Here is a 225,498-nt window from a genome sequence, read left to right as displayed (position 1 = left end):
GCCCGGCGGCGGACGGCCTGATCAGGCCACCTTGCTCTTGTGCTCTTCTTCTTCGTCGTCGTGTTCTTCAGCTTCGTCCTCTTCGCTCTCGTCTTCGTCGTCATGCGGGATGACGAGGGCGAGTTCGAGCACGGCACGCGGAAGGGTCTCGCGGAACAGATCGCCTTCCTCGCCCAGCCAGATGCATTCGATGTTGTCGCCGTCAACGTCGGCCACGGTCAGCGGGCAACCGCCCGACTTCAGCATGACGACATCGCCTGATTTCAATTCCATGGTCGGCTCCCGAAATGTGTTTGACGCGCACTGAGTCTAGCTCCGCGTCATGACAGGCCGAACACGGGGATGTTTCTGTCAGCTATTTTTGCTGAAGCAGTTTTGCGAGTTCCGCGCCGAGGCCGACGCTCTCCAGCGCAGGCGGCGGGCTGCTGTCGAGACCTTTCGCTGCTGCGGCGATCACGGCACGCGTGCCGGTTTCGACGGAACACAAGACGGGTACCGGCACGTCAGCTTGGATGCGAGACGCAAGGCCGGCGAGCGCAGCGCCGCCAAGGATCACGACCTCGGCCCCGTCGTCCATGGCACAGGCCGTGCAGGCGCTGGCGAGCGCGGCCAGTGCTGCATCGGGATTCCGCGCGATATCGCCGCCGGTCGGTGCGATGGTGCGCACCTTGGCGAGCTTGTCGGCCAAGCCGATACTTCCGACGAACTCCCGGAGCATCGGCCCCCACAGCGCGCCGCCGGTGACGATGGCGAAACGCCCGCGTCTGGACGCCTCGATGCAGGACGCTTCGGCCATGCCGACCACGGGAACGTCTGCAATTTCGCGCAGCGCCAGTAGGCCGGGGTCGCCGAAACAGGCGAGGTAGACCGCATCGCAGCCGGCGCCATGAGAAGCATAGGCGTCGAGCGCCGCATGGCCTGCGATGGCCGCCGAGGCGCGCGTCGAAATATAGCGCGCGCCGAACCGGCCGGTCACCGGCACGAAGTCGGCGTCCTTGCCGGCGACGGCTTCGACGTGCCGTTTCACCAGCGCGGTGACGCTCTCGGTGGTGTTGGGATTGATCAGCAGGATGCGCACGGGATGGGCTCTCGATGAGTCCGTCCACTATAGGCGCCAGTGCGAGAAATGCACGGCGATCATCGAAACGCACGCGGGTGCATGAGACGTGCCGCCCGCGCCGTCCTAGCTGCCGGCGCCGTAATAGGCTTCGCTGCGGATGATCTGGTGATCGGCATCGAAATCCATCATCTCGCACGCCCGGGTCGGTCCACTGGGCAGCGGCGCGCTCCACCAGACCGTCAGGCGCTGTAACGCGCCGTCCCAGGCGGCGCTCTCCAGGGTGAGATGTGGCTCGGATAGCCCGCCATAGGCGGCGTGCCAGTAGGTGCGAATGGCGTCGCGTCCCTTTATGGTGGATGATCCCGCCAGTTTCGTTGCCAGCGGGCTGCGCATCTCGCCTTCGGGAGCAAAATGATCAACGATCGTATCGATCGCGAGCCGATTCCAGTTTGCAGCCCATTGCTGCGCGAATGCCATCGCGTCCTGCCGCGTCAACATGCGTCCCGTCTCCCTGTCGTGAGCCTTCGATGAGCCCATCTCCCAGAAAACCTAGCATCGCCGTTTCTCAAGTCAATGATATTGACCTTAAGAAACTCGATCCGCTCGATGATGCACTGGCGCTGATGTATTTCGGATGGCGCGGGATGACGCGTGCGGCTGACGAGTATCTGGCGACGGTCGGCCTGTCTCGGGTTCACCATCGCATTCTCTATGCCGTGCTGCGCGGCGAGGGCATCACGATGTCGGATCTGCTGGCGATCCTGCAGATTTCGAAACAGGCGCTGCATCGCCCGATGAAGCAGCTGCTCGATGAGGGCTATGTGGCCGTCAAGCGCGATCCGGCGCGGCATCGTTTCAAGATTCTCGAACTGACGCCCGCCGGCCGCGCGGTCGAGCGCATCGCATCCGGTCATGAGCGCAAGATCATGGCCCGCGCCTTCAAGAAGGCGGGGGCGGGCAGCCAGGCCGCATGGTCGGCGGTGATGGCGGAGGCGGCGCGCGACTAGCCAAGTTCAAGTCTTGAGGTCAACAATATTGACTTGATAGGCAAGCTCTGCCATCCCGGTCCCATAACAAGGATGGTCACGGGACGGCGGAGGCAAACATGACAACTGAGATTGGTGACGCGAGCAGCGGCCTGAAGCTTGTGCAGCAGGCCTTCGCCGCAGGCGGATTTGCGCGCGGCATCGGCCGCACACTCGGCATCAAGGGCGAGTCCGCAGAGCAGGGCAAGGTTGTGCTGGTCGGCTCGCCGAACGAGGATCACTACAATCCGCTCGGAACGGTGCATGGCGGTTACGCGGCCACGATGCTGGATGGCGCCATCGCGCTGGCGGTGCAGACCTCGCTGCCAGCAGGGACCGGTTACGCGACGCTCGATCTCAAGGTCACCTACATTCGCGCTATGACGGCTGCATCAGGGCCGATCCGCGCCGAGGGCCGTATCATTCACATGGGACGCAGGATGGCCGCGACGGAGGGGACGCTGACCGACAAGGATGGCAGGCTTTGCGCCCATGCCACCGCGACCTGCATGATCACGGGAAAAGACTAGAGCATGATCCCGAAAACTGGATACCGGTTTTCGCCGACAAACGAATTCGTTTGTCGAGAGATCATGCTCCAATAAAGACTCTAACCCTTCGGCCCGAAATATACGCAGCTCTCGTTGCAGCTGTCGCGAAACACGCCGACGCGGACGACCGGAGCCTTGTCGGCGACGCGGTCCCAGATGAAGCGTGAGAGATTTTCCAGCGTCGGAATGCCGATCGCTTCGATCTTGTTGAGAAACTTGTGGTCGAGCGTCTTGCGCAGCTCGTCGAGGCTGCGGTCGAGCAAGCCGAGATCCATCACCATCCCGGTCACGGGATCAGGTACGCCGCGGATGGTGACTTCGGCGCGGAAGGAGTGGCCATGGATTTCCTGGCTCACTTCGCCGAGCGTGGTGTGAGACAGCGCATGCGCTGCCTCGAAGCGAAACGATTTGGTCAATTCCCACATCGGAAGTCGTCGTCCTTAGAAGTCCAGGTCCTTAGCGGATCCCAAGTGTCTTGTGTGTCTGCACGCTCAGTCGCCATTGCGGATGGCGCAGGCAGTAGTCCACCGCGTGCGCGGTATTACTGATAGCGTCCGGTCCGTCCATCGGCTGCAATGAGAAACGCTCGAAGGTGAGGCCTTCGAATTTTTCCGGCATCGCCTGCGCCTGCGGATAGACCAGCTTCAATTCGTGTCCGCTGTGCACCACGAGTTCCGCGCCGGCCTTGGGGCTGACGCAGATCCAGTCGATGCCTGCGGGCGGCGCGACTGTGCCGTTGGTCTCGACGCCGATCTCGAAGCCGCGCGCATGCAATGCGTCGATCAGTTCGGCGTCCACCTGCAGCAGCGGCTCGCCGCCGGTCAACACCACATAGCGGTTATCGGAAGGGCCCACCCATTGCGCGGCGATGGTGTCGGCGAGTTTGTCGGCGGTGGGGTAACGACCGCCCAAAGTGCCGTCCATGCCGACGAAGTCGGTGTCGCAGAACTGGCAGGTGGCCTCCGTGCGGTCCTGCTCCCGGCCGGTCCAGAGGTTGCAGCCCGAGAACCGGCAGAAGACGGACGCGCGGCCGGCATGGGCACCTTCGCCCTGCAGCGTCAGGAAGATTTCTTTGACCGCATAACTCACTGTTTCAGCTCTCTAAAACCGGCATGTCCGATCCGGCTCGGGCCACGTCTCGGTTCCATATGGGGTAAGCGGCGGCTCTTAGCACGGCTGGGCCGTGGATGTCCCGGCCGATCACCGACATGTCAATTGCGATGTCCGGCGCGGGCCGCCAAAGGTCGATGACATCACGTCAAATTGTCGCACCTGGATACCATGCAGCCGTCGCTCGTCACATCCGGCAGTTCCGCCGCCGCCACGCGTACGTGCGGGACCTGCACCATGTGCTGCAAGGTCTATCGCATCGACGACCTCGCCAAGCAGGCGGGCAAGTGGTGCAAGCACTGCGCGATCGCGCAGGGCTGCAAGATCTATGACACCCGACCACAGCAATGCCGCGCCTTCGATTGCGTCTGGATCCAGGACAACGAGATGCCGGAATCCTGGAAGCCGGAAAATTCGAAGATCGTGTTTTCGGTCTATCCGACCACCGGCTTCATCTATGGCCAAGTCGATCCCGGCACGCCTTTCGCCTGGCAGAAGGAGCCGATCCATTCCGGCCTGATCGCCTGGTCGGAGAAGCTGCTGGCAGAACGTCGTCACCTGCTGATCTTCGTTGGCGGCAATGCCACGCTGATCATGCCCACGGGGCCAGTGCCGATCGGCCCGATGTCGCCGGCGGACGGCTTCATCATTCGCGAGACGTTTACGGCCAAGGGCAAGGACTACATCGCGACGCGCGTCCCGAGTGGGCGGTAGGCGCGCCAAAGCGGCGCAGACGTACAAAATTCCGCGAACTACCCTTTCGGGAATAGAAATTACATGCAAATCTAAGATTGTATTTTAGTGTCAAGATGGTTTCAGCGATCGTCGCCCGCCTTGCTGCGCCACGATCCAGGGGCAAACGCATTGCGCTATTCGTTTGAAGATAGTTCAGCGACCGGCCAGCATCGCCGCCCTGTCTGGGCGGCCCCGACCGGCCCCGTCGCAGTCGCGATCATCGACGGTCCCTATGACGCCGGCGCATTATCGGATGTGCTGGCAAGCGCCCCGTCGGGCAGCGACGGACGATGCCGCTCGGGCCCGAATGACGCCTGCGATCATGGCACCTTCGTGATGGGCCTGCTTGGCGCGCGTGCGGACGCGCCGATCCCGGGCCTGTGTCCCGGCTGCGCGCTGATCCACATTCCATTATTCGTCGATGCCGTTTCGCCATCCGCCCGTGTCGATGATCTCGCGGCGGCAATCGAGGGCGCCGTCGCGGCCGGCGCGCGGGTGATCAATCTCAGCCTTGCGATCCTGGGCGGCGACTCGCAGATCAATCCGCGCCTTGCTGCCGCGCTGGAAGCTGCCGAGGCGAGCGGCGCCGTGTTGTTGGTCGCCGCCGGCAATCAGGGCCGCCGCGTCACCGGCCAACTGCTGTCGCATCCGGCCGTGATCCCCGTTGTTGCCGCCGACGCCGCGCAAATATTGTTGCCCGATTCCAATTTTGGTCCCGAGATCACGCGCCGCGGCGTCGCCGCGCTGGGCCGCATGGCGGGCTACGCGCCGGATGGCGGCACCACCGTGATGTCCGGGACCAGCGTCGCCGCCGCCGTCGCCACCGGCATCCTTGCGCAGCTGTGGTCGGAGCGGCCGGACATCGACGCGGATACGCTGCGCTCGGCCGTGGCGGCGCTCGGCCCCCGCGACGGCGCGAAGCCGCCGATGCTGGACCGCAACCGCGTGCTGGCAGAGTTGGACCGGATGGTTGGCGCTGATGGCGAAGCGCGGACGAACGACACACGCTTGCAGGGGGCAATGACGATGACGACGGGCAATGGACGATCGCCGACAAGCGCAGTGGGCGGTCTGCTATCACGGTCGATGCAGATTGTGAGGCCGGCCGGCGGCGATTGCGGCTGCGGCGCACCTGACGGCGCCTGCAGCTGCGGCGGACATCACGATACGCTCAGCGGCTTCGTCTATGCGATCGGGACCATCGAGGCTGACTATCCGAATATCGCGATCGAGCGCGAGATGCAGCTCATTGCCAATCATCTGAGCGTGGGCGCGGAGATCGAGCGAGATGGATCAACAAAGCTAACAGAAGATCGAAACTGGCAGCACGCCGTCTTGTCGAAGGATCGTAAGTTGACGCGCTACATCGCGCGGCAACTGCGCTGGCGGCTGACGATCGAGGATTTTCCGGTTTTCCTGCTTAATCCAAATGATCCCGGCTACTTCGATGATCTGATCGACGCGTTGGCACGTCCCAAATATCCCGCCAAGGCCGAATCTCGTCGCGGCAAAAGCGCAGCCAAGCAAGCAATCCCGATTGCGGAGCATGCAGGTCTCGCCGAGGATCTCGACGTCGTCGTTGGCGTCGTAGGGCCGCGAACGCCGGATGGGATTGTGATTTCGTTGGACCAGATATTCCAGGTGGATCGCAATCAGCTAATCCCCGATGGGCTGAAATACTTCCCGCAGATCGCCGATAGTCATGGCCTGACAGACGAGGACCGCGCGTATAATTTTCTCTTTGCGCGCTACAGGCCACCGCTTGGTGAAATCGATGATTACAAGTTCATGGGTATGCGCATTGTACCGTCACGACTCGGATCTGACACCGGTCGAATCGTCAGGGCCATCTACACGTTCAGAAACCCCGCAGCAGGTGAGCGCGAATTCTTCGTGCGCGTCGATGTGACCCACGAATTCCCCATGATCGTGAGCCCCTGGCAGCCTTATCTGGAAAGAGGAGGAAGATTATGAGTGTGATGCCGCTTATTACCGACGAGATGGTTGTTCAGTCCCGCCAAACAGGAAAGAGGCGGTCGTCGTATCGGTCGAACAGGCGTGGTCGGACCGAGCGCGTTGGGCGAGTGATACTGCAGGCGGGCACGCCCTGTTTCCCCGAAAGATCACTCTGCTTCACTAGAAAGGGACAGCCAGGCAAGTGTATGGGTGGAATTTGTGTGCGCGAAGTTATCTTCGGTTCGGACATAGACTAATGGGTAGGCATCAGTCGATAGTTCGTCTTACCTAATGAAGATTACTCATTGTTCGATTGAAATCGATCAAAGATCGGCTCTTCATTGTGAGGTGCTGCTACGAAGAAGCGATTTGTCCTTTCTGAAACGCTCTACTCTACATTCTCGCGAGTTGGATATTGTGAGTTTGTAGAACTATGGCAGCCCCGAAGGCTTCTAAATTGCTTGCCAGAATCTTCCGCACTTTTGCGAGGTAGATTTCGACGTATTCGCATCTGAGTCACTATAGGACTGATGTTCCTTGCCACTTAGCGTCTTATGGGGGCGGAATAAGCTGGATTTCGCGGCTTCTGATTTGGTCAACCATACGAAGGGCTATTTCAGCAGCTCGACTTGTCACTGGAGCGATCACGCTACGCAATTCGCTAGGCTGAGTGTCCCTCCGCCGAAGACGCGCAGCTCCCGGCTGAACTGCCGGTGGGCCTGAAAAAATAAAGTCCCTCATTGAAGTGAGTGCCGGTATGGCAGACGAGTCAACGGCGAGGCCAAGTATCACTTGATGCATGTCTTTGCGAGAGAGTTTTCCGGTTGCCGTCGTGCTCGTGATTTGAAATTGCGATCTCACTGGTGCGAATGTAACTGTAGGTGTAGCAGACAGGCTGACCTCAGTTGTGAACTGCAGCTTGTCCGCAAGCGGTGACGGGTCTTTTCCGAAAGCTTTGGATCTATCAGGTGCCAAGTGTTCGATCAGGCTCAACTGGAGAAACGTATGTAACGTGTTGTAGACCCCAATTTTGCCGGCCATGGGGTAAATGTAATTCGGTCCGACGATCCGATTGTCGCAATATCGACCGGAGCGATTTTCCGTATTCAAATCCGTCAAAAGGAACTTGAGTTCGTCTGTAATTGTAAAGGTTCGAACGTTTGTACGTTGCCGGTCGCCGGAACCTCCAATATCGAGGTTCAATGACGGGGACCAAGGACCCAAGAATTTGGATGTAGACGGGTTTAGGTTGTTGGTTTCGGTCATTTGTAGTTCGAACGCGTAAGCGATCGCCGTGGCATAAATGATTTCGAAGTAGTTTCTTATCTGAAGGTTCTCCGCTCCCGGAAATAGCTTCTTTGCATCGAACGCGACCATTAATTCTGGGTCATTCTTGTATTTCACTGCCAGCGCTGCAGCCATTTCGTCATTGCGCCGACCCAAGTCTTCGAGTTTGTCGCGAATCATAGTCCTCGCTGCGTCACGTGTTTCGCAGCGGATTTGTTTGACGATGTCTTCGGTTCGTAGCCCCGTCACATCCTCCGGCACCGGATGAATGGCGCAGCCGGATGCAAGGAGTGTTGACGCTATTGCGGCGAACAAACGCGGATACATGGCATGCCCCCACAGCCAAAATCTATGGTTGCATTATAGACCGATCCCTCGCTTTGAATGTATCGCGGCGGCAACACTTTGTTAGGAATTGAGGAACGCGCGCTGTGCGGCCGGTCCCGGAGCGCGCTGCGCCAGATCCGGGTTACGAAACCCGCACCTGTCTGAGCGCCTCGCCCAGCGCCATCGCCACCGTCATCGCCAGATTGATCGAGCGAAGACTTTCGCGCATGGGAATGACGACACGGCTATCCGCTGCGGCCGCCACGTCCTCCGGCACACCGGCACTCTCGCGGCCGAACAGCAGAATCTCATCGTCAGAATAGCGATGATCGAGATAGGGCTCCGCGCCCTTGGTCGTGAACAAGGCGAGCCGATACTTCGCCTCGCGCCGCCAGTCCTCGAAATGCCGCCATGAATCGTGCCGGACGATCGACACCTGATCGAGATAGTCCATGCCGGCGCGGCGGAAATGGCGGTCGGAGGTCGGAAAGCCCGCCGGTTCGATAATATGCGCTTCGACATCGAGACAGGCACAGAGCCGCAGGATGGTGCCGGTGTTCTGCGGAATGTCAGGCTGGTAGAGGGCGATGCGCACGGCGGACTTTCTCCGGCCGCATCTTGATCGACGCGACCCATGTCAGGCGATAGCGCCTGACATGCAGTCGGACAAGGCCAGCGGCTCTATTCCGCCGGCGCGAGTCGCGTATTCGAACGTGCTTCCGTTGTCTCGCGTACCTTTACGCGTGCGCGGCGCTTGCGCCACCAGATCACCACGCCGGTCACTGAGAGCGCCGCCACCACCAGACCCATCGCCGAAATCAGGATGCGGCCGGGCAGACCCAGGATTCGTCCCGAATGCATCGGGAACTGCATCTGCACGAAGATGTCGGCGGCGGTGCCGACCCAAGGCAGCTTTGCGCCGAGCGGACGGCCGTCCTCGCTGTCGTAAAACAGCGACGGCGGGCCGACGCCTGCGGCGCCGTGATCGTCACCAGGTTCGAAGAAGAACACCTGATACACACCATGTGCAGGGCCGTAGAACAGCGAGCCGATCGGTGTGGTCCAGCCGCGCGCCTTGCCGTCGGCGGTGGCGCGCTCGAGGATCTGGGCCCAGGTCATCTTGGGTTCGATCGGATTATCGAGGTGACGATACTCACGCTGCTCGTAAGGCGTCGGCGTGTAGTCCGAGAACTTCTTCATCAGCGGCGAAAAGACTTCGAAGTACAGGTTCAACGAGAACGCCGTGAATGCGATGATGAACAGCAGGGCCCAGGTCCACAGGCTGAAGGCGCGGTGGATGTCGAAATTGATCCGGTAGGCGCTGCCCGAGGTCTTGATCATCCAGGCCGGCTTCCAGCGCGCCCAGAACCCCTTGCCGAGTTCGCGCGCGACGGCGGGAGCCGCTCCTGCCTTGACGCGTTTGCGCGATGGTAGTGTCAGATAGAATCCGATGAAGCAATCGATGGTCCAGATGATGGCGATGACGCCGAGGATGCGCATGCCCCAGCGGTCGCTGCCCCAGAATTCCGGGATGTGCATCGTGTAGTGCAGCTTGTAGAGAAACGAGACGAAGTTCTCGCGGGTCACGGGCCAGACGGCGCCCCAATAGCGGCGGCCGAGTTCCTCACCGGTGTTGGGATCGAGGAAGATCTGATTGTAATCGAGCGTGTAACGCTTGCTTGTCGTGGGATCGATCCGCGGCAGAACAAAGAACGAGAGCGACTCATTCTTTTCCGGCGTCATGTACATGTGGATCACGCGCGCGCGCGGATCGCGCTGCTCGATCAGGCCCGCGAGTTCGATCGATGGTTTAGCGGGCCCCGCGGTGGTGACGTCCTTCAGCTTGCTGTTGAGGAGATCGTCAAGCTCGTGATCCCACGAGATAACCGCGCCGGTGACGCCCGAGAAGAACAGGAAGGCGGCGGTGAGGAGTCCAGCCCAGCGATGCAGGCGCCCGAAGATCGATCTCATGGCGTTCCGCCCGTGTTGTTGTGGTCGCGTTTACTACCAAGTGTCGCCACCGCCGGTCGAGAGACTGACGGTGGCGTATTGTCGCGTTTTAGGGCGATTCTAATGTTCACCAGCGATAGGTCAGCTTGGCGACGACCTTGCGCGAGTCACCGTAAAAGCAGCCATAAACGGGGCTGTAGCAGGATGAAACATAGCGGGTGTCTGCAATATTGGTGACGTTGAGCGCGAGCCGGTAGTTCTTCTGATTATAGGCCAGCAGCGCGTCGACCACGGTGGCTCCCGGCACCTTGCTTGTGTTGGCATCGTCGGCCCAGCTATCGCCGATGTAGCGAATGCCGCCGCCGACCTGGACGCCCTCGAACAGGCCACCTTGCATCGTGTAGTCGCTCCAGATGCCCAAGCGATTCATCGGCACGGTCGTCAGAGCCTTGCCAACATTCACCGGATCCTTGGTGACTTCGATGTCGATGTAGGAATAGGCGGCGCGGACGTTGAAGCCGGCGGCGAGGGTGGCGGTGGCTTCCAGTTCGATGCCGCGCGAATTGACCTCGCCGGTTTGAATCGCCGTGAACGGCGCAACAGGCAGGAAGCGAACGACATTTTGCCGGGTCAAGTCGAAGGCGGCAAGCGTGATCATCGCATTGACGCCGACCGGCTGATACTTGATGCCGACCTCATGCTGATGCGCTGTTTCCGGCGCCAGCAGGCTGCCATTGGCGATGTTCAGCACCGGCAGGAAAGATTCCGAATAGCTGTAATAGGGCGCCACGCCGCTGTCGAAATTGTAGATCACGCCCGCACGACCGGTGAAGGCCGAGGCGTCGGTGGAGGTCGATGAACCGTCCATGTAGTTGTCGTAGGTCGTCTTGGCAAAATCCTGCCGGCCACCGAGCTGGACCGAAAGACGACCGAGCTTGATCTGGTCCTGGGCATAGATGCCGACCTGCGATTGCTTCACACGATAGTCTTCGTAGAGCGCGCCCTTGGTCCAGGTGTTGGTGTAGACGGGGTTGAAGACGTTGAGGGGATCGGCGCTGTAGCTCGTGTTGACGTCGGTCGATGTCGTGTTTCGATAGTCGATGCCGAACAGCGTGGTGTGGCTCAGGATGCCGGTGGTGAAGTGGCCCTCCAGCTGGTTGTCGACGGCGATGGAGTTGATCGTAGAGGCCGATGATCCGCCGTAGCGGTAGAGCAGTCCGGCGGCTTCGTCGAGGTAACCGCCGGCATTGATGCTGTCGGATTCGTTGTGCATCCACGAGTAGCGCAGGTTCTGCCGGAAGGTCAGGTTGTCGTTGATGTTATGCGCGAACAGGTAGCCAACCGAAGCGATCTCGTTGTTGTATCTGTTGAAGCCGGGTTCGCCGGTGTTGCGGTTGATAGGGATGATACGGCCCGCATTCGGATAGATCGTGCCGGATGCCGGCAGGAACTGCAGACCCCAGCCGTTCTTCTCCTTCTGATAATTCGCCAGCACTGTGAGTGTGGTTTCTTCGTTCGGCTTGAAGGTGACGGCCGGCGCGATGAAGACGCGGCTGTCCCTGGCGTCATCGACCTGCGTGCCGCCGTCACGGACCAGGCCGGTCAGGCGATAGAGTACCGTGCCTTCCTTGTTGGCGGGGCCGCCAAAATCGAACTCGCCCTGATAGCGGTCGAAACTGCCGCCTGACACCGAGATTTCGCCGAACTGGCGGGCGGTCGGCAGCTTGCTGACATAGTTGAGGATGCCGCCCGGCCCGCTGCCACCATACATCACCGAGGACGGCCCTTTCAGCACTTCGAGACGAGACGCGCCGAAGGGATCGAGGCTGTCGAAATGGATATAGGGCGTGCTGGGCAGTCGCAGGCCATCGAGATACAGCCCCTGCTGCGTCATGTCGAAGCCGCGGATTTGAATGCCGCCATTGCGGGTGTCGGAACCGCCATTGACGTCGCCATTAGCGCCCGCGGTGTAGCGCAGCGCCTGAGTGAGGGTCTGTGCGTCCTGGGTCTTGATCTGGTCGGAGGTGATCACCGAGATCGATTGCGGAGTTTCCATGATCGGGGTGTCGGTTTTGGTGGCGGAGCCGCTGCGATTGGCGACGAAGCCGATCACGGGGCCGCCGGCGCGCTCACCGGCGTTGGGATTGGCTGGCGCCACCGGTGCCGCCTGCGGCGCGCGGGCCGTGCGATTGGTGCGGGCAGCGCGGCTGGTCGATGCGCGCTGGGTCGGCCTGGCCGTCGCCGGACGCGTACGCTGCTGCGGCGCATCCACCGTCACTGGCGGCAGGGCCGACTGAGCGTCGGCAGTACCTGTCGGAATCGACAAAGCGAGACCGCTGACGGCGCAAAGACATAGAGCCCGAAGCGTGTGCAGCCGAGTTGCCGATTCGATGAAGTGGGATGTTGTCATGACGCTGCGATGCCCCAGTTAGGCCGGCTCTACCGGTAAAATTTGGATGCTTTCGCTTTAGCGCAGGCGAAGAATGAGAACAGAATTAGGGATTTAGAACGTCTTCAAACGCGCTACTTGAGCGCGATTTGTTGCTGAAACGACGCAGAATTATTCACGATCATGAATTGTTGCCGTTTTTGCCTGACCGTCGCGCGAATCGTGGCGCGCGAGAGGTGTCCGGAAAATCGGCGGAGCGCGATCGACTGCGAATCGCGATCCCTTGTCCCGCCAAAAGCCTGATGGCCGTTTCCGATAGTCACGACGTGCCGAATTATCCGCCGCGCGGAAAGGCGTTGATTCTGTGGTGCATCGCATCTTGCTTCGCCGATCGTAGGCTTGCACTGCCGCACCAAGGGTGCCAATAGAACGATTCTGGACTGCGTGTTCTGCCTGTTAGGCAAGGACTAGTAGGCCTCTGCCGCCGTGGGGAGAATCGCGGGCGTCGGTTTTTTGCTTCAGGTCAACGCAAAGACGTGACCGGGAGTGTCTAAGCCGGCTGCAGATAAGAAAGGGTTGGGATCGTGACGACAACGTCTTCGGCGGAACACACGCGCCGTGATTTCTTGTTCGTGGCCACTGGGGCAGTGGCTGCAGTGGGCGCCGCAGCCGCCGTCTGGCCGCTGATTTCTCAAATGAATCCAGATGCTTCGACCATCGCGGCGGGTGCGCCGATCGAGGTCGATCTGGCCCCCATCGCCGAGGGGCAGGACATCAAGGTGTTCTGGCGCGGCAAGCCGATCTACATCATGAACCGGACCAAGAAGCAGGTCGAAGAGGCGCGCGCCGTTCCGGTGTCGAGCCTGCCTGATCCGCAGACCGATCAGGCCCGCGTCAAGGAAGGCCACGACCAGTGGTTGGTCGTCATCGGCATCTGCACCCATCTGGGCTGCATCCCGATTGCTCACGAAGGCGCTTACGACGGCTTTTTCTGCCCCTGCCACGGCTCGGTCTACGACACTTCGGGCCGCATCCGTCAGGGTCCGGCGCCGCTCAACCTGCCGATCCCGCCTTACGCCTTCGTCTCTGACACCAAGATCAAGATCGGCTGAGCTGTCGGATCCCTCCGATCTCGCGCCGATAGTGTTTTTCTCTTCTCAGGATCGCATCATGAGCGGACCATCGACCTACCAGCCGACCAATCCCGCTTTGCAGTGGATTGAAAAGCGTCTGCCAATCATCGGCCTCGTCCATTCCTCCTTCGTTGCCTATCCGACACCGCGTAACCTGAATTACTGGTGGACGTTCGGCGGCATCCTGTCCTTCATGCTCGGCGTGCAGATCGTCACCGGCGTGATCCTGGCGATGCATTACACGCCGCATGTGGACATGGCCTTCAATTCGGTCGAGAGCATTGTCCGCGATGTGAATTACGGTTGGCTGTTGCGTTATCTGCACTCCAACGGCGCATCGATGTTCTTCATCGCCGTCTACATCCACATGCTGCGTGGCCTGTATTACGGGTCGTACAAGGCACCGCGCGAAATCCTCTGGATCCTTGGCGTGATCATCTACCTTCTGATGATGGCGACCGGTTTCATGGGCTACGTGCTGCCGTGGGGCCAGATGAGCTTCTGGGGCGCCACCGTCATCACCAACCTGTTCTCGGCGATTCCCTATGTGGGCGAGAGCATCGTGACCCTGCTGTGGGGCGGCTATTCGGTCGGCAATCCGACGCTGAACCGCTTCTTCTCGCTGCATTACCTGCTGCCCTTCGTGATCGCCGGCGTCGTCGTGCTGCACGTCTGGGCGCTGCATGTCGCCGGTCAGAACAATCCGGCCGGCGTCGAGCCGAAGACCGAGAAGGATACCGTGCCGTTCACGCCCTACGCGACCATCAAGGATGGTTTCGGCATGGTCTGCTTCATGATCTTCTACGCTTGGTTCGTGTTCTACATCCCGAACTATCTCGGCGATCCCGATAACTACATCCCGGCCAATCCGGGCGTGACGCCCGCGCACATCGTGCCGGAATGGTACTACCTGCCATTCTACGCCATCCTGCGTTCGATCCCGAGCAAGCTCGGCGGCGTCATCGCGATGTTCTCAGCGATCATCGTGCTGGCCTTCCTGCCCTGGCTCGATACCGCCAAGACCAAGTCGTCGAAATATCGTCCGCTGGCCAAGCAGTTCTTCTGGATGTTCGTCGTGGTGGCGGTCCTGCTCGGCTGGCTCGGCGGCAAGCCCGCGGAAGGCATCTACATCATCGCCGGCCGCGTATTGACGTTCTGCTACTTCGCCTACTTCCTGATCGTGCTGCCGATCCTCAGCCGTATCGAAACGCCGCGCGCAGTGCCGAACTCGATCGCTGACGATGTGCTGGCCAAATACGGCAAGAAGGCAGCCTCCGCGATCGTCGCACTGGTTCTCGCCGGTGGTCTGATGGCCGGCGGCACGCAGAGTGCCAAAGCTGCCGACGAGCATGGCGGCCCGACGCCGCCGTCTCTGAGCTGGTCGTTTGCCGGCCCTTTCGGCAAGTTTGACCGCGGTGCCCTGCAGCGCGGTTACAAGGTCTACAAGGAAGTCTGCTCGACCTGTCACTCGATGAGCCTGATCCACTTCCGCAACCTCGCGGACGTGGGCGGCCCGGGCTTCTCTGCGGCTCAGGCGCTGGCAGTGGCATCCGAGATCAAGGTGCAGGACGGTCCGAACGACGCCGGCGATATGTTCGAACGTCCCGGTCGTCTCGCGGATCCATTCCCCAAGCCGTTCCCGAACGAGAACGCGGCGCGCGCGGCCAATGGCGGCGCCTATCCGCCGGACTTGTCACTGATGGCCAAGGCCCGCAACTACGACCGCGGCTTCCCGCAATTCGTGTTCGACTTCTTCACCCAGTTCCAGGAGAAGGGCCCGAACTATATCGACGCCCTGCTGCAGGGCTATGTCGATCCGGCGCCGAAGGATTTCGCGCTGCCGCCGGGCGCGTATTACAACAAGTACTTCCCCGGCCATGCCATCAAGATGCCGAAGCCGATCTCCGACGATCAGGTGACCTATGATGACGGCACCCCGCAGAAGGTCGAGAACTACGCCAAGGACGTTTCGACCTTCCTGATGTGGACCGCGGAGCCGCATCTCGAGGCCCGCAAGCGTATCGGCTTGCAGGTGATGGTGTTCCTGATCATCTTCGCGTTCCTGATGTATTTCACGAAGAAGAAGGTCTGGGCGAACGCTCACTGAGCGTCGCAAACATTCTTTCAAAAGGGCCCCCGATGGGGCCCTTTTTCGTTTTCAGCCTGTGCGCGCCCGGACCATGGATTCTCGAGGAACCGTTGACTAAGCTTCGCGCAAAGGCGGGAGACGCGGGCTCGGTGAGCGTCACGGATATCCACGCTCATCGGGGGGATGGATGGCGGGCGCGGCGATCGACGATATTCTGCTGAACATCAGTCCGGGTGGCCAGATGGCGCTCGGCATCGTGCTGGCGCTGATCATGTATGGCGTCGCGCTCGATCTTCGCGTCGCCGATTTTGTCGATGTATTCCGACGTCCGGCGGCGCCGCTCGCGGGGCTCGCCGCGCAACTGATCCTGCTGCCGGCGGTCACATGGGCGATCACCATGGTGTTGAAGCCGCAGCCTTCCATCGCGCTTGGCATGATGGTGGTGGCGGCCTGTCCTGGTGGCAACATCTCCAACCTCATCACTCATATGGCGCGCGGCAACACGGCGCTGTCGGTGTCGATGACCGGCATCTCCAGCCTGCTTGCGTCCGTCACGACGCCGCTGAACATCCTGTTCTGGGCCGGGCTCAATCCGCAAACCGCCGCACTGCTGCGCCAGGTGAGCGTCGATCCCGTCTCGTTTATCGGATCGACCGTGCTGCTGCTCGGCGTGCCGATGGTTGCCGGTCTGCTCACGGTGCGTCATCTGCCGGGGCTGGCCGACCGTCTGCGCCGGCCGCTGCAGATCCTGTCTTTCGTGTTCCTGATCGGATTTATTTTGGCCGCAACCGTCACCAACTGGCGCTACATCTCGGTGTTCTCGACCTCGGTGCTGCCCTTCGTCGTGCTGCATAACGCGATCGCCGTCGCACTCGGCTGGGGCGTCGCGAAGATCCTTGGGCTCAGCGACTACGACACCCGCGCGCTCACCATCGAAGTCAGCATGCATAATTCCGGCCTGGGGCTGGCGCTGATCCTCACGCAATTCGACGGCCTTGGCGGGGCTGCGCTGGTCGCCGCTGGCTGGGGAGTCTGGCACCTCGTCTCCGGCTGGGCGCTGGCGGCCTGGTGGAAACGGCGCGATCCACATCCGGCACGCATGGAAGGTGCTGCATGAGCGACGCGATGGCGAATAGTGGGGTGCTGATCACCGGCGCTGCTGGCTTCATCGGCAGCGCGCTGTTGCGCGAGCTGGCGCGCAGTGACGGGCCGGTGACAGCGCTCGATCTGCGCGAGGTGCCGCCACAACAGCGCCTCGACGGCGTAGCCTATGAGCACGGCGACATTCGCGATCCCGGCTTGAAGGATGTCGTCGCCCGCGTGAAACCCCGTACGGTGGTGTATCTGGCTTCGGTCGTTGCCGTCGGCGGCGACGACCGGCGCGACTATGAGATCGACGTGCTGGGCACGCGCAATGTGCTGGAAGCCTGTCTCGCGGCTGGTGTTGGCCACCTCATCGTCACCTCGAGCGGCGCGGCCTATGGCTATCACGCCGACAATCCCGTCCCGTTGCGCGAGGCCGATCCGCTGCGCGGTAACGAGGATTTCCCTTATGCGCGCAACAAGCGCGAGGTCGAGGAGATGCTGGCGCGCTGGCGTAGCGATCATCCGCAATTGCGGCAGACCGTGTTTCGTCCCTGCACGGTGCTGGGGCCAACCACGAACAACCAGATCACTGCATTGTTCGAGCGCCCTGTTGTCACCGGCCTCAGTGGCACCGCAACGCCGTTCTCGCTGATCGCCGATTCCGATGTGGTGGCGGCACTGGCGCAGGCCGTGCACACTGGCAAGGGCGGCATCTATAATCTCGCCGGCGATGGTACGCTCAGCCTGCGCGAGATTGCGCAGCTGAATGGCAAGCCGTTCATTCCAATTCCGCCCGCGGTGATGAAGGGTGCGCTGTGGTTGCTCCATGCGTTCGGGCTGACCAAGTTGACACCACAGAATGTCAAATTCATCCAGTATCGTCCGGTACTCGATAATACGCGCCTCAAGTCCGAATTCGGCTACTCACCGCAGCTCGATGCGCGCGCCGTGTTCGAACGCTATCGCGACGAGCGCCCGGAGCCGATGTCATGACTTTCCTTGTCATCGGCGCCGGTCCCGCAGGTCTTGCCGCAATCCAGAGCCTGAAAGCCGCTGGCCATGCGGTGGAAGCCGTGGAGCAGAATGCCGATATTGGCGGGCAGTGGCTGTATGGCGCGGCGCCGAGCGCAGTCTACGCCTCGACGCATCTGATCTCGTCGAAGCGTACCACGGCCTTTGCGGATTTCCCGATGCCGGAGGACTGGCCGGCCTATCCGGGCCATCGCCAGGTGCTGGATTATCTGCAGAGCTATGCCCGGCATTTCGATCTCTATCCGCTGATCCGCTTCAACACTGGCGTGCGCAGTCTGACGCGGCAGGGTGGCGGATGGCGCGCCGTTTTCAGCGACGGTACGGCAGCCGACTATGCCGGCGTCGTCATCGCCAATGGCCATCTCAGCGATCCCCTGATCCCCAAAACGTCAGGCACCTTTGATGGCCCCGTGATGCATGCCAAGGACTACAAGACCGCCGATATCTTTGCTGGCCAGCGCGTGCTGGTGGTCGGTATGGGCAATACCGGCTGCGACATTGTCGTCGATGCGATCCATCGCGCGGATAAGGTGTTGTGGAGCGTGCGCGGCGGCAATCATTTCGTGCCGAAATTCCTCGCTGGCAAGCCGGCGGACGAAGGCAATCACAAGCCGAAGCGCTTCATCATCCCGAAGAACCTGCGCTCAAGGCTGCACGAGCCGATCCTGCGCTTCATCGTCGGCGCGCCGGAGCATTTCGGCCTGCCCAAGCCACAGCACCGGCTCTATGACCGGACACCGATCGTCAATTCGCTGGTGCTGCAGCATCTTGGCCAGGGCGATGTCGCCCTGCGCAAGCCAGTCCGCGAATTCAACAGCAAGTCGGTCGTGTTCGCCGATGGCCGCTGCGACGAGGTCGATCTGGTGTTGCTTGCGACCGGCTACCGGATCACGTTTCCGTTCCTCGGCGATCTCCGTGCACTCGATTGGCAGGACGCGATCGGTGCGCCCAAGCTGTTCATGAACATGTTTCCGTCGGAGGATAACGGCCTGTATGTGGCCGGGCTGCTGGAAGGCGCGGGCGTGGGCTGGGAAGGGCGTGCATTGCAGGCCCGCGTGATCGCAGCCTATCTCACAGCGCGCAGTGCCCGGCCGGATGCGGCGGTAACGCTGCGGCAGGAGATCACGCAGTGGTTCGCGCGGCCGCCTCGGCGCGACGGCGGCGAACACGGATTGTTTGTCGATTTTCTGACCTACAAGCGAGACCTGCAGCGCGTGCTGGCCCGGTTGAGTTGACACGTGAGGGGTCTATAAGTTGCCCCGAACCATTCCAGCGGAGGACATCATGGGAACATCGATCAGCTTCAAGCGCCCCGACGGCAAGGAAGCCAAGGGCTATCTCGCCAATGCCCAGGCCGGCAATGCGCCCGGCGTCGTCGTGATCCAGGAATGGTGGGGTCTGCAGGAGCAGATCAAGGGCCTGGCCGATCGTCTTGCGCTGGCCGGCTTCGATGCGCTGGCGCCTGATCTCTATAATGGTGTGGTCGTGCCCTATCACGACACGGATGCGGCCGGCAAAGAAATGAACTCGCTCGATTTCATGGACGCCACCACGCAGACCGTGCGCGGCGCGGCGCAATATCTGTCGCGCAACGGCGCCAAGGTCGGTCTCACCGGTTTCTGCCTTGGCGGCGCCGTGACCATCATCGGTTCGTGCAAGATTCCCGAACTCAAGGCCGCCGTGGCGTTCTATGGCATTCCGCCGGAGCAGGCCGCGAAGCCCGCCGATGTGCAGGTGCCGCTGCAGGGCCACTTCGCTAATCGCGACGACTGGTGCACGCCTGCGGTGGTTGATGCGTTCGAGAACGGCCTGAAGGCTGCCGGCAAGTCGGCCGAGTTCTTCCGCTATGATGCCGACCACGCTTTCGTCAACGAACAGCGCGTCAGCGTACATGACCGCGAAGCCGCCGAACTCGCCTGGGGCCGCGCGACGGCGTTCTTCAAGAAACATCTGGGCTGAGGCCTTTTGATCGGATGCTGATCCGCAGAGCACGACCCGATGAAGCGGCCGAGATATGCGATGTCTTGCGCCGTTCCATCGCCGAGCTCTGCGGCGCCGATCATCATGACGATCCGGCGATCCTGCAGAGGTGGCTCGACAACAAGACGCCGGCGGTGGTCGGGGGCTGGATTGCCCATCCGGACAATTTCGTTCTCGTCGCGGTCGAGGAAGAAACAGTGCTCGCCGTCGGCATCGTCAGACACGATGGCGAGATTACGTGCAACTACGTCTCGCCGGATGCCCGGTTCCGGGGCGTCAGCAAGGCGATGCTGGCACAGCTTGAGGCGACCGCACGGGACCATGGCAACGATGTCTGCAATCTGATCAGCACCGAGACAGCACATCGCCTGTATCTGTCTGCCGGCTATGAAGACTGCGGAGTGCCGCAGGGAAAATTCGGCACGACGTCATCCTTTCCCATGCTGAAGCGGCTCACCGGTGAAGCTCACACATCGTGACGCACAGCCGCGTGGCAGCTTGATGCGACAGGCCTGACCTTGTAGGTCGAGGCCGATGACATCCGACTTCACCATTTCCGATTTGCGCCAGCAGCCCGACTTCTTCGATACCGTCGCCGATCGTATCTGGCAGGCGTGGTGGAAACGCCATGGCGTGCCCGAGGCCTATATCGTCGAGCGACTGCGCGAGAACATGCAGGGGACCGACCTGCCGATCGCGCTGGTGGCCCATCGTGGGCCAGACTTTCTCGGAACGGCGTCGCTGCTGGTGTCCGATCTCGACGAGCGTCCGCAATATACGCCCTGGGTGGCGGCGGTCTGGACCGAGCCAGATGCCCGCAAACAGGGTATCGCCCCGGCGCTGATCGAACGGGCGTGCCTGGAGGCCTTCTCCCGGGGGCGTGCCCGGGTCTATCTCTGCGCTGCCCCGCCCCGTCGGGCCTGGTACGAGAGCATCGGCTGGACCCCGATCGAGGACGGCGTCGGGGCGCTTAAACTGACGGTATTCGTCCGGGAGCGGCCGAGGGCCGTTTAGTCCCTTGACCTTCCGGGCCGGCCATGGTGATTTGCCCGCCATGAGCACCCCTGTCCGCAACAGCCGTCGTTGGTGGCGCACCTCCTGAAGAGGTGGTCGGTGCGATTTGCTTATTTTCAATCGTCGAAGGCCGCCATCGCAGTGCGACGGCCTTTGCTTGTTTGTTCTGTGTGGCGCCCCCTCCGGCATGTTTCCTAAGAGGACACCATGAACAGGACTGTGTTTTCGCTCCCCGCTGACAGCGCCTACAAGACCCGCGCGGGTCTCACCGTGGCGCGCCATGTCGATTATTTCACCGGCGGCACCGCGCTGGACGATCTGATCGTCCGGCTCGACCAGCGCCGCGGCGTGGTGCTGTCGTCGGGTACCACGGTGCCCGGTCGCTATGAGAGCTTCGATCTCGGTTTTGCCGATCCGCCGTTGCTGCTGGAAACCACCGGGACGGATTTCACGCTAACGGCGCTGAACAAGCGTGGCCAGGTGTTGATCGCCTTCCTCGCCGACACGCTGCAGGATCCCTGTATCGCGCTCGACGGGCGGACGATGTCGAAGCTCAAGGGCCACATCATCCGCGGCGAGGCGCCGGTCGAGGAAGACCAGCGCACCCGCCGCGCCAGCGTGATGTCACTGGTGCGCGACATGGTCGCGCAATTGTTTTCCTCGGACGATTCCATGCTCGGGCTCTATGGCGCCTTCGCCTATGACCTCGTGTTCCAGATGGAGGACCTGAAGCAGAAGCGCATGCGCGAGGCCGACCAGCGCGACATCGTGCTGTATCTGCCCGACACGCTGCTGGCCTATGACCGCGCCACCGGCCGCGGCGTGCTGATGTCCTATGATTTCACCTGGAAGGATCGCACGACCAAGGGCCTGCCGCGTGATACGCCCGACAGCGGCTACAACAAGGCACCGCGTCAGGGCTTTGCCGATCACGCACCCGGTGAATATCAGCGCACGGTGGAGAACGCCCGTGCCGCTTTTGCGCGTGGCGATCTGTTCGAGGCGGTGCCCGGTCAGTTGTTCGCCGAGCCCTGCGAGCGTTCGCCGGCGGAAGTGTTCCAGCGGCTATGTGTTATTAACCCGTCGCCCTATGGCGCGCTGATGAATCTCGGCGATGGCGAATTTCTCGTCGCTGCCTCGCCGGAAATGTTCGTGCGTTCCGACGGTCGCCGCGTCGAGACCTGTCCGATCTCTGGCACCATCGCGCGCGGCGTCGATGCCATCGGCGATGCCGAACAGATACGGCAGTTGCTGAATTCGGAGAAAGACGAGTTCGAACTCAACATGTGCACCGACGTCGATCGTAACGATAAGGCGCGTGTCTGCGTGCCTGGCACGATCAAGGTGCTGGCGCGGCGGCAGATCGAGACCTACTCAAAACTGTTCCACACCGTCGATCATGTGGAAGGCATGCTGCGGCCGGGCTTTGATGCGCTCGATGCGTTCCTGACCCATGCCTGGGCGGTGACCGTGACCGGCGCGCCGAAGCTCTGGGCGATGCAGTTCGTCGAGGATAACGAGCGCTCGTCGCGGCGTTGGTATGCCGGCGCGATTGGTGCCGTGTCATTCGATGGCGGCATCAATACCGGGATCACCATCCGTACGATCCGCATGAAGGACGGCCTCGCCGAAGTTCGCGTCGGCGCGACGCTGCTGTTCGATTCGGATCCCGTCGCCGAAGAGAAGGAATGCCAGACCAAGGCTGCAGCCCTGTTCCAGGCGCTGCGCGGCGATCCGCCGAAGCGGCTGTCGGCCTTTGCGCCGGATGCAACCGGTTCGGGCAAGAAGGTGCTGCTGATCGATCACGACGACAGTTTCGTGCATATGCTGGCGGATTATTTCCGTCAGGTCGGCGCCACCGTCAGCGTGGTTCGTCATGTCCATGCACAGACCGTCCTGAACCGCGAGAGTTTCGATCTCCTCGTGCTGTCGCCGGGGCCGGGACGTCCCGCCGATTTCGGCATAGGCAAGACACTCGATACCGCGCTGGACAAGAAACTGCCGGTGTTCGGCGTCTGCCTGGGCGTGCAGGCAATCGGCGAATATTTCGGCGGCGTGCTGGGCCAGCTCGCGCAGCCGGCGCATGGACGGCCGTCGCGCGTGCAGGTGCGCGGCGGAAAGTTGATGAACGGTCTGCCCAATGAAATCGTCATCGGCCGCTATCACTCGCTGTTTGTCGAGCAGGACAGCATGCCCGATGTGCTCACCGTGACGGCCTCCACCGAGGACGGTGTCGCCATGGCCATCGAACACAAGACGCTGCCGGTCGGCGGCGTGCAGTTTCATCCGGAATCGCTGATGTCGCTTGGCGGCGAGGTCGGCTTACGTATCGTCGAAAACGCATTTCGGTTGGGGCAGCGCCCCAACTGATCTCCATCTGAAGAATCGAAAGACCCTGATGACACCCGAACTCGCGCACGATCTCAAAGCCTCCGTCCGCACCATTGTGGATTATCCGAAGCCGGGTATCCTGTTTCGCGACATCACCACACTGCTGGGTGATGCACGCTCGTTCCGCCGCGCGGTGGACGAGCTGGTACAGCCCTGGGCGGGCTTGAAGATCGACAAGGTCGCCGGCATGGAAGCGCGCGGCTTCATCATCGGCGGCGCGGTGGCGCATCAGCTCTCGGCCGGCTTCGTGCCGATCCGCAAGAAGGGCAAGCTGCCGCACACGACGGTGCGGATCGCCTATTCGCTGGAATACGGCATCGACGAAATGGAAGTGCATGCCGACGCCATCAAGCCCGGCGAGCGCGTGATCCTGGTGGACGACCTGATCGCCACCGGCGGCACGGCTGAAGGCGCCGTCAAGCTGATGCGCCAGATCGGCGCTGAGGTGATGGCGGCGTGTTTCATCATTGACCTGCCGGATCTCGGTGGTGCGGCAAAGCTGCGTGCGATGGACGTGCCGGTGCGCACGTTGATGACGTTCGACGGGCATTGAAGCGCTGACACGAACTCTGGTGTCGTCCCCCGCGAAGGCGGAGACCCATACACGCGAGCAATTTAAATAGAGCGCTGTCGTGGTGGCTCTGCCGCTTCAATCATGCTGACCGTGGTTATGGATCCCCGCCTTCGCGGGGATGACAACTGAGAATCCTGAGCTTGTCGCCCGCCCTCACGATCCCTGCAGCAGCAGTCCCAGCTCGATTTCCCGAAAGCTGAAATAATTCTTCCTGATCCACTGATGCAGCTCGGTCGATGAATCCTGCTCCGAGCGCAAATAGCCGGTGAAGGAGAAATTCAGCCGGTCGATATAGGTCTTGAGGAACACCGGCAGCGCCGCGATGCGCAGCATGCGGCCCTGCGCCAGCGCCACCGGGATTTCGCCGCGCAGCACGTGTTCGTTGTCGATCACATAAAGCGAATTGCGGGTGAACTGCTGCTGCAGCATCTCGTAGCCGCGCAATGAGGCGCGGTCGCTATCGCCCATGAAGAACACGATGGGCGCCACGCCGCGGCGTGCGGCTTCCTTGGCGAAACCGATCTCGCCGGTCATTTTGAAGAATTCGTCGAAGGCGAAATAGCCGAGGTCGATCACCTTGGCGACGTCGTCATTGATGATGAGCCGGTCCATCAGCGACATCTTGCCAAATGTGTCGCCGATATCGGCGGTCTCGGTCAGCTTCGGCAGGAAATCCAGCAGCGACGGTTCTTTCAGGCTGACATCGAAGGCGGTGACGTCGCCGCGCTGCAGCTTCAGGAATTCGCATAACAGGCGCGCGACGAGGGTCTTGCCGACCATCGGTCGCGTCGAGCAGATGATATAAACGGGCGTGCGTCGCATCGGCGCAATATCAGGCGAATCCGACGCCGCTCCAATCGTTAAATGGACTTACTTCTCGCCGGGGCTGCGGGCACCGGGCTTGTCGTGGACGATGTCGGTCAGCTTGATGCGGTCGAATTCGCTCCAGACATTGGCCAGCCAGTGCCGGACATAGCCGCGCAGCACGAACGAATAGTTCGCGGTCTCGTCATGCGGTCCCTTGTTGGCGACGAATTTCAGGAACGGCACGCTGGAGACCTCGACCTGCTCATAGGCCATTTCGTTCAGCTTCGGGATGGTGATCTCGGTGGCGCCCTTGATGCGGTGGAAATAGGAGTTGTAGGTCGCCTGGTCCCATTCGAAGAAGCTGGTGTTGTTGATGAAGTTCTTCACCAGGAAATACTTCGCACCGTCCATGAAGCCGGCGGTCTCGGCGATCTCGTCCAGGGAGGCGATCGACGGGCCGAGTATATGGAAAACGGCAAAGGTAATCTGGCCGGACTTGGCGGCATCGAGGAAGCCGATGTCACGCAGATCGGCCAGCGCCCGGGACAGCAGGCCTGCGCGGACGTCGATCACGGTCACCGAGGGCGATGCGCTGTTGAGCGTATCGAAGATCTTCATCTGGTCGGACGTGGTCGTCATGTCGACGATTTCGGTGATGTCCGAATGGAACCGCTTCAGCGTGCCGCGCGGCGCTTCGGTGTCGAAAGCGCGCGTCGGGACGTTGTTGGCGCTGAAATAGTCCAGAACCGTCCGCGAAACCGTGGTCTTGCCGACCCCACCCTTGTCCGCGCCGACGACAATCACTGCTGGCTTCGCCATGGAATTCCTTTGCCGCTTTCAACTGGAGCATCCGCGCGCTGGAGATTCGCGCGCCGGAGAACACTACCCGATGCCTGCTTTGGGCGCGAACATGGCAGAAACAAGGGGGATTTCAATCGCTGAAAGATATGGCCCACGGAAATCATTGGGAAATTCTCCATATTTGGCTGCTGGCGTTGTTTCCCGCATTACGGCTACCCGACCGGGCTTGCAGGTGCCGGGGTCCCCGGCGGCGCTCACCACACCGTGATTGATGCGACGCACAAAATAGATTGCAGCCTAATCGATAGGGTCCTATCTAATTTCCATGCCCCACTCCCAAGCGCATATCCAGGCCGAACTGGGCCTCTTGGTTGCGCGACTGGCACGGGTCTGGCGCCGCAAGGCTGACCAGACCCTGTCGGCGCATGGCCTGTCCGAAGCCACGGCCCATCCGCTGCTGATCCTGTCCCGCGCCGGACGCGAGAACGTGCGTCAGGGCGTGCTCGCCGACGAAATGGGGCTCGAAGGTCCATCGGTGGTCCGGCTGATCGACCTGCTGGCTGCCGAAGGGCTCGTCGAGCGCCGCGAGGATCCGACCGACCGCCGCGCCAAGGTTTTGCACCTGACCCCGCTTGGCGAAGCCAAGGCCGAAGAGATCAGGCGTGTCATGCGCCGGCTGCGCGGTGACCTGATGAAAGGGATCGCGCCGGACGAACTCGCCATCGCTTTCGATGTGCTCGGACGGATCGAGCAATCGGCCAATCGCCTGTATGAGGCCGCTGAGGAGGCGGACGCCCTGCCATGACTTCCGCTGCTGCCCAACAGCCGTTTCTTGTCCGTCACGCCGACATCATCTTCTCCGTGAAAACCTTCATCGCCGGCATGATGGCGCTGCTGATCGGTTTTGCGATGGATCTGCCGCGGCCCTACTGGGCGCTGGCCACGGTCTATATCGCCTCGCAGCCGCTGGCCGGCGCCACGCGTTCGAAAGCGCTGTTTCGCGTCATCGGCACACTGGTTGGGGCTTCGGCCAGCGTCGTGCTGGTGCCAAATCTCGTCAATTCGCCGGAACTGCTCAGCCTCGCCATCGCGCTGTGGGTCGGTCTCTGTCTCTATGTGTCACTGCTGGACAGGACGCCGCGCGGCTACATGTTCATGCTGGCAGGCTATACCTGCGCGCTGATCAGCTTTCCCTCGGTCAACGAACCCGCAGCCATCTTCGATACGGCCGTGGCGCGCAGCGAGGAGATCATTGTCGGCATTCTCTGCGCGACGCTGGTATCCACGATCCTGCTGCCGCGCAGCGTCGGTCCGGCGGTTGCAGCGCGGGTCGATAGCTGGCTCGCCGGTGCGCGCAAGCTGACGCAGGACGTGCTAGCCGGCCGCAGCGCCGATCCGGCCACGCGCGATCTGCGCCTCAAGCTCGCCGCCGATGCCGTCGATATCGATACGCTCGCCGATCATCTGGCCTATGATCGGCTCGGCGGACGCGAGACCTCACGCTGGATGCGTGCCCTGCGCACGCGCATGCTGACATTCCTGCCGCTGCTGTCATCCATGGGCGATCGCATCGACGCGCTGGGCGAAGACGCGCGGACGACCTCACCGCAATTGATGGTGCTGATCGTCGACGTCTCCGCCTGGATTGCTGACAACAGCACCGACCGTGAACCCGCCGAGCGGCTGCGCAGCATGATCGCCGCGCAGCAGCCGAAGCTGAGCGCGTCGTCGTCATGGACCGAGATCATGATCGCGAGCCTGCTGATGCGGATGCGCGAGCTCGTCGATATCTCGGCAGATTGCCGGGTCCTCAATCAGGCGATTGCCGAGGGCGGCCGTCCGCCGGGCGCGAAACTCGCCTTTCAGGCTGAAGCCGGTGTGGCCCCGGTGCGGCATGTCGATCACGGCATGGCGCTATGGTCCGCAGCAGGCGTGTTCATTACCATCCTCGTCTGCTGCGCGTTCTGGATCGCCACCGGCTGGACCGATGGCGCGACAGCACCGACCATGGCGGCTGTCGGCTGCTCGTTCTTCGCCAGCATGGATGATCCCGCGGTGGGGTTGCGCGGCTTTGCCAAATGGACGCTGGCCGCGATGGTGATCATCGCGCTCTATCTGTTCGCGATCCTGCCGGCCATCACCGATGTCGAAGTGCTTGTTGCCGTGCTGGCGCCGCCGTTCCTGCTGTTCGGCTATCTGATTGCACGCCCCACCACCTTCTTCATCGGCATGCTGCTGGCCGCGAATACCGCGACGCTGATGGCGCTGCAGACGACCTACAATGCCGACTTCACGAGTTTCGCCAATTCCAGCGTGGCCTTCTTCGTCGGCACCGAACTGTCGGTCATCTCGATCCAGTTGATCCGCTCAGTCGGCTCCGAATGGAGTGTGAAGCGGCTGATGCGGCGCGGCTGGATCGCCATCGCGCAGGCTGCCGAACAGCGCGGCAATCGTGACCGCGCGGCCTTTGCCGGGCTGATGCTGAACCGCATCGGCCTTCTCGCGCCACGGCTGACGGCGCTGAAGGATTCGCCGCTGCGTGCTGTCGACAACCTGCGCGAATTGCGCGTCGGGCTGAATATCGTCGATCTGCGCCGCGCAAGGCATCATCTGTCGTCACCGACGCTCAATGCGATGGACACGATGCTGGACGAACTGGCCGTGAGCTTCCGCAACTACAAAGGCGGTGCGATGCCGGAGCCGCTGCTGGCGAAAGTCGATCACGCGCTGTCTGAGGCCATGGGCGAACGGGGGGCAGGGCGTGCGGATGCGCTGATCGGGCTCGTCGGCATTCGCCGCGGTCTGTTTCCGACGGCACCTGCCTATCTGCCCGAGCCGGGCCTTCTCGCCGGGAGTGTGGCGGCGTGAGATATGAAATCGATCTGTTCGGCGTGCTGATGCCGTCGCTGATGCTGTGGCTGATCATCACTTACGCCATCGGCACACTGCTGCGCCCGTTGATCGAGCGCTCCGGCCTCTATCGCTATGTCTGGCACCGCGCGCTGTTCGATCTTGCTCTGTATGTCTGCCTGCTCGGTGGCGTGGTCTATTTATCCTCCGGATTGCTGTCATGAAAAATGCTGTGAGTTTCGTTCGTCGTTTCGCCGTCACCGCGCTGGCCGTCGTCGCCGCGCTCGCCGTGGGGCGCTATCTCTGGGTCTATTACATGGATGCACCATGGACACGTGACGGCCGCGTCCGCGCCGATGTGGTCACCGTGGCGCCGGATGTGTCCGGTTTCGTTACCGAGATTCTGGTGCGTGATAATCAGAAGGTGACGAGCGGCGATGTCATCATGCGGATTGACCGCGCGCGTTTCGCGCTGGCGCTGCAGCAGGCCGAAGCCGTCGTCGCCGGCCGTACGGCCAGCCTTGAGCAGGCCGATCTCGATCTGAAGCGCTATAAGGATCTGACGACGGCCGCCGTCTCGCAGCAGAAGCAGGAGCAGGTGCTGGCGACGCAACTGCTGGCCAAGGCGTCACTGGATCAGGCCATCGCCGATCGGGCGGTGGCGCAGCTCAATCTCGATCGCAGTGAGGTTCACGCGCCCGTCTCGGGCGTGATCTCCAATATGGACCTGCGCCCCGGCACCTATGTCACCGCCGGCAAGGGCGTGATGGCATTGGTCGATACGTCGAGCCTGCATGTCGACGGCTATTTCGAGGAGACCAAGCTGTCGCGGATCCACGTCGGCGATCCCGTCCACATTCACTTGATGGGTGATGCCGCCAAGCTCACCGGCCATGTGGAGAGCGTTGCCGCCGGCATCGAGGATCGCGACCGCGCAGAGGGTAGCAACCTGCTCGCCAATGTGACCCCGACCTTCAGTTGGGTCCGTCTCGCCCAGCGCGTGCCGGTGCGCATCGCGCTCGACGCTGTTCCGGCAGGTGCGACGCTGGTCGCGGGCCGCACGGGGACGGTGGAGATTTTGCCGGGCAACGGGACGACGATTGCGAAGGTGAACTGACGAAGCTCATACTCACAGTCTGTCATCCCCGCGAAGGCGGGGATCCATACACACTGTAGTCTCGTTGATCACCGTTGGGAGAAGCCTTCACTTCAGCGGAGAGGATGGAGGTTATGGGTCCCCGCCTTCGCGGGGACGACAGTAGAGTTGTTCGTGCTTCAACTCGCTAATTGTCGACTATCGGTGACTGTGCACCCACCAGCATCACTTCAAACCGCGCCCGTATTTCCCGAGGCGTGGCGCCGAAGCGCTTTTTGAAGGTGCGGTTGAAATAAGACAGGTCGCCGAAGCCGACCTCGAAAGCGATGGTGCTGACGGCGCGATCTCCGCGGTTGCCGTCGCGCAGCATGTGGAAGGCGCGTTCCAGACGGCGCTCCAGCAGATAGTCCGAAAACGTCCGGCCTTCGGCCTCGAACAATTTCTGGAAATAACGCGCGGTGACGCCATGGGTGGTCGCGAGCCGCTCCAGTGACAGCGTCGGCTGGCTGAGGCTGGCCTCGATATCGGCCTTGAGCGACAGCAGGCTGATAGTCGGCCGATCCTGGCGCCATGCGCCACGTCGTCCCGGCGCATCGGCTTCATCGATCATGGTGGCGACGAGGCCGTTCATGTAATCGATGGCAAGACTCGTCAGCGCAGCGGAATTCATCGGCAACAGACCGCGCATTACGGCAGCGGCGTAATGGCCGAGCGCGATCAGCCCGCCATTGTCATGGGCGATGTGGCGCATGCCGGCATGGCCATTGCTGGGGAGTAGCAGGCAATCGACACGGCTCACATCATTCATGATGAAGGTGGTGGCGCGGCTGGGATCGAGAATGATCGCCTCGCGTGGCATGCATGTCTGGCGCTGGCCATCCTGCTGGACGATCACCACGCCGTCCGAGGGGCGCAGCACCAGAATGTCCTGCGGCGAGTCGTTGCCGGTCGTGGCGCTATCGTCGTCGGGCATGGTCCAGAGCGGTGCGGGATCGAAACACGACATCAGTCCGAGATGCGGCTGCATCCGCAGGATCGCCTTTGACTGGAACGGCGCTGCGCGAAACGATCCCAGCGAATTACGCTGCACGGTCTTCCACGGCAGGCGGCTCTCAAGCGGCTTGCGCAGGGTGTCATCGATATCGTCGGCAACCAGCCAGAGCGGGACGAGAGGGCAATCGGGAGCGGCATCGACGCAGGATGGAGACCGCGACTGATGCGCGTTTGCCACAGCATCGAATCCAAACCGCTTCGTTCGCTCCAGTCCGACTATCAATTCACCGAGTCCAAGTCATGCAATGGGCTGTGCCGTATCGCTGTGACGATAGACGGAATGCACAGGCGTAAGAAGAGTAAAGCCGTGGCTGGAATTTACATTGATTCCAAACTGCTGCGGCCTCGGTCGAATTGACCGGCTCGACCTCTCCAGTGCTTCGTCGCCACGAACATACGGAAGACTCCGAGCTCATGCGTTACAGCCAGTTCCTCCTCATCCCCGCCGTCGGGCTCATGTCGTCGCAGGCCGTTGCGCAGCAGAGCGCGGGCGTCACGCTCGACGAGATCACGGTCACCGCCGCGCGTGCCCAGCGCTCGATTTCGGATATTCCGCAGACGGTGCAGGTGGTCGATCAGAAGGAGATCGACGAGCAGCTCAAGCAGAGCGGCAGCGCATCGGCGCTGCTGGCAAAATTGCTGCCGGGCTTCTCGGTGTCGAACCAGACCATCTCCGGCGCTTCCGAAAGCTACCGCGGCCGCGACCTCCTGGTGCTGATGGACGGCGTGCCGCTGACGACGCCGCTCCGCGACGTCTCGCGCGTCCTGTCGCTGATCGATCTGAATTCCGTCGAGCGCATCGAACTGGTCGCGGGTGCATCGAGCCTGTATGGCGCCGGCGCGACGGGCGGTACGGTGAATTTCGTCACCAAGAAAGCGCAGCCGGGCGGTCCGCGCGTCAGCGTCAACACGGCGCTGCGCACCTTCACCGCCGATCCCGGCGGTTCGCTGGCGCCAGAAATGTCGGCGACGGTCAGTGGCAAGGGCACGAATGGCATCGACTATGTATTCGTCGGCAGCGGCCGCGGCGCGCAGAAGACTTATGATGGTGCGGGCCGCGAGCTGCCATCGGACGCCATGCTCGGGCAGGGAGGTGGCGATCGTCTCGCCAGCGGTAATTTCCTGGGCAAGATCGGTTACGATTTCGATGGCGGCAAGCGCATCGAAGCCTCGATCAGCCAGTTCTATCTCGACCAGACGCCGAAATATCTTACCGACTATTCGGGCGCTTATGCGAAGCCGGATTTCACCAAGCCCTATACCGGGCAGAGCGTGCTGGAAGATTCGCGCTCGTTCCAATTGCGCTACAGCGATACCGACTTCGTGCTTGGCAATCTCAGCGTGGTCGGCTTCTACAATGATATCAAGAAGCGCTTCAACTATTCGGAATTTTCCTATCCCTATAACTCGCTGGTCTATTATTCCGGCAACCCGCTGAGCCCGACCAGCCCCGCCAACCAGACCACACTGTATTCCGAGCGCGGCGGGGTCAATCTGACGATCGATACGCCGCTCGACCGCATCTGGAACGGCGCCAAGGTGACCTGGGGCACCGACGTCGTCCATGACAAGACATGGCAGACACTGACCGATGGACGCGATGTGTTCACGCCGCTGACCCAGGTAACGACCGCGGGATTTGCGTTGGTTCAAATCCCGATCACCGATCGGCTGACCGCGCGCGGTGGCATTCGCTACGAGCATTTCGATCTCAGCGTCGACGATTTCCTGCGTCCGGCCGCCTATGCCGCGATCTCGCCCGTGACGCGCTTCGTTCTGCCGGCGCTCAATGTTATCGGCGGCCAATACGAATATGCCTCGCCGACCTATAATCTCGGCGCGACCTTCAAGCTCAACAACAAGATCGACCTGTTCGGCGGTTTCTCGCAGGGCTATGCGCTGCCTGATGTCGGCGCCTATACGCGCCGCGCCGGCCTGTCATCCACGGCCTTCGCCTGTCCGGTGGCGACGCCGAACTGCCTGCCGCTGGCACGCCAGACCATCTCTTTCAGCTCGATCGCGCCGGAAGCCCAGATCGTCAACAATTACGAAATCGGCATCCGCGGCGGCGACGGCCCCTACAAGGGCAGCATCACCGGTTTCGTCAGCACGTCCGAGAAGGGCGTGACCTTCGATCCAGTCACCAACCTGATTTCGCAGCAGAAGGAAATGATCTACGGCGTCGAATATATCGGCGAGATGGCGATCAACCGGAATTTCACGCTGGGTACCACGATCGGCTACAAGGAAGGCCGCTACGACACCAACAAGGATGGCGTGCTCGACTCGTGGCTGCCCAACAACCGGATCGGCAGTCCGGTGCGCGGTCTGATCTTCGGCGACTATCGCTTCGACAACGGCATCAAGCTGCGCGTCGAGGGCGAGGGCTATTCGGGCCGGAACCGCGGCATCAACCTGACCAATACGGTCTATCCCATCGAGGGTGGTTTCACGATGAATGCCGCGCTGAGCGGGCCGGTCTATGGCGGTGAGGCCTATGCAGCCGTCAACAACCTGTTCGATACGGAGCTGCAGAATCCGACCGCGACGTCGGTGCGCAACCTGCCGGTCTATTCCTGGGGCCGCACCGTGACGGTCGGCTATCGCAAGACGTTCTAGGGCGTGATCCCGAAAAGCGGTCGCCGGTTTTCGGATCAGATCACGCTCAAACGAGACAAACCTTCCAAGGCCACTTCCCAGGGAGTTCTAATTGCCATCATGGTGGATCTGGAGATTGATGGGAGCCTGCTGACGCTACGGTTCCTGCCGCCTTACGCGGAGTCGGACGAGCGCGATTATCTGGCCGCGCTGGCCCGGGTCGGCGAGCATGATGCGCCATTCGAACTTCTGACCGTGTTCGGGGGCGGCGGGAAACTGTCCGTCGCCGGCGAGCGGGAGCAGGCGCTGTGGTTCAAGGCGACGCGCGGCCATATCTCCGCGCGCTGCCGTGCTGTGGCGATTGTACGCCCCGGCGCCAACAAGAAGATGGAAGAGACGTTTCGGAAGCTCTGGCCGATGCCGCTGGTGGCGCTCGAGGACGAGATCGCCGCGCGCGCCTTTCTCGCCGAACATCGCGGCCTCGCATGAGCACCGTGGAGCTTAACGCATCTGCGCCGGTCGCCGTCATGGGACGCAAGCGGCTGTTCGTCGTGCTTGGCGGGCTGTATCTGGCACAGGCGATCCCGTCCTATCTGTTCGCGGCGGCACTGCCGCCAATCATGCGCGAGGCCGGTGTGTCGCGCAGCGAGATCGGCTATCTCAGTCTTTGGTTCCTGCCGCTGTTGCTGAAGTTCTTCTGGGCGCCGGTCGTCGATCGCATCCGCCCGTTCGCGCGCGCACATCGCGCCGGCTGGGTGATCGTGACCCAAACCGGGGTCATCATCAGCCTGCTGTGTTTGATCCCGCTCGGCGCAACCAATATCTGGGGCATCATCACGGTGGGCCTGTTCGGTTCACTGCTGATCTCGACCCAGGATATCGCCACCGATGGCTATGCTGCGAAATATCTGGCGCCGGAGGATCGTGCCATCGGCAACGCCATCCAGGGCGGCTCGGTCGCGTTCGGTGTCGTGATCGGCGGCACGCTCGGGCTGGTGCTGTATGCGCAGATCGGTTGGACCGGTATGCTGCTGACCATCGCCGGCTTCTCGTTGATCCCGCTCTTTGCCGCCTTCGCCATGCGCGAGGACGAAGCCGGGCAGATCGATCCGTCGAAGCCGCGGCCGTCCGTGATGGCCTTCCTGCGCCGCCGCGAGGTGCGCAACATTCTCTGGATCGCGCTGATCTACCGGATGAGCGAGGGCCTCGTGAAGGCGATGGAGGGCAGCTATCTCGTCGATGCCGGCGTGCCGCTCAAACAGATCGGTTATCTTTCCGGCGGTGCCGCGACGACGGCGGGTCTCGCAGGCGCCGCTGGTGCGGCGTGGCTGCTGCAACGCTGCGGCACCGGCTGGACGCTGGGTCTGCTGGGCATTCTCCGCACCATCTGCTTTGCGCTGTTCACGGCGCATGCGCTGGGTGTCGTGACCGGCATCTGGCCGATTTTCGGCGCGGCCGGATTCCAGACCTTGATCCGCTATATGGAGATCGTTGCGCTTTACAGCCTGTTCATGGCGGCGGCATCGAAGGATCAGCCGGGCACCGACTTCACGATTCTCGCCTGCGCCCAGCTCATCATCTACTTCATCGGCTCGATGCTGTCGGGCCGTATTGCCGATCTGCTCGGCTATGGGACGCTATTCAGCGTCGCCACAGTGTTGTCGCTGATCGCGGCGATTGCGACGATGCGCATTCTCGCCGCGCAACCGCCCGCTAGTTTGACGCCGGCGCAGCCTGCGTGAAGCTGCGATCGACGGCCTTGCTGACATCGACCTGCTTTGACAGGATTCCGTAGCGCGTGGCGCGGTCGGAGGCTTCCTGGAACTCCTTCACCACGCCATCGTCGATGGCGATCGGCCGTGTGTCCTGCGCCTTGTAGGCGCGCGCCAGCACGTCTTCCGGCAGCTTGGTCAGCTCGGCGGTGTTCTTTGCATAGACCTCGACATGCTCACGCGACCAGGTGCGGGCCTTGTTGAGCCGCTGCAGCAGGTCGGCGACGGCCTCGCGCTTGGTGGTAATCGCCTGCTCGGAGGCCACGATAAACGTCAGGGTCGGAGTCAGACCGGTGCCATCGGCAACCACCCGCGCATTGTCTTTCAGCACGGCGTAGGAGATGTAGGGTTCCCATACGGCCCAGCCGTCGATCGAACCGGCGAGAAGTGCAATCTTGGCATCGACGGGACCGAGCGGCGCGAAAGTTGCGTCGCTGGTCTTGTAACCGGCTTTCTCCAGCGTCGCCTCAATCAGGAACTGGCCCCAGCCGCCGCGTGTGCCTGCGAGGCGCTTGCCCTTGAGGTCGGCAGCGGTCTTGATCGGTGAATCGTTGCGCACCAGGATCGCCTGCGTGTCCGCATTGGAGCGTGTGCCGCCTATCGCCTTGATCGGTGCGCCGTTGGCATAGACCGTGAGGAACGAGAGGTCGCCGGTGTAACCGACATCGAGTGCGCCGGCATTGATGGCTTCGAGGATCGGCGCCGCCGCAGGGAATTCCGACCACTGGATCTTGTAAGGCAAGTCCTTCGCCAAGCCGGAGATCTCCAGCAGCGAGCGGTTGCCGCCCTTCTGGTCGCCGACGCGCAGCGTGATCTGGTCTGCCGCGAAAGCGGAGGTGGCGAGCGTTGCGCTGAAGGCTGTGGCAATGAGCGTTGATAGCAAACGGCGCGTAGGGGAAGCGGTGGTCATGGTCATTTTCTCTGATGCAATGGCGTGCATCAAAGCTACGTCCGACACGGATTCAGTCAATGAAATGGCTGACTGAATATCATCGAGCGAAAGCAACGAATGTGGCGTTGTTGGAAATGGCGTGGAAGTTTTGCGCTTTCGGAAAATCTGATGTGTTTTGGCCCACCGTCAACCTGCGTGCGCATTCCCGCCCAACTCTGCCGCCTTTCCGCCAGAATTCCCTTCCGCGGCGCATTTGGTGCGCCGCAGAATAGCCACGAGCGTCAGCCGAAATAGGGAATGGATTACTCCGAACAGACAAAAACCCTGGCGCTATTTCGCAATCGGGCCGTTTGGAGCGCGACGGATTTGGAAGTCGCCCGGCATTCGGGCCGGGAGCATTTCAAAGTGGGTTGTGTGCTTCAATTGATTTCGTCGCTGACCGTGGGCGGGTCCGAGCGACTGCTGATCAATTTCGCTGCCAGTTGCACGCCGGGAGAGGACATTCCGCAGGTTTTCGTCGTGATTAACGACTTTTTCCATCCCGATCTTGCTGCCGAGCTCTCCGCGACAGGTCATCCGGTCTACTTCCTCAAGCGCCCACCCGGGAATCGCAATCCACGTGTCATTCTAAGTTTACTCAACATCATCCGCCGTCACGATATTCGTATCATCCATGCGCATGACAGCGGCGCCAAGCACTTCGCCATGTTGAGTAAACTGTATCGTCCGATGAGCGTCGGCTACACGATTCACAATACCGGCCTCGTCAACGCGTGGGACCGCGTAAAGCTTCGGCTGCATCAGCGGTTCGTCGATTGGAACATCGCGATCTCTGCTGCGGTCGAGCGTGAATGTGAATCTGTCAAACTGAAGCGCCTGTTCAAGGTGCATAACGGCATTCCGCTCGCGACATTTGATAGGGTGGCGCGGCAACGTCGCCTCGGACCGGCTCTGCGTCTGATCAATGTCGCCCGCATCTATCCCAAGCAGAAGGGCCAGGACATCCTGATCAAGGCGGTCAGCCTCTGCGTCGCGCGCGGGCTCGACATTCGCTGCGATTTCGTCGGCAGCCCACCGGAGGGCGACGAGTCGACCCTCCTGAGTTTGAAGGCGCAGGCGATCGCCGAGAATGTCGCTGATCGTGTTCGCTTCCTGTGCGGGCGTACCGATGTGCGCCGTCCGCTGGACGAGGCTGATATTTTCGTCCTGCCATCGCGTTTCGAAGGTTTCGGACTGGTGTTGCTCGAAGCCATGGCGGTCGGCCTGCCTGTCATCGCCGCGGATGTCGATGGCCCGGCCGAACTGCTGGTGGACGGCTCGAACGGTATCAAATTCAAGGTCGGATCCGCTGAGGATCTTGCCGACAAGATCGCGGCGCTTGCGGCGCAGCCCGAGCTTGCCGCGAAGATCGCAAGGACGGCGAAGGATTTCGTCACCGAATTCGATATCGCCAATATGCGCGACCAGTATTTCGGCATCTACGGGCAGATGATGAAGGTGAGCTAGCCCGATGTCTTGCGCGCGCGCTTGCCGGTGGCAGCGAGTTTGTCAGCAAGAAATTCCAGCAGCACCTCGACGCGGGCGGGGCGGGGACCGCCCGGTGGCGTGACGAGGTAGACACCGCTCGACGATTGCGACCAGTCCTGCAACACGGCTTCCAGCGCGCCGCTCGCCAATGCATCGCCGACGATGAAATCCGGCAGGTCGCTGATCCCCAATCCGGCGATCAGCGCAGGCAGTAGCGCCTCGCCATTGTTGACGCGGAGCGGCCCGGCCGGCCGAACGTTGGCCTGTTCGCCGGCCGCATTGGTGAAGTGCCAGACGCCGGGCGTCGAGAGATAGGTGTAGCCAAAGCACTTGTGGTCGGCGAGATGCATGGGATGCGTCGGCCGGCCGTATTTCGCGAAATAGGACGGCGCCGCCACGATGTAACGCTTCACCGGACGCAGCCGCCGCGCGATCAACGATGAATCCGGCAATGATGCGATGCGGATCGCGGCGTCGAAACCTTCGCCGATCAGATCGACGGTCGCGTCGCTGAGGCTGAGGTCGATGGAGACCTCCGGATACTGTGCCAGAAATTCCGGCAGTAGCGGCGCCACCGTATTGGTGCCGTAGGTCATCGGCACGGCCAGCCGTACCAGCCCGCGCGGTGTCGCCGACTGCGCCAGCGCCTCGTTCTCGAGCGCTTCGCCGTCCGCCAGCAATTGCGTGGCCTTCACCGCCAGCGTCTTGCCGGAGTCGGTCAGCGCCAACCGCCGTGAGGTCCGGTTGAACAGCCGCGCGCCCAGGCGATCCTCGAGCCGACCGACCGCCTTGGAGACGGTGGCCTTGGACAGGGTCAGCTCGGTCGCCGCCGCCGCAAAGGACCGCAGTTCGACCACCTTGGCGAAAATCGCCAGCGCTTCGAAATCGGGAAGTTTGGGCATCTCAAAATCCGAAACGATGAGTTTCCATCATTTCTATTTATGCGCCATTTGAGAGGGCATATCCAGATGCCCAGGATGCAAATGCATCAAACGACGGAGATTTCGTCATGATCGACCTCAGACCTTTCGACAAACTCGGCGGCGCCGACCACGGCTGGCTCAAGGCCAAGCACCATTTCTCGTTCGGCAGCCATTACGACCCCAAGAATATGGGCCATGGCAGCTTGCGCGTCTGGAACGACGACGAGATCGCGCCGAACACCGGTTTCCCGGCTCATCCGCATTCCAACATGGAAATCATCACCTATGTCCGCGAAGGCGCGATCACGCATCAGGACAGTCTGGGCAACACGGGCCGCACCGAGGCCGGCGACGTCCAGGTGATGAGTGCGGGCTCAGGCATCCGGCACTCCGAATACAATCTGGAGGCATCGACCACGCGGATCTTCCAGATCTGGATCGAGCCCACACAAACGGGCGGCCAGCCTTGCTGGGGCGCCAAGCCGTTCCCGAAGGCCGATCGCTCCGGCCAGTTCGTCACCATTGCCAGTGGCTTCAAGGACGACGCCGGGGCACTGCCTATCCGGGCTGACGCCCGGGTGCTGGCAACCACGCTGAAGGCCGGTGAGACCGCGCAATATCCGCTGGGTAGCTCGCGCAATGGCTATCTCGTGCCGGCGGCCGGCGCGATCGAGATCAACGGCATTCGCGTCAACGCCCGCGACGGCGTCGCCATCCGTGACGAAGCCAACGTCACGATCACCGCGCTGGAAGATTCCGAACTCGTTCTGGTGGACGCGGCCTGACGGCGCCCACCAATCATCAACCCGACCTATTCATCCCCAATCCAACGGAGACTGACCATGACCAAAGTACTCGTTCTGTATTATTCCGCTTACGGCCATATCGAAGCGATGGCCAATGCCGTCGCTGAAGGCGCCCGCGAAGCCGGCGCCACTGTCGATATCAAGCGCGTGCCTGAACTGGTGCCTGCCGAAGTCGCCAAGGCGTCCTACTACAAGATGGACCAGGCTGCCCCGATCGCGACCATCGACGATCTCGCCAATTACGATGCGATCATCGTCGGCACCGGCACCCGCTTCGGCCGCATGTCCTCGCAGATGGCCAACTTCCTCGATCAGGCCGGTGGCCTGTGGATGAAGGGCGCGCTGCATGGCAAGGTCGGCGGCGCCTTCACCGCGACCGCGACCCAGCACGGTGGCCAGGAAACCACGCTGTTCTCGATCATCACCAACCTGCTGCATTTCGGCATGACCATCGTCGGCCTCGATTACGGCTTCCAGGGCCAGATGAAGCTCGATGAAGTCACCGGCGGCTCGCCCTATGGTGCCACCACCCTGACCGGTGGCGACGGCAGCCGCCAGCCTTCGGCCAACGAGCTGGCCGGTGCCCGCTATCAGGGCAAGGCGATCGCCGAGACCGCGAAGAAACTTCACGGCTAAGCTGCGTGGCTAACTAAAAAGAGATGGCTGACAAGAGAAAGGCGGCGTTCTGATTGCAGAGCGCCGCCTTATCTATGCTGGAACAAACGGATTCGATTTCATCATGCTCGACGTGTATTTCATCTACCAGCTGGCCCGGCGGCCGCTGCACGCGATGGCCCGGAAATGGTTTTGTCGCGGCATCGCGCATGTGACCAAGGGTGAAGTCGTTTGCCCCGAATGCCGCCAACACTGAAACGTTCCTTGATTGTTGGACTGGCAAGGTTGCGTCTGGGGACGTAGACTTCGGCTATGTCCAAGCCAGCCAGCTCGCCCGCGCCAGTCCTCAGTATCCGCATCGACCTCGATCCCGAGGGACGGATCGGACCGGGCAAGATTCAGCTTCTCGAACATATTCACGCTACCGGTTCGATTTCGGCCGCCGGCCGCGCCATGGCGATGTCCTACAAGCGCGCCTGGGATCTGGTGGATGAACTCAACCGGATCTGCGGGCAGCCTGCCGTCGAGCGCCAGACTGGCGGCAAGAATGGGGGCGGAGCTCTCCTCACGCCATTCGGCCTTACGCTCATCAAGCGCTATCGTGGCATCGAAAGCGCTGCGGCCACCGCCGCGCGCAAGGAGCTGCTGGCGCTGAAGGGCGATATCGGCAAGAAGCGCAGGTTCTAACCGGTCAAGCCGGCGGTATCACCGTTGTATCCGGATAAATATATCGTGACGGTCACCCCGATCGCGCTTTCGAATGGCTCTATTCTGGAATAGGATCGATCGATCCTTGGTCGCTCGTGGCGCGCCGTGGTCTAAACTGGAACTTCGCAATGTTCGACGCCCAATGCGATCTGGCTGCGCTTGTCTATGACAAGGATCAGGATCCCGACGCAGTGTTGCACACCTTCGCGGCGGATTTGAGCAAGCAGGGTATTCGCGCCGTCGGATTGGTGCAACTCGGGCATCGCGAATTCGACGTGCCGAAGCTGACTGCGGTCATGCTGCACACCGGTGCACACGTGCGCTTGTTTCAGGATCTCGGTCCCGGCGCAAAAGGCTGCAAGCTCGATGTCGGACAATTGCTCGATGCCGGCACGCAGGTTGCCGACGCCATCGACGAGGGCGCCGATCTCGTGATCATCAACCGGTTCGGCAAGCAGGAGCGCGAGGGCAAGGGGCTCGCTTATCTGATCGAGCGCGCGCTCTCTAGCGATATCCCCGTGGTGATCGCCGTGCCGTCGCATCGCTTCGCCGAATGGATCGCATTTGCCGATGGCATGAGCGTGAAGCTGCATTGCGATCGCGAGTCGCTCGACGGCTGGTGGGCGAAAGTCTCTTGTCGCACCGAGGGAATCATGCGTCAGGACCATCGTAGCGTTTGCGAAGTGCTGAAATAGAATTCCATCAACGCACAGTCGTCAATCGTCGGAATACCGTTGCTCCTGCCACGGATCGCCGCGGTTGTGATAACCGCGAACTTCCCAATAGCCGGGCTTGTCGTCGCTGACGAAGTGGATGCGCTGCAGCCACTTCGCGCTCTTCCAGAAATACAGATGCGGCACGATCACGCGCACCGGGCCGCCATGGTCGCGCTCGATCGGGGAGCCCTGCCACGAATGTGCCAGCAGTGCGTCTTCGGCAGCGAAGTCTTCCAATGACAGGTTCGTGGTGTATCCGTCATGGGATTCCAGTACCACGAAGCGCGCGTCCGGCTTCGGCTGGCAAGCATCGAGCAGCGCGCGGGTCGAAAGACCCTCCCACTGGTTGTCGTAACGCGACCAGGTGGTGACGCAATGGATGTCTGAGATGAAGGTCGATTGCGGCTGTGCGCTGAACTGGCCGAAATCCCAGAACAGCGGCGTCTCGACGGCACCGTAGACATCGAGGCGCCAGCGCTCGCGGGGGATGTCGGGTGTGATGCCCAGATCCAGTACCGGCCAGTCCTGGGTCAGGTGCTGGCCGGGTGGGAGCCGCTGGTCGTCCGGGCGCGCAATCTTGCCGGTGATAAACCGGCCTTCGCGCGCCCAGCGCTGTTTGGTCTGCGTCAGCTTGGATTCCGGCGGGGTGTGATCCTCGGTCATGGCTGACGCTCCTTGGCTAGACGTTGACCGTCACTCGTGACGGTGCATCGCCGACTTGTGCTTGGTGTCGCGCATGGTGGCGTAAATCAGCAGCGACAGGAAGATCATGCCCGACAGATAATAGTAGAACCACTGTTCATGACCGATCTGCTTGAAGTACAGCGCGATCGCCGGCGCCGTACCGCCGAAGATTGACACCGTCAGCGCATAGGGCACGCCGACGCCCAGCGCACGGATATTGGTCGGGAACAGTTCGGCCTTCACCACCGCATTGATCGAGGTATAGCCGGCGACGAACACCCAGGCGCCGCAGATCAGCAGGAACGCCGTGAATGGCGACTTGGTGGTCTGCAGCGTGGTGAGGATCGGAACAGTCGCCAGCGTGCCGGCAACGCCGAAGAAGATCAGCAGCGGCTTGCGGCCGATGCGGTCGGAGATCGCGCCATAGATCGGCTGCAGCAGGCAGGCGAATATCAGCGTGCCGAAGATCACCGTGGTGGTTTGGTCCGCGGTGAGGCCGACCGAGAGCTTGACGAAGGTCTGCATGTAGGTGGTGAAGGTATAGAACGCTGCGGTGCCGCCGGCGGTGAGGCCGACAACCAGCAGCAATTCGCGCGGATAGGCCATCAGCGCGCGCAGCGAACCCATTGGCTTGGCCTGCTTCTTCGCTTCAACGAACTGGTCAGTCTCGTGCATGTCGCGACGCATCACGGCGGTGAAGACCGCAAGACCAGCGCCGATCACGAACGGAATGCGCCAGCCCCAGTCCTTCAGCTCCTGCTCGGTGAGGAACACCTTCTGCAGCAGCAGGAGCACGATGATCGCGGTCAGCTGGCCGCCGATCAGCGTGACATACTGGAAGCTCGAATAGAAACCGCGATGCTTGGGATCGGCAACTTCCGAGAGATAGGTGGCGCTGGCGCCGTATTCGCCGCCGAGGCTGAGGCCTTCGATGATGCGGGCGAGCGCGAGCAGGATCGGTGCCGCGATGCCGATGGTGGCGTAGGTCGGCGTGCAGGCGATGATCAGCGAGCCGAAGCACATGCACAGGACCGAGATCGTCAGCGATATACGACGGCCATAGGTGTCGGCGAGATAGCCAAACAGCCAGCCGCCGAGTGGCCGCATCAGGAAGGTGGCGGCGAACAGCACGGCCGCATTGAGCTGCTGAACGACGGGGTCGGAGTTCGGGAAGAAGGCCGGCGCGAAATACAGGGCGAAGGCGGTGTAGGCGTAGAAGTCGTACCATTCGACGAGATTGCCCATCGAGCCGATGAAGATCGCCTTGATGCGTTTTTTGGCGTCGTCGAAATGGAGTTTGCCGTCCGCCGGCGGTGCGAATGAATCTGCCACGTAGAACCCTCGTATTCCGTGAAGTGAAATGTCCCGTTGCCACGCGCGGCACGAAAAGCCAATGCCGCGGAATGCATTGCTGCTGGCAGGATCGTTCTGTCAGCCGATGCCTGCATCCCGGCGGCCGCACATGACTAGCCTCGACATGCGACAATGTGGCTTAGACAAAAGTCTATGAAGGGTAGCGGTACTCCGGGCGGCTCTGCCCAAAGGCGTCGTCCTGGCCGGCACAGGGCCAGCCAGGACGAGCGAGTATGAGGGCGGAGTTTCGTTACTTCGCCGGGCGCGGATCGATCGGCGTGGAGTCGCGCAGGCCCAGAATGTCCTCCAGCACGCGTGCGCCGGCGAGCAGTGAGGCTTCGCCGCGCGGCGGGCCGACGACCTGCAATCCGACCGGCAGACCCTTTGAGGTGAAGCCGCAGGGCATCGACAGCGCCGGGCAGCAGGTCAGCGTGATCGCATAGACGATGCCCAGCCACTGCACGTAGTTATCGAATTTGGTGCCGTTGCATTCGGCGAGATAGCGCTGCTCGATCGGGAACGGCGGCGTGATGGTCGCCGGGCACAGCAGCAGGTCGTATGTCTGGAAGAACTCGTAGGCACGTGCCGCCAGCGTGACACGCTGCGCTTCCGCCTTCGCCAGGTCATCGACCGTGAGCTTCAGGCCCTGCTCGATGTTCCAGATCACTTCCGGCTTCAGCTGATCGCGCTTGTCGCGGAGCAGCTGGAGCTTCGAGATCGCGAAGTCATAGGCGCGCAGCACATGGAAGCATTCGTGGGCTTCGCGCAGGTCGGGATGCGCTTCCTCGACGATCACGCCGGCGTCGGCGAATGCCATCGCTGCCTTGCGGGTGATGGCGACCACTTCGGGGTCGACCGGGGTGATGCCGAGATCCGGCGAATAGGCGATCCGCTTCGGCTTGGTACCGGCGCGCACGGCGGAGCGGAATGAGGTCGGCAGTTTCGGCAGCGAGATCAGATCGGCAGGATGTTCGCCGCTCATGGCGTCGAGCATCAGCGCGAGGTCTTCCACGGTGCGGGCCATCGGGCCCTGCACGCTCACCATCCGGGCGAGCGCCACGGCGGGCGTGGACGCAACGCGGCCGACGCTCGGACGCAGGCCAACGATGCCACAGAAGCTGGCGGGGTTGCGCAGCGAACCGCCCATGTCGGAGCCATGGGCAATCCACGCCGTGCCGCTGGCAAGTGCTGCCGCGGCGCCGCCGGACGAGCCGGCGGCCGACTTCGACAGGTCCCACGGATTCAGCGTCGCGCCGAACACTTCGTTGAACGTATTGGCGCCCGCGCCGAATTCAGGCGTGTTGGATTTCGCATAGATCACGCCGCCGTTTTCTTCGAGGCGTTCGACCAGCACGTTGGACTTGGTCGGCACAACGTCCTTGTAGATCGGCGATCCCTGTGTGGTGCGGACGCCGGCGACGGCGGTGAGATCCTTGATCGGCACCGGCAGGCCGGCAAGGATGCCGCGTTCGCCGAGCGGCTTCTTCATCAATTCCTTCGCGTGATCGCGGGCGCGATCGAAACACAGGATCGGCAGCGCGTTGACCTGGCCATCGACGTCCTTGATGCGGGCTTCCAGCGCGTCCAGCAGGTCGAGCGGCGTTACCGTTCCGGCATTGAGTTGATCGACCACGGCGCAGGCCGTTGCTTTGATGAGATCTTGCTGAGAGGCCACGCACGTCTCCAATTTCGGATGCAGAGCAATTCGTATGCTTGGGATGTCGATCCCGACGTAGCCGTGTAGACCATTTTCTGGATAAATGGGACTCGTAGGCCAAATCTCCTTAACCCAAGTCGCCTCACACAATGCAGGGATGCAACCATGAGTAAGCCTTTCGGCGATTCCAACTGGCGCGCGATGTCACGCGAGCAGCTCGATGCCGGTCTGAACAACTCGACTGCCGTTGCGGGCAGCGCCGACATCGCCGCCGGATGGGGCCAGCGCTCTGACGCGATGAAGGCGAAGTACCCTGCGCATCTCGACGTCGCCTACGGTCCACGCGAGCGCAACAGGTTCGATTTCATCAAGGCTGCCGACGGCGGGCCGACACTGCTGCTGATCCATGGCGGCTACTGGCAGATGCGCTCGAAGGATTTTTTCACCTGCTTCGCTGCTGGTCCCATCGCCCACGGCATCAACGTCGCTGCGATCGGCTATACACTGGCGCCGGACGCGACGCTGGAGGAGATCGTGGCCGAGATGCATGCCGGCGTCGATGCGCTGGCGGAGAAGCTGCCCTCGCTCGGCGGCGATCCGAACCGCATCGTGGTGTCGGGCTGGTCCGCCGGCGGTCATCTCACCTCGACCACGCTGTCGCATCCGAAGGTGAAGGGCGGCGTCGCCATTTCCGGCATCTACGATCTCGAACCGATCCGCGCGTCCTATCTCAACGAGAAGCTCAAGCTCGACGAGGCGATGTCGAAGCGCCAGTCGCCGTTGCTGCAGGATGGCGGCCCGAACAAGCCGCTCGCGCTGGTGGTTGGCGGCGGCGAATTGCCGATCCTGCGCCAGCAGACGGCGGACCTTGCCGTGCACCGGGCAAAGTACGGTTTGCCGGTGAGCTATGAGGAGATCCCGGGCGCTGATCACTTCTCGATCATGAAAGAGCTGGAATCGCCGACGGGGCGGATCACGACGCTGATCAAGGAATTGGTCGCGCGGATTTAGAATCAGACCAGCAATTTGAATATGTGAGACGTATCCCGGCGCCGCTCGTCAGCGCCGGGATTGTTTTGTCTACAGTCCCTGTCCGCCCGACACCTCGATCCGCTGCGCGTTCACCCAGCGATTGTCCTCCGACAGCAGGCTCGCGATCATCGGTCCGATATCGTCGGGCAGGCCGACGCGGCCAAGGGCGGTCATGCCGGCGATCGTCTTGTTGATGTCTGGATTGTCACGCACGGCACCGCCGCCGAAATCGGTTTCGATTGCGCCGGGCGCGACCGTGTTCACGGTGATCCGGCGGCTGCCCAGTTCCTTCGCCATATACATGGTCATCACCTCGACGGCGCCCTTCATCGCGGCATAAGCAGCATAGCCGGGGAGGCACATGCGGGTCAGCCCGGACGACAGGTTCACGATGCGGCCGCCGTCCGCGATCAGTGGCAGCAGTGTCTGCGTCAGGAAGAACACGCCCTTGAAATGGACATTCACCAGCCCGTCGAACTGCGCTTCGGTGGTATTGGCGATTAGCGCATAATCGCCATGCCCGGCATTGTTCACGAGATGATCGAATGTCTCGCGGGACCATGTATCGCGCAGAGCTGTCCGCAGACGCTCGGCGAAATCCGCGAAGCCCGCCACCTTCCCGGTGTCGAGCTGAAGCGCCACCGCCTTGCGGCCCATGCGCTGGATTTCGGAGACGACAGCCTGTGCGTCTTCGCTGCGGCTTTGATAGGCGAGGACGACATCGCCGCCGTGACGGGCGATATTGAGAGCGGTGTTGCGGCCGAGCCCGCGGCTGGCGCCGGTAACGAGGGTAATCTTGGTCATGGTCAGCTCCTGTGGTGTGACCATCCCGATATCGCCCCGGCGAACCGGGCTTGGTTGCCCGAAGCTCGACGTTCCTTGCCTAATCCTCCAAAATCATGTGCTGGCGCATTTACGATGATGTAGGCTGAGCGTCATGACCACGCTTCTCAATGCCGTCCGCCGTTACACAGAGACCCATGCTGATAGTGCCGGCATCGCGACCACGCCGATCCTCGGCCTTGCTGCCGTGCGCGCAACCACACCCAGCGACATTATCCACGCGATCTTCCAGCCGCTGATCTGCCTCGTCGTGCAGGGCACCAAGCATGTCACCATGGGCACGGAGAGTTTTGTCTTCGCCGCCGGGGATTCGCTGATCATCACGGCCGATGTTCCGATCGTCAGTCAAATCACACGGGCGAGCATTGCCGCGCCCTATCTCTCGCTGGTGTTCGAACTTGATCTGGCCGTGATCGCCGAACTGGTTGTCGAGATGAAAGCGGAGCCAAGCGCCGATCTCGCGCGTGTCCGGGTCGAGCCCACCGATGCCGAAGTTGCGGACGCGGCGTTGCGGCTGATGCGCTTGCTCGATCGTCCGGCGTCATTGCCGGTGCTGCGCGCTCAGCTGGTGCGGGAGATGCATTACTGGCTGCTGGCTGGTCGCCACGGGCCGGCGATCCGACGGCTTGGCTGGCCGGATAGTCACGCACAACGTGTCGCGCGCGCGGTCGCGGTGTTGCGCACCGAGTTCGCGCGGCCGGTGCTGGTCGAGCGTCTTGCGGATGTTGCGGGCATGAGCCCGTCGTCATTCCACCAGCATTTTCGCAGCGTGACGTCACTCACGCCGCTGCAGTTTCAGAAGCGGTTGCGCCTGATCGAGGCGCGGCGGCTGATGTTGTGGGAAGGCGCGGCCGCGAGCAGCGCGGCCTTCGCCGTCGGTTATGAGAGCGTGCCGCAATTCACCCGGGAATATGGTCGCATGTTCGGTGCACCGCCGGTTCGCGACATCGAATCGGCGCGGGATAAAGCACGCGCCGTCGGGTGATCGGGAGCGTCACGATTTTCTAGTGCGTACGCGCCAAACAGAAAGCGACGACCTGCTCCAGTGCAGTCTTCATCGGTGACGACGGAAACAGCGCCAGCGCGTCGACGGCCATGGCGCCGTAATGCTGGGCGCGGTTGATCGTGTCTTCCAGTGCGCGGTGCTTGGTCATCAGGCCGATGGCGTGATCGAGGTCGCCTTCGCCGATCTCGCCGCGCTCCAGCGCCTTGATCCAGAATTCACGTTCGGCATCGTTGCCACGGCGGAAGGCGAGCACCACGGGCAGGGTGATCTTGCCCTCGCGGAAATCGTCGCCGACATTCTTGCCGAGCTTGGCGGCCTTGCCGCCGTAGTCGAGCACGTCGTCGATGAGCTGGAAGGCGATGCCGAGATTCATGCCGACCGAACGGCACGCGGTCTGTTCGGCCTTCGGGCGGTTGGCGATCACCGGGCCGACTTCGCAGGCGGCGGCAAACAGTTCGGCCGTCTTGCCGCGGATGACCGCGAGATATTCGTCTTCGGTGGTGGCGGTGTTCTTGGCGGCGGCGAGCTGCATCACTTCGCCCTCCGCAATGGTGGCGGCAGCCGAGGATAGAATATCGAGCGCGCGCAGCGAGCCGACTTCAACCATCATGCGGAAGGCCTGGCCGAGCAGGAAGTCGCCAACAAGTACGCTGGCCTCGTTGCCCCACAGCATGCGCGCGGACAGCTTGCCACGGCGCAGTTCGCTCTGGTCGACCACGTCGTCATGCAACAGCGTCGCGGTGTGCATGAATTCGACGGACGCCGCGAGCTTGATATGGCCGTCGCCGGTGTAGCCGGTGAGGTTGGCCATCGCGAGCGTCAGCATCGGGCGCAGCCGCTTGCCGCCCGAGGAGATCAGGTGGTTGGCGACCTCGGGGATCATGGTGACTTCCGAGCCGGTCCGCGACAGGATCGTCGCATTGACGCGCTCCATGTCAGAGGCGACAAGGCTGACCAACTGGTCGATCGACGCTGTTGCGTGACTCTCGAAGGGAACAATCACCGCCACGCTGGGCTCTCCGAATTACAAGGGCGCTTCGTCGGGCCATGAAAAAGGCAGGCACTGGCAGCGCTTATATTCAAATAGGGCGAATTCACGTTGAAAACAGGTGTCCCCATCTGCTGAATTGCCGTCGACCGATATCGGGCCGCACAATAGAAACTGCGCAGCGGCGCGGCAAGGGCATCGGAACCTTGACTTCCCCATAGATACACACCCGGTTACTGGCAGGGAGCGACCTCCAATTGCGCGAAATCATGCGGACGAACGATGTGGTGCTGGTCTCGGCGGTGGGCGCGCTGCTCGACGGCGCGAATATCCACCATCTGGTGCTGGACCAGAATATGAGCGTGATCGAAGGATCGCTGGGCATCATTCCGCGCCGGATCCTGGTGCATGAAGACGATGATCTGCAGGCGCGCCGCGTGCTGACGGATGCCGGACTGGCCCACGAGCTGCGGCCGCAGGATTGATGTGATGGCTGACGCGATCGTGACCACGGAGGACGGCTTCCTGGGTGGCCAATTGCGGCTGCGGCAGCCGAAGTCCGGCCATCGCGCCGGCCATGACGCGATCCTGCTGGCGGCCGCAACGTCAGCGCAAGCCGGTCACAAGGTCGTCGATTTCGGATCGGGCGTGGGGACGGCCGGTCTGGCACTCGCCAAGCGGGTGCCCGGCCTATCCCTGACACTGGTTGAGATCGACCCGCAACTGGCTGAACTGGCGAGAGAAAACGCTGCGGCAAACGGTATTGCGGCGGATGTCGTGACGCTCGATATCGCCGCGAGTGCCGATGTTTTCGCTGCCGCAGGCCTACCGCAAGACAGCGCCGACGCGGTGCTGATGAATCCGCCCTTCAACGATCCCGCGCGCCATCGCGCCTCGCCGAACAAGTCGCGCGAGATCGCCCATGTCGCGACGGAAGACACGTTGCAGACATGGATTCACGCGGCGCGGCGGCTGCTGAAATCCGGCGGCGTGCTGACATTGATCTGGCGGGCGGACGGATTGGCCGATGTGCTGGCGGCGCTGGGTCGCGGCTTCGGCAGCGTCGCCATCATGCCGGTGCATGGCGATGCGGAGGCGCCGGCGATCAGGGTGTTGGTGCGTGCTGTAAAGGGTGGCCGTGCGCCTGCGGCAATTGAGCCGGGCATCTTTCTGCGGGATGCGAATGGCGCGCCTGATCTCCATATCCAGCGCGTGCTGGCCGGGCAGGCGGTTCTGCCTTGGTCATCGCTTCCGACATCGCTCTAGGCGATGCCGCAGTCGTGTCGGTTTATTGAGGAGCTGTTTCGGAGCGTTTCTGCGGCGCGGACGTGAAATGAATCGCCGTCAGAAGTGTGCCGATGATCAGCATGAGCAGATAGATTTTCATGTCTTCTCCCGCTGCGGCGTCAAGGCCTGTTATGGTTTTCAAACGCTGAAAGCGTCTCTCGGTTCAATGACAGCAGCGTGATAAAAGTTGGTTAATGTCGAGGAAATTTGAATGAGCGAATCCAATTTAAAAGCGGCGATCACAAGGCTGCTGCCTGCGCGTTTCCGTCGCGCCTCTGCAGTCGTTCCGGTGGTGCGTCTGTCCGGCACGATCGGCGCCGTCACGCCGCTGCGGCCGGGATTGTCGCTCGCGGGCGTCGCGAGGCTGCTGGACAAGGCATTTGCGACGAAGAATGCCAAGGCTGTTGCGCTGGTGATCAATTCACCGGGCGGCTCGCCGGTGCAGTCGCGGCAGATCTATCTGCGCATCCGCCAGCTCGCGGCGGAGAAGAAACTACCGGTGTTCGTGTTCGTCGAGGACGTCGCTGCATCCGGCGGTTACATGATCGCCTGCGCGGGCGATGAAATTTTTGTCGATCCGTCGTCGATCGTCGGCTCGATCGGCGTGGTCGGTGGCACCTTCGGTTTTCAGGAACTGATCAAGAAGATCGGTGTCGAGCGGCGTCTCTATACCGCGGGTGAGCACAAGGCGATGCTCGATCCGTTCCTGCCGGAAGATGCCGATGATGTGGCGCGGCTGAAATCGCTTCAGCGCGAAATCCACGCGATCTTCATCAATCTCGTGAAGGAGAGCCGCGGTGCCCGGCTGAAGGGCGCCGAGGATGTGCTGTTCTCCGGAGAATACTGGGCCGGTGAAAAATCCATCGCGCTGGGCCTCAGCGATGCCATTGGCGATCTGCGCTCGGTGCTGCGCGCGCGCTATGGCGACAAGGTGCAGATGCCAGTGATCGCGCAGCCATCCGGCATGTTGTCAGGTCTGCTCGGTCGCAAATCCGGCGCGGGCTCGCAGCTATCGCTCGACGGCCTGTCGGGACTGCCGGATCAACTGATCTCGGCGCTGGAGACGCGCGCGCTGTGGTCCAAATACGGCTTTTAGCAGGACGGTATTGCGCGGCATTTGGTGGCTTAAAAGCCAATTGCAGGAATCCGGCACTTGCGCGAGACTATCCGCAGGGGGCTTGAGATGAACGACAGGAATCGACAGATGCCGCCGCTGGTCGCACTTGCAGGCGCGCTTGGGAGCGCAGCCGTTGTCCGCTGGGCCTACAGAACCGCCAAGCGGATCAATCATGAGTTGGAAGAAGCCCGCCAGGCGCGGGTGGCTGAACGCAGCGGGACCACGGAAGTCCCGACCCTGCGCCGCGATCCCGTCACCGGCGCCTATCGGCCGGGCTAGCCGCCGCAAACCGGGCCCCAAAACATTTGCGCCGGCCTGAGGACGGGGCACGTCCTCGAGACCGGCGACAAAGTTGGGCTTTCAGGCTTGGAGGTCCCTCGGCCCTGGAGATTTGGACAACTTAAGACTTGGAGGTCTTCGGCCCGCGCGACTTGGATCGTTCGAGCCTTTCGCTGGGGTAAGTCCCGATGACCGGGTTCGTTCCCACCGATGCCATTCAGGATAGTGCGCGGGACTTAACGACTAACCCTGCTGATCAGGTGATGTGCCGGCGCGGTTACCCGTCGGTTACCGCCAAATCGGGCCGCATTGCCTTGATTCCGCAAGGCCGCGCCGATACGGTCCGCGCGCTTTGATCCGCCTTGATCCCCTTGGCGAATCCCCGGAAAAACGGCCCAGAAACCACCATGGACTCCCTGTCTCCGCACATGCGCCCGGAACGTTCGTTCCAGGGCTTCATTCTCGCTCTGCAGCGGTTTTGGGCCGAGCAGGGCTGCGTGATCCTGCAGCCCTACGACATGGAAATGGGCGCCGGCACCTTCCATCCCGCGACGACCTTGCGGGCGCTGGGGCCGAAGCCCTGGAAGGCCGCCTATGTGCAGCCGTCGCGCCGGCCGAAGGATGGCCGTTACGGTGAGAACCCGAACCGGCTGCAGCATTATTACCAGTTCCAGGTGATCATGAAGCCGTCGCCGGCGAATCTGCAGGATCTCTATCTGCAGTCGCTGAAAGCCATCGGCATCGACACCGCGCTGCATGACGTGCGCTTCGTCGAGGACGATTGGGAAAGCCCGACTTTGGGCGCCTGGGGCCTCGGCTGGGAATGCTGGTGCGACGGCATGGAAGTCAGCCAGTTCACCTACTTCCAGCAGGTCGCGGGCGTCGAATGCGCGCCGGTCGCCGGCGAGCTCACTTACGGTCTCGAACGCCTCGCAATGTATGTGCAGGGCGTCGACCGCGTTTACGATCTCAACTTCAACGGCCGCGACGGCGCCGACAAGGTGACCTATGGCGACGTCTTCCTGCAGGCGGAGCAGGAATATTCGCGGCACAATTTCGAACATGCCGACACCGCGATGCTGTTCGAGCAGTTCAAGATGGCCGAAGCCGCCTGCAAAAAGTATCTCGACGCCGGCTGGAAGAGCGACAAGCGCGAAGAACATCTGATGGCGCTGCCGGCCTATGACCAGTGCATCAAGGCCAGCCATGTCTTCAATCTGCTCGATGCGCGCGGCGTGATCTCGGTCACCGAGCGCCAGAGCTACATCATGCGCGTCCGCGAACTCGCCAAGACCTGCGGCGAAGCGTGGGTGCATACCGAAGCCGGAAGTGCTGCCTGATGCCTGATCTTCTCCTCGAACTGTTCTCTGAAGAAATCCCCGCCCGCATGCAGGCCAAGGCGGCGGAAGATCTGCGTCGCATGGTCACCGATCGTCTGGTTGCCGAAGGTCTCGTTTATGAAGGCGCCAAGGCCTTCGCCACGCCGCGTCGTCTGACGCTCACGGTGCATGGCATTCCCGCACGGCAGTCGGACCTCAAGCAGGAACGCAAGGGACCGCGTGTCGGCGGCGCCGAAGCCGCGATCCAGGGCTTTCTGAAAGCCACCGGTCTTGCGTCGTTGGATGAGGCAAAAATCCAGCGCGACCCGAAGGGCGATTTCTACATCGCGCTCACCGAGAAGCCGGGCAAGCCGACGGTCGACGTGCTGGCCGAGATCCTCCCCATTATCATCCGCACCTTTCCGTGGCCGAAGCAGATGCGCTGGGGCGCGGCTTCCGCGAAATCCAGCGCGCTGACCTGGGTGCGTCCGCTGCATTCCATCGTCGCGACCTTCGGAATCGAGACCGAAGAACCGGAAGTAGTGCAGTTCGACCTGAGCGGCGTGAGTGTCGGTCAGACCACCTACGGTCATCGCTTCCTCGCGCCTGATGCGATCCAGGTGCGCCGCTTCGACGACTATGTGGCGAAGCTGCAGGCCGCCAAGGTCGTGCTCGATCCCGAGCGCCGCAAGGAAATCATCCTCGCCGATGCGCGGCAGCTCACATTCGCGCAGGGCTTTGAGCTGGTCGAAGATCCCGCGCTGCTCGACGAAGTGTCGGGTCTGGTCGAATGGCCTGTGGTGCTGATGGGCTCGTTCGACAAGGACTTCTTGTCGATCCCGGACGAGGTGATCCGCGCCACCATCCGCGCCAATCAGAAGTGCTTCGTGGTCCGTGATCCTAAGACCCAGAAGCTGACCAACAAGTTCGTGATAACAGCCAATATCGAAGCGAGTGACGGCGGCACCGCGATCATCGCCGGCAACGAGCGCGTCATCCGTGCGCGTCTGTCGGATGCGAAGTTCTTTTACGAGACGGATCTGAAGACGAAGCTGGAAGACCGGCTGTCGAAATTCGATCAGATCGTGTTTCACGAGAAGCTTGGCACGCAGGCCGCGCGCATCGCACGTATCGAAAGGCTGGCTGGCGAGATCGCGCCGCTGGTCGGCGCCGATGCTGCGAAGACTGCGCGCGCAGCCAAGCTGGCAAAGACCGATCTGCTCACCGAAGTGGTCGGTGAATTCCCCGAGCTGCAGGGCCTGCTGGGCAAGTACTACGCGCTGGCGCAAGGCGAGGACGCCGCCGTCGCTGCCGCGAGTGAGGATCACTACAAGCCGCAAGGTCCGACCGATCGTGTGCCGACTGATCTCGTCAGTGTCGCTGTGGCGCTGGCTGACAAGCTTGATACTCTGGTGGGGTTTTGGGTTATCAATGAAAAGCCAACTGGGTCAAAAGATCCGTTCGCGCTCCGGCGTGCAGCATTGGGCGTCATACGATTAACGCTTGATAATGGACTGCCAATCCAATTGTCGAACATTCTCAAAGTTGCGATTGATGGTTTCGAAGACCCCATGGAACGTGGATCAATCATTGTAGATCGTGCGAGTTCGGTGACGCCTGTTGGCTTAAGCCCTCGTGTGTTTGGCGGGCATAAATCGCTTGAGGAAACTAGTGCAGTGGCCGGGCGGATTGTTCCGGACCTCCTCGCCTTCTTCGCCGACCGCTTGAAAGTCCAGCTTCGCGATCAAGGCGCGCGTCACGATCTCGTCGATGCGGTGTTTGCGCTCGGCGGCCAGGACGACCTGTTGATGGTGGTCCGCCGCGTCGAGGCGCTCGGTAAATTCCTCGACAGCGACGACGGCAAGAACCTGTTGGCCGGCACCAAGCGTGCCAACAACATTCTCGCGATCGAGGAGAAGAAGGACAAGCGCAAGTTCGACGGCGCGCCGGATGCTGCGTTGTTCAAGCTCGATGAAGAAAAGGCATTGGCCAGGGCGATTGCCGAGGTCGGTCCGGAAGCGAGCGCGGCTGTTGCCAAGGAAGACTTCGCCGGCGCGATGACCGCCATGGCCAAGCTGCGGCCGGCGGTGGATGCGTTCTTCGACAGAGTGAAGGTCAATGACGACGACGCGGCGGTCCGCGAAAATCGTCTGAAGCTGCTGAACGAGATCCGCGCGGCGACGCGTGCGGTGGCGGATTTCTCGAAGATCCAAGACTAAGGCTTACACACGGGCCTCTCCCCACGTCATGGCCGGGCTTGACCCGGCCATCCACGTCTTTCTCTGTCGCCGAGGCGTGGATACCCGGCACGAGGCCGGGCATGACGGAGATGGAACCGAGGGCGCGGCAGTCGTCGGCTGACGCGATATTTCCAGCAATCTCCCGAAACATTTACCCTTCATTAACCATCCCTTGAAATGGTCCGGTTCCGTAACGGTTTCTTAACCGTCGCTTCCCAGCGCGGGCAGGACTGCCCAAGGATCGCCCATGACCTCGGTCAATACCGGCCTCAATCCCTATGCCAATTACGGCTCGGCCTATGCGCGAGCCGCCGCCACCGCCCAGCCGTCGCTGGCCAATGCGCTCAACAGCAATGAGAGCGCATCGTCGTCTTCGTCGGACGCGGCGACCAATCTGACGCTGTCGGATGCGGCGCGGGCGAAGCTTGCGAGCTCCGGCTCCGACAAGGATATCGCGACCGTCGTCACGGATCTCAGGGCGAAGCTGGCGGCCCAATATGTGGCCGCGAAAGCGACGGGGCCGCTGGATGCCAACGGCAAGCTGACCATCGATCTCTCGACGCTGGATCGCCGTTCGCTCTACGCCATGGCCACCAACAATGGCGGCACCTTCACCGCCGACGAGCAGAAGGTCGCCCAAGCCGAACTGGGCAATCGTTTCAACGCAGCGCTGGCGCCTGCCGCGGGTACGGCCAAGCTCACCGGCGATTTCAGCGGCATCTACAAGGCGGCGCTGGATTATCTCGATGCCGCGGGCAGCGAGGAGAAAGCCTCGGCGGCCTGGTCCGCGCAGCGCGAGGCCGTGCTGAAGGGCATTCAGGCGACCGAGCAGACACCGACCAAGGCGCCTTCAGGCATCGCCAACGATCCGGTCGCAGCCTATCTCGCGCAGCCCGATACAACGACGCCCGTGCAGGACATCGCCACCGTTGCGAAGAGCGTGCGTGCGGCGCTGGATGCGCAGGCCAAGGCGGCGCTCGAAGCGGGCAAGGGCGAACTCGTTTATGACAGCCGCCGCAAGACCGGCCAGCTCGCGGATTTCTCCGCCGTCGACAATCGTTCGCTCTCGGCGATCTCGCTCAATCAGGATGGTCTGTTCTCGAAGGAAGAGAGCTTTGCCGCCAAACAGGTGCTCGATTCACGCAATCGCACCAGTATTCTCGAGGCGTTGCAGGCAAGCCAGAAGAGCGGCGATCCCAGCCAGTTCAGCCTCGGCATTCTCAATACCTATTCGGCGATGAGCGATGAGGAGCGGACCGCATCCAACTGGACGCCGAGTTTCCGCGACAACGCCGTGGCGAGCTACAAGTCGACCAACCACATTCTGTCGCTGCTGAAGAGCGGATAAGCGTCGATACAGGAAGGTGCTGCAACACTCCGTCCTCATCCTGAGGAGCGGCATCTTCGCCGCGTCTCGAAGGATGGCTGCAAACGCCGGCGCTCACCCATTCATGGTTCGAGACGCGCGAAGTCGCGCTCCTCACCATGAGGCGGAGCTTGTGGCGTCATGCGCAAACAAAAAAAGCCCCGCCCGGTGGGGGATGACCGGGGCGGGGCTTCTTCGCCCGGTCGCCATTCGCGGCGCCCGAACGAATCTTCTTTCAACGTGACGTGCTAGTCGACGACCTGCACGATGCGGCGCGAGCGCGGCTCCACCAGCACTGTCTGACCATTCACCACCGTGTAGCGATACGGCGTCGTCGCGACCGTCTGCGGCACGTCGTAATAGGTCACGCCGGCTTCAGGGAGCGTGGTGCCGACGACGATGCGATCGGGCACGGTGAAGGTAGGCACGCGTTCGCGCACCACATACTCACGGAATGCCGGACGCTCCTGCACAGTGATGCCATCGGGATCGTTGTTGTCGACGATGACGCGATCGCCCCCGGATACACCGACGGTGACGCCCTGAGCCTGCACGGCCAGCGGTGCGCCGAGGGCGCCGAAAAGGGCCGCTGCTGCAATAAGTTTGTTTCGCATGATCGTCTCCTTCGTGAACGATGTCCGGCTTGCCGCGCCGGTCTGTGCCATCCAGCCTGGTTTGGTTTATTCACCGTCGGCCAATGCATGCCGCCAGCGATCGTTCCGGAATTTTCCACGCGCAATTGCTGGTTTTTGATGCACTGCAGGCAGGTATGCGGGAACCCATTGATGGGCAGGGCGTCTTTATGCTGCTAAATCCCCGCGGCGCATCGCACCCGAATCGATTCCCTCACGGAGACACTTCATGGTCATCACGGCAGCTCACATCCAGCCGATTGTCGCGCTTATCGCTGGCGTTCTGATTTTGATCATGCCGCGGTTTCTCAATCTGGTGGTGGCGATCTATCTGATCTTCGTCGGACTGGCCGGACTCGGCGTCTTCAGGATGTTGAAGATCGGCTAAATTTCGACACGGCCGTTACCTACAGCGGTACCTCCGGGCTGCTTGCGCCACGTCCCTGAAACGTGGTGTAACGCGGCACATTTCCCTGTCGTTTCCTCTCGCGGATTGATTGAGAACCATGGCCAAAACCGCCTCGAAGTCCAAGAAAGCCCCTGCGAAGTCAAAGTTGTCCAAGGCTGCGCCCAAAGTAGCTTCGGTGGCCCGCAAGGCGCTTAAGAAGTCAGCTGCAAAACCTGCAGCAAAATCCGCGGCGAAGGCCAAAACGGCTGTGAAAGCAAAGGTTGCTCCGAAGCCTGTTGCAAAGGCTCCCGCATCCAAGAAGGCGGTTGTAGCCAAATCTTCTACAGCCAAGACTTCGGCGACCAAGGCCGTCAAGAAGGCCACCAGCAAGCCGGTGACTGACGTCATCAAGGCCGGCAAGTGGGTTTATTCGTTCGGCGGCGGCAAGGCCGAGGGCAAGGCTGGCCTGCGCGACCTGCTCGGCGGCAAGGGCGCGAACCTCGCCGAAATGGCCAATCTGGGCCTGCCGGTGCCTCCCGGCTTCACCATTCCGACCTCGGTCTGCACCTATTTCTACGCGAACGGCAAATCCTATCCGAAGGAATTGCAGTCGCAGGTGGAGAAGGCGCTCGAGGCTGTCGGCAAGATCACCGGCAAGGGCTTCGGCGACGAGAAAAACCCGCTGCTGGTTTCGGTGCGCTCCGGCGCCCGCGCCTCGATGCCGGGCATGATGGATACGGTCCTCAATCTCGGTCTCAACGACACCACGGTGGAAGCGCTGGCCGAACTGTCGGGCGACAAGCGTTTCGCCTATGACAGCTATCGCCGCTTCATCACCATGTATTCCGACGTGGTGCTCGGCTTCGAGCATCATCACTTCGAGGACATTCTCGACACCTACAAGGACAACAAGGGCTACACGCTCGACACCGATCTCGATGGTGACGACTGGGTCAAGCTTGTCGGCCAGTACAAGGAAGCCGTCGCGCGCGAAACGGGGAAGGACTTCCCGCAGGATCCGCATGAGCAGCTCTGGGGCGCCGTCGGCGCCGTGTTCTCATCCTGGATGAATACCCGCGCGGTGACCTATCGCCGCCTGCACGATATCCCGGAGTCGTGGGGCACCGCCGTCAGCGTGCAGGCCATGGTGTTCGGCAATATGGGCGAGACCTCGGCCACCGGCGTTGCGTTCACGCGCAACCCGTCGACCGGCGAGAGTAAGCTGTATGGCGAATTCCTGATCAACGCGCAGGGTGAAGACGTGGTGGCGGGCATCCGCACGCCGCAGGACATCACCGAAGACGCACGGATCGAGAGCGGTTCGGACAAGGCGTCGATGGAAGCGGCGATGCCGGAGGCGTTCAAGGAATTGACGCGCATCTACACCCAGCTCGAGAAGCACTACCGCGACATGCAGGACATGGAGTTCACGGTCGAGCAGGGCCGGCTCTGGATGCTGCAGACCCGCAACGGCAAGCGTACTGCCAAGGCGTCGATCCGCATCGCGGTCGAACTCGCCAATGAAGGCGTGATCTCGCAGAAGGATGCGGTATCGCGCATCGATCCGGCGTCGCTGGATCAGCTCCTGCATCCGACCATCGATCCATCAGCCAATCGCGACGTCATCGCCACCGGCCTTCCGGCATCGCCGGGCGCCGCATCGGGCGAGATCGTGTTCTCGTCGGACGAAGCCGCCAAGCTGCAGGCCGACGGCAAGAAGGTTATTCTTGTTCGCGTCGAAACCTCGCCGGAAGACATTCACGGCATGCACGCTGCCGAAGGCATTCTTACCACCCGCGGCGGCATGACCTCGCATGCGGCGGTGGTCGCGCGCGGCATGGGCAAGCCCTGCGTCTCCGGCTGTGGCACCGTCCGCGTCGACTACGGCCGCGGCACCATGAGCATCGGTGGCCGCGTGTTCAAGGCGGGCGACGTCATCACCATCGACGGTTCGGTTGGCCATGTGCTGTCCGGCCGCATGCCGATGATCGAGCCGGAATTGTCGGGCGAATTCGCAACGCTGATGGGCTGGGCCGACAAGGTCCGCAAGCTCAAGGTCCGCGTCAATGGCGACACGCCGGAAGATGCCCGCACCGCCATCAAGTACGGCGCTGAAGGCATCGGCCTGTGCCGCACCGAGCACATGTTCTTCGAAGAGACCCGCATCCGCACCGTGCGTGAGATGATCCTCGCCGAAGACGAGCAGGCCCGCCGCGCCGCGCTCGCCAAGCTGCTGCCGATGCAGCGCGCCGACTTCGTCGAACTGTTCGAGATCATGAAGGGCCTGCCCGTCACGATCCGTCTGCTCGATCCGCCGCTGCACGAATTCCTGCCGCACACCCAGGGCGAAGTCGAGGAAGTGGCGCGTGTCATGGGCACCGATCCGCGCAAGCTTGCGGACCGTGCGCGTGATCTCGCCGAGTTCAATCCGATGCTCGGCTTCCGCGGCGTACGCATCGCGATCGCCTATCCGGAAATCGCCGAGATGCAGGCGCGCGCGCTGTTCGAAGCCGCGATCGAAGCGGGCAAGCGCACTGGCGAACAGGTCGGCCTCGAAGTCATGGTGCCGCTGATCGTCACCAAGATGGAGTTCGATCTCATCAAGGCGCGCATCGATGCCACTGCGGTGTCGGTGATGAAGGAGACCGGCGGCAAGCTGAACTATTCGGTCGGTACCATGATCGAACTGCCGCGTGCCTGTCTGCTGGCCGGCGAGATTGCCGAGACCGCCGAGTTCTTCTCATTCGGTACCAACGATCTCACGCAGACGACCTTCGGCATCAGCCGTGACGACGCCGCAAGCTTCCTCGGTACTTATATCGCCAAGGGCATTCTGCCCGTCGATCCGTTCATCACGGTCGACCGCAGCGGCGTCGGCGAACTGGTGAAGATCGGTGTCGCGCGTGGCCGCAAGACTCGCCCCGATATCAAGGTTGGTATCTGCGGCGAGCACGGCGGCGATCCGGCATCGGTAGCCTTCTGCCATGAGATCGGCCTCGACTACGTGTCGTGCTCGCCCTATCGCGTGCCGATCGCGCGTCTCGCTGCCGCACAGGCTGCGCTCGGCAAGGAAATTTCCAGCCAAGCGTAAGTGCTTCGCTGATTTCATGATCTGAAAAATGGCCGGGGAGTTCCCCGGCCATTTTTATTGCGTGCCTCATGCCGTGTTTGTTCGTGCGTCGGAATGGAACTCGCAAACATTTTCACGCATCCGCGAATTTCTCTTCATCATCTTTGTCAACGCGATGTTTACTACTTTTGTGGAGCCGCGGTTTACCAAGGCTTTCGAATGATTTTGCGCTGCGCTCGTACAGCTTGCGTGTGGCGTCGTTGCATCGCCGATTAACTCCGCGGCAACTTTGATTCCGTACCAACGAAATAGATCGAAATGTACGGATGTGCAGATTAGCGCCGTGCAGGGCGATGCTGGTGTAAGCGTTGCGTGAGCGTATCGATGTTAGTACTGCGTAACCGGCCGAAGGGCGCGCGTGGCGCGTTCTTCGGCTTCGGTCTCTGCGTTTTCGCATTGGCCCCGACAGAATCTGGCTATCAGGACATCGCCTCGCTGCTGGCTCGCCAGCCGGGCGTGACCGAACGCTGGCAGAAGCGCGTGTTCGCGCCCGCCGTCTCCTCCATCCAGGTTGCGACATTCTCGTTCGGCCGCCCGATGGGCACGGCCTCGCGCAATCCCACCTTGCAACTCGCCAGCCTCGACAATTCCGGCATCGCCGCCAGCGGAGCGCTGACTGACATCACCGGTGCACTGACCCGCAATCCGTTGGCGCAACCGCCCCGCCGCTATGAAGCTGCAGATTTTCCAAAAGTGGATCGCTCGCTGAAGGGCGATCGCCTCGCCATCCGCACGCCGGAGACCGTGGCGCCAGATGAGCCGGCCAGACAGGACTCTTTCGACGACAACAGATCGGTGATTGGCGCGAAGACCGTCGATGCACTGCCATCCGCGCAGCATGCCCCGCTCGATCCAGAGCTCGATGAAGCGCTGCGTGCCCCACCGCTTGCGCAATACGACGCATCGCAGTCCGTGCAGCCCACCGAGGACGCCAAGACCGATGCGGCGGTGATCCCCGTCGAGCCGGCGCCGGCCAAGGACGGCTTCTCGGTGAAGACCGCGAGCCTGTTTTTCGGAAGTTCGTCGCTTGGCGCATCGGTCGAGACAATGGAACGCTGGCAGCCCGGCGAAGAGCCAACCATCGTAATGCCAGGCACAGTCGTGCCGGGTATTGCCATGCCGGGATCAAGCCTCGACCCGGACATGAAGGCTACGACGGTGGTGCCGAATGTCGCGATCAACCCGACCGACGGCGGCGAAAGCGTTGCCGGCAAGGGCGAGGTCAACAGCGCCAATCAGCGTGCGAAGACGCCGGCCGAACGTATGGGCCTCACCGAGCAGACCCGCGGCAAGCAGGAAAAATGTCTGACGGAAGCCATCTACTTCGAGGCCCGCGGCGAAGCGGTGCGCGGCCAGATGGCGGTGGCGCAGGTGGTGATGAATCGCGTGTTCTCCGGCTTCTATCCGACAACCGTCTGCGGCGTCGTCTATCAGAACAAGCATCGCCGCCTGGCCTGCCAATTCACCTTCGCCTGCGACGGCATTCCGGATGTCGTGAAAGAGCCGGATATGTGGGAGCGCGCCCGCAAGATCGCGAAGGCGACGCTGGACGGCCGGATCTGGCTGCCGGAAGTCGCGAAGTCCACACATTACCATGCCTATTGGGTGCACCCGTCCTGGGTCCGCGAGATGAAGAAGATGTACAAGACCGGCGTGCATTCCTTCTATCGCCCACGTAACTGGGGCGACGGCAGCGAAGCACCAAGCTGGGGCACGGCGGCGCAGACGGCGGAAATCTCCGCCAAGCTCTCCGAAATCAAGCCGTAGCAGCCACGACTTTACCTCCGAGCCTGCCAAGAGCGATGCCATGCCCGGCATCGCTCTTTTCATTCCGGATTCCGCAGAATGTTATCCCGACCCTGAGCTGTGACGACGTCTGCGTGGCCCTGCATCCCAGCAATGCATCCCCCGAAATCCCCATCATCGCCATTGGGATTTCCATGCGAATGCATTAATCTCCCGTCCAATCCGGACCGGGCTTGTGCTCTTGGGCCGGCTGAATTTTCAATCCGAATTTGATCCGGGGAAACGACATGGCGGCAATTGACGGCGCGACGCGCCCGGCATCTGGTTTTGGCTGGCGTACGCCGCTGGTGATCATCATCTGCGGATCGCTGATCGGCATGCTGACCTTCGGGCCGCGTTCGAGCGTCGGCTTCTTCATGCAGCCTTTCAGCCAGGAGTTCGGCTGGGGTCGTGACGTTTTCGCGCTCGCCTTCGCCGTGCAAAACCTGCTCTGGGGCATCGGCCAGCCTTTCGCCGGCGCCGTCGCCGACAAGTTCGGCAGCGTGCGCGTAATCTGCATCGGCGCCTTCCTCTATGCGGCTGGTTTGCTGATGATGCGCTATTCCTCGACACCGCTCGAGCTGAATATCAGCGCTGGACTGCTGATCGGTTTTGGCCTGTCGGGTTGCTCGTTCAATCTGGTGCTGTCCGCCTTCGGCAAACTGGTGCCGCCGGAATGGCGCGGCATCGCGCTCGGCGCCGGGACCGCCGCAGGGTCGTTCGGCCAGTTCATCTTTGCGCCTTTCACAGTGGCGATGATCGACAACACCGGCTGGCAGGCGACGCTCACCGTGTTCGCGGTGCTGATGTTGCTGGTGATCCCGTTGTCGCTCGCCTTGGCGACGCCGACCGCGAGTGGCGCATCCGCCGACGCGCCGGTGGCGCAGAAGCAGTCGTTCAAGAGCGCACTCACGGAAGCCTTTGGCCATCGCTCCTATGTGCTGCTGGTACTGGGCTTCTTCACCTGTGGCTTCCAACTCGCTTTCATCACCATGCATCTGCCGGCCTATCTGGTCGATCGCGGCTTGCCAGCCGCTGTGGGCGGCTGGGTGATTGCCATCATCGGCCTGTTCAACATCATCGGCTCGCTGACGGTCGGTTATGTGCAGGGCAAGCTGCCGAAGCGCTACATCCTCTCCTTCATCTACTTCACCCGCGCGCTCGCGACGGTAGCCTTCATCATGCTGCCGCTGACCACCACCTCGGCGCTCGTGTTCGGCGCCATCAGCGGGCTTGCCTGGCTCTCCACCGTGCCACCGACATCGAGCTTGGTGTCGCTGATGTTCGGCACGCGCTGGCTGGCCACGCTGTATGGCTTTGCCTTCTTCAGCCATCAGGTCGGTGGCTTCCTCGGCGCGTGGCTGGGCGGTGTCGTGTTCGACAAGTTCGGCTCCTACACGCCGGTGTGGTGGCTGTCGGTGCTGTTCGGTGTGCTGTCGGCATTGATCAACCTGCCGATCGTGGAAGAGCCGGTGAAGCGTCCGGTCGCACAGCCGGCGTGATCTGCATTTCCCGGCGTTGACTCGCTGGCCTCCAGCGATGAAAATTGACATCGGCCGTTCCAACCGGAGCGGCCTTCGTTCTCAGGGCGGGGTGAAAATCCCCACCGGCGGTAATCGGGCGCAAGCCCGGAAGCCCGCGAGCGCCTGACGGGTTACACCGTCAGGGTCAGCAGATCTGGTGCGATGCCGGAGCCGACGGTCATAGTCCGGATGAAAGAGAACGGGTATGCGCAGGGAGTCCGCCTTGGCGGATGCTCGGCGTGTGACCGTACGTCCTGATTCTGGTCTCAAACCGCGAGAGCATCCATGAATCAGCCTGTGATGAACTTCAAAACTTCCACTTCCGTAAATCTTGCACCATCGACCGGGCGGATCGCCTTCATCCAGTCGTGCTGGCACAAGGATATCGTCGATCAATGCCATGTCGGTTTTGTCGCCGAACTTGCACGGCATGGTGTGCCTGACAGTCAGATCGATGTCTTCGAGGTGCCCGGCGCCTTCGAAATTCCGCTGCAGGCCAAATTGCTGGCGCGCACCGGCCGCTATGTGGCGATCGTTGCCACCGGGCTCATCGTCGATGGCGGAATCTATCGCCATGAATTCGTCTCTGACGCTGTGATCAACGGGTTGATGCGGGTGCAGCTCGACAGCGAAGTGCCGGTGATCTCGGCGGTGCTGACGCCGCAGCATTTCCATGAGCACGCCGAGCACCTGCGCTTCTTCCGCGAGCATTTCGTTGTGAAGGGCACCGAGGCGGCGACGGCCTGTGCGACCACCATCGCCAATATTGCTGCGACTCGGCAACTGGCCGCCTGATCGCCGCGTTATGCCGCTATGGCCGGGCAGGGCTGCAGAGCTCCTGCCCGGCTGGCGCGGGTGGTGTTTCCCGCAACGGCGCGGCATAATTCGGCAACGGAAATCACAAGCAAAAACTCGGGAGTGGCGTGTTGGGAACGTTCAAGGCTGTCCGCATCGACAAGGCTGACAAAGGCACCACGGTTGCGCTGACGCAGTTCGACGAATCCGAATTGATGGACGGCGACGTCACCGTGCGGGTCGAATGGTCCACGGTGAATTACAAGGACGGCCTCGCCGTCACCGGCAAGGCGCCGGTGGTGAGGCGTTTTCCCATGATCGCCGGCATCGATTTCGCCGGCACGGTGGAAGCCTCATCCAATCCGAACTGGAAGCCCGGCGATAAGGTGATCGGCAATGGCTGGGGCATGGGCGAAACCCATCTTGGCGCCTATGCCGAAAAGACCCGCGTCAAAGGCGACTGGCTGGTGCGGCTGCCGGCCGGCATGACCACCCGCGACGCCATGGCGGTCGGCACGGCCGGCTACACCGCAATGCTCAGCGTACTGGCGCTGGAGAAGCACGGGCTGAAGCCCGCCGATGGGCCGATCGTCGTGACGGGGGCCGCTGGCGGCGTCGGCTCGGTGGCGATCGCCGTGCTGTCGAAGCTCGGCTACCAGGTCATCGCCTCGACTGGCCGGACCTCGGAGGAGGGTTATCTCAAGGGCCTCGGCGCCAGCGAGATCATCGACCGCAACGAGCTGTCCGGCCCGGCCAAACCGCTGGCCAAGGAGCGCTGGGCGGGCGGCATCGACAGCGTCGGTTCGACCACCCTGGCGAATCTCCTGTCGATGACGAAATATCGCGGCGCCGTCGCCGCCTGCGGTCTCGCGGCCGGCATGGACCTGCCATCTTCGGTTGCACCCTTCATTTTACGCGGCGTGTGTCTTCTCGGCATCGATTCTGTCATGTGCCCGATCGAGCTGCGGCAGCAGGCCTGGGCACGGCTGGCGACCGATCTGGATCACACAAAACTCGCTGAAATTACTCAGGAAATTCCGCTGGACCAAGTGATCGACGCCGGCGCCAAGGTGCTGGCCGGGCAGGTCCGCGGGCGAATCGTGGTAAAGATCGGCTAACGACGTTCAGACTTTACCAACCAACCTGCTCCATTGTTGCCACGGTTGGTATGGTAAGCAGCGGGTAAAGACATCAGGCGGTCATCCGCGCTCGGTTGTTCGGAGTATCCTATGGTTGCGCGTTATGTGTTGGGAGCGGTGCTTGCCGCCACGGTGGCGACCCCCGCGCTGGCTGGGTCGATGACGGCCGAAGAGGCCCGCAAGTTTGTTGCCGGCAAAGTCTTTGCCTTTACCTGTTTCGACGGCACCCGCGGCGCAGGCCGCGTGTTCGACGATGGCGGCGCGGCGGGCGCTGTCCAGTTTTCGGGCTCCGGTCCGGCGCGCAACATGCGCCTGCCGGGCAATACGCTTCAGGTCCGCGGCGAAGCCATCTGCGCCTCGATCAAGGGCATCCCGTTCGAACCGTGTTTCAATCTCAACAAGAATGACGAGCGCTCGTTCCGCGGCTCGGTCTCCGGCATGGGCTTCGCCTATTGCGATTTCCGCCATCAGGGCGGCCGCGGCCAGATGCTGATGGCGCGCTCGCTGTCGGCCCCGCGTTCGCTGCGCGCGCCGTCGACCACCCGTTCGGCCGATGCTTCCGCTGGCGCCGACAACACGGTGACCCGCGTCTCGACCCCGCGGGTCGAGAGCAGCAAGATCGACGCCGTCGGATCGATCAAGTCCGAGCCGTCTAAGGAAATTGCCAAGACGCCAGAACCGGAAAAGACCGAAGCGCTCGAACTGCGCAAATCCACCAACTAAGCAAGCTAGGCGTGGCGACCCCAGGGGCCTTGTAACGGCTCCTGCGCGCTGCCTGTAGGCGATTTGCCGTTGCTCCATGGGCCGGAGCGCGGTGGCAGCGGCGACGTGTCGTCGGCCTCTCCGGGCGCGTCCATATCGGACGGCAGCGCCATCCGGCCGGGATCATGTCCTCCGGCGAATTTCACCAGTGCCGCGACCCGCGAATCCACCGACGGATGCGTCGCGAACAGGTCGGCAAAACCCTCGCGGGGATTGTCGATGCACATCTCCATGACGGCCGATGTCGCGCCGGGCAGTTCGCCGCGATTCTCGATCTTGCGCAGCGCCGAGATCATGGCGTCGGGATTCTTGGTCAGCTCCACCGAACCTGCGTCGGCCAGCAATTCACGCGAGCGCGACAGCGCGAAGCGCACCACCAGCGACAGCGCCCAGGCCAGCGCGATCAGCGCCACGGCGATGATGATCACGAACACCGCACCGCCGCCGGAGCCCTTGCTGTCGCTGTCAGACGAGGAAGACGATCGCGACGATCGGCTGCCGCCGAAGCGGAAGCCGGAATTTATGAATATCCGGAAGAACAGTTCAGCCGCAAAGCCGACCACGCCGGCGATAATCACGGCAACCACCATCAGTTGCACGTCGCCGTTGCGGATATGCGTCAGCTCGTGGCCGAGCACCGCTTCCATCTCGTCATCGTTGAGCGCGCGCAGGAGGCCCGTCGTGACCGTGACGGAATATTGCCGCGGGTTGAGGCCGGTGGCGAAGGCGTTCAGCGCATCAGAGTCCATCACCTTCAGCTTCGGCATCGGAATGCCGCGCGAGATGCAGAGGTTTTCAAGGAGGTTATAGAGCCGCGGCTGCTCCTGCCGCGTCACGCTTTCGCTGCCGGTGATGCTGTCGATCATCTTTTGATGACCGAAATAGGCGATGACGATCCACAGCACCGCGCCGATGGTGGCGAAGGGCAACGCCTTGATCAGGTCGCGTGTTGCAGCATTGATGTAATAGGCGACCGAGCCGTTGCTGTTAACGGCCACCTCGCCGATCAGGGCGCCGGCGAACACCATGACGTAGATCAGCAGGAACAGCCCTGCGAGCAGCAGAATCGAACGCGTCTTGTTCGAGGCAATATGCGTATAGAGACCATAGGCGGCCATGATGCAGTCCTAGGATTCACTATCAGCCGTCATTGCGAGGAGCTCTTGCGACGAAGCAATCCAGTCTTCGCTTGTAGCTTTCTGGATTGCTTCGCTGCGCTCGCAATGACGGGGAGGGGCATGTGTTCTGGTCTGAGGATCAGAACTTGACCTGCGGCACGGCTTCGACCTCCTTGCGGGTCTCGCCGAGATCGAAGAACTCCTTCGAATGGAAGCCGAAGGTGCCGGCGAACAAAGCCGCGGGCATCTGCTGGATGCCGGTGTTGTATTCGGACACGGCATTGTTGAAGAACCGGCGCGAGGCGGCGATCTTGTTTTCGATGTCCGAGAGCTCGGTCTGCAGCTGCTGGAAATTCGCATTGGCCTTGAGGTCCGGATAGGCCTCGCTGAGTGCAATCAGCCGGCCGAGCGCGCCGGAGAGCTGGTTCTCGGCGGCGCCGACCTGCGCCGGCCCCTGTGCGTTCATCGCCGAATTGCGCGCCTTGATGACGTCGTCCAGCGTGCCGCGCTCATGCGCCGCATAGCCCTTTACGGTCTCGATCAGGTTCGGGATCAGGTCGTGGCGCTGCTTGAGCTGCACGTCGATATCGGCAAAGGACTGGTTGACCCGCTGGCTCAGCGCCACCAGCCGGTTATAGGCAGCAAATGCCAGGACAATCAGGACAACGATGACGCCAAGAACGATCCAGCCGGTCGACATGTAAGAACCCCCAAAAGAAACCATCAAACCCAAAGCCTAGCCGATCATGCGGCCACAGAGCAGGGGCCGCAGGCATGTCGCGGCACGGATTGGTCGCAGCGGGGATGGAATACGTTCAAAGACGCCCTCCATCGCGCCCCGCCCTTTGTGCCCCTCTGCTACAACTTTGAAAGGAGATATTGTCGGTCTGCACCGTTGCGATGTTGCATCAGTCGATAGGAGACGTCAGCAGATCGCCTGCGGGTTAGCGCTTGTGCGCTATTCGTCATCCAACCGTCATGCGCAAAACCTAATGAAACCCTAACTTTCGGGGCTGGGGATTTCTGATGTTGGAATGGCGTAACGGCGCGAGCCGGATTGCGATGGGTGTGGTTGTGGCGGCGCTGTTCGCGCCGATGGCGGCGGAGGCGGCATCGTTCACGGTGCCATCTGGCACTACCGACACGGCCACGAAGACCTTGGCGGACGGAGAGACCGGCACGGTTGCTGCGGGCGGGACGCTGCGCTCCACCTCCGGCACAGCGAATATCGGCCTGACCGGCACCAGCATCGTCGTGACCAACTCAGGTATCATCGAGAACACCAGCACAGGCCGTGCGATAGATATGACAGGTGGTGGCACCAGCCGGGTCATCACCTTCCTCAACAATATAGGTGCGATCTTGCGAGCCTCGCAGAACGATGCTCTCCGGATCAACACGGCGCTCAGCGCCGGCAGCATTGTCATGATCGACAATGCGGGCCTGATTCAGGCAGGCGGCACCGGCTACACCGGCCTCGGACAGGCGATCGACGTGCGCGCCATCGCGGCGACAGGGGTATCCTCGACGATCATCAACCGCGCTACCGGTGTGATCGAAGCGCTCACCGACGACGCGATCCGCACCGGCCAGGGTAGTCTCGTTGAGAACTACGGGATCATTCGCAGTTACGGCACCAACACCTCGAGCGGTTCTGCCGACGGCATCGACAATTCTCGCACCGGCGTTGTCGTCAACAATTATTCGGGCGCGCTAATCTCTGGCGCGCGGCACGGCATCACCGCCGATACGGACATCACCGTGAACAATTACGGGACGATCACCGGTCGCAATGGCTCGGGTGTTGGCACCGACGGTACCGGTAAGGTGACCAACTACGGTCGCATCACTGGCGCATATGCCGGCGCTGGAAACATCTTCACGAATGTCGGCGTTGCATCGATCGATGGCGATGGCGACGGCGTCGATATCGATTTCAAGGCAACCATCACCAACTACGGTATTATTGAAGGTACCGGCGCAGGCGGCTTCGATAGCGGAGGTCGTGCCAATAACAGTGAAGGCATCTCGATCGGTGGCGACACGATCGACAATTTTGGGATGATCAGCGGCGCGTCGTACGGCATCGTCGTCAACAATGACTCCAATGCGGATAACAGCCGAAGTGGCGTTGAGTCCACCACGATCACCAATAATGCCGGCGGCACGATCATCGGCCAAAACGGCTTTGCGATCCGGCTGGAGAACAAGAGCACGGCGACGCCGGCGATCAACAATGACACGATCGTCAATTACGGCACCATCATCGGCAACGGCGTCATCCCGGATCCGAACGGCATTGTCCTATTGCAGAACGGCAGTGTTGATCCTGCCAACGGTACACTGAACGGCGTGACCTATGCTGCCGGCTCCGCCCGCTTCATCCGTGGCGACGGCTCGGCCATCCAGATGGGCGAAGGCGCCGACGTGCTGACCAATTACGGCACCATCATCGGCAACACCGGCCGCGCCGTGAACATGGAAGGCGGCAACGACACCGTCAACATCATGAAGGGCTCGCGCATCGTCGGTCTGGTCGATGGCGGCGTTGGTACGGATACGCTGAACTACAACAAAGCGGGCCTCACCGACGCCAAGCGCGCCGCACTGCAGGCCGGTCAGACCGTGAATATCGGCGGTACACTCTATACGTCATTCGAGGTGATCACCGGAACGTCGTCTTCGTTCGCGTCCTTTGCCAGCGCGGGCTCGCTCGGCGTCGCCTCGCTGTTCGATAATCTGCCGGCCAACGCCACCAGCAGTTCGGTGGTCAACCTGCTCGACAGCGTTGCAAGCTCGGCGGATGTCGGCGCGGCCTTGGCGCAGCTCACGCCCGCGGCCTATCAGGGCCTCGGCCGCATGACCATGAATGACGCGTTCCAGACAACCTCGCTGGTCGGCCAACACCTGACGCAGAACCGCCTCGGCGGCCTCGGCACCGACATGTCCGGTGTCGGCAACGCGCTGGCGATGTTCGATGGCGGCATGTTCGACAAGAATTTCAGTGCCGATCGTGCGCTGGCCGCGGTGACGTCATTCCCCGGCAGCGCAAGTTCTGCGCTGGCCGATGCCGGCTGGGGCGGCAATGCGGCCGATGCGATGGCCTATGCGCCGGTGACCAAGGCTCTGCCCGGTCTGCGCCCGGTCGCCGTCGCTGCCGAACAGGGCCTGTTCATCACGTCGGGCGCCAGCTTCGCCCGCGAAGGCGCACGAACTGACGCGCCGGGCTTCAAGTCGAACACCGTCAACGTGCTCGCCGGCTACGACCGGCGCATCACCGACAGCCTCGTCGCCGGCGTGTTCGGCGGCTACGCGCTGACCCGCGGCGATATCGATAATGTCGGCAGCCACACCAAGATCTCGACGGGTACCATCGGCGGCTATGGCACCTATCAGGCGCCCGGCTGGTTCGCGACCGCCATGGGCCTCTATGGCTTCAGCGATTACGACACCACGCGCGTGGCGGTCGGCACGGCGAACACCGCGGCGTTCAGCGGCGATCACTATGCGATCCGCGGCACGGTCGGCACCGATCTGCGCGTCAGCGGCTGGGTCGTCACGCCGGAGATCGGCCTGCAATATACGCGGGTGATGACCGACGGCTTCGCCGAACGCGGCGGCGCTGCGGCGCTGGTGGTCGGCTCGGACAGTTCGGAATCGCTGCGCTCGAGCGTCGGCGCACGCTTCGCCTATGACTACGCACTGAATGGCGGCGTGCTGACGCCGGAATTGCGGCTCGCCTGGCTGCATGAATTCAGCGACGGCGTGCGCGGCATCAATGCGAGCTTCGCCGATACGACACTGCCGGGCTCGTTCATCACCGCGACGGGCAGCGCACTGCGCGATCGCGGCGTGATCGGTGCCGGCCTGTCCGGCAGACTGGCACCGCTCACGGTACTGTCAGTGAACTATGATGCGATCGTCGGCAGCAATGATGCCGTCGCGCATCAGGTGATGGGCCGCATCCGGCATTCGTTCTGAGAGCGGGCTATCCGCAGGAAAACGAGATTCGCAAATACCGAATGTAGGTGAGGGCGGTGCCATGCCCCTCACCCGACATCCGCGCTACGCGCGCATGTCGACCTCTCCCCGCGCAGAGCGGGGAGAGGTAAGCACGGCGCCACCTTCCTTAACCTCGCCCCGCTCTTTGCGGGGAGAGGTCGACCGGCGAAGCGCAGCGAAGCCGGTCGGGTGAGGGGCCTTGCAGTGAGCTAGCCGCAATCTCGCGACTAGCGGGTCGTTCCAGCGCAGAAGCCGCTTACGGCTTCGCCATATGCCAGGCGCCGTTCAAAAATCCGTCGCCATTGGTGTCGCCGGCGGCGGTGTCCTTCTTGAAAGTGTAGAGCGGCTTGCCTTTATAGGCCCACATCTTCTTGCCGTCGTCGCGCACGACGATGGTCATGTCGGCGCTCGGCTTGGCATCGTCCACCGCGAACAGCGGCGGCCAGTTTTCGGCGCAGGGACCGTTGCACATCGACTTGCCGCCGGCGTCCTTGTCGAAGGTGTAGAGCGTCATGCCCTTGGCATCGACGAAGGTCTTTCCCTTGGCGGTGTCGGCGGTCTTCAGCATCTGCGCCGAGGCGGCGCTTGAGGCGAGCATGAGAGTCAGAGCCGCGAGGGCGGCGAATGATTTGGTCATTGCAGCGTTACTCCTGATGATTGGGCGACGCAGTCGCGTCAGGAGAACAAACGCTCGCCGTAGAGAATTATTCCGCGGATGATGTCGGTGAATCGAAAACCGCATCGCCCCAGTCGAGCTTGCGGAACTTTGCATACTTCGCCTTGTCGCGGCGTGGTGCGTTTGCGGCGATGACGCCTGCATTTGTGCAGAGTTTTGCCGTGATTTCGATCTTTGTCGTTACCGGTTGCGCAAGCACGCGCGACGGCCGCTGCGCGATCGGCGCACGCGACAGCGCGACGTAAATAAATTTCTCGTCCTCATAGGGAAGTTCTGCGGATTTGAGTTGTTTATGCACACGGGAGCGCTGCAGCCGCTGGCTGAAGTGGCACCAGTCCGGCTTCACCAGCGGGCATGCATCGTCATGCGGGCAGGGCGCAATCACATGCGCGCCGTTCTTGATGAGCTGCGCACGCGCATCGAGGATGCGTTGATAGCCCGACGGCGTGCCGGGCTCGACGATAACAAGCGTATCATTGGTCTTCGTCCACATCGCCGCGACGAGTTTTGTCCGCGCGAGATCGTTGAGTTCGTTGATGACATAGCTCGCGATGACGAGATCGGCGGATGGGGCATTGGCGATTGTCGCGGCAGCGTCGCCGAGCGTGTAGTTCATCGCGGGGATGCGGTGGCTGTCCTGCGCCAGACCGAGCGCAAGCGTGCGCAGAGCGGGATTGGCATCGAGCAGTGTGAACGCATTGAGCGACGCGAAGGCTTCGGCGCAGGCCCATGTCGCCGTTCCCGGTCCGGCGCCGCAATCGAGCAGCGTGATCGGTGCGAAGTCCGGTCGTGTCTCCTGCAGCGCATTGAGGCTGGCGATGACCGCCGCATAGGTCGCCGGCATGCGGGCGAGCGCATAGGCCAACGCGTCGCTCTCGCTACGGATGGTCGTCGAGCCGCCGCCAGAGCGATAGGTCTGCGAGATTGCATCGGAGCGCGCAGCCGCGTCATTGCGCGAGAAGCCGTGCAGGCGGGCGTTGAGGGCCGCGGTGAGTTCGGCGGGGAGATCGGGTGCGGTCATAACTTAAGCGCGCCCTTTCTTATCCCTCCCCCTTGCGGGGAGGGTGGCCGCGCGTAGCGCGGTCGGGTGGGGGTGCCACATACTCAGCGGCGTGTGGGGCACCCCCACCCCGGCCTCCACTTCGTTCGGCCGACCCTCCCCGCCTAGCGAAGCTTCGCTTCGCACGGGGGGAGGGATTACGCGGCCGTCAGCGTTTTAATTACGAAGAAGCTTACGCCACTTCCTGATCGAGGATCTTCACTGCGTTTTCGAGATCCACCGAGACCAGCTGCGACACGCCGCGCTCAGCCATCGTCACGCCGTACAGGCGGTGCATGCGCGCCATGGTGATCGGGTTGTGCGTGATGGTGATGAAGCGCGTTTCGGTCGAGGCGCACATTTCATGCAGCAGGCTGCAGAAGCGCTCCACGTTGTGGTCGTCGAGCGGCGCGTCGACTTCGTCCAGCACGCAGATCGGCGACGGGTTGGTCAAGAACACCGCGAAGATCAGCGCCAGCGCGGTCAGGGCCTGCTCACCACCTGACAGCAGCGACAGGGTCTGCGGCTTCTTGCCGGGCGGCTTGGCGACGATTTCGAGACCGGCTTCGAGCGGATCGTCACTCTCGATCAGCTTCAGCTCGGCTTCGCCGCCGCCGAACAGTTCGACGAACATGCGCTTGAAGTGGCCGTTGACGATGTCGAACGAGGTCATCAGCCGTTCGCGGGCTTCCTTGTTGAGGCTCTGGATGCCGGTGCGCAGCTTCTTGATGGCTTCGACGAGGTCGTCGCGCTCGGTGGCGAGGCCGTTATGCGTGCCTTCGACTTCGTTGAGCTCTTCCTCGGCGCGCAGGTTGACGGCGCCGAGACGCTCGCGGTCGCGGCGCAGCTTTTCCAAGTCCGCTTCGATATCGGCCAGCGGCGGCAGCGTATCGTCCTGACGGACTTCGGCGAGGGCCGCGACGCCTTCCGGTTCGACTTCGAGCATGTCGCGGATTTCGCGCTCGATGTCCTCCAGGCGGCGCTTGCCGCTTTCCATGCGCTCCTCGGTGCGGGCGCAGGCTTCGCGCGCGGCCGAGAGAGCCTCCAGCGACCCGCGGGCATCGCGGTCGGTCTCGCGCATGGCGTTTTCGGCCGAGGCGAGTGCGTTGGCGGCGAGCTGGCGCGCCTGTTCGGCGCTCTCGACTTCCGAGATCAGCGCGCGGCGCTTCTGCAGATAGAGCGCCGGGGCGTCTTCGAGTTCGGCGCGTTCGCGGGTCACTTCGGCGACGCGGGCGGCAACCGTTTCGATCTGCGAGGCGGCGGAGGTCTTGCGGTTCGCCCAGTCGGTACGCTCGGCGATGATCGCCTGCAGGCGGCGGTCGGCGAGTTCGGCCTCGCGGGCCAGTGCCTGCGCTTCGGCGCGCACCTGGGCGGCACCGCGGCGATGGCCTTCGATCTCGCCGCGCACGGTGGCGAGCTGGGCTTCGGCGTCGGAGCTTTCCGGCAGATATTCCAGCGCGGCATGCGCGCTCTCATGCGCCGCTTCCGCTTCCATGCGATCGTTGGAGAGGCGCGACTGCGCTTCGGTCAGCGTCGCGCGGCGGGCCGCATGGCGGTTGATCTCGCGCTCGGCATTGGCATGGCGCTCGCGGGCCTGGTCGACGTCGCGGCGGGCATTGCGCAGCGCGTCGCGCGATGCGCCCTCGGCCGAGGCCGCGGACTTCAGTGCCTGTTCGGCGCTTTCCAGCGCTTCGCGCTTGGCAATGGCGTCGATCTTGGCGTTTTCCAGATCGGCTTCGATATCGGTCAGGCGGGCGCGCTCGGCGAGACGGCGGGCAGCGCCGGTCGGCGCATGCGCACCGGCCACGAAACCGTCCCAGCGCCAGACGTCGCCTTCCAGCGACACCAGCCGCTGGCCGGTCTGCAACTGCGAGACGAGGGCTGCGCCCTGATCCTTGGAGACGACGCCGATCTGCTTCAGGCGGCGTGCGAGTTCGGCCGGCGCATTGACATGCGAGGCCAGCGACTCGACGCCCGCAGGCAGCGCGGGATCGTTGGCGTGATCGCCGGCATTGGTCCAGCGCATCGGCGCCGAGGGATCGACCGGCGCGTCGAGATCGTCGCCGAGCACGGCGCCGAGCGCCTTTTCATAGCCCTTGGTGACGCTGACGCCATCGATGATCGGCGGCCACAGGTTCTTGGTTTCGCCATTGAGGATCTTCGAAATCGTGCGGGCTTCGGTCTCGAGCCGCTGCACCTTGCGGTCGGCGTCGTTGAGCGGCGCGCGCGAGGCTTCCAGCGTCTGCCGGGCCGCGATATGGGCGGCCTCGTTGTCGGCCACGTTGCCTTCGGCCTGCAGCAGGATTTCCTGCGAGGTCTCCATCAGGGCTGCGAGTTCGTCCAGATCGCCGAAGCCCGATGTCTGCGCCGTCAACGCCTCGATCTCGGCCTCGACGCTGGCGATTTCCTGGCCCAGACGCGCAAGCCGATCGGCCTGGCTGCGGACGTTGGACTGCAGCTGGTTGCGCTTGGCGGTCATGTCCGCATGGGCGGTGGTAAGTTCGGTGAAGGTGCGCTCGGCGGCGGCCAGCACGGCCTCGGCCTCGGAGACGCGGTCATCGACGCCGCCACGCAGCTCGACGCGCTGCATGATCTCTTCCTTGAGCATCGCGTCTTCTTCGTCGAGCCGCAGCAGCGCGAATTCAGCGTCTTCCGACTGCTTCATCTCGCGCGCGACATCGCTCTCGAACTGCGTCAGGCGACGGTCGAGCTCGGCGGCGCGCTCCTTGGCGCGCTCTTCCTCGCGGTCGAGCATGTCGCGGGCATTGGTCAGGCGCTGCAGCCCGGCCGCGGCGGCGGCTTCGGCCTCGCGCAGCGCGGGCAATTCACTGGCGCGGATCGCCTGGATGCGCGCGGCTTCGCCCTGCTCACGGGTGCGTTCGGCGAGATCGCGGACATACTGGTCGTGCAGGGTTGCGGCTTCGGCATTGTCCTGATGCGCCTGCAGCCAGCGCAGGTGAAACAGCATGGCCTCGGCCTTGCGCACCTTGCCGGCGACTTCGCGGTAGCGGATCGCCTGGCGGGCCTGCTTCTTCAGGCCTTCCATCTGGCCGGAGAGCTGGCCGATCACGTCCTCGACGCGGGTGAGGTTGGTTTCGGCGGCCTTCAGGCGCAGTTCGGCCTCGTGGCGGCGCGCATGCAGGCCGGCGACGCCGGCGGCGTCTTCCAGCACGCGGCGGCGCTGCTCGGGCTTCGCCTGGATGATTTCACCGATCTTGCCCTGGTGAACGAGGGCGGGCGAACGCGCGCCGGTGGCGGCGTCGGCAAACAGGATCTGCACGTCGCGAGCGCGCACGTCGCGGCCGTTGATGCGGTATTGCGAACCGGCTTCGCGCTCGATGCGGCGGGAGATTTCAAGAATTTCGGCGTCATTGACCATGGCCGGCGCCGTGCGATCGGTATTGTCGATCGTCATCACCACTTCGGCGTGGTTGCGCGAGGCGCGGTTGCCCGATCCGGCGAAGATCACCGCGTCCATATCGGCGGCGCGCAGCGACTTGTGCGAGGTTTCGCCCATCGCCCAGCGCAGCGCTTCCACCAGATTGGACTTGCCGCAGCCATTGGGGCCGACGACGCCGGTCAGACCGGGCTCGATCATGAAGTCGGTCGGTTCGACGAACGACTTGAATCCGTGCAGGCGCAGGCGCGTGAGTTTCATGGATACGGTACTCTGGTTAGCCGACGGGCCACTTTATTCAAAAAGCCCCGGCAGAGCGCGAATCCCCCAGCACGAACAATAGCATAAATGCAGCTGCCGCGCGGACGGAGACTCGCTGGTCGCGGCTCTCATTGGCTCGGACAATGGCGAGACGAGGGCAGTCGCGCAACCGCTGAACCCCGCTTTTCCCAAGGGTTTTGCGGGGGATAGGTGGGGGAGGGCGTGAAAAAGGGCTTGTTTTGGAGGGGATCTGGAAAGTGTAGCCGAATAGCGTTCTTCCGCTTAGGATTGGACCATGCTGCAAACCGCCCCAAATAAGAACACCTCTCTGCTCGGAACGGGATTTTACACTGTTCCGGAGGCTGCGCGTTTGCTCAAAATTCCGCCGCTGAACATTCGACGCTGGCTGGGTGGTTATACCTATAAGCGGGGTGATACCACGGTCACTATGCCGCCGCTGTGGTCACCGCAGCTTCCTTCGTATGATCATCACATCGAGCTCGGCTTCCGCGATTTGATCGAACTGCGCGTGATCAAGACCTTTATCGATCACGGACTGAGCATCATCACGGTGCGCAATTGCCTCGACTATGCGCGTGAATGTGCGAACGATCCGAGACCCTTTTCCACGCGCCGGTTTCAGACCGATGGCCGTTCCATCTATCTGGAGAGTTTGCGTCGCTCGGGAGAAGCTGAGGTTCTTGATCTGAAGAAGAAGCAGTACGTCATCAAGAAGTTGATCGACCGGACCTTTAGGGATCTCGATCTGTCTGATGATATCGTGACTCGCTGGCGCCCGTTTGACGGAAAACCAAGCATCGTCATCGATCCCCAGCGTGCGTTCGGTCAGCCAATCGCAGCGAACTATGGCGTGCCGACTGTAGTGTTAGCAGACGCTGTCAAAGCCGAAGGCTCGATAGAGCGAGTGACACATTTGTTCGATGTGTCCAGCTCTGTTGTTCGAGATGCTATGAAGTTTGAACATTCATTGGCTGCGTGAAGGTCTTCTTTGACCATAACATGTCACCTGCGATGGCTCGCGCATTCAACGAACTTTTCAAGAGACAACATGATATCACATTCCTCGCTCAGAAGTTCGCGAGAGATACAAGCGATATCGATTGGATTTCTGAGCTGAGCGCAGAAGGGCAATGGATCGTCATTTCGGGTGATCGGCGCATAACAAGAAATCGAGCCGAGTATCACGCGTTCCGAAATTCCAATCTGATCGGCTTCTTTTTGTCGGAGGGGCTCTATAAGGCCCCGGTCACCAAACAAATGGAACGTATTCTGGCTCTTTGGTCAAATATCGAAACCGTCTGCGCGACTGTTCAGGGCGGTGCGATGTTCGAGCTCCCGCTCAAGAGCACGCGGCTGCGACAATTAAAAATCTAGGGGGGTACCGACCGCCGCGTCGAAGCATGCAGTTTAGCGTTTCCGTAATCGCCTCACACGTCCCGCGCATATCCATTCGGACGACGCTGCTGCGGTGCGCCGAGTACGGCGATGCAGAGGCCGAGAAATGCCAGGCCGATGATCTCGCAGATGAAATTTTCAAACATGATACGCCCCTTACGCTAATGGGACGAGAATGCGGAGATGGCGCTTAAGCGTTCCTTAATGCGCGTTTACACCTGGAATCAGGGTTAATCCGCAAGTGCGTCATCCGTTAAGATCCGGCGGGCGCGTGGCGCGGCTATCGCCGGGCGCCTATCGTCGGTCTGCTATCGCAGGCTATCACAGGGCTGCTATCGCAGGGGTGCTATCGCAGGGTGTCAGCGGGCGTGAGTCTGTGCGCTGTGCGGCATCGGGATTTTGGCCTTCAGCGCGGCTTCGCCTTCGGGCGTGATGCAATAACGCACCAGCGAGCCGGCCTGGAGCGCGATCCAGGTCTTTTCAACCATCTTGGACAGGGTCTTCGGCCCGGCAGGCATCAAATGCGGCGCAAGCAGGCCCGGCGTATCGCGCAGTTTCTGAAGCGCGGTGCGCTCGACATAATGCGGCAGGTGGCTGGCGCGTGTCGGCATGGGGCAAGTCTCATCGGGTTGGACGAGGGGAACTGAACTATTCTTTTGGGTGAACTACGTGAACGTTTGAGCGCGGCTTCAGTTGCATCCGGCATCGAAAAAATGCGCGGCGGGCGCTTGACAGTTTTCCTATAAGATTATAATCAAATCCTGTCCGGTTCGCGAGGGGCGCTTCATGAGGCGTCTTGAGGTGGGACAGGATGCGGCGCCTGCGGGTGTGGGGTGACGTACCCCGCACACTCGGGAGGCTTAGGGTCACCGTCCGGGCCCACTACGGGGCTCTGCCACTCATGCTGGCTGGACGTGGTATTGGTGAACGGCGCGAAATCGTCGGGATAAGCGGAGTGCGGAGCTCTGCCCTTTACCCGGAAGAACGGTCCCTCAGCTAAAAAGACGTCGCGGTGGCGCGCCCTCAAGGCGTTGCGCGGTTGCAGCTTGCCGGCGTTCCGGTGGAGCGGATCGCGACACACACCACCCTTTGCGCCTGATGGCGCGCCGCCGCCCCTCATGTTTCAGGAGGGGGACTGCTCACACCTCGGACGCGCAAGCGCCGCGAGACTGCGAGAGCTTGTCTGTTTGAAGCGAAGAAGAAGAATCAGAGAACACGATGGCGCGGCAGGGCGCTAATGCGACGCGCTGGCCGAGAACGCGTTGACGATGACCACGCCGGTCAGGATGAAGCCGATGCCGATAATGGCGGCGAGATCGAGCGCCTGCCGGAACGCGAAATAGCTCACCGCCGAAATCAGCACGATGCCGAGTCCGCTCCAGATCGCATAGGCGATCCCGACCGGCATCACCTTCAGCGCATGGGACAGGAAATAGAGCGACAGGATGTAGCAGACGGCCATGCCGAACGTCGGCCAGAGCTTCGTGAACTGCTGCGACTGCGCCAGCAGCGCCGTGCCGATGGTCTCCAGCACGATGGCACAGCCGAGGGCGGCGTAGTTGAGGAAGGTCGGGGTCATGAAAGGGCTCGGGCGTTCAGGAATCCCTCCCCGCGCAAAAACGGGGGAGGGACAAGAAGACCTCAGCTCTTCAGCAGCGGGGTGATCTTCTTGGAGAATTCCTCGAACGACTGCTCGCCCTTCAGCATCTCGCCATTGATGAAGAAGGTCGGCGTCGAGTTCACCTTCAGCACTTCATTGGCATATTTCTGGTCGGCGGCGATCTTGTCGAGCAGCGCCTGGTCCTTCAGGCATTCTTCCACGGCCTGCTGGCTGAGGCCGGCCTGCTTGCCGATGCGGGTCAGGGTCGCGGCGGTGTCCTTCATCACCCAGTCGTTCTGCTGCTTGAACAGCATATCGATGACGGCGAAGTACTTGCCCGAATCTTCCTTGGCGATGCAGCGCGCCAGCATCGAGCCGGCGGCGGCCTTGATGTCGAGCGGGAATTCGCGGAACACGAAGCGGATCTTGTTGGTGTCGATGAAGGCTTCCTTGATCTTCGGAAACACCTGCTCGGTGAAAGCCGCGCAATGCGGGCAGGTCATCGAGGCATACTCGGTGACGGTGACGGCGGCATCCTTCGGGCCGAGCGCCATGTCGGGCAGCGACACCGGCTTGGCGACGTCGACGGCGTTCTGCGCGAATGCCTCGGAGATCAGCTGCAGCGGCGACAGGCCGATGGCTGCTGCGGCGCCGGTCAGGGCAAGGGCGGCGGTGAAGTCACGGCGCGTGATGATCAAAGGAATGCTCCAAAGCGGCGGCGGACGCCGGGACAAGGTTCGCTTCGCTAACTTGAAACCACAAATGTGGCAAGCACGCGCCGGTTCCGGGCGAGCTGGAAAGCCTCAACTTCGCTTGATCGAGGCGCCGAGCCGCGCCAGCGCCTCGCGCAAGGCGTCGTCCTCGACCTCGGGCAGCGTTTCCGCGACCTTGGCGATCGCCTTGGCATCCGGCGGCTTCACGGTGCGGCGAGGCTGCGGCCGTGACAGCGGCGCCTGGCGCAGCGCGATCTTGCCGACCGCGTTCCAGCCGAAAAAGCGGTTCACCCTCTGCAGGATCGCATCCGACGAATGCTGGATCTCCAGCGCCATCGGGCCTTCGACGCGCAGGATCAATGTCGCAGGCTCCTGCGGCTGGCCTTCCACAGGGCGCGGCCACTGGATCTTCAAGGGCTCCGAGAAATTCGCTACCTGCTGGCCGGCGATTTCGGCCCAGCGTGTCACCAGCTCGCGCGAGGCAAAGCCCTGTTTGGCATAGGCATCGGCAAACACCCCGCCGAGCAGGACGGAGAGCGGCTTGGCGGATATCGGGCCGGGCTTGTTCATGAACGATGCTTTTGGATACATGGTCAGCATGAGTCTATCAGCCGCCGCCACCCGACGAAAGAAACCTTCCGCACGGGATAGCGGGGAAAGCGCGGCCGCGAAGCGTCCGGCCCAATTGCTCGCCTGGTATGACAAGCATCGCCGCAGGTTGCCGTGGCGGCCATTGCCCGGCGAGGGCATCGATCCCTATCGGGTCTGGCTGTCGGAAATCATGCTGCAGCAGACCACCGTGCAGGCGGTCGGGCCGTATTTCGCCAAGTTCCTGGCGCGCTGGCCCACGGTCAGCGATCTCGGCAGCGCCTCGCAGGACGATGTGCTCAGGATGTGGGCCGGGCTCGGCTATTACTCCCGCGCGCGCAATCTCCACGCCTGCGCCGTCACCGTGCTGCGCGACCATGGCGGCGTCTTTCCGGATACCGAGGACGGCCTGCGCGCGCTGCCGGGCATCGGGCCCTATACGGCATCGGCCATCGCCGCGATTGCCTTCGGCCGCCAATGCATGCCGGTGGACGGCAATATCGAGCGCGTCACGTCGCGTCTCTATGCAGTGGAAGAACCGCTGCCGAAATCCAAGCCGGTGATCGTGGGCCTCGCAGCCACACTGCTCGGTCCGACGCGGGCGGGCGACAGCGCCCAGGCGCTGATGGATCTCGGCTCCACCATCTGCACGCCCAAAAAACCCGCCTGTGCGCTGTGCCCGATCAATGACGATTGCGCGGCAAAGACCCGCGGCGATCAGGAGACGTTTCCGCGAAAGGCGCCGAAGAAGGCCGGCACACTGCGGCGTGGTGCGGCGTTCGTGGTGACGCGGGGCAACGAACTCTTGGTGCGCACCCGCCCGGAAAAGGGCCTGCTGGGAAACATGACCGAAGTGCCGTCATCGGAATGGCTCGCCGGTCACGACGACAAGGACGCCTTGAAGCAGGCGCCGACCTTAAAAAATCTCACGGCGTGGCATCGCAAAACCGGCGCGGTCACCCATATCTTCACACACTTCCCGCTGGAGCTCGCCGTCTATACGGCGCATGTGCCCCCCCGCACCCGCCCCCCCGAGGGCATGCGCTGGGTCCCGATCGCAACATTGGATGACGAAGCCTTGCCGAACGTCATGCGCAAGGTCATCGCGCATGGACTGGATTGACGTTTGAATCCAGAAGCTTGAATGCAAGTCGGCGCGCGAGCTGCATCAGCCCGCGCTGGAAAGTTGCGATGATTGCGGCAGCGTCACGATCGGCGGCTTCGCATTGAGGCCTTCAACCTGGAATCCGGCGACGCGCTTGTAGTTGGCGGCGATGTCTTCGAGTTCCTGTTGCGACAGCACGTCGGTGACGACATTGAATCCCTCAGGCGCGCGCTCCTCGACGATCTGCATCACCTGTTCCGGTCCGTTGCGGCGGTTCAGCATCACAAGGTCAGTGGTCGCGGGGCGTCGTTCGGCCTCATAGGCTTCGAGCGCGGCCGGCACTTCGCCAAGCGCAAGAATCTCACGCGTCAGTACGCGCGCATCGAGGATGGCCTGCGACGCGCCGTTGGAGCCGATCGGATACATCGGATGCGCAGCGTCGCCCATCAGCGTGACGCGGCCGAAGGTCCAGCGATCGACCGGGTCGCGGTCGACCAGTGGATATTCGTAAGCGTGCGGGCAATTGCTGATCAGACCGGGTACGTCGAGCCAGTCGAATCTCCAGTCCTTGAACCACGGCAGAAACTCGTCGAGCCGTGCCGCGCGGTTGTAATCCTCACGGCGCCACTCATAGGTCGGCGGCATGTGCCGTTCGGCCACCCAGTTGATGTCGTATTTGCCGTCGGCGTCCGGCTCCTGCGAGATCGGGTAGCAGACGAATTTCAGGATTTCGTGGCCAGCCATGATCATGGTGCGGCCAGTGAGGAATGCATCGCTCCTGGTGATACCGCGCCAGAGAATGCGGCCATTCCAGAGCGGCGCGCCTTCCTGCGGATAGAGCTTCTGCCGGATCGCCGAATGGATGCCATCGGCTGCGATCAACAGCGTGCCGTCATAGCTGCCAGCGGATTTGCCGGTGGCCTTGTCGATGAAGTCGGCGCGAATGCCCTCCGGCGTTTCCGTCCAGCCGGTCAAATGATGGCTAGTGAGGATGTTCTCGGCGCCAAGGCGTTCGATGGCGGTGTCGAGCAGGATCTGCTGCAGTCTGCCACGATGGATCGAGAACTGCGGCCATTTGTAGCCAGCCTCGATGCCGCGCGGTTCGCTCCAGATCGGCTTGCCGTGCTTGGAGAAGAAGGCGAGTTCGCGGGTGCGTACGCCCGATGCGTCGAGCTGGTCATGCAGGCCGAGCTCGATCAGTTCCCGCACCGCATGCGGCAGCACATTGATCCCGACGCCGAGCGGCCTGAGCGCCGGCACGCTTTCAAACACGCGGCATGGCACGCCGATCTGATGCAGGCTGAGCGCGAGCGTCAGTCCGCCAATTCCGCCGCCTGCAATGAGAACGGTCATTTTTTGTTGCCTCCCCCTCGATTTGATCGAGGTCATGGCACGGGAGAGGCGATGGCGGCAACTGGGACGATCGCGACGGAAAAACGCGTCCGGATCGTCCGCCGGCAGCGAATTCATGGTGGACAGAACCTTAACGCAAAATTCAGCCGCGTTCCCTAATACCGGTAGCACTACTTTTGGGGTGAATCGGTCACCGACAGGTCAATGATGTCCAACCAGATTAAGCCGAGCGGCCGCGAGACTTTCTTTCCGGCATCGGAGCTCATCGTATCCAAGACGGATCTCAAGGGTCGCATGACCTATGTGAATCGTCTGTTCTGCAAGATGGCCGGCTATACCGAAGCCGAGTTGCTCGGCCAGCCGCACAGCCTGATCCGTCATCCCGATATGCCGCGCAGTGTCTTCAAGCTGCTCTGGGACACGGTCGAGGAGCGCCGCGAGATTTTCGCCTTCGTAAAAAACATGGCGAGCAATGGCGATCACTACTGGGTCTTCGCCCATGTCACGCCGTCCTACGGCCTCGACGGCAAGATCGCCGGCTATCATTCCAATCGCCGTGTCCCGCCGCCGGATCTCATCAAGAAGACGATCGCGCCTCTTTATGCCGACGTGCTGGCAATCGAGAAGCGACACGTGAACGGCAAGGAATCCCTCGCCGCCGGCTACAAGGCCCTTACCGATTTCGTTGCATCCCAGAAAGTCAGCTATGACGAACTTATGTTTTCTCTCAAGAGCGCAGCTTAGCACGCTCGTCGTCATTGCCGGCTCTGCGCTTGCTCTGGTGCTTCAGTTCTTCGGTCTTCCGCTCGCGGCCATGGTCTGTCAGGTTGTTGCGATCGCGGCGGCCGTTGTCGCGCTTGTCCTGATGGGCAAGACGGCGGGTCTGATCGAAAAGGCACGCGTGGCCTGCCAGCGCATCGCGCAGGGTGACTTCGAGGCCCGTATCCTCGGAATTCCGGTACGCGGCGTGACGGGCGAGCTGCTGCACAGCGTCAATGACATGATCGACGGCTGCGATGCTTTCGTGCGCGAATCCACCGCGGCGATGGCAGCGCTCAACGACAATAAATATTACCGGCGTATCCTGCCGGGCGGATTGCATGGCGGCCTGCTGCACGGCGCGAAAGCGATGAATGCGGCGACCGATAGCATCGCCGACCGCATCAAGAATTTCGAGCGCCAGACCAGCCAGCTTGAATCCACGGTGGGTGGCATCGTATCCGCACTCGACAGCGGCGCGGTCGAGATGAGCAGCACGGCAGGCAATCTGCGGACGGGCGCATCCTCGACATTGACCCGCGTCACGTCGGTGGCGGCTGCATCCGAACAGGCGTCCGCCAACATGCAATCGGTGGCTTCGGCCACAGCGCGGCTATCGTCCAGCGCCAGCGAAGTGGGCGCCGACGTCAATCGCTCGGCGGCGATTGCCGGCCGCGCGGTCGAACGCGTCGCCGATGCAGCCAGCAATGTCGATGTGCTTCGCGCTGTCGCCGTACGCATCAGTGAAGTCGTGACCTCGATCAACGTGATCGCCAGCCAGACCAATCTGCTGGCGCTGAACGCAACGATCGAGGCGGCCCGCGCAGGCGATGCCGGTCGTGGTTTCGCAGTGGTGGCGCATGAAGTGAAGGCACTGGCGACCCAGACCGCCAACTTCACCGCCGAGATCGAAAAGGAAATCGGCCAGGTTCAGTCGGCGACCGACAAGGTCAGCTCGTCGATCACCGAGATCGGCACCGTGATTGCGGAAGTGAACGAGATCACCGGCAAGGTCGCGAGCGCCTCCGAAGCGCAGTCGGCGGCAACGGCGGATATCGCGCGCAACATCGACGAGGCCTTCGCCGTGGTGCGTGAGATCTCGACCAACATCCAGTCGCTGGCAACGACGGCCAAGGACACCGAACAACTCGCCACATCGACCATGGTGGCATCGGGCGATCTGTCGTCGCAGTCGGGATTGCTGACCAAGGAAATCCGCGGCTATCTCGGCGAGGCCCGGCAAAATCTGGTACGCCAGGCTGCCGCGCGCTGATCGCGTCCGCTCATTTCGAATGATCTGGAATTGGCGCCGTTGCGGCGCCAATTTCGTTTGTGGTGAAAGGCGCGCCTGTTAGGCGCTGATATCCGTGAAGAAGCCGCTGGCGCTGCCGCCATTCTCGGTCTTCTTGTTCACGGCTTCCTTGATCTTGTCGGCAATCTTCTGCTCGACCTCCCGGCGTTGCTCCGGCGACATGTTGTTCAATTCTTCTTCCGTTACGCCGATGCTCGACAGCAGCGCGTCGCGCATTTTTTCTGCTGGCGTCTTTTTCGCGTAGTCGAGGAATTTCTCTTCCGGCGATTTTGCTATCGCTGTTGCATTGCCGAGGCCGCTCTCGGCCTTGTCGGATGGCTGCAGTCTGGTCGGAAGCTTGAAGGACTGCATGCTGGAGATAATGGAGTTCGACATCTGAATTTCTCTTGCTGTGAGATGTTTGCGACCCGCTACGCAAAAATCAGGCCATCAGGAATATTCAGAAATCATAAGCGGTTAGGTATTTGTAGTAGCTGTCAGGCGTTGCCTGCCGGCAAGCTTTGCCGGCAAAATTGACCGAGGCGCGCTGCGTCAGGCCGTGCGGCGCTTTGGCGGGTCGAGTTCGCGGCCGGTCTCCAGCATGATCTTGCGGAGCCAGATCGATCCGGAATCGAATTGCGCGCGTGTCGGCGTGAACATGAATTGTTCGTCGATGCCGGGATCGAGCGGTGGGGCAATGATTGTGAGCGATAGCGGCTGAGCCAATGCGGCGATCAGGCGTCGCGGCACAAAGGCCACGAGATCGGTGCGCGCCACAACGTGCAGCGCCTCGATATAGCTCGGCACGACGAGGGCGATCTGCCGCTCCAGTTTCTTGCTGCGCAGCCAGTCGTCGATCAGATCTTCGCTCTGGCCGCGGAGCACCACGGCGATATGACGGGCTTTGAGAAACCCGTCGGTCGTTTTCAGGCGCGATGCCGCCGGATGACCCCTGCGGACGGCGAGGGCATCGGAATCGACATAGAGCAATTGGCGATGGAAGCCGTTGAAGGCGTTGCCGATGCTGATCACCATGTCGAGGCTGCGGGCGAATTCCGCCGTCATGATCGCCGGGCCGCGCCATGGCACGACGTTGATCTGGACGCCCGGCGCGACGCTGTCGAGCTTCTTCATCAATGGCGGCATCAGCAGTTCGACGGCCAGATCCGGCATCATCAGCCGAAAGTGCCGGTCGCTTTGGCGGGCGTCGAAGACATCCGGGATGAACAGTCCGCGGACTTGCTCCAGTGTCTGGGCAAGTGGACCGCGCAGGGCCTGTGCGCGCGGCGTCAGCTCCATGCGGGCGCCGACACGGACCAGCAGAGGATCGCTGAGAACGTCGCGCAGCCGGCGCAGCGCGTGGCTCGCCGCCGGTTGCGACAGGCCGATCCGCATCGCGGCTCGGCCGACATTGCTTTCCAGCAGCAATGCATCGAGCGCGACAAGCAGATTGAGATCGAGCGCGGCTAAATTCATGAGCCGAATATATATCATACAGACTATCGATTGGAAGAATGGGGATTGTCCAACCCATACTGCGTCATCGTTCAAACGATGGAGCAGAACAATGAGCACGGCAGACAACAAGAAGCTTATTCAGCAGGTCTATAGCGATTCAGCCAACCGCAGCGGCACGACCTTCGCCGATCATCTCGCCGATGATGCGTGCTGGATCGTCGTCGGGCAGTATTCCTGGGGACGCACGTTCAAGGGGAAGGATGCGATCCTCAACGGCCTGATGGGACATTTCAGGTCGTTATTCGACATCCGGCCGCGCACGGTCGCGTCCAATTTCATTGCGGAAGGCAATCTGGTGGTGGTCGAGGCCAAGGGCGACAATGTCACCAAGACCGGCGATCGTTACGACAACGATTATTGCATGGTGTGGCGTGTCGAGAACGGCAAGATCACCATGATCAAGGAATATTGCGACACTGCGCTTGTGGAGCGGGTGTTGGGTCCTTTCCCGGAGGAGATGGCGCGCGTGCCTGCCTGACACAAAAATGCCGGGCGCAGTGTTGCGCCCGGCCTTCGTCGAATGGTTCGTGATCAGGCTGCGCTGGTGGCGAGATGTTTGAACATGGCGGCGCGGGCTTCGTCGTCCATCTCGGCCTTGAACTTGAATGTGTCCTTCAGGGCGACAGCCTTCGCAGCGGCCGGGCGCGCCGAGATCTCATCATGCAGGCGCTTTACGTTGGGGAATTGGGCAAAGCCCTCGTCGCCGAGAATGAAGTTGGTCATCCGCACCCAGCCCCAGACATCCATGTCGACGATCGTGTAGCTGTCACCGACCATATATTGACGGCCGGCGAGGCGGTCGTTGAGCACGCCGAGATGGCGCTTGGCTTCGAACTGATAGCGGTTATGCGCATAGTCGATCTTCTCCGGCGCAAAATGCTTGAAGTGCACGGCCTGGCCGAAAAACGGACCGACGCCGGTGGCGACGAACATCAGCCAGGACAGCATCTCGCCGCGATTGGCCGGGGTGTTGGCGGGCAGGAATTTGCCGGTCTTCTCGGCGAGATAGAGCAGGATGGCGTTGCTGTCGAACACCTTGACGCCATCGTCGTCGATTGCAGGCACCTTGCCGTTCGGATTGATCTTCAGGAAGTCCTGGTTGAATTGCGCACCGGTGCGGGTGTCGATGGCGATCGGCTCATAGGCTAGGCCGGCTTCTTCCAGAAACAGCGCGACCTTGGTCGGGTTTGGCGACCCGTTGAAGTAAAACTTCAGCATCTCAAATCTCCCTGGATTTTGTACGTCAAAGCACGAGGCGGGGCCGCTGATGCGGACCGTCGTCTCGTGCTTGGAATTCAGGGGAAGTGCAAGCGATGTTTTGACGATGGCCGGGCGCATGCGTCCGGCCGGTGGCATGGGCGGGGGCGTTTAGACCGCGCCCATCTCGCTGCGGATTTCGGCGCGGAGTTCGTCGATCAGGCGCAGGCCCTTCTTGGTCTCGACGTGCCAGAACGTCCAGCCGTTGCAGGAGGCCGAGCCCTGGGCCATCGCGCCCATGCGATGGATCGAGCCGACCTTGTCGCCGAACATGATGGCGCCGTCGGCGCGCACCAATGCGCCATGACGCTTCTTGAGATCGACCAGCTTGGTGCCGGGCGAGATCATGCCGCGCTCGACCAGTTCGGAGAATGCCACGCGGGGCGCGCTGCGGGCGGTCATAAACGGCGCCAGCGTTGCTTCCGGCAGCGGCTCGATCGCAGCGATGCGTGCTTCGGCAGCGGCGGCGTAGTCGCGGTCACGCTCGAAGCCGATGTAATTGCGGCCAAGGCGCTTGGCGACGGCGCCAGTGGTGCCGGTGCCGTTGAACGGATCGATCACGAGATCGCCGGGCTTCGACGATGACAGCAGCACGCGGGCGAGCAAGCCTTCCGGCTTCTGGGTCGGGTGAACCTTCTTGCCGTCCGAGCCCTTCAGGCGTTCGTCGCCGGTGCAGAGCGGGATCAGCCAGTCGGAACGCGCCTGCACGTCTTCATTGGCGGCCTTGAGGGCTTCGTAATTGAACGTATAGCCCTTGGCGTTCTCATCGCGCGCAGCCCAGATCATGGTCTCATGCGCATTGGTGAAGCGACGGCCGCGGAAATTCGGCATCGGATTCGATTTGCGCCACACGATATCGTTGAGGACCCAGAAGCCGAGATCCTGCATGATCGCGCCGACGCGGAAAATATTGTGATAGGAGCCGATGACCCACAGGGTCGCCGACGGCTTCATGATACGGCGTGCGGCGAGGAGCCACGCGCGCGTGAAGTCGTCATATGCGGCGAATGACGAGAACTTGTCCCAGTCATTATTCACCGCATCGACATGGGATTCATCGGGGCGCTTGAGATCGCCCTTCAGCTGCAGATTGTACGGCGGATCTGCGAACACCAGATCGACCGACCCTGCCGGGAGTTTTGACATCTCTGCGACGCAATCACCAATGACGATGCTGCTGCTCGGAGAGGTTTCGAAGTGAGAGCGGGGCGCCCTTGCAGACGCCCCGCGACGCGAAACAACCATGACTCAATTACTCTGACTCAGGCGACGCTGTCGGCGACGCGGGACTAAACAACCGACAGGCAGACATTGACCGGGCAAAGTAAAAATCGACTTAATTGGTAACGAGTTCGAACTAGGCAAGTTTTGCCGGGCAGGTTAATGCTTAATGGAATGGAAATTTTGCGCTGCAATTGCGTTATGGTGTTCGGATCGCGTCAAACCGGTCTAAAATGCTGCGACTTGAAATGAAGGAATTACCTCATGCGTTACGATGACTTCCGTCGCAGCGACAATATCGACGACCGTCGTGACGATAGCGGCGGCGGATATGGCGGCGGAGGTGGCGGTGGTTTCGGAATTCCGGGCGGTGGCGGTGGTCTCGGCATCGGCACGGTGATTGTGCTTGGCCTCGTTGGTTGGGCGTTCGGCATCGATCCGCGCATCTTGATCGGCGGTGCAGAAATTCTCACCGGCGGCCAGCAGGCGCCGACCTATCAGACCGATCGGCGCTCGACGCCGACGAAATCAGGCGCACCCACCGACGAGATGGGCAGCATGATCTCCGGCGTGCTCGGCGAGATCGACGATCGCTGGGACGAAATCTTCAAGGAGAGCGGGCAGAAATATACCGGGCCGCAGATCGTGCTGTTTCGTAATGCCACCAATGGCGGGCGCTGCGGCAATGCGCAGTCGGCGATGGGGCCGTTCTACTGTCCGCCCGACAAGAAGATCTATCTCGACACCGGCTTCTTCCGTCAGGTCGAAACCAAATTCCGCGGTTGCTCGGGCAATGCCTGCAAATTTACCGCGGCCTATATCATTGCGCATGAAGCCGGCCATCACATTCAGAACCTGCTCGGGATCATTCCGCGCGTGACACGCCTGCAGCAGCAGGCCGGCAGCAAGGCTGAGGCCAATCTGCTGCAGGTCCGCGTCGAGTTGCAGGCCGATTGTCTGTCGGGCGTCTGGGTCAATCGCGAATCGAAGAAGCGCCCCGGTTTCCTCGAAGCCGGCGACATCGATGCTGCGCTGCAGACCGCGTCCGCCATCGGCGACGATACGTTGCAACGTCAGGCACAGGGCCGCGTCGTGCCGGACTCGTTCACGCACGGTTCTGCCGAACAGCGCAAGCGCTGGTTCATGACCGGCTATCAACAAGGCACCGTGCAGGCCTGCAACACATTTGCGACGGATCGGCTGTAGTGATGGAGCCTGATGCGACCAAGGCCTTCGTGCCGCTCAACATCGCGGTACTGACGATCTCCGATACGCGCTCGCTTGACGACGACAAGTCCGGTGCGACGCTGGCGGATCGGCTGACATCGGCCGGTCACACGCTGGCGAAGCGAGATATTGTCACTGACGATGTCGAGGCGATCCGGACGATTGTGCGTGCATGGATCGCCGATCCCGGTGTTGACGCGATCATCACGACCGGCGGCACGGGCTTCACCGGCCGCGATGTCACGCCGGAAGCCATCGAGCCTCTGTTCGAGAAGCGGATGGATGGTTTCTCGATTGCGTTTCACATGCTGAGCCACGCCAAGATCGGTACCTCGACGATTCAGAGCCGCGCGACTGCTGGTACCGCCGGCGCGACACTTATCTTCTGCCTGCCGGGTTCGCCCGGTGCCTGCCGCGACGGCTGGGACGGCATCCTTGCCGCGCAACTGGATTATCGCACGCGGCCCTGCAATTTCGTGGAGATCATGCCGCGGCTCGATGAGCATCTGCGACGCCCGAAGGCGAAGGGCGCGTCGGTCTAAAGCACCAGTTCCCAGGTCTCGCCGATCAAATCCTGCCCGAAACTGCGATGCGGCTCGGTGGCGGCCAGCGCGAAACCTGCATCCTGATAGATTTTTCGCGCAGCGCCGAGATTGCTCTGGGTCCAGAGCGTGATCCTGCGATAACCGCATTGCCGCGCAAAGGCGATGGATTCCGTCACCATTCGCTGGCCGAGCTTTTGTCCACGCGCCTTGGGGTCGATCAGCAAGAGTCGAAACTTGGCGACGTCGTCGGATGCCTTCACGAGAAACAGGGAGCCGACGGGCGCGCCATCCATCTCGGCGATCCAGCAGCGTTCGCGCGTGGCATCGCATGATGCGAGGAATTCTGCGGCGATGTCGGCTACCAGCGCCTTGAAGGATGCATCGAACCCGTATTCGGCCGCATAGAGCTCGCCGTGACTGCGGATCACCCAGTCGATATCGCCAGGCTGGAGATCGCGTAGCACTGCAGGCCGAACGGCATCGGGGGCTTGGGCGGCCATGGTCAGGCGACGATGATCCGGCTGCGCAGCAATGTGCGTGAGGAGCGGCCGAGCTGGCGCAGCAGCCGCGCTTCGGAGCGCCGGGCATCGGGTGCGTAGCCCCCGAGACGGTCGTAGTGTTCACGTGCAATCAGCAGACCTTGATCGGCCTTGGGGCCTGTGATCATCCGGACCAGGTGCTTCAGGCCATCGCGAAAATTGGTCTCGTCATAGGGCGAGCGCGCATAGCGGAAAATGCCCGCGCGGGGGCGGTTGCTGGTCGAGACGCGCTGGATGAATTGCTGGGTCTCCTCGATCCAGCCGGCATCGAGCACGGCGCCGGCATGGAGAAACATTAGCCAGGGCGAGCGCGCCTGCTTGGCGCCGGCGGCCATTGCCGCGGCGCGCGAGCCCTGCGAGGTCAGGAAGCCGCAGCCCGCGACATCGGCGACACGTTCGATGACATCGGTGCCAGCGCGATCGACCAGCAGCACTTCGCGGATCACACCGGCAGCAGCGCCCGGTACCAGCGCTGCCAGTGTGGCAACAGCGGGCTGTTCGACGCCTTCGGTGGGGATGATCACGCTCAGCATGGGTGTCGGATAATACCTCTCAACAACGGGGTGGCCGCGTTATCGTTTCGTCATAGTCTATGCGGCACCGGCGGCTGCTGCAATTTCGGGGCGGTTCGACTTTCGGTCGCCTCTCTGAGGCGGCGGGAGAATGCACAGTGCCCCGGCCGTGTGCCACTCTATTTATGTTCTTGCTTTGTTCCATGCGTGCGCTATCGTGGCTTCATGAGTCGCCAGATCGCTGCCCTCAAGCACCCGCCGGTCCCGGCGCCCTCCGATAAGCCGGCGGGTGCGCTTTCCCCTTTTCCCGAGATCGCGGTGGCGATCGACCAGCAGCGGCGACGCGGCCGCGGTGCCCAGTCCAACGACAGCGGGCGCTACGAGGCCGAGGCCCGGGTCGCCTTTGATGACGGCTGGCAGAGCCTCGATGAATTGCCGCCGTTCAAGACGACTGTTGCGACGGACACCGCGCGCAAGGTCATCACGCGCAATGAATCGCCGGATATCGGCTTCGACCGTTCGATCAATCCCTATCGCGGCTGCGAGCATGGCTGCGTCTATTGTTTCGCGCGGCCGACCCACGCCTATCTCGGTCTCTCGCCCGGGCTCGATTTCGAATCCAAACTGTTCGTGAAGCCCGATGCGCCGGCGCTGCTTGAGAAGGAGCTGGCCGCCGCCGAATACGAGCCGAAGATGATCGCGATCGGTACCAATACCGATCCGTATCAGCCGATCGAGCGCGAGCGTCAGGTGATGCGCGGCATTCTCGAAGTGCTGGAGAAGACCGGTCATCCTGTCGGCATCGTCACCAAGTCGGCTTTGGTGACGCGCGACATCGATATCCTGGCGCGGATGGCGAAGCGCAATCTGGTCAAAGTGGCGTTGTCGGTGACGTCACTCGATCCAAAGCTCGCGCGCACCATGGAGCCGCGCGCGTCGACGCCGTCGAAGCGGCTGGAAGCTTTGCGGCAGCTATCCGAGGCTGGCATTCCGACCACGGTGATGGTGGCGCCGGTGATCCCCGCGCTGAACGACAGCGAGATCGAACGGATTCTCGATGCCGCCGCGCATGCCGGCGTCAAGGAAGCTAGCTACGTTTTGCTGCGGCTGCCGATGGAAGTACGCGATCTGTTTCGCGAGTGGCTGATCGCGAATTATCCGGATCGCTATCGGCATGTTTTCACGCTGATCCGCGAAATGCGCGGTGGCCGCGATTACGACTCGCAATGGGGCACGCGCATGAAGGGCACCGGACCGATGGCCTGGATGATCGGTCGCCGCTTCGAGATCGCCTGCACGAAGCTTGGCCTCAACAAGCGTCGTTCGAAACTCACCCTCGATCATTTCGAGAAGCCGGCCGGTGCCGGTCAGCAACTGAATCTGTTCTAACTCCGCAGGTCTCGCAGCGTACGGAGTGGTGGAGAGGGGACGTTGGCAGGAAACCAGAGCCTGCCAACGTCCCTCTTTTCGATCTATAGAGTGAGTACAGGAGTGACACGCATGACGATGACGAAACCACCGGCGCTGATCGCGCGCATGACGGTAATCACGCTGGGCGTGGCGGATATGCGCAGGAGCATTGCCTTCTACGAAGCGCTGGGCTTTACGCGAAAGGCCCGTGCCTCTGGCGATGCAATTGCCTTTTTCGACACCGGCGCCAGCGTCCTCGCGCTGTTTCCATGGGATCAACTGGCGCAGGACGCGACATTGCCTGACCATCCAAGGCCGCAGGCGTTTCGCGGCAGCACGCTGGCGTGGAATTGTCGCTCCGAAAGCGAGGTCGATGCGGTGCTCGCTTTCGCCGTTGATTGCGGCGGTTCGCTTTTGAAGCCGGCGCGCAGGACCGACTATGGTGGCTATTCCGGCTACTTTGCCGACCCGGACGGGCACGCATGGGACGTGGTGACGGCACCGGGGATCGAGGTCGGTGATGACCGGCGGGTGCATCTGGACGATTAAGGCCCGACCTGAATAGCGGGCACGATTCCGAGTTCCCGGTTGCGCTGTAGGGGCTGCTTCAGCACGATCCTCCGATGATTCGGGATGAAAAGAAGAAAGCGCCGGCCAAGCCGCGCAAGATCGTGGTCGCGCCGAGCTTCACGCGCGAGCGCGCACTGCTCAAGAAAGGCATCTGGCCGGTGGCTGGTTGCGACGAGGCCGGGCGTGGTCCGCTCGCAGGACCGGTGGTTGCCGCCGCGGTTGTGTTGGACCCGAACAACATTCCAAAAGGCCTCGACGATTCCAAGAAGCTGACAGAGAGCAAGCGCGAGGCGCTGTTCGAGGAAATCTGCGCTACGTCGTCATTTGCCGTCGCCTACGCATCACCCACCCGGATCGACCGCGACAATATCCTGCGGGCCTCGCTTTGGGCGCTGGCCCGCGCGGTCGCGTCGCTGCCGCATGCGCCGAAACATGTGTTTGTCGACGGCCGTGACCGGATCGACACGACGGCCGATTGCGAGGCCGTCATTGGCGGCGACGCGTTGGTGCTCTCCATCGCAGCAGCCTCGATCATCGCCAAGGTGTCGCGCGACCGGCTGATGTGCCGGCTGGCCGAGGATTGCCCGGGCTACGGCTTCGAGGTGCACAAGGGTTACGGCGTGCCGCAGCATATGGCCGCGCTGAATGAACTGGGGCCCAGCATTCATCATCGCAGCCTGTTCGCGCCGGTTGCTGCGGCGCGTGCGCGTCATCAGGCTGGCGTTCGTGCGGCGGGTCTGATCGAAGTCCACACCGCCATCGATATCGAGATAACCGCCTGAGCGCTCAGGCGGTTGCCTCTCCCGGCTCCGCGCCGTATCACCTGAGCACGCTTCATTCCCTGCTGGCCGGTTCAGACGTTCAATGCGTTTCACCTCCCTGATCGTCGAACTGATCCGCGCCCGGCCGCGGCTGGTGTTCTGGATCGTCGTGCTGTGTCAGGCCGCGATCTGGCTCGTCGTCCCCCTGCTGCTCTATCGCGGTCCGCCCGGCGATCTCGCCACCGTGCTGGCCTATGGCCGGGAATATCAGGTCGGCACCCATATGGGTCCGCCGCTGGCGTTCTGGTTGGCCGATATCGCCTTCCGGGCCGCCGGCAATCATGTCTTCGGCGTGTATCTGCTGGCGCAGATCTGCGCCGTCCTCACCTTCCGTGCGGTCTATCAGCTCGGCAGTGCCATCGTCGGCGGCCCGCAAGCGGTGATCGCCGTGCTACTGACGATGACGGTCACGGCCTTCAGCACGCCCGGCATCGAATTCGGCCCGCTGATCCTCGCGCGTCCGCTCTGGGCAATGTTCCTGCTGCATGCCTGGCTGGCGATCGGGCAGGGCCGTCGCAATGCCTGGTTCGCGCTGTCCAACGAGGCCGGCCTGCTGCTGCTGACCACACCTCAAGCCATGTGGTTGTTGCCGCTGCCGCTCATCTTTGGTCTCGCGACCTCGCGTGGCCGCCGTAACCTGACGTCGTTCGACCCGCTTTATGCCTTGCTGGTCATCGCGGTGCTGACATTGCCATGGGCCATGTGGGTGATCCGGGCCGGTGCACCGATTGTGCCTGTACCGCCGCAACTGACCGATATCGCCGGCCAGGCGCGGCAGTGGGGCGTGCTGATGGCCTGGCTGCTTGCGTCAATTACCGGCGTGATCGTGCTGACGGTGATGAACTGGGGCCGCATCGTTCCGAAGACCGAGGAAGCTCCGATTATCTTCCGCCCGCCGGTCGATCCGCTGGCGCGGGGCTATGTGTTTTTCTTTGCACTCGCGCCGGGATTGCTCGGCAGCCTGTTCGCTGCGCTCTACGGCCTCGATCGCGTGGTCGGCGGCGCCGGCATTGCGCTGGTCATGTCGGGTCTGGCCGTCGTCGTGGCGTCGGGTGATCTGATCGCGCTGCGGCGCCAGCGCGTGCTGCGCAAGGTCTGGGCCTTCGCCATCATCGCGCCTGCACTCGCAGCCTTCGCCAGCCTTGTGATTCTGCCTTGGGTTGACGGCCCCGAAGATGTGACGGCGCTGCCCGCGCGCGAGATCGGGCGCTTCTTCGGTGAGAGTTTCGAACGTCGCACCAATCGTCCACTGTCGGCGGTCGCAGGCGATGCGCAACTCGCAGCATTGATCGGCATGAGCGCGTCACGGCCGCATCTGCTGAACGATGCAGTGCCTTCCCGTACGCCGTGGATCACGCCAGCGAAGTTCGCCGAGACCGGCGGCGTCGTGGTGTGGCGCGCGGCAGATACGATCGGCACGCCGCCCGCGGAGATCGCGCAGCGCTTTCCCAACCTCGTGCCGGAAGTGCCGCGCGCCTTCGAACGTCTGGTGAATGGCCGGCAGCCCTTGCTGCGGATCGGTTGGGCAATTGTCCGGCCAAAGGCACCCTAGATGAAACGCCTTCGCTAGCTCGTCCTGCCCGATGGCGCTTCCAGTGCCTTGGCGATCGATCGCAGATCCATCCAGGTCATCCGTTTATAAGACGGCGAGCGCAGCAGATAGGCGGGGTGGAACGTCGCCAGTGCTTTGATCTTGCGGGTGCCGGTGTCGTAGTCGACCCAGCGTCCCCTGGACTTCATGATGCCGTCGCGGGTCTGCAGCAGCGTCTGTGTCGACGGATTGCCGAGCGTGACGAGGATGTCAGGATTCACCAGCTCGATCTGGCGCTGGATGAACGGCAGGCAGATCTGTGTCTCCTGCGGCGTCGGCGTGCGGTTGCCCGGCGGCCGCCACGGAATCACATTGGCGATATAGACGTCGGTGCGCTTCAGGCCGATGGCGCCCATCATTAGGTCGAGCAATTTGCCGGACCGGCCGACGAAGGGCAGGCCTTCGATGTCCTCGTCACGGCCGGGTGCCTCGCCGACGAACATGATCCGCGCCTGCGGATTGCCATCGGCAAACACCAGTTGGGTTGCGGTCGATTTTAGCGCGCAGCCGTCGAATGTATCCAGCATGCCACGCAACACCTCGAGCGAAGGTGCGGTGCGTGCGGCGTCGCGGGCGGCGGCAATCGCCACGTCCGGGGCGACCTCGACGCGGGTGGGTGGGCGTGCTGGGGGCGGCGGCATGCCATTCAGCGGCGGTCGCTTCGGCGCGCTGTCGGACAGCTCCCGGGCAGGCGGCGGGAGGTCGTCCGACAGCCGGTTCACCGGCTCATCCATCAATGCGCAATCGACCCCTGCCTCCAGATAAAAGGCGAGCAGTTGCGCAACGCTGGGGTGGGGTTCAGGCGTCATGAGAGGGGGTCGCAGGCATGCCACCAATCTAGGCCGGATCGCCGCCCAGCGAAACGCCCCCTGTGCATTTAGGTGGTTGTTCTTCCGCCAAAAATCGGAAACAACAGCCCTTAGAAGCGTTCTGAACGGGTTGGAAACGGGTCCGAGACGAGATTATGAGCACTGAAGAACTTCCGCCGCGCGAGTCCATGGAATTCGACGTCGTCATCGTCGGTGCCGGGCCCTCCGGTCTGTCGGCCGCGATCCGGCTGAAACAGCTCAATGCGGACCTGTCCATCGTCGTGGTGGAAAAGGGTTCCGAAGTCGGTGCGCACATCCTGTCCGGCGCGGTGATCGATCCCGTCAATCTCGACAAGCTGATCCCGGACTGGCGCGACGATGCGGACTGCCCGCTCAAGACCCAGGTCAAGGACGACCAGTTCTATTTCATGACCAAGACCGGCGGCTTCAAGCTGCCGAACTTCCTGATGCCGCCGTTGATGAACAATCATCACTGCTACATCACCTCGCTCGGTATGGTGTGCCGCTGGTTGGGCGCGAAGGCAGAAGCTCTCGGCGTCGAAATCTATCCCGGCTTCGCGGCTGCCGAGACGCTGTATGACGACAATGGCGCCGTGCGCGGCATCGCCACTGGCGACATGGGTATCGGCCGCGACGGCAAGCCGAAGGATTCGTTCACCCGAGGCATGGAACTGCTCGGCAAATACACGCTGTTCGCCGAAGGCGCGCGTGGTTCGCTGACCAAGCAGATCATCGCCAAATTCGCCCTCGACAAGGATTGCGAGCCCGGCAAGTTCGGCATCGGCATCAAGGAAGTCTGGCAGATCGATCCGGCCAAGCACCAGAAGGGCACGGTGAAGCACTCGTTCGGCTGGCCGCTCGACAATGACGTGGGCGGCGGCACGTTCCTGTACCACTACGACGATAACCTCGTGGCTGTCGGCTTCGTGCTGCACCTGAACTACGAAAACCCCTATCTCTATCCGTTTGAGGAATTCCAGCGCTTCAAGACCCATCCGCTGATCCGCGACACATTCGAAGGCGGCAAGCGCCTCGCCTACGGTTCGCGTGCGATCACCGAGGGCGGCTACCAGTCGGTGCCGAAGCTGGTCTTCCCGGGCGGGGCGCTGATCGGCTGCGCCGCAGGCTTCGTCAACGTGCCGCGCATCAAGGGTGTTCACAACGCCATGGCATCAGGCATGCAGGCTGCCGAGCACGTCTCCGCTGCGCTGGCGGCAGGTCGCGCCAATGACGAGTTGATGGAATACGAGACCGGCTGGCGGTCGTCCTCGATCGGGAAGGATCTCTATCCGGTCCGCAATGCCAAGCCGCTGTGGTCCAAGTTCGGGACCCTCCTTGGCAACGCGCTCGGTGGCTTCGACATGTGGTGCAACACGTTCGGCTTCTCGCTGTTCGGCACCCAGAAGCATGAGAAGCCGGATCGCAAGGCGCTCAAGCCCGCCAAGCAGTATCAGCCGATCGTCTATCCGAAGCCGGACGGCAAGATCACCTTCGATCGTCTGTCCTCGGTGTTTCTGTCGAATACCAATCACGAAGAAGACCAGCCGATCCATCTCAAGGTTGCCGACATGGCGCTGCAGAAGTCGTCGGAGCACGACGTCTTTGCCGGTCCATCGAATCGCTATTGCCCGGCAGGCGTCTATGAGTGGGTTGAAGAGTCGAGCGGTGCGCGATTCCAGATCAATGCGCAGAATTGCGTCCACTGCAAAACCTGCGACGTGAAGGATCCCAACGGGAACATCACCTGGGTTCCGCCGGAAGGTGGCGGCGGCCCGAACTACGAGGCGATGTAACCGGTTCGCTGATTACGATTGTGTGAGCGGCGGCGCCCGTAGGCGGGCCGCTACACCGGCCGGATGTCACGATAACGCCACAGTGCGAGCGTTCTCAGGGGCAGTGGCGCAATCCGGCGGCCCAATTGCTGACAGGCTTCAAGGTGCCACTGGTGCGATCGCGCCCCCGATCCTTGCGATTGACCGCCAAACGCGGCATTGTCGGCATGCGCTACGTTGCCGGGTCGGCTGCGCATCCGAGCCTGTCTTGCAGTCCTGCTCGCGTTCTTGCTCGATATCCTGCCCATAAATCCTGGAGCTAGGCGAACCCTATGTTGTCCATCCGTTTCAATCGTTTGACGCTCGCTGCCGCCACGGTCGCCGTCCTCGCGATGCCCGGTCAGCTGCTGGCGCAAACCCCGGATCATACCGGCGATAGCTCCGCCGCCCAGTTTCCCACATCCCGCGATCTGAAGTCGCTCACCACCGCCGGCAGTTATCTGGCCGCCCGGCATGCCAGCGTCGAGCGCGACGCCACCTCGGCTGCGGCGTTTTACCGCTCTGCTCTGCGCACCGATCCGAAGAACAATGAACTGCTCGATCGCGCTTTCATCTCCTCGCTCGCCGATGGCGACATCGATGAGGCCGTGAAGCTCGCCGATCGCATCCTGACCATCGACAAGTCGAACCGTGTCGCGCGTCTCGTCGTGGGCGTGCGCGATCTCAAGCTGAAGAAATATGCTGCCGCGCAGACCAATATCAACCAGTCGGTGCGCGGCCCGATCACCGACCTCGTTGCGACGCTGCTGTCGGCCTGGGCCGGCTACGGCGCTGGTGAGAGCAAGACGGCGATTGCCAATATCGACAAGCTGGCCGGTCCGGAATGGTATCCGATCTTTAAGGATCTGCATGCTGGCCTGATCCTCGATCTTGCCAACAAGCAGAAGGATGCGGGCGCCCGTTTCGAGCGCGCCTACAAGCTCGATGATTCCGCGCTGCGCGTGGTCGACGCCTATGGCCGCTGGACCTCGCGCAACAAGGACGACGCCGCAGCGCTCGGCATCTACGAGACCTTCAACAAGAAGCTCGCCCGTCACCCGCTGGTGCTGGAAGGTATCCGCGAGACCAAGGCCGGCAAGAAGCTGGCACCGCTGGTCGAGAGCCCGCAGGCTGGCGCTGCTGAAGCACTTTATGGCATTGGCGCGTCGCTGACCCGCCGCGGCGGCGAAGACCTCGCGCTGGTCTATCTGCAGCTCTCGCTTTATCTCAAGCCGGACCACTCGCTGGCGCTGCTGTCGCTCGCCGACCTCTATGAGTCGGTGAAGAAGCCGCAGATGGCCATCAAGGTCTATGAGCGCGTGCCCGCCAATTCGGCGCTGAAGCGCAATGCGCAGATCCAGCAGGCCACCGATCTCGATGCGGCCGATCGCAGTGATGAAGGCATCAAGATTCTCAAGGGCGTCGTTGCCGACGATCCGAAGGATCTCGAAGCCATCATGGCGCTCGGTAATATCGAGCGCGGTCGCAAGAAGTTCGCCGATTGCTCCGAGACCTACACCAAGGGCATCGATGTCATCGCCGCCAACCAGGACAAGCCGAACTGGGTGTATTTCTACTTCCGCGGCATCTGCCTGGAGCGTTCCAAGCAGTGGGCCAAGGCTGAAGTCGATATGCGCAAGGCGCTCGAATTGCAGCCCGAACAGCCGCATGTGCTGAACTATCTCGGCTATTCCTGGATTGATCAGGGCATCAATCTCGACGACGCCATGAAGATGATCAAACGCGCCGTCGACCAGCGTCCGGACGATGGCTACATCGTCGACTCGCTCGGCTGGGCCTATTACCGCATCGGCAATTTCGACGATGCCGTGAAGCAGCTCGAACGTGCCATCGACCTGAAGCCGGAAGATCCGACCATCAACGACCATCTCGGCGATGCCTATTGGCGCGTCGGGCGCAAGCTGGAAGCCAAGTTCCAGTGGCAGCACGCCAAGGATCTGAAGCCGGAAGCCGAAGAGATTCCAAAGATCGAAGCCAAGATGGAAAACGGTCTGTCGGACGAGCCATCGTCGTCCGCTGCATCCAACGACAAGAAAAAAGAAGACGGCAAAGGCGGCTAATTCCATGGTTGGGGGCACGACCGGTTCAACGAGCCCGGTTCTCGAAGAAGATGCGCGCGCCAAGGTCAATCTGACCCTGCGCGTCATCGGCCGTCGAGTTGACGGCTATCATGATCTCGAAAGCGTCGTGGCCTTTGCCGATTGCGCCGATAGATTGACGCTGGATGCGGGCGGCGATCTGTCGCTGACCGCGACCGGCCCGCGCGCGCAGGAATGCGGCGACACCGCCGATAATCTCGTGATCAAGGCCGCCCGGCTGCTCGGCGAGCGCGTCGAGGGTCTTACATTCGGGCGCTTTGCACTCGACAAGCACTTGCCGGTTGCCGCCGGCATTGGCGGCGGGTCGGCGGATGCTGCCGCAGCGCTCCGCCTCCTGGTGCGCGCCAACAATCTCGAAATGGACGATCCCCGCGTGCTCGAAGTGGCGCGCCTGACCGGCGCCGATGTGCCGGTTTGCGTGCCGTCGCACGCCTGCGTGATGACGGGTGTGGGCGAAAACCTGCTGCCGCTCAGCATTCCGCGGTTGCCCTGCGTGATGGTCAATCCGCGCGTGCCGGTAGCGACCAAGGATGTGTTCAAGGAGCTCGGCCTGAAGAATGGCGAGCTGCGTGTCGGCGTCAAAGACGTCCTGAAACGGGCTACCTGGCCGAATGAAGGCGGCTCACTCGATGCCTGGATCGACGCGCTCAATGCCGGAACCAACGATCTCGAAGCGCCTGCGCTGAAGGTCGAGCCCGTGATTGACACCGTGCTGTCGGCCTTACGCGGTGCCGAAGGCGTTCGCTTGGCTCGCATGTCGGGTTCGGGCGCGACCTGTTTTGCGCTGTTCGGCAACGACACCGACGCGCAGCGCGCGGCCGGCGCCATTCAACTCGCCCACCCGCTGTGGTGGGTGCATGCCGGCGCGCTGAGCTAGCGCGCTTTTTCCCTCGCCCCGCCTGCGGGGAGAGGGTGGCGCGGACGAAGTCCGCGACGGGTGAGGGGGAGCCAGCGCGTGAAACACTGGCTCCCCCTCACCCGGATCACTCGCTGCCGCTCGTGCTCCGACCTCTCCCCGCAAGCGGGGCGAGGTTAAGAAAAGCGACTAACTGCCCCAGCCTGCGCTGTAGCCACCATCCACAGTGTAGATCACGCCGGTCGTATAGCCCGCGCGATCTGACGCCAGAAACGTCATCATATCGGCGATCTCGCGCGGTTTCGCAGCGCGGCCCAGCGGCAGGCCCTGCTGCAATTCCCGGAAACGATTCTCGTCACCGAATTGCGCCTTGGCGCGGGTTTTCATCAGCGTAATGTGGCGCTCGGTCTCCACCGGGCCCGGGTTGATGCCGACGACGCGGATATTGTCCTTCAGGCTCTTGCCGCCCAGCGCCCGCGTGAACGCCATCAACGCCGCATTGCCGGCGCTGCCGCAGATGTAATTGGCGTCGAACTTCTCGCCGGCAGCCCCGATGTCGTTGACGATCACGCCATGACCGCGCGCCTTCATCTGCGCATAGACGAGGCGCGTCAGATTGATGAAGCCGAACACTTTGAGGTCCCAGGCATGGCGCCAGGTCGGCTCGTCGATCCTGTCGAGCGATCCGCCGGGAATATCGCCGGCATTGTTGACGAGGATGTCGATATCGCCAGTTGCGACCGCCAGCGCGGCCAGATCGTCCGGCTTGCGCAGATCGACGCCATGCACGGCGACGTCGATCTGGTGGTTGGATCGCAGCCGGTCCGCCAGCGCTTGCATCTGCTCCACATTGCGGGCCGCGAGGCGGAGATCGCAGCCTTCTTCGGCAAACGCTTCCGCGGCCGCCGCGCCGATACCCTTGGATGCGCCCGTGATCAGGACGCGCTTGCCGCGCAAATGAAGATCCATGGAATGCCTCTGATTGCAGAAGGGAGTGTCTGCGGCAGAGTTAGGCCCCTGCGGCAAAACCGGTCAACATTGCAGTGCAGCGTTGATCGCAGGCCGGCTTTGGTCCACATCTGCAGGCAGAATACTGGCGAAGGAAACCCCACGTGAGCGCACAAAAAGAATATCGGATCGCGGTCATCCCCGGCGACGGCATCGGCAAGGAAGTGATGCCGGAAGGCCTGCGCGTCCTTGAAGCGGCAGCGAAAAAGCATCGTGTGAAGGTGCATTTCGATCATTACGACTTCTCGTCCTATGACTATTACGAGAAGCATGGCCAGATGATGCCGGACGACTGGAAAGCGCAGATAGGCAAGCACGATGCGATCTATTTCGGCGCCGTCGGCCTGCCGGCAAAGATTCCGGATCACATTTCGTTGTGGGGCTCGCTGATCAAGTTCCGGCGCGAATTCGACCAATACGTCAATCTGCGCCCGGTGCGCCTGATGCCCGGCGTGCCGTGTCCGCTGGTCGGCCGCAAGCCCGGCGACATCGACTTCTGGGTGGTGCGCGAGAATACCGAGGGTGAATACTCATCGGTAGGCGGTCGCATGTTCCCGGACACCGACCGTGAATTCGTTACCCAGCAGACGGTGATGACCCGCACCGGTGTCGACCGCATCCTGAAATTCGCGTTCGATCTCGCGCAGTCGCGGCCGAAGAAGCACCTGACCTCGGCGACCAAGTCCAACGGCATCGCGATCACGATGCCGTATTGGGATGAGCGCGTGAAGGCGATGGGCGCCAACTATCCCGATGTGAAGTGGGACCAGTATCACATCGACATTCTCACAGCGAATTTCGTGATGCATCCGGACTGGTTTGACGTCGTGGTTGCGTCCAACCTGTTCGGCGACATCTTGTCCGATCTCGGCCCGGCCTGCACCGGCACCATCGGCATCGCGCCGTCCGGCAATATCAATCCGACCGGCGATTTCCCGTCAGTGTTCGAGCCCGTGCACGGCTCGGCGCCTGACATCGCGGGGCAGGGCATCGCCAATCCGATCGGCATGATCTGGTCCGGAGCGATGATGCTGGAACATCTCGGCGAGAAGGCTGCTGCGGATTCTATCGTCAAGGCGATTGAACGCACGCTCGGCGAACGCACGCTGCGGACGCGCGATCTCGGCGGTCAGGCCGATACAGGCGCTTGCGGCAAGGCCGTGGCGGAGATGGTGGAGTAATTCTGCTTCTTGCGCATCTACAAAAATGCCCGGCTTGAGCCGGGCATTTTCATTTTGGGAGTTTGCAGCGCTTAAGCTGCAATCCGCCGGCAATGCTTCCAGGCCGCGGCGATCAGGTTCACGCTCGCCTCCGGCGTCCGGAAGGCAGAATGTGCCGATAGCGTCACGTTCGGGATCGTTGTCAGTACATGGCCGGCCGGCAGTGGCTCGATGTCGAAAACGTCGAGACCAGCATGGCGCAGATGGCCGGAGCGCAGTGCATCGATCATCGCCGCTTCATCGACCACCGCGCCGCGCGCGGTGTTGACGAGGATCGCACCCTTCTTCATCTGGCCGATGCGCTCGCGGGTGATCATGCCGCGGGTCTCGTCGTTCAGCAGCAGATGGATCGAGACGACGTCGCTCTTGGCCAGCACTGTCTCCATGTCGGTGAATTCCACACCGGGATGGGACTTCGGCGAGCGATTCCAAGCCAGCACCTTCATGCCCGAGCCGAGCGTGATGCGTGCGACTTCCGCGGCGATGCCGCCGAAACCGATTAGGCCGATGGTCTTGCCCGTCAGTTCCATGCTTTCATCGCGCAGCCAGTTGCCGGCCCGCATTTCACGGTCCTGCTGGGCAAGGCCGCGCGCGGCAGCCCACATATGCGCGATGGCGCATTCGGCGACGGCGGTATCGCCATAGCCGCGGATCAGGTGCACCTCGATCCCCAGCGCAGCAAGCTCCTCGATATGCATATAGCTGCGTGCACCAGTGCCGAGAAACACCACATGCTTGAGGCCCGTGCACTGCTTCGCAACGTCTGTCGGCAGATAGGTGTGATCGACGATCGCGATCTCTGCGCCGTCCAGCACCTTGGGCAAATCGCTCGACTTGATGTCCTCATCGCGATTGATCTTTACCGCGATGTCGCCCGGCTGCGTCAGCCGTTCCAGAATCTTCGCCAGCTCTTCGCTGGCATCGACGAATACACCCCGCATCACTATCCCCTGTCTGTCTTCGTTACTTCGATGCGACGCCGGCAAGCGCCAGCACCGTATGCATCAATACATTGGCGCCGGCGGCGCAATCTTCCTGCGTCGAGCTTTCGAGCTCGTTGTGGCTGATGCCATCCTTGCTCGGAATGAACACCATCGCAGTCGGCATGATGTTGTTGAGGTTGCAGGCGTCGTGGCCGGCGCCTGAGGTGATACGGCGATGCGAGTAGCCGAGCGACGTTGCCGCTGTCTCGACCGCATTGACGAAGTCCTTGTTGAAGTGCGTCGGCGGCTTGTGCCAGACTTTGTCGAAGGCGACGTCGACCTTGCGATGCGCAGCGATCTCCTTGATGGCATCGCGCACGCCTTTCTCGATGGCGTCGAGCTTGCCGGCGTCGGCGCTGCGCAGATCCATGGTGAAGGCGATCTCGCCGGGGATCACATTGCGTGACGGATTTGCGATCACGGCTTCGCCGATGGTGCCGAGCGCGCCGATATTGCTGACCACACGCTCGGTGGCGAGCACGATCTCCGACAATGTCGCCAGCGCATCCTTGCGCAGCGGCATCGGGGTCGAGCCGGCATGGCTCTCGAAGCCGGTGATCTTGCCGTCGAACCACAGCACACCCTGGCCGGAATCGACTACGCCGATGGTCTTGCTTTCGGCCTCCAGGATCGGGCCCTGCTCGATATGCAGTTCGACGAAGCCCGAGAATTTCTGCGTGCCGACCGCAACGTCGCCGCGATAACAAATCTCGTCGAGCGCTTCGCCAACGGTGACACCTGCAATGTCCTTGCGCGACAGAATGTCGTCGGTGGTGAAGTCGCCGACATAGGCGGCGGAGGCCATCATCGCCGGCGCAAAGCGTGAGCCTTCTTCATTGGTCCAGTTGGCGATGCAGATCGGCATCTCGGTTTCGATGCCGGCATCGTTCAGCGTGCGGACGACTTCGAGCGCGCCGAGCACGCCGAGAATGCCGTCGAACTTGCCACCGGTCGGCTGGGTATCGAGATGCGAGCCGACGCCGATCGGGGCCTTCGACATGTCGCGGCCCTTGCGCAGCGCGAACATCGAGCCGAGGGCATCGACATGCACCTCCAGGCCGGCGTCTTCACAGGCCTTGCGAAACCAGTTGCGGACCAGTTTGTCTTCGGGCCCGAGCGTCAGGCGTCGCACACCGCCTTTTGGGGTGCCGCCGAATTTCGCTGTCTCGTTGATGGTGTCCCAGAGCCGCGCGGAATCGATTTTGAGGTTGTCGCCAAGCTTGGTCATGCGGTCTGTCCCGAGAAGTTTGTGTTGAAGAGGCCTGCTTTTCAATGACCCGGCGATGCCGGCTCGTCAACCAATGGGCTGTTCTGCGCCAGTTGCGCAGCAATGCCTGCGACGAGTTCGATTGCGGCCGTGTCGGGTGACGCGAGCCAGCTTGCCGAAAATGTCAGCGGCTGGAGCTGCAGGTTGGTATTGAGCAATTGCAGCCGTCCGTCCGCGAGTTCGTTCTCGATGATGGCTGTCGGGATCAGTGCGATACCTAAGCCCTCAATCGCCATGTGCATCACGGTAGACAGCGACGCGCTGGCGTGCAGCCGGATCGGTGGCAGGTCGGGCCGGTTGAACAGCGAGCGCGCGATCTCGTAGGGCCGGGTCTTGCGCGAGAAGGTGATGATGGGAAATTTCGCGAGGTCATGGATCGAGAGCAGATCATTGCCGAGCCCGAGCGAAGGGCTGGCGAGAAAGCCGACGGGGTAGTCGCACAGCACACGGTTGCGAATGTTGGATGTCGAAAGCGGCCCGAGCACGAAAGCGAGATCGATCTCCTGTGCCTGCAGCCGCGCATTCAGGTTCGGCGTGATATCAACCTCGATTTCGAGCGACAGGTTCGGATACGAGATGTTGACGTGCTTGATCAGCCGCGTCAGCAAAGTGTGGACGATGGTTTCGGCGACGCCGAGCCGCAGCACGCCGCGCATCGCCGAGCGATCGCCAACCGCCGCCATCATCTCGGAGCGCAGGCCGATCAGCTTTTCGGCATAGACCAGCATCTGCCGTCCGGCCGGCGTCGGGGAGGCGATACGGCGGTCACGCTGCAGGAGCCGCACGCCCATCTCGTGCTCCAGTTGCGCGATACGCTGGGAGATTGCCGGCTGGGTCGTGTTGAGCTTCTGGGCCGCGCCGCGGAAGCTGCCGAGATTGACCACCCAGAGAAAAGTCTCCAGCGCCTTGAAGTCCGCCATGGATGCGATCCGGCTATCGATAAGTAGGATTTATGTATGTCAATTAAAAACAACGATTAGACATTATAATAGCCCTGAGTTTCAGTGCGTGTCGAGGCAGAATTAGGCAGGACACTAAGATGGCTATTTCTTCGGCAGCGCAGCAAAGCGACGATCGATCCTCGGGTTTGCCCAGCGCGGTTGCTCGCCGCGAGTATCGCGCGGGCAAATATGGCAGCACCGCCGGAGTAGCCCCGGGTTATGTCCAGGGCAATCTCGTGATTTTGCCGGAAGCCCAGGCCGCAGCCTTTCATCGCTTCTGCCAGCTCAATCCGAAGCCGTGCCCGATCATCGGCATGTCGGATGTCGGCAATCCAAGCATTCCCGCGCTCGGTCTTGATCTCGATATCCGGACTGACATTCCGCAATATGTCGTCTGGAAGGATGGCGAGGCGATTGATCGCCCTTACGAGGTGACGAAGTACTGGCGCGACGATCTCGTGTCTTTCGTCATCGGATGTTCGTATTCGTTCGAGGAAGCCATGATGGCCGACGATCTGCCGATCCGTCATATCGAGCAGGATGTGCTGGTACCGATGTATCGCACCAACATCGCCTGTAAATCCGCAGGCCCGTTCGCCGGGCCGATGGTGGTGTCGATGCGACCGCTGAAGCCGGCTGATGCGATCCGTGCCATCCAGATCACCTCGCGGTTTCCCGCAGTGCATGGCGCGCCGGTACATCTGGGTCTGCCGCAGTCGATCGGCATCAAGGATATCAACAAGCCTGATTACGGCGATGCGGTGCACATCAACGACGATGAAATCCCAGTGTTCTGGGCATGTGGCGTGACGCCGCAAGCCGTCATTGCTGCAGCGCGCGTGCCGTTCGCGATTACGCATGCGCCGGGTGTCATGCTCGTCACGGACCTGAAGAATAAGCACTTGGCTGTTTTATAAGAAGCAGCTTGCCGATCTTTCGGGCTTTACCGTAACCTTGATTAGTTTCATCGATAGCCGCCGGTCACAAAGGACAAAGACATGACGATTTCTCGCCGAAACGTATTGCTTGGAGGCGCCGCTTCCGCCGCGCTGCTGCCTCTCGCCAAGCCTGCGCGCGCGCAGGTCAAGGAAGTCGTGATTGGCGTGATTTATCCGCTGTCTGGCGCCAGCGCGCAAATCGGTGTCGATGCGCAGAAGGCTTTTGAAACGGCTGCCGATATCATCAACAAGGATTACGATTTCGCGTTGCCGATGGCGAAGGGCGAAGGCTTCACCGGGCTCGGCGGCGCCAAGGTGCGTCTCGTTTTCGCCGACCATCAGGCCGATCCGCAGAAGGGCCGCGCTGAAGCCGAGCGTCTCATCACCCAGGAGAAGGTCTCGGCCATTGTCGGCACCTATCAGAGCGCCGTCGCCGTCACTGTCAGCCAGATTTGCGAGCGCTACCAGATCCCGTTCCTGTCGGCCGACAACTCATCGCCAAGCCTGCATCGCCGTGGCTTGAAATATTACTTCCGCGCCGCCCCGCATGACGAAATGTTCTCGACGGCGATGTTCGATTTCTTCGATGCGCTGAAGAAAAAAGGCCAGAAGATCGAGACGCTGGCGCTGTTCCATGAAGACACCATCTTCGGTACGGACTCGGCGAATGCGCAGCTCAAGCTCGCTGCCGACCGCGGTTACAAGATCGTCGCCGACATCAAGTATCGCGCCAATTCGCCGTCACTCACTGCCGAAGTGCAGCAGCTCAAGGCTGCCAATGCCGACGTGCTGATGCCGTCGAGCTACACCACCGACGGCATCCTGCTCATCAAGACCATGGGCGAACTTGGCTACAAGGCCAAGAACATCGTCGCACAGGACGCCGGCTTCTCCGAGAAGGCGCTGTATGATGCGGTCGGTGACAAGATTCCGGGCGTCATCTCGCGCGGTTCGTTCTCACTCGATCTCGCCGCCAAGCGTCCGATGGTCGGCAAGATCAACGACATGTTCAAGGAGAAGTCCGGTAAGGACTTCAACGACTACTCCTCGCGCCAGTTCATGGGCCTGATCGTGATGGCCGACGCCATCAATCGTGCCAAGTCCACCGATGGTGAGAAAATCCGCGAAGCGCTGGTCGCCACCGACATGCCGGGCGAAAGCACGATCATGCCGTGGGCCAAGGTCAAGTTCGACGAGTTGGGCCAGAACAATAACGCCGATCCGGTACTGCTGCAGTATAATGGTGGCAAGTTCGTCACCATCTTCCCGCCGCAGGCCGCCGTGGCGGATGCGATCTGGCCGATGCCGTAAGGCGCGTTCTCTAAACGCATGTGGCGTCGTCGTCGGACTCGACGATGTCATCACATACTCCGGTGTCATCCCCGCCTAGCACGCCGAAGGCGTGCGGGGGGCGGGGATCCATATCCTCCGAAGGATTGGTTTGCACCTGGTCTGACCGGCATCGCCCAGTTGTGATGTCGGTGGTTATGGGTCCCCGCTTTCGCGGGGACGACAGACAGAGAGGATTACTTCGTGACCGCCGCGACCATCATCCAGAGCCTTGCCAGCGGATTGCTGATGGGGCTGCTCTACGGCCTGCTCGCGGTCGGCCTCGCGCTGATCTTCGGGTTGATGGACGTCACCAACTTCGCCCATGGCGAATTCCTGATGTTGGCGATGTATCTCACCTTCTTCCTGTTCATGTTCTGGGCGGTCGACCCACTGCTGTCGATCCCGCTGGTGGCCGCCGGCATGTTCGTGTTCGGCGCGGTGATCTATCTCGTGATCATACGCTTCGCGATGCGGGCCAAGGCCAATATCGGCATGGTGCAGATCTTCGCAACCTTCGGCCTCGCCATTCTGATGCGCGGCCTCGCGCAGTTCTTCTTCACCCCGGATTATCGAAGCATCCCGGCCTCGATGCTCGGCGGCAAGACCATCTCGATCTTCGGCGTGTTCCTGCCGGTGCCGCAGCTGGTCGGCGCGCTGATCTCCATCGCTGCCTTCGGCGCGCTCTACTTCTTCATGAAGAAGACCGATTTCGGTCGCGCGCTTGAAGCGACCCGTGAGGATGCCGGTGCCGTGGCGCTGGTCGGCATCGACAAGAACAAGGTATTCGCCCTCGGCTGGGGCCTCGGTTCCGCGCTGATCGGTCTCGCCGGCGGCGTGATGGCGATCTTCTTCTACATCTATCCCGACGTGGGCGCGTCCTTTGCGCTGATCGCTTACGTCACCGTGGCGCTCGGCGGCTTTGGCAGCGTGTTCGGCGCGTTCGCGGGCGGCATCATCGTCGGTCTGGTCGAGGCGACCACGGCGATGATCCTGCCGCCGTCGCTCAAATCGGTCGGCATCTATGCCGTCTATCTTCTCGTCGTCTTTGTCCGGCCGCGCGGCCTGTTCGGATCGATCTGATGGACAGCTTCACACAGCGTCGCCGCCGCGACCTCATTCTCGCCGCCGCGCTTGCGGCCATCGCCGCCTGCGTGCCGTTCTTCGTCAAGGACGTCTATGTCCAGAACATCATGGTGCTGACCCTGATGTATGCGGCGCTGTCGCAGGCCTGGAACATCCTTGGCGGTTATTGCGGCCAGATTTCGCTCGGCCACGCGCTCTATTTTGGCCTCGGCGCCTATACGACGGCGCTGCTGTTCACCAAATTCGGCGTGCTGCCGTGGTTCGGCATGCTCGGCGGTGGCATCATTTCCGCGCTGATCGCGCTCGCCTTGGGTTATCCGACCTTCCGCCTGCGCGGCCATTACTTCGTCATCGCCACAATCGTCATCGCCGAAATTGGCTTCCTGCTGTTCCACAATTGGGACTATGCCGGTGCGGCGCTCGGCATCGACATCCCGGTGCGCGGCGATAGCTGGGCCAAGTTCCAGTTCACGCGCAGCAAGCTGCCGTTCTATTACTTCGCGCTGGTGTTCTGCTGCGTCGCCTGGTTCATCACCTGGTGGCTGGAAGACTCCAAATGGGGCTTCTGGTGGCGCGCGGTGAAGGATAATCCCGATGCGGCCGAAAGCCTCGGCGTCGTGGTGTTCAATTCCAAGATGGGCGCCGCTGCCGTCTCCGCTTTCCTCACCGCGATCGGCGGCGCTTTCTATGCGCAGTTCGTCTCCTATATCGATCCTGAAAGCGTCATGACCTTCCAGTTCTCGCTGCTGATGGCATTGCCTGCGGTGCTGGGCGGTATCGGCACGCTGTGGGGCCCGGTGCTCGGCGCGGTCATCCTGATCCCGATGACCGAACTGACGCGCTCCTTCATCGGCGGCTCCGGCCGCGGCGTCGATCTCATCCTCTATGGCGCAGTGATCGTCGTGATCTCGCTGGCGCGGCCCGATGGTTTGATCGGCCTGTTCTCGCGACGTCCGGCTTCGAAAGGAGTGCCGCAATGACGACACCTCTTCTCGAAACCCGTGGCGTCTGGCAGCGCTTCGGCGGCCTGATCGCCAATAGCGACGTCTCGATCTCCGTCGGCGCTGGCGAAATCGTCGGCCTGATCGGGCCGAACGGCGCCGGCAAGTCGACGCTGTTCAACCTGATAGCCGGCGTGCTGCCGCCGACGCAGGGCACGATCTGGTTCAACGGCGAGAACGTCACGCAGATGCCGGCGGCGGAACGCTGCCAGCGCGGTATCGCGCGCACCTTCCAGGTGGTGAAGAGCTTCGAGACCATGACCGTGATCGACAACGTCATCGTCGGCGCGCTGATCCGCAACGAAAAGATGCGCGATGCGCGGCGCAAGGCACATGAGGTGCTTGAGTTCTGCGGTCTTGCCCCGCGCGCCGACAAGCTTGCTAGGGATCTCATTCCGTCGGAGAAGCGCCGCCTCGAAGTGGCGCGTGCGCTCGCCACCGAACCGAAGCTCCTGATGCTCGACGAATGTCTCACCGGCCTGACGCCGCTCGAGGCGCAGTCGGGCGTGGCCCTGGTCCGCAAGGTCCGCGAGACCGGCGTCACCGTGCTGATGGTCGAACACGTCATGGAAATCGTCATGCCGCTGGTCGACCGCGCCATCGTGCTCAATCTCGGTAAGAAGCTCGTCGAGGGCAAACCCGCGGATGTCGTGCGGCATCCTGAAGTCATCAGTGCATATCTCGGGGATCGCCATGCTGTCGGTGCGTGAGGCCACCACCGCCTATCAGGGGCTGGTCGCCATTTCGGACGTCACCATCGACGTCGCCAAGGGCGAGATCGTCGCCGTCTGCGGCTCCAATGGTGCCGGCAAGTCGACGCTGATCAAGACCATCGCGGGCGCCGAGCGTCCGCGTTCGGGCACCGTCACCTTCGATGGCGAGCAGATCAACGGCGTGCCGCAGCATCTCATCACCGCGCGCGGCATCGCCTATGTGCCGGAGAACCGCCGGCTGTTTCCGCGGTTGTCGGTGGAAGACAACCTCCGCCTCGGCAGCTACATGTATCGCGGCAAGCCCGATCGCGACGAGCCGTTGAAGCTGGTGTTCGACCTGTTCCCGCGCCTTTCCGAACGTCTCGAGCAGCGCGCCGAAACCCTGTCCGGCGGCGAGCAGCAGATGCTGGCCATCAGCCGCGCACTGATGACCCGTCCGCGCCTGTTGATGCTCGACGAGCCGTCGCAGGGCATCATGCCGAAGCTGGTGGACGAGATCTTTCAGGCGGTCATCAAGATCCGCGACGCGGGCATGACTGTGCTGATCGTCGAGCAGCGCATGGCCGAAGTGCTGGAGATCGCCGACCGCGCCTATATCCTGCAGACCGGCCGCGTCCAGATGCAGGGCAAGGCCTCGGAGATTGCGACCAATCCGGATGTGCGCAAGGCGTATCTGGGGCTGTAAGTCCCGGAATTGTCCCGTTTAAAGCCGCTGACGAACGTGTTATCGTTCTTGGATGAGCAACGTCGAAGACATCGAGAAGGCGATCGAGAATCTGCCACCGGCAGAGCTAGCGCAATTCCGTGCCTGGTTCGAGGCTTTTGACGCCGAAGTGTTCGATCAAAAGATTGCTGCTGATGCATCGTCAGGGAAGCTGGACGGCTTGGCCGAGCAAGCTCTGAACGGCTACAGCCAAGGCCGCGCGCGCGACCTGTGAAACACCTCGCCAGTCCGGAATTCTGGGCGGCATATCAGCGATTACCCGTTCGCGTTCGTTCATTGGCAGACAAGAATTTTGCACTGCTGAAAAGTAACCCCAGTCACCCTTCGCTGCACTTGAAGAAGATCGGCCGCTACGTTTCGGCGCGCGTTGGCCTGCGTTATCGGGCTTTGGCCGTTGAGGTTGATGATGGTTTGCTATGGTTCTGGATTGGATCGCACGCCGACTACGATCAACTCCTTAAATGAGCCGCCTGGCTCAATCGTGCCCATGCGCGTCATGATCGGGCAGAACCAGCCCGAACGTCGCCACCAGGTCCTTCACTTGTGCCGGCGTCAGGTGCCGCGGGTTGAGCCCGCGCAGCAGCAGATAGAGTTTCGCGGTTTCTTCGAGTTCCTCGATAGCATAGACCGCTGCTTCCAGCGTGTCGCCGGACACCACCGGGCCGTGATTGGCCAGCAGCACCGATGAATATTTGCCGGCGAGGCCCTTGATGGCATCGGCGACCGCGGGATCGCCCGGCCGATAATACGGCACCAGGGCCGTCGCGCCACATTTCATCAGGTAATAGGGCGTCATCGGCGGCAGCACCGCGCGTGGGTCGATCTCCGGCAGCATCGACACCGCGACCGAATGGGTCGAATGCAGATGCACCACGGCGCGGGCGGCGCTGCGGGTCTCATACAGCGCCGTATGCAGCGGAACCTCTTTGGTCGGCGCATCGCCGGACATGAGGCGGCCGTTACTGTCGAGGCGCGACAACCGGGCCGGATCGAGTGAGCCCAGTGACGCATTGGTCGGGCTCACGAGCCAGCCGCCGTCATCGCAGCGCACACTGATATTGCCTGATGAGCCCGGCGTCAGCCCGCGGTCGAACAGCGAGCGGCCGAGCCGGCAGATCTCTTCACGCAGCTTTGTGTCAGTCACCGGATGTCCTCGGTCTTTTCTTGGCATTTCCTCGTGATGCTTTTTCCCACGCTTTGGCATGATGGCCAAGCCGTGTTACCGAGAGGCAAGGCCGCCTCAAGCTGGTCATCGAGGACCCCTAGGGAATTGCCGCATGTCACCTGCATCTGAGAAACCACGCGTCGCCGTTATTGGTCTGGGGTCGATGGGTTATGGCATGGCCCTGTCGCTCAAGAAGGCCGGCTTCACGGTGACTGGCTGCGACGTCTCGGCGGATGCGGTGAAGCGCTTCGTGGCCGACGGAGGGCAGGGCGCTGATACCCCGGCCGGTGCCGCGCAGGGCGCGGATATCGTCATCAGTGTCGTCGTCAATGCCGCGCAGACGGAGACCATCCTGTTCGGGACGGACGGCGTTGCCGAAACGCTGCCGAAAGGTGCGGTATTCGTATCGTCCGCGACGATGGATCCCGATGTCGCCCGCCGCCTCGCCGGGGATCTCGAAGCCACCGGCCGACATTACCTCGATGCCCCGATCTCCGGCGGTGCACAGCGTGCGGCGCAGGGCGAACTCACCATTCTTGCCTCCGGCAGCGAGGCTGCCTTTGCCAAGGCGCGGCCGGCGCTCGATGCGATGGCCGCCAAGCTCTACGAACTCGGCGATGCCGCCGGGCAGGGCGCCGCTTTCAAGATGATCAACCAGCTCCTCGCAGGCGTACATATCGCCGCCGCCTCGGAAGCCATCGCGTTTGCCGCCAAGCAGGGTCTCGATATCCGCAAGGTCTATGAGGTGATCACCGCCTCCGCCGGCAACTCCTGGATGTTCGAGAACCGCATGCCGCATGTGCTCGATGGCGATTACACGCCGCGCAGCGCGGTCGATATCTTCGTCAAGGATCTCGGCATCATCCAGGACATGGCGCGTACAGCGAAATTCCCCGTGCCGGTCTCCGCTGCGGCTTTGCAGATGTTTCTGATGACCTCGGCGTCAGGCATGGGCCGCGATGACGACGCGTCGGTGGCGCGGATGTATGCCAAGGTCACCGGTACCAAGCTGCCGGGCGAGTCGAATTAAGAACAAGAGGACGATCGATGCCCCGCTTCGCCGCCAATCTCAGCATGATGTTTAACGAACACGCATTCCTCGATCGCTTCGATGCCGCGGCCAAGGCAGGCTTTACTGCGGTGGAGTTCCTGTTCCCCTACGAGCATCCGCCGGAAGCGATTGCCGAACGACTGGAACGCAACGGGCTCAAGCAGGTGCTGTTCAATCTGCCACCGGGCGACTGGAATGCCGGCGAAAAGGGTTTTGCCGCACGTCCCGACAAGTTCGATGAGCTCCGGCAGAGCATTCACACGGCACTGCCTTATGCCCTGGCCACCAATGTCCGCCGCCTGCACATGATGGCGGGTCTCGCCGATCGCCGCGATCCGAAGGCCGTCGCGGCCTTCCGCAAATCTGTTGAATGGGCCGCGAATTTTCTCGGCGAACATGGCGTCGACGTGGTGATTGAGCCGATCAACCCGCGCGACGTGCCCGGGTATTTTCTCAACGACTTCATGTTCGCGCGCGACATCATCGCCGACATGAAGATTCCGAATCTCGGGCTGCAGTTCGATATCTATCACTGCCAGATCATTCATGGTGACGTCACGATGCGGCTGCGCGAGATGCTGCCGTGGATCGGGCATATCCAGATCGCCAGCGTGCCGTCGCGCAACGAGCCGTCCGGCGAGGAACTGAACTATCCGTTCCTATTCGATGAACTCGACCGGCTCGGCTACGACAATTATGTCGGTTGCGAATATCGCCCGGCCGGCGACACGGTCGCAGGACTTGGCTGGTTCAAGCCCTATGCCGGAGTGAAAGCATGACGCTGGCGCTGGGCTGCATCGCTGACGACTACACTGGTGCGTCCGACCTGGCCAACACGCTGACCCGCTGCGGTCTGCGCACGGTGCAGACCATCGGCATTCCTGCTGATGATCTGCAGCTGCCAGACGTCGATGCCGTTGTAGTATCGCTGAAGAGTCGCTCGATCGCGGCCAGCAAGGCGGTCGAGAAATCGCGCGCCGCCGAAAAATGGATGCGCAGCCGCGGCGCGGATCATGTGCTCTTCAAGATCTGTTCGACATTCGATTCCACCGATGCCGGCAATATCGGCCCGGTGATGGATGCGCTGCGGATCGATTCCGGCGACAACGTCGTGCTGGTGACGCCGGCATTCCCCGAGACCGGTCGGACGGTCTATCAGGGCAATCTGTTCGTTGGCTCCGTGCCGCTGAACGAGAGTCCGCTGAAGGATCACCCGCTCAATCCGATGCACGACTCCAATCTCGTCCGTGTGCTGGCGCGGCAGAGCGCGACAAATATCGGGCTGGTCGATCTCGGAGTTGTCGCCTGCGGCGCCGACGTGGTGCGGACGCATCTCGATGGACTGTCGGAGAATGGCTTTGGCGCGGCGATCATCGACGCGGTGTTTGCCAGCGATCTGGAAACCATCGGTGCGGTCGCCCTGGGTCATCGCGTCTCGGTCGGTGCGTCCGGTATGGGGCTTGGTCTCGCGCGTGCGCTGGTCGCGTCCGGCCGCGTCAAGGCGAATGCGGCGACCTCGATCAAGGATACGCCTGTGGGTGGCGCTGCAGCCTGTCTGGCCGGCAGTTGCTCGCAGGCGACGCTGCAGCAGATCGCGCGCGCCGAACAGGTGATGCCGGTGCTGCATCTCGATCCCGAACAGGTGATGGCCGGCGGCGCGGAAGTTCAGCGCGCGCTCGGCTGGGCCAAAGAGCGGTTGAGCAAAGGCCCGGTCCTGATCGCCAGCAGTTCGACGCCGGATCAGGTGACGGCGCTGCAAAAGCGCCATGGCCGCGATGCCGCGGGGCATGCCATCGAGCAGGCGATGGCCGATCTCGCCGAAGGTCTCGTCCGCGCCGGCGTACAACGGCTCGTCGTGGCTGGTGGCGAGACATCCGGCGCTGTCGTGGATCGTTTGGGCATTCCGGGTTTTCTGGTCGGTGCGGAAATCGCCGCCGGTGTGCCGGTGTTGCGCGCGGTCGGTGCGGCGGAGCGCCAGATGCTGCTGGCGCTGAAGTCCGGCAATTTCGGCGGACCGGCTTTTTTTGAAGATGCGCTTGGCCTGATGACCTGATGGATGTCGCCCAATCCCGGGGCGACAGGCTGCCCGAATAGGCAGGGCGCTGCTTGCGCCGCGCGCATTACAGATAGTTCATCTTGACCGGCTCGTGACACTTCTGGTGTCACGGGCCGCAGCCGCGTCTTTTTAAACCTAAAACTGTTGTGCGGACGCCACGGCGGCCCGGAAACAATTAACAATACCGCTGAAGTGAATTGCCGTGAGGCTTCGCGCGTTAGCTATTTTGTCGCAGGTCGGGTAAATCTGGTGGCGTGGACAGGCCGGGAAACCGCTCGTTCGCAGCCCTTCATGCAAAGAGGATTGCCCGTTCATTCATGAACCGAGCCGATAGGCTTATGCCGGCCCGGCTCACTAATCGGATGCGGACGATCTCTCTAAACAGGTGAATTCGATCGTGGGCAGGCGGGCTTCCGCAGTGCCCCTCTCGTCAATGTATCGAGGACTACCCGTTCATGATCTCGTTGGTGCGCATCGCCCTGACCCGGCCTTACACCTTTGTGGTGCTGGCCCTGCTGTTGCTGATTGTCGGGCCGCTGGCCGCACTTCGCACGCCAACCGATATTTTCCCGGATATTCGCATCCCCGTCATCGGCGTGGTCTGGCAGTATACCGGCCTTCCTCCGGACCAGATGTCGGGCCGTATCACCACGCCGTTCCAGCGTGCACTGACCACCACGGTCAATGACATCGAGCATATCACCGCCAATTCCTATGCCGGCTTCGGCATCATCAAGATCTTCTTCCAGCCCAATGTCGACATCCGCACCGCCAACGCGCAGGTCACCGCGATCTCGCAGACGCTGATCAAGCAGTTGCCGCCCGGCGCCACGCCCCCGCTGATCCTGAACTATTCGGCCTCGACGGTGCCGATCATCAACGTCGCATTGTCGGGTGACGGTCTCACAGAACAGAACCTCGCGGATATCGGCATCAATCAGCTCCGTACGCCGCTGGTCACCGTGCCAGGTGCCGCGATCCCATATCCGTTTGGCGGCAAACAGCGTCAGATCCAGATCGATCTCAATCCGGGCGCGCTACAGGCGCGTGGTCTCTCGGGTCAAGACGTCGCCAATGCATTGGCGGCGCAGAACCTGATCACGCCGGTCGGCACGCAGAAGATCGGCGAATTCGAATACACGATCAATCTCAACAACTCGCCGCTGAAGATCGAAGAGCTCGGACGGTTGCCGATCAAGAGCGTTAACGGCGCCATGGTCTATGTGGATGACGTCGCCACCGTGCGCGATGGCAATCCGCCGCAGACCAATATCGTGCATGTGGATGGCAATCGTTCGGTGCTGATGCAGGTGCTGAAGGCGGGCTCGGTTTCCACGCTCGATATCATCTCCGGTATCAAGCAGAAGGTGATCGATTATCGCGCCGCGCTGCCGGACGCATTGAAGATCAGCTATATCGGTGACCAATCCGGCTTCGTGCGCGGCGCCATCGAAGGTGTGGCCGTGGAAGGCGTCATCGCGGCCTTGCTGACCTCGGTGATGATCCTGTTGTTCCTCGGCAGCTGGCGCTCCACGGTCATCATCGCGGTGTCGATCCCGCTGGCGGTGCTCGGTGCCATCATCATGCTGTCTATGATCGGCGAAACGCTGAACATCATGACGCTGGGCGGTCTGGCGCTCGCCGTCGGCATTCTCGTCGACGATGCCACGGTGACCATCGAGAACATCAACTACCATCTGGAGCAGGGCAAGGACGTTGAGACCTCGATCATGGACGGTGCCGCGCAGATCGTGACGCCGGCATTCGTGTCGCTGCTGTGTATCTGTATCGTCTTCGTGCCGATGTTCTTCCTGAACGGCATCGCGCGCTTCCTGTTCGTGCCGATGGCCGAAGCGGTGATGTTCGCGATGGTCTGGTCGTTCCTGCTGTCGCGCACGCTGGTGCCGACCATGGCGAAATATCTGCTGCAGCCGCATGTCCACCATGAGGGCGAGAAGCCGCCGACCCGCAATCCGCTGGTGCGTTTCCAGCGTGGCTTCGAAGCCGGCTTCGAGCGTATCCGTGGCGGCTATCACGGCCTGCTGGATATGGCGCTGGCGCGGCGCCCCGTTTTTGTGATCGGCTTCCTCGGCGTCGTCGGCGTGTCGTTTCTGCTGGTGCCGTTCCTTGGCCGCAACTTCTTCCCATCGGTCGATGGCGGCGCCATCCTGATGCATGTCCGCGCCCAGGTCGGCACACGCATCGAGGAAACCGCGAACCAGTTCGCCGATATCACCAAGGCGGTGCGCAAGATCATCCCGCCGGATCAGATCGAGACCATGACCGACAATATCGGCATGCCCGTCTCCGGCATCAATCTCACCTATAACAACACCGGCGTGATCGGCCCGCAGGATGGTGACTTCCAGATCAAGCTGAAGGAAGGCCACAGGCCGACCGAGGAATATGTGCGGCTATTGCGCGAGCAACTGCCGCGGCAGTTCCCGGGCGTCAGCTTTGCCTTCCTGCCCGCCGACATCGTCAGCCAGATCCTGAACTTCGGCGCTCCGGCCCCGATCGACCTGCAGATCCGCGGTGCGAATCTCGCGGCGAACTTCGAATATGCCAACAAGCTGCTCGGCAAGATCCGTCGCATTCCCGGCATTGCCGATGCACGGCTCCAGCAGTCGCCGAACAATCCCGGCTTCAACATCGATGTCGACCGCACCCGTGCGCAATATGTCGGCCTGACCGAGCGAGATGTCACCAACAGCCTCGTGGTCAACCTCGCCGGTTCATCGCAGGTCGCGCCGACCTATTATCTCAATCCCGATAACGGCGTGTCCTATTCGATCGTGATGCAGACACCGCAATACAAGCTGGATTCGCTGGGTGCGCTGGAAACACTGCCGATCACGGCAGTGAATGCCAGCAACAATACGCCCATGCTCGGCGGCATTGCGAACATCAACCGCTCGGCCTCGAATGCCGTGGTGTCGCAATATGACATCCAGTCCATGGTGCAGATCTATGCCACCACGCAGGGCCGCGATCTCGGCTCAGTGTCCAACGATATCTACAAGGCGCTGGAAGAAACCAAAGCGGATGTGCCGAAGGGCAGCAATGTGGCATTGCTCGGTCAGGTGCAGACCATGAATAGCGCCTTCGCTGGCCTATTGTTCGGCCTGCTGGGCGCCATCGTGCTGATCTATCTGCTGATCGTCGTGAACTTCCAGTCCTGGTCCGATCCGTTCGTGATCATCACCGCGCTGCCGGCGGCATTGGCCGGCATCGTCTGGATGCTGTTCACGACGCAGACGACGCTGTCGGTTCCTGCACTGACCGGTGCTATCATGTGTATGGGTGTCGCAACGGCCAATTCGGTGCTGGTGATTTCCTTCGCCCGCGAGCGCTACGCCATCCTCGGCGACCCCATTAAGGCTGCATCCGAAGCCGGTTTCGTCCGGTTCCGCCCGGTGCTGATGACCGCCCTCGCCATGATCATCGGTATGGCGCCGATGGCGCTGGGGCTGGGCGAAGGCGGTGAGCAGAATGCGCCACTTGGCCGCGCTGTGATCGGCGGCCTGATTTTTGCTACCATCGCCACGCTGATGTTCGTGCCGGTGGTGTTCAGCATGGTTCACAAGAAACAGCAGCCGGAAAATCAGCCTGTGGCTGACGTGGCTACCTCGGAGACTTTGCATGCCCACTGAGCAGACCCCCCCGGTGTCACGCCGCAAGCTCGGCCTGGTCGGAGTGATTGGCCTGTGCGCCGCCGGCGCCATCGTCGTCACCGGCATCATGGCCCGGGCCAAGACCGAGACCGAGCTGAAGGCCTGGACCGACGATCAGGCAATCCCGACCGTCGCTGTGGCTCCGCCGGATGCCCGGGTCCTCAACGCGACGCTCGATCTCCCCGGCCGGCTCGAGGCCTATTACCGCGCGCCGATTTTCGCCCGCGTCTCAGGCTATCTGAAGAGCTGGAGCGCCGATATTGGCGCACAGGTCAAATCCGGCCAGGTGATCGCCGAGATCGAAGCCCCGGACCTCGATCAGCAGTTGTTGCAGGCTCGCGCTGACCTCGTCAGCCAGCAGTCCAGCGCCAAACTGTCGGAAGCGACGCTGAACCGCCGCAAGACGCTGGTCGCGTCGAATTTCGTCTCGGCGCAGGAAATCGACGAACGCACCGCCGATCTGAACAATAAACGGGCCGCCGTGAATTCCGGCCAGGCCAATGTCGAACGTCTGGAAGCGCTGGCCGGTTACAAGAAGATCACCGCGCCGTTCGATGGTGTCGTGACCCAGCGCAACACCGACGTCGGCGCGCTGATCTCGGGCGGCACCGGCACTGGCGCCGCAATGTTCGTAGTGTCCGATATCAAGAAGCTGCGCGTTTATGTGGACGTACCACAGAACTATGTGCCGGCGATCAGGGTTGGTGCCAAGGCGATCATCAGCGTACCCGATCATCCGAACAAGACATTTCCGGCCACGGTGGAGGCCTCGTCGCAAGCTGTCGATGTGGCGTCGGGTGCCACGCGTATGCAGCTCGTGCTCGACAATCCAAATGGCGAGTTGCTGCCGGGCGGCTATGCGAATGTGAAGATGAGCCTGTCGCGCGACTCCGCGCCGCTCCATGTTCCGGCCTCGGCGTTGATTTTCAACAAGAGCGGTATGCGTGTCGCGACCGTTGGACCGGACGACAAGATCCTGTTCAAGACCGTGACGATCGCCCGCGACCTTGGCCGCGACATCGAACTCGCGTCGGGCATCACCGCAGACGATCGTATTGTCATCGCGCCGCCGGATGGTCTCAGCGACGGCGACAAGGTCCGCATCACCGGCGGCAACGCGCCGAAAGCCGGCAAACCGACGGCAGAGTCCGAGAAGAAGGAAGTGAAGGGCTAAGGCGCAGATGCAGCGCTATGCCGGCTCGCATGGCCGGCACAGCGCTCGTTCGCTTGTTATCGCCTAGTGCGCGATGCCTTCGCGGTCGAACAGCGCCATCAAGGTGCAGCTCATCGTTGCGATCAGCTTCTCCTCGCCTTGATCCACGGCAAAAGCTTGCCCATCGCAGACCGTAATGGTTCTGCCGGGCTTGAGAACGTGAGCCCGGAACAGGAAGTGCTCGCCGCGCGCTGGGGCCAGAAAATTGGTCTTGAATTCAACGGTTAGCACGGCGGCATTGTCAGGCATCAGCGAGAAGGCGGCATATCCGCAGGCCGTATCCAGCGCTGTCGTGATGATGCCGGCGTGAATGAACCCGTGCTGCTGCGTATAAGCGATATTATACGGCATTTTGAGCTCGACTTCGCCGGCTGCCTGGCGCGCAACTTCGATGCCCAGCGTCGCCATTGCGGTCTGGCGTGCGAAACTCGCCTGGACGCGAGTCTCGAAATTTTCATCCTTCGGAATGAATTTGGTCATCTGGCCTATGATGCCTTTCGCCACTCCAGCACGCCATCAGCCGCCTTGCTGATCGCACCTGAAGATCCCACCGGCGTCTTGTCCTGATCCATCAGGAACGCCAGCGTTGCCTGGTCTTGCACCGGCACGCGCGCCAGCGCGCGTTCATTGGCAGCAGTGCGCAAGATCACCACGCCGTGCTCGATCTCGCCGCCACGGCCATAGATCACGGTGAAGCTCTCGACGGTGCCGTTGCCCGACGCCTCGATCACATAGGCCGGGACCGGCTTGCGGTTGCGGTCGGCATCCGCCTGCACATTGGTGTCCTGCGCAATCGCCGTCTTGGGCATGTCCTTCGACACCACCAGCGCGTGGTGTTTGGTGACGAAGCCGCCTTGCGCGTAGAGCAATCCAGTCTTGGTGCCGGCGCGGATTTTGCGGACCATCGCGCAGGCGGCATGCGCCATATAGTCGTTCAGCGGTGCGCCAAAGAAGGTGAGACCGCCGGTCACAGTCGGTTGCACGTCGCTGCCAAGGCCGAGGGTGCGGCGGGCCATCTTGGGCACGCAGGGGAAGCAGCTATAGAGCTCGATGGCGCCGAAATTCTTGCCAGAGCCGCCAACCAGATCCATCGCGACTTTCAGCACGGCATTCTGCGCGTGGCTTTCGACATACTGATCGCGATCAAGATAGTCACGCGGCTCTTCGGCCGAGGCGCCGCCCCAGATATGCACGATGCGATCCTCGGGTACGCCGGCAGCGCGCGCCTTGGCAAGGCTGGTGACGAGGATGGCGGCCGACTGGTTCACCATCGGATTGGCGACCATCAGCTTGGTATAGGGCCAGGCGATCAGCCGATTGTCTGGCGTCGGCGTTGTGATCTCGTCGGGCGTGTAAGCCTTCTTGATCCACGCTTCGGGATTGGTCGCGGCGACGCCTGCATAGCGTGACCACAACTCGCCGGATTCGCGATGCGCCTCCCGCGGCGTCTGGCCCCAATGCGCGGCGGAGGCGGCTTCATAGAACGGGTAGACCGTGACCGGTTTGGCCACGCCAAGTTTGGTGGCCATCGGCTTCTGATAGTTGGCACCGCGGAGCGGCTCCGGCGCATCCTTGGCGAATGGAGTCCAAGGCAGATCCACCTTGGCACGTTCGGCCTTGGTGGCAGTGCCCTGCGATTCCGCGCCGGTGATCGCCGCGACCTGGGATTCGCCGCGCGCGATCCGCTTGGCTGCTTCATGAATGTAACGGATCGGACTCTCGCCGCCGACCGGACCGTAATAGGCGTGCTTCGGCGCGATGCCGAGCTTCTCGCTGAGCTGCTTCTCCGGCGCGGTGTAGCGCCAGCTCAGGAAGTTCACGATGTCGAGCGAGTCGACATCCCCAAGCAGCTTCCCGCCAGAGTAGTGCTCCGCGCGCTTCAGCGCCTCGATCATCAGCGCGAGCGGCTCGAGACCTTCGGCGAGCTCCTTCGGATGATCCGAGAATTCGCCGACGCCGACGATGACGGGGATGCGGTCTTCAGCTTGGTTCGACACTGCCATTGTTCTTGCTCTTGCCTCTATTCGGAAACCAGCATGGTGAGGTGCTCCGCCGCTTCGGCAAAGTCCTCCTTGAATTCCTGCACAACTGCGCCTGCCGACTTGACGCTGTCAATCAGGCCGACGCCCTGGCCCACGAAATAGCTGACCAGATCCCGTGCCTGCGCATTGCCGGCCGCGGCCGAACGGTCGATAGAGGCGAAGGCGTCGCGGCTGATCAGGCTTTGGAGCGGCATCGGCAGTGCGCCTGGGCTGCCTTCGCCACGATCCCAGGCATCGGTCCAGACCGAGCGCAACTGCCGCGCGGGCTTGCCGGTACGGCCCCTGGAGCGGATCGCATCGCGCGACGAGGCGGCAATCATCTTCTCGCGAAAGATTTCGGAGGTTTCGGATTCCGTGGTCGCGAGCCACACCGAACCGGTCCAGACGCCTGCCGCGCCCATCGCCATACAGCCGGCCATCTGCCGCCCGGTCATGATGCCGCCGGCGGCGAGCACCGGGACCTCGCGCATCGGCTTGATGGCCTTGATCACCTCCGGTACCAGCACCATGGTCGAGACCTCGCCGCAATGGCCGCCGGCCTCGGTGCCCTGCGCCACGAGAATATCGACGCCGGCCGCAACCTGGCGGATCGCATGTTCCTTGGCGCCGACCAGTGCCGCCACCGGCACGCCATGCGCCTTGCCCATCTCGATCATCGCCTTCGGCGGCACGCCGAGTGCATTGGCGATCAGCCGGATCGGATGATTGAAGGAGACGTCGAGCAGTCGCAGTGCAGTCTCGCCATCGAATGGCTGCGGCTGATCGGAGGAGACTTCGGTGATCTTGAGATCGACGCCGTATTTCTTCAGCAGGCTCCTGGTGAAAGCGCGATGTTCCGGCGTGATGCGGCGCTCCAGCGATTTCCAGGTGACGTCCTTCTCGCCGGCGGTGGAGATGTTCTCCGGGATCAGCACGTCGATGCCGTAGGGCTTGCCATCGACATGATCGTCGATCCACCTCAGTTCCTGCTCCAGCGTCTCCGGCGAATGCGCGGTGGCGCCGAGCACACCGAAGCCGCCGGCGCGGCTGACGGCAGCAACCACATCGCGGCAATGGCTGAAGGCGAGTAGCGGAAACGCGATGCCCAGCATCTCGCAGATCGGCGACTTCATCGGCGTGTCTCCCTGAATCTCTTGTGACCCGCTTCATGTGGCGAGTTCGTGATGAACGCTAGCGTATGGGGAAGGGCGATGCCAAGCGGACGAGCGGCATTCCGCCTGGCAAAATACCGGGGCAACGACGCCCGATTTCCTGCTTGCGCTTTCGCGTTATGCGGGAAATGCTGCCTGTAACAAGCAAAGCAAAAAATACGGGAGTGAACGCATGGCCGCTGCTCAGCCGCAACCTGTCTCGCATCAGAACGCGCGTATCGATGTCGTGGTCGTCGGCGCCGGATTCGCGGGGCTTTATCTGCTGCACAAGCTGCGCAGCCTCGGTCTCCATGTGAAAGTCTTCGAACAGGGCGGCGATGTCGGTGGCACCTGGTACTGGAACCGCTATCCCGGCGCGCGCTGCGATGTCGAGAGTATGCAGTATTCGTTTTCGTTCGATGACAAATTGCAGCAGGAGTGGGACTGGAGCGAGCGCTATGCGCCGCAACCGGAAATCCTGCGCTATGCCGGCCATGTCGCCGATCGCTACGATCTGCGGAAGGACATCCAGTTTAATACGACGGTGAAATCCGCGGTATTCGATGAGCGCGCCAATCGATGGACGGTAACGACCTCCGATGGTCAGACCACCACCGCGCAGCATGTCGTGCTCGCGACGGGGTGCCTGTCGAATGCGCGTACGCCCGAATTCAGGGGCATGAAGGATTTCAAGGGCAAGGTCTATCACACCGGCAACTGGCCGCATGAGACAGTCGATTTCACCGGTCTGCGCGTCGGCGTCATCGGCACCGGCTCGTCAGCAATCCAGTCGATCCCGCTGATCGCCGAACAGGCGAGCCAGCTCACTGTGTTCCAGCGCACCGCAAATTTCAGCGTGCCGGCGCGCAACGCGCCGCTCACCGATGATGAGCGCAAATCGTTTCGCGACAACTATCCGGAGATTCGCCGGCAGGCGCGTGAGGATTTCAAGAACGGCATCGTGCAGCCGATTCCGGACCGCGGCGCGCTCGACGATCCGGAGCATGAAAGGCGTGAGAAGTATCATGCGCGGTGGACATCGGGCGGACTTACCTTCATGGGCGTCTACAATAACCTGGTCCTGGATCAGCGCGCCAACGATACCGCTGCCGATTTTATCCGCGAGAGAATCTCAGAGATTGTCAGCGATCCCGAAACGGCAAGGCTGCTGCAGCCGACCGATCATCCGGTTGGTTCAAAGCGTATCTGCGTCGACACAGATTACTATGCGACCTTCAATCGCCCGCATGTGACGCTGGTCGATATCAAGGCCCATCCGATCGAGCAGATTCTGCCGAATGCCGTGCGCACCGGCGGCAAGGATTACGAGGTCGACGCGCTGGTGCTTGCCACCGGTTTCGACGCGATGACCGGCTCGGTCGCCAAGATCGACATTCGCGGCCGCAGCGGCCAGACGCTGAATGACAAATGGGCGGAAGGCCCGCGAACCTATCTCGGCTTGATGAGCGCCGGCTTCCCGAACCTCTTTATAGTCACCGGCCCCGGCTCGCCGTCTGTGCTGTCGAACATGATCGTGTCCATTGAGCAGCATGTCGACTGGATCACCGACTGCCTTAGCTACATGCGTAACCGTGGCGCAGAGGTGATCGAGGCGACGCATCCCGCGGAGGACAAGTGGGTCGCGCATGTCAACGAGGTGGCGGCCGGCACGCTCTATCCCCAAGCCAATTCCTGGTACATGGGTGCGAATATTCCCGGCAAGCCGCAGATATTCATGCCCTATATCGGCGGCGTCGGTGTCTACCGGCAGATCTGCAACGATATTGCCGCGAAGGACTATGAGGGATTTGCGATGACGGTGGGGGCGCGGCCAAAGGAGGCCGTGGCGTCGTAGAAGAGGGCGACTTTCTTTCCCTCTCCCCCAGCGCAGCGAAGCTGCGCGCAGTGGGAGAGGGGGGATCGAACGCGCAAAGCGCGTTCGAGACGGGAGAGGGTCAGCCGCAAGCTCCGAGTCCAGCACCCCTCTCCCGCCTTCGCTTCGCTCAGGCCCCCTCTCCCGCAAGGGGAGAGGGAAGAAAGCTAGAACGCCGTATACCCGCCATCGATCACGAACGTATCCGCCGTGTGATACGATGACGCCTTGCTCATCAGATAGACCGCGATGCCGCCGAAATCCGATGGTTCGCCGAAACGGCGCACCGGAATGCGCGGCATGACATTGGCGACGAATTTCTCGTTGCCCATGATCCCGGCGGTCATGTCGCTCTTGATCCAGCCGGGCAGGATCGCATTGGCTGTCACGCCCTGACGGGCCAATTCGACGGCCAGCGCGCGCACCAGCGCATTGATCGCCGCCTTGGTCGCCGCATAGTGTTCGTTACGGGCGGTGCCGAAGATCGAGGCAAGACTCGATGTCGCAACCAGGCGGCCGAATTTGTCGCCGGCCTCCGCGCGTTCGGTCATATGCCGTGCGGCCACCTGGAAGGCATGAAAGACGCCGTCCAGATTGGTCGCGAACATGGTGCGCCACTGCTCTTCGGTGCGGTCGATGAAATTGTGCCGGCCGCCGCCGCCGATGCCGGCATTGGCGAAGCAGCCATCGACACGGCCGAATGTCTTGAGCGTGGCATCCATCGCCGATTTCACCGAGGCGGTGTCGGTGACGTCGCAGACCAGCGTGTCGACCTTGCCGGTGCAGTCCGCCATGGTGGCAGCCGCGGCCTTGTTCTTCTCGGCGTTGCGGCCCCAGATCGAGACGTTGCAACCAGCGGTGGCCAGCGCCTGCGCGATGCCGAGGCCGATACCGCCATTGCCGCCGGTGATGACGGCCACGCGGCCGCTGAGGTCGAATATCTGTGTAGACGTTGCCATGTCAGCGTTTCCATGTTTGGCGCGCGTTATGCCGTGCGTCCGTTGGTGGGCTGGTGTTCCCCAGGAAGCATGGACAAGCGCGTCCGAAAAATCAAATATGCCGCCTGACATACAATCGCATGATCCCGAAAAGTGGATGCCGGTTTTCGGATCAGATCATGCCCAGACAAAGCTTCCACACCGCGGAATAAACACGCGGATCATCCCGTGAGGAAACCATGCAGTTCAAACACGTCACGCTCGATTTCGACGGTAATGTCGCCATCCTGAAGCTCGATCATCAGGAGGTGATGAACGCGGTCTCGGTCGATATGCTCGGCGGCCTCGGCGAAGCGCTGGACGAGATCGATGATCGCAAGGCGGACGTGCGCTGCGTGGTCCTCACCGGTGCCGGCCGTGCCTTCTGCACGGGCGCCAATCTTCAGGGGCGCAACAATCAGCTCACCAAGGCGCGCAGCAACGCCGGCGCCACGCTGGAGACCGCCTTCCATCCATTCTTGCGCCGGCTGCAGAACCTGCATTGCCCGATTGTTACTGCGGTGAATGGTCCCGCCGCCGGCGCCGGCATGAGCTTCGCGCTGATGGGCGATCTCATTTTGTGTGCACGCTCGTCCTATTTCCTGCAGGCTTTCCGTCGTATCGGGCTGGTGCCGGATTGCGGCTCGACCTGGATCCTGCCGCGCTTGATCGGCAAGGCGCGTTCGGTCGAACTGTCGTTACTTGGTGAAAAGCTGCCGGCCGAGAAGGCGCTGGAATGGGGCCTCGTCAATCGCGTCTATGACGATGCGGCGCTGATGGATGAAACCATGAAGCTCGCCCATGAACTCGCCAACGGCCCGACCATCGCACTGTCGCTGATCCGCAAGCTCTACTGGGAAAGCCCGGAGAATTCCTTCGAGGACCAGATCAATCTCGAGGTCAAATCGCAGCGCGCCGCCGGTGCTTCGCCGGACTTCAAGGAAGGCGTCGCGGCGTTCCTGGAAAAACGTCCGGCCAAGTTCACGGGCCAGTAAGCCTTGAGCACGGCGTCCGTCGCGGAACTTTTGGCGCGCAGTGCGGCGGCGTGGTGTCCCGGCGCGGCGGGCGTGACATCCGCAGAACGGCTGTCCGGCGGCGCTAGTCAGGAGACGTGGTCGTTCGACATCACGCATCCTGATGGCGCCATCGGCGCAATCCTGCGCCGCGCGCCGTCGGGTTATGGCGCTGCGCCCGGCCGAGCCGCAGGGCTCGATGCCGAAGCGGTGCTGATGCAGCTGGCCTTTCATGCCGGCGTACCGTCGCCGAAGGTGCTGCATGTGCTTAAACCCGCCGACGATCTCGGCACCGGCTTCATTATGCTGCGGGTCGACGGCGAGACGATTCCGCGCAAGATCCTGCGTGACGATGAATTCGCCGGCGCGCGGCCCAAACTTGCCCGGCAATGCGGCGAGATTCTTGCCGGCATTCACGGGCTGTCCGCTGCAAGCCTGCCGCAACTGCGCCGCATGAATGCCGCAGCAGAAATCGCCGAATTGCAGCGGGAGATCGACGGTTTTGGCTGGCCGCGCCCGGTGTTCCAGCTGGCTGTGCGCTGGCTCCGCGACAACGATCCCGGCCCGTCCGAGCGCGTCACTTTGGTGCATGGTGATTTCCGCCATGGCAATCTGATGATCGGGCCCGATGGCGTCCGCGCGGTGCTGGACTGGGAGCTCGCGCATCTCGGCGATCCCATGGAAGATCTCGGCTGGATCTGCGTCAATTCATGGCGCTTCGGCGTCATCGACAAGCCGGTCGGCGGTTTCGGCACCTATGAGGAATTGTTCTCGGGTTATGAGGCGGCCAGCAGCATCGCGGTCGATGTGGCACGCGTGAAATTCTGGGAAGTGATGGGCACGCTGCGCTGGGGCGTGATGTGTGTCGGGATGATGCAGCGGTTTCGTCTTGGCCCGGATCATTCGATGGAGCGGGCGATGATCGGGCGGCGCTCGTCGGAGACGGAGATCGATCTGTTACGGCTATTGGCGCCGCGCGCATGATCCCGAAAAGTGGCGACCGGTTTTCGGATCAGATCATGCACAAAAACAAGGTGATGACATGCAGGACGAACCGAGGCCGGACGAACTGGTAAAGGCCGTTGCCGATTTTCTCCGCAACGACATTGCACCTCAAATCTCAGGTCATGCCGCGTTCAAGCTGCGTGTCGCGATCAACGCGCTCGATCTGGTGACCCGGCAGCTCACGCTTGCCGGCGACAGCGATGCCGCCGAGCTGCATGGATTGACGATGCTGCTCGGCGTGCATGGCACGCTCGACGGGTTGAACCAGGATCTTGCCGACCGCATCGCGCAAGGCGACATCGATCTCACGACGCCCGGTGTGAAAGAGCATCTGTGGCAGACGACACTGGCGAAGCTCGCCGTCGATCAGCCGAATTACGCGGCGTACAAACGCGAGCTGGAACCGAAGTAAGCGCCGCGGCGCTACTTCCCCTTCCAGTTCGGCTTGCGCTTCTCCGAAAACGCCTTCGGCCCTTCCACATAATCCTCCGACGCCGCCATGGCCTTCACCGCGGGATACTCGCGCTGCTCGGTAATCGCCTGTTCCAGCGACACCGCCATACCCTTCTGGATCGCCTGCTTGGAGGCGCGGATCGACATCGGCGAATTTTGGCAGATGGTCTCGGCCCAGCGCAGCGCGGCATTCAGCGCCTCGCCCTGTGGCACCACTTCATTGACGAAGCCGAGCTCATAGCCCTCCTGCGGCTTTACGTGGCGCGCAGTGAGGATCATTCCCATGGCGCGCTTCATGCCGATCTGGCGCGGCAGCCGCTGCAGGCCTCCGGCGAGCGCGGCGAGGCCGACGCCGGGCTCGGGCAGGGCAAAGGTCGCATTTTCTGCAGCGATGATGAGGTCGCAGGCCAGCGCAATCTCGAAGCCGCCGCCCATGGCGACGCCGTTCACCGCAGCGATGATCGGCTTGTCACAATCGAAGCGCGCGGTGAGGCCGGCGAAGCCCGACGTGTTCCAGCCGCGCTTGCCGCCGGCGGCCTGCCATTTAAGGTCATTACCAGCGCAGAACGCTTTGTCGCCGGCGCCGGTGACGATCGCAACCCATTGGTCGGGATCACTGGCGAAGTCGTTGAACACCTCGTGCAGCTCGTTATGTGCATCGGTGTGCAGTGCGTTGTAAACTTCCGGACGCGACAGCGTCACGATGGTGATCGGTCCCTTGCGGGTCACGGTTGAGAATTGCAGAGCCATCGCGGCCTCCCTTTTGTTTTTCGTTAGGCAGAATTTACGCCGCGCGGGCGCGCTTGACTTGATCGGACGATGCCATCTTAATCGCTCGATTAACAAGAGCAACAAAGCTCGGAAAACAATCGGGAGAGCGCCTTGGATTTTTCCCTGCCGGCCGACCTGGTCGCCTATCTCGCTGAACTCGATTCATTCATCCTGCGCGAGATCAAGCCGCTCGAAGAGCGGGATGACAATATTCGCTTCTTCGATCATCGCCGCGAATGGGCGCGCACCGATTTCGATAATGGCGGTCTCCCGCGCCACGAATGGGAAGCGCTGCTGCGCCAGGCGAAGAACCTCGCCGACGGCGCCGGCCATCTGCGCTTTGCGATCCCGAAACGCTATGGCGGCAAGGATGGCAGCAATCTCTGGATGGCCGTGATCCGCGAGCATTTCGCCGCCAAGGGTCTCGGTCTGCACAACGATCTGCAGAACGAACATTCCATTGTCGGCAATCTGCCGCTGGTGACGATGCTGGACCGCTATGGCCGCGAGGACCAGAAGGAGATGATCGAGGGTTCAATTACCGGAAAATATCGCATCACCTTCGGTCTCACCGAACCCGAACACGGCTCCGATGCCACGCATATGGAGACGACGGCCGTCGAGGCGACGCGTGATGGCGTCAAGGGCTGGGTCATCAACGGCGAGAAGATGTGGACGACCGGCATGCATGTGGCGACTCATTGCGCGCTGTTCGCGCGCACGTCGGGGAACGATGGCGATGCGCGCGGCATCACCTGTTTCCTGGTGCCGGCCAAGGCCGCAGGCGTAAAGATCGAAGAGTATATGTGGACCTTCAACATGCCCACGGACCATCCGCGCGTGTCCTTCACCGATGTATTCGTGCCGGATGATGCGCTGTTCGGCGAGATCGGTCGTGGTCTGTCGCTGGCCCAGTGCTTCGTGCATGAGAACCGGATCCGTCAGGCAGCGAGTTCGCTCGGCGCCGCGGTCTATTGCATCAATGAGAGTGTGAAATATGCGCGTGAGCGCAAGCCGTTCGGCGAGGAACTGGCGCGCAACCAGGGCATCCAGTTTCCGTTGGTCGAGCTGGCGACGCAGGCGGAGATGCTGCGGCTCCTGATCCGCAAGACCGCGTGGGAGATGGACCAGCTTACCCAGGCCCAGGTCGAGCATACGCTGTCGGACAAGGTGTCCATGTGTAACTACTGGGCCAACCGGCTGTGCTGTGAATCCGCCGACCGCGCGATGCAGGTGCATGGTGGCATGGGCTATTCACGCCACAAGCCGTTCGAGCACATCTATCGCCATCACCGCCGCTACCGCATCACCGAAGGCAGCGAGGAAATCCAGAAGCGCAAGGTCGCGGGATTCCTGTTTGGCTATATGGGCGCGGGGAAGCATTGAAATTGCGATTATTGTAGAATGGGTAGAGCGCAGCGAAACCCATCTTTTGGTCGTGTGTGATTGATGGGTTTCGCGAAGACGCTCTACCCATCCTACAACTAGTTGATATGACCCGGAATCTCCGCAGGCGAAGCCACCAGATGCTTCGCCCCGGCGCTCGTCAGCTCCTCGCGGCCGCCATAGCCATAGAGCACACCAATTCCCGGAATGCCGTTATTCGCGGCGCCGATGATGTCGTGCTTGCGGTCGCCGATCATGATCGCACGTGCGGGATCGGTCGAGGTTTCATCAAGCGCGTAGCGCAGCAGGTCGCTCTTGTCGACACGGGTACCGTCGAGCTCCGAGCCGAATACGCGGGTGAAATATCTGCGCAGGCCGAAGTGGTCGACGATGCGATCGGCGAACACATGCGGCTTGCTGGTGGCGACAAACAGCCGGCGGCCTGTTGCGTGCAACGTATCGAGCGTCGCTGTGATGCCATCATAAAGCGTGTTCTCGAACAGGCCGATGGTGCCGAAGCGTTCGCGATAGAGCTCCACGCCGCGATCGGCGTCTTTCTCGCCGCCGAGCAGTGCCACGAAGCTGGCACGCAGCGGCGGGCCGATGCACCAGGTCAGTTCGTCCTGTGCCGGGACGGGAAGCCCGAGCTTGCCGAGCGCATACTGGATCGAGCCCGTGATGCCGATCTTGGGATCGGTCAGCGTCCCGTCGAGATCGAAAAAGACAGTGTCAATCGCATGTGGCTTCATCTAGTTCGCATACCTTGCGGTGAGATCGCGCGAGATCCGCGAGCCTTCGTCGATATAGCGGCGGATCGCGATACTGGCAGCAGGCGTGCAGGTCCGGTAGGTCTGCTGGAAGCCGTTATAGCCACGGTTGAAGCCAGCGATCATGCGGGTGCGGCGCTCGCCGGATGGCGTCTCGGCATCGACCAGCGCCTGCATCTCGTTGCGCCACTTGTTGCCTTCGTTATTGCCGCAGATGCCGCGCAGGTAATGCAGCGCGCCGAGAATTTCTGACATCCGCTGCAGGTCATTGTCGAACGGCGCAGCCGCGTCCTGCGCCCGTGCAGGGCCTGCGCAGAACGTCACAACCGTCAGAATGATGAGCAGATGCTTCAACATGAATGGTCCCGGAACCTGGCTGATATGCCTTTTCAAGGCGTCTGAAGCAAGGCAACGCTGCTGGTGCGGCAAGGAGCTATCTATGGTCCGACCAGATCTTCCGCCATGGCGAGGATCGGGCCGAGGCCATCGGTGGTTTTGAAGGCGCCGAGATCGTCCGGCGCGACCCACTGGAAATCGTCAAGTTCGTCATTCAGCTCGGGCTCGCCAGCCACCCAGCGAGCGGCAAAGGACATGATCAGGTAATGCCCCGCGACCTTGTCGTTGGGCAGCACTTCGCGGAAGCCGGACAGGCCGACAATATCGATGGTCAGCCCGGTTTCCTCCATCACCTCGCGTGCGAGCGCGACGGCGAGGGATTCGCCGAATTCCACGCGTCCGCCGGGGAGCGAATAGAAGCCCTTGCCCGGCGAGCGGGCGCGGCGGACCAGCAGTACCTTGCCATCCCGGAAGATGGCGGCGCTGGTAGCGAGCTGCGGATGGGTAGGAGGCGTGTCGGTCACGAGGTCATTGCGCCATAATGCTATCGATGTCCGATTCCTGATCGCGGCCGTTGATAATGCCGCCGGCCGTTCCGACCATGGGCTTGACCCAGCCGGCAGCCTGTTCGGCCAGCATGGCGCGGGTCCGGTCCTGCTGCACGGTGCGCATGGCTTCGCCGACAGTTGTCAGGATTTGCGTCATGTTCGCGACCAGCGCATCGAATTCTGCACGGATGGCCGGGCGTGCAGCCTCATAGGATGCGATGGCGAGATCGCGTGCCTTGAAGTTGGATTTGATGAAGTGCTCGGCATAGCTGAGCGGCTGCCATTCCAGGAACAGCTCATAGCAGTCCGGCATGTCCGGGATCAGCTCGAGCAACATGATGGCTTCATTGAAGTGATTGAGATAGTCGGTCGCCAGACCCGTGCGTGGGTTGATATTGGCGGCCATCAGCTCGGCAGCGGACGCGACGGGGCCGGCACCGGCACTGGCACTGGCCAGATCGTGATGGTCATGCTGCGCCGGTTGTATGGCCGTCAGGGTCATATGTCGCACTGTTGGTGTTTTGGGTTAAAACCGCCTGAAGAGGCAGGATTGCGGATCGAGAATGTGCGGGCGGTTTGTCATTACATCAGCGCCGGAAGCGTTACGGCAGGTATTCAGTTATATCGAGCAACCGAATTTTCCTGCGAGGTACAATATTGCGCCGACGCAGCCGGTTCCTGTTGTCATCGTTGAAAACGGATCCCGGCATTTCCGTCTGATGCGATGGGGCCTTTTGCCCTCCTGGGTCAAGGACCCGCGGAAGTTTACGCTTCTGATTAATGCACGCGCCGAGACGGTGCAAGAAAAGCCGGCCTTCAAAAACGCGATTCGCCGACGCCGCTGTCTGATTCCGGCCGATGGCTATTACGAATGGCAAAATCGCGGTGAACGCAAACAGCCGTATTTTATCCACCCAAGCGCAGGCGGGCCGATGGGCTTTGCGGGCCTGGCCGAGACCTGGATGGGACCGAACGGCGAAGAAGTCGACACGGTTGCGATCATCACTGCGGAAGCCAGCACGGGCATGTCGGTACTGCACCATCGCGTGCCGGTGACGATCGCACCCGATCATTTCGGCCAGTGGCTCGATTGCAGTTCGGATAGCGCGTCCGACGTGATGACGATGCTCGCTGCGCCCGCAGACGGCACCTTCGCCTGGCATCCGGTGGCGATGGCCGTCAACAAGGTGGCCAATGACGATGCGCAACTGATCCTGCCGATCTCGGCGGAAGAAGCTGCCGTGGAGCAGGTGAAGCCGACGAGGGCGCCGCGCAGGGTTGTGGTGAGCGAGGACGACGGCCAGGGATCATTGTTCTAGTTCACGGCGTCAGCGGCCGTCCGTCGAGCCACTTGGCATAGATAACGCGCTTCTGTTCGCCATAGCCGAGCGACTCATAGAACGCCTGCACCTTGGTGTTATCCGAGCGCACCATGAGCTGCATCTTCTCGATGCCGCGCTCGCGCAGCCAATCCTCGGCTGCACTCATGATGCCGCGGCCGAAATCCTGGCGCTGATGGTCGGGATCGACCGAGACGTAATAGACCCAGCCGCGATGGCCATCATGGCCAACCAGTACGGAGGCGACGATGGTCCTTCCCTTGCGGCCGACCAGCACATCGGCATTGGTGCCTGCGCGCGCCAGCCTGATATCGGCCTCCGGATCGTTCCAGGGCCGCACCAGTCCGCAGCGCAGCCAGAGCTGAACGACCGCTTGAATGTCGGTGTCGACGAGCCGGGCAACTTTCAATGTTGCACCGGCAGCAGCACCTTGCCGGGATTGAGGATGTTCAGCGGATCCAGCATCGCCTTCAGGCTGCGCATCAGCTCGATGGCGACGGGGTCCTTCACCGAGGGCAGCTCGGCCGCCTTCATCTGGCCGATGCCGTGTTCGGCGGAGATCGAACCGCCCATGCGCAGCACGACGTCGAAGACGACTTCGTTGACGTCGTGCCAGCGCGCCAGGAATTTCTCGCGGCCGTCGCTGTCGCCGAGCGTGTCCTTGGGCTGCGTGACATTGTAGTGGATGTTACCGTCGCCGAGATGACCGAACGGCACCGGGCGTGCGCCGGGCATCAGCTTCACGACGGCAGCATTGGCTTCGGCGATGAAGGCGGGCACGGAAGCGACCGGCACCGAGATATCATGCTTGATCGAGCCGCCTTCCGGCTTTTGCGCCGGCGAAATTTCCTCGCGCAGTTTCCAGAACGCCTGACGGTGGGCGATATTCTCGGCGATCACCGCGTCATCCACGATACCGTCTTCAAAGCCGCGTTCGAGGATCGCCTCCAATGTCGCGCGGGCATCGTCGCGTCCCGACGACAATTCCATCAAGACATACCAGGCGTGCTTGCTGGTGAGCGGATCGCGGATGCCGATGCCGTGGCGGACGCTGAAATCGACGGCGATATCGGCGATCAGTTCGAAACTGGTGAGATTGCCGGCGGCCTCGGAGCGGGAGATACTGAGCAGCTTCAGCGCATCGTCTGGCGACTTCAGGCCGACAAAGGCGGTCTCGACCGCGCGCGGCTTCGGAAACAGCTTCAGCGTTGCCGCAGTGATGATGCCGAGCGAGCCTTCGGCACCGATGAAGATATTGCGCAGGTCGTAACCGGTATTGTCCTTCTTCAGCTTGGACAGGCCATTGAGAATGCGGCCATCGGCCAGCACCACTTCGAGGCCGAGCGCCATTTCGCGCGCGACGCCATAGGCGAGGGCGGTCGTGCCGCCGGCATTGCTGGAGAGATTGCCGCCGATGGTGCAGCTGCCTTCGGAGCCCAGCGACAGCGGAAACAGCCGGTCGGCTTCAGCTGCGCGCTGCTGCGCGACCTGCAGCACGAGGCCGGCTTCCACCGTCATGGTGTTGGATGAGGTGTCCAGATCGCGCACTTTGTCCATCCGGCGCATCGACAGCACGACCTCACCGCCATAGGGTGTCTGGCCGCCGACGAGGCCGGTATTGCCGCCTTGCGGCACCAGTGCGGTACGGGTCTCGGTGGCGAGCTTGCAGATCGCGGCGACTTCGGCGGTCGAGCCCGGGCGCAGCACCAGCGGCGAGGTGCCGAAAAACAGGTTGCGATCCTCGGTGACGTATTGGTGCACGTCGGCCTGATCGGTGATGGCGTATTTGTCGCCGACAATGGCCCGGAAGCGCGCGATGGTTTCGGGGGAGAGCGTGGGCGGCTTCGGCTGGACGATATTCATAACTATTCCCTTGGATATTTTCTTGGCGCGTTTCTTGGTCTCGTGTTCGCGTTACACGGCGGCGCGGCGCAGCCGGTCATTGATGGCTTCGCCGAGCCCGTGGTTCGGCACCGGCATCACCGCGATGCCGCTCGCGCCCAAAGCCATAGCAGCGGCGTCGAGCGCGCGAAGATAGCCGAAAAGATTGGTGGCGGCTTCCCCGAGATCGCCCTGTTCAGACAAATTCAGCACAGCGGCGGCGGACTCGATGCCCGGGAGCGGGGCCGATCCGAAAGCCAGTAGCGCCTCGCCGGGATTCACGGCCTCGGCCAGCAGCCGCACCCGTGTCCGCGGCGCATAATGTGAGGCCAGCATGCCCGGCGCCAGCGGCTGGTTTGTATCGCTTGCGGGGTCGTCCGGCGGGCTCGCCAGCGGCTGGCCCAACACCCGCTCGATCGCTTCGCGCGGCAGGCCACCGGGGCGGAGCAGCATCGGCGTGTCGAAACAACCGACGATGGTGGATTCAACGCCCACTTCAACCGGTCCGCCATCGAGAATCATGTCGATCCGGCCATCCAGATCGCTCAGCACATGGGCTGCGGTGGTCGGCGAGACATGCCCGGAGATATTGGCCGATGGCGCCACCACGGCACCGCCAAAGGCCTGCAGGAGCGCGTGGGCCACGGGATGCGCCGGCACGCGAATGGCAATCGTGTCGAGGCCGGCGGTGGCCAGATCGGCCACCGGGCAGTCAACAGCCTTGGGCAGCACCAGCGTCAGCGGCCCCGGCCAGAACGTCTCAGCAAGCGCCAGCGCGCGCGCATCGAATCGGGCAATGCGCCGGGCAGCGGCGAGATCGGCCACATGGGCGATCAGCGGATTGAACGACGGCCGGCCCTTGGCCTCATAGATCCCTGCCACGGCTCGTGGATTGGCCGCATCGGCGCCGAGTCCGTAGACCGTCTCGGTCGGAAACGCCAGCAGCCCGCCCGCGCGCAGGCAGCCCGCTGCCTCCGCAATATGGGCGGCGTCGGCGGGGCTCATCCGGGTGGTCAGGCCTACGGCCATGCAGGGCAGATCCTTGTCTTCAAAATTGGTCAGGCTTCTTTACCGGGGTTCTTGCAGGATGCGAAACCCAAGGCTATAAGCCGCGCTCTTAGTCGGAGTGTGGCTCAGCCCGGTAGAGCACTGCGTTCGGGACGCAGGGGTCGCAGGTTCGAATCCTGCCACTCCGACCATGATTTCAATGACTTAGGCGTTTCGTTCGACGACCCGGCAACGAAATGGGCAACGAAATGACCCTTCTACACACCTGCTCGAGCATCGGCTTGGCTGGTGTGGTTTTTTCGATGGTCGTAGCAATTGGGGTTGTGTCGGCACATGCTGGGCAAGTTCAGCCGATCGAAATCAGTCGCGGTACCTTGGTCTCTGTGGTGCCTTACAGCACGGGTGCAATGGTCGCGGCGGATAGCCGGGAAACGATTTCTGGTCTGTACTGCGACCAGCGGCTGAAAATTCGCACGCCAGACGGCATCGAAAACCTCGTCGTTGCTGTGACGGGCAGTTCGCGGTTTTATGACCTGACCGCTTTGGTAGGAAAGGGGCGCGTGGTCACGCAGCCTGATCTATGCAGCTTCGTCACTGCTGCACCTCATCTTTTCGACATGGAAAGCGTGGTCCTTGACTGGCTTCGCGGGGACGGACCGAAATCAGCAAAAGATGTTTCGCTTGATCGTCTTGCTGCTCACTGCGTCGAGCGTTTCGCAATCTTTATAGCGGCGTACCCACAGCTTGCGCCGCCTCCGGCCCCAAACGGGCTGATGAACGTCATCCTTGTTTCATACGATCCGAAATCTCGGGAGACGCTCGTCAGAGATTTCAGGATCAACCGGTCAGCTGCGGGCGCCGTGTTTTCCAGCGACAGCGCTGTTTACCAATATAGCCCATCAACACCTAGCGCTTTCAGATTATTCGGTGAGGCCGACAAGTTTGCTCAATTCGTTTGGCCGACATTCCGCAGTCAAAGACTTAGAGCCGACACGCGCAGCCTGCTGTCTAAGCAGGTCCTCACTCAGGATGTCACTTCGCTCCAGGCGGAGGCTCTCGCCGTGGATATGATAGAGCAGGGTGCGGACAATCCAAATCTCAATACGTCCGAAGAGGGTGTTGGTCGCCCAGTCAGGTTAGTGCGAATAGACACTACTGGCCGGCCCGAAATGCTACGATGATCGCCGCCCGCTGAAAGCCTCGGCCGCCTCTTCCTGAAAATCAGGATGGTGATGGCCATAGTTCTCCTGCAGCTGCTCAAGCGTTATGCCTAGCGAGCCCGCGGCCTGCCAAGGATCCGTGCCCTTCTGCATGACCCACGTCGCTGCCGTGTGGCGTGGGATATGGCGGACAATATCGGCGCCGAGCTGGCGTCCTCGACGATGCTGTCCCAGGCTGACTTGATCTTCTCTGCATACTGCTCGCCGTCGGCACGATGCATGATGAAGTGCACCTGCTTGCCCCGAGCCGGCCGGCTAAGGGCATCGCGTTGGGTGACTTCGGCCACAACCTGCCGAGAGCGGAGTTCTGGGCCGATGCCGAAGCACGAGACCTTCGATGGCGACAGGCTTTGGTGATTACCATCACGTCGCCGCATGTCTATCGAAGGAGTTGCCACATTCCTGCCACACTGCGATAAGGAATGAACGGTCCACACCCTGAGGTCTTGACCGAATGCCAAGTTGGCATACCCTTAGCGTTAAGGGAAAAAAGCACGCACGAATCGAATGCGGCAGAAAAGACGACATTACTTAAACTGCCTTCATCAGGCGTTTACCGGCATGACCGAAGCTGTCGCCGAGCTTCGAGCGCCCTTTGCATCACGAGATTTGAGAGAACCGTCACGGGAAGTGGCGTGTTTTTCTCATGGAAGTTCCGGTCCGCCGGAAAAGGGAAGGGCCGCCCGTGGGCGACCCTTTTGGATTGTGGACTATCGCCGGATCGCTGAGTGCAATCAGCGGTTCGGCAGTCCACGGCAGTGAGAGCAAACGCTCTCCCAACGACCGAAGCGGAATCGCAGATAAGCGATTACGCGAACGGGCATCGTCAGCGGACACGAGAGCTGCATTGCAGCCTCCTTTCACACGAAAGCGGACCAGGCCGCCGCCCCTTGGGGGTCGAATCGACGCCCAAACCTTTGAAGAAGGGGCGATGGCCGATTCGTGTGAGTCGCTGATTCAATATAACCGCTAAGCGTTAAGTCCGCGATTAAGCGGCCGCATCTCGGCCCCACGTTTAGATGCACCTCCTCTGGCATCCGTAAAAATTAGACGCAGGCCCTTATTCTTTGTCACTGCGTTAGCAGCGATAAAGCGGTCAGCTCGCAACCCATTTGGGATCGTCCAGCGGGACAAAAAACGACCCGCGCCGAACTACACAAACCTAGGCGAAATATACTCGCCCGGCAAGGAGTAGTCCGGGTTCCTGAATCAAATACTAAATATGGTGGAAAGGGTGGATAACCAAGGGTACAGAACGCGCCTCGATTGGCGCCAAGTATCAGTGAGTCCTCATGGATTCGGAAGTCCAAAATATTTCTAGAACTGTCCGGAATCCGAGCTGCAACCACTGTTCACAGCTCAACTTTATTTTGTCATCTCGGGATTGCGTTCGCTGGGACTCAGACGTCGAAGGCTCCCCCGGTGGATAAATCGCTTTGCGCCCATTCAGCGCCTTGAGTGTAGTTCGTGGTGCATCGGCTTGGGGCGGCCGTACTGGTCACCAGACTTCGGCTATCGTCGCCCGCTGAACGCTTCTGCGGCCCCTTCCTGGAAGTCCGGGTGATGCTGCCGATGGCGAGTCGCTGCTGCGCGCAGCTATCCGCCTTCAAAAACGCGCTTGCGGGCATTCTCGATATGCGACCGCATAGCTTCGCGAGCTCCGGCTTCGTCTCTGGAGGCGATCGCATCGAGCACGGCCCGGTGCTCCTCTTGCCCACGCAGAAGTCGATCGCGAGGCTGGATCAAGGAGAGATTTCGATTGAGCGTGATACCCACGCTCACCTGAGACTGGATCGCGGCGAGAGTCGCGGCGAAGAAGCGATTGCCGGTGGCCTCTGCGACCGAGCGGTGGAACGCGATGTCTTCCTCTACGCCCAGCGCGGCATCTGCGATCACTTGATCCAGTGCCGCGATAGCGTCGCGGATCCGGCGCAGACCTTCCGGATCGTGATCGCGCGCGGCAAGCGCAGCGGCTTCTCCTTCGATGCCGATGCGAAATACGAAACAGCGCTGGATATCGGCAATGCTTCCCACGGGAGCGTAGTTGTAAACGTCTGCCGCGGGACGTCGCATCACGAATGAGCCGGCACCCTGCCGCGATGCGACGACGCCGTCATCGCGCAGCCGCATCAGCGCTTCACGGACGACCGGGCGCGACACGCCAAGCTGATCTGCCAGGCGCGTTTCAGGAGGAAGCCGTGAATTGACCGGATAGATTCCGACCGTGATCTGGCTGAGGACATGGTCGTAGACGCGGTCGCTAAGCTTTCCCGTCACAGCCGGGCGCTCCGGAATGTCGTCCCGTTTGACCGTTGAGCCCATGTTCACCCCGTCCTTGCTCCGAACATGCTCCAGTCTTTGGCAACATTACATCTTTTTGACAAGTCGGCGTGCTGCCGCTGACAATCCGGGATTGCAGCGCTGGCCAAACTGCTTAGGCGCGGGCGGCGGCGTCTGACAGCCAGGCTTCGATCAGCCGCTGCACGTGAAGGGCGGAGCGCACGCCATTGGATGGCTCGCGTCGTTGTTCGATTGCATCCAGCATCTCGGTGATCACGCCCCGATGCGGGCCGTGATCGAATGCCATCGGATCGGCACCTCCGCCGCCGGATTGCGCAGTCCCGACGGTCTCTGGCGGACCTTCGTGACGATGGATGACCAATTGAAACGTCTCGAGATAGGCCGAACCGCGCGTGCCCGCGATTTCGATACGCTCCGGATAGCCGGGCCGCGCAACACTGGTGGCATCGAGCACGCCGATGGCACCGCTTTGGAAACGGACCGCGGCCGCGGTCACGTCTTCAGTATCGATCGTTCGGAGCGGTGAGGTCGATGCAAAACCGGCGACGTCCTTGTGCGGTCCCACGAAATGCAGAAGCAGATCGAGCGTATGGATGGCCTGTGTGAGCAATACGCCGCCGCCGTCGCGCGCCTTCATGCCGCGGCCCGGTTGACGGAAATAGGCGTCATCACGCCACCAGCGGATCGATGCACTCGCCGACAGGATATCGCCCAGATCTCCCTGATCCAGCGCCGCCTTCAGGCGTAGTGCTGCGGGACGAAAGCGATGTTGCAGGCACACGCCGCACCGCACGCCGGCAGCCTCCGTGACGGCCGCGAGTTCCTCACCCCTGGCAACCGATATCTCGACGGGCTTCTCCACCAGAATGTGCTTTCCTGCTGCGGCTGCAGCCTGCACGGTCGCCAGATGCGTTCCAGGGGGCGTCAGTATCAGGATGAGATCGAGATCGGAGCGCGACAGCAAATCCTCTTGGCTATCGAAAACCGGAACGCCCCACTGCTGTGAAAACGCTGACCGCCGGTCCGCTGACGGCGCAAATCCGCCGACGATCGTAATCCGTCCCTGCGCCTGCAATTCAAGCAACGAAAGAATATGCGGCTTCACCGCCATTCCTAGCCCAATCAGGCCGACTCCAATTGGCATGCGTCTCTCCCGATGGCCGACCTTCTCAGGCGCCGACTTGTCGGCTCTTGGGGTCGGTTATGACGTCACAGATTGATATGCGAACGAGCAAGACGGGCAAGGTGCGACATCGCGACATCAGCAAGTCCTGCTCATGATTGGCCGATTGCGATCTCCCAATGCTTGACAGATGTCGCCCAACTCGTCGATGCTGTGTTTACAAATAAATGACAACCGCGCGCGACGCGGGTGCATATGCCAGGGAGGAATCGGAAATGCGGATCTGTCCGAATGCATTATTGCGCCCGTTTGCCGGCGCCGTGGCTGTCCTCGCCGTGACGGCCTTCGTTGGTGAACCCCTGAGGGCCGCCGAGCCGATCGTTCTCTCGATCATCGATACCGGTGGCGATCTCGCATCGACCCAGGTCATCATCGAGAACTACAAGAAGGCCAATCCCGACAAGATCAAGGAGATCAGGATACAGCGCGCGCCGGCGCCGGAGTTGCCGGCCAAGATCAAGGCTCAGCAGGATGCCGGACGGCTGGACATCAACCTTGTGCTGACCGGACAGGACGGTGGCGCGTTTCTCGCGGCCAACAACCAGCTGATCAAGATTCCTGATTTTGAGAAACAGTTTCCGCGCGATGAGATGACGCCTGCCGGTAAGGCGCTGTACGACGAAGGCCGCGATTATATGGTGCCGTCGGTGGGCAACGCCGGCGGGCCGGTGTTCGTCTACAATCCTAGCAAGGTGCCCAACCCGCCGAAAACCGCCGAAGAATTGCTGGCCTGGGCAAAGGCAAATCCGGGCCGGCTGATGTATGCGCGGCCGGCGAATAGCGGACCGGGCCGGTCGATCGTGCTGGGCATGGCGCACATTCTAAATGACTCAAAGCCACTCGATCCCGACAAGGGGTGGGACAAGACCTGGGCCTATCTGAAGGAGCTTGGGCAATACGTCGAATACTATCCGACGGGCACCGCGATCACATTGAAGGAATTCGCCCAGGGGCAACGCTGGATCATCGCCGGCATCATGGAATGGGACATGAAGCCCCGTGCCCAGAGCGTCATCCCGCCGGACTCCAAGATCACCATCCTTCAGAACACGACCTTCGTGGTTGACGGACATTACTGGTGCATCCCCACAGGCGTGCCGAAGGAGCAGGTCGACGTCATCCTCGATCTCATGAAGTTCATGCGCCGGCCTGAGCAGCAGGTCCTTTCCTGGCCGGGCTTCATTGGGCCGACGATCACCGCGGCCACCATGGAAAAGGCGCCCAAGGAGATCCAGGAGCTTGTGAAGGAATTCTGGCGCCCCGAATACGACGAAGTCGGCACCAAGTGGAAAGTATCTCCGCCCCTCGGCGTGAAGGAGTTGAGCTACGCGATGGATCGTTGGGACCGGGAAGTGGGCGCAAACCAGGTCAAGAAGTAATCAATTCGATGAGCGTGCGGGTCTGCATGTACGGGCCCGCCGGTGGCTTTGTTGCTTCTTACTCAGGAACGGGACGACATGAACGGGCCGGGAGATAGGTTGGACACGCTGAAGCTTGGAATCACCAAGCGCTATGGCAACAAGACCGTGCTGGACAACCTTGAACTCGATATCCGAAAGGGCGAGTTCGTCACCTTCCTCGGACCGAGTGGATGCGGAAAGTCGACGGCCTTGTCGATCGTCGCCGGCCTGATAGCGGCGACCGAGGGCGAGATCAGGCTCAATGGAGCGCGGGTCGATCATCTGCCGCCCGAGAAGCGTGCGTTCGGAATGGTGTTTCAAAACTACGCACTGTTTCCTCACATGACGGTCTTCGACAACGTCTCGTTCGGGCTCACCTTGAAGCCATTGTCCAAGGATGAGATCAAGAAGCGCACCGATGCGATGCTCAAACTGGTCCAATTGACCGGCTATGAGGAGCGCTATCCGGGCCAGCTCTCCGGCGGTCAGCAGCAACGCGTTGCGATTGCGCGGGCCCTCGTGTTGCATCCGCGCCTGATGCTGTTCGACGAGCCGCTATCAAATCTCGATGCCAAGCTGAGGGTCGAGATGCGGGCGGAGATCAAGCAGATACATGCCGCGCTGGGGCTGACGTCGATCTATGTGACCCACGATCAGGCTGAAGCATTGTCGCTGTCGGACAGGATCGTTGTGCTGCGCAATGGCGTCCTGATGCAGTCGGGTACCCCACAGGAAATCCACGACCGGCCGAAGAACGTCTTCGTGGCGGACTTCATGGGTTTCCGGAATTTCTTCAAGGTCAGGATCGCGTCAGTATCGGACGGAATCGCCGAAGGTGTCGGCGACGGAATCCGGATTCGAGCGCGGGCAGGAGCCGATGTGCGAGCGGATGTCGATATGGTGATGGCGATTCGCCCGGACGATATCCGGGCAGGCGGTGAGGTGGTTTCCGGTGCCGAAGATGTTAGTGGCCGTGTCGAAGTGGTCGAGTATCTCGGCCGGGAACAGGAAGCCGCCATACGCATCAATGACAACACGCGGGTCTGGTTACGCACCGCCGAGGCGATACGAACCGCCGACACGATTGGCCTTCAGTTTCCGATCGACAAGGTCGTCTTACTTCCTGCGGAATAGGCGAGAAAATAATGCGCGCCGTAGCCAACGATGAGAAAAGCGAATTCGACGCGCTGGCATTCTTCTGTTTGCTGCCGTCGCTGCTCTACGTTCTCTGCATGTTCGTCTATCCGTTTCTGTATGGTGTCTATCTCAGCCTTCAGCCGCAAAAGGTTGGCGGCTTCAGCCTCGCGAACTATCTTACCTTCTTCAGCGATCCCTATCAGTATGGTACGATCTGGATCACCTTCAGTCTGGCGATTCCCACTACGATCGTTGTCCTTCTGCTCGCTCTTTGGCTGGCTTACGGCATGCGCCGGGGCATTTTCATGGAACGGACCGTGACGACGATCTTGATCATGCCTATTTCGCTTGGCGTGATCCTGCTGTCGGAAGGTATCTTGGGTTTCTATGGTTCGCAGGGTTGGTTCAATCAGGTCCTTCTCGGATTAGGGCTTATCAAAGAGCCGTTCATTCTGACCCATAACTACGCTGGCGTTATGCTGGCGTTGTTCATGCAGCAGTTTCCGTTCTGCTTCCTGATGCTGCTGGGATACATATCCGGCATCGATCCCAGCCTTGAACGCTCGGCGCGGATGCTTGGTGCGACACCTTCGATTGTCTTCCGACGCGTGATGCTGCCGCTCATCGCGCCCGGTCTTGCCATCGCATTCGCACTGGTGTTCGTCATGAGCTTCGCGGTCTTTCCGTCCGCCATCATGCTCGGGCAGCCGGCGGGGACCACGCGCACGATCTCCATTGCGGCCTATCAGAAGGCCTTCGAACAATACGACATGTCGGCTGCTTCCGCGATCGCGGTGGTTATGGGCCTGTGTCAGCTGGCAGCGCTGCTGGTCATCATCCTGTTCCGTCGGCGGTTGTCGCCGGCAGCGACCATGGGCGTCGGAAAGAGATAGGGCCGCACAATGCGAAGCAGAATGTGGAAGCTCTCGCTCTATCTGTTCATTGTGGGTTTCATCCTCAACATGCTTGGAATTGTGTCGCATGTTGTCGTGAGCTCGTTTGCCAAGCGTTGGTTCGGCGGCCTGCTGCCGCCGGCCTATACGACGGACTGGTTTGCTTATGCGTGGAAGAATTTCGATCTGGGGCAGGTGTTAGGTGTCACGCTGCTAATCGTAGTCGTTGTCGTCTTCCTTGCATTGGCCATTGGATTTCCGGCCGCTTACATTCTTGCGCGACGAAATTTCCGATTCAAATCGGTCATTCTGCTGCTGTATTTTCTGCCGCTGGTCATCCCACAGATGACTTACGGGATTCCGCTGGCGACCACTCTCTACCGATACGGGGTCGGCGGATCCGTCGTCGGCGTGATTCTGGCGGTCCTGGTGCCGATGGTCCCGTTGGCCGTCTTCGTGTTGATGCCATTTTTCGAGCAGATCAGCGTCAATCTGGAATGGAGCGGGTCAATGCTTGGCGCAAGCCGGGCTCAGATTTTCAGGCGGATTCTGTTTCCCCTGATGGTACCGGGAATACTGACCGCCGGCGTCCTAGTGCTGGTCAATACGATATCGAATTTCGAGCTCGCATTTCTTCTCGGCGGTGGTGGATCGCAGACGCTCGTCGTCGCGTTATTCTACAACATGTTCGCCGGTGGTGTTCGCCCCGTCTATTCCATCGATGCCATGGCCGTGATCTACATGGTGATGGTCATGACGCTGCTTCTGATCGCATTGCGGTTCGTGCGCCCGACACAGATGGTGTTCAAGCTCGACAAGTAAATTCATTTGAGGCTGCGCGTGCTTGATCATCGCCGGGGTTGGCTCATGGCGCAAGGCGGACAGGGACCACCTGCCGAAGCATGGAGCCGGACCTAGCAACTGGCATCGACTTTTGTCGCGATCTTGAACCTGCCGTTCGAGGCGTGCAGATGTATGGAACGTTGAACAGTCCGATGACGAGCAGCCTGCTGGGTTCTCGTTCGCATATTGGTTCATGGGCATCAGCGCGGTCCTACGGGCGCCTGTTTCCAAATTGAATTTCGTGACTTTGCGGATACGTTGTACTTTGCGCTACACCGGCTTGGAACTTTATCCACCAACCGACGGGGTAACGGTGCAGATCATCTTCGCGCCGATCACTTTGACAACTGATGCGCCTGGCCAGACTCCGACTGGTGATCGGAAGCTGCTGTCGATCGTTTCGGCGCTGAGATGGATTCAGCGCTACGTCGAAGCTGAAACCCGCGCGTCCCCTCAATGGGTTGACGTCGTCAGCAGGCTAACTGCGGCGAGCGAAGATCCGGTCAGCACTGTTGACGCTAGGAATGCACTTCACGATGCAATGGTCGCCTATGGTTGGGCCAAGCGGAGTATCCATTGATTTCGTTTTGGCAAGCGACCGCGCGTGTTAGCCGCCGACATAGATATTGCCAGTATGACGGATTCAATCTGGTGCTGTGCGCGGCTGATGCGGTGTTGATTGTCGAGTCTATTCGCGCCTCATTTCGTCGGATCGGCGTCACGATTATCGGAAGGCGCGTAGCGTCGCCAATCGCATCCGCGCAGGACGTGTTTACCTCAACGGCGCCGCATTCCACTGCAGCCTTCCGTTGGCGGATACAAGCAGTCCGGTAATGGGCGCGAGTTCGGTGTTTTTGGCTTCGAAGAATATCTGGAGGTCAAAGCGATCATTGGGTAGCGAAGCCGGCTTCGCCCGCAAAACACGATAGTGGTTTGCCGCAAGTAGTCCGCCACGAGGCTGTCGTAGCTCTCGCGGCGCGGCGGCCGCGCGCTTCCTCCAAGTTGGCGCGCGGCCGCGACCATTTTGATCGGATCGTCCGCTCAGATTTCGTCGCCATAGGGAAGCCAGGGTATCAATAGTTCGACGAGGTGCTCTGCGTACGGGACGCGGTGCACAGGTTCGAGGTCTGCCACTTCAGCCATGATTTCAGAGGCTTAGTGTGCGACTGGAGGCTCTTCAAAGGCCGTTTTGCACGCAGCTGCATTTTATTCGTCCGTCACGTAATTTGGGCTTTACCCGGGTTAGGCACCATCTGCTTCCACTTCATGGTGGGGGGCGCTCAACGTCGGCAGGAATTTCTCCACGGTTGGCTGCAGCTGGCTGGGTGTTCCCTGCATCCAGGGCACGCAGAACGCCGTGTCAGTCTCGGTAATGCCGCGCGGGGATCTCAGTCTCCAACTCATCCCGGGACATGTAGCGCTTGTCGCAAGTGATCATCGCGCTTAGTCATAGGCGATATTGTCGAGTGGTTCGAATCCGGCACTGGTATCGTTCCCGCGTCGCTCTCATGGGCATCTTTATTTATGGCTGTGCAATACGAGCAAATTGCCGAAAGACTGCGGGCATATCGCATCGGGAGGGGCCTCTCCACGGAGGAGATGGCGGCCCAACTCGGAATTTCCAGAGCGGCGGTCTACCGGCTGGAAAAAGGCGGATTGATCAAGCTTGAGATACTGGAGCGGATTTCCGAATTGCTCGGCGTCTCACTGGCTTCGCTGCTGGACGCGGGCGTCGAATATCACAGCAACGCTGTCAGCTTCTTCGAACGCATGCGCCAGATCGAGCTGACCTCGGAGCGCGTGCTGGCGCACTATGAGCCGATCTCGTTCATTCTGGCATCCGAAGACTACAACGATCATCTGCGCCAGATGCTCATCGAGACGCTGCCGGCGAACGGAGCGAAGGCCGATCTCAAGCGACAGATTGACGATGTGATCCGAATTCTGTCGGAACGGAAATCGCTACTACGTCAGAAGCAACCGAATGTGGCCAGCATCATCGGCGTATTGGAGATCGAACGGTTTCTGCGTCTTGGACTGGTGGGACGCCTGGATCTTCCTGCCGCCGTGCAGAAGAAGCGGCGGCTGGCTGCTGCGGTCGAAGTGGAACGGATCGCGCAGTTGATGGAACAGGAGCCGGTTGGAATCCAGATCGGCCTGGTCGAGTGCGTCATGCCAAGTCAGACATTCCAGATATTTCGACGTAGCGAAGGCTCGCTGGTGTCGGTCAGTCCGTATCGTCTGGGTGAATTGCCGAACATCCTGACGGGCGTTGCCATTGTCACGGCCGCTGCGGAGGCCGTCCAATTGCACGAAGCGATGTTCAAGAAATTGTGGAACGGGTCCGTCCGGGGGGCGGCCGGCGCAATGCTGTTGCGAAAGCTGATGAAGCGCACGCTGGCATAGCTGTGCGAGTCGGCAGCCGCCGACGGATAAATTTTGAGACAGCGCGGATTTCCAGTCGAATCTATTCGTTGTGCAGATGGTGGCGTTATTTGCGTCATTTCGCGTGATATTTGCCGCCAACCTATGCAGTGCGAAAGCGGTTCGTTGACTTGTTCGGCGGCTGTCTCAATTTTGATATTTTTGTTGACTTTTGATCTGCGGCCCAACAATTTTGATCGCGTCGAAAGGGGGAAGTGCGTGCAGGCTCGTCGTCAGGCCGGTCGCCGATCCAGTCAATCCCGGTCGAGACGTCATTCGAACCTGCAAGCTGCGACAGGAGACATCAATGCTAGGCCAGCCGACCCAGAGCAACCTCGCGGCTTTCGATGAAATTCCGATCGTTGATATCTCAGGTGCAAATGATCCGTCCAAGCGGGCGGCTCTGGCCCGCGAAGTGGTCGCGGTAGCCGAGCAGGTCGGGTTCATGTACATCGTCGGCCACGGCATCGGCGACGATATCCTGGACGGCGTGTTCGACATGAGCCGGAAATTCTTTGACCTGCCGGATGCCGAGAAGCGCAAGATTCACATCTCCAAGTCGCGTCAATACCGCGGCTATCTCGGCCTTCGCGAGAAGGGCGATACCGACCCGAGCTTCAAGGGCAATAATCTGGAAGCGTTTCATTGCGCGGCGGAACTCGACGAAAGTCACCCCGATGTCAAAGCCAATCTGCCGCTGCGAGGTCCAAACCTGTGGCCGTCCGGGCCGGACGGTTTCCGCGATATCGTCTACTCATATTATGAGCGGACGTACCAGGTGGGGACCACGCTGCTCGAATTGCTCGCGGAGGGTCTCGGCGAGCCCACCGACAAGTTCACGAAATACTATGCCCACGATGTGTCGCAGTTGCGGTTGCTGCGCTATGCGCAGATCGAAGATCCGACCGTCGAGCTGTTGGCGCGCGCGCATTGCGACACCGGCGTCATCACCATCCTGTCGCAGGACCAGACCGGCGGCCTGGAAGTGCAGAACAAGAGCGGCGACTGGATCGCGGCGCCTCCGTTAAAGGGCTCCTACATCATCAATATCGGCAACACGCTGCAGTTCTGGACCAAGGGCAGGTTCTCCTCGACCAATCATCGTGTCGCCAACCGCGGCAGCGGTGCGCCGCGCTTTTCGATCCCGTTCTTCATGACGCCGGATTTCGACGCCGTGGTGAAGCCGCTGGGGTCGGAGAATGAGCCCGAGGCGCCGACCTTCAGCGTCGGTGAAGAGATGCTGACCACCTACAAGCGCATCTGGCCGTCGCCGGTCGTCTGATCGGTGCGCAGCGTGCGGCACGACGATTGCATCTGTGAGTACGGGCCGTGGAGCGCTTACGGAATATCAGATTGACCCCACGAACCTGCCTGCCTCTTCACGACAATCGACGTTGAACCACTATCGGAATTGCCAACCAAGGAACTGACATGAGGTCTACCTCGATCGCCGCTATCGTCGGCGTACTTCTGGCCGCCACCGTCGTGCAGGGTGCGGAGTTGCCGGAGGCGATCAAGAAGGCCGGCGAGTTGAAGCTGACTGTCAGCTCGACTTACGCGCCGATGGAATATCGCGATCCAGCCACCAATGAACTTGTCGGGCTGGACATCGATCTCGGCACTGAGATCGGCAAGCGACTCGGGCTCAAGGTGGTCTGGAGTGAGACCAAATTCGCCGAGATCATCCCGGCGCTGCAAACCAAGCGCGCCGATTTCGTCATCAGTGGCATTTCGGATCGGCTGTCACGCCGTGAGACCGCCGACTTCGTCGATTATCTGAGGACCGGCCCGCAATTCTTCCTTCTGGCTGAGAGCCCCGTTCAGGCCGCCATCGACCTCTGCGGCAAGAAGGTCGGAACTACCCGCAGCACGATCTATCCCCAGGACATCGAGCGCTGGAGCAAGGCCAATTGCGAGACCGCCGGCAAGCCCGCGGTGCAGTTCACCCCCGGTGAGAATGCGGTCGATGTCCGCAATCAGCTGAAGCAGGGCCGCATCGATGCCGCGGTGCAGGGCAGCGAGACGCTGCCTTATGCCCAGCAGCAGGAGCCAGGCAAATACCGCGTCGTCGGCGAGCCGATCGGCAGCGGTTATCAGGGCATCATGTTCCGCAAGGAAGACACCGTGCTGCGCGACGCCGTGTTCGAGGCGCTGGGTGCGATGATCACCGACGGCACCTACAAGACCATCCTCACCAAATGGGGAATCCCGGGCAACGCGATCGAAAAGCCTATGATCAACGCGGCCGCGCAATGAACGCAGCGGAACGACTTGCTGGCGATTTCCCCGATCTGTCGGGGATGCCGATCGCGCGGCAGCTGCACTGGCAACGCTGGATCACTGCGGCCGCGATCCTTTTGCTGCTGGCGGCCATCGGCCGTGCTTTCGCCAACGGTCAGATCGAATGGTCCTATGTCGGCCGCTTCCTGACCGTACCGGTAATTTTGCAGGGCATCGCCAACACCGTGATCATGGCGGTGCTTGCGATGTCGCTCGGCATCGTGCTCGGGGTCGTCATCGCCATCATGCGGCTGTCGTCCAATCCGGTGCTGAAGACGGTGGCAGCCGGCTACACCTGGCTGTTCCGCGGCACGCCTTTGATCTTGCAGTTGCTACTCTGGTTCAACATCGCGCTGGTGTTTCCGACTATCGGCCTTCCCGGTCTTTGGTCGGCGCGGGCGGTCGACGTCATGACGCCGTTCCTGTCGGCGCTGCTTGGCCTCGGCATCAATCAGGGCGCCTACACGTCCGAGGTCATGCGCGCCGGGATTCTGTCGGTGGATACAGGGCAATACGAGGCTGCGCAGGCGATCGGCATGAGCCGGCTGCAGGCGCTGCGCCGGATCATCTTTCCGCAGGCGATGCGCGTCGTGACGCCACCGCTCAGCAACGAGTTCATCGGCATGGTCAAGGCAACGTCGCTGGCCAGCGTGATCCAGTATCCGGAAGTGCTTCATAACGCCGAAAATATCTATTACGCCAATTCGCGCGTCATCGAACTCCTGATCGTGGCCGGGCTCTGGTACCTGCTGGTGGTGTCGATTCTGACTCCGCTACAGATGTTGATCGAGAAGCGCTTCGCCCGCGGTTCAGTACAGACGCTGCGATGAACAGACCCCTCGTTGCGATCCGCTCGGTCAGCAAGACCTTTGGCGACTTTCAGGCGCTGAAGCAGGTCTCGCTGGATGTGCATGCCGGCGAAGTGATGTGTCTGGTCGGCGCGTCCGGCTCGGGCAAGACGACGCTGTTGCGCTGTGTCAACCAGCTCACGGAGATCGACAGCGGCGCCATCTGGCTCGATGGCGAACTGCTCGGCCTACGCGAGGAGGGCGGGCGGCTGCATCGCTTGAATGAGAAGAAAATTGCGAAGCAGCGGCTGAAAACCGGCATGGTGTTCCAGCGCTTCAATCTGTTCCCGCACAAGACCGCACTTGAGAATATCATCGAGGGACCGATGCAGGTGCAGGCGCGCAATGCCGCGGAGGTTATTGCCGAGGCGATGGAATTGCTACGCCGTGTCGGGCTGGCGGAAAAGGCCGGGTCCTATCCCTCGCAACTGTCTGGTGGCCAGCAGCAGCGCGTAGCGATTGCGCGCGCGCTGGCGATGAAGCCGATGCTGATGCTGTTCGACGAGCCAACCAGCGCGCTGGACCCGGAACTGGTCGGAGAGGTGCTCGCGGTCATGAAGGAGCTCGCGCGCAGCGGGATGACCATGATGGTGGTGACGCACGAGCTCGGATTTGCGCGAGAGGTCGCCGACAAGGTGGTCTACATGGATCGGGGCGTGATCGTGGAATCCGGAACGGCGGCCGAAGTCCTCGGCGCACCGCGTGAAGCGCGAACGCAACTCTTTCTCTCGGCAGTGATCCGATAAACAACGACCTGAAAAAGGTGATGACCGATGCAGGACAGTAAAGCGCTCAACAGTATCCCCCTGGTTCCCGCCAACAGCGCCGCGCCGGCACCTGAATTTCCGTGGCCGAAGTCCTATACGTCCGCCATGTTCCTGGCCTTCGACGTTGACGCGGAAAGCGCCTGGACGGGCAAGGATGCCGCGCATGCGCAGCGCCTGGTGACCTTGAGCTATGGCGGTTACGAAGCGCGCGTCGGCGTGCCGAAGCTGCTGCAACTGCTCGACCAGCTCGATCTGAAGGCGACGTTCTTCGTGACCGGCTGGACCGTGGACGCGCATCCGGCGATGGCGGAATCGATCCTGAAGGCCGGCCACGAGATCGGCCATCATGGCTATCATCATCTGGTGGTGGAACCGGGCGACCCCGTCGAGGAGGAGCTGGAACGGGGTCTCGACGCCCTGAAGCGCCGTCTCGGCGTGGTACCGAAGGGATACCGCGCGCCGGTCGGCGAATTTTCCGAAGCGCTGCGCGTGGCGCTGGCGCAACGTGGTTTCGCCTACAGCTCGTCGTTCCGCGACGATGTCCGGCCATATCGCCACCGCCTTGCCAATGGCCAGCCGGGCACGATCGAACTGCCGGTGACGGCAAGTTATGACGACTGGATGCACGGGCTGTCGAATCGCTTCAGCCCGCGCTCGATCTTTCCCAAGGAACATGTGCTGTCGATCTGGAAGGACGAACTGGACGAGATTCGAGACTGGGGTGCCATGGTCACCACCGTGCTGCATCCGCAATGCAGCGGCCGGCCGATGCGGCTGCGCCTGCTGCGCGAGTTTCTGACTTACGCGAAATCCTGTCCCGATTTGTGGATCGCGAATGGCGCGGCAATCGCGGCGCATTACCAGATGCACGAGTTGGACGCCGGCCTGCGCTCGGCATGAGATCATGACCACGCTCTCCCGACATCACGTTCGGCATGAGATCGGCCGCTCCATGCCGCGGGGCGCGACGCGGTGCTTCGCCGCCGGCGATGGCCGCTGTCTCGACGACGTGTCGGTCAAGGGCGAACTGCACGCGGCATTCTTGCGCAGCCCGCACGGGCAGTCTGCATGAGCCAGGTGCAGAGAACCCTCATTACAGGTGGCCGCATACTCGATCCGGATGGCGAACTCGACCGGCCTCCCGTCGCCGACGTTCTGATTATCGATGGGCGAATTGCGGCGATAGGTCCCGAAGGGAAGCTCGATGCAGGCGAGGATGCCCGCGTCATCGACGCGCGCGGCAAGTTGGTAACGCCCGGCTTCATCAATGCGCATTACCATTCCCATGATGTCCTGCTGCGCGGGATGTTCGAGCAGATGCCGCTTGAGGTCTGGGGGCTCTACAGCTTTCCGTCGAACTATCCCCGTCGCAGCGACGAAGAGGTCCGTATCAGGACGTTGCTTGGCGCCGTGGAGAATCTGCGCTGCGGCGTGACTACCGTGCAGGACATGGTATCCATCGTGGGGCCGGATCAGCGCCATATGGACGCGGTGCTGTCCGCCTATCAGGAGGCGGGCATTCGCGCCGTCCTGGCGCTTCAGCTTGGCGACAAGGCTGCGGCTGATACGGTACCATTCTGGCGTGAAGAACTCTCTGCCGATGCGCTTCGGGAGCTTGGCGGAAGCCTCGATCCCCGTCCGATGCAACATTTCGTCGCTTCGCTGCTGGATGCGCCGCGATCCGAACTTGTAAGCTGGGCGCTGGCGCCATCCGCGCCACAGCGCTGCTCGGAACAGTTGTTGCAATGGACGGCGCAAATGGCCGCGGACCGGGCTCTGCGCGTGTTTACACATCTCTACGAGACGCGCTCGCAGGCATTGCTCGCCCGCCTCGCATATCAAGGAGATCATCGCTCACTGGTGTCTTTTCTCGATCGTCTGGGTCTGCTTAGCGATCGCCTAACCATTGCGCACGGCGTGTGGATTTCCGATCATGAGATCGCGCAGTTGGGCGCGGCAGGTGTGAATCTCGCGTTCAACCCCGTCAGTAATTTGAAATTGCTGAACGGCATCGCACCGATCCGGCGTTATGCCGAAGCCGGGGTGAACGTCGCACTTGGATGCGACAACTGCAGCGGCAGCGATTCCCAGAATATCTTTGAATCGATGAAGGCGTTCGCTCTGTATTGGGCGCTGCAAGGGGAAGCCGGCGAAGCCGGCGCCGCGCGGGCCGCGTTTCGGGCTGCGACGATAGGTGGCGCCAAGGCGCTCGGATGCGAGGCCGATCTTGGAGCGATCAGGCCAGGCGCGAAGGCTGATCTCGTGCTCATCAGTCTCGATGATCCCGCTTTCGTACCGCTGAACAGTGCGGTCCGCCAATTGGTATATGCCGGCACGCCGCGCGCCATCGATACGGTCCTCGTCGCGGGCGAACCGGTCGTCGTTGATGGCCGCACCACGCGTGTGACCCAGCAGAGCGTGATGGCAGCGGCCGCCGGGGTGCAGGCCTGCCTGTGCGAGGAATACCACGCGGTCAGCGCCCGACTGGATCCGGTGGCGCGCGAGATTCTCGGCGTTCATCGCAAGATAGAATGCCAGCCGATCGATATCGACCGGCTGCGGCTGAGAGACAGCAAGGTGTCCGGTCTGATGATCAGGGCCGGGAAGACGTGACCGTCATCGTTGCGCGGGTATGCACTGCCAGTTATCGCTGCGACCTTCGCCGGAATACTCAGCAACAGCGTGAGCGAGCTGAAACGAGGGCCGTGATGCGGTCTTCTTCGCGGGGGAATCGAAGATCGGTCTCAGAAGGTTCTTCAGCGTGCGACCGGTTGATCGAATAAGCACTCGGGATCGAGCGCAGTGGAATTTCAGAAATTTGCCCCCATATATCCGGCTGGATATGCCGCGTCCGCGCGCGGCTGGCATTGTTTCCCGCCGAGAGATAATCGTTCCTCTATGACCCCACCCAATGTCCTTCGCGACTTCGTCGATCGCCATGAACGCCTGTTTGTCCTGACCGGCGCGGGCTGCAGCACCAATTCGGGCATTCCCGACTATCGCGACACTGACGGCAACTGGAAGCGGACGCAGCCTGTGACCTTTCAGGCCTTCATGGGCGAGGAACTGACGCGGCAGCGTTATTGGGCGCGCAGTCTCATTGGCTGGCGTCGGTTCGGTCAGGCGCGGCCGAACGATGCGCATCATGCGCTGGCGCGGCTCGAACAGATCGGCAAATGCGAAGTTCTGCTGACCCAGAATGTCGACCGGCTGCATCAGGCCGCTGGCAGCAAGAAGGTCATCGACCTTCATGGTCGGCTCGACCTCGTTCGCTGCATGGGATGTGAACGCCGGATCCAGCGCGACGAGTTTCAGCACGAGATGGGTCGCTTGAACACAGGATGGCTGGACCTCGATGCGGCCGTTGCGCCCGATGGCGATGCCGATCTGGAGGGCGTCGATTTCGCATCCTTTGTCGTGCCGGCTTGCGAGATCTGCGGCAGCATCCTCAAGCCGGATGTCGTGTTCTTTGGCGAGAACGTGCCGCGCGAATTCGTCGATGCCGCGCTCGGCCACTTGCACAACGCTGATGCCATGCTGATCGCCGGTTCGTCTTTGATGGTCTATTCCGGGTTTCGCTTCGTTCAGGCGGCTATGCGGGCGGAGATTCCCATCGCCGCGGTCAATCTTGGCCGCACGCGTGCTGACGAGTTTCTCAGCTTCAAGGTCGAAGATCGCTGCGAGGACGCGCTCGCGTTCCTGCTTCAGCCAGCGGACGCGCCGTAAAACGGCAAGCCTCGGCTCAGGCTGCCAGATCCCACAGTCGCGGACAGCCGCGCAGAACCACGGCGCGGCCCATCGGCGTGAGCGCCGGGTGAGTGTCCGATAGCGCAACCAGTCCCATCGCAACCAGCTGATCGAGCACGTAACGGTTCAGCTTGGCCGGTGGCAGGATCGCTGGGCGAAGCATCCGCAATGTGTCCCACTGGTTTTCGGTGAGCTGATATTCGGTCTCGGTCGACATGGTGTCCTGCTTGGATGAATCAGTGCATTCAGTGCGCATGGCTTACGGAACCCGCATGACCTTGATGCGACATGGCGGGGGCGAAATCTGGAAATCACCGGATTGTTGGATGACGCCAAAACGCTGCTTTTGCGCAGCTGTCACATGGACGTGCAACAGAACGCGCGAACACATGCGCGAATCACGGCGTGCTCAGACCTAATGAAAAGTAGAACAATGTGCCACCCGCATTGAAAAATATCATGCAGCTGATGCGTACGCGCCTCAGCTGGAGGTGGCTTGGCGCGCTCCTTAGCATAGCAATTGCTACGATTGCGTTTATGGCGCTGTCCAAGGCGCTTAAGGGCGTGGATTTCGCCCACGTGCTGTCTGCCATGCACATGGTACCGCCAGGCAGCATCGCGCTGGCGCTGGTGCTGGTGGCGATCTCCTATGGCAGCCTGACGCTGTATGACTGGCTGGCCCTGCAGATGATCGGGCGAGGGGACATTCCCTTCAGGATTGCAGCGCTGGCCAATTTCACCAGCTATCCGATTTCGCACGGAACCGGCGCCGTGCTGCTGGTGTCATCGGCGGTACGCTACCGGATTTATGCACCGCACGGCATCGGCCCAGCCGGCGTCGCCCGCATCTGCTTCCTGACCGGACTCACCTTCTGGCTCGGTAATCTCACCGCGCTGGCGCTGAGCACCTTGCACGAGCCAGGCGCCATCAGTCGGATCGATCAGCTCTCACTCGAGATCAACCGCTTCATCGCGGTCGCAATTCTCGCGGGTATCGTCGCCTATGTCGCCTGGACGTGGAACGGTATGCGGACACTCGGCGGCCGCAACTGGTCGGTGCCGGTGCCGAGCGGGCGCAACGTGTTCTTCCAGATCGGCATCGGGCTCGTCGATCTCGGAGCTGCGGCGCTGGCGATGTATGTACTGATCCCCGAGACGATGGATGTCGGGGTCGCGCAGGTGATCGTCGTCTTCATCGCCGCCACGCTGTTGGGGTTCGCCAGTCATGCACCCGCCGGCATCGGAGTGTTCGATGCGACAATTCTGGTCGGGCTTGGCGGCGAACATACCGAACAGCTGCTGGCTGTGCTGCTGCTGTTTCGGCTGTTCTACCACCTGATTCCGTTCGTGCTGTCGCTGACGCTGTTCGGCGCCGTTGAAGCCTACCGGAATGTGAACAGGCGCAAGCTCGCCTGAATTACTTCGGCAGTGTCAGCATCGCCGATTGCGCATAGCCGCGGAACGGACGATTGAAGTCGAGATTGGCGTGGTGACGCTCGGCGAGTGTCTTCAGCACGTTGAGAAGTTCGCGGCGCGGCGTCACGTCGAATAGCGTCAGCCAGCGCAATAGCAGCTTGCTCGCGATCTTTGGCAACCGCTCCTGATGGCCGAAATCCACGATATGCAGTTGCCCGCCGGGCTTGAGCTGCGAGACGGCGTGATCGAGCACATCCTGCCAGCTCGGGATCATCGAGAGGCTGTAGGAAATCATGACGTGATCGAATGACGGAACAGCAAAGATGCGTGCCGGATCGAAATTCGTCGCATCGCCATGGGCGACGCGAACGGTATCCGTGAGCTGGTTGCGGGCGATCGAGGCAATCGCTGTGGTCAGCATCTCGGTCGAAATATCGATGCCGTAAAATACCGCTTGTGGATATCTGCGGGCAGCCTGAACCAGATTGCGGCCGGTGCCGCAGCCGACCTCCAGCACTGTCGCACCCGGCGCAGGCGCGAGTTCTGCGATGAGCTGATCGCGGCCGAGAAGATAGTACCGGCGCGTCGCGTCATAGATGAAGCGCTGCCAGCGATACATCCGGTTCATGCGATGGGTGGCTTCGTTCGACCATGCGGGCTGACCGCCGTCTTCGTATTCGGAGACAATCGTCATGGCGCACCTCATCGCATCCGGATGAGCGATCCATTTCATCGCAACACGACAGCGGTGTGACAGTAGTTTCGTCGCGGGAATCGGCCGAAATTTAGAATGACTGTCGCAAAACCGCAGTCTGCGCTTGATAAAAATTTCAGATTGTCGATTCGAAGGGTTCAAGAAACCGATGAATACGCATCTGATCGCCGACGCCGTTCGCAATAGCCGTGGTCGCGAGGAAACGACGATCTGGGACAGGCTGTTCGCCTTCTGGTTCCGCCGGCTGGTCTATACCCAGATCTGGGAAGATCCCGAGGCGGACATGGCGGCGCTGAAACTGGCGCCCGGTTCGACGATTGTCACTATCTCCAGCGGCGGCTGCAACGCGCTGTCCTATCTGTCGGCGAAGCCCGAGCATGTCTATGCGGTCGATCTGAATGAAGCGCATCTGTCGCTGCTGAAGCTGAAGCTCGCCGGCCTGCGCGCACTGCCGAACTATCAGGACTTCTGGAAATTCTTCGGCGAAGGCGCCTCGGATACCAATGTCGGCCTGTATCGCGAGCGGCTGCGCCCGCTGCTCGATGCCGAAGCGCGCGGCTATTGGGACGAGCGCGATATCCAGGGCCGCCCGCGCTACGGTTACTTCAGTGACGGCTTCTATCGTCATGGCGCGCTCGGCCGCTTCATCGGCTTCGCGCATACGCTGGCGAAGCTCGCCCGCATCGATCTCAAAGCGTTGTTGCACGAGGACAAGCAGTCCCCGGCGCGCAAGCGCGCGCTGGAACGCCTGCACTGGCTGTTCCACTCCCGGCTCGCTCGTATGATGACGAAGACGCCGGCGCTGTTGTTCAGTCTCGGCATCCCGCCGCAGCAGCGTACATTGCTGGGCGGCAACCAGCCGCTCAACGAAGTGCTGCATCAGCGTCTGCTCGCTCTGATCGACGTGCATCCGAACGCCAACAACTATTTTGCCTGGCAGGCGCTGAGCCGCAGCTATGTCGGCCCCGGTGACAAGTGCTTACCGCTCTATCTGCAGCAGAGCCGCTACGCGGACACCGCCAGCCGCGCCGCTCTGGTCACGCCCGTGCATGCCAATCTGCGCGTGTTCCTGGAGAGCCTTCCAGCCCGCCAGATCGACGCGGTCGTGCTGCTGGATTCGCAGGACTGGATGGCGCCGGATGAAATCCGTGCGCTGTGGGACGCGATCGACCGCGCCGGCAAGGACGGCATCCGCGTGATCTTCCGCACCGCCGGTGCCGAGTCACCGCTGGACGATCCGGAACATGCATCGCTGCGTGAGACGTGGCAGCGCGATGAGGCGCGCAGTGCCAAAGGTCTGGCTGCGGATCGCTCCGGCATTTATGGCGGGTTTCATCTGTATACGCGGAAGGCGTAAGCGATCTTATTCGCCGAACTCCACATGTCGTCCCCGCGTAGGCGGGGACCCATACACGCTGGAGCTTTGGATTGAGTAAGATAGTCGTAGCTCTGCCGCCTAAACGACGCCGACCGTGATTATGGATCCCCGCCTTCGCGGGGATGACATGAGAGTACCTGACTACACCCCCAGATAGATCTGCTGGATGTACTTGTCGCCAGCGATCTCCGCCGACGTCCCCTCACGGATCGTCCGCCCATGTTCCAGCACATAGACCCGATCCGCAATCCGCAGCGTCGATGTCGCGTCCTGTTCGACGATCAGGATCGCGGTGCCGTCTCTCCGGATCTGCTGGATCGAGTCGAAGATCAGCCCCTTCAGCCGCGGCGCGATGCCGACCGAGGGCTCGTCCAGCAGCAGCAGTTCCGGCCGGCCCATCAGCGCGCGGCCGATGGCCACCATCTGCTGTTCGCCGCCCGACAATGTACTGGACTGTTGCCATTGCCGTTCGCGCAGCACCGGGAATAGCGTGAAGACGCGCTCCAGGTCCTTCTCGACGTCGGCATTGTTCTTGCGCAGGTAAGCGCCGAGCTGCAGGTTCTTCAGAACTGAGAGTTCCGAGAACAGCTTGCGTCCTTCGGGGCAGTGGCAAATGCCCTTGGCGACGACGTTAAACGGTTCGATCGGATGCAGCGATGCATCCTTGAAATTCAGCGTGCCCTGCGAGGCGATGCTGCGCGAGATGGCCTTCAGCAGCGTGGTCTTGCCCGCACCATTGGGGCCGAGCACGCCAATCAGTTCACCCTTCTCGACCCTGATCGAGACGGATTCGATGGCCAGCGCCTTGCCATAACTGACCTTGAGATCGGCGACTTCAAGCAGAGGCATGGGCTTCCTCCGTCTTGCCGATATAGGCTTCGATCACCTTCTCGTTCTTCACGATCTCTTCCGGAGGGCCGACGGCGATGATCTCGCCGAAATTCATCGCGATCACGCGCGATACGAGTGCCATGAACTCGCGCAGCTTGTGTTCGATCAGCAAAATAGTGAGGTTCTCCTCGCGATGCAGACGCCTGATCAGTTGCGCCAGTTGTTCGATCTCGCTGCTGCCAAGCCCTGCGAAGGGCTCGTCGAGCAGCAGCAGGTCCGGGCGCGTCGCCAATGCGCGCGCGATCTCGAGCCGTCGCAGGTCGCCGTAAGGCAGCGTCTCCACCGGCTCCTTGTCACGGCCGCCGAGGCCGACCTGTCCCAGCAGATAGCTGGCGCGCGCCTCCTTGTCCTTGTCCTCGCTGGCGCGCGGCGACATGCAGGCCACCAGCACGTTCTCCAGCAGGTTCATGCCGACAAAGGGACGCGTGAGCTGGAAGGTGCGGGCCATGCCGCGATTGACCACCTTGTAGGGCGCGAGTTCGCGGACCAGGTCGCCATTGAAATGGATCGTGCCAGATGTCGGCTGCATGAAGCCGGTGAGGATGTTGAACAATGTCGTCTTGCCGGCGCCGTTCGGGCCGAGAATGCCGGTGAACTCGCCTTTCTTCAGCGTAAAACTCGCATTTTTCACGGCGGTGAGGCCGCCGAAGCGTTTGGTCACGCCGTTGACTTCGAGCAGATCGGTCATCGCAGGCGCTCCGTCAGCCGGCGCCAGAGCGGCGCGATCAGTCCATTGGGCAGGAAGAACAGGATCAGCATCAGGGTCAGCGTGTAGATCCACAGCCGGTATTCGCCGAAGCCGCGCAGCATCTCGGTGAGCAGCGTCAGGAGGATCGCGGCAATGGCGGCGCCATAGATCGAGCCGATGCCGCCGACATAGACCATGATGATCACCGTGATCGACACAACCACCGAAAACAGTGGCGGCGATACCTGCAGCTGGTAATGCGCATAGAGCGCGCCGCCGAGCCCGGCGAAGCCGGCCGAGATCATCAGCGACACGATCTTGTAGAACGTGACATTGATGCCGGCAGCCTGACAGGTCGCCTCGTCGCCGCGGATCGCGCGCAGCAGCAGGCCCCAATGCGACTGCGCCAGCAGCGTCAGCGCGATCACGGTGACCGCGAGAATCGCCAGCACGAACCAGTAGTAGTGTAGCGGATTTTTCATCAAGGGATCGAGGCCGTAGATGCCTTCCTCGCCGCCGGTATATTCCCAGAAAATCAGACACAGCCGCTGCAGGATCGCGGAGGCGGAGAGCATCGCCAGCGCGAAATATGGCCCACGCAACCGCAATGTCGGGAAACCGACCAGCAGGCTGAAGGCGATGGCGATCACCACGCCGAGCGGCAGGCTGACCCACGGATTTGTCGACCAGATCGAAGACAGGAAGCCGGCGGTATAGGCGCCGGCGCCGATGAACAGCGAGTGGCCGAAGTTCTCGCGCCCGGTGAGGCCGGACATGAAGTCCCAGCTCGAGGCCCAGATGCCGTAGATCACGCAGACCGTGAGCACGCCGGTGAGATAGTTGCTGGCGGCGAACATGGGCAGCAAAGCGAGGAAGGCGACGACGAGGATGCCGCCTGCGATGTCGATGGGGGCGATGCGTTTCATGTCAGAATGCCGCCCGTCGCCCGAGGAGTCCTGACGGACGTATCATCAGCGTGACGACGACCGCGACCAGCGACACCAGCTCCGTCCATGACGTCGAAATCAGATAGGCGACGATGGTCTCGGAATAGCCGAGGATCAGCGACGCGATGATGCTGCCGGGGATCGAGCCGAGGCCGCCGACGATGACGATGGCGAAGGCCTTCACCATCGGCAGCAGGCCCATGGTGGGCTGCACCGTGAGGAAGGGCGACACCAGCACGCCGGCCAGCGCCGCGGTGCCGGCGGAAATCGCCATCACGATGGAGAAGATACGGTTGGTCGGGATGCCCATATATTGCGCGGCTTCCGGATCCTGCGAGACGGCGAGGATGGCCGCGCCGAGGCGTGTGCGCTGGATGAACAGCCAGAGGCCGAGCAGCACGAGGACACCGGCGACAAGGGCGAGCAGGCGCTGGCCGGAGATATCGACGCCGCCGATCGAGAGCTTGTCAGCCACGAAGGAAGGTACGTTGCGATATTCGGAGCCGAAAGTGATGAACAGCGCCTGTTCGACCGCGAGCGAAACGGCGAGGGTAATCATCAGCACCGCGAGCTGAGACGAGCGCAGCGGACGCACCAGAAAACGTTCCATCACCACGCCGAAGCCCGCGACGATCAATACCGCCAGCGGGGCTGCGATGAAGAGCGGAACGCCGAGTAGCGAGGTGAGGACATAGGCCGCATAGGCGCCGAGTGCGTAGAACGAGCCATGGGCGAGATTGAGGATGCGGGCGACGCCGAAGATCAGGGTGAAACCAACGGCCAGCATCGCATAGATGGCGCTGGAGACCGCGCCGTAGATCAGAATCTGAAGCATGAGAACCCGCTGTTGAGGACCGGACAACAGGCTCCTCGTCATTGCGAGGAGCCACTTGGCGACGAAGCAATCCAGTTCTCGCTTGTGGCTTCTGGATTGCTTCGCTCAGGGGAGGCCGCGAAGGACGGCTCCCCTGGCTCGCAATGACGGCCGTTAGGGTACGGCTTGGTCCGACGCTTTAGTTGCTCATCCAGGGGGGCGCGATCATCGGGCCGGTGGCGGCTTCCTTCGGCCAGACCACAACGCGAGCGCCGTCCTTCTGCCACTGCACGAACAGCAGGTTCTGCAGTCCGGGGCCGGTCTTCACATCGTGCACTTCGTCGAACACCAGCTTGCCGGCGATGCCGACGTGGTCGGTCTTCTCCAGCTCCTTGATGACAGCATCGGGCTCGATGGAGTTGGCGCGCTTCACGGCATCGGCATAGACATAAACGGCATCATAGGCGCCGATGCCGGTATAGACAGGCGCGGTGCCGAAGCGCTTCACGAATTCATCCCAGAACGGAATGGTCTTTGGGGTAAGCGGCGCGCGGATGGCGAACATGCCGACGGTTTCGGCATTGGCCTTGCCGCTGACGCGCGTGAAGAAGTCGGCGTCCTGGCTCTTCACGTCGATGCCGCCGATCGGAATCGGCACCTGCGCGTCATGCCACTGCTTGACGAAAATGTCCGATGAGGCATGCGAGAGCACGACGATCAGATACTGCGCGCCGGAATTCTTCACCTTGGCGAACAGCGGTGAGAAATCCGAGGTCGAAGTGTCGAAGAATTCGGCCAGCGTCACGTCGGTGCCGCCGTCGGTCGCGCCCTTTTTCAGGATCGGAACGAGATCCTGCACCCATTTGGCGTTCTCGCCGACGATGGCGATCTTCTTCAGGCCCATCTCACCTTTCAGCTTGCCGTTGATGAAGTCGACCAACGCGCGGGCCTGATGCGCCGCGTTGATGGGGAAGGCGCGGAAAATATACTTGTAATTCTCGTAGTCTGTTTTCACCTTTGCGGTGATGGCCGGGGAGGCCGCGCCGACGCCGATATAGATCGTCTTGGCGTTGGAAATATGCGGCAGCTGGGCCAGTGTGACGCCTGACGTATAGCCGCCGATCAGCACGTTGACCTTGTCATCGGCGGTGAGCTTCTTGATTGCAGCGATGCCCTGTTCGGGATTCTCGGTCTCGTCGGCGACAACCATTTCGAGCTTGCGGCCGAGCAATCCGCCCTTGGCGTTGATCTCTTCGATGGCCAGCTTGGCGGCGTTCTGCGTATCGCGACCGACCTGCAGCTGGACCGACGTCGGAATGCCGATCTTGATCGGCGCTTGCTGGGCAGATGCTGGAGCAGCGGAAGCAAGGGCGCCAGCAACAATCATACTCGCAGCCGCAAGCGGCCTCAGAAATGAGTCCATGGTGTCTCTCCCTAGAGGCATCTGGGTCGTTGCCCGATGCTTTTTTGTGTGATCACAGACTGCCAAGTGCGGCGAGAGCAAGTCAAGGAAGATTGCGCGCAGCAACACTGTGTCGCGGATTAAATTGCGAGCATTCACAACGTGTACTTCTGTTGCGTTGCGATGACGCGCAGGCGCAATGTGCCTTGCAGTTGTAGGCGCGCAGCCAGCCGTGCGAGCTTTGACGCTGATGGATCGTCTCGCCGGATGAGCATGGAGAGGCCGGGATGAATGAACAGGGTGCAGGCACCAGGTCAGCCTTTCAAGCCATTCGCGCCATCGACTACACGGTCATCTTCGTCCGAGACATGGACGCGATGCGGCACTTCTACGAGACGCTGCTCGGCTTTTCGCTGCAGCGCGTGCTGTCGTCCGGCTGGATAGAATTTCGTATCGGCAGCAACACGTTAGCTCTGGCGATACCAAGCCGTACCGCGTCGGATCATCCGATCCCGGTTGGCAGTGCAGCACTTCAGCTCGCTTTCAAGGTTTCCGTGGCGGAGGTCGATGCGTGTGCCGAGGAATTAGTGCGAAAAGGTATCAGCCTCGTATCACCGCCGACCGATCAGGTCTTTAGACATCGCACGCTGTTCTTTCGCGATCCCGACGGGAATTTGCTGGAGGTGTTCGCTGATATCTAGGTGCCACCGATGCTCTGCACGTGATCGGACGCACGCAGTCACAGCATGACGCAGGTCGCGTGATGGGTAACGGCTGCGTGTTTGGGTGGTCAGGATTGTCGGCCAAGGGGTGGGACCGCCGACGCAGGTAATAACGGCGGTCCCGTGCCGTGCATTGAAATTCGGGGTTGGAAAGCGACTTCCGCACCCCACTGCGCGACGCGATCGACGCTATCCCAGCCGGGTTTTGTCGCAACTTAAACCAAATCTTAACCTAACCGATTAGGCTTACCTGGCCGGCTTTTCGAGCATTTTTAGTAAAGGTGGAGAATAATCTACTCCGCAGCCCGGGCCAGCAGCGTGATGTCGTTGGCATTGGCGCAATAATTCTCGTAGTTCGCCGCCGCCGTCTTGGCTGCGAGGTCGGCGCCGCAGGTCCGCTTGTGCGCGCAACTGGCGCAGGCGTGGCGCATCTCCATCATGTCAGGCGGCCGGATCTTGGCAATGGCGGCCTCGTCAAAACCGAGCGCGCGGAGCATCTGCGGCAATTCCTCCGCACCGTTCACGCCTCTGCGCACGATCGTATCGAGATCGCTTGGCGCAAGGCCAAGCTCATGGGCCATGCGTTTGAACTCGCCGCTGTCGAGCGCACCGAGTTCGTTGAGCTGGCGACGCTGGATCAACCAGTCGCCAATGCGTTCGATGAGATTGCTGACGACGGGATAGGGCTGGACGGATGTCATGGCGGTCTCCGCTGCTGAGAGTGATTGAGCGAAGGGTCTGCGCAGCAGCGCGGAGTCGCATTGCGCTGGATCAATCGGTGGGTGCGGCATGGACGGTTAGTCTTACCGCCAGAAATGCCTGCGCCGCAGGCACTTTCCGGGGAAACTCGAGGCTGGATTCAACGTTATCCATGCTTAACTTAGAGACATTGTTAGTCCAGAAGCCGGGAACCGGCCTCAGGAGGCGTAAATGAGTTGCAAGCGTTTGAGTATGATTGCGGCCGGCGTCAGTCTGCTGGCGTGCGTCGGTGCCGCGCAAGCGGACACATACAAGCCCGGCGAATTCTTGCTGCTCGACCTGCAGAAGGCCGTGCTGTCGCCGAAACTGCTGGGCCCGCCCGCGTCATTCGAGCAGGTGCAGATCCAGGCCAAGGCCGATGCGAAGGCGAATGTGAAAGCCGATCCGGCGAAGGCAGCACCGCGTCTTGTGCGCGCGCAGTCTGCGAAGCCGGTGGCGCAGCGCGCTGCTGCGCAGAAGAAGGTCGCTCGCCGCGGCAATCCGCTGGATTCCAATGCGGCGGACACGCGGGTGCAGGTCTGGCCGTGCCGCACAGGCGGCATCTGCAGCTGGCAGAAATGAGCCGCCTGCTTTCTTAACCTCGCCCCGTTCTTTACGGGGAGAGGTCGGCGCGTAGCGCCGGGTGAGGGGCCTTGTACGGCGCCAACTACACACGAGGGTTATCGGGTCGATAAATACGCGGACCTACTCACTCCGAAATTTGACGAGACGCCGTACCCGGCCCCTCACCCCAACCCTCTCCCCGCGCAGAGCGGGGAGAGGGAGCAGTCTCAGGCCTTGATCTCTTCCACGCCGCACCATTCGGCGATGAACAGCGCCAGCGCCGTTGTCGTCTTCTTCAATGAGGGCAGGTTGACGCCTTCGTCGAAGCCGTGGACGCCGCGCGAGATGCAGCCGTAGTTCAGCGTCGGCACATTGTCGAACAACGCGTAGACGCGGCTGTCGAGATAGGCGAGCGAGATTTCCGGCTTGGGCTTCTGGCCGAACACCGCTTCATGCGCCGTGGCCAGCGTGGCTTCTGCATCAGATCCCGGCTTGAGTTCGTAGCCTTCGGCCTGGAAGCCGTTGAAGGTCACGGTCGGCGGGATGTTCGACAGGAACGGATCCTGATGCGCGAAGGCGGCGACGCAGTCGGTGATTTCCTTCTTTGCTGCTTCGGCTGTCTTGCCGGGCAGCAGCGAGATGCGGAAGTCCACCTTGCACCAGGCCGGGACCGATGACGCCCAGTCGCCGCCGGCGATCTTGCCGATGTTCAGGTTGACCGGCTTCTCGATGTTCTTGAAGTGCTCGTGCTGGTCCTTGGTCGCATTCCACTTGGCTTCCAGCTTGCGCAATTCGCCGATGATGCGATAGGCGCCGTCGATGGCGTTGGCCCCGGTGCCCATGCGCTGCACATGCACCGGCACGCCGCGGACTTCGACCTGGAACCAGACCACGCCGATATTGGCGCGCGTGATCGTCTCATGCGACGGCTCCGATACCACCACGGCATCGGCTTTGTAGCCGCGCAGATGCGTCATCAGCGCGCCGTCGCCGGTGGATTCTTCTTCCACGACAGACTGCAGATAGACCGTCGCCGCCGGCTGCAGGCCGAGGCTCTTCAGCGCGTCGAGGGCGAAGATGTTGGAGGCGCAGCCAGCCTTCATGTCGCCGGCGCCGCGGCCCTGCATCCAGTCGCCCTGGATAACGGGGTCATAGGGCGGCGTGGTCCACATGTCGTGCGGGCCTTCCGGCACCACATCGACATGGCCCTGCATGATCAGCGAGCGGCCCTTTTCCTCGCGCGGATAATGCGTGCCGACCACGATCGGCGCGGTCGAATGCAGGTCGTCCCAGGCGCCGGCGCCGGGATGGTGCCCAAGCGCTGCGCGGTCCATCTCGAAGCGCTCCATCTTGTAGCCGCGCGCCTTCATGGCGCGGAACATGAAGTCCTGCATCGTATGTTCGTTGCCGCGGGTGGAGACGTGGCGCACCATGTCCTGGGTGAACTTCACCTGGGCATCGAAGCCCTTGTCGACGGCGGCGATGATCTTGTCGCGGAGGGCGGGATCGAGAGCCATGTGTTTTTCCTTTTCTTGTGAGAGGGCTCAGGCGGTCAGCGCGCGCTCGAGCTTGTCCATGCCTTCGTCGAGGATTTCATCCTGGGCGGTCAGCGGAACGAGCACGCGGATGGTGTTGAAGTTGACGCCGCAGGACAGTAGGATCAGGCCTTCCTCGGTGGCCTTCTGCGTCACCTTCTTGGTCACTTCGGCGTCCGGCGCATCCGAGCCGCGCTCCTTGACGATGTCGAAGGCGATCATGGCGCCGACATTGCGGATGCTGGCGATCGGCACGAGGTCGTTTCGCTGCTGCATCTTCTTCAGGCGCGTGGTGATGCGCTCGCCGATATGGTTGGCGCGGTCGATCAGCTTCTCTTTCTCGAACACGTCGAGCACGGCCATCGCTGCGGCAATCGCCAGCGGGTTGCCGGCATAGGTGCCGCCGAGGCCGCCCGGATCGGCTGCGTCCATGATCTTGGCCTTGCCGATCACGCCCGACAGCGGGAAGCCGCCGGCGAGGCTCTTCGCCACGGTGATGAGGTCAGGCTTCACGTCGTAATGTTCCATCGCGAACATCTTGCCGGTGCGGCCGTAACCCGTTTGCACTTCGTCGGCGATGAAGACGATTCCATTCTCGTCGCAGATCTTGCGCAGCGCGCGCATCAGTTCCGGCGGCGCCTGGTGGAAGCCGCCTTCGCCCTGCACGGGCTCGATGATGATGGCGGCAACGCGGGCCGGATCGATGTCGGCCTTGAACAGGAAGCTGAGATACTTGAGCGATTCCTCAACCGTGACATCGAGCGGCGCGGCCGGGAACGGCACGTGCCAGACTTCCGGCATGGCTCCGCCAAAGCCCTTCTTGTACGGGAACACCTTACCGGTCATGGTCATGGTCATGTGGGTGCGGCCATGGAAACCGCCGGTGAAGGCGATCACGCCGGCGCGGCCGGTGGCGGCGCGGGCCATCTTGATGGCGTTCTCGGTCGCTTCGGCGCCGGTGGTGAAGAATGCGGTCTTGGTGGCGCCGTCGATCGGCGCCAGCTTGTTCAGGCGCTCGGCGAGGGTCACGTAGGATTCATACAGCAGCACCTGGAAGCAGGTGTGCGTGAAGTTCTCCATCTGCGCACGCACGGCAGCCATGATGGTCGGGTGGCAGTGGCCGGTGTTGAGCACGGCGATGCCGCCGGCGAAGTCGACATAGCGCTTGCCTTCGACGTCCCAGACTTCCGCATTCAGTGCGCGCTGCGCCGAGATCGGGGTGGAGTGGCCGATGCCGCGGGGAACAGCGGCTTCGCGGCGTGCGAAGATTTCTGCATTGGTCGACATTCGAGTTTGTCCTTCGAGTTTTCTTGGATGTTGTTGGGTGTGGATCAGTGGATGGAGCAGGCTGCTGCGCCGGGCGCTGTAGGCTCCCTCGCCCCGCTGTTGCGGGGAGAGGGGTGGGGTGAGGGGCTCTTGCGATCCGCAAGTGCAGTGCGTGCGATGAGCGCCGTGCCATGCCCCTCACCCGCCGCGAAGACGCGGCGACCTCTCCCCGCGCAGTGCGGGGAGAGGTTAAGAAAGCGCGGCGTGCTGGTGTTCACTCGATAAGTCCAATCACCGCGCGGCTTCGAAACCGGCGAGCGTGGAGGTGAGGTTGGCGCCCAGGATGTCGGACAGATATCCGCCTTCCTGAACGAGGACCGTAGGCAGGCCCATGCGCGCAACGGCTTCGCCGATGCGCTTGAAGCCCGGGGTGGTGACTTTCAGGGCAGCCAGCGGATCGTGCTCGGACGCGTCGAGGCCGAGAGCGAGAACCAGAGCCGTCGGCGCAAACGACTTGATGGTCTTCTCGGCGACAGCAAGCGCGTCGATGAAGCCATCGTCACCGGTGCCGAGCGCGAGCGGAATGTTGAGATTGGTGCCGAGGCCGTTGCCTTCACCCTTCTCATGGGCATAGCCCCAGACGAAGGGGTAGTAGCCGACGGGATCGGCATGGATCGACACCGTCAGCACGTCCGGACGCGCATAGAAGATGCCCTGGGTGCCGTTGCCGTGATGCACGTCGACATCGAGGATTGCGACGCGCTCATGCTTGGTGCGCAGATGCTCGGCGGCGATCGCCGAATTGTTCATGAAGCAGAAGCCGCCGGCCATGTCGCGATAGGCGTGATGGCCGGGCGGGCGGCAGAGTGCATAGACCGCGTCCGCACCGTCCATCACCATCTGCGCCGCGGTGACGGCGACGTCGGTGGATGCGCAGGCACCAAGCCACGTGCCTGGACCGATTGGCGCTGCGGTATCGGCGGTGTGCCAGCCGAGCTTGCCGGTGATGTGGGTCGGATAGCTGCCCGCCACGCGGTTCGGGTGGATATTGGCGATCATCTCCGGGCCGTAATCCGGCAGCTTGATCCATTCCTCCCAGGCGCCTTCGAGGAAGCGCAGATATTCCGGCGAGTGCACGCGGGCGCGTGGGCCCTGGCCGAATTCGGTCGGCGCGACGATCGTGTGCTTGCCGTCGGCGAGGCCTTTCAGCAGGCGCTCGGCGCGCTCCGGCTGCTCGGTGGTTTTACGGACCTGACCGCGTACAAGAAAGAACTGCGGATCATGGCTCTTGTGCTTGTCGGAATACACTGCCTTCACGTGGCGGCTCCATTCGTTGAGGAGGGAAGTTCGCGGACCAGCTTGCCGACTTCGCGCCAGGCAGCGCCGATGTGATAGTCGATCCGCGCGGTGATGATATCGGGATGCCCCTGTTCGAGGACTTCGAGCAGTGCCTCATGGGTCTGTGCAATGCGATGCGGATCGTCATAGAGCCGGCCGATCAGGCCGATCGTCATACGCAGTTCCGAAGCAAGATCGTCGAACAAGCGCAACAGGCGCTTGCTGCCGGCGATTTCGCAGATCATGCGGTGAAATTTGTAGTCTTCCTCGATCTGCCGGGCGTGATCGTCGATCGCTGCCGTCTCATGCATGACGTCGATCTGCCGGCGCAGCATGTCGCGATTGGCAGGCGTCATGTTCTTCGAGGCGAGCACGCCGGCGTGACATTCGACGCAGATGCGCAGGTCGTAGACCTCGTCGATATCCGTTGCTTCAAGCTTGCGGACGAAGAAGCCGCGGCGCGGATGCGAGACCAACAGGCCCTGTTGCTCGAGCAGCCGTGCAGCTTCACGGACAGGAGCGCGGCTGACGCCGAGTTCGCGGGCGATGCCGGCTTCGACGACTTTGGCGCCAGGCAGCAGCTGCCCCTTGATGATGGCCTGGGTCAGGATGCGTGCGACCTGCCCGACAAGATCGGTGTCGGCGAGGGCGGTCAGACCAACTGGAGGAGACATCAAACGCATGCGGGGGACCCGTTTCTTCCCCTGTACAAGAATTAATCGTCGATTGTCGACAGTTTAATCTTGCGAGCTGCCATGCGATTGTGTTTCCTGCCCGCACCTTAAAAAAAAGCCGGGAACCGCGCCTGTGAATATGCATGCAAACCTTACGCCGACCCTCGATGCCGCCAAGCAGGTTCGTATCGATCTTGCTGCGGCCTATCGTCTGATCCATCGCCTCGGCCTCGATGACAGCATTTACACTCATATCTCGGTGCGCGTCCCCGGCACCCAGGACCGCTTCCTGATCAATCCCTATGGCATGCGCTTCGAGGAAGTGACGGCCGGCAACCTCGTCACCGTCGACGTCGACGGTAAAGTTGTCGACGATCCGCTCGGCCTCGGTATCAATCCGGCCGGCTTCACCATTCACAGCGCCGTTCACGCCGCCCGCCACGACGCGCAGTGCGTGCTGCATACGCATACCGTTGCCGGTGTCGCCGTGTCGTGCCTGAAGGACGGTCTGCAGCCGCTGAACCAGTGGTCGATGCAGTTCACCGACCGCATCGCCTATCATGACTTTGAAGGCATCGCGCTGGACCTGTCCGAGCGCGAGCGTCTGGTCGCCGATCTCGGCGACAAGATGGTGCTTATCCTGCGCAATCACGGCCTGCTCACTTGCGGTCGCTCGGTTGGCGAGGCCTTCAAGCTGATGTTCAACATGGAGCGCTCCTGCCGCGCGCAGCTCGCGATTCTTTCAACCGGCGCAGAAGTCATTCGCCCGTCCCACGCCATTGCCGCACACACCGCCGGCCAGTATGACCGCGGTTACGACAAGGTGCATGGCACCGAAGGCGGCAAGCCGGACAGCGAGTGGGAAGCGTTCAAGCGCATGCTCGATCGCACGGACGCCGATTACAAGAATTGATCCGACTTCCGCTACACATGGTCAACTGATCTGGGTTACGTGCCAGCCGGCACTAAGGGGAAAGATATGTTGAAGAAATTTGTACTGGCTTTGGCCCTGACCAGCGTGAGCCCGCTCGTCTTCACGAGCACGATGGCGCTCGCGCAGGAGCCGAAGATGGGCGGCACCATCAATGCGGTGATCCAGCCAGAGCCGCCAGGCCTGATGCTCGCACTGGTTCAGAACGGCCCGACCCAGATGGTCTCGGGCAACATTTATGAAGGCCTGCTGCGCTACAGCAAGACACTGGAGCCGCAGCCGGGTCTCGCCGAGAGCTGGACCATCAGCCCGGATGCCAAGACCTACACGTTCAAGCTCAAGCAGGGCGTGACCTGGCACGACGGCAAGCCGTTCACCGCGGCCGACGTGCTGTTCTCCATCGAGACGCTGAAGGTCACCCACGCCCGCGCGCGCAACAACCTCGTGCAGCTCGACAAGGTCGAAGCGCCGGACGATTACACCGTCGTCTTCACGCTGAAGCAGCCCTTTGGCCCCTTCATCGGCATCTTCGAAGTCGGCTCGATGCCGATCATCCCGAAGCACATCTATGAAGGCTCCGACGTCAAGACCAATCCCGCGAACAATACGCCGATCGGTACCGGCCCGTTCATGTTCAAGGAATGGAAGAAGGGCTCGTTCATCCAGCTGGTGAAGAACCCGAACTACCACGTCCAGGGCAAGCCCTATATCGACGGCATCTACTGGCAGATCATTCCGGACGCCGCTGCGCGTTCGGTGGCCTACGAGACCGGTAAGGTCGATGTTCTGCCCGGCGGTTCGATCGAGAACTTCGACGTGCCGCGCGTGAGCAAGCTGCCGAATACCTGCGTCACCGGCGACGGCTGGGAGTTCTTCTCGCCAATGGCCTGGATGTGGCTCAACAACCGCACCCCCGTGCTCGCCAACAAGAAGGTTCGTCAGGCGATCATGTATGCGGTGGATCGCGAATTCGCCAAGGACGTGATCTGGAACGGTCTCGGCAAGGTGGCCACCGGCCCGTCGTCGTCGGCAATCAAGTTCTACACCGACAACGTGCCGAAATACCCCTACGATCCGGCCAAGGCCAAGGCGCTGCTGAAGGAAGCCGGCTACAAGGGCGAGAAGATCCGCCTGATGCCGCTGCCTTACGGCGAAACCTGGTCGCGTTGGGGTGAAGCTGTGAAGCAGAACCTCGTCGACGTCGGCATGAATATCGAGACCATCGCCACCGACGTTCCTGGTTCGAACCAGAAGAACATGGAGTGGGATTACGATATCTCCTTCACCTATCTCTATCAGTACGGCGATCCGGCGCTCGGCGTTGGCCGCAACTACGTGACGAGCGCCATCCAGAAGGGCCAGCTGTTCAACAATCTCGAGGGATACTCCAATCCTGAGGTCGACAAGCTGTTCGAAGAGGGCGCCGTCGCCACGCCGGATTCGAAGCGCAAGGAAATCTACGAGAAGGTCCAGAAGATCCTCGTCGAGGACGTCCCCGTGGCATGGCAGCTTGAACTGCAGTTCCCGACCATCACGAACTGCAAGATCAAGAACCTGATCACGACCGGTATCGGCGTCAATGACGGTTTCCGCGACGCCTGGATCGACAAGTAAGCTTTCAGCCTGATGCCCGTGACGATCCCTCGGATTGTCACGGGTTTTCTTTGTGTACTCTGACCTGAATGCGATGGACCTCTGATGCTGTCATTCGTTGCCCAGAGGATCGTGAAGGGCGTGTTCGTCCTGCTTGCGATCATCGTGATGAACTTCTTCCTGATCCGCCTTGCGCCCGGCGATCCCGCAGCGGTGATGGCCGGTGAAGCCGGCGCCAGCGATGAGCAATTCGTCCAGCAGCTGCGCGAAAAGTTCTCACTGGACAAACCGCTGCCGGAGCAGCTGTTCATTTACGTGAAGGGTGTCGTCACCCTCGACCTCGGTTTCTCGTTCCGCCAGCAGATGCCGGTCGCGAGGCTGATCGCCGAGCGTCTGCCGGCGACGCTGCTGCTGACGCTGACGGCGTTCGGCATATCGCTGTTGCTGGGCATCACATTCGGTACGCTGGCCGCGAGATTTGCGGGGACATGGGCGGACACCGCCATCACTGTCTCGGCGCTGCTGTTCTATGCCACGCCGATCTTCTGGGTCGCGCTGATGTCGATCCTGCTATTCTCCGTCTATCTCGGCTGGCTGCCGAGCTTTGGCTACGAGACCGTCGGTGGAAACTTTACCGGATGGGCACATGTGAAAGACGTGGCTCTGCATCTGGTGATGCCGGCCATGACCATCGGCCTATTCTTCATGGCGACCTATACGCGCATGACGCGTGCCTCGATGCTTGAGGTCAAGCGGCTGGATTTCGTTAAGACCGCCCGCGCCAAGGGCCTGCGCGACAACATCATCCAGCGCCGCCACGTGCTGCGCAACGCGCTGCTGCCGGTGGTGACGCTGGCCGGCGTCCATTCCGGTACGTTGGTGGGCGGCGCGGTGCTCACCGAGACGGTGTTTGCATGGCCCGGCATCGGCCGGTTGCTTTATGAGGCGCTCTTGCAACGCGATTATAACCTTCTGCTCGGCGTCTTCGTGGTCTGCTCGGCGATGGTCCTGATCTTCAACCTCGTCACCGACCTCGTTTATCGGCTGGTCGATCCACGCATCGAGTTTGCATCATGAAGAAGTTCTGGAAATTGATGCTGCGCAATCCCGGCGGCGTTATCGGTCTGGTCATCATCACGCTTGCGATTTTCGTCGCGCTGTTCGGGCAGATGATCTTCCCGACCTCGCCCTGGCGCATGGTGCAGCGGCCGTTCCTGCCGCCCTTCACCAATCCCATGGTGACCCTCGGCACCGATGCGCTGGGGCGCGACGTGTTCGCCGGCCTGATCTACGGCGCCCGCGTGTCGTTGCTGGTCGGTCTCGTTTCGACCACCGTGGCGCTGACCATCGGTGTGCCGCTCGGCGCCATCGCCGGCTATTTCGGCGGCAAGGTCGACGACGCACTGATGCGCTTCACCGAGTTCTTCCAGACCATTCCGAGCTTCCCGCTGGCCATTGTGCTGGTGGCGATCCTGCAGCCGTCGATCTATTCCATCGTCGGTTCCATCGCCATCGTTTCGTGGCCGCCGGTGGCGCGCCTCGTGCGCGGCGAGGTGCTGTCGCTGCGCACGCGCGAATATGTCCAGGCCGCCATCGTGACCGGCCAGAGTAACACCTGGATCATTTCGCGCGAGATTTTGCCGAATGCGCTGTCACCGGTGATCGTGCTGGCGTCGCTGATGGTGGCGAATGCGATCCTGCTGGAATCCTCGCTGTCGTTCCTCGGCCTTGGCGATCCCAACCTGATGTCCTGGGGCTACATGGTCGGCGCGGGCCGGACGGTGATCCGTCAGGCCTGGTGGATCACGGTCTTCCCCGGCGTTGCCATCCTGATTTCGGTGCTCGGCATGAACCTGATCGGCGAAGGCCTCAACGACGCGCTCAATCCGCGCCTGGCGAAGGATAGCCGCTGATGATTGCTACCCCCGCCGTTTCCATCAAGAATCTCAAGATCGCCCTGCCGAAGAGCGCCGAACGCCCTTATGCGGTCGATGGCGTGTCCATCGATCTCATTCCCGGCGAGATCGTCTGCGTCGTCGGCGAATCCGGTTCCGGCAAGTCCATGTGCGCGCATGCGCTGATGGGACTGTTGCCGGATACGGTGAAGACCGAGACCGGCGAAGTTCTGTTCGAGGGCCGGAATCTTCTGAAGCTCGACGAGAGCGGCTGGCGCGAAGTGCGCGGCCGCGGCATCGCCATGGTGTTCCAGGAGCCGATGACCGCGCTCAATCCCTTGATGCGGATTGGCGAGCAGATGATGGAAATGTTCGAGGCGCATAATCTTTTGACGCCGAAGGAGCGCCGCGCCAAGGCCCTCAGCCTCGCTAAGGAAGTCGGTCTGCCCGATCCGGAGCGCATCATCCGCGCCTATCCGCACCAGCTCTCCGGCGGCCAGCGCCAGCGCGCGATGATCGCCATGGCGCTTGCGCTCGAACCATCGGTGCTCGTCGCCGACGAGCCGACCACCGCGCTCGATGTCACCACACAGGCCCAGATCCTCAAGCTGATCCGCAACCTGCAGCGCAGCCGCAACATGGCTGTGATGTTCATCACCCACGACTTCGGCGTCGTCGCCGATATCGCCGACCGCGTCGTGGTGTTGCGCCATGGCAAGATCGTGGAAGAAGGCTCGATCGACGCTGTCTTCAGGAATCCGCAGCACGATTACACCAAGGCTCTGCTGGCTGCCGTTCCGTCGATGCATCCGCCGGTGCGAGCGTCGCTGGATGAAAATGCGAAGGCTGTCGAAGTCATCGGCCTCGACAAGACCTATGTGACCTCGGGCGGCTGGTTCAAGCCGGATCGCCGCGTCCAGGCAGCGAACGAAGTCACGTTCTCGATCATGCAGGGCGAGACCGTCGGTCTCGTTGGCGAGTCCGGTTCGGGTAAATCGTCAGTGGCGCGTCTGGTGATGCGGCTGATCGAGGCCGACCGGGGGACCGTGCGTATCGGGGATATCGATCTCACGGCCCTCGAAGGCAAGGCGCTGCGAGCGCAGCGCCACCGCATCCAGATGATCTTTCAGGACCCGTTCGCTTCGCTCAATCCGCGTCGCCGGGTCGGCCAGATCATCACCGATGGCCCGATCGCCCGCGGCACCGATCCCAAGGTCGCGATGCAGCGTGCGCGTGATCTGCTGGGGATGGTCGGCCTCGATGCCGGCTCGCTCGACCGTTATCCGCACGAATTTTCCGGTGGCCAGCGCCAGCGTCTCGGCATCGCCCGCGCGCTTGCGATGGATCCGGAGATCATCGTCGCCGACGAAGCCGTCTCCGCGCTCGACGTCTCGGTGCAAGCGCAGGTGCTGAAGCTGCTCGAAGACCTCAAGGCCCGCCTCGGTCTGTCTATGCTGTTCATCACCCACGATCTGCGCGTCGCCGCACAGATCTGCGATCGCATCGCGGTGATGCAGCGCGGAGTGATCGTCGAGCTGAAGCCGACGGCGCAATTGTTTGCGTCGCCGGAACATCCCTATACCCGCGAATTGCTCGGTGCCGTCCCCGGCCAGAGTTCGCCATCCCAGGCCGCCTGACCTTATGCCGACGTCTCCCGTGACTTGCGTTTTCCTGAGCAGGACCATCAACCTGCGCAAATACCTGACCAACGAAATCGCCCGGCTCGACGGCAAGGTCAATTTTGTCGATCACCTTGACGGCACCGATCCGGCCAAGGTCGACATGGCGGTGAGCTGGCATCCGCATGCGGATGCGTTCGATCACTATCCGAACCTGAAGGCGGCGTGTTCCATCGGCGCCGGCGCCGACAGCATCCTGAACTGTCCGAGCCTGCGCGATGGCATCGACGTGGTGCGCGTGGTCGAGCCGGCACAGGCTCAGATGATGTCCGGCTTCGTGATCTGGAACGTGATCTATCACCAGCGCCAGTTCGGGACCTATCTGCAGAACCAGCGCGATCACGTGTGGAAGCGCCTCGGTGGCGGCCGTCGCCCGTCCGAGGTTCCGATCGGTATTCTCGGCTATGGCGCCATCGGCGCCCGCGTCGCGTCCGATCTGGCGATGCTCGGCTTCCCTGTCCGGGTGTGGAGCCGCTCGGCGAAGCCGACGACACCGGGCGTGACCGGCTTCCACGGCAGCGATGGGCTCGACGCGATGCTCGCGGGTTCCGAGGTGCTGGTGAACCTGCTGCCGCTCACCGAAGAAACCCGCGGCATCCTCGATGCAAGCCTGTTCGCCAAGCTGCCGCGCGGCAGCTATCTCATTCAGGTCGGTCGCGGCGAGCACTCGGTCGAGCAGGATATCCTCGATGCGCTTGCCAGCGGGCACCTCTCCGGCGCGACACTCGATGTATTCCACACCGAGCCGCTGCCCAAGGACCATCCGTTCTGGTCGCATCCGCAGATCGTGCTGACGCCGCACGACGCCTGCGAGGTCACTATGACCGCCATCGGTGATACGATTTTGGCGACGGCCGAAGCCGTGAAGCTGGGCGTGCAGCCGAAGGATTCGGTGGATCGCAGCCGGGGATATTGAGCGCGGCGAGATCGTCTCTCTCGGTTGTCGTCCCCGCGAAGGCGGGGACCCATAACCACGATGCGTGTAATAAAATAGCAGAGCTACAACGAGCACGTTTGACTTAGTTCTTCGGCGTTTATGGATCCCCGCCTTCGCGGGGATGACACCTGAGAGGGCAGACGTAGACTACTCCACGGCCAGTCCCGTCACGGCCGCCGATGCTTCCAGCCAGTGCAGGAAACTACCGGCCATGCTGCGCGCAGCCGCAATGTGAAACGTTGGCGCCTCGTCGACCTTCCACAGCGTCACGCCCATATGCGCGATCTGCGTGACCGCAACGCTGCCGGCTGGAAACGCCGCGGCGCTAAGATCGATGGCGACGCCCTTGGCCAGCACGTCGAGCAGGGCCGGCCCGGTTAGCCGCAGCAATCCGACGCCATCGGACTGATCGACGACGGAGGCGAGGCCATCGAGCTGCTGCGCAAGGCTAACGACGAAACGCGGTGTGCCCGCATCGTGGGTCACCAGCCAGCGGCCGGGACCGGTGCCGAGAAATGATGTCGCATCGCTGCCGGAGCCGTGCGGTCCCCGTGGCAGGTTGATATCGAACTGTTCCTTCACGGCAGCAGCGAGCGCGGCACCCTGGCCCTTGCGGGCCATGACCGTCGCAATGGCGATGCCGCGACGTTCCCGTGCGATGACGCCGCGGCCATCGCCCATGGAGCGCAGGTTTGCGAAGGCTGGGATATGGGCGAGATCAAGCACGCAGCCGCGCTCCTTCTGTATCGACGAAGACGGGATCGACGACCTCAAGTTCGAGATCGCCGGAGCGTACGGGGTCCCAGGCGCGGATGATCTCGCCGTGTCGCTCCGGTCCGCGCGCCAGCAGGCCGAGCCCGATCCAGTGATTATTGCTTGGGCTGAAAGCCGAAGAGGTGATGAAGCCGGCATTGGTGTCCGGCGCAGGCATGACATCGCGCGCGAACAGCAATGCGCCATTGCGCAGGCGCTGGCTGCGATCGACGGGGCGCAGGCCGACCAGCGTAGGGCGGTCGGGATCGATCAGCGCTTCACGCGCCGCCATGGTGCGGCCGATATAGTCCTTCTTCACCGACATCATGCGTCCAAGCCCGAGATCACGCGCCACGGTCTGGCCGTTGAGTTCGGAGCCGGCGACATGGCCCTTTTCGATCCGCATCACTGACAGCGCTTCGGTGCCATAGGGCGTAACGCCGAGCGGCTTGCCGGCCTGCATCAGCGCGTTGAACAGCGCCTCGCCATAGCCCGCGGGCGCGGCGATCTCATAAGCGAGTTCGCCGGAAAACGAGACGCGGAACAGCCGCAGCGGAATATTGCCGACACGAAACTCGGCGCAGGCCATGTACGGAAAGGCCTCGTTCGAGACATCAAAGGCGTCGCCGAGCAGCGCCTGCAGCAGGTCGCGCGACTTCGGCCCCGCGACCGCAACTTGCGCCCATTGTTCGGTCACCGAGACCATCTGCACGTCGAGTTCGGGCCATAGCACCTGATGGCAGTATTCCAGATGCTGCATCACCTTGCCGGCATTCACGGTCGTGGTGGTCATTACATAGTGATCGGCGGAGAGACGCGCGGTGGTGCCGTCATCCATCACGAAGCCGTCTTCGCGCAGCATCACGCCATAGCGCACCTTGCCGACGGGCAGCGTCGAGAAGGTGTTGATATAGACGCGGTCGAGGAAGGTGCCGACATCGGACCCGCACAGCGCGATCTTCCCGAGCGTCGAGACATCGCAGATGCCGACGCTGGAGCGCACAGCCTTCACCTCGCGGGTGACGCTCGTGAGCCAGTCATTCTCGCCGGGCAAATTGAACCACTGCGCGCGCATCCATTGGCCGGCTTCGACGAAGGTCGCGTTCAATGCAGCAGAGGCCGCGTGGCTCGCCGTCAGCCGCACCGGCTTGAAATGCTTGCCGCTGTGCAGACCCGCAAAAGCACCGATGGCGACCGGCACATGCGGCGGGCGCGCCCGCGTCGCGCCGGTCTCGGCGATGGTCTTCCTGATTTCGCCGGCGAGGATCGCAAGGCCGTTGACGTTGGACGTCTTGCCCTGATCGGTCGCCATGCCAAGCGTCGTGTAGCGCTTGAGCTGCTCGACCGAACGGAAGCCCTCTTGCGCCGCGAGAGCAACATCAGTCGCGGTGACATCGTTCTGCAGGTCGACAAACGCCTTGCGGCGCGATCCCTTGAACAGCCAGACCGGAGTGTTGCCGGATGCTTCGTCACTTGCAACGATCGGCTTCTGCGTCTGCAGGCCGAGGCCGACATGCGAGGCCGCTTTTGCTCCGGCCAGCGCGCCGTGCTCAAGCGCGTCCGCGAGCGTCCATTGCGCGGCTGCGGCGCCTGCGATCTGCATGCCCGGTGGCATGTCGTTGCAGAGAAACGCCGATTTCTCCTCCGACCAACTGCCCTTGCCACCGAGATGCGTGGCGATGCCGATGCTCGGCGACCAGCCGCCGGAGACGCCGAGCGTGTCGACGGCCACGCTGCGCGTCTGGCCAGCACTGTCGGTGATCTCGATGTTCGTCAGCCGGCGATAGCCCGATGTGTCCGAGACATGCGCGCCGAGAAACTGCGGTGCATTGCCTGCGAGTTTGCGCACCTCAGGCGAAACCTCCGTCCGTGCATCGACCACAACAGCGATCTCGGCGCCGGCCGCTTGCAAGTCGAACGCACTGCGCCAGCCATCGTCCGATGTCGTGAAGATCGCAACGCGTTGGCCCGGCACCACGCCGAAGCGGTTGGCATAAGTGCGCAATGCCGAAGCCGCCAAGATGCCGGGCCTGTCATTGCCGGGAAATACAAGCGGTCGTTCCTGCGCGCCAGCGGCGAGCACGCACTGTTTGGCGACGATCTTCCACAGCCGCTGGCGCGGCGCGAACGGCGGCGGCACCGGCAGATGATCGCTGACGCGCTCGATGGCGCCATATTCGCCGTCATAGGCGCCGAACACGGCGGTGCGCTTGAGGATGCGGACATTCGGCAGGGTGCCGAGTTCGGCCTCCGCCAGCGCCGCCCATGAGACCGCCGAGACGCCGTCGATCTGTGCGGTGTCGCTGAGCAGACGACCTCCCAAAACGAAGTCTTCTTCGGCGAGGATCACGCGCGCACCGGCGCGCCCGGCCGCAAGCGCAGCGGTGAGGCCTGCCGGGCCGGCGCCGATCACCAGCAGATCGCAGAAGGCGTGCGATTTCTCATACGTGTCGGGGTCGTCGAGGCCGCTGAGTGCACCCAAGCCCGCCGAGGCACGGATGGCGGGCTCGTAGAATTTCTCCCAGAACGCCGCGGGCCACATGAAGGTCTTGTAGTAGAAGCCTGCATTGAGCAGCGGCCCGGCGAGCTGATGCACGGCGCGCAGATCGAAATTTGGCGACGGCCAGCAGTTCTGGCTCGATGCGGCGAGGCCATCAAACAGCTCGACCGTGGTGGCCTTGGTGTTTGGTTCGGCGCGCGCGCCCGAGCGCAGCGTCACCAGCGCATTCGGCTCTTCCGGCCCGGCCGAGAAGACGCCGCGCGGCCGGTGATATTTGAACGAGCGGCCGACCAGCATCGTGTCATTGGCGAGCAGCGCCGACGCCAGCGTATCGCCGGCATAGCCGCCATAGGTCTTGCCGTCGAAACTGAAGCTGACCGGCTTGGACCGGTCGATCAGACCACCGGATGCGAGGCGACGCGAGATGCTCATGACGTCGCCTCGTCATGAGCGAGCACGGCGTCGATTACCTCATGCGTCGAGACGTTGCGCGTGACCTTGAGCCAGGCGTGGCAGCCGGCGGCGTGATACCAATATTCCCTGTGCACGCCGGCGGGATTGTCGCGCAGATAGACATAGTCGAACATTGCATCGGCATTATCGGGCGCGGGCCGTGTCAGCGTGGCGTCGCCGGAATAGGAGAACTCCGAGGCGTCACGGGATCCGCAATAGGGGCAGGGGATGCGCATGGGGCCTCAGTGCAGGTTCGGTTGGGCGCCCTGGCCCTTTTCGTCGACGACGTGACCGCTGCGAAAACGACCGAGCAGCAGGCGATTGGCAGCGGGATGCGGCTCGTCCTTCGCCAGCAGATGCGCGAAGACGAAGCCCGAGCCCGGCGTCGCCTTGAAGCCGCCATAGCACCAGCCGGCATTAAGATAGAGTCCTTTGACGTGGGTGCGGTCGATGATCGGCGAGCCGTCCATCGACATGTCGACGAGGCCGCCCCAGTCGCGCAGCATCCGCGCGCGGCCGATCGCCGGCATCAGGGCCATGCCGCCTTCGCAGACATCCTCGACCACAGGCAGATTGCCGCGCTGAGCATAGGAGTTGTAGCCGTCGATATCGCCGCCGAAGACGAGGCCGCCCTTGTCGGACTGGCTGATGTAAAAGTGCCCGGCGCCGAAGGTGATGACGCCGGGAATGACAGGCTTCAGTCCCTCGGAGACGAAGGCCTGCAGCACATGACTTTCGATCGGCAGCCGCATCCCGGCCATCGCCGCGACGCGCGACGACGAGCCGGCGACGGCAATGCCGATCTTCTTGGCCTTGATCGCGCCGCGCGAGGTCTGCACGCCCACCACGCGACCGTCGACGATGTCGATCCCCGTGACCTCGCAATTCTGGATCACGTCGACGCCGCGATCGCTGGCGCCGCGGGCGTAGCCCCAGGCGACGGCATCATGGCGCACGGTGCCGCCGCGCTTCTGCAAGAGGCCGCCCTGGATCGGAAACCGCGCTGCGTCGAAATTCAGGAACGGATAGAGTTTGCGGACCCCCTCGCGGTCCAGCAACTCGCTGTCGGCGCCGTTCAGCCGCATCATGTTGCCGCGCCGGGCATAGGCGTCGCGCTGGCCGTCGGAATGATAGAGGTTCAACACGCCGCGCTGGCTGACCATGGCATTGTAGTTGAAGTCCTGCTCGAGGCCTTCCCACAATTTCAGCGACAGCTCGTAGAGCGAGATATTCTCGGAGAGAAGATAGTTGGACCGGATGATGGTGGTGTTGCGGCCGATATTGCCTGAGCCGATCCAGCTCTTTTCGAGCACGGCGATGTTTTTGAGGCCGTATTCCTTGGCCAGATAATAGGCCGTCGCCAGCCCGTGTCCGCCGCCGCCGACAATGACGATGTCGTATTCGGCCTTCGGCGCAGCATCGCGCCATTGCGGCGTCCAGCCTTTATGGCCGGTGAGGGTTTGCCTGAGCAGCGACGTCAGCGAATAGCGCATGGAAAATCCGGGTGGCGATCAGGCCCGGAGTGTCGCGTATTTCGGGAAGTGGCACCAGTCCAGGCACGACATTCAGAAGCCCATCAGCGACATCGTGAGATGATGCCGCTTAGCGCGCCAGCCAGAAGCCGCCCACCACCAGGATCATGGCCAGCAGGCTGATGACCCCGAGCACGGCCGCAGTGATGGCCAGCAGGCCGTGGGAGTCGAGCCATCCGCGTAATGCCTTTTCCATGGTGCTGAAACTCTCCCGGTGATTTGAGTTTATCGTTGCAGGCTGGCACCGTATCAAACACTTCAGGCGCCGTCGTCTCGGACGGTTTCGCCATATTGAAGAATTGACATGCTTGAGGAAGTGACATGGACAATCTGAATACCCAGGGCATCAAGGTGCCGAAGCTCGGCCTCGGCACGTTCAAGCTCACGGGTGACGGCTGCGTCGCCGGCGTGGAAAGCGCTATCGACCTCGGTTATCGGCACATCGACACCGCCGAAATGTATGGCAACGAGGCCGAAGTCGGCGCCGGCATCAAGGCTTCGGGTATCGCGCGGAAGGATCTGCATGTCACCACCAAGGTCTGGCATGAGAATCTCGCGCCGGATGCCATCAAGCGCGCCTTCGACACCAGCATGAAGAAACTCGGTCTCGATGTCATCGATCTTTATCTGGTGCACTGGCCCTCGAAGGGCATGAATCTCCCGACGATCTTCGAGACGTTGCTGAAGCTGAAGGATGAGGGCCGCGTTCGCGCCATCGGCGTCGCGAATTTCCCGGTCAAGCTGATGAAGCAGGCGGTGGAGGAGATCGGCGCGCCGGTCGCCTGCAATCAGGTCGAATATCATGCGCTGCTCGACCAGACGAAGCTGCTGACCTATCTGCGGTCGAAGTCGATCCCGCTGGTGGCCTATTGCCCGCTCGGCCAGGGCCGGCTGGCCGACAACGACGTGATGAAAAAGATCGCCGCCAAGCACGGCGTGTCAGCGGCGCAGGTCGCATTGAAATGGTTGCTCGATCAGGACGGCGTCGCTGCGATCCCGAAGGCGTCGCGCAAGGAGAGCCAGCAGGCCAATCTCGACGCGCTGAAGGTCACGCTGGACGACCACGACCGCGAGGCGATCGCGGCACTGCCGAAGACGCAGCGGCTGGTGAATCCAGGCTTCGCGCCGGATTGGGATTGATCTGGCTTCTCCCTCCCCCTTGCGGGGAGGGTGGCCGCGCGTAGCGCGGTCGGGTGGGGGTGCCACAAACTCCGGCCTGAGTGTGGGGCTACCCCCACCCCGGCCTCCACTTCGTCGATGCTTGCGCATCGCCTCGCTCGGCCGACCCTCCCCGCAAGGGGGAAGGATTCCCTCAGCTTGTCGCGCAACTCCACTTCACCCGTGACTGTGCCCCTTCTTCTTCCCCTCCGCCTTCTTCCCCGTCGGCATCATCACCACCCGCCCATATTTCACGCCGCGCTCCGCAATGATGTGATCGGCAAAGTGCTGTACCTCGCTGCCGGAGCCGCGCAGCGCGGTGACTTCCATGCAGTTGTCGCCGTCCAGATGCACATGCAGCGTCGCCAGCGAGAGGTCGTGGTGATGGTGATAGGTGTCGACCAGACGGCGGGAGAGATCGCGCTGGGCGTGGTCATAGACATAGACCAGGGCGGCGACGCATTCGCCGGTCTTGCCCTTCTCCTGTGCGGCCTGCTGCATGCCGGCGCGGGTGAGATCGCGGATCGCCTCGGAGCGGTTCTGATAGCCGTGTTCGGCGATGACAGCATCCAGCTCTTCCATCAGGTCGTCGTCGAGCGTGATCGTAATGCGCTGCATCGGTCCTCTCAAGAAGTATGACGAATCTTTGACTTTGTCATACTTGGCATGTCAGTGTGTTCCGGTTGAACCCAGCATAGCCCGGCCGACTGACCGATGCATCGCTCTCTCTTTTCATCGGCCGGAATCGCCCTGGCTTCGCTCGCAGCCGTCACGCCGTCGGCTGCGCAGCCGGTGACAGTGCTGTCGCCGGTCGAAGTCGAGGCGCCGCCGCGGCCTGCGGCCAAACCACGTGCACCGCGCAGCGGGAATGAGGCAGGCCGTCCAGCGGCACGCCATGTTGCCGCACCGACGTTGGGGGCCGGCGGCATGAGTGTCACGCCCCGCGCCAGTGCAGCGCAGGCGCCGGTCGCCTCTGCCAGCGAGAAGACTGTCAGCGGCACCGAGGTCAATGCACGTCCGCTGTCGCGTCCGGCCGAAGCGCTGGAAGTTGCGCCCGGCCTGATCATCACGCAGTATTCCGGCGAGGGCAAAGCCAACCAGTATTTCCTGCGCGGCGTAAATCTCGATCACGGCACCGATCTCGCCATCTCCATCGACGGCATGCCGGTGAACATGCGCACCCATGGTCACGGTCAGGGCTATGCCGATACAAATTTTCTGATCCCCGAGCTGATCAATTCAGTCAACGTCCGCAAGGGACCGTATTTCGCCGATGAAGGCGACTTCTCGTCCGTGGGTGCGATCCATGTCAGCCTGATCGACAGCGTCGCGCGCACCATGGCGTCGATCACATCAGGAAGTTTCGGTTACAACCGGGCCTTCGGCGTCACCTCCGGCAAAGTTGGCGAAGGCACGCTGCTGGTGGCCGCCGAGGCCAATATCTATAACGGCCCGTGGGACAATCCCGACAAGCTCCAGAAGCTCAACGGCGTGATCCGCTACAGCCAGGGGACGGCCGACAACGGTTTGTCGCTGACCGGCATGGCCTATGGCAACAAGTGGAATTCCACCGATCAGGTGCCGCTACGCGCGATCACTTCCGGCGAGATCGGCCGCTATGGCGCGCTCGATCCCAGCGATGGTGGCAATTCGGAGCGTTTCTCGCTGTCCGGCCGTCTCCGGCAAACCGATCTCGACAGCGCAACCAAACTCGATTTCTACGTCATCAAGAGCAAGCTCAATCTGTGGAACAACTTCACGTTCTTCCTGAGCGATCCGGTCAATGGCGATCAGTTTCACCAATATGACGACCGCGTGCTCGGCGGCATCAACGCCTCGCATACATTCAAGTACAATATCGCGGGCTTCCGCAACGAAACCGAAGTCGGCATCCAGAGCCGCTACGACGATATCAATGTGAGCCTCGGCAACACCATCAAGCGGCAATATCTCTCCACCACGCGCAACGACGGCGTGAAGGAAGGCAGCGTCGGCGTGTTCGTGCAGAACACCACCTTCTGGACCGACTGGCTGCGCACCAATATCGGCTGGCGCGGTGACTATTACGACACTACGGTCAATTCGTTCTTCAATCCCGCCAATTCCGGCAGTGCCACTGCGACCATCGGCAGCCCCAAGGCAGGTCTGGTGATTGGTCCCTTTGCGAAGACCGAGTTGTTCCTCAATGCCGGCGAGGGCTTTCACAGCAACGACGCGCGCGGTGTGACCATCAAGGAATCGCCGAGCGACGATTCGTCGGTCGATAGCTCGCCGTTCCTGGTCAAGACAAAGGGCGCGGAGATTGGATTGCGCACCAGGCTCATTCCAGGGCTGACCAGCTCGATCGCGCTCTTCATGCTGGATTCCGCCTCCGAGATCCTGTTCGTCGGTGATGCTGGTGACACTGAAGCGAGTCGTCCCAGCCGCCGCGTCGGCTTCGAATGGACCAACGACTACAAGCCCACGTCATGGTTGAGTCTTGAAGCCGATCTCGCAATGACCCGCGTGCGCTTCCGCGGCAGCAATGCCGATCAGGCGGCGGCCTATGCGGAGCTCGACGGCTATCCGGCCTCGCAGATTGGCAATGCGCCCGGCAATTTCATTCCCGGCGCGCCCAACATGATCGCCTCGGCTGGCATCAGGCTTGGCGAGGCCACCGGCTGGTTTGGCGCCTTGCGCTATCGTTATTTCGGCCCGCGTCCGCTGACTGAAGACGCGGCCTTCATCTCGCCAGCCACGGGTTTGCTGAACGGCCAGGTTGGTTACCGCTTCGATAATGGCTGGCGCATCCAGCTCGATGCCTTCAACGTGCTCGACAGCAGTTCCGACCAGATCACCTATGCCTATGGCTCGCTGCTGAAAACGGACTCGCTGTTCGCTGCGTGTTTCCCGGCGGGTGGCGGGGCGCCGACGGCGCCTGCCGCGGTGTGCCAGACCGGCATCATGGATCGCGCGCTGCATCCGGTCGAACCGCTGGCCTTGCGGGTAACGGTCGCGGGCCGGTTCTGATCTTCCGGTTCTGACTTTACCGCAGCGCAGCTTGCCTATTCCAAAAGGCGGTAGCATCATCCCTCCCAATGAAAAGAGGCAGGGAGGTGTTGATGCTCGCACGGGTTCGTTCCGTTTCGCGCCGTTGGCCATTCACGCGTGCCAGCGCCGGTTTGAAGGCGCTGCTGGCGATCGTCTCGTTCCCGTTAGCAACAGGGCTCATCATGTCATCGGCCAGTGCCGCCACCTATGTCTATGTCGGCAATGCCGACAGCCAGAACATCAGCATCCTCGAATTGAAGGCGAATGGCAGTCTCGCTGCGATCGACACCGTCGCGGTGCCGGGACCGGCAAAGCCGGGCGGCTCGCTGCCGCTGGCCATCAGTCCCGAGAAGCACCGGCTCTATGCCGGTTTGCGCAACGAGCCCTACACGGCGGTGACCTTCGATATCGATGCCAAAACTGGAAAACTGAAACTTGTTGGCCCCGGGCCACTGGCCGATTCCATGGCCTATATCGCGGTCGATCGCACCGGGCGATTTCTGCTCAGCGCCTCCTATGGCGGCAACAAGGTGACGGTGAACGCCATCGGGCCGAGTGGCGTGATCGCGCCGGCACAACAGGTCGTCGCCACCGAACCGAACGCGCATTGCATCATCGTCGATCCCACCAATCGCTATGTGCTGCATACGAGCCTCGGCGGCGATGTCATCTATCAGCAGAAATTCGATGCCAAGGCCGGCAAGCTGACGCCGAACGATCCGCCGACCGTGAGCGTGAAGGCGAAAGGTGGCCCGCGCCATCTGGTGTTCTCGCCGGACAAGAAGTTCGTCTATCTGCTCAACGAACTCGACGCGGCGATCTATGTATTTCCGTGGGACGCTGCCACCGGCACGTTGAAGAAAGAAACGCAGGTCACCTCCGCGTTGCCGAAGGGTTTCGACGGCAAGCCCTGGGCGGCGGATATCCATCTGACGCCGGACGGCAAGTTTCTCTATGCGTCGGAGCGCACCAGCAACACGATCGCGGCGTTTCGTATCGATCCCAAAACCGGTGCTCTGACGTCACTCGGCTCGACCGCCACCGAGAAACAGCCGCGCGGATTCAACATCGATCCGTCGGGCCGCTATCTGCTGGCGGTCGGTCAGCTCTCGAACAGCATGACGGCCTATGCCATCGACAAGGCGACGGGCAGCCTGACCAAGCTGAACGAAACACCCGTGGGCAAGAATCCGAACTGGGTCGAGATCGTGAACCTGCCGTAAGGACTGTCTCACTTCGGACGCACCGTCCTCTCGCTCCCTCTCCCCGCTCCCTGCGAAGCAAAGCTTCGCTAGGCGGGGAGAGGGGTGGGGTGAGGGGCGTGGGCACGTCGATGCCGCAGAGCTTTTCTCTCGTGTCGGCGCGATCCAATCGTCGCTTGATTGTTGTGAGTGTGTGCCCTGCCCCTCACCCGCCGCGAAGACGCGGCGACCTCTCCCCGCAATGCGGGGAGAGGTTAAGCAGCCATCCGATAGCTTCCGCCGATGACCGGGTCGCCGTCCGTCAGCACCAGGCCGCGGGCGACGAGATCTTCCAGATGCGCCAGCACCGAATAGCCGGCGGCACCCGTCAGGCGGGGATCGAGCCCGATATAGATCGCACGCACGATGGTCGGGATATCCGCTTCGCCCTTGCCGAGGCGATGCAGGATCGAGGCTTCGCGAGCGCGGCGATGGCGAATGAGAAACCGCACATAGCGCTGCGCGTCGGGAATATCCGGGCCGTGGCCGGAGAAATACAGGTCCTCATCGCGCGCGGCGAGTTTGTCCAATGAGGCCATGTAGTCGATCATCGAGCCATCGGGCGGCGCGACGATGGAGGTCGACCAGCCCATCACATGATCGGCGACAAAGAGATACTTCTTCTCGCGCCAGGCAAAGGCCATGTGGTTGGCGGTATGGCCCGGCGTCGCCACGCCTTCCAGCGCCCAGCCGTCGCCCTCGATCACCTCGCCGTCTGCCACCAGCACGTCGGGCTTGAAGTCGCGGTCAGCGCCGGATTCCGGCGAGTGCTTCTCGCTCTCGAAGCGCGGCCGCGAGGCGCGGTGCGGGCCTTCGGCATAGACCGTGGCACCGGTGGCGGCCTTGAGCGCCGCGGTATTCGGCGAATGGTCGCTGTGGGTATGGGTGACGAAAATATGCGTCACGGTCTCGCCCTTAACGGCATCGAGCAGCGCCTGCAGATGAGCGTCACTGGCCGGGCCGGGATCGATGATCGCGACCTTGCCGGTGCCGACGATATAGCTGTTGGTTCCGGTAAAGGTGAAAGGCGAGGGGTTGTTGCAGAGAACCCGGCGCACGTTTGGGCGGACCTGATCGACGACGCCGGGCTTGAGCGGATAATCGCGATTGAACGGAACGTCGTCGTTGGCGCCGTTATCCTTGTCGCTCATGGTCGGTCCTTCCCAGGGTGTTCTTCGCCTGTGATGACTAGCAAGGGGAGCGGGGAAAGCAAACGGCGGCGCGTCGCGGCTGATATGCGGCGGGCATCGCACGCCTGTCATTCCGGGGGCGAACCGACGCCGCAGGCGGCGGGGCGGAACCCGGAATCCCGATGTGTTCATCACTTCTATGGTGCGGGTGGAGAGAAGTGCCGATCACTGCAAGATTCCGGGTTCGCGTCCGGCAAGAGCCGGCCACGCCCCGGAATGACGAGTGTGTGCTACGCGTGCCCTGTCCCGAACATCAGCGACCGATGCGCGCCGACCCCGGCCATCGCACCATCGCCCACCGCAAGCGCCACGGAGCCCGTCGCGCGCGCCATGTCACCGCAGGCGAATACGCCGGAGACGGTGGTTTCCTTGAACATGTCGGTCCGCAGGAACGGTCCCATCGGTCCGTCTTCCATGGCGCAGCCGAGCTGTGCGCCGAGCGGCGAGGCCGGACTGGTGCGCGTCAGCGTGAACATGCCATCGAGCGGAATGATGCGGCCATCCGTGAGTTCGACCTCGATGGATGCGCCTGACAATTGCCTGATCGGTTCGCGCTCGACGGTGACACCGCGCTGCATCAGTTGCATGAGCTGGTCCGCGTCCGGCGTGAACGCGCCGTTGAGAAACAGCGTCGTCGATCCCCAATCCGGCAGCATCAAGGCGTGATGCATTGACATCTCCGACGACGCCAGCACGCCGATCCGGCCCTGATCGAGTTCATAGCCGTGGCAATACGGGCAGTGAAACACATGCTTGCCCCAGCGCTCGGTGAGGCCGGGGACATCCGGCAGCGTATCGACGACGCCGGCAGCGAGGATGATGCGCCTGGACTGATAGCGCGCGCCGCTCTCGGCGCTGACAGTGAAGTCGTTCACGACGCCCGAGCCATCTGTGGCCGTCGCATCGACCCATTCGACAGTGGGATATTTCATCAACTGCGCGCGGGCGTCCGCAGCGATTGCGCCGGGGGCGCGGCCATCTTGGCCGAGAAAGCCGTGCGAGTGTTCAGCGAAGCGATTACGGCGCTGGCCGGAATCCATGACCAGGACCTTGCGGCGCGCACGCGCCAATTGCAGCGCTGCGGAGAGGCCGGCATAGCTGCCGCCGATGACAATGGCATCGAAACTCATTTTGTCTTCCTTGAAATCTTGCTCTGAATTTTGCTGCGATGATCCTCCGCCCGCGCGTGAAAATCCGCGGCGAGCTGCGCCAGCGTGACATCCGCAAGGCGGCCGATCAGCACGGCTTCTGCTTCGGCGAAGGCCGATGTGAGCGAGTGATTGACGGCCTGCTCGACGAGGCAGGTCGGGCTTTCCAGATGAATGCCCATGGCCATCAGGCTGGGCTTGCCCAGCGCGTCATAGATGTCCTTCAGCGTCACGGTTGCGAGGTCGCGCGCGATCTCCCAGCCGCCGCCATGGCCCTTTTCGGAACGCACGAGGCCCGCTTCGCGCAGTCCCGCCATGGTGCGGCGGACGACCACTGCATTGGTGGTCATGCACATGGCCAGTTCGGCGGAGGTCATCGGGCGGTTCTGCTCGGCCATGTGCAGCAGCGCATGCAGCGTGGCGGAGAGGCGGTTGTCTCGTCTCATGTAACTTATGATGATACATGAAAGGGCGAGCGTCAACCCTCTGTCATTCCGGGGCGGGGTCGACGCCGCAGGCGGCGGGACCGAGCCCGGAATCTCGACATGGCAGTCTCCGTAGCCAAACACTCCGGGATTCCGGGTTCACGTCCGGCAAGTGCCGGCCGCGCCCCGGAATGACGGAAGTATGGCCAAATAAAAAATGCCCGGCACAAGGCCGGGCATTTCGAAACTTTGAAACCTGAAGCGTAGACGCTTAACCGAACGCTTGGATACCCGTGATCGCACGTCCTAGGATCAGCGCGTGGACGTCATGCGTGCCCTCATAGGTGTTCACGGTCTCCAGGTTCTGCGCATGGCGCATCACATGGTATTCGGCCTGGATGCCGTTGCCGCCGTGCATGTCGCGGGCCATGCGGGCGATATCCAGCGACTTGCCGCAATTGTTGCGCTTGACCACCGAGATCATGTCCGGATGGAAATTGCCTTCGTCCATCAGGCGGCCGACACGGAGCGAGCCCTGCAGGCCGAGCGAGATTTCGGTCAGCATGTCGGCGAGCTTCTTCTGCACCAGCTGGGTGGCCGCGAGCGGGCGGTTGAACTGCTTGCGGTCCAGCGTGTACTGGCGGGCGCGGGCCATGCAGTCCTCGGCGGCGCCGAGCACGCCCCAGGAGATGCCGTAGCGGGCGCGGTTGAGGCAGCCGAACGGACCCTTCAGGCCCGACACGTTGGGCAGCAGGTTTTCTTCCGGAACGATCACGCCGTCCATGACGATTTCGCCGGTGATCGAAGCGCGCAGTGAAAGCTTGCCGCCAATCTTCGGTGCCGTGAGGCCCTTCATGCCTTTCTCGAGGATGAAGCCGCGGATCTGGTTGTCATGTGCGGCGGACTTCGCCCACACCACGAACACGTCGGCGATCGGGGCGTTCGAGATCCACATCTTGGAGCCCGAGAGCTTGTAGCCGTCCGACACCTTCTCGGCACGGGTCTTCATGCCGCCGGGATCGGAGCCGGCATCGGGCTCGGTGAGGCCGAAGCAGCCGACCCACTCGCCGGTGGCGAGCTTGGGCAGGTATTTCTTGCGCTGGGTCTCATCGCCGTAAGCGTAGATCGGATACATCACCAGCGACGACTGCACCGAGTTCATCGAGCGGTAGCCGGAGTCGACGCGCTCGATTTCGCGGGCCACGAGGCCGTAGGCGACATAGCTGGCATTGGCGCAGCCATAGTCTTCCGGCAGCGTGATGCCGATCAGGCCGAGCTCGCCCATCTCGTTGAAGATTTCGCGGTCGGTATGCTCATTGAGATAAGCGTCGTTGACGCGCGGCAGCAGTTTGTCCTGGGCGTAAGCGCGCGCGGTGTCGCGGATCATGCGCTCGTCTTCGGTGAGCTGGCTATCGAGCAGGAACGCATCGTCCCACTGGAAACTTGCAGCGGCCGGCTTGTCCTTTGCCTTGGGGGCAACGCTCATCGAAATCCCTTTCACATCATGGCTGAGTAATGCGCATTGGCTGCGCGTGTTCTGGTCGCAAGCGCTGTTTCGCTCAACAGGGTGCCGTCTCAGGCGGCACCCGCGCATTGCGTGCTACGGCATTTTAGGTCTTTGAACTATCGCCATCAAGCTGTTCGTTGCAGGCGATCTCGATGCCGAAACCCGACAGGCCCTTGTAGTCATGGGTCGACGAGGTCAGGTGGCGGATCGAGGTGACGCCGAGATCGCGCAGGATCTGTGCACCGACGCCGATTTCACGCCACTGCCGGTTGCGGTCGGCTTCCGCCGACTTCGGCGCATCGAGCGGCTCGACGGGCACGCCCGCGGCGCCATCGCGCAGATAAACCAGCACGCCGCTGCCGTTCTTCTTGAAGCGTTCCAGCACGGGCTGCATCTTGGCCGGGCCGAAAAACACGTCGCGCACGATGTTCGGCTTGTGGAAGCGCGTCAGCACGTTCTTGCCGTCGCCGACGCTGCCGTAAACGAAGGCAACATGGTGGATCGGATCGAACGGCGAGCGATAGGAATAGCCGTGCAGCGGGCCGATCGGACTGTCAGTGGTGAAGGTCGAGACGCGCTCGATCAGCTTCTCGCGGGCCTGCCGATAGGCGATCATGTCAGCGATCGTGACATGCTTGAGCTTGTGCTTGGCCGCGAAGTCAACGACCTGTTGGCCCTTCATCACCGAGCCATCGTCGTTCATCAATTCGCTGATGACGCCGACGGGCGCGAGATTGGCCAGCTTGCAGAGATCGACGGCGGCTTCGGTATGGCCGGAGCGCATCAGCACGCCGCCCTCCCTAGCGATCAGCGGAAAGATATGGCCGGGGCGGGCGAAGTCATTGGCGCCGGCATTCGGATTGGCCAGTGCGCGGCAGCAGGAGGCGCGCTCATCGGCTGAAATACCGGTACCGCCATCGGGCTTGTAGTCGATGGAGACGGTAAAGGCGGTGGTGTGGTTGCTATCGTTGTTGACGACCATCGGATCGAGCCGCAGACGCCGCGCATCCTCGGTGGTGATCGGTGCACAGACGATGCCGGAGGTATGCCGGATGATGAAGGCCATCTTCTCGGCGGTACAGAACGACGCGGCGACGATGAGGTCGCCTTCGCCCTCGCGGTCGTCATCGTCGGTCACCACGACCATTTCGCCGGCGGCAAAGGCTTGCAGAACGTCTGAAATCGGGTCGGCCATAAAATTCGCCTCGGATGCACTCTTGCTCTGTGTGAAGTCCATATGGCGCAGAGCGGGGGGCGGTGCAACCCGCGGAAATGGGGGGCGGTATGCGGGTTCGCAGTGCGGAATGGGCCCCGAATGCACGAACTTGCACACTAAAGCCACGCACTCGGACAGATGTGTCCCCTCCCCCCTTGTGGGGGAGGGTCAGGGAGAGGGGAGCCACAAGCGATGGCGCATGTGTGGCCCTCTCCCGTCTCGACCGCTGACGCGTTCGATCCACCCTCTCCCACCTAGCGAAGCTGCGTTTCGCCTGGGGAGAGAGGAAGAAGAGCGCTTCTGCTACGGCAGCACAGCCCGCCGTTCCGCCAGCTACGCGTCCATTTCGGCGCGGCCTCCCGGCAGATCGTGATCGAGGGCCTCGGCGATCTCCGATTGGCCAGAACGAGCGGAAACGCCGTTTGTAACCAGTCTGGACCCGCTCGCCAATCTACCACCTAGTTTCTAGCGACCTGCGCCGTCGCTGCGACTGCCGCTGCCGGCGAGGGTGCCAGCGCTACAGCAGGTGCAGGTGTCGGACGCTTGTCAGGCGCCCGGCGCTCGTCCAGCCGGTTATTGATCACATCCCAGATCTGGCGGAGGCGGCGAACATGCAAGTCGTCGCGAATGAAGGCGACGATTGCCTGCAGCTCATCCTCTTCATTCAGAGGCCTCTCGCTTCCTTCGCCTTTTGCTTCTTCGGTGGCTAGCGGCTCCTTGAAGGGCGATGGTGGCGTCCGAACAGTCGAAAGAAGAGCTGCAGCCAAACCGTTGCGCAGCACCTGATTCCTGAGACAACGTTCGAGATCAAAGATCGTTCGCACATTCATCTCACGTAGCTTCTTCGTTTTCTCGGATCCGACGGCAAGGATCAATTGCGCCTGGGCGACCCAATCGATGACTTCGTATAGGCCGTACGGCGTTTCGACAAATATCTGGATCGGATTGATCGTTGCGAGATTCTGTACGTCCTCGATTTCGAATTCGCTGAGCCGCAACTTCATAAATGGGTCGATTCCGAGGATCATGTCGAGCGGCAATTCTTCCTGAAGATCCTTGCTCGCATTGCTGACGCGACGAAGCGATATCCAAGGAAATTTTGCGATCAGCACGCTCAGAAATAGATCAGGAAAGAAGCCGATGATGAATGAGATTCCCACTTGGGCTTTCGACACATCTGTAACAGCGTCGAGCGCGTGGAGAATGCCACTTTGGGAAATCGCCGCGGCGACGAAGTTGGCAAGAACGATATGCAGAAACGCGTGAAAGAATGAGGTCGGCGAAAGGTCGAAATTCGAAATCCTTCGGACCAGGTATTGCGTCGACCAGACGTAGCCGCCCAGAAACGCATAACTTATCATACCTGCCGTCTCGGTCGGCTTCCAGAAATACGAATCCTGGCCGCGATCAAAAACAAATACGAAACAGAGAAATGTCAGTATGATATACATCGTGACTGGAAACGCATAATAGCGAAACGAATTCGCATCGGGACCAAGAGAGCTGCGCTCTGGATTGGCGTCCGGATCATACTTGTACTTAACCAGTTCGAAGGACGGTAGAATGAGTGGTCGTCCATCGATGTTCGCAAATTGAAATAATCGCTCTAGATCACGGACGATCTCACGCCTGCTGGCGCGAACGTTCATACGCCCGATGTAGATTCCCAGTGGTACGATCAGACTGAACAGACCGATCGCAAGGTCTCGCTGCAGCGTTTCGGCGGAAAACACCATGGTGGCATGACTCCCCAGATTGGATGAGGCGAACTCCAGTCCGATCACGGAGCGTAACGATATAAAAATATCGTTCAAGTTGTATTTATTTGAAATATTTACCAGAGGTAGTCAGATGAAATCCTATCTGGCGAGATCTCATTAGGACCGGCCAGTCTGCGTCTACGGCAGCACTTCCCGCCGCTCCGCCAGCTGCGCGTCCATTTCGGCGCGTTTATCGTCCAGCAGGCCCTGATCGGCGGCCTCGATCACCTCATACAGCGCATGGGCGTCGCTGAGCCGGGGCACGGTGACGTAATCAGCGCCGGCCGCGTAAATATCGCTCACGTCGCCGAGCACGTCCGCCGTGGAGATGATCTTGGCGGTCGGGTTGATCGAGCGGACATGGCGGACCAGCTTCTCGTTATTCGCGCCCTTCAGGAGCGAGTCCGGCACGCTGAGAATGATGATCTCGGCCTTGCCGACGCCGGCATGGACCAGCGTGTCGACATTGCTGATGTCGCCATAGATCACGTGTTGGCCACGCCCGACCAAGGTGCGGAAGACGTTCGGATTGAAGTCGACGACGCTGATCTGGTCGAGCAGCGACGCGTTCTGGCGCTCGATCTCGGCGAGCAGGGCGGACGCGGTGCGGAAGAAGCCGAGAATGACGATGCGGCGGGCGTCGCCATGGCCCTCGGCATGATCGCCCTCGCGGCCCTGGCCGTGATCGAGGTCGCGCAGCCCGATGCGCTTCATCGGGCCGATCAAGAGGCGCGTGATCTGGTCGCTGCGCATCATCGCGAAGGTCGAGAGGACCGCCAGGATCACGAAGGCGAAGGACGCCGCGCTGGAGGTCTGCGTGGTGATGTGGCCGGCGGCGATGCCCGTTTGCAGCACCACCAGTGAGAATTCGCTGATCTGCGCCAGATTGAGTGCCGGCAGCAGGCTGGCGCGCAGCCCCTGCTTCATCAGATACAGCGGCGTGAAGGTCGTGAGCATGCGGCTGATCACGGTGAACACGGCAATGATCAGGGCGAGGCCGATAGTGGCGCCGTTCGGGATCGGGATCGTCATGCCGACGGCGACGAAGAACAGCGTGATGAAGAAGTCCCGCAGCGTCGTCACCTTGGCAGTGACGTCGAGCGCATAGGGGAAGGTTGATAGCGACACACCTGCCACCAGCGATCCCATCTCGCGCGACAGATGTAGCCGTTCGGCGATCTCGCCGATCAGGAAGCACCAGGCCAGCGCGCCCAGCAGCACCAGCTCCGGCCGCCGCGCGATCTGGTGGAACAGCGCCGGCAGCACATAGCGGCTCAGGATCAGCGCAGTGGCGACCAGCACGCCGACGCGGGCGATCGACAGGGCGATGACGCTGACCTGCAGATCGGCGAGGCTCGGCTGCACCGCCAGAAACAGGATCGCGAAGATGTCCTGCAGCACCAGGATGCCGAGCGTGATACGGCCCGGCAGGGTGTCGAGCTCGCGCTTCTCGTAGAGCACCTTGACGATGACCACCGTGGAGGAGAGCGCACAGGCGACGCTGAGATACAGCGCGTCGAACCCGCCGCCGCCGAGCTTGAGCCCGAGCGCCATGAAGAAGGCGGCGCCGAGCACGCAGCCTGCGATCAACTGGCCGCCCGCGGCGAACAGGATGACCTTGCCGGCGCGGATGATCTTCTTCAGGTCGATCTCGAGACCGATCATGAACAGCATGAAGATCAGGCCGAGTTCGGAGATCGTGCTGATGGATTCGTCCGACTTGACCCAGCCGATGCCGAATGGCCCAATGATGAAGCCGGCAATCAGATAAGCAAGAATCAGTGGCTGACGGGTGAAATGCGCAATAAGCCCGATGCCCCACGCAAACAGGATACACAGCGTGATATCGCGGATTAAGTCGTGCATGCCCCTGCCGGAAAAGCCTTACATTTCGGCGGCACTCTAATGGTGCGCCGCGTGAGGGCAAAGGGGTAATATCCGGCATTCGGCGCGCGATACACGCGGGGGGCGGTCCAACGAGGCAGCCTTCATCATAAAAAGCTTCAGGGAGACGACGTTCATGACCACTGCACGGTTCGACTACGCGCCATTGCTGCCTCCGGGCCTGCCCGCGGCTGCGGCAAAATGGACCGGTCTCGCCAAATACAGCTTCGTCGGCGGGAACAACGATATGGACCAGGTGCCGGTAGAGGGCCTGACTGCCGCCGCCAATGCCGTCATGCTGCGCGAGGGACGCACGCTGGCAACCTACGGTCTGGCGAGCGGTCCGCAGGGTTATCTGCCGCTACGCACCTTCATCGCCGGCAAGCTGAAGCGCGACGCAAGCATCGATTGTACGGCTGATGATATCCTGGTCGTCTCCGGCTCGCTGCAGGCGCTCGATCTCGTCAATCACAGCCTGCTCGCCCGTGGCGACACCGTCATCATCGAGCGCGACTGTTATCAGGGCTCCATCAACCGGCTCACCCGTCTCGGCGTCAATATCGTCGGTATTCCCTTGGATGACGACGGCATGCGGATGGACGCGCTGGCCTCAGCATTGGAAGATCTGAAGGCGAAGGGCATCCGGCCGAAATATATCTATACGATCCCGACCGTGCAGAACCCGACTGCCACCATCATGCCGGAAAGCCGTCGCCGCGAGCTGCTGGCGCTGTCGGCCAGATATGGCGTCCCCATCTTCGAGGACGATTGCTATGCCGATCTGATCTGGAACGGCGAGCGTCCGCCGGCGATTCACGCGATGGATACAAGCGGCAGCGTGATCCATATCGGCTCGTTCTCCAAGTCGATCGCGCCTGCTCTCCGCGTCGGCTACATCGTCGCGCCCTGGGAGATCATGTCACGCATGCTGGCGCTGAAGACCGATGCCGGCTCCGGCGCATTGGAGCAGATGGTCCTCGCCGAATATTGCGTGCCGCATTTCGCCACCCATGTGCCAAAGGCCACGCGCGGACTACGCGCCAAGCTGGAGACGCTGATGGATGCGCTCAACGAGCAGTTCGGCACGGCGGCGGAATTCGACGAACCCAAAGGCGGCATCTTTCTGTGGGTGAAACTGCCCGCCAATGTCGATGCGATGAAGCTCTATCAGGCCGCGCTCAAGGCCGGCGTGTCGATCAATCCCGGCCCGGAGTGGTCTGTCGACAAGACCTATGCGCACAGCCACATTCGCATCTGCTTCGCCAGCCCCACGCATGATGAAATCCGCGAAGGGATTGCGGTGCTCGCTGACGTCTGCCGGCAGGAGTTCGGCGTGCCAGAGCGCATCGCCAATGTGGAGAAACGTGCGCGAGGGTGAATTCTCGTTGAGGAGGGCGGCGGCCTATTTCTTCACGCCCTTGACCGCAGCCTTCGCCGGCGTCGCCGCCTTCTTTGGCGCCGGCGCGCTGTCGACGGCGGTGTTGATGTCGTCGATCAGCTTGGTGATGCGCGCGGCGTTGCTGCCGAGATCGCCTTCGAAATAGCGTGACGACGAGCGAATATCGACGCGCGAGCCTTCGCCGTCGGGTGTGAAGCGGATCGAGACGTCCTCGCGAAAACCCATAATAGGGGTGCGCGCCACCGCCTCGATACGGCCAATGCGGCGCGGCGGCTGCGGCGGGCGCTCGTCGATGACGATCCACTTGCGCTTTTCGACCAAAGCGCGCGTCACGTCATAGGCGCGTTGCACGGGCACCTCCAGCTCCACCGGCTCGATATCCGGATAGGCCGTGCGCTGCTGCTCCGCGGAGTAGAGGCCGGAATAGACGGCTGAATTGGTGCCGTCGCCGGTCCGCAGCCGCGCCAGCGCCTCGAAGCGCGGCGGGTCGACCGGGTCGGTGGTGATGTCGTGGATCTTCGGCAATTTGCGATACTGGTAGGCGAGGTAGCCGGGATAGGCGAGGATCACCACGTCGAGCATCAGCGCCACCATGATCACGCTCATGCCGCGCGAGCCGTTCTGCCAGATCGCGGCAAAGCCGGCGAGGGCCACCAGGATCGAGAGGCCGGCGAATCCCAACGCGCCGAAGAAGGTCATCAGTGCCGGTTTTACTTCGAGGAACCCGAAGCGGACGATGATGATCGAGGTGATGGCGGCAATGGCGGCGAAAACTGCGAGGCGCCGCGCCCACAGCGCCAGGCTGGATACTGGCTCCGACTGGTAAGCGGCCGAAAACCTGCGTGCCATGGGGAATTTCTGCCGGATTGAGCTTGCGAAGGCGCTGATAGCGCCGGGTTCCGAATAGGGTGCTTGAGACCATGCCGGGCCGGGAATTTCAAGGCACTTTGGCGGACGGCGGCTATCGTTTAGAGTTCTTTTGCCTTGAACTTCATAATGGATCCACAAGCGATCCCTCATCCTGAGGAGCGGTCTCTTCGACCGCGTCTCGAAGGATGTGCAAAACAATCATGGTTCGAGACGCGCGCAAGAGCGCGCTCCTCTCCATGAGGGCAGGGAGTGCCGATGCTGGTCGAAACCACGGATTATGAGACGCTCGCCCGCAATTTCCGCTGGGATGTGCCGGAGCGGTTCAACATCGCGACGGTGGCCTGCGACCGTCATGCCGACGGTAGCGGGCGGCTGGCGCTGATCTATGTGGACGAGGACCGCGGCACGCATCGTTTCTCCTTCGACGAGATGCAGGCTTTCTCGCGCAGCTTCGCCAATGTGCTGAAGGCGGATGGCCTGCAGCGCGGCGACCGCATTGCGGTGTTTTTGTCGCAATCGGTGGAATTGCCGGTGGCGCATCTCGCGGCGTTCCGGTCCGGGCTGGTGTCGGTGCCGCTGTTCACGCTGTTCGGCGAGGACGCGTTGGAATTCCGCCTTGCCAATTCTGGGGCCAAGGCCATCGTCACCGACGCGAGTGGCTGGGACAAGTTGTCGAAAATCCGCGAGCGGCTGCCTCATTTACAAGATATCTACGTCACGGACAGTGCACCGCATGCCGGCGCCAAACCGTTCTGGTCGGCGATCGAGGCGGCGTCCGAAGACTTCACCACGGTCGATACGTCCTGCGACGATCCCGCGATCATCATCTACACCTCGGGCACGACGGGAAATCCCAAGGGCGCGCTGCATGCCCATCGCGTGCTGCTCGGCCATCTGCCCAATGTGGAGATGGTGCACGGCTTCTTTCCGAAGCCGGGCGACGTCTACTGGACGCCAGCCGACTGGGCGTGGATCGGCGGGCTGTTCGATGCGCTGTTTCCGGCCTGGTATCACGGCGTGCCGATCGTCGGCTATCGCGCCAGGAAATTCGAACCTGACGCCGCGATGCAGCTGATGGCCGATCACAAGATACGCAATGTGTTCCTGCCGCCGACGGCGCTGAAGCTGATGCGGCAGGCAAACGTGAAACATCCCGACGTCAAGCTGCGCAGCATGCTCACCGGCGGCGAGTCGCTCGGTTCGGAATTGCTCGACTGGGTGCGCAATACATTCGGCATCGACGCGCATGAGATCTACGGCCAGACCGAATGCAATCTCGTGGTTGGCAACAATGCCGATCTGTTTCCGATCCGGCCGGGCTCTATGGGCAAGCCGACGCCGGGCTTCGATGTGCGTATCGTCAATGAGCAGGGCGAGGAACTGCCGCGCGGCGAGCGCGGCATTGTTGGTATCAGACAGCCCAATCCCTGCACCATGCTCGGCTATTGGCAGAACCCCGAAGGCACCGCGAAGAAATTCGCCGGCGAGTTTCTTCTGACGGGCGATCTCGGCATCCAGGATGACGACGGTTACTTCTGGTACGTCTCGCGCGAAGACGACGTGATCACCTCGGCCGGCTATCGCATCGGTCCATCGGAGATCGAACACACGCTGCTGAAGCATCCCGCGGTCGCGTTGTCGGCAGTGGTCGGCATTCCCGATCCGATCCGCACCGAAGCCGTGAAAGCCTGGATCGTGCTGCGCCCGGGCTTCGTGCCAAGCGATGCGCTGGCGCGCGAGCTGCAGGACTTTGTGAAATCGCAACTCGCGGCGCATGAATATCCGCGTTACGTGCAGTTTGCGGAGTCGCTGCCGATGACCGCGACCGGCAAGGTGCTCAGACGGGAATTGCGGGCGCTGGGGTAGGGCGAGAAGATAGCAGCGGCACTCCGCTAACCTCTCCCCGTTCTTTACGGGGAGAGGTCGCCGCGTCTTCGCGGCGGGTGAGGGGCATGGCACTCATTCACAACAATCGAGAAACTACCGGATCGTACCGACCCGATAGAAGAAAATTGGTGCATCGACGTGCCCTTGCCCCTCACCCCGACCCTCTCCCCGCGCAGAGCGGGGAGAGGGAGCGCGCCGCCGGCGTAGCGTCGCTCACATCCCCGGCACCTTGATCCCCATCTCCTTCAGCGCCGCCAGCAGCTTCAGCGGCGGCTCCATCTGGATCGCGGGGACGTTGCCCGTCTCCAGCAGGCTCTTCAGGCTCGACAGAATCGCCGGCCAGCCGGCGCGTCCGCCGGACAGGATGTCGTCGCTGAGTTCGCGGTCATGCGATTGTGTCAGTGTCAGCTTCACAGTCTCGCCGCTTGGCTCGATATCGTAGGTCACCAGCGTGGAGCCTAGCGCCTCGATAAGTCCCGGCCAGTTGACGTCCCAGGTGATGACCAGTTTGCGCGGCGGATCGCAGACAATCACGTCGCCTGAGATATGCAGCGAACCATCCGGCATCAGCACCCTGAACGTACCGCCGACTTTTTCTTCAAGCTCTACGGCAAAGCCGGAAAAATACTGCCGGCTGAACTCTGCCGAGGTCAGCGCCTGCCAGATCTTCTCCGGCGTGGAGGCGATATAGATCGTATAGACGAACGCAGGTTTGAAAGTGCTGATATCCATCGGCTGCTCCTTACGTCTCGCTTGTCGGGTCGAGCGACAGCGGCTGTCCGGTTTCGAGGAAGGTCTTCAGGCTTGCGAACACCATCGGCCAGCCACCGGAGATGCTCGGCAATACTTTGCTGTGCTCCGGGAAGTCCTCATGTGTGACGGTGAGCTTGACCACCTTGCCGCGCGGTTCGAGATCGAGCGTGACGCGAGACGGCTTCTCCTTGGCCATATCGTCGTCATAGATCGGATGCCAGCTATATGAGATGCGGCGCGGCGGATCGGATTCCAGAATCACGCATTCATCCATCACCTTGCCACCCTTGCCGAGCGTCATGGGCGAACCGACTTTCCAGTCGCTATCGAGGCGATAACCGAACCAGTAGCGCTCGGTGAAGTCGCCATTCGTGAGTGCCTGCCAAAGCTTGTCAGGTGTGGTCTCGATGAAAGTGACGTAAACAAATTCAGACTTACTCATCACGCGTCTCCAACTGCCGTTTCAACTCGCTGAGCGCGGCGAGCCTGCCACGCTCGAATTTCCTGATCCAGCGCTCGCCGATCTCATGGATCGGGACGGGATTGATGTAATGCAGCTTCTCGCGGCCATGCCTGATGGTCACGACGAGATTGGCCGCTTCCAGAATCGCAAGGTGCTTGGTCACGGCCTGCCGCGACATGTCCAGTCCGTCGCAGAGCTCGTTCAGCGTCTGGCCGTTGTCAGCATGAAGCCGGTCCAGCAATGAGCGCCGCGACGCGTCGGCCAGTGCCTTGAAGACCTCATCCATGACCAGGATAATAGGCAACCAAATGGTTGCATGTCAAGCGGCGCCTTTGTTTAGCTCGCTGCGTGGGCTAGGCTTCGCCAACGAACAAACCTGCTCATGAGAGAAACGCCGATGTCGCTGCAAGTCTATCTCGCCTTTGTCGCTGCCTGCATCGCGCTGGCGTTGCTCCCTGGTCCGAACGTCACGCTGGTGATCGCCAACGGGCTGCGCTACGGCACGCGCGCGGCGATGATCAGCATTGCCGGCACGCAAGCAGGTCTTGCCGTGGTGATCGGCATTGTCGCGCTGGGGCTTGCGACGCTGATGGCCACCATGGGCTACTGGTTCGACTGGGTACGCTTTGCCGGCGCCGCCTATCTCGTGTGGCTCGGCATCAAAATGGTCCGCGCGCCGGTCGAGGGCATCGATGCGGATACGCCGCCGGCACCGCCGCGCGGCGGTTTCTTTCTGCAGGGCATGATGGTGCTGCTGAGTAACCCCAAGGTGCTGGTGTTCTTCGGCGCCTTCATTCCGCAATTCGTCGACATGAAGAAGAACCATATCCTGCAGGTCGGCATCCTTGGTGCGACCTTCATGGTGACGGCCGCGCTCACCGACATCGTCTATGCGGTGGCCGCGGGCCGCGCGCGACAATTCTTCTCGGCACGGCGGACGCGGTTGCTGTCGCGGATCTCCGGCGGCTTCATGATCGGCGGCGGCGTCTGGCTGGCGCTGACCCGGGCACGGTGAATCTTTTGTCGCGCTGAACCTTTCGCCGCATCGTCACGTCAAACCTCGGGGCGCGCCGCGCCGTGCCATGAGGTTTCGCCGTGCCCGACATTCCCTGGTTCGTTTATGCCATGCTGCTGGCGCCGTTCGGCCTGATCCTGGTCGCTGCCGGCACTAAATATCTGCAGGTCCGCGCTGCCAGCGACTGGCCGTCCACCTTCGGCAAGGTGATCGTCTCGACCTCCGAAGTACGAGACGTCAAGGTGCTCGACGACACGCGCGAGGAGCGCAAGCGCACCGAAAAGCGCAATTTTGCGAATATCGTCTACGAATACACCGTGAGCGGACAGAAGCTTACGAACAACCGCGTCAGCATCGGCGAGGACCGCGGCAATTTCGAAGTCGCCGAGACAATCGCGCGCTATCCGGTCGGTACCGCGGTGATGGTCTACTACAACCCGCGACACCCACGCGATGCCGTGCTTGATCGCGAGATGCCGAAGGGCATTGGCGGTTGCCTTGGCATCGCTGCAGTTATCGTGCTGGCGATTGTGGTCGGCGGCATCTTTGGCGGCGTCCGCATCAACGAATTCATTGCAGACCATCTTGCCGATCCGAAACGATCGCCGATTGTGACGGCGCTCTGCGGGTTCGGCTTCCTCGTTGCTTTGTTCGGCCTGGCGCTACACCGGCAGGGATCTCTGGCCAAGAAGTGGCCCGTGGTGCCCGGCACCGTCAAACTGGGCGCGCCCGAGACCTATGTGAGCCGTGACAGCGACACCGGTCGCAGCGGGCCGGTGATGCAGACCCGGAACGTGCAATACAACTATCGCTTCAAGCACGTCGCCTATATCGGGTCCGCCGGGAGCCTGAGCACGAGCAACCCGAACCCGCCGTCATGGCAGTTGCGGCTGTTCGGGATGGACTACAAGAACGGTGACGCGGTGAAGGTCTTTGTCAATCCGGACAACCCGTCTGACTCGACGCTGAGCCCGGGTGGTCGCGCGGCCTATTTCCTGTGGGCGGTCGCGGCGGGATTTGTGGTGGTGGCTTATTTCATCGGGACGCACCGCTAGGCACCGCATGCCGCGCAGATGCATTGGCAGCTACGCCGGCATCAAAGCTAGAGATGCGATGCGCGCGGCGTGATCAGCGTCGCCTCGATCTCGCTGAAGATGCGCGTGAGCCGCTCCGCCCACTCCGTCTGGCCGCTTGGGTCGGTGATCAGATCCTGCCGGATCTCGATGCCCGTATTCATCAGTCCGCGCTTCTCGCCATGCACGGGGATCGTGTAGTCGGTGGCATCGGACACCGCATAGGGTTCGTTGTCGCCCACCACCAGATCGGCTTCGGCGCGCAACAGCTGCAGCAGCAACGGTGGCAGTTTGCTGTCGTGCTGATAGAGCGTGCCGATATGCCAGGGGCGGGGAATGCCGGCATAGACAGGCGTGAAACTGTGCAGCGACACCAGCACTGTCGGCTGGCCCTTTGCCAGCCTTGCATCGATCACCTCGTCGATGCGCCGGTGATACGGATCGAAGATCAGCTCGCGCCGGCGCGTTTTGATGTCCTGCGTGAGACCGTCATTGCCGGGCACGGTGGTCGCCTCGCTGATCAACGGAATCGCGCTCACGGCGTCCGGCGGGCGGTTGCAGTCGATGACGAGTCGCGAATAGCGCTGGGCCACGAGATGCGCATCGAGCGCCCGAGCCATCTGCTCGGCCACGCCGGCGATGCCGACATCCCAGGCGATGTGGCGGACGAGCTCGCTCTCGGGCAGGCCGAGATCGCCGAGCATGTCGGGAATCAGCCGGCCGTAATGATCGCAGGTCAGGAGAAAAGGGGATGTGCCGGCGGTATTGAGTTCCAGAACGGGCGGAACCTCCTGGGGGCCGAGACGTAGGGATGTGTCCTGATTGCTATCCAAGGCTCTGTCCAAAATTCTGTCCAAGGCTTTTTCCCGATATTGCCTAACGATGCGGCATCCCGGCCTGTGATTCTGCAGGCTTCCGTATAAATTACACGGGACAAATCACGCATGAACGAACCATTGATGCCCTTGCTCACGATTCATCACAAGACCGAATATCGCTATGCGCATCCCGTCGCATTCGGCGAACACCGGATCATGCTGCGGCCGCGCGATGGCCATGATCTGCGCATGCTCAACGGCAAGCTTGAGATTACGCCGGAGCCGCTGTCGCTGCGCTGGATCCACGACGTGTTCGGCAATTCGGTAGCGATCGCCACCTTCGACGAGCACGCGCGCAAACTCACTTTCGTCTCCACCGCGACCATCGAACATCTGCCGTCGGACGAGTTCGCGCTGACCGCCGATGACAAGGCCTATTTCTATCCGTTCCTGTATGACGGCGAAGAACTGCCCGATCTGCAGGAATTCATCCGGCCGCAATATGGCGATCCCGATGGCGAACTCGCCACATGGGCGCGCGGATTTCTCGACCCGCAGGGCCGCACGCCGACCGTCAATATTCTGACCGGCATGACGCTCGGCATCCGCAAGCAGTTCGCCTATCGCAAGCGCTATGAACACGGCACCCAGCATCCGCTCGATACGCTGCAGACCAAATCCGGCACCTGCCGCGATTTCGCGCTGTTCATGATCGAGGCACTGCGACGGCTCGGCATCGCCGCGCGTTTCGTGTCCGGCTATCTGTTCATCCATGGCGACCGCGAGCACAATTATGTGGGCGGCGGCTCCACCCATGCCTGGGTGCAGGTCTATCTGCCGGCCGCAGGCTGGATCGAATTCGATCCGACCAACGGCATCATCGGCAGCAAGGATCTCATTCGCGTCGCGGTGGCGCGCGATCCGCGCCAGGCGGTGCCGCTGCACGGCACCTATATGGGCTCGGCCGATGCGTTTCTCGGCATGGATGTGAGTATCAATGTGGTGTCCGCGGGCGACGATGTCGCCGCGGCGCTGGCCGAGAAAGTCTGACTGGCGCCATGCCCGATCGCGTTTTCGTCTACGGCACATTGATGCGCGGTTTCGATCATCCGATGTCGAAGCTGCTGTCGTCCGGCGCCGATTTTCTCGGCGAGGCCTCGTGCCGCGGCAAGCTCTATATGATCGCGCATTATCCCGGCCTGCTGCATTCCGACGATCCCGGGGACATCGTGTTCGGCGAGCTGTTCCGGCTGCGCAAGCCGGTTGAGCTGATGGCGGCGCTCGACGACTATGAGAGCGTCGGCCCGGATCATCCGCAGCCGGCGCTGTATCTGCGTGAACGGATCGCTGTGACGCTCGCGGATGGCAGTGTGAGCGAAGCCTGGACCTATATCTACAACAAACCGGTCGATGAGACGGCGCGCATCATGTCCGGGCGCTTCCTTGCGCCCTAGAGCATGATCCGGAAAAGTGGAAACCGGTTTTCCGAAAAGATCATGCTCAAATAAAAATCTAACCTTCCTTGCGTCTGCTGGCGACCTCAAGGCCGAACAGCGCCAGCGCAATCAGCGATGCACCGATGCCGATCAGTGCGATCATCGACGTGCCGCCTGATGCCACCGCAAATCCGCTAAAGCCCGAGCCGACTGCGCCGCCGAAGAAGGCGCAAGCGAGAAACAGCGCGTTGAGCCGGCTGCGGATATGGCCGGCGAGGGCATAGATCGCGCGTTGTCCGGCAACGACATTACCCTGCGTGCCGGCATCGATCAGGATGCCCGCGATCACGAACAGCGTCACGGCCGTCGCGCCGCCGGTGTGGCCGCCAATCCAGGTCAGCACGAAACTCACCAGCACCAGCAGCATGGCCGTGACGGTCACGAGATCGCCGCGGCCGCGATCGGCGAGGCGTCCCGCAAGCGGGGCCACCAATGCGCCGCCGGCGCCCGACAGCAGGAAGGCCGACATGGCGATATGGCCGAACGAGAACGGCGGCTGGTCCAGCACCAGCGGCATCGCCGTCCAGAATAGGCTGAAGGATCCATAGAGCAGACATTGATAGGCCGAGCGCTGTTGCAGCACCCGCGTGGTCAGCATCAGGTCCCACAGCGAGTGGATCAGCGTCGCATAGGTCAGTTCATGCTTCGGTTGCCGGCGTGGCAGCGCGATCACCATCAGTGCGAATACGCCGCACATCAGCACTGCGGACATCACGAATACGGCGCGCCAGCCGAACGAGCCGGCCACCATGGTGGCCAGCGGCCGCGACAGCAGGATGCCAAACAGCAGCCCGCTCATCACGGTACCGACGATCTGCCCGCGCCGTTGCTCCGGCGCCAGATGCGCGACCACCGGCAAGATCATCTGCGTACCCACGGCGGCGATACCGAGCAGCAAGGTCGAGGCGATGAAGATCGCTGCGGTGGGGGCGGCTGCGGCGATCAGCAAGCTCACGATCAGGCTGCCCAGCGTGATCAGGATCAGCCGCTTGTTCTCGACGAGATCGCCGAGCGGCACCAGGAACAGCAGGCCGAGCACATAGCCGAACATCACCATGGTGAGCATGATGCCGGCCGAGGACAAATCGAGCCCGAAGCTCTCGCTGATCGGCCCCACCAGCGGTTGCGCGTAATAGATATTGGCGACGGTGACGCCGCAGGCGACGGCAAAGGAAAAAATCAGCCAGCCGCCGGGACCGGAGTCGCGGGCGGGATGTTCGGACGATGAGGACATGGAGGCTTTCAGGCGGGCGGGGCGGTGGGAGAGATATGGCGCATGTGATGCCATGCCAGAAGTGCGGCGTCTTGAATGGGAGCCATGCAGGTTGGATGTTCGGCGGCGGTCCCGCCCTCAGCCGCTCCTATGGAGCGGCGGGTATGACGGGAGAACTATGCCCGTTTCTTGGTCTTCGGCTTGGCCTTCTGCAGCATGTAAGACCGCAGCACCGCATTCATCCTGCCCTGATAGCCATCGCCGCCGCTTTTGAAGAAGTCGAGCACGTCTTCATCGATGCGGATGGAAATGGCTTTCTTCTTTGCGGGAATGACGAGGACAGCTTTGGACCAATCGATATTCTCGAATTCCTTCCAATCGGGATCATTGGCAATCGCGGTTTCGATGTCCTTCTCCGTCAACGCGTCGAAACGCGCCCAGTCAGTCTTTCCCTTGCGGCGATCGCCCCATTGTCGCGTTACGATATGCTCTTTCTTCATTTGGTCTCGGATGGCGCGCGGAAATGATCCTGATCAGTTCACTTCGGTGTGTGAAAATAACCGAAATGATTCGACCATTAGCTTCCCCTATCGCTATCCATCGCTCCTCGTTGTTACGGGGTGAACGCCAGGCAATGATCGGTGAGTAAAAGATCTCACTTGCCTCTTCAAAAGCAATGTTGTGCTTCTTTAGGTTCGCTTGGCTCTTGAGATCATCCCATTCGAAGCCCGCGGGCTCCAGAGTCTTAAATCTCGTATCGCGTTCGGCCGTCATCTGCGCCCCATCGAGAAGAAGTTACAATCTGCATTGCCTTCTCCAAGTTTGGAACGAGCCGTTCAGCGCGATGGTTGTATATACAAAAGTATTTCGTGCTGGTCAAGGCTTAGTGGATATCAAACCACCGCCTTCACCACCCGCACATCCACCTCGCGCTCCACATAGCTCCATTCTTCCGTCTCGCGCAGGCCGCCGACGAGATCCTCGAACTCCTGTGCGTGCTCCGGCGCGTATTCGAACCAAGTGAGGAAATCGAAGGGCTCGCCGAGGTCGCGCGAATGGTAGAGCTGGCGCGCGATGGCGGGCAGGTATTTCAGGCTGTCGGCGATGTGGCGGGATTTGTCCTCGAAAATCCGGCGCCGCTCATTCTGGGTCATGTCCCACCACGCCGCGTTCTTCCTGATCGGGATCAGTGCGCCATGGGTCGCCTCAGCACGGCCGAGGCCGGCCTGTGCCGCAACCAGTGCGATCTTCTCGGTACGTTCGACATAGCGGACATGACTGGCGACGCCGGCGAGGCGCCAGGATGTCTGCGAGGGCAGCAGCGGCAGTGAGATGGCATCGGCATGGGTGATGGACAGCGCCGCAACGGGTTTCAGCGTCTCGCCCTTGACGGGCGAAATCGAGATCACCTGCCATGCACCGGTATTTCCGCCGCGGAATGTCGTGAACATGGGATATGTGATCGTGGAACCGGGGTGAGTTCAAGCGGCTTCTACGTGCCACACACTCGTCATTCCGGGGCGTGCGCAGCGATAGCTGCGCGCGAACCCGGAATCCCGCAATGTTCAGCACCTCTCACCGCCCGGTGTTCGGCAATGATGAACACGTCGGGATTCCGGGTCTGACCGCCAGACGGCTTCGCCGTCTTCTGGTCATCCCGGAATGACGAGTGCGTGGCCAACTGCCCTGTGGTTATCCGGGAAAACCTCGTGTCCAGTCGTATTTCTCAGTGCGAGACCTATATCCATGGTCGGCTGAGCTGAGGCCCAGATCAAAGCCGTCGGCCCGCAACACTTACCTAACCCGATCGCACGATAACTGCCCCATGCGCTTCACGCCCCAATTCCTCGACGATCTGCGCGCCCGGCTTCCGGTTTCGGAAGTCGTGAGCAAGCGCGTCAAGTTGAAGAAGGCCGGGCGGGAGTGGAAAGGGCTGTCGCCGTTCCAGCAGGAAAAGTCGCCGTCGTTTTTCGTCAATGACGAGAAGGGATTTTACCACGACTTCTCATCAGGCAAGCACGGCGACATCATCAATTTCGTGATGGAGACCGACGGCGCCAGCTTCGTTGAGGCAGTCGAGCGGCTGGCGCAAATGGCGGGGGTGGCGCTGCCGGCGGCGACGCCGGATGCCGCGCGCCATGAGCAGCGCCGCAAGACGCTCTATGACGTCATGGATCTCGCCGCAAAATTCTTCGCGGAGACGCTGGTGGGGCGCGAGGGCGCCCGCGCGCGCGGCTATCTCGCCGATCGCGGCATCACGCCCGCGGTTCAGCTCCAGTTCCGCATGGGCTTTGCATCCGAAGATCGCTTCGCGCTGAAGGAATATCTTGGCGCCGCCGGCGTGCCGGTGCCAGACATGGTCGAGGCCGGATTGCTGATCGGCGGCGAAGACATCCCGGTGCCCTATGATCGCTTTCGTGATCGCGTGATGTTTCCGATTTCCGACGTGCGCGGACGCATCATCGCCTTTGGCGGCCGCGCGCTGAAGAAAGATGCGCCTGCGAAATATCTGAACTCGCCGGAAACCCCGCTGTTTCACAAGGGCGACAATCTTTACAACCTGCCGATGGCGCGCAAGGCCGCGCATGACGGCGCGCCGCTGGTGGTGGTCGAAGGCTATGTCGACGTCATCGCCATGGTCGGCGTCGGCTTCCCCGGTGCGGTCGCGCCGCTCGGAACGGCGTTGACCGAGAACCAGTTGCAGTTGCTCTGGAAGATGGTCGACGAGCCGATCCTGTGTTTCGACGGCGACAAGGCCGGGCAGAAGGCGGCATGGCGCGCGGCGGAGCTGGCGCTGCCGCATCTCAAGCCCGGCAAGAGTCTGCGTTTTGCGCTGCTGCCCGAAGGACAGGATCCCGACGACCTCGCGCGCTCCGGTGGCCGCGCCGCGATCGAGGACGTGATGGCCGCGGCTGGCACGCTGTCGGATCTGATCTGGGCGCGCGAGATTGCCGGCGGCACATTCGCGACACCGGAACGCCGTGCGGCGCTGGAGGCGCGCATCAACGAATTGTCGAACGGCATCCGCGACGATGTCGTGAAGAAATACTACCGCCAGGACATGACCGAGCGGCTGCAGCGCGCCTTCGGCACCGGCCCAAAAAACTACGGCGGTAACTACGGCGGTAACAACGGTGGCCGCGGCGGCTTCCAGCAGGGTGGCGGAGGCGGCGGTTTTGCCCGTTCTCCGCGTCCGTTTACCCCCGGTCCGGCCGGGCGAATCAGTGGCGGAGGGCGGGGCGGGGCCAATGCCGGACCCCAGACCATCCAGCGCGGGCCCTATCAGGTGGTTAGTCCACAGCTTGCGACGTCCTCGATCATGCGCGGCCAGCGCAGCGCCATTTCGAGGCGCGAGGCGCTGATCGTGCAGTCGCTGATCAACCATCCCTGGCTGCTGCATGACCGGCTGGAGGAGGTGGCGGCGCTGGAACTCGCCCATCCCGAGATGCACCGGCTGCGTGCCGGGATCATCGCGGCCTTTGCCCATGAGCATCATCACGGCGATGAGGCCGAGCAAAGTGAACAAATGCGTTCAGATCTGGTTAAAGCCGGATATTCCGAGCAATTACAACACGTTGAGCAGGCGGTTACCACTCAGGCGGTGTGGGCGGCGCGGCCCGGTGCGGCCCGCGAGGATGTTCTTTCCACCTGGACGCAGCTCGTTGCCTTGCATCGCCAGTGGCACTCATTACTTAGGGAGCTTAAAGACGCGGAGCTTGCTCTGGGCGCAGAAGCGAGCGAAACGAACTACGGCTGGTTGCGCGATGTGAAGGCCCGGTTGGCTGAGGTCGACGGGATCGAGGCGCTGATCGAGGGGTTCGGAGAATCCTCGGGGCGGTTCCAGCGCAGTTCGTGAAGCAACTTTGCTGCGGATGGTGCCCGGGCAAACCGCGAAAAGACTCGCCAAACCCATGGTTTGGCTGCAAAAACAGGGTTAATCCGGGCTTAAGGCTCTCCACGTTAAGGGTCTGGGCTTAAGTAGTGAAAACCGCGAAGACGACGTCGGGGGTGGCGATGGATATGCGCCGCCCTTTGTGCGTCAAGTGGTGATGATGATTGGATCGGGGCGCTTGCGCCCCCTGGATTGATAGCGGGGCGGTGACGCCCCCGGCGTGAGCGCGTTTCAGGAGCATTGAATGGCCACCAAGGCAAAGACGCTGCAGACCAAGGACAAGGAAAAAGACGACAAGGCAGCTGACACGCCGGAGAAGGACTCCGCAGACGCGCCGTCACCTTTGCTCGACCTGTCCGACGCTGCCGTCAAGAAGATGATCAAGCAGGCCAAGAAGCGCGGCTTCGTGACCTTCGATCAGCTCAACGACGTCTTGCCGTCCGATACCACCTCTCCTGAACAGATCGAAGACATCATGTCGATGCTCTCCGACATGGGCATCAACGTTTCCGAAAACGAAGACAGCGACGGCGAGGAAGAGAGCAAGGACGAGGACGACGATACCGACAACGAACTCGTCGAAGTCACGCAGAAGGCCGTCACCGAAGTCAAGAAGTCGGAGCCCGGCGAGCGCACCGACGATCCCGTCCGCATGTATCTGCGCGAGATGGGCACCGTCGAGCTGCTGTCGCGCGAAGGCGAAATCGCCATTGCGAAGCGCATCGAGGCCGGCCGCGAGGCGATGATCGCAGGCCTCTGCGAAAGCCCGCTGACCTTCCAGGCCATCATCATCTGGCGCGATGAACTCAACGAAGGAAAGATCTTCCTTCGCGACATCATCGATCTCGAAGCGACTTACGCTGGCCCCGACGCCAAGAACAACATGAACCCGGCGCTGATCGCCCCGCCCACGGGCGATGGCGAAGCTGTGGCCGAAGGCGCCGAAGCCGTTGCGGCTCCGCCTGCGGCGCCGCCGTCCGCCACCCCGTTCCGTCCGGCGCCGCCGCGTTCGGCGCCTGCTGCGGCTCCCGCCGGCGAAAGCACGTCGGAAGGCGCTGCCGACGGCGACATGGACGACGACGAGTTCGAGAACCAGATGTCGCTCGCCGCCATCGAGGCCGAGCTGAAGCCGAAGGTGGTCGAGACCTTCGACAAGATCGCCGACAGCTACAAGAAGCTGCGCAAGCTGCAGGAACAGGACATCGCGAACCAGCTCGAGAGCGCCTCGCAGGGCCCCTCGCTGTCGCCGTCGCAGGAGCGCAAGTACAAGAAGCTCAAGGACGAGATCATCGTCGAGGTGAAGTCGCTGCGCCTCAACCAGGCGCGTATCGATTCACTTGTCGAGCAGCTCTACGACATCAACAAGCGCCTCGTTTCGTTCGAAGGCCGCCTGCTGCGCCTCGGCGACAGCCACGGCGTCGCGCGCGAGGACTTCCTGCGCAACTATCAGGGCTCGGAGCTCGATCCGCGCTGGCTCAACCGCGTCTCGAAACTCTCGGCCAAGGGCTGGAAGAACTTCGTCGCCATCGAGAAGGACCGCATCAAGGAACTGCGCGGCGAAATCCAGCAGCTCGCAGCGCTCACGGGTCTTGAGATCGGCGAATTCCGCAAGATCGTGCACGGCGTGCAGAAGGGCGAGCGCGAAGCCCGCCAGGCCAAGAAGGAGATGGTGGAAGCCAACCTCCGTCTCGTGATCTCGATCGCCAAGAAGTATACCAATCGCGGCCTGCAGTTCCTGGATCTGATCCAGGAAGGCAATATCGGCCTGATGAAGGCCGTCGATAAATTCGAATATCGCCGCGGCTACAAGTTCTCGACCTATGCGACCTGGTGGATCCGGCAGGCGATCACCCGTTCGATCGCCGACCAGGCCCGCACCATCCGCATTCCCGTGCACATGATCGAGACGATCAACAAGATCGTGCGCACCAGCCGCCAGATGCTCAACGAGATCGGCCGCGAGCCGACCCCGGAAGAGCTCGCCGAAAAGCTCGGCATGCCGCTGGAGAAAGTGCGCAAGGTTCTCAAGATCGCCAAGGAGCCGCTGTCGCTCGAAACCCCCGTGGGTGACGAGGAAGACTCGCATCTCGGCGATTTCATCGAGGACAAGAACGCGATCCTGCCGATCGATGCGGCGATCCAGAGCAACCTGCGCGAAACCACCACGCGCGTTTTGGCCTCGCTCACCCCGCGCGAAGAGCGCGTGCTGCGCATGCGCTTCGGCATCGGCATGAACACCGACCACACGCTGGAAGAAGTCGGCCAGCAGTTCTCGGTGACTCGTGAGCGTATCCGCCAGATCGAAGCCAAGGCGCTGCGCAAGCTCAAGCACCCGTCGCGGTCGCGCAAGCTGCGGTCGTTCCTGGATAACTAACGGTCGCTGTCGATCACTCGATCCTTCTGATGATGCCCGGCCTCGCGCCGGGCATTTTCGTATGTGCGTGCCGTGCTTTCACGCGCTCGTTGCCGGGGTACGTGGCTGCAAATATGTTCATGATTTGTTCTTTTCGTCAAGAGGCTTTGTGTCGCGCGTGTCACCCGCCGCGGAGCGGATGGCGGATTAGGTGTCGCCAATCGGTCCTGCGCGCGCTGGTTCGACGCCGCGGTTGTCCGGCGCGGTCTCTGTCGTGAGCCAGCCGGCCTCGCGCACCATGGCCACGGCCGAGCGGGAGACAGGGGCGGTGATCCCGTTGACGAGTTGCAGGCGCAGATTGCGGCCTTCGGTCACGGCGCACACAACGGCCTTCCGCGCGACCCACCATGACCGGTGCACCTGCAGACCGTCAGCGGTGCCGAGAGCCGTCATGGCCTGATTGAGCGTTGCCAGCACCAACCGGGAGTGGCCGGCGATATGGTGGACGCGGACATAGTGATCTTCCATCTGCAGGCAAAGCACCGCGAAGGGCGGCGCACCGAGCAGGCCGAAAGCCGTTGGCGGCGCGTCGTTGGCTTCCTTGGCCTGGTGCTGCTTGTGTCGTCGCGCCTGAAGCAACAGGGTGAAGCCGAGCACGACAGGCAGGGCGGTGATCAGTCCTTGCACATACCAGTCGAGCGGGCCGAGCCTTCTCAGGAATGGCCATATCGATACGCCGATCCACGCGGTCCAGATCTGAAATGGGACGGTCAGGATGGCGACGCCGAGGACGATCGCCGTCCACGTCATCCACGGCCTCAACTGGAATCGCAGCACCACGCGGATCAGGGACCCATACAGCAGGATTCCCGACCAGAAGCAGGCAAGCTGAAACGCCACGCGCTGCCATGCCGGTCCATTCAGATAGCTGCCGAATGGTCCGATCAGGCCGAGGAAGATGGCGCAGACGGTCGCGATCGCCAGGTCGACGGCCCAATCCCGCAGAAAATCACGTTGCCAAGCGTTGCTCATGACGTCTCATCGCAGCGGTTCGCCCACCGGCGAACCCGTTCGCCCATTGGCGAACAACGGCTGGCGCAGGGCGGCGCCCTTTGCAGAACTCGCGTGTCATCCCAATCCGCAGGAGGTTCAATGCGCAGCATCATCGCACAGGTTTTCGTCGCATTCATCGCTATCGCCGCCGCCAGCCAGGCCGACGCCGCGGTCGGCTTCCAGCATTTCAGCATCAGTGATCCACAAGGGCCACCCATCGAGGTCGGCGTTTGGTATCCCACCGGCGCTGCGCCGAAGCTGCAGGCGATTGAGTCCGATCAACAGATGGTTGCCCGCGATGCGGCACTCGCGGGCGACCGCCTGCCGCTGGTGGTCATATCCCATGGTCACGGCGGCTCCTATGCCGGGCATCTCGACACCGCCATGGCCCTGGCCAATGCAGGTTTCGTCGTCGCCGCCCTCACGCATAACGGCGATAGCTGGCGCGACCCGGGCAACCCCACCGCGATCTGGGAACGGCCGCGCCAATTCAAGCTGGTCACGGATTACATGCTGGACGCATGGGGCGACCATGGGCGTATCGATGCGACGCGCGTCGGCGCGTTCGGCTTCTCGGCCGGCGGTTTCACGGTGCTCGCGGTGGCCGGTGGCGAGCCGGACCTGCGGACTCTCGGGGATCACTGCAGGGCGCATCCCGCTTTCGAAGATTGCCAGATCGTCGAACGGCACCCGCTTCCGCTGGATGCCGCTATCGTCTGGGCCCACGATCCGCGCATCAAGGCGGTCGTCTCCGCGGCGCCCGCCCTTGGTTTTGCCTTCGGTCGCAAGGGCCTGGCGGCGGTCCGTCAGCCGGTCCAGCTTTGGCGGGCCGAGGACGACCAGGTCCTGCCACATCCCTATTATGCGGAGGCCGTCCGCCTCGCTTTGCCGACGTTGCCCGAGGCGCATGTCGTGGCGAATGCCGGGCACTACGATTTTTTGACGCCATGCTCCGCGCAACTGGCAACACGCATGCCGGCGATCTGCACCAGCAGACCGGGGTTCGACCGCGCTGCATTTCATGAGCGCTTCGATCGCGACATCGTCGCGTTCTTTACACGGGCGCTGTAGTTGGGGCCTGGATTTGGTTCGCCCGACAGCTCTCTTCATCGAGATGGGCGCGCGCACCTGCGGTGCGCGTGGGCGGCCTCGGCCGCGTGCTGTTCGAAGGTCGGCCTGCCGAACTGGTTCCGGCGCCGGGAACAAATCGGGCGGGTCCCGCTTGAGTCGGGATTGTGTCGCGTCGTGTGAGTTGGAGTATTGCCATGGCCCCGCGTGCCAATTGGAAGGGCTTTTTGCGCCTGTCCCTCGTGAGCTGTCCGGTCGCGCTATATCCCGCCACGTCGGATTCCGAGAAGATCAGCTTCAACCAGATCAACCGCAACACCGGCCATCGCATCAAATATCTGAAAGTCGATGCGGATACCGGCGAGGAGGTGGCGGCGGACGACATCATGAAGGGCTTCAAGGTCGATACCGATACCTATGTCGAGGTGTCGAAAGACGAACTCGACAACATTGCCCTCGACTCCACCCGCACCATCGAGATCGACGAATTCGTGCCGAAGGCCGATATCGACCCGCGCTACGCCATTCGTCCCTATTACCTCGTGCCCGACGGTAAGATCGGCCACGACGCCTATGCGGTGATCCGCGAGACCATCCGCGACATGGGCAAGGTGGCCATCGGCCGGCTTGTGCTCACCAATCGCGAGCACATCATCGCGCTGGAGCCGCTGAAGAACGGGCTGATGGGCACGCTGCTGCGCTATCCCTATGAGGTGCGCGACGAGGCGGAGTATTTCGACGACATCCAGGACGTCAAGGTCACCAAGGACATGCTCGATCTGGCGCGGCATATTGTGGAGCAGAAGGCTGCCGAATTCGAGCCCGGCAAATTCGAGGATCGCTACGAGTCCGCGCTGGTCGATCTCGTCAACCAGAAGCGCAGCGGTGTCGCCCTCAAGCCGCATGGCAAGGCGCGGCCCGGCACCAATGTGGTCGATCTGATGACCGCCCTGCAGCAGAGCCTCAAGGGCGGCGGCGCCGCGCCGACGCCAAAGGCGAAGAAGGCGCCGAAACGCGCCACCGGCCAGAAGGAAATGCTGCTGCCGATCACCGGCAAGAAGGAGCCCGCGCCGGCGAAGAAGGCGGCGCGGCCGGTGGCCAAAGGGGTGACCAAGGGCAGGAGGGCGGGATGACGCGCGCCTGGACCCCGTCGCTGGTGCCGGATGCCGGTGAGCAGACCGTCTATCTCGTGCTGGATTGTTTCGACCGCGCCGGCTGCGCCTGGCGCGAGGCCGATGTCGCGGCGACCGATCTCGAAACCGTCATCGCCGACCTGATGTCCGGCCAGTACAACGATCCGCAGCGCGTGATCGCCTTCAACACCGCCGAGCGCTGGGCCGACGACGTGTCGGAAGACGTCGCCCGCGAGATCCGCCGCCGCGCCGACCGCAATTACGAGGACGTCACCTCGTCGCTCGACGACTTCGTCCTGCGCCACGCCGGCCGCGAGCAGCAGCTCACGCTCAGGCTGGCGTGACGCGGGGCCTGCAATACTTTTCCGCGACGAGCAGGATGACCGAATAAAAAAGGCGGACCGTAAGGTCCGCCTTTTTATCGTGCGCGCTCTTAACCTCTCCCCGCAATGCGGGGAGAGGTCGACCGGCGAAGCCGGTCGGGTGAGGGGCCGTCACCAGCGCAGCCGCAATCACCACCTTTCGGGTCGCACTGTCTCGAACCCGGAGAATGTCCGCATCTCCGGACTTGTGCCCCGTCCCTCACCCCGATTGGCACAGCTCGCTGTGCGCGGGAGCGGGAGAGGGGGCGCCGCACACGACGCGGCCTACGTTGATAACTCCGCCACACCCTTTGATTGTGCCGCGTCCCGCGCTAGCGTCACGCATTGCCCGATCAATTTTCCTGAAGCACATTTCATCCGAGGACATTGCCATGACGTCACTCGCCCCGATGCTGCTTAGCCAGCGCGTTGCCCAGGTCTGCCTGTTTCTGGTGGGCGCCATCGCCATCTTCGGCGGCTCGCTGCAGATGTATCTCGGCCAGCCCGAGACCGCGCCGCGGCTCGACAATGTGCATCGCTTCATGGGCGGCATCTATCTGATGTCGGGCGTCATGGGCCTGTGGGCGGCCTCGACCATTCGCGAGCACAACACGCTGGTTGTCCTGATGGCGGCGACGGTGTTCGTCGGCGGCCTCGGCCGCGTGCTGTCGATATCAAAAGTCGGCCTGCCCGAACCGCATGTTTTGTGGATCACCTATCTCGTGCCGGAGCTGGTGATCCCCTGGATCATCATCGCGGCGCAGGTGATGACGAACAGGCAGATGGCGGGCGGGGCGGGGTGAGGGCGATGTCAGTGCACTGAAGGCGTAACCTCTGCACCTCAAATAGCGGACTACGCTTAGCTAATTCGACTTCTGCTGGTTGGAATTTCCGCGCAGGCTTGCTTTTACCCTGAGGCACTGCACTCAATCTACAGTATCTAGGGAGGTTTAGCGTTGCCAAAGAAAGAACGAAGAAACTGGTATCCAGTCGCAGCTAAAGCTTGGCCGGTGCTTGCTGATATAGCTGCAAGACGGACGGTCATTTTCTACAAAGACTTGGCCGGGAAGATCGGAGAGCATCACCGTGCGGTCAGATATGTTCTTGGTGTTATCCAAGAATTTTGCATGGATAGTGGATTGCCGCCGCTTACTGCGGTTGTCGTTTCAAAAACTCATGGCATTCCCGGAGACGGGTTCATTGCTTGGGAAATAGACGATCTAGAAGCGGGGCTAGGGTATGTCTATTCAAAGGATTGGACGGCTATGGCCAATCCCTACAGTGGTTTTGGTTCAGAGGATTCTATCGAATCATTCGCCGGGCAATTGATTGATCGCCCTGAAGGTTCAGGCGATGTCTATCGCCAGGTTAAAGATCGCGGAGTTGCACAACGCATATTTAAAGAAGCGGTCCTCATTGCCTATGATTATAAATGTGCCATGTGCGATTTCTCGTTCTATAGAGCGCTCGAAGCGCATCACATAGTGCCGTTCTTTGAAAGCTCCGTTGAGGAGCGGATTGCCGTGTCGAACGGCATCCTCTTATGCCCAAACCACCACAAGCTCGTCGAGCTAGAGTGCTTCGAGATCAAGCCTGATATGACAATCGAGTACTATGACCCTAAGGGAAACGAAGGTCCTTACACTGAGTCAGACAGGCAAGCATCGATTGATATCCATCATAAGAAGCTGCGCACGCCAACTGACCCAAAGTTAAAGCCTAAGTTTCCGGTCGTCGATTGATCTAGCGTGGCGTAGGACGGCGGACATCCTTCATGGGCGGCATCTATTGATGTCGGGCGTCATGGGCCTGTGGGCGGCCTCGACCGCGTGCTGTTGATCGCGAAAGTCGGCCTGTCCGAACCACATGCCCTGTGGATCACCTATCTGGTGCCGGAGCTTGTGATCCCGTGGATCATCATCGCGGCGCAGATGATGACGAACAGGCAGGACGCGGGTTGAGGCAGGAGAGGTCCTTTGCGGTCTTAGTATACTCGACACGTTTAGAGGTGCATGCCGTTGTCAAGATGGAGAGTCGAAAAGAGGCATATCCATTGATAACTGCAAAATGTCGTCCCACCGAACCTCGGGCGGATTCCGAAGAAATTCATACATCTCGCTAAGGTTTGGAGCCACGAAAACAGATTGTGATTTACCGACTTTAGAGCGCAGGAGTGCGTTCACCTTAGGAAAATCTGAAAGATACTTCGTCATATAATAGAGCAGGAAGGATCGCGTGCCTGGCATGTTTTTGGCGTAAGGCCGAGATGCAATGGTGACTAGGATGTCATCTCCTAGAAGCTTGTAGTCAGATGCGGGTCCAACCAGATCATGTCCAAAAAGATGAGGAATTTCCTTTTGGTCAAAGAGTGACCGCTGCGATTGCTCGTCTTTTATAGCCGCCGCTAGCTCTGACAGCGCGGCATTGGCAGATTTTGCTTTGTCTTTTCCGTAAGTCGTCAGGATTGGTAAAGCTGTTCTCCTGTTTTGCAGGATCAATCGGAGGAGAATCGCCAATCGTTCTTCTTGCCGTTTGTGGTTTCGAATCGCAGAGGTAAGACGTTTAACGTCGACTATCAGGTTCGAACCGTCGAGCGGGAGAGAAATGGATCGGCCGTCGAAGGAGTCAACGAAAAAATCGTCTCGGGTCGAGAATTCGATGTCATCGATATTCTGACCATCCAACTCCAGGGATGACGGGTCTACACCGATGTAAAATGTTCGCGGATCGCTGCCGGCGATCCGCGCTAGCTCGTGTAAGTCGTTTGTATCGGCGGTAAGTAGGACCGTAACTTTATCGAGCCAGTGCGCCATCAAAGTCTCCTATACTGACTCTGCTGTAGTGCTCGCCAATGTGACTGATCCAAATATATCCTCGATGTTTCGCACCTCTAAGCCCTCTTTGGATAGGTGCTCACGAATATAGGATTCTGCCGCAGCGAGCTTGTTTTTGAAGCCCGCGCGCCTTTTTGCAGATTCCCAAAGCGTTTCGTCCTTAATTTGTAGATCTCGAATTACGAGGTCTTCGCGTTTGCATCTTACCTCGACTCGAACTGTAGGAGGGATGCCTCTGGCGCGATCTTTCCTTTGGTCAATTAGCTTTAGTCTTGGCTGCTTAACTGCGTCCCATGGGCGTCCATCTAGAATCCCATTTGTCTGTGATTCAATGCTCCAGCGATAATGTCCGTCTGATGTCTTTGATTGAGTTGCAAGAAGTAGTTGAATTTTCCCCGTTAGCTCAATCTTTTTGAAGGTGGATTGATTGGCTTTTCCTTCAAGCGCTGTCGAAGCGGAAGCTTTGACTTCTTTGAGCGAAATGGATCCTGATATTCCTCCGCCAGCGCTGGACCGGCTTGTGTGTTCTATGAGTTCCGAAAATTGTCCTTCCAGTTCCGGCGTGTCACGGGAGACAGATTTTCTATCAATCGCCAAGGGCTCAGAATCTGGAATGATTACGATGACTTCCGCGCGTTTGATGCTCAGTCTAAATCTTACCGGGGATTGAGAGTCTCCTCCAACGCGTGCCGTTCCGAATACGACGTCTGCGTGAAGATCAACCGCTGATACACTACTTGAGAAGCTGTCATGCCACGCATCTATGTTAACAACATCGGCAAAGGCTCGTTTTCTGTTGTCCGAATTTTCTCGCATAGGAGCTTTCTCAGCCAATTGGAGTCGACGCGATTCGCTAAGTTGTTGGATCGTCTTTGTTCACTGAATCTGAGCAGCTTGGTTGATAGCTCTCGCTCTTTTATGATTTCCACTCAACCAGCTTTCGAGCATTAAGATTGGAACGGTAGGCGAAAAGCAAGCACGGGTTGCATCAATATCTTTCCGATGTCGAGGGGCAGCGCGCATTGTATTCAAGGCGACGTGATTACTCGTCACGGGCTACCCGAACAGAAAATGGCCGGGACAAGCCCGGCCATTCCAAATTCAGACGCTGAGTAAGCGAAGCTAACTACTTCTTCTTCGCGCCCACGCGTTCGACGCTCTTGATCTCCAGCGCCGGACGGCCGGACTTCTCGGCGATCTCGCGGTCCTGCTCGGCGATGGCGGCCTTGGCCGGCTCATCGCCGTCGAGTCCCCCCAGCAATTCGGAGGGCACGCGGCGGTTGGAGCGCTGCGAGCCGTCTTCATAGAAGACGTTGAAGAAGGCGAATTCGCCTTTGGGATTGGTACCGGGTTTCTTGGCCATGGCGGTTAAGTGGGGGATGGCGCAGGCGAAGTCAAAGCCTTAGCGCGCAAAGCGTGCATGCATCTGTGGGCAAAAGCGGGCAGTGGTTACCGCCGGGACGCGCCGCCCGGCCTGCGACCAAAAGTTCATGATTTGTTCTTGATGTTTCGGAGATAAGGATTATTATCCCCTCCGTCCTGCCCCACCGAGAGGGGCGATCGCGATCGTCACGTTCGCGGGGCAGGATGCGGTGGACGCCGGAGATGCGGCGTCACGCGGTTCATGGGG

The 225,498-nt window shown here is 61.9% G+C and carries 215 protein-coding genes, 1 tRNA gene, 2 pseudogenes and 1 riboswitch; of the genes and pseudogenes, 122 read left to right on the top strand and 96 right to left on the bottom strand.

The genetic code is table 11. From position 1 onward, the window contains the following. Window positions 1-21 precede the first annotated feature (21 nt). The 3 genes from BLW80_RS21965 to BLW80_RS21955 all read right to left on the bottom strand — a co-directional run bounded on the left by BLW80_RS21965 (window position 22) and on the right by BLW80_RS21955 (window position 1,558). On the bottom strand, window positions 22-273 hold the full coding sequence (locus tag BLW80_RS21965; protein WP_093759610.1) for a YodC family protein: 252 nt from the start codon (window positions 271-273) through the stop codon (window positions 22-24). Window positions 274-355: 82 nt separating this feature from the next. Continuing rightward, window positions 356-1,078 (bottom strand): aspartate/glutamate racemase family protein, encoded by a 723-nt coding sequence (locus BLW80_RS21960; RefSeq protein ID WP_093759609.1) that lies wholly within the window; start codon window positions 1,076-1,078, stop codon window positions 356-358. A gap of 105 nt (window positions 1,079-1,183) precedes the next feature. Beyond that, window positions 1,184-1,558, bottom strand: a complete 375-nt coding sequence (locus BLW80_RS21955; RefSeq protein ID WP_244528381.1) for a nuclear transport factor 2 family protein — start codon at window positions 1,556-1,558, stop codon at window positions 1,184-1,186. Window positions 1,559-1,587: 29 nt separating this feature from the next. Here BLW80_RS21955 and BLW80_RS21950 point away from each other — a divergent pair, with 29 nt between their 5' ends. After that, complete coding sequence (locus tag BLW80_RS21950; protein WP_093759608.1) at window positions 1,588-2,067, top strand: MarR family winged helix-turn-helix transcriptional regulator; 480 nt, start codon at window positions 1,588-1,590, stop codon at window positions 2,065-2,067. A gap of 98 nt (window positions 2,068-2,165) precedes the next feature. Beyond that, window positions 2,166-2,615, top strand: coding sequence for a PaaI family thioesterase (locus BLW80_RS21945; protein WP_093759607.1), 450 nt, complete (start codon window positions 2,166-2,168; stop codon window positions 2,613-2,615). An 80-nt stretch (window positions 2,616-2,695) separates the two neighbouring features. On the opposite strand, the gene BLW80_RS21940 is transcribed toward BLW80_RS21945, so the two are convergent. Then, entirely contained in the window at window positions 2,696-3,061 is a 366-nt protein-coding gene (locus BLW80_RS21940; protein ID WP_089262534.1) for a 6-pyruvoyl trahydropterin synthase family protein, read from the bottom strand. Between the two features lie 31 nt (window positions 3,062-3,092). Next, entirely contained in the window at window positions 3,093-3,725 is a 633-nt protein-coding gene (gene queE, locus BLW80_RS21935; protein ID WP_093759606.1) for a 7-carboxy-7-deazaguanine synthase, read from the bottom strand. A gap of 192 nt (window positions 3,726-3,917) precedes the next feature. Here queE and BLW80_RS21930 point away from each other — a divergent pair, with 192 nt between their 5' ends. Then, a complete protein-coding gene (locus tag BLW80_RS21930; protein ID WP_093759605.1) occupies window positions 3,918-4,460 on the top strand; it encodes a hypothetical protein in 543 nt (180 codons plus the stop codon). Window positions 4,461-4,817: 357 nt separating this feature from the next. Next, complete coding sequence (locus tag BLW80_RS21925) at window positions 4,818-6,455, top strand: S8 family serine peptidase (RefSeq protein WP_244528414.1); 1,638 nt, start codon at window positions 4,818-4,820, stop codon at window positions 6,453-6,455. Window positions 6,456-6,989: 534 nt separating this feature from the next. Here BLW80_RS21925 and BLW80_RS21920 read toward each other — a convergent pair. The 4 genes from BLW80_RS21920 to BLW80_RS21905 form a co-directional block, all read right to left on the bottom strand. Next, window positions 6,990-8,051, bottom strand: coding sequence for a Y4kA family protein (locus BLW80_RS21920; RefSeq protein ID WP_093759603.1), 1,062 nt, complete (start codon window positions 8,049-8,051; stop codon window positions 6,990-6,992). Between the two features lie 142 nt (window positions 8,052-8,193). Continuing rightward, the gene (locus tag BLW80_RS21915; RefSeq protein ID WP_093759602.1) at window positions 8,194-8,646 is read right to left on the bottom strand and encodes a tRNA (cytidine(34)-2'-O)-methyltransferase; all 453 of its coding nucleotides are present in this window, start codon (window positions 8,644-8,646) and stop codon (window positions 8,194-8,196) included. An 86-nt stretch (window positions 8,647-8,732) separates the two neighbouring features. Beyond that, the gene (gene fsrB, locus BLW80_RS21910; protein WP_089262527.1) at window positions 8,733-10,022 is read right to left on the bottom strand and encodes a siderophore utilization protein FsrB; all 1,290 of its coding nucleotides are present in this window, start codon (window positions 10,020-10,022) and stop codon (window positions 8,733-8,735) included. A gap of 106 nt (window positions 10,023-10,128) precedes the next feature. Beyond that, a complete protein-coding gene (locus BLW80_RS21905; RefSeq protein ID WP_502688622.1) occupies window positions 10,129-12,327 on the bottom strand; it encodes a TonB-dependent siderophore receptor in 2,199 nt (732 codons plus the stop codon). A gap of 647 nt (window positions 12,328-12,974) precedes the next feature. Between BLW80_RS21905 and petA the strand changes: the two genes are divergently transcribed. From petA to BLW80_RS21855, 10 genes are all read left to right on the top strand, one after another. Continuing rightward, on the top strand, window positions 12,975-13,502 hold the full coding sequence (petA, locus tag BLW80_RS21900) for a ubiquinol-cytochrome c reductase iron-sulfur subunit (RefSeq protein WP_068733107.1): 528 nt from the start codon (window positions 12,975-12,977) through the stop codon (window positions 13,500-13,502). Window positions 13,503-13,560: 58 nt separating this feature from the next. Continuing rightward, window positions 13,561-15,630, top strand: coding sequence for a cytochrome c1 (locus BLW80_RS21895; RefSeq protein WP_089262525.1), 2,070 nt, complete (start codon window positions 13,561-13,563; stop codon window positions 15,628-15,630). 169 nt (window positions 15,631-15,799) lie between these two features. Next, window positions 15,800-16,729: a bile acid:sodium symporter family protein gene (locus tag BLW80_RS21890; protein WP_093759601.1), complete on the top strand. Its 930-nt coding sequence runs from the start codon at window positions 15,800-15,802 to the stop codon at window positions 16,727-16,729. After that, on the top strand, window positions 16,726-17,691 hold the full coding sequence (locus BLW80_RS21885; RefSeq protein WP_093759600.1) for an SDR family oxidoreductase: 966 nt from the start codon (window positions 16,726-16,728) through the stop codon (window positions 17,689-17,691). The genes BLW80_RS21890 and BLW80_RS21885 overlap by 4 nt, the downstream gene beginning before the upstream one ends. Further along, window positions 17,688-18,965, top strand: a complete 1,278-nt coding sequence (locus BLW80_RS21880) for a flavin-containing monooxygenase (protein WP_093759599.1) — start codon at window positions 17,688-17,690, stop codon at window positions 18,963-18,965. The genes BLW80_RS21885 and BLW80_RS21880 overlap by 4 nt, the downstream gene beginning before the upstream one ends. 49 nt (window positions 18,966-19,014) lie before the next feature. Further along, entirely contained in the window at window positions 19,015-19,689 is a 675-nt protein-coding gene (locus tag BLW80_RS21875) for a dienelactone hydrolase family protein (RefSeq protein ID WP_093759598.1), read from the top strand. A 65-nt stretch (window positions 19,690-19,754) separates the two neighbouring features. Further along, window positions 19,755-20,189 carry a GNAT family N-acetyltransferase gene (locus tag BLW80_RS21870; protein WP_349633112.1) on the top strand — a complete coding sequence of 145 codons (435 nt, stop codon included), beginning with the start codon at window positions 19,755-19,757 and terminating at the stop codon, window positions 20,187-20,189. 55 nt (window positions 20,190-20,244) lie between these two features. Further along, window positions 20,245-20,724 carry a GNAT family N-acetyltransferase gene (locus BLW80_RS21865; protein ID WP_093759596.1) on the top strand — a complete coding sequence of 160 codons (480 nt, stop codon included), beginning with the start codon at window positions 20,245-20,247 and terminating at the stop codon, window positions 20,722-20,724. A gap of 207 nt (window positions 20,725-20,931) precedes the next feature. Next, complete coding sequence (locus tag BLW80_RS21860) at window positions 20,932-23,094, top strand: anthranilate synthase component I (protein ID WP_093759595.1); 2,163 nt, start codon at window positions 20,932-20,934, stop codon at window positions 23,092-23,094. A 28-nt stretch (window positions 23,095-23,122) separates the two neighbouring features. Then, window positions 23,123-23,668, top strand: a complete 546-nt coding sequence (locus BLW80_RS21855; protein WP_093759594.1) for an adenine phosphoribosyltransferase — start codon at window positions 23,123-23,125, stop codon at window positions 23,666-23,668. Window positions 23,669-23,842: 174 nt separating this feature from the next. On the opposite strand, the gene BLW80_RS21850 is transcribed toward BLW80_RS21855, so the two are convergent. Next, the gene (locus BLW80_RS21850) at window positions 23,843-24,511 is read right to left on the bottom strand and encodes a hypothetical protein (RefSeq protein WP_093759593.1); all 669 of its coding nucleotides are present in this window, start codon (window positions 24,509-24,511) and stop codon (window positions 23,843-23,845) included. Window positions 24,512-24,559: 48 nt separating this feature from the next. Continuing rightward, the gene (locus tag BLW80_RS21845) at window positions 24,560-25,315 is read right to left on the bottom strand and encodes a P-loop NTPase family protein (protein ID WP_089262507.1); all 756 of its coding nucleotides are present in this window, start codon (window positions 25,313-25,315) and stop codon (window positions 24,560-24,562) included. 307 nt (window positions 25,316-25,622) lie between these two features. Here BLW80_RS21845 and BLW80_RS21840 point away from each other — a divergent pair, with 307 nt between their 5' ends. From BLW80_RS21840 to BLW80_RS21825, 4 genes are read left to right on the top strand one after another with little or no spacing between them, the layout of a single operon-like run. Continuing rightward, a complete protein-coding gene (locus BLW80_RS21840) occupies window positions 25,623-26,102 on the top strand; it encodes a MarR family winged helix-turn-helix transcriptional regulator (RefSeq protein ID WP_093759592.1) in 480 nt (159 codons plus the stop codon). Then, a complete protein-coding gene (locus BLW80_RS21835) occupies window positions 26,099-28,165 on the top strand; it encodes an FUSC family protein (RefSeq protein ID WP_093759591.1) in 2,067 nt (688 codons plus the stop codon). Before BLW80_RS21840 ends, BLW80_RS21835 begins: the two co-directional genes overlap by 4 nt. Continuing rightward, complete coding sequence (locus BLW80_RS21830; RefSeq protein WP_093759590.1) at window positions 28,162-28,371, top strand: DUF1656 domain-containing protein; 210 nt, start codon at window positions 28,162-28,164, stop codon at window positions 28,369-28,371. The genes BLW80_RS21835 and BLW80_RS21830 overlap by 4 nt, the downstream gene beginning before the upstream one ends. After that, complete coding sequence (locus BLW80_RS21825) at window positions 28,368-29,264, top strand: efflux RND transporter periplasmic adaptor subunit (protein ID WP_093759589.1); 897 nt, start codon at window positions 28,368-28,370, stop codon at window positions 29,262-29,264. Before BLW80_RS21830 ends, BLW80_RS21825 begins: the two co-directional genes overlap by 4 nt. Window positions 29,265-29,430: 166 nt before the next feature. On the opposite strand, the gene BLW80_RS21820 is transcribed toward BLW80_RS21825, so the two are convergent. Further along, complete coding sequence (locus BLW80_RS21820) at window positions 29,431-30,474, bottom strand: helix-turn-helix transcriptional regulator (RefSeq protein WP_244528379.1); 1,044 nt, start codon at window positions 30,472-30,474, stop codon at window positions 29,431-29,433. 236 nt (window positions 30,475-30,710) lie between these two features. Between BLW80_RS21820 and BLW80_RS21815 the strand changes: the two genes are divergently transcribed. The 3 genes from BLW80_RS21815 to BLW80_RS21805 all read left to right on the top strand — a co-directional run bounded on the left by BLW80_RS21815 (window position 30,711) and on the right by BLW80_RS21805 (window position 34,636). Beyond that, window positions 30,711-32,915, top strand: coding sequence for a TonB-dependent receptor (locus tag BLW80_RS21815; protein ID WP_093760057.1), 2,205 nt, complete (start codon window positions 30,711-30,713; stop codon window positions 32,913-32,915). 99 nt (window positions 32,916-33,014) lie between these two features. Continuing rightward, window positions 33,015-33,383 carry a hypothetical protein gene (locus BLW80_RS21810; protein ID WP_089262497.1) on the top strand — a complete coding sequence of 123 codons (369 nt, stop codon included), beginning with the start codon at window positions 33,015-33,017 and terminating at the stop codon, window positions 33,381-33,383. Then, a complete protein-coding gene (locus tag BLW80_RS21805) occupies window positions 33,380-34,636 on the top strand; it encodes an MFS transporter (protein WP_093759587.1) in 1,257 nt (418 codons plus the stop codon). Before BLW80_RS21810 ends, BLW80_RS21805 begins: the two co-directional genes overlap by 4 nt. Here the strand turns inward: BLW80_RS21805 and BLW80_RS21800 are convergent. Further along, entirely contained in the window at window positions 34,608-35,576 is a 969-nt protein-coding gene (locus BLW80_RS21800) for an ABC transporter substrate-binding protein (RefSeq protein WP_244528377.1), read from the bottom strand. The two genes, BLW80_RS21805 and BLW80_RS21800, sit on opposite strands and share 29 nt — an antisense overlap. Window positions 35,577-35,972: 396 nt before the next feature. On the opposite strand from BLW80_RS21800, the gene BLW80_RS21795 reads away from it, so the two are divergent. Continuing rightward, a complete protein-coding gene (locus BLW80_RS21795) occupies window positions 35,973-37,064 on the top strand; it encodes a glycosyltransferase family 4 protein (protein ID WP_170849758.1) in 1,092 nt (363 codons plus the stop codon). Here BLW80_RS21795 and BLW80_RS21790 read toward each other — a convergent pair. Then, window positions 37,061-37,987 (bottom strand): LysR family transcriptional regulator, encoded by a 927-nt coding sequence (locus tag BLW80_RS21790; protein WP_093759585.1) that lies wholly within the window; start codon window positions 37,985-37,987, stop codon window positions 37,061-37,063. The two genes, BLW80_RS21795 and BLW80_RS21790, sit on opposite strands and share 4 nt — an antisense overlap. 107 nt (window positions 37,988-38,094) lie before the next feature. Here BLW80_RS21790 and BLW80_RS21785 point away from each other — a divergent pair, with 107 nt between their 5' ends. Both BLW80_RS21785 and wrbA read left to right on the top strand, forming a co-directional pair. Then, on the top strand, window positions 38,095-38,793 hold the full coding sequence (locus BLW80_RS21785) for a pirin family protein (protein ID WP_089262490.1): 699 nt from the start codon (window positions 38,095-38,097) through the stop codon (window positions 38,791-38,793). Between the two features lie 57 nt (window positions 38,794-38,850). Beyond that, entirely contained in the window at window positions 38,851-39,450 is a 600-nt protein-coding gene (gene wrbA, locus BLW80_RS21780) for an NAD(P)H:quinone oxidoreductase (RefSeq protein ID WP_093759584.1), read from the top strand. 13 nt (window positions 39,451-39,463) lie between these two features. Here the strand turns inward: wrbA and BLW80_RS29985 are convergent, their stop codons facing one another. Next, on the bottom strand, window positions 39,464-39,682 hold the full coding sequence (locus BLW80_RS29985) for a hypothetical protein (RefSeq protein WP_139285878.1): 219 nt from the start codon (window positions 39,680-39,682) through the stop codon (window positions 39,464-39,466). A gap of 59 nt (window positions 39,683-39,741) precedes the next feature. On the opposite strand from BLW80_RS29985, the gene BLW80_RS21775 reads away from it, so the two are divergent. Together BLW80_RS21775 and BLW80_RS21770 are read left to right on the top strand one after the other, a co-directional pair. After that, window positions 39,742-40,116: a winged helix-turn-helix domain-containing protein gene (locus BLW80_RS21775; RefSeq protein WP_093759583.1), complete on the top strand. Its 375-nt coding sequence runs from the start codon at window positions 39,742-39,744 to the stop codon at window positions 40,114-40,116. Between the two features lie 149 nt (window positions 40,117-40,265). Further along, window positions 40,266-40,832 (top strand): DUF2478 domain-containing protein, encoded by a 567-nt coding sequence (locus tag BLW80_RS21770; RefSeq protein ID WP_093759582.1) that lies wholly within the window; start codon window positions 40,266-40,268, stop codon window positions 40,830-40,832. A 21-nt stretch (window positions 40,833-40,853) separates the two neighbouring features. Here the strand turns inward: BLW80_RS21770 and BLW80_RS21765 are convergent, their stop codons facing one another. The 3 genes from BLW80_RS21765 to BLW80_RS21755 form a co-directional block, all read right to left on the bottom strand. Beyond that, window positions 40,854-41,516 carry a sulfite oxidase-like oxidoreductase gene (locus tag BLW80_RS21765; RefSeq protein WP_093759581.1) on the bottom strand — a complete coding sequence of 221 codons (663 nt, stop codon included), beginning with the start codon at window positions 41,514-41,516 and terminating at the stop codon, window positions 40,854-40,856. Window positions 41,517-41,546: 30 nt separating this feature from the next. Further along, complete coding sequence (locus tag BLW80_RS21760; protein ID WP_093760053.1) at window positions 41,547-42,782, bottom strand: MFS transporter; 1,236 nt, start codon at window positions 42,780-42,782, stop codon at window positions 41,547-41,549. Between the two features lie 358 nt (window positions 42,783-43,140). After that, window positions 43,141-44,565, bottom strand: coding sequence for an amidase (locus tag BLW80_RS21755; protein ID WP_093759580.1), 1,425 nt, complete (start codon window positions 44,563-44,565; stop codon window positions 43,141-43,143). Between the two features lie 147 nt (window positions 44,566-44,712). Between BLW80_RS21755 and BLW80_RS21750 the strand changes: the two genes are divergently transcribed. Continuing rightward, the gene (locus tag BLW80_RS21750) at window positions 44,713-45,558 is read left to right on the top strand and encodes an alpha/beta hydrolase (RefSeq protein ID WP_093759579.1); all 846 of its coding nucleotides are present in this window, start codon (window positions 44,713-44,715) and stop codon (window positions 45,556-45,558) included. 69 nt (window positions 45,559-45,627) lie between these two features. Here BLW80_RS21750 and BLW80_RS21745 read toward each other — a convergent pair whose 3' ends face one another. Continuing rightward, the gene (locus BLW80_RS21745; RefSeq protein ID WP_093760051.1) at window positions 45,628-46,383 is read right to left on the bottom strand and encodes an SDR family oxidoreductase; all 756 of its coding nucleotides are present in this window, start codon (window positions 46,381-46,383) and stop codon (window positions 45,628-45,630) included. A gap of 133 nt (window positions 46,384-46,516) precedes the next feature. On the opposite strand from BLW80_RS21745, the gene BLW80_RS21740 reads away from it, so the two are divergent. Continuing rightward, complete coding sequence (locus BLW80_RS21740; RefSeq protein ID WP_093759578.1) at window positions 46,517-47,407, top strand: AraC family transcriptional regulator; 891 nt, start codon at window positions 46,517-46,519, stop codon at window positions 47,405-47,407. A 19-nt stretch (window positions 47,408-47,426) separates the two neighbouring features. Here BLW80_RS21740 and BLW80_RS21735 read toward each other — a convergent pair whose 3' ends face one another. Beyond that, window positions 47,427-48,437 (bottom strand): polyprenyl synthetase family protein, encoded by a 1,011-nt coding sequence (locus BLW80_RS21735; RefSeq protein WP_068733162.1) that lies wholly within the window; start codon window positions 48,435-48,437, stop codon window positions 47,427-47,429. Between the two features lie 236 nt (window positions 48,438-48,673). Here BLW80_RS21735 and BLW80_RS21730 point away from each other — a divergent pair, with 236 nt between their 5' ends. The 7 genes from BLW80_RS21730 (at window position 48,674) to BLW80_RS21700 (ending at window position 56,006) form a co-directional block, all read left to right on the top strand. Further along, a complete protein-coding gene (locus BLW80_RS21730) occupies window positions 48,674-48,901 on the top strand; it encodes a putative signal transducing protein (protein ID WP_068733164.1) in 228 nt (75 codons plus the stop codon). Between the two features lie 4 nt (window positions 48,902-48,905). Next, entirely contained in the window at window positions 48,906-49,682 is a 777-nt protein-coding gene (locus tag BLW80_RS21725) for a tRNA1(Val) (adenine(37)-N6)-methyltransferase (RefSeq protein ID WP_093760049.1), read from the top strand. Window positions 49,683-49,914: 232 nt separating this feature from the next. Next, entirely contained in the window at window positions 49,915-50,799 is an 885-nt protein-coding gene (locus BLW80_RS21720) for a S49 family peptidase (RefSeq protein ID WP_093759577.1), read from the top strand. A gap of 108 nt (window positions 50,800-50,907) precedes the next feature. Next, window positions 50,908-51,099, top strand: a complete 192-nt coding sequence (locus tag BLW80_RS21715) for a hypothetical protein (protein WP_089262464.1) — start codon at window positions 50,908-50,910, stop codon at window positions 51,097-51,099. Between the two features lie 407 nt (window positions 51,100-51,506). Further along, the gene (locus BLW80_RS21710; RefSeq protein WP_093759576.1) at window positions 51,507-52,439 is read left to right on the top strand and encodes a glycine--tRNA ligase subunit alpha; all 933 of its coding nucleotides are present in this window, start codon (window positions 51,507-51,509) and stop codon (window positions 52,437-52,439) included. Then, window positions 52,439-54,637: a glycine--tRNA ligase subunit beta gene (gene glyS / locus BLW80_RS21705; RefSeq protein WP_093759575.1), complete on the top strand. Its 2,199-nt coding sequence runs from the start codon at window positions 52,439-52,441 to the stop codon at window positions 54,635-54,637. The genes BLW80_RS21710 and glyS overlap by 1 nt, the downstream gene beginning before the upstream one ends. Window positions 54,638-54,905: 268 nt before the next feature. Then, window positions 54,906-56,006, top strand: a complete 1,101-nt coding sequence (locus BLW80_RS21700; RefSeq protein ID WP_093759574.1) for a hypothetical protein — start codon at window positions 54,906-54,908, stop codon at window positions 56,004-56,006. A gap of 266 nt (window positions 56,007-56,272) precedes the next feature. On the opposite strand, the gene BLW80_RS21695 is transcribed toward BLW80_RS21700, so the two are convergent. Next, on the bottom strand, window positions 56,273-56,638 hold the full coding sequence (locus BLW80_RS21695) for a DUF1236 domain-containing protein (protein ID WP_093760047.1): 366 nt from the start codon (window positions 56,636-56,638) through the stop codon (window positions 56,273-56,275). A gap of 247 nt (window positions 56,639-56,885) precedes the next feature. Here BLW80_RS21695 and BLW80_RS21690 point away from each other — a divergent pair, with 247 nt between their 5' ends. The 8 genes from BLW80_RS21690 (at window position 56,886) to BLW80_RS21655 (ending at window position 66,139) form a co-directional block, all read left to right on the top strand. Further along, a complete protein-coding gene (locus BLW80_RS21690) occupies window positions 56,886-57,044 on the top strand; it encodes a DUF3096 domain-containing protein (protein ID WP_089262456.1) in 159 nt (52 codons plus the stop codon). Window positions 57,045-57,162: 118 nt separating this feature from the next. Further along, the gene (gene ppdK, locus BLW80_RS21685; RefSeq protein ID WP_170849757.1) at window positions 57,163-60,135 is read left to right on the top strand and encodes a pyruvate, phosphate dikinase; all 2,973 of its coding nucleotides are present in this window, start codon (window positions 57,163-57,165) and stop codon (window positions 60,133-60,135) included. 28 nt (window positions 60,136-60,163) lie between these two features. Further along, entirely contained in the window at window positions 60,164-60,337 is a 174-nt protein-coding gene (locus BLW80_RS30465) for a hypothetical protein (protein WP_165826769.1), read from the top strand. Between the two features lie 161 nt (window positions 60,338-60,498). After that, window positions 60,499-61,941, top strand: a complete 1,443-nt coding sequence (locus BLW80_RS21680) for a cell wall hydrolase (protein ID WP_093759573.1) — start codon at window positions 60,499-60,501, stop codon at window positions 61,939-61,941. Window positions 61,942-62,207: 266 nt separating this feature from the next. After that, window positions 62,208-63,461: an MFS transporter gene (locus tag BLW80_RS21670; protein ID WP_093759571.1), complete on the top strand. Its 1,254-nt coding sequence runs from the start codon at window positions 62,208-62,210 to the stop codon at window positions 63,459-63,461. A gap of 73 nt (window positions 63,462-63,534) precedes the next feature. After that, window positions 63,535-63,687, top strand: a riboswitch (FMN riboswitch). 80 nt (window positions 63,688-63,767) lie between these two features. Then, on the top strand, window positions 63,768-64,277 hold the full coding sequence (locus BLW80_RS21665; RefSeq protein WP_093759570.1) for a 6,7-dimethyl-8-ribityllumazine synthase: 510 nt from the start codon (window positions 63,768-63,770) through the stop codon (window positions 64,275-64,277). A gap of 131 nt (window positions 64,278-64,408) precedes the next feature. Then, window positions 64,409-65,395, top strand: a complete 987-nt coding sequence (gene acuI, locus BLW80_RS21660; protein ID WP_093759569.1) for an acrylyl-CoA reductase (NADPH) — start codon at window positions 64,409-64,411, stop codon at window positions 65,393-65,395. A 111-nt stretch (window positions 65,396-65,506) separates the two neighbouring features. Continuing rightward, complete coding sequence (locus BLW80_RS21655; protein WP_093759568.1) at window positions 65,507-66,139, top strand: hypothetical protein; 633 nt, start codon at window positions 65,507-65,509, stop codon at window positions 66,137-66,139. Window positions 66,140-66,144: 5 nt separating this feature from the next. Here BLW80_RS21655 and BLW80_RS21650 read toward each other — a convergent pair whose 3' ends face one another. Next, window positions 66,145-67,296 (bottom strand): M48 family metallopeptidase, encoded by a 1,152-nt coding sequence (locus BLW80_RS21650; protein ID WP_093759567.1) that lies wholly within the window; start codon window positions 67,294-67,296, stop codon window positions 66,145-66,147. Between the two features lie 139 nt (window positions 67,297-67,435). Then, window positions 67,436-67,996 (bottom strand): LemA family protein, encoded by a 561-nt coding sequence (locus tag BLW80_RS21645; protein ID WP_093759566.1) that lies wholly within the window; start codon window positions 67,994-67,996, stop codon window positions 67,436-67,438. Between the two features lie 326 nt (window positions 67,997-68,322). On the opposite strand from BLW80_RS21645, the gene BLW80_RS21640 reads away from it, so the two are divergent. After that, window positions 68,323-71,277, top strand: coding sequence for an autotransporter family protein (locus BLW80_RS21640; protein WP_093759565.1), 2,955 nt, complete (start codon window positions 68,323-68,325; stop codon window positions 71,275-71,277). A gap of 277 nt (window positions 71,278-71,554) precedes the next feature. Here BLW80_RS21640 and BLW80_RS21635 read toward each other — a convergent pair whose 3' ends face one another. From BLW80_RS21635 to smc, 3 genes are all read right to left on the bottom strand, one after another. After that, a complete protein-coding gene (locus tag BLW80_RS21635) occupies window positions 71,555-71,935 on the bottom strand; it encodes a COG4315 family predicted lipoprotein (protein WP_093759564.1) in 381 nt (126 codons plus the stop codon). 67 nt (window positions 71,936-72,002) lie between these two features. After that, entirely contained in the window at window positions 72,003-72,995 is a 993-nt protein-coding gene (locus BLW80_RS21630) for a small ribosomal subunit Rsm22 family protein (RefSeq protein ID WP_093759563.1), read from the bottom strand. A gap of 211 nt (window positions 72,996-73,206) precedes the next feature. Next, window positions 73,207-76,671 (bottom strand): chromosome segregation protein SMC, encoded by a 3,465-nt coding sequence (gene smc / locus BLW80_RS21625; protein WP_093759562.1) that lies wholly within the window; start codon window positions 76,669-76,671, stop codon window positions 73,207-73,209. 295 nt (window positions 76,672-76,966) lie between these two features. On the opposite strand from smc, the gene BLW80_RS21620 reads away from it, so the two are divergent. Then, window positions 76,967-77,671 carry a hypothetical protein gene (locus tag BLW80_RS21620; protein ID WP_093759561.1) on the top strand — a complete coding sequence of 235 codons (705 nt, stop codon included), beginning with the start codon at window positions 76,967-76,969 and terminating at the stop codon, window positions 77,669-77,671. Further along, on the top strand, window positions 77,668-78,066 hold the full coding sequence (locus tag BLW80_RS21615) for a PIN-like domain-containing protein (RefSeq protein WP_093759560.1): 399 nt from the start codon (window positions 77,668-77,670) through the stop codon (window positions 78,064-78,066). The genes BLW80_RS21620 and BLW80_RS21615 overlap by 4 nt, the downstream gene beginning before the upstream one ends. Window positions 78,067-78,446: 380 nt before the next feature. Here the strand turns inward: BLW80_RS21615 and BLW80_RS21610 are convergent, their stop codons facing one another. From BLW80_RS21610 to BLW80_RS21595, 4 genes are all read right to left on the bottom strand, one after another. Then, window positions 78,447-78,698 (bottom strand): hypothetical protein, encoded by a 252-nt coding sequence (locus BLW80_RS21610; RefSeq protein ID WP_093759559.1) that lies wholly within the window; start codon window positions 78,696-78,698, stop codon window positions 78,447-78,449. Between the two features lie 623 nt (window positions 78,699-79,321). Next, entirely contained in the window at window positions 79,322-79,666 is a 345-nt protein-coding gene (locus tag BLW80_RS21605; protein ID WP_068733204.1) for a DMT family transporter, read from the bottom strand. 62 nt (window positions 79,667-79,728) lie between these two features. Continuing rightward, entirely contained in the window at window positions 79,729-80,385 is a 657-nt protein-coding gene (locus BLW80_RS21600; protein WP_089262423.1) for a DsbA family protein, read from the bottom strand. Window positions 80,386-80,490: 105 nt separating this feature from the next. Next, the gene (locus BLW80_RS21595; RefSeq protein ID WP_093759558.1) at window positions 80,491-80,970 is read right to left on the bottom strand and encodes a DUF721 domain-containing protein; all 480 of its coding nucleotides are present in this window, start codon (window positions 80,968-80,970) and stop codon (window positions 80,491-80,493) included. Between the two features lie 28 nt (window positions 80,971-80,998). On the opposite strand from BLW80_RS21595, the gene mutY reads away from it, so the two are divergent. Continuing rightward, window positions 80,999-82,111 (top strand): A/G-specific adenine glycosylase, encoded by a 1,113-nt coding sequence (gene mutY, locus BLW80_RS21590; protein ID WP_093760045.1) that lies wholly within the window; start codon window positions 80,999-81,001, stop codon window positions 82,109-82,111. A gap of 45 nt (window positions 82,112-82,156) precedes the next feature. On the opposite strand, the gene BLW80_RS21585 is transcribed toward mutY, so the two are convergent. Then, entirely contained in the window at window positions 82,157-83,446 is a 1,290-nt protein-coding gene (locus tag BLW80_RS21585) for a flavin-dependent oxidoreductase (protein ID WP_093759557.1), read from the bottom strand. Window positions 83,447-83,653: 207 nt separating this feature from the next. Here BLW80_RS21585 and BLW80_RS21580 point away from each other — a divergent pair, with 207 nt between their 5' ends. Both BLW80_RS21580 and BLW80_RS21575 read left to right on the top strand, forming a co-directional pair. Continuing rightward, on the top strand, window positions 83,654-84,190 hold the full coding sequence (locus BLW80_RS21580; RefSeq protein WP_093760043.1) for a PAS domain-containing protein: 537 nt from the start codon (window positions 83,654-83,656) through the stop codon (window positions 84,188-84,190). Then, window positions 84,153-85,478 carry a methyl-accepting chemotaxis protein gene (locus BLW80_RS21575; RefSeq protein WP_093759556.1) on the top strand — a complete coding sequence of 442 codons (1,326 nt, stop codon included), beginning with the start codon at window positions 84,153-84,155 and terminating at the stop codon, window positions 85,476-85,478. Before BLW80_RS21580 ends, BLW80_RS21575 begins: the two co-directional genes overlap by 38 nt. Before the next feature lie 78 nt (window positions 85,479-85,556). Here the strand turns inward: BLW80_RS21575 and BLW80_RS21570 are convergent, their stop codons facing one another. Together BLW80_RS21570 and BLW80_RS21565 are read right to left on the bottom strand one after the other, a co-directional pair. Then, window positions 85,557-85,892, bottom strand: a complete 336-nt coding sequence (locus tag BLW80_RS21570) for a hypothetical protein (protein ID WP_089262415.1) — start codon at window positions 85,890-85,892, stop codon at window positions 85,557-85,559. A 156-nt stretch (window positions 85,893-86,048) separates the two neighbouring features. Then, entirely contained in the window at window positions 86,049-86,972 is a 924-nt protein-coding gene (locus BLW80_RS21565) for a LysR family transcriptional regulator (RefSeq protein WP_093759555.1), read from the bottom strand. 91 nt (window positions 86,973-87,063) lie between these two features. Here BLW80_RS21565 and BLW80_RS21560 point away from each other — a divergent pair, with 91 nt between their 5' ends. Continuing rightward, window positions 87,064-87,492, top strand: coding sequence for a nuclear transport factor 2 family protein (locus BLW80_RS21560; RefSeq protein WP_089262411.1), 429 nt, complete (start codon window positions 87,064-87,066; stop codon window positions 87,490-87,492). Between the two features lie 53 nt (window positions 87,493-87,545). On the opposite strand, the gene BLW80_RS21555 is transcribed toward BLW80_RS21560, so the two are convergent. Next, window positions 87,546-88,232, bottom strand: a complete 687-nt coding sequence (locus BLW80_RS21555; RefSeq protein ID WP_093759554.1) for a glutathione S-transferase family protein — start codon at window positions 88,230-88,232, stop codon at window positions 87,546-87,548. A gap of 150 nt (window positions 88,233-88,382) precedes the next feature. Next, window positions 88,383-89,516, bottom strand: coding sequence for a site-specific DNA-methyltransferase (locus BLW80_RS21550; protein ID WP_093759553.1), 1,134 nt, complete (start codon window positions 89,514-89,516; stop codon window positions 88,383-88,385). Between the two features lie 240 nt (window positions 89,517-89,756). Here BLW80_RS21550 and ypfJ point away from each other — a divergent pair, with 240 nt between their 5' ends. Continuing rightward, a complete protein-coding gene (gene ypfJ / locus BLW80_RS21545; protein ID WP_089262405.1) occupies window positions 89,757-90,698 on the top strand; it encodes a KPN_02809 family neutral zinc metallopeptidase in 942 nt (313 codons plus the stop codon). Between the two features lie 2 nt (window positions 90,699-90,700). Next, complete coding sequence (gene moaB / locus BLW80_RS21540) at window positions 90,701-91,261, top strand: molybdenum cofactor biosynthesis protein B (protein WP_093759552.1); 561 nt, start codon at window positions 90,701-90,703, stop codon at window positions 91,259-91,261. Here moaB and BLW80_RS21535 read toward each other — a convergent pair. Continuing rightward, window positions 91,258-91,734, bottom strand: a pseudogene (locus tag BLW80_RS21535) (GNAT family N-acetyltransferase); the annotation flags it as partial. The gene moaB and the pseudogene BLW80_RS21535 sit on opposite strands and share 4 nt — an antisense overlap. Window positions 91,735-91,766: 32 nt before the next feature. Further along, window positions 91,767-92,336 (bottom strand): glycosyltransferase, encoded by a 570-nt coding sequence (locus BLW80_RS21530; RefSeq protein WP_089262399.1) that lies wholly within the window; start codon window positions 92,334-92,336, stop codon window positions 91,767-91,769. 204 nt (window positions 92,337-92,540) lie between these two features. Here BLW80_RS21530 and BLW80_RS21525 point away from each other — a divergent pair, with 204 nt between their 5' ends. The 4 genes from BLW80_RS21525 (at window position 92,541) to BLW80_RS21510 (ending at window position 96,668) form a co-directional block, all read left to right on the top strand. Then, complete coding sequence (locus tag BLW80_RS21525; RefSeq protein WP_093759550.1) at window positions 92,541-93,704, top strand: PA0069 family radical SAM protein; 1,164 nt, start codon at window positions 92,541-92,543, stop codon at window positions 93,702-93,704. 111 nt (window positions 93,705-93,815) lie between these two features. Next, window positions 93,816-94,274 carry a VOC family protein gene (locus BLW80_RS21520; protein ID WP_502688621.1) on the top strand — a complete coding sequence of 153 codons (459 nt, stop codon included), beginning with the start codon at window positions 93,816-93,818 and terminating at the stop codon, window positions 94,272-94,274. Between the two features lie 74 nt (window positions 94,275-94,348). Beyond that, window positions 94,349-95,077, top strand: coding sequence for a ribonuclease HII (gene rnhB / locus BLW80_RS21515; protein ID WP_093759549.1), 729 nt, complete (start codon window positions 94,349-94,351; stop codon window positions 95,075-95,077). A gap of 82 nt (window positions 95,078-95,159) precedes the next feature. Further along, a complete protein-coding gene (locus BLW80_RS21510) occupies window positions 95,160-96,668 on the top strand; it encodes a glycosyltransferase family 39 protein (protein ID WP_093759548.1) in 1,509 nt (502 codons plus the stop codon). Between the two features lie 14 nt (window positions 96,669-96,682). On the opposite strand, the gene BLW80_RS21505 is transcribed toward BLW80_RS21510, so the two are convergent. Next, entirely contained in the window at window positions 96,683-97,516 is an 834-nt protein-coding gene (locus BLW80_RS21505; protein ID WP_093759547.1) for a uracil-DNA glycosylase, read from the bottom strand. Between the two features lie 155 nt (window positions 97,517-97,671). Between BLW80_RS21505 and BLW80_RS21500 the strand changes: the two genes are divergently transcribed. From BLW80_RS21500 to BLW80_RS21490, 3 genes are all read left to right on the top strand, one after another. Continuing rightward, entirely contained in the window at window positions 97,672-99,330 is a 1,659-nt protein-coding gene (locus BLW80_RS21500; RefSeq protein ID WP_093759546.1) for an electron transfer flavoprotein-ubiquinone oxidoreductase, read from the top strand. Between the two features lie 311 nt (window positions 99,331-99,641). After that, window positions 99,642-101,429, top strand: a complete 1,788-nt coding sequence (locus tag BLW80_RS21495) for a tetratricopeptide repeat protein (RefSeq protein WP_093759545.1) — start codon at window positions 99,642-99,644, stop codon at window positions 101,427-101,429. Between the two features lie 4 nt (window positions 101,430-101,433). After that, window positions 101,434-102,345 (top strand): 4-(cytidine 5'-diphospho)-2-C-methyl-D-erythritol kinase, encoded by a 912-nt coding sequence (locus BLW80_RS21490; protein WP_093759544.1) that lies wholly within the window; start codon window positions 101,434-101,436, stop codon window positions 102,343-102,345. Between the two features lie 168 nt (window positions 102,346-102,513). On the opposite strand, the gene BLW80_RS21485 is transcribed toward BLW80_RS21490, so the two are convergent. Continuing rightward, the gene (locus tag BLW80_RS21485; protein ID WP_093759543.1) at window positions 102,514-103,293 is read right to left on the bottom strand and encodes an SDR family oxidoreductase; all 780 of its coding nucleotides are present in this window, start codon (window positions 103,291-103,293) and stop codon (window positions 102,514-102,516) included. 143 nt (window positions 103,294-103,436) lie between these two features. On the opposite strand from BLW80_RS21485, the gene BLW80_RS21480 reads away from it, so the two are divergent. Continuing rightward, a complete protein-coding gene (locus tag BLW80_RS21480; protein WP_093759542.1) occupies window positions 103,437-104,513 on the top strand; it encodes a tartrate dehydrogenase in 1,077 nt (358 codons plus the stop codon). Window positions 104,514-104,584: 71 nt separating this feature from the next. On the opposite strand, the gene BLW80_RS21475 is transcribed toward BLW80_RS21480, so the two are convergent. From BLW80_RS21475 to BLW80_RS21465, 3 genes are read right to left on the bottom strand one after another with little or no spacing between them, the layout of a single operon-like run. Beyond that, window positions 104,585-105,493 (bottom strand): NAD(P)-dependent oxidoreductase, encoded by a 909-nt coding sequence (locus BLW80_RS21475; protein WP_093759541.1) that lies wholly within the window; start codon window positions 105,491-105,493, stop codon window positions 104,585-104,587. 22 nt (window positions 105,494-105,515) lie between these two features. Further along, on the bottom strand, window positions 105,516-106,763 hold the full coding sequence (locus BLW80_RS21470; RefSeq protein ID WP_093759540.1) for a Zn-dependent hydrolase: 1,248 nt from the start codon (window positions 106,761-106,763) through the stop codon (window positions 105,516-105,518). 41 nt (window positions 106,764-106,804) lie between these two features. Beyond that, window positions 106,805-107,722: a LysR family transcriptional regulator gene (locus tag BLW80_RS21465; RefSeq protein WP_093759539.1), complete on the bottom strand. Its 918-nt coding sequence runs from the start codon at window positions 107,720-107,722 to the stop codon at window positions 106,805-106,807. 119 nt (window positions 107,723-107,841) lie between these two features. Between BLW80_RS21465 and BLW80_RS21460 the strand changes: the two genes are divergently transcribed. From BLW80_RS21460 to BLW80_RS21425, 8 genes are all read left to right on the top strand, one after another. Further along, window positions 107,842-108,660: a putative hydro-lyase gene (locus BLW80_RS21460; protein ID WP_093759538.1), complete on the top strand. Its 819-nt coding sequence runs from the start codon at window positions 107,842-107,844 to the stop codon at window positions 108,658-108,660. An 81-nt stretch (window positions 108,661-108,741) separates the two neighbouring features. Continuing rightward, window positions 108,742-109,992, top strand: coding sequence for an ABC transporter substrate-binding protein (locus tag BLW80_RS21455; protein ID WP_068733256.1), 1,251 nt, complete (start codon window positions 108,742-108,744; stop codon window positions 109,990-109,992). 267 nt (window positions 109,993-110,259) lie between these two features. Further along, a complete protein-coding gene (locus BLW80_RS21450) occupies window positions 110,260-111,093 on the top strand; it encodes a branched-chain amino acid ABC transporter permease (protein ID WP_210269314.1) in 834 nt (277 codons plus the stop codon). After that, the gene (locus BLW80_RS21445; RefSeq protein WP_170849756.1) at window positions 111,093-112,076 is read left to right on the top strand and encodes a branched-chain amino acid ABC transporter permease; all 984 of its coding nucleotides are present in this window, start codon (window positions 111,093-111,095) and stop codon (window positions 112,074-112,076) included. Before BLW80_RS21450 ends, BLW80_RS21445 begins: the two co-directional genes overlap by 1 nt. Further along, window positions 112,073-112,807, top strand: coding sequence for an ABC transporter ATP-binding protein (locus tag BLW80_RS21440; protein ID WP_068733262.1), 735 nt, complete (start codon window positions 112,073-112,075; stop codon window positions 112,805-112,807). The genes BLW80_RS21445 and BLW80_RS21440 overlap by 4 nt, the downstream gene beginning before the upstream one ends. Beyond that, complete coding sequence (locus BLW80_RS21435) at window positions 112,791-113,495, top strand: ABC transporter ATP-binding protein (RefSeq protein WP_068733264.1); 705 nt, start codon at window positions 112,791-112,793, stop codon at window positions 113,493-113,495. Before BLW80_RS21440 ends, BLW80_RS21435 begins: the two co-directional genes overlap by 17 nt. Before the next feature lie 52 nt (window positions 113,496-113,547). Continuing rightward, on the top strand, window positions 113,548-113,748 hold the full coding sequence (locus tag BLW80_RS21430) for a hypothetical protein (RefSeq protein ID WP_089262367.1): 201 nt from the start codon (window positions 113,548-113,550) through the stop codon (window positions 113,746-113,748). After that, window positions 113,745-113,999, top strand: coding sequence for a ParE family toxin-like protein (locus BLW80_RS21425; RefSeq protein WP_093759536.1), 255 nt, complete (start codon window positions 113,745-113,747; stop codon window positions 113,997-113,999). The genes BLW80_RS21430 and BLW80_RS21425 overlap by 4 nt, the downstream gene beginning before the upstream one ends. Window positions 114,000-114,009: 10 nt before the next feature. Here the strand turns inward: BLW80_RS21425 and otnC are convergent, their stop codons facing one another. Further along, window positions 114,010-114,678 carry a 3-oxo-tetronate 4-phosphate decarboxylase gene (gene otnC, locus BLW80_RS21420; protein ID WP_170849755.1) on the bottom strand — a complete coding sequence of 223 codons (669 nt, stop codon included), beginning with the start codon at window positions 114,676-114,678 and terminating at the stop codon, window positions 114,010-114,012. Between the two features lie 133 nt (window positions 114,679-114,811). Here otnC and ltnD point away from each other — a divergent pair, with 133 nt between their 5' ends. The 5 genes from ltnD (at window position 114,812) to BLW80_RS21395 (ending at window position 122,654) form a co-directional block, all read left to right on the top strand. Continuing rightward, window positions 114,812-115,729, top strand: coding sequence for an L-threonate dehydrogenase (gene ltnD, locus BLW80_RS21415; protein WP_089262361.1), 918 nt, complete (start codon window positions 114,812-114,814; stop codon window positions 115,727-115,729). Window positions 115,730-115,746: 17 nt separating this feature from the next. Then, window positions 115,747-116,529, top strand: a complete 783-nt coding sequence (otnI, locus tag BLW80_RS21410; RefSeq protein WP_093759534.1) for a 2-oxo-tetronate isomerase — start codon at window positions 115,747-115,749, stop codon at window positions 116,527-116,529. Then, complete coding sequence (otnK, locus tag BLW80_RS21405) at window positions 116,526-117,803, top strand: 3-oxo-tetronate kinase (protein ID WP_093759533.1); 1,278 nt, start codon at window positions 116,526-116,528, stop codon at window positions 117,801-117,803. The genes otnI and otnK overlap by 4 nt, the downstream gene beginning before the upstream one ends. Before the next feature lie 458 nt (window positions 117,804-118,261). Next, complete coding sequence (locus tag BLW80_RS21400; RefSeq protein ID WP_093759532.1) at window positions 118,262-121,459, top strand: efflux RND transporter permease subunit; 3,198 nt, start codon at window positions 118,262-118,264, stop codon at window positions 121,457-121,459. After that, window positions 121,449-122,654, top strand: coding sequence for an efflux RND transporter periplasmic adaptor subunit (locus tag BLW80_RS21395; protein WP_093759531.1), 1,206 nt, complete (start codon window positions 121,449-121,451; stop codon window positions 122,652-122,654). Before BLW80_RS21400 ends, BLW80_RS21395 begins: the two co-directional genes overlap by 11 nt. Before the next feature lie 63 nt (window positions 122,655-122,717). Here BLW80_RS21395 and BLW80_RS21390 read toward each other — a convergent pair whose 3' ends face one another. Genes BLW80_RS21390 through BLW80_RS21380 form a run of 3 tightly spaced genes read right to left on the bottom strand, consistent with a single transcriptional unit; the run spans window position 122,718 to window position 125,847 of the window. Continuing rightward, entirely contained in the window at window positions 122,718-123,173 is a 456-nt protein-coding gene (locus tag BLW80_RS21390; RefSeq protein WP_093760039.1) for a PaaI family thioesterase, read from the bottom strand. 5 nt (window positions 123,174-123,178) lie between these two features. Continuing rightward, window positions 123,179-124,696, bottom strand: a complete 1,518-nt coding sequence (locus BLW80_RS21385) for an acetyl-CoA acetyltransferase (protein ID WP_093759530.1) — start codon at window positions 124,694-124,696, stop codon at window positions 123,179-123,181. A gap of 17 nt (window positions 124,697-124,713) precedes the next feature. Then, on the bottom strand, window positions 124,714-125,847 hold the full coding sequence (locus tag BLW80_RS21380) for a nitronate monooxygenase (RefSeq protein ID WP_093759529.1): 1,134 nt from the start codon (window positions 125,845-125,847) through the stop codon (window positions 124,714-124,716). Window positions 125,848-126,058: 211 nt separating this feature from the next. Here BLW80_RS21380 and BLW80_RS21375 point away from each other — a divergent pair, with 211 nt between their 5' ends. Further along, complete coding sequence (locus BLW80_RS21375; protein WP_093759528.1) at window positions 126,059-127,720, top strand: flavin-containing monooxygenase; 1,662 nt, start codon at window positions 126,059-126,061, stop codon at window positions 127,718-127,720. Window positions 127,721-127,905: 185 nt separating this feature from the next. Here BLW80_RS21375 and BLW80_RS21370 read toward each other — a convergent pair whose 3' ends face one another. Then, window positions 127,906-128,697 (bottom strand): SDR family NAD(P)-dependent oxidoreductase, encoded by a 792-nt coding sequence (locus tag BLW80_RS21370; RefSeq protein WP_093759527.1) that lies wholly within the window; start codon window positions 128,695-128,697, stop codon window positions 127,906-127,908. A 218-nt stretch (window positions 128,698-128,915) separates the two neighbouring features. Between BLW80_RS21370 and BLW80_RS21365 the strand changes: the two genes are divergently transcribed. The 3 genes from BLW80_RS21365 to BLW80_RS21355 are packed head-to-tail and all read left to right on the top strand — an operon-like array spanning window position 128,916 to window position 131,145. Beyond that, on the top strand, window positions 128,916-129,710 hold the full coding sequence (locus BLW80_RS21365) for an enoyl-CoA hydratase/isomerase (protein WP_093759526.1): 795 nt from the start codon (window positions 128,916-128,918) through the stop codon (window positions 129,708-129,710). Window positions 129,711-129,713: 3 nt separating this feature from the next. Next, a complete protein-coding gene (locus tag BLW80_RS21360) occupies window positions 129,714-130,712 on the top strand; it encodes a phosphotransferase family protein (RefSeq protein WP_093759525.1) in 999 nt (332 codons plus the stop codon). 58 nt (window positions 130,713-130,770) lie between these two features. Beyond that, window positions 130,771-131,145 carry a DUF6285 domain-containing protein gene (locus BLW80_RS21355; RefSeq protein ID WP_093759524.1) on the top strand — a complete coding sequence of 125 codons (375 nt, stop codon included), beginning with the start codon at window positions 130,771-130,773 and terminating at the stop codon, window positions 131,143-131,145. Window positions 131,146-131,156: 11 nt separating this feature from the next. Here BLW80_RS21355 and BLW80_RS21350 read toward each other — a convergent pair whose 3' ends face one another. Then, window positions 131,157-131,936, bottom strand: a complete 780-nt coding sequence (locus tag BLW80_RS21350; RefSeq protein WP_093759523.1) for an enoyl-CoA hydratase-related protein — start codon at window positions 131,934-131,936, stop codon at window positions 131,157-131,159. Between the two features lie 132 nt (window positions 131,937-132,068). Between BLW80_RS21350 and BLW80_RS21345 the strand changes: the two genes are divergently transcribed. Then, window positions 132,069-133,343: an acyl-CoA dehydrogenase family protein gene (locus BLW80_RS21345; RefSeq protein WP_093759522.1), complete on the top strand. Its 1,275-nt coding sequence runs from the start codon at window positions 132,069-132,071 to the stop codon at window positions 133,341-133,343. A gap of 98 nt (window positions 133,344-133,441) precedes the next feature. Here the strand turns inward: BLW80_RS21345 and BLW80_RS21340 are convergent, their stop codons facing one another. The 4 genes from BLW80_RS21340 to BLW80_RS21325 all read right to left on the bottom strand — a co-directional run bounded on the left by BLW80_RS21340 (window position 133,442) and on the right by BLW80_RS21325 (window position 135,496). After that, window positions 133,442-134,077, bottom strand: a complete 636-nt coding sequence (locus tag BLW80_RS21340) for an HAD family hydrolase (protein WP_093760037.1) — start codon at window positions 134,075-134,077, stop codon at window positions 133,442-133,444. Window positions 134,078-134,092: 15 nt separating this feature from the next. After that, window positions 134,093-134,467 carry a TIGR02301 family protein gene (locus BLW80_RS21335; protein ID WP_093759521.1) on the bottom strand — a complete coding sequence of 125 codons (375 nt, stop codon included), beginning with the start codon at window positions 134,465-134,467 and terminating at the stop codon, window positions 134,093-134,095. Window positions 134,468-134,547: 80 nt separating this feature from the next. Further along, window positions 134,548-134,970 carry an NUDIX hydrolase gene (locus BLW80_RS21330; RefSeq protein ID WP_093759520.1) on the bottom strand — a complete coding sequence of 141 codons (423 nt, stop codon included), beginning with the start codon at window positions 134,968-134,970 and terminating at the stop codon, window positions 134,548-134,550. Between the two features lie 4 nt (window positions 134,971-134,974). After that, window positions 134,975-135,496, bottom strand: a complete 522-nt coding sequence (locus BLW80_RS21325) for a hypothetical protein (RefSeq protein WP_170849754.1) — start codon at window positions 135,494-135,496, stop codon at window positions 134,975-134,977. A 61-nt stretch (window positions 135,497-135,557) separates the two neighbouring features. On the opposite strand from BLW80_RS21325, the gene BLW80_RS21320 reads away from it, so the two are divergent. Next, window positions 135,558-136,313, top strand: coding sequence for an SOS response-associated peptidase (locus BLW80_RS21320; RefSeq protein ID WP_093759519.1), 756 nt, complete (start codon window positions 135,558-135,560; stop codon window positions 136,311-136,313). Window position 136,314: 1 nt separating this feature from the next. On the opposite strand, the gene BLW80_RS21315 is transcribed toward BLW80_RS21320, so the two are convergent. Genes BLW80_RS21315 through BLW80_RS21305 form a run of 3 tightly spaced genes read right to left on the bottom strand, consistent with a single transcriptional unit; the run spans window position 136,315 to window position 139,244 of the window. Then, entirely contained in the window at window positions 136,315-136,743 is a 429-nt protein-coding gene (locus BLW80_RS21315) for a GNAT family acetyltransferase (protein WP_092139459.1), read from the bottom strand. Then, entirely contained in the window at window positions 136,740-138,197 is a 1,458-nt protein-coding gene (locus BLW80_RS21310; protein WP_093759518.1) for an FAD-binding oxidoreductase, read from the bottom strand. Before BLW80_RS21310 ends, BLW80_RS21315 begins: the two co-directional genes overlap by 4 nt. A gap of 51 nt (window positions 138,198-138,248) precedes the next feature. Further along, window positions 138,249-139,244, bottom strand: a complete 996-nt coding sequence (locus BLW80_RS21305) for an L-threonylcarbamoyladenylate synthase (RefSeq protein ID WP_093759517.1) — start codon at window positions 139,242-139,244, stop codon at window positions 138,249-138,251. Window positions 139,245-139,337: 93 nt separating this feature from the next. Here BLW80_RS21305 and BLW80_RS21300 point away from each other — a divergent pair. Beyond that, a tRNA-Pro gene (locus BLW80_RS21300) sits at window positions 139,338-139,414 on the top strand. Between the two features lie 45 nt (window positions 139,415-139,459). Then, complete coding sequence (locus BLW80_RS21295) at window positions 139,460-140,404, top strand: hypothetical protein (protein ID WP_093759516.1); 945 nt, start codon at window positions 139,460-139,462, stop codon at window positions 140,402-140,404. Between the two features lie 1,635 nt (window positions 140,405-142,039). Here the strand turns inward: BLW80_RS21295 and BLW80_RS21285 are convergent. Next, complete coding sequence (locus BLW80_RS21285) at window positions 142,040-142,765, bottom strand: FadR/GntR family transcriptional regulator (protein WP_093759514.1); 726 nt, start codon at window positions 142,763-142,765, stop codon at window positions 142,040-142,042. Window positions 142,766-142,877: 112 nt separating this feature from the next. Then, window positions 142,878-143,888, bottom strand: coding sequence for a Gfo/Idh/MocA family protein (locus tag BLW80_RS21280; RefSeq protein WP_093759513.1), 1,011 nt, complete (start codon window positions 143,886-143,888; stop codon window positions 142,878-142,880). Window positions 143,889-144,142: 254 nt separating this feature from the next. Here BLW80_RS21280 and BLW80_RS21275 point away from each other — a divergent pair, with 254 nt between their 5' ends. From BLW80_RS21275 to BLW80_RS21225, 12 genes and pseudogenes are all read left to right on the top strand, one after another. After that, window positions 144,143-145,306 (top strand): ABC transporter substrate-binding protein, encoded by a 1,164-nt coding sequence (locus tag BLW80_RS21275; RefSeq protein ID WP_170849753.1) that lies wholly within the window; start codon window positions 144,143-144,145, stop codon window positions 145,304-145,306. Window positions 145,307-145,405: 99 nt separating this feature from the next. Then, the gene (locus BLW80_RS21270) at window positions 145,406-146,461 is read left to right on the top strand and encodes an ABC transporter ATP-binding protein (protein ID WP_244528375.1); all 1,056 of its coding nucleotides are present in this window, start codon (window positions 145,406-145,408) and stop codon (window positions 146,459-146,461) included. Window positions 146,462-146,472: 11 nt separating this feature from the next. Continuing rightward, complete coding sequence (locus BLW80_RS21265; RefSeq protein ID WP_093759510.1) at window positions 146,473-147,357, top strand: ABC transporter permease; 885 nt, start codon at window positions 146,473-146,475, stop codon at window positions 147,355-147,357. 9 nt (window positions 147,358-147,366) lie between these two features. Next, window positions 147,367-148,179 (top strand): ABC transporter permease, encoded by an 813-nt coding sequence (locus BLW80_RS21260; RefSeq protein ID WP_093759509.1) that lies wholly within the window; start codon window positions 147,367-147,369, stop codon window positions 148,177-148,179. A gap of 214 nt (window positions 148,180-148,393) precedes the next feature. Continuing rightward, window positions 148,394-148,780: a hypothetical protein gene (locus BLW80_RS21255; protein WP_093759508.1), complete on the top strand. Its 387-nt coding sequence runs from the start codon at window positions 148,394-148,396 to the stop codon at window positions 148,778-148,780. 151 nt (window positions 148,781-148,931) lie between these two features. Further along, window positions 148,932-149,098 (top strand): annotated as a pseudogene (locus BLW80_RS30830) (aldehyde dehydrogenase family protein); the annotation flags it as partial. A 626-nt stretch (window positions 149,099-149,724) separates the two neighbouring features. Next, window positions 149,725-150,606: a helix-turn-helix domain-containing protein gene (locus tag BLW80_RS21250; protein ID WP_210185343.1), complete on the top strand. Its 882-nt coding sequence runs from the start codon at window positions 149,725-149,727 to the stop codon at window positions 150,604-150,606. A gap of 325 nt (window positions 150,607-150,931) precedes the next feature. Continuing rightward, a complete protein-coding gene (locus BLW80_RS21245; RefSeq protein ID WP_089262191.1) occupies window positions 150,932-151,906 on the top strand; it encodes an isopenicillin N synthase family dioxygenase in 975 nt (324 codons plus the stop codon). 149 nt (window positions 151,907-152,055) lie between these two features. Further along, window positions 152,056-152,880, top strand: coding sequence for an ABC transporter substrate-binding protein (locus BLW80_RS21240; RefSeq protein ID WP_093759507.1), 825 nt, complete (start codon window positions 152,056-152,058; stop codon window positions 152,878-152,880). Next, the gene (locus BLW80_RS21235) at window positions 152,877-153,734 is read left to right on the top strand and encodes an amino acid ABC transporter permease (RefSeq protein WP_170849752.1); all 858 of its coding nucleotides are present in this window, start codon (window positions 152,877-152,879) and stop codon (window positions 153,732-153,734) included. The genes BLW80_RS21240 and BLW80_RS21235 overlap by 4 nt, the downstream gene beginning before the upstream one ends. Then, window positions 153,731-154,498, top strand: a complete 768-nt coding sequence (locus tag BLW80_RS21230) for an amino acid ABC transporter ATP-binding protein (protein ID WP_093759505.1) — start codon at window positions 153,731-153,733, stop codon at window positions 154,496-154,498. The genes BLW80_RS21235 and BLW80_RS21230 overlap by 4 nt, the downstream gene beginning before the upstream one ends. A 27-nt stretch (window positions 154,499-154,525) precedes the next feature. Then, on the top strand, window positions 154,526-155,419 hold the full coding sequence (locus BLW80_RS21225; protein WP_093759504.1) for a polysaccharide deacetylase family protein: 894 nt from the start codon (window positions 154,526-154,528) through the stop codon (window positions 155,417-155,419). 24 nt (window positions 155,420-155,443) lie between these two features. Here the strand turns inward: BLW80_RS21225 and BLW80_RS30825 are convergent, their stop codons facing one another. Continuing rightward, window positions 155,444-155,794, bottom strand: coding sequence for a hypothetical protein (locus BLW80_RS30825; RefSeq protein WP_244528373.1), 351 nt, complete (start codon window positions 155,792-155,794; stop codon window positions 155,444-155,446). Window positions 155,795-155,824: 30 nt separating this feature from the next. On the opposite strand from BLW80_RS30825, the gene BLW80_RS21220 reads away from it, so the two are divergent. Both BLW80_RS21220 and BLW80_RS21215 read left to right on the top strand, forming a co-directional pair. Continuing rightward, the gene (locus BLW80_RS21220) at window positions 155,825-157,132 is read left to right on the top strand and encodes an amidohydrolase family protein (RefSeq protein ID WP_244528372.1); all 1,308 of its coding nucleotides are present in this window, start codon (window positions 155,825-155,827) and stop codon (window positions 157,130-157,132) included. A 285-nt stretch (window positions 157,133-157,417) separates the two neighbouring features. Next, a complete protein-coding gene (locus BLW80_RS21215; RefSeq protein ID WP_093759502.1) occupies window positions 157,418-158,245 on the top strand; it encodes an NAD-dependent protein deacetylase in 828 nt (275 codons plus the stop codon). Window positions 158,246-158,261: 16 nt separating this feature from the next. On the opposite strand, the gene BLW80_RS21210 is transcribed toward BLW80_RS21215, so the two are convergent. After that, window positions 158,262-158,483, bottom strand: coding sequence for a hypothetical protein (locus tag BLW80_RS21210; protein ID WP_139285875.1), 222 nt, complete (start codon window positions 158,481-158,483; stop codon window positions 158,262-158,264). A gap of 320 nt (window positions 158,484-158,803) precedes the next feature. Between BLW80_RS21210 and BLW80_RS21205 the strand changes: the two genes are divergently transcribed. Further along, window positions 158,804-159,682, top strand: coding sequence for a putative bifunctional lysylphosphatidylglycerol flippase/synthetase (locus BLW80_RS21205; RefSeq protein WP_093759501.1), 879 nt, complete (start codon window positions 158,804-158,806; stop codon window positions 159,680-159,682). A 1-nt stretch (window position 159,683) separates the two neighbouring features. Here the strand turns inward: BLW80_RS21205 and BLW80_RS21200 are convergent, their stop codons facing one another. Then, complete coding sequence (locus tag BLW80_RS21200) at window positions 159,684-160,376, bottom strand: class I SAM-dependent methyltransferase (RefSeq protein ID WP_244528371.1); 693 nt, start codon at window positions 160,374-160,376, stop codon at window positions 159,684-159,686. A 169-nt stretch (window positions 160,377-160,545) separates the two neighbouring features. Between BLW80_RS21200 and BLW80_RS21195 the strand changes: the two genes are divergently transcribed. Then, the gene (locus BLW80_RS21195) at window positions 160,546-161,754 is read left to right on the top strand and encodes a BtaA family protein (protein ID WP_093759500.1); all 1,209 of its coding nucleotides are present in this window, start codon (window positions 160,546-160,548) and stop codon (window positions 161,752-161,754) included. A gap of 162 nt (window positions 161,755-161,916) precedes the next feature. On the opposite strand, the gene BLW80_RS21190 is transcribed toward BLW80_RS21195, so the two are convergent. From BLW80_RS21190 to BLW80_RS21170, 5 genes are all read right to left on the bottom strand, one after another. Then, on the bottom strand, window positions 161,917-162,624 hold the full coding sequence (locus tag BLW80_RS21190) for an ABC transporter ATP-binding protein (protein WP_093759499.1): 708 nt from the start codon (window positions 162,622-162,624) through the stop codon (window positions 161,917-161,919). Continuing rightward, window positions 162,611-163,354: an ABC transporter ATP-binding protein gene (locus tag BLW80_RS21185; protein ID WP_093759498.1), complete on the bottom strand. Its 744-nt coding sequence runs from the start codon at window positions 163,352-163,354 to the stop codon at window positions 162,611-162,613. The genes BLW80_RS21190 and BLW80_RS21185 overlap by 14 nt, the downstream gene beginning before the upstream one ends. Continuing rightward, window positions 163,351-164,280: a branched-chain amino acid ABC transporter permease gene (locus BLW80_RS21180; RefSeq protein WP_089262167.1), complete on the bottom strand. Its 930-nt coding sequence runs from the start codon at window positions 164,278-164,280 to the stop codon at window positions 163,351-163,353. Before BLW80_RS21180 ends, BLW80_RS21185 begins: the two co-directional genes overlap by 4 nt. A 1-nt stretch (window position 164,281) precedes the next feature. Further along, a complete protein-coding gene (locus BLW80_RS21175; RefSeq protein WP_068733337.1) occupies window positions 164,282-165,136 on the bottom strand; it encodes a branched-chain amino acid ABC transporter permease in 855 nt (284 codons plus the stop codon). A gap of 178 nt (window positions 165,137-165,314) precedes the next feature. After that, window positions 165,315-166,538 carry an ABC transporter substrate-binding protein gene (locus tag BLW80_RS21170; RefSeq protein WP_093759497.1) on the bottom strand — a complete coding sequence of 408 codons (1,224 nt, stop codon included), beginning with the start codon at window positions 166,536-166,538 and terminating at the stop codon, window positions 165,315-165,317. A gap of 266 nt (window positions 166,539-166,804) precedes the next feature. Here BLW80_RS21170 and BLW80_RS21165 point away from each other — a divergent pair, with 266 nt between their 5' ends. Then, complete coding sequence (locus BLW80_RS21165) at window positions 166,805-167,218, top strand: VOC family protein (RefSeq protein WP_093759496.1); 414 nt, start codon at window positions 166,805-166,807, stop codon at window positions 167,216-167,218. Window positions 167,219-167,532: 314 nt separating this feature from the next. On the opposite strand, the gene BLW80_RS21160 is transcribed toward BLW80_RS21165, so the two are convergent. Then, window positions 167,533-167,940, bottom strand: coding sequence for a hypothetical protein (locus BLW80_RS21160; protein WP_093759495.1), 408 nt, complete (start codon window positions 167,938-167,940; stop codon window positions 167,533-167,535). 229 nt (window positions 167,941-168,169) lie between these two features. Here BLW80_RS21160 and BLW80_RS21155 point away from each other — a divergent pair, with 229 nt between their 5' ends. Then, complete coding sequence (locus BLW80_RS21155) at window positions 168,170-168,559, top strand: hypothetical protein (protein ID WP_244528369.1); 390 nt, start codon at window positions 168,170-168,172, stop codon at window positions 168,557-168,559. 209 nt (window positions 168,560-168,768) lie between these two features. On the opposite strand, the gene BLW80_RS21150 is transcribed toward BLW80_RS21155, so the two are convergent. The 4 genes from BLW80_RS21150 to BLW80_RS21130 all read right to left on the bottom strand — a co-directional run bounded on the left by BLW80_RS21150 (window position 168,769) and on the right by BLW80_RS21130 (window position 173,354). Continuing rightward, window positions 168,769-170,058 carry an ArgE/DapE family deacylase gene (locus BLW80_RS21150; RefSeq protein WP_093759493.1) on the bottom strand — a complete coding sequence of 430 codons (1,290 nt, stop codon included), beginning with the start codon at window positions 170,056-170,058 and terminating at the stop codon, window positions 168,769-168,771. A 27-nt stretch (window positions 170,059-170,085) separates the two neighbouring features. After that, entirely contained in the window at window positions 170,086-171,363 is a 1,278-nt protein-coding gene (gene gabT, locus BLW80_RS21145) for a 4-aminobutyrate--2-oxoglutarate transaminase (RefSeq protein ID WP_093759492.1), read from the bottom strand. 270 nt (window positions 171,364-171,633) lie between these two features. Next, window positions 171,634-172,659, bottom strand: coding sequence for a histone deacetylase family protein (locus BLW80_RS21135; RefSeq protein ID WP_093759490.1), 1,026 nt, complete (start codon window positions 172,657-172,659; stop codon window positions 171,634-171,636). Then, the gene (locus BLW80_RS21130; protein WP_231078048.1) at window positions 172,656-173,354 is read right to left on the bottom strand and encodes a GntR family transcriptional regulator; all 699 of its coding nucleotides are present in this window, start codon (window positions 173,352-173,354) and stop codon (window positions 172,656-172,658) included. Before BLW80_RS21130 ends, BLW80_RS21135 begins: the two co-directional genes overlap by 4 nt. Before the next feature lie 139 nt (window positions 173,355-173,493). On the opposite strand from BLW80_RS21130, the gene BLW80_RS21125 reads away from it, so the two are divergent. The 6 genes from BLW80_RS21125 to BLW80_RS21100 all read left to right on the top strand — a co-directional run bounded on the left by BLW80_RS21125 (window position 173,494) and on the right by BLW80_RS21100 (window position 180,368). Beyond that, entirely contained in the window at window positions 173,494-174,267 is a 774-nt protein-coding gene (locus tag BLW80_RS21125; RefSeq protein WP_093759488.1) for a class II aldolase/adducin family protein, read from the top strand. A gap of 66 nt (window positions 174,268-174,333) precedes the next feature. Beyond that, window positions 174,334-175,899, top strand: a complete 1,566-nt coding sequence (locus tag BLW80_RS21120; protein ID WP_093759487.1) for an ABC transporter substrate-binding protein — start codon at window positions 174,334-174,336, stop codon at window positions 175,897-175,899. A gap of 84 nt (window positions 175,900-175,983) precedes the next feature. Continuing rightward, the gene (locus tag BLW80_RS21115) at window positions 175,984-176,955 is read left to right on the top strand and encodes an ABC transporter permease (protein WP_093759486.1); all 972 of its coding nucleotides are present in this window, start codon (window positions 175,984-175,986) and stop codon (window positions 176,953-176,955) included. After that, a complete protein-coding gene (locus BLW80_RS21110; RefSeq protein ID WP_093759485.1) occupies window positions 176,952-177,791 on the top strand; it encodes an ABC transporter permease in 840 nt (279 codons plus the stop codon). Before BLW80_RS21115 ends, BLW80_RS21110 begins: the two co-directional genes overlap by 4 nt. Beyond that, complete coding sequence (locus tag BLW80_RS21105) at window positions 177,791-179,410, top strand: ABC transporter ATP-binding protein (protein ID WP_093759484.1); 1,620 nt, start codon at window positions 177,791-177,793, stop codon at window positions 179,408-179,410. Before BLW80_RS21110 ends, BLW80_RS21105 begins: the two co-directional genes overlap by 1 nt. A gap of 19 nt (window positions 179,411-179,429) precedes the next feature. Next, on the top strand, window positions 179,430-180,368 hold the full coding sequence (locus tag BLW80_RS21100; RefSeq protein ID WP_244528367.1) for a 2-hydroxyacid dehydrogenase: 939 nt from the start codon (window positions 179,430-179,432) through the stop codon (window positions 180,366-180,368). Between the two features lie 168 nt (window positions 180,369-180,536). Here the strand turns inward: BLW80_RS21100 and BLW80_RS21095 are convergent, their stop codons facing one another. The 5 genes from BLW80_RS21095 to BLW80_RS30940 form a co-directional block, all read right to left on the bottom strand. Further along, a complete protein-coding gene (locus BLW80_RS21095; protein ID WP_139285874.1) occupies window positions 180,537-181,115 on the bottom strand; it encodes a sarcosine oxidase subunit gamma in 579 nt (192 codons plus the stop codon). After that, window positions 181,108-184,074: a sarcosine oxidase subunit alpha family protein gene (locus tag BLW80_RS21090; protein ID WP_093759481.1), complete on the bottom strand. Its 2,967-nt coding sequence runs from the start codon at window positions 184,072-184,074 to the stop codon at window positions 181,108-181,110. The genes BLW80_RS21095 and BLW80_RS21090 overlap by 8 nt, the downstream gene beginning before the upstream one ends. Continuing rightward, window positions 184,071-184,331, bottom strand: a complete 261-nt coding sequence (locus BLW80_RS21085; protein WP_093759480.1) for a sarcosine oxidase subunit delta — start codon at window positions 184,329-184,331, stop codon at window positions 184,071-184,073. The genes BLW80_RS21090 and BLW80_RS21085 overlap by 4 nt, the downstream gene beginning before the upstream one ends. A gap of 6 nt (window positions 184,332-184,337) precedes the next feature. Further along, a complete protein-coding gene (locus BLW80_RS21080) occupies window positions 184,338-185,588 on the bottom strand; it encodes a sarcosine oxidase subunit beta family protein (protein ID WP_093759479.1) in 1,251 nt (416 codons plus the stop codon). 109 nt (window positions 185,589-185,697) lie between these two features. Next, a complete protein-coding gene (locus BLW80_RS30940) occupies window positions 185,698-185,823 on the bottom strand; it encodes a hypothetical protein (protein WP_256461202.1) in 126 nt (41 codons plus the stop codon). A gap of 125 nt (window positions 185,824-185,948) precedes the next feature. Here BLW80_RS30940 and BLW80_RS21075 point away from each other — a divergent pair, with 125 nt between their 5' ends. After that, the gene (locus tag BLW80_RS21075; RefSeq protein WP_093759478.1) at window positions 185,949-186,767 is read left to right on the top strand and encodes an aldo/keto reductase; all 819 of its coding nucleotides are present in this window, start codon (window positions 185,949-185,951) and stop codon (window positions 186,765-186,767) included. Between the two features lie 195 nt (window positions 186,768-186,962). On the opposite strand, the gene nikR is transcribed toward BLW80_RS21075, so the two are convergent. After that, complete coding sequence (gene nikR, locus BLW80_RS21070) at window positions 186,963-187,403, bottom strand: nickel-responsive transcriptional regulator NikR (protein WP_093759477.1); 441 nt, start codon at window positions 187,401-187,403, stop codon at window positions 186,963-186,965. 96 nt (window positions 187,404-187,499) lie between these two features. Here nikR and BLW80_RS21065 point away from each other — a divergent pair, with 96 nt between their 5' ends. Together BLW80_RS21065 and BLW80_RS21060 are read left to right on the top strand one after the other, a co-directional pair. After that, complete coding sequence (locus tag BLW80_RS21065) at window positions 187,500-189,794, top strand: TonB-dependent receptor domain-containing protein (protein WP_093759476.1); 2,295 nt, start codon at window positions 187,500-187,502, stop codon at window positions 189,792-189,794. A gap of 92 nt (window positions 189,795-189,886) precedes the next feature. Next, entirely contained in the window at window positions 189,887-191,038 is a 1,152-nt protein-coding gene (locus tag BLW80_RS21060; RefSeq protein ID WP_093759475.1) for a lactonase family protein, read from the top strand. Window positions 191,039-191,271: 233 nt separating this feature from the next. On the opposite strand, the gene BLW80_RS21055 is transcribed toward BLW80_RS21060, so the two are convergent. The 7 genes from BLW80_RS21055 to BLW80_RS21025 all read right to left on the bottom strand — a co-directional run bounded on the left by BLW80_RS21055 (window position 191,272) and on the right by BLW80_RS21025 (window position 200,168). Beyond that, window positions 191,272-192,207 (bottom strand): MBL fold metallo-hydrolase, encoded by a 936-nt coding sequence (locus BLW80_RS21055; protein ID WP_093759474.1) that lies wholly within the window; start codon window positions 192,205-192,207, stop codon window positions 191,272-191,274. 269 nt (window positions 192,208-192,476) lie between these two features. Next, window positions 192,477-193,376 carry an NAD(P)/FAD-dependent oxidoreductase gene (locus tag BLW80_RS21050; protein ID WP_093759473.1) on the bottom strand — a complete coding sequence of 300 codons (900 nt, stop codon included), beginning with the start codon at window positions 193,374-193,376 and terminating at the stop codon, window positions 192,477-192,479. Beyond that, window positions 193,373-193,840, bottom strand: a complete 468-nt coding sequence (locus tag BLW80_RS21045) for an RrF2 family transcriptional regulator (protein ID WP_093759472.1) — start codon at window positions 193,838-193,840, stop codon at window positions 193,373-193,375. Before BLW80_RS21045 ends, BLW80_RS21050 begins: the two co-directional genes overlap by 4 nt. A gap of 250 nt (window positions 193,841-194,090) precedes the next feature. After that, window positions 194,091-195,305, bottom strand: a complete 1,215-nt coding sequence (locus BLW80_RS21040) for an acyl-CoA dehydrogenase (RefSeq protein ID WP_093759471.1) — start codon at window positions 195,303-195,305, stop codon at window positions 194,091-194,093. A gap of 124 nt (window positions 195,306-195,429) precedes the next feature. Continuing rightward, the gene (gene ribB / locus BLW80_RS21035) at window positions 195,430-196,521 is read right to left on the bottom strand and encodes a 3,4-dihydroxy-2-butanone-4-phosphate synthase (RefSeq protein ID WP_089263618.1); all 1,092 of its coding nucleotides are present in this window, start codon (window positions 196,519-196,521) and stop codon (window positions 195,430-195,432) included. 479 nt (window positions 196,522-197,000) lie between these two features. Then, on the bottom strand, window positions 197,001-198,356 hold the full coding sequence (locus BLW80_RS21030; RefSeq protein ID WP_170849750.1) for a hypothetical protein: 1,356 nt from the start codon (window positions 198,354-198,356) through the stop codon (window positions 197,001-197,003). Window positions 198,357-198,440: 84 nt separating this feature from the next. Next, complete coding sequence (locus BLW80_RS21025; protein ID WP_093759469.1) at window positions 198,441-200,168, bottom strand: cation:proton antiporter; 1,728 nt, start codon at window positions 200,166-200,168, stop codon at window positions 198,441-198,443. 154 nt (window positions 200,169-200,322) lie between these two features. Between BLW80_RS21025 and BLW80_RS21020 the strand changes: the two genes are divergently transcribed. Next, on the top strand, window positions 200,323-201,564 hold the full coding sequence (locus tag BLW80_RS21020) for an aminotransferase-like domain-containing protein (RefSeq protein ID WP_093759468.1): 1,242 nt from the start codon (window positions 200,323-200,325) through the stop codon (window positions 201,562-201,564). A gap of 24 nt (window positions 201,565-201,588) precedes the next feature. On the opposite strand, the gene BLW80_RS21015 is transcribed toward BLW80_RS21020, so the two are convergent. Next, on the bottom strand, window positions 201,589-202,434 hold the full coding sequence (locus BLW80_RS21015) for a DUF1499 domain-containing protein (RefSeq protein WP_093759467.1): 846 nt from the start codon (window positions 202,432-202,434) through the stop codon (window positions 201,589-201,591). A 276-nt stretch (window positions 202,435-202,710) separates the two neighbouring features. On the opposite strand from BLW80_RS21015, the gene BLW80_RS21010 reads away from it, so the two are divergent. Further along, a complete protein-coding gene (locus tag BLW80_RS21010; RefSeq protein WP_093759466.1) occupies window positions 202,711-204,321 on the top strand; it encodes an acyl-CoA synthetase in 1,611 nt (536 codons plus the stop codon). 234 nt (window positions 204,322-204,555) lie between these two features. On the opposite strand, the gene BLW80_RS21005 is transcribed toward BLW80_RS21010, so the two are convergent. From BLW80_RS21005 to BLW80_RS20995, 3 genes are read right to left on the bottom strand one after another with little or no spacing between them, the layout of a single operon-like run. Beyond that, complete coding sequence (locus BLW80_RS21005; protein WP_093759465.1) at window positions 204,556-205,074, bottom strand: SRPBCC family protein; 519 nt, start codon at window positions 205,072-205,074, stop codon at window positions 204,556-204,558. Between the two features lie 10 nt (window positions 205,075-205,084). Further along, on the bottom strand, window positions 205,085-205,537 hold the full coding sequence (locus BLW80_RS21000; protein WP_093759464.1) for an SRPBCC family protein: 453 nt from the start codon (window positions 205,535-205,537) through the stop codon (window positions 205,085-205,087). Beyond that, on the bottom strand, window positions 205,530-205,844 hold the full coding sequence (locus tag BLW80_RS20995) for an ArsR/SmtB family transcription factor (RefSeq protein ID WP_092139312.1): 315 nt from the start codon (window positions 205,842-205,844) through the stop codon (window positions 205,530-205,532). The genes BLW80_RS21000 and BLW80_RS20995 overlap by 8 nt, the downstream gene beginning before the upstream one ends. Before the next feature lie 111 nt (window positions 205,845-205,955). On the opposite strand from BLW80_RS20995, the gene BLW80_RS20990 reads away from it, so the two are divergent. Continuing rightward, window positions 205,956-206,573, top strand: coding sequence for a LysE family translocator (locus BLW80_RS20990; RefSeq protein WP_093760031.1), 618 nt, complete (start codon window positions 205,956-205,958; stop codon window positions 206,571-206,573). Window positions 206,574-206,653: 80 nt separating this feature from the next. Further along, window positions 206,654-207,628: a DUF3592 domain-containing protein gene (locus BLW80_RS20985; RefSeq protein WP_244528365.1), complete on the top strand. Its 975-nt coding sequence runs from the start codon at window positions 206,654-206,656 to the stop codon at window positions 207,626-207,628. Between the two features lie 47 nt (window positions 207,629-207,675). Here the strand turns inward: BLW80_RS20985 and BLW80_RS20980 are convergent, their stop codons facing one another. Then, a complete protein-coding gene (locus tag BLW80_RS20980) occupies window positions 207,676-208,479 on the bottom strand; it encodes an N-formylglutamate amidohydrolase (protein ID WP_093759462.1) in 804 nt (267 codons plus the stop codon). 126 nt (window positions 208,480-208,605) lie between these two features. Here BLW80_RS20980 and BLW80_RS20975 point away from each other — a divergent pair, with 126 nt between their 5' ends. After that, window positions 208,606-209,514: a transglutaminase family protein gene (locus tag BLW80_RS20975; protein WP_093760029.1), complete on the top strand. Its 909-nt coding sequence runs from the start codon at window positions 208,606-208,608 to the stop codon at window positions 209,512-209,514. A gap of 8 nt (window positions 209,515-209,522) precedes the next feature. Continuing rightward, the gene (locus BLW80_RS20970) at window positions 209,523-209,918 is read left to right on the top strand and encodes a gamma-glutamylcyclotransferase family protein (protein WP_093759461.1); all 396 of its coding nucleotides are present in this window, start codon (window positions 209,523-209,525) and stop codon (window positions 209,916-209,918) included. Window positions 209,919-209,976: 58 nt separating this feature from the next. Here BLW80_RS20970 and BLW80_RS20965 read toward each other — a convergent pair whose 3' ends face one another. The 4 genes from BLW80_RS20965 to BLW80_RS20950 all read right to left on the bottom strand — a co-directional run bounded on the left by BLW80_RS20965 (window position 209,977) and on the right by BLW80_RS20950 (window position 212,624). Beyond that, on the bottom strand, window positions 209,977-211,194 hold the full coding sequence (locus tag BLW80_RS20965) for an MFS transporter (RefSeq protein ID WP_093760027.1): 1,218 nt from the start codon (window positions 211,192-211,194) through the stop codon (window positions 209,977-209,979). A 155-nt stretch (window positions 211,195-211,349) separates the two neighbouring features. Further along, entirely contained in the window at window positions 211,350-211,673 is a 324-nt protein-coding gene (locus BLW80_RS20960) for a BrnA antitoxin family protein (RefSeq protein WP_093759460.1), read from the bottom strand. Further along, window positions 211,615-211,947 (bottom strand): BrnT family toxin, encoded by a 333-nt coding sequence (locus tag BLW80_RS20955; protein WP_093759459.1) that lies wholly within the window; start codon window positions 211,945-211,947, stop codon window positions 211,615-211,617. The genes BLW80_RS20960 and BLW80_RS20955 overlap by 59 nt, the downstream gene beginning before the upstream one ends. 119 nt (window positions 211,948-212,066) lie before the next feature. Then, complete coding sequence (locus BLW80_RS20950; RefSeq protein ID WP_093759458.1) at window positions 212,067-212,624, bottom strand: chlorite dismutase family protein; 558 nt, start codon at window positions 212,622-212,624, stop codon at window positions 212,067-212,069. A gap of 374 nt (window positions 212,625-212,998) precedes the next feature. Here BLW80_RS20950 and dnaG point away from each other — a divergent pair, with 374 nt between their 5' ends. After that, a complete protein-coding gene (gene dnaG, locus BLW80_RS20945; protein ID WP_093759457.1) occupies window positions 212,999-215,029 on the top strand; it encodes a DNA primase in 2,031 nt (676 codons plus the stop codon). 280 nt (window positions 215,030-215,309) lie between these two features. Next, window positions 215,310-217,439: an RNA polymerase sigma factor RpoD gene (gene rpoD / locus BLW80_RS20940; RefSeq protein WP_089262093.1), complete on the top strand. Its 2,130-nt coding sequence runs from the start codon at window positions 215,310-215,312 to the stop codon at window positions 217,437-217,439. Window positions 217,440-217,625: 186 nt separating this feature from the next. Here rpoD and BLW80_RS20935 read toward each other — a convergent pair whose 3' ends face one another. Continuing rightward, window positions 217,626-218,450: a LytTR family DNA-binding domain-containing protein gene (locus BLW80_RS20935; protein ID WP_093759456.1), complete on the bottom strand. Its 825-nt coding sequence runs from the start codon at window positions 218,448-218,450 to the stop codon at window positions 217,626-217,628. Window positions 218,451-218,570: 120 nt separating this feature from the next. Here BLW80_RS20935 and BLW80_RS20930 point away from each other — a divergent pair, with 120 nt between their 5' ends. From BLW80_RS20930 to BLW80_RS30455, 6 genes are all read left to right on the top strand, one after another. Further along, a complete protein-coding gene (locus BLW80_RS20930; protein WP_093759455.1) occupies window positions 218,571-219,542 on the top strand; it encodes an alpha/beta hydrolase family protein in 972 nt (323 codons plus the stop codon). Between the two features lie 194 nt (window positions 219,543-219,736). Beyond that, window positions 219,737-220,672 (top strand): non-homologous end joining protein Ku, encoded by a 936-nt coding sequence (ku, locus tag BLW80_RS20925; RefSeq protein WP_093759454.1) that lies wholly within the window; start codon window positions 219,737-219,739, stop codon window positions 220,670-220,672. After that, window positions 220,669-221,016: a hypothetical protein gene (locus tag BLW80_RS20920; RefSeq protein WP_093759453.1), complete on the top strand. Its 348-nt coding sequence runs from the start codon at window positions 220,669-220,671 to the stop codon at window positions 221,014-221,016. The genes ku and BLW80_RS20920 overlap by 4 nt, the downstream gene beginning before the upstream one ends. Before the next feature lie 410 nt (window positions 221,017-221,426). After that, entirely contained in the window at window positions 221,427-221,837 is a 411-nt protein-coding gene (locus tag BLW80_RS20910) for a DUF4345 domain-containing protein (RefSeq protein ID WP_093759451.1), read from the top strand. A 153-nt stretch (window positions 221,838-221,990) separates the two neighbouring features. Beyond that, window positions 221,991-222,776, top strand: coding sequence for an HNH endonuclease (locus tag BLW80_RS20905; protein WP_139285872.1), 786 nt, complete (start codon window positions 221,991-221,993; stop codon window positions 222,774-222,776). Between the two features lie 69 nt (window positions 222,777-222,845). Further along, on the top strand, window positions 222,846-222,995 hold the full coding sequence (locus BLW80_RS30455) for a hypothetical protein (RefSeq protein ID WP_170849749.1): 150 nt from the start codon (window positions 222,846-222,848) through the stop codon (window positions 222,993-222,995). A gap of 60 nt (window positions 222,996-223,055) precedes the next feature. On the opposite strand, the gene BLW80_RS20900 is transcribed toward BLW80_RS30455, so the two are convergent. The 3 genes from BLW80_RS20900 to BLW80_RS20895 all read right to left on the bottom strand — a co-directional run bounded on the left by BLW80_RS20900 (window position 223,056) and on the right by BLW80_RS20895 (window position 225,231). Beyond that, window positions 223,056-223,847, bottom strand: coding sequence for a hypothetical protein (locus tag BLW80_RS20900; protein WP_093759449.1), 792 nt, complete (start codon window positions 223,845-223,847; stop codon window positions 223,056-223,058). A gap of 9 nt (window positions 223,848-223,856) precedes the next feature. Beyond that, window positions 223,857-224,684 carry a hypothetical protein gene (locus BLW80_RS29970; RefSeq protein WP_139285871.1) on the bottom strand — a complete coding sequence of 276 codons (828 nt, stop codon included), beginning with the start codon at window positions 224,682-224,684 and terminating at the stop codon, window positions 223,857-223,859. 310 nt (window positions 224,685-224,994) lie between these two features. Continuing rightward, window positions 224,995-225,231, bottom strand: coding sequence for a hypothetical protein (locus BLW80_RS20895; protein ID WP_068733419.1), 237 nt, complete (start codon window positions 225,229-225,231; stop codon window positions 224,995-224,997). Window positions 225,232-225,498: the final 267 nt, after the last annotated feature.

The sequence above is a fragment of the Tardiphaga sp. OK245 genome, from assembly GCF_900108575.1.
GTDB lineage: Bacteria > Pseudomonadota > Alphaproteobacteria > Rhizobiales > Xanthobacteraceae > Tardiphaga > Tardiphaga robiniae.
Note: the sequence above shows the minus strand (reverse complement) of the source record. Positions and strands in the feature narration are given on the sequence as shown.

Bases quoted from the DNA above. Each gene is read 5' to 3' on its own strand.
- BLW80_RS21965 (WP_093759610.1), bottom strand. From the start codon at position 273: ATGGAATTGAAATCAGGCGATGTCGTCATGCTGAAGTCGGGCGGTTGC.
- BLW80_RS21955 (WP_244528381.1), bottom strand. From the start codon at position 1,558: ATGTTGACGCGGCAGGACGCGATGGCATTCGCGCAGCAATGGGCTGCA.
- BLW80_RS21950 (WP_093759608.1), top strand. From the start codon at position 1,588: ATGAGCCCATCTCCCAGAAAACCTAGCATCGCCGTTTCTCAAGTCAAT.
- BLW80_RS21945 (WP_093759607.1), top strand. From the start codon at position 2,166: ATGACAACTGAGATTGGTGACGCGAGCAGCGGCCTGAAGCTTGTGCAG.
- BLW80_RS21940 (WP_089262534.1), bottom strand. From the start codon at position 3,061: ATGTGGGAATTGACCAAATCGTTTCGCTTCGAGGCAGCGCATGCGCTG.
- BLW80_RS21930 (WP_093759605.1), top strand. From the start codon at position 3,918: ATGCAGCCGTCGCTCGTCACATCCGGCAGTTCCGCCGCCGCCACGCGT.
- BLW80_RS21925 (WP_244528414.1), top strand. From the start codon at position 4,818: ATGGGCCTGCTTGGCGCGCGTGCGGACGCGCCGATCCCGGGCCTGTGT.
- BLW80_RS21920 (WP_093759603.1), bottom strand. From the start codon at position 8,051: ATGTATCCGCGTTTGTTCGCCGCAATAGCGTCAACACTCCTTGCATCC.
- fsrB (WP_089262527.1), bottom strand. From the start codon at position 10,022: ATGAGATCGATCTTCGGGCGCCTGCATCGCTGGGCTGGACTCCTCACC.
- BLW80_RS21895 (WP_089262525.1), top strand. From the start codon at position 13,561: ATGAGCGGACCATCGACCTACCAGCCGACCAATCCCGCTTTGCAGTGG.
- BLW80_RS21890 (WP_093759601.1), top strand. From the start codon at position 15,800: ATGGCGGGCGCGGCGATCGACGATATTCTGCTGAACATCAGTCCGGGT.
- BLW80_RS21885 (WP_093759600.1), top strand. From the start codon at position 16,726: ATGAGCGACGCGATGGCGAATAGTGGGGTGCTGATCACCGGCGCTGCT.
- BLW80_RS21880 (WP_093759599.1), top strand. From the start codon at position 17,688: ATGACTTTCCTTGTCATCGGCGCCGGTCCCGCAGGTCTTGCCGCAATC.
- BLW80_RS21875 (WP_093759598.1), top strand. From the start codon at position 19,015: ATGGGAACATCGATCAGCTTCAAGCGCCCCGACGGCAAGGAAGCCAAG.
- BLW80_RS21865 (WP_093759596.1), top strand. From the start codon at position 20,245: ATGACATCCGACTTCACCATTTCCGATTTGCGCCAGCAGCCCGACTTC.
- BLW80_RS21860 (WP_093759595.1), top strand. From the start codon at position 20,932: ATGAACAGGACTGTGTTTTCGCTCCCCGCTGACAGCGCCTACAAGACC.
- BLW80_RS21855 (WP_093759594.1), top strand. From the start codon at position 23,123: ATGACACCCGAACTCGCGCACGATCTCAAAGCCTCCGTCCGCACCATT.
- BLW80_RS21850 (WP_093759593.1), bottom strand. From the start codon at position 24,511: ATGCGACGCACGCCCGTTTATATCATCTGCTCGACGCGACCGATGGTC.
- BLW80_RS21845 (WP_089262507.1), bottom strand. From the start codon at position 25,315: ATGGCGAAGCCAGCAGTGATTGTCGTCGGCGCGGACAAGGGTGGGGTC.
- BLW80_RS21840 (WP_093759592.1), top strand. From the start codon at position 25,623: ATGCCCCACTCCCAAGCGCATATCCAGGCCGAACTGGGCCTCTTGGTT.
- BLW80_RS21835 (WP_093759591.1), top strand. From the start codon at position 26,099: ATGACTTCCGCTGCTGCCCAACAGCCGTTTCTTGTCCGTCACGCCGAC.
- BLW80_RS21825 (WP_093759589.1), top strand. From the start codon at position 28,368: ATGAAAAATGCTGTGAGTTTCGTTCGTCGTTTCGCCGTCACCGCGCTG.
- BLW80_RS21815 (WP_093760057.1), top strand. From the start codon at position 30,711: ATGCGTTACAGCCAGTTCCTCCTCATCCCCGCCGTCGGGCTCATGTCG.
- BLW80_RS21810 (WP_089262497.1), top strand. From the start codon at position 33,015: ATGGTGGATCTGGAGATTGATGGGAGCCTGCTGACGCTACGGTTCCTG.
- BLW80_RS21805 (WP_093759587.1), top strand. From the start codon at position 33,380: ATGAGCACCGTGGAGCTTAACGCATCTGCGCCGGTCGCCGTCATGGGA.
- BLW80_RS21800 (WP_244528377.1), bottom strand. From the start codon at position 35,576: ATGACCACCGCTTCCCCTACGCGCCGTTTGCTATCAACGCTCATTGCC.
- BLW80_RS21790 (WP_093759585.1), bottom strand. From the start codon at position 37,987: ATGCCCAAACTTCCCGATTTCGAAGCGCTGGCGATTTTCGCCAAGGTG.
- BLW80_RS21785 (WP_089262490.1), top strand. From the start codon at position 38,095: ATGATCGACCTCAGACCTTTCGACAAACTCGGCGGCGCCGACCACGGC.
- wrbA (WP_093759584.1), top strand. From the start codon at position 38,851: ATGACCAAAGTACTCGTTCTGTATTATTCCGCTTACGGCCATATCGAA.
- BLW80_RS21775 (WP_093759583.1), top strand. From the start codon at position 39,742: ATGTCCAAGCCAGCCAGCTCGCCCGCGCCAGTCCTCAGTATCCGCATC.
- BLW80_RS21770 (WP_093759582.1), top strand. From the start codon at position 40,266: ATGTTCGACGCCCAATGCGATCTGGCTGCGCTTGTCTATGACAAGGAT.
- BLW80_RS21765 (WP_093759581.1), bottom strand. From the start codon at position 41,516: ATGACCGAGGATCACACCCCGCCGGAATCCAAGCTGACGCAGACCAAA.
- BLW80_RS21760 (WP_093760053.1), bottom strand. From the start codon at position 42,782: ATGGGCAATCTCGTCGAATGGTACGACTTCTACGCCTACACCGCCTTC.
- BLW80_RS21750 (WP_093759579.1), top strand. From the start codon at position 44,713: ATGAGTAAGCCTTTCGGCGATTCCAACTGGCGCGCGATGTCACGCGAG.
- BLW80_RS21745 (WP_093760051.1), bottom strand. From the start codon at position 46,383: ATGACCAAGATTACCCTCGTTACCGGCGCCAGCCGCGGGCTCGGCCGC.
- BLW80_RS21740 (WP_093759578.1), top strand. From the start codon at position 46,517: ATGACCACGCTTCTCAATGCCGTCCGCCGTTACACAGAGACCCATGCT.
- BLW80_RS21725 (WP_093760049.1), top strand. From the start codon at position 48,906: ATGGCTGACGCGATCGTGACCACGGAGGACGGCTTCCTGGGTGGCCAA.
- BLW80_RS21720 (WP_093759577.1), top strand. From the start codon at position 49,915: ATGAGCGAATCCAATTTAAAAGCGGCGATCACAAGGCTGCTGCCTGCG.
- BLW80_RS21715 (WP_089262464.1), top strand. From the start codon at position 50,908: ATGCCGCCGCTGGTCGCACTTGCAGGCGCGCTTGGGAGCGCAGCCGTT.
- BLW80_RS21710 (WP_093759576.1), top strand. From the start codon at position 51,507: ATGGACTCCCTGTCTCCGCACATGCGCCCGGAACGTTCGTTCCAGGGC.
- glyS (WP_093759575.1), top strand. From the start codon at position 52,439: ATGCCTGATCTTCTCCTCGAACTGTTCTCTGAAGAAATCCCCGCCCGC.
- BLW80_RS21700 (WP_093759574.1), top strand. From the start codon at position 54,906: ATGACCTCGGTCAATACCGGCCTCAATCCCTATGCCAATTACGGCTCG.
- BLW80_RS21695 (WP_093760047.1), bottom strand. From the start codon at position 56,638: ATGCGAAACAAACTTATTGCAGCAGCGGCCCTTTTCGGCGCCCTCGGC.
- BLW80_RS21690 (WP_089262456.1), top strand. From the start codon at position 56,886: ATGGTCATCACGGCAGCTCACATCCAGCCGATTGTCGCGCTTATCGCT.
- ppdK (WP_170849757.1), top strand. From the start codon at position 57,163: ATGGCCAAAACCGCCTCGAAGTCCAAGAAAGCCCCTGCGAAGTCAAAG.
- BLW80_RS30465 (WP_165826769.1), top strand. From the start codon at position 60,164: ATGGCCGGGGAGTTCCCCGGCCATTTTTATTGCGTGCCTCATGCCGTG.
- BLW80_RS21680 (WP_093759573.1), top strand. From the start codon at position 60,499: ATGTTAGTACTGCGTAACCGGCCGAAGGGCGCGCGTGGCGCGTTCTTC.
- BLW80_RS21670 (WP_093759571.1), top strand. From the start codon at position 62,208: ATGGCGGCAATTGACGGCGCGACGCGCCCGGCATCTGGTTTTGGCTGG.
- BLW80_RS21665 (WP_093759570.1), top strand. From the start codon at position 63,768: ATGAATCAGCCTGTGATGAACTTCAAAACTTCCACTTCCGTAAATCTT.
- BLW80_RS21655 (WP_093759568.1), top strand. From the start codon at position 65,507: ATGGTTGCGCGTTATGTGTTGGGAGCGGTGCTTGCCGCCACGGTGGCG.
- BLW80_RS21650 (WP_093759567.1), bottom strand. From the start codon at position 67,296: ATGGCCGCCTATGGTCTCTATACGCATATTGCCTCGAACAAGACGCGT.
- BLW80_RS21645 (WP_093759566.1), bottom strand. From the start codon at position 67,996: ATGTCGACCGGCTGGATCGTTCTTGGCGTCATCGTTGTCCTGATTGTC.
- BLW80_RS21640 (WP_093759565.1), top strand. From the start codon at position 68,323: ATGTTGGAATGGCGTAACGGCGCGAGCCGGATTGCGATGGGTGTGGTT.
- BLW80_RS21635 (WP_093759564.1), bottom strand. From the start codon at position 71,935: ATGACCAAATCATTCGCCGCCCTCGCGGCTCTGACTCTCATGCTCGCC.
- BLW80_RS21630 (WP_093759563.1), bottom strand. From the start codon at position 72,995: ATGACCGCACCCGATCTCCCCGCCGAACTCACCGCGGCCCTCAACGCC.
- smc (WP_093759562.1), bottom strand. From the start codon at position 76,671: ATGAAACTCACGCGCCTGCGCCTGCACGGATTCAAGTCGTTCGTCGAA.
- BLW80_RS21620 (WP_093759561.1), top strand. From the start codon at position 76,967: ATGCTGCAAACCGCCCCAAATAAGAACACCTCTCTGCTCGGAACGGGA.
- BLW80_RS21610 (WP_093759559.1), bottom strand. From the start codon at position 78,698: ATGCCGACACGCGCCAGCCACCTGCCGCATTATGTCGAGCGCACCGCG.
- BLW80_RS21605 (WP_068733204.1), bottom strand. From the start codon at position 79,666: ATGACCCCGACCTTCCTCAACTACGCCGCCCTCGGCTGTGCCATCGTG.
- BLW80_RS21595 (WP_093759558.1), bottom strand. From the start codon at position 80,970: ATGAACAAGCCCGGCCCGATATCCGCCAAGCCGCTCTCCGTCCTGCTC.
- mutY (WP_093760045.1), top strand. From the start codon at position 80,999: ATGAGTCTATCAGCCGCCGCCACCCGACGAAAGAAACCTTCCGCACGG.
- BLW80_RS21585 (WP_093759557.1), bottom strand. From the start codon at position 83,446: ATGACCGTTCTCATTGCAGGCGGCGGAATTGGCGGACTGACGCTCGCG.
- BLW80_RS21580 (WP_093760043.1), top strand. From the start codon at position 83,654: ATGTCCAACCAGATTAAGCCGAGCGGCCGCGAGACTTTCTTTCCGGCA.
- BLW80_RS21575 (WP_093759556.1), top strand. From the start codon at position 84,153: ATGACGAACTTATGTTTTCTCTCAAGAGCGCAGCTTAGCACGCTCGTC.
- BLW80_RS21570 (WP_089262415.1), bottom strand. From the start codon at position 85,892: ATGTCGAACTCCATTATCTCCAGCATGCAGTCCTTCAAGCTTCCGACC.
- BLW80_RS21565 (WP_093759555.1), bottom strand. From the start codon at position 86,972: ATGAATTTAGCCGCGCTCGATCTCAATCTGCTTGTCGCGCTCGATGCA.
- BLW80_RS21560 (WP_089262411.1), top strand. From the start codon at position 87,064: ATGAGCACGGCAGACAACAAGAAGCTTATTCAGCAGGTCTATAGCGAT.
- BLW80_RS21555 (WP_093759554.1), bottom strand. From the start codon at position 88,232: ATGCTGAAGTTTTACTTCAACGGGTCGCCAAACCCGACCAAGGTCGCG.
- BLW80_RS21550 (WP_093759553.1), bottom strand. From the start codon at position 89,516: ATGGTTGTTTCGCGTCGCGGGGCGTCTGCAAGGGCGCCCCGCTCTCAC.
- ypfJ (WP_089262405.1), top strand. From the start codon at position 89,757: ATGCGTTACGATGACTTCCGTCGCAGCGACAATATCGACGACCGTCGT.
- moaB (WP_093759552.1), top strand. From the start codon at position 90,701: ATGGAGCCTGATGCGACCAAGGCCTTCGTGCCGCTCAACATCGCGGTA.
- BLW80_RS21530 (WP_089262399.1), bottom strand. From the start codon at position 92,336: ATGCTGAGCGTGATCATCCCCACCGAAGGCGTCGAACAGCCCGCTGTT.
- BLW80_RS21525 (WP_093759550.1), top strand. From the start codon at position 92,541: ATGAGTCGCCAGATCGCTGCCCTCAAGCACCCGCCGGTCCCGGCGCCC.
- BLW80_RS21520 (WP_502688621.1), top strand. From the start codon at position 93,816: ATGACGATGACGAAACCACCGGCGCTGATCGCGCGCATGACGGTAATC.
- rnhB (WP_093759549.1), top strand. From the start codon at position 94,349: ATGATTCGGGATGAAAAGAAGAAAGCGCCGGCCAAGCCGCGCAAGATC.
- BLW80_RS21510 (WP_093759548.1), top strand. From the start codon at position 95,160: ATGCGTTTCACCTCCCTGATCGTCGAACTGATCCGCGCCCGGCCGCGG.
- BLW80_RS21505 (WP_093759547.1), bottom strand. From the start codon at position 97,516: ATGACGCCTGAACCCCACCCCAGCGTTGCGCAACTGCTCGCCTTTTAT.
- BLW80_RS21500 (WP_093759546.1), top strand. From the start codon at position 97,672: ATGAGCACTGAAGAACTTCCGCCGCGCGAGTCCATGGAATTCGACGTC.
- BLW80_RS21495 (WP_093759545.1), top strand. From the start codon at position 99,642: ATGTTGTCCATCCGTTTCAATCGTTTGACGCTCGCTGCCGCCACGGTC.
- BLW80_RS21490 (WP_093759544.1), top strand. From the start codon at position 101,434: ATGGTTGGGGGCACGACCGGTTCAACGAGCCCGGTTCTCGAAGAAGAT.
- BLW80_RS21485 (WP_093759543.1), bottom strand. From the start codon at position 103,293: ATGGATCTTCATTTGCGCGGCAAGCGCGTCCTGATCACGGGCGCATCC.
- BLW80_RS21475 (WP_093759541.1), bottom strand. From the start codon at position 105,493: ATGCGGGGTGTATTCGTCGATGCCAGCGAAGAGCTGGCGAAGATTCTG.
- BLW80_RS21470 (WP_093759540.1), bottom strand. From the start codon at position 106,763: ATGACCAAGCTTGGCGACAACCTCAAAATCGATTCCGCGCGGCTCTGG.
- BLW80_RS21465 (WP_093759539.1), bottom strand. From the start codon at position 107,722: ATGGCGGACTTCAAGGCGCTGGAGACTTTTCTCTGGGTGGTCAATCTC.
- BLW80_RS21460 (WP_093759538.1), top strand. From the start codon at position 107,842: ATGGCTATTTCTTCGGCAGCGCAGCAAAGCGACGATCGATCCTCGGGT.
- BLW80_RS21455 (WP_068733256.1), top strand. From the start codon at position 108,742: ATGACGATTTCTCGCCGAAACGTATTGCTTGGAGGCGCCGCTTCCGCC.
- BLW80_RS21450 (WP_210269314.1), top strand. From the start codon at position 110,260: ATGGGGCTGCTCTACGGCCTGCTCGCGGTCGGCCTCGCGCTGATCTTC.
- BLW80_RS21445 (WP_170849756.1), top strand. From the start codon at position 111,093: ATGGACAGCTTCACACAGCGTCGCCGCCGCGACCTCATTCTCGCCGCC.
- BLW80_RS21440 (WP_068733262.1), top strand. From the start codon at position 112,073: ATGACGACACCTCTTCTCGAAACCCGTGGCGTCTGGCAGCGCTTCGGC.
- BLW80_RS21435 (WP_068733264.1), top strand. From the start codon at position 112,791: ATGCTGTCGGTGCGTGAGGCCACCACCGCCTATCAGGGGCTGGTCGCC.
- BLW80_RS21430 (WP_089262367.1), top strand. From the start codon at position 113,548: ATGAGCAACGTCGAAGACATCGAGAAGGCGATCGAGAATCTGCCACCG.
- ltnD (WP_089262361.1), top strand. From the start codon at position 114,812: ATGTCACCTGCATCTGAGAAACCACGCGTCGCCGTTATTGGTCTGGGG.
- otnI (WP_093759534.1), top strand. From the start codon at position 115,747: ATGCCCCGCTTCGCCGCCAATCTCAGCATGATGTTTAACGAACACGCA.
- otnK (WP_093759533.1), top strand. From the start codon at position 116,526: ATGACGCTGGCGCTGGGCTGCATCGCTGACGACTACACTGGTGCGTCC.
- BLW80_RS21400 (WP_093759532.1), top strand. From the start codon at position 118,262: ATGATCTCGTTGGTGCGCATCGCCCTGACCCGGCCTTACACCTTTGTG.
- BLW80_RS21395 (WP_093759531.1), top strand. From the start codon at position 121,449: ATGCCCACTGAGCAGACCCCCCCGGTGTCACGCCGCAAGCTCGGCCTG.
- BLW80_RS21390 (WP_093760039.1), bottom strand. From the start codon at position 123,173: ATGACCAAATTCATTCCGAAGGATGAAAATTTCGAGACTCGCGTCCAG.
- BLW80_RS21385 (WP_093759530.1), bottom strand. From the start codon at position 124,696: ATGGCAGTGTCGAACCAAGCTGAAGACCGCATCCCCGTCATCGTCGGC.
- BLW80_RS21380 (WP_093759529.1), bottom strand. From the start codon at position 125,847: ATGAAGTCGCCGATCTGCGAGATGCTGGGCATCGCGTTTCCGCTACTC.
- BLW80_RS21375 (WP_093759528.1), top strand. From the start codon at position 126,059: ATGGCCGCTGCTCAGCCGCAACCTGTCTCGCATCAGAACGCGCGTATC.
- BLW80_RS21370 (WP_093759527.1), bottom strand. From the start codon at position 128,697: ATGGCAACGTCTACACAGATATTCGACCTCAGCGGCCGCGTGGCCGTC.
- BLW80_RS21365 (WP_093759526.1), top strand. From the start codon at position 128,916: ATGCAGTTCAAACACGTCACGCTCGATTTCGACGGTAATGTCGCCATC.
- BLW80_RS21355 (WP_093759524.1), top strand. From the start codon at position 130,771: ATGCAGGACGAACCGAGGCCGGACGAACTGGTAAAGGCCGTTGCCGAT.
- BLW80_RS21350 (WP_093759523.1), bottom strand. From the start codon at position 131,936: ATGGCTCTGCAATTCTCAACCGTGACCCGCAAGGGACCGATCACCATC.
- BLW80_RS21335 (WP_093759521.1), bottom strand. From the start codon at position 134,467: ATGTTGAAGCATCTGCTCATCATTCTGACGGTTGTGACGTTCTGCGCA.
- BLW80_RS21325 (WP_170849754.1), bottom strand. From the start codon at position 135,496: ATGACCCTGACGGCCATACAACCGGCGCAGCATGACCATCACGATCTG.
- BLW80_RS21320 (WP_093759519.1), top strand. From the start codon at position 135,558: ATGTGCGGGCGGTTTGTCATTACATCAGCGCCGGAAGCGTTACGGCAG.
- BLW80_RS21310 (WP_093759518.1), bottom strand. From the start codon at position 138,197: ATGAATATCGTCCAGCCGAAGCCGCCCACGCTCTCCCCCGAAACCATC.
- BLW80_RS21305 (WP_093759517.1), bottom strand. From the start codon at position 139,244: ATGGCCGTAGGCCTGACCACCCGGATGAGCCCCGCCGACGCCGCCCAT.
- BLW80_RS21295 (WP_093759516.1), top strand. From the start codon at position 139,460: ATGGGCAACGAAATGACCCTTCTACACACCTGCTCGAGCATCGGCTTG.
- BLW80_RS21285 (WP_093759514.1), bottom strand. From the start codon at position 142,765: ATGGGCTCAACGGTCAAACGGGACGACATTCCGGAGCGCCCGGCTGTG.
- BLW80_RS21280 (WP_093759513.1), bottom strand. From the start codon at position 143,888: ATGCCAATTGGAGTCGGCCTGATTGGGCTAGGAATGGCGGTGAAGCCG.
- BLW80_RS21275 (WP_170849753.1), top strand. From the start codon at position 144,143: ATGCGGATCTGTCCGAATGCATTATTGCGCCCGTTTGCCGGCGCCGTG.
- BLW80_RS21265 (WP_093759510.1), top strand. From the start codon at position 146,473: ATGCGCGCCGTAGCCAACGATGAGAAAAGCGAATTCGACGCGCTGGCA.
- BLW80_RS21260 (WP_093759509.1), top strand. From the start codon at position 147,367: ATGCGAAGCAGAATGTGGAAGCTCTCGCTCTATCTGTTCATTGTGGGT.
- BLW80_RS21255 (WP_093759508.1), top strand. From the start codon at position 148,394: ATGGGCATCAGCGCGGTCCTACGGGCGCCTGTTTCCAAATTGAATTTC.
- BLW80_RS21250 (WP_210185343.1), top strand. From the start codon at position 149,725: ATGGCTGTGCAATACGAGCAAATTGCCGAAAGACTGCGGGCATATCGC.
- BLW80_RS21245 (WP_089262191.1), top strand. From the start codon at position 150,932: ATGCTAGGCCAGCCGACCCAGAGCAACCTCGCGGCTTTCGATGAAATT.
- BLW80_RS21240 (WP_093759507.1), top strand. From the start codon at position 152,056: ATGAGGTCTACCTCGATCGCCGCTATCGTCGGCGTACTTCTGGCCGCC.
- BLW80_RS21235 (WP_170849752.1), top strand. From the start codon at position 152,877: ATGAACGCAGCGGAACGACTTGCTGGCGATTTCCCCGATCTGTCGGGG.
- BLW80_RS21230 (WP_093759505.1), top strand. From the start codon at position 153,731: ATGAACAGACCCCTCGTTGCGATCCGCTCGGTCAGCAAGACCTTTGGC.
- BLW80_RS21225 (WP_093759504.1), top strand. From the start codon at position 154,526: ATGCAGGACAGTAAAGCGCTCAACAGTATCCCCCTGGTTCCCGCCAAC.
- BLW80_RS30825 (WP_244528373.1), bottom strand. From the start codon at position 155,794: ATGCGCATTGATGAAGCCGGGCGTTACCAACTTGCCGCGCGCGTCGAT.
- BLW80_RS21220 (WP_244528372.1), top strand. From the start codon at position 155,825: ATGTTCGAGCAGATGCCGCTTGAGGTCTGGGGGCTCTACAGCTTTCCG.
- BLW80_RS21215 (WP_093759502.1), top strand. From the start codon at position 157,418: ATGACCCCACCCAATGTCCTTCGCGACTTCGTCGATCGCCATGAACGC.
- BLW80_RS21210 (WP_139285875.1), bottom strand. From the start codon at position 158,483: ATGTCGACCGAGACCGAATATCAGCTCACCGAAAACCAGTGGGACACA.
- BLW80_RS21205 (WP_093759501.1), top strand. From the start codon at position 158,804: ATGGCGCTGTCCAAGGCGCTTAAGGGCGTGGATTTCGCCCACGTGCTG.
- BLW80_RS21200 (WP_244528371.1), bottom strand. From the start codon at position 160,376: ATGACGATTGTCTCCGAATACGAAGACGGCGGTCAGCCCGCATGGTCG.
- BLW80_RS21195 (WP_093759500.1), top strand. From the start codon at position 160,546: ATGAATACGCATCTGATCGCCGACGCCGTTCGCAATAGCCGTGGTCGC.
- BLW80_RS21190 (WP_093759499.1), bottom strand. From the start codon at position 162,624: ATGCCTCTGCTTGAAGTCGCCGATCTCAAGGTCAGTTATGGCAAGGCG.
- BLW80_RS21185 (WP_093759498.1), bottom strand. From the start codon at position 163,354: ATGACCGATCTGCTCGAAGTCAACGGCGTGACCAAACGCTTCGGCGGC.
- BLW80_RS21180 (WP_089262167.1), bottom strand. From the start codon at position 164,280: ATGAAACGCATCGCCCCCATCGACATCGCAGGCGGCATCCTCGTCGTC.
- BLW80_RS21175 (WP_068733337.1), bottom strand. From the start codon at position 165,136: ATGCTTCAGATTCTGATCTACGGCGCGGTCTCCAGCGCCATCTATGCG.
- BLW80_RS21170 (WP_093759497.1), bottom strand. From the start codon at position 166,538: ATGGACTCATTTCTGAGGCCGCTTGCGGCTGCGAGTATGATTGTTGCT.
- BLW80_RS21165 (WP_093759496.1), top strand. From the start codon at position 166,805: ATGAATGAACAGGGTGCAGGCACCAGGTCAGCCTTTCAAGCCATTCGC.
- BLW80_RS21160 (WP_093759495.1), bottom strand. From the start codon at position 167,940: ATGACATCCGTCCAGCCCTATCCCGTCGTCAGCAATCTCATCGAACGC.
- BLW80_RS21155 (WP_244528369.1), top strand. From the start codon at position 168,170: ATGAGTTGCAAGCGTTTGAGTATGATTGCGGCCGGCGTCAGTCTGCTG.
- BLW80_RS21150 (WP_093759493.1), bottom strand. From the start codon at position 170,058: ATGGCTCTCGATCCCGCCCTCCGCGACAAGATCATCGCCGCCGTCGAC.
- gabT (WP_093759492.1), bottom strand. From the start codon at position 171,363: ATGTCGACCAATGCAGAAATCTTCGCACGCCGCGAAGCCGCTGTTCCC.
- BLW80_RS21130 (WP_231078048.1), bottom strand. From the start codon at position 173,354: ATGTCTCCTCCAGTTGGTCTGACCGCCCTCGCCGACACCGATCTTGTC.
- BLW80_RS21125 (WP_093759488.1), top strand. From the start codon at position 173,494: ATGCATGCAAACCTTACGCCGACCCTCGATGCCGCCAAGCAGGTTCGT.
- BLW80_RS21120 (WP_093759487.1), top strand. From the start codon at position 174,334: ATGTTGAAGAAATTTGTACTGGCTTTGGCCCTGACCAGCGTGAGCCCG.
- BLW80_RS21115 (WP_093759486.1), top strand. From the start codon at position 175,984: ATGCTGTCATTCGTTGCCCAGAGGATCGTGAAGGGCGTGTTCGTCCTG.
- BLW80_RS21110 (WP_093759485.1), top strand. From the start codon at position 176,952: ATGAAGAAGTTCTGGAAATTGATGCTGCGCAATCCCGGCGGCGTTATC.
- BLW80_RS21105 (WP_093759484.1), top strand. From the start codon at position 177,791: ATGATTGCTACCCCCGCCGTTTCCATCAAGAATCTCAAGATCGCCCTG.
- BLW80_RS21090 (WP_093759481.1), bottom strand. From the start codon at position 184,074: ATGAGCATCTCGCGTCGCCTCGCATCCGGTGGTCTGATCGACCGGTCC.
- BLW80_RS21085 (WP_093759480.1), bottom strand. From the start codon at position 184,331: ATGCGCATCCCCTGCCCCTATTGCGGATCCCGTGACGCCTCGGAGTTC.
- BLW80_RS21080 (WP_093759479.1), bottom strand. From the start codon at position 185,588: ATGCGCTATTCGCTGACGTCGCTGCTCAGGCAAACCCTCACCGGCCAT.
- BLW80_RS30940 (WP_256461202.1), bottom strand. From the start codon at position 185,823: ATGGAAAAGGCATTACGCGGATGGCTCGACTCCCACGGCCTGCTGGCC.
- BLW80_RS21075 (WP_093759478.1), top strand. From the start codon at position 185,949: ATGGACAATCTGAATACCCAGGGCATCAAGGTGCCGAAGCTCGGCCTC.
- nikR (WP_093759477.1), bottom strand. From the start codon at position 187,403: ATGCAGCGCATTACGATCACGCTCGACGACGACCTGATGGAAGAGCTG.
- BLW80_RS21065 (WP_093759476.1), top strand. From the start codon at position 187,500: ATGCATCGCTCTCTCTTTTCATCGGCCGGAATCGCCCTGGCTTCGCTC.
- BLW80_RS21060 (WP_093759475.1), top strand. From the start codon at position 189,887: ATGCTCGCACGGGTTCGTTCCGTTTCGCGCCGTTGGCCATTCACGCGT.
- BLW80_RS21055 (WP_093759474.1), bottom strand. From the start codon at position 192,207: ATGAGCGACAAGGATAACGGCGCCAACGACGACGTTCCGTTCAATCGC.
- BLW80_RS21050 (WP_093759473.1), bottom strand. From the start codon at position 193,376: ATGAGTTTCGATGCCATTGTCATCGGCGGCAGCTATGCCGGCCTCTCC.
- BLW80_RS21045 (WP_093759472.1), bottom strand. From the start codon at position 193,840: ATGAGACGAGACAACCGCCTCTCCGCCACGCTGCATGCGCTGCTGCAC.
- BLW80_RS21040 (WP_093759471.1), bottom strand. From the start codon at position 195,305: ATGAGCGTTGCCCCCAAGGCAAAGGACAAGCCGGCCGCTGCAAGTTTC.
- ribB (WP_089263618.1), bottom strand. From the start codon at position 196,521: ATGGCCGACCCGATTTCAGACGTTCTGCAAGCCTTTGCCGCCGGCGAA.
- BLW80_RS21025 (WP_093759469.1), bottom strand. From the start codon at position 200,168: ATGCACGACTTAATCCGCGATATCACGCTGTGTATCCTGTTTGCGTGG.
- BLW80_RS21020 (WP_093759468.1), top strand. From the start codon at position 200,323: ATGACCACTGCACGGTTCGACTACGCGCCATTGCTGCCTCCGGGCCTG.
- BLW80_RS21015 (WP_093759467.1), bottom strand. From the start codon at position 202,434: ATGGCACGCAGGTTTTCGGCCGCTTACCAGTCGGAGCCAGTATCCAGC.
- BLW80_RS21010 (WP_093759466.1), top strand. From the start codon at position 202,711: ATGCTGGTCGAAACCACGGATTATGAGACGCTCGCCCGCAATTTCCGC.
- BLW80_RS21005 (WP_093759465.1), bottom strand. From the start codon at position 205,074: ATGGATATCAGCACTTTCAAACCTGCGTTCGTCTATACGATCTATATC.
- BLW80_RS21000 (WP_093759464.1), bottom strand. From the start codon at position 205,537: ATGAGTAAGTCTGAATTTGTTTACGTCACTTTCATCGAGACCACACCT.
- BLW80_RS20995 (WP_092139312.1), bottom strand. From the start codon at position 205,844: ATGGATGAGGTCTTCAAGGCACTGGCCGACGCGTCGCGGCGCTCATTG.
- BLW80_RS20990 (WP_093760031.1), top strand. From the start codon at position 205,956: ATGTCGCTGCAAGTCTATCTCGCCTTTGTCGCTGCCTGCATCGCGCTG.
- BLW80_RS20975 (WP_093760029.1), top strand. From the start codon at position 208,606: ATGCCCTTGCTCACGATTCATCACAAGACCGAATATCGCTATGCGCAT.
- BLW80_RS20970 (WP_093759461.1), top strand. From the start codon at position 209,523: ATGCCCGATCGCGTTTTCGTCTACGGCACATTGATGCGCGGTTTCGAT.
- BLW80_RS20965 (WP_093760027.1), bottom strand. From the start codon at position 211,194: ATGTCCTCATCGTCCGAACATCCCGCCCGCGACTCCGGTCCCGGCGGC.
- BLW80_RS20960 (WP_093759460.1), bottom strand. From the start codon at position 211,673: ATGAAGAAAGAGCATATCGTAACGCGACAATGGGGCGATCGCCGCAAG.
- BLW80_RS20955 (WP_093759459.1), bottom strand. From the start codon at position 211,947: ATGACGGCCGAACGCGATACGAGATTTAAGACTCTGGAGCCCGCGGGC.
- BLW80_RS20950 (WP_093759458.1), bottom strand. From the start codon at position 212,624: ATGTTCACGACATTCCGCGGCGGAAATACCGGTGCATGGCAGGTGATC.
- dnaG (WP_093759457.1), top strand. From the start codon at position 212,999: ATGCGCTTCACGCCCCAATTCCTCGACGATCTGCGCGCCCGGCTTCCG.
- rpoD (WP_089262093.1), top strand. From the start codon at position 215,310: ATGGCCACCAAGGCAAAGACGCTGCAGACCAAGGACAAGGAAAAAGAC.
- BLW80_RS20935 (WP_093759456.1), bottom strand. From the start codon at position 218,450: ATGAGCAACGCTTGGCAACGTGATTTTCTGCGGGATTGGGCCGTCGAC.
- BLW80_RS20930 (WP_093759455.1), top strand. From the start codon at position 218,571: ATGCGCAGCATCATCGCACAGGTTTTCGTCGCATTCATCGCTATCGCC.
- ku (WP_093759454.1), top strand. From the start codon at position 219,737: ATGGCCCCGCGTGCCAATTGGAAGGGCTTTTTGCGCCTGTCCCTCGTG.
- BLW80_RS20920 (WP_093759453.1), top strand. From the start codon at position 220,669: ATGACGCGCGCCTGGACCCCGTCGCTGGTGCCGGATGCCGGTGAGCAG.
- BLW80_RS20910 (WP_093759451.1), top strand. From the start codon at position 221,427: ATGACGTCACTCGCCCCGATGCTGCTTAGCCAGCGCGTTGCCCAGGTC.
- BLW80_RS20900 (WP_093759449.1), bottom strand. From the start codon at position 223,847: ATGGCGCACTGGCTCGATAAAGTTACGGTCCTACTTACCGCCGATACA.
- BLW80_RS29970 (WP_139285871.1), bottom strand. From the start codon at position 224,684: ATGCGAGAAAATTCGGACAACAGAAAACGAGCCTTTGCCGATGTTGTT.
- BLW80_RS20895 (WP_068733419.1), bottom strand. From the start codon at position 225,231: ATGGCCAAGAAACCCGGTACCAATCCCAAAGGCGAATTCGCCTTCTTC.